Origin of the sequence: Hirschia maritima DSM 19733, from assembly GCF_000378345.1 — a bacterium.
Lineage (GTDB): Bacteria > Pseudomonadota > Alphaproteobacteria > Caulobacterales > Hyphomonadaceae > Hirschia > Hirschia maritima.
This window is the reverse complement of record NZ_KB899546.1, coordinates 246,909-477,594: the sequence shown is the minus strand read 5'-3', so window position 1 is coordinate 477,594 and position 230,686 is coordinate 246,909. Positions and strand designations below refer to the sequence as shown.

Annotated in this window: 222 protein-coding genes and 2 tRNA genes (2 of these 224 only partly in view); 103 read left to right on the top strand and 121 right to left on the bottom strand. The window is 44.4% G+C overall.

What is annotated here, in order from left to right; genetic code table 11:
* A protein-coding gene (locus tag F551_RS0110585; protein WP_018997486.1) for a methyl-accepting chemotaxis protein crosses the window boundary here: on the top strand, window positions 1-807 show its 3' portion. The gene continues 684 nt to the left of window position 1, outside the view; only the last 807 of its 1,491 coding nucleotides appear in the window; its start codon lies beyond the left edge, outside the window; its stop codon occupies window positions 805-807.
* Window positions 808-967: 160 nt separating this feature from the next.
* Here F551_RS0110585 and F551_RS0110580 read toward each other — a convergent pair whose 3' ends face one another.
* Both F551_RS0110580 and F551_RS0110575 read right to left on the bottom strand, forming a co-directional pair.
* On the bottom strand, window positions 968-2,638 hold the full coding sequence (locus F551_RS0110580) for a methyl-accepting chemotaxis protein (RefSeq protein ID WP_018997485.1): 1,671 nt from the start codon (window positions 2,636-2,638) through the stop codon (window positions 968-970).
* Window positions 2,639-2,841: 203 nt separating this feature from the next.
* Window positions 2,842-4,512: a methyl-accepting chemotaxis protein gene (locus tag F551_RS0110575; RefSeq protein ID WP_081621179.1), complete on the bottom strand. Its 1,671-nt coding sequence runs from the start codon at window positions 4,510-4,512 to the stop codon at window positions 2,842-2,844.
* Between the two features lie 267 nt (window positions 4,513-4,779).
* Between F551_RS0110575 and typA the strand changes: the two genes are divergently transcribed.
* Window positions 4,780-6,615, top strand: coding sequence for a translational GTPase TypA (gene typA / locus F551_RS0110570; RefSeq protein ID WP_018997483.1), 1,836 nt, complete (start codon window positions 4,780-4,782; stop codon window positions 6,613-6,615).
* Between the two features lie 99 nt (window positions 6,616-6,714).
* Here the strand turns inward: typA and F551_RS0110565 are convergent, their stop codons facing one another.
* The 4 genes from F551_RS0110565 to F551_RS17170 form a co-directional block, all read right to left on the bottom strand.
* Window positions 6,715-7,653, bottom strand: a complete 939-nt coding sequence (locus F551_RS0110565) for an NAD(P)-dependent oxidoreductase (RefSeq protein WP_018997482.1) — start codon at window positions 7,651-7,653, stop codon at window positions 6,715-6,717.
* A 67-nt stretch (window positions 7,654-7,720) separates the two neighbouring features.
* On the bottom strand, window positions 7,721-10,033 hold the full coding sequence (locus F551_RS0110560) for a TonB-dependent receptor (protein ID WP_018997481.1): 2,313 nt from the start codon (window positions 10,031-10,033) through the stop codon (window positions 7,721-7,723).
* 251 nt (window positions 10,034-10,284) lie between these two features.
* Complete coding sequence (locus F551_RS0110555) at window positions 10,285-10,491, bottom strand: hypothetical protein (RefSeq protein WP_155825909.1); 207 nt, start codon at window positions 10,489-10,491, stop codon at window positions 10,285-10,287.
* Between the two features lie 95 nt (window positions 10,492-10,586).
* Window positions 10,587-11,099 carry a GNAT family N-acetyltransferase gene (locus F551_RS17170; protein WP_018997479.1) on the bottom strand — a complete coding sequence of 171 codons (513 nt, stop codon included), beginning with the start codon at window positions 11,097-11,099 and terminating at the stop codon, window positions 10,587-10,589.
* A gap of 97 nt (window positions 11,100-11,196) precedes the next feature.
* Between F551_RS17170 and F551_RS0110545 the strand changes: the two genes are divergently transcribed.
* The 3 genes from F551_RS0110545 (at window position 11,197) to F551_RS0110535 (ending at window position 14,378) form a co-directional block, all read left to right on the top strand.
* Window positions 11,197-11,805 carry a DUF1287 domain-containing protein gene (locus F551_RS0110545; protein WP_018997478.1) on the top strand — a complete coding sequence of 203 codons (609 nt, stop codon included), beginning with the start codon at window positions 11,197-11,199 and terminating at the stop codon, window positions 11,803-11,805.
* Between the two features lie 99 nt (window positions 11,806-11,904).
* The gene (locus F551_RS0110540; RefSeq protein ID WP_018997477.1) at window positions 11,905-12,372 is read left to right on the top strand and encodes a superoxide dismutase [Ni]; all 468 of its coding nucleotides are present in this window, start codon (window positions 11,905-11,907) and stop codon (window positions 12,370-12,372) included.
* A gap of 68 nt (window positions 12,373-12,440) precedes the next feature.
* Entirely contained in the window at window positions 12,441-14,378 is a 1,938-nt protein-coding gene (locus tag F551_RS0110535; RefSeq protein ID WP_018997476.1) for a hypothetical protein, read from the top strand.
* A gap of 2 nt (window positions 14,379-14,380) precedes the next feature.
* Here the strand turns inward: F551_RS0110535 and F551_RS0110530 are convergent, their stop codons facing one another.
* The gene (locus tag F551_RS0110530) at window positions 14,381-14,833 is read right to left on the bottom strand and encodes an Lrp/AsnC family transcriptional regulator (RefSeq protein WP_026296778.1); all 453 of its coding nucleotides are present in this window, start codon (window positions 14,831-14,833) and stop codon (window positions 14,381-14,383) included.
* 76 nt (window positions 14,834-14,909) lie between these two features.
* Between F551_RS0110530 and F551_RS0110525 the strand changes: the two genes are divergently transcribed.
* On the top strand, window positions 14,910-15,521 hold the full coding sequence (locus F551_RS0110525) for a LysE family translocator (protein WP_026296777.1): 612 nt from the start codon (window positions 14,910-14,912) through the stop codon (window positions 15,519-15,521).
* A gap of 19 nt (window positions 15,522-15,540) precedes the next feature.
* Here F551_RS0110525 and F551_RS0110520 read toward each other — a convergent pair whose 3' ends face one another.
* Complete coding sequence (locus F551_RS0110520; protein ID WP_018997473.1) at window positions 15,541-15,945, bottom strand: hypothetical protein; 405 nt, start codon at window positions 15,943-15,945, stop codon at window positions 15,541-15,543.
* A 105-nt stretch (window positions 15,946-16,050) separates the two neighbouring features.
* Window positions 16,051-16,200 carry a hypothetical protein gene (locus F551_RS17385; RefSeq protein ID WP_018997472.1) on the bottom strand — a complete coding sequence of 50 codons (150 nt, stop codon included), beginning with the start codon at window positions 16,198-16,200 and terminating at the stop codon, window positions 16,051-16,053.
* A gap of 74 nt (window positions 16,201-16,274) precedes the next feature.
* On the opposite strand from F551_RS17385, the gene F551_RS0110510 reads away from it, so the two are divergent.
* Complete coding sequence (locus tag F551_RS0110510) at window positions 16,275-17,072, top strand: SDR family NAD(P)-dependent oxidoreductase (protein ID WP_018997471.1); 798 nt, start codon at window positions 16,275-16,277, stop codon at window positions 17,070-17,072.
* Window positions 17,073-17,078: 6 nt separating this feature from the next.
* On the opposite strand, the gene F551_RS0110505 is transcribed toward F551_RS0110510, so the two are convergent.
* Complete coding sequence (locus F551_RS0110505) at window positions 17,079-17,690, bottom strand: hypothetical protein (RefSeq protein WP_018997470.1); 612 nt, start codon at window positions 17,688-17,690, stop codon at window positions 17,079-17,081.
* 121 nt (window positions 17,691-17,811) lie between these two features.
* Window positions 17,812-18,075: a DUF1674 domain-containing protein gene (locus F551_RS16615; RefSeq protein WP_018997469.1), complete on the bottom strand. Its 264-nt coding sequence runs from the start codon at window positions 18,073-18,075 to the stop codon at window positions 17,812-17,814.
* Window positions 18,076-18,219: 144 nt separating this feature from the next.
* On the opposite strand from F551_RS16615, the gene F551_RS0110495 reads away from it, so the two are divergent.
* The 7 genes from F551_RS0110495 to purH all read left to right on the top strand — a co-directional run bounded on the left by F551_RS0110495 (window position 18,220) and on the right by purH (window position 27,579).
* The gene (locus F551_RS0110495; RefSeq protein ID WP_018997468.1) at window positions 18,220-19,071 is read left to right on the top strand and encodes a M48 family metalloprotease; all 852 of its coding nucleotides are present in this window, start codon (window positions 18,220-18,222) and stop codon (window positions 19,069-19,071) included.
* The gene (locus F551_RS0110490) at window positions 19,072-20,538 is read left to right on the top strand and encodes an RsmB/NOP family class I SAM-dependent RNA methyltransferase (RefSeq protein WP_018997467.1); all 1,467 of its coding nucleotides are present in this window, start codon (window positions 19,072-19,074) and stop codon (window positions 20,536-20,538) included.
* 125 nt (window positions 20,539-20,663) lie between these two features.
* A complete protein-coding gene (locus F551_RS0110485) occupies window positions 20,664-21,182 on the top strand; it encodes an outer membrane lipoprotein (RefSeq protein WP_018997466.1) in 519 nt (172 codons plus the stop codon).
* A 104-nt stretch (window positions 21,183-21,286) separates the two neighbouring features.
* Window positions 21,287-21,943, top strand: coding sequence for a ribulose-phosphate 3-epimerase (rpe, locus tag F551_RS0110480; RefSeq protein WP_018997465.1), 657 nt, complete (start codon window positions 21,287-21,289; stop codon window positions 21,941-21,943).
* A gap of 29 nt (window positions 21,944-21,972) precedes the next feature.
* The gene (locus F551_RS0110475; protein ID WP_018997464.1) at window positions 21,973-23,748 is read left to right on the top strand and encodes a heparinase II/III family protein; all 1,776 of its coding nucleotides are present in this window, start codon (window positions 21,973-21,975) and stop codon (window positions 23,746-23,748) included.
* 31 nt (window positions 23,749-23,779) lie between these two features.
* On the top strand, window positions 23,780-25,777 hold the full coding sequence (locus F551_RS0110470) for a polysaccharide biosynthesis protein (RefSeq protein WP_018997463.1): 1,998 nt from the start codon (window positions 23,780-23,782) through the stop codon (window positions 25,775-25,777).
* 209 nt (window positions 25,778-25,986) lie between these two features.
* Window positions 25,987-27,579, top strand: a complete 1,593-nt coding sequence (purH, locus tag F551_RS0110465) for a bifunctional phosphoribosylaminoimidazolecarboxamide formyltransferase/IMP cyclohydrolase (RefSeq protein ID WP_018997462.1) — start codon at window positions 25,987-25,989, stop codon at window positions 27,577-27,579.
* An 84-nt stretch (window positions 27,580-27,663) separates the two neighbouring features.
* Here the strand turns inward: purH and F551_RS0110460 are convergent, their stop codons facing one another.
* The 4 genes from F551_RS0110460 to F551_RS0110445 form a co-directional block, all read right to left on the bottom strand.
* On the bottom strand, window positions 27,664-30,954 hold the full coding sequence (locus F551_RS0110460) for a VPS10 domain-containing protein (protein ID WP_018997461.1): 3,291 nt from the start codon (window positions 30,952-30,954) through the stop codon (window positions 27,664-27,666).
* Window positions 30,955-31,197: 243 nt separating this feature from the next.
* The gene (locus F551_RS0110455; RefSeq protein ID WP_018997460.1) at window positions 31,198-31,962 is read right to left on the bottom strand and encodes a vWA domain-containing protein; all 765 of its coding nucleotides are present in this window, start codon (window positions 31,960-31,962) and stop codon (window positions 31,198-31,200) included.
* Window positions 31,959-32,525 carry a rhodanese-like domain-containing protein gene (locus F551_RS0110450; RefSeq protein ID WP_018997459.1) on the bottom strand — a complete coding sequence of 189 codons (567 nt, stop codon included), beginning with the start codon at window positions 32,523-32,525 and terminating at the stop codon, window positions 31,959-31,961. Before F551_RS0110450 ends, F551_RS0110455 begins: the two co-directional genes overlap by 4 nt.
* A 93-nt stretch (window positions 32,526-32,618) precedes the next feature.
* A complete protein-coding gene (locus F551_RS0110445; protein ID WP_018997458.1) occupies window positions 32,619-33,632 on the bottom strand; it encodes a ligand-gated ion channel in 1,014 nt (337 codons plus the stop codon).
* A gap of 179 nt (window positions 33,633-33,811) precedes the next feature.
* Here F551_RS0110445 and F551_RS0110440 point away from each other — a divergent pair, with 179 nt between their 5' ends.
* From F551_RS0110440 to F551_RS0110425, 4 genes are all read left to right on the top strand, one after another.
* Window positions 33,812-35,056: an argininosuccinate synthase gene (locus tag F551_RS0110440; protein WP_018997457.1), complete on the top strand. Its 1,245-nt coding sequence runs from the start codon at window positions 33,812-33,814 to the stop codon at window positions 35,054-35,056.
* Window positions 35,057-35,189: 133 nt separating this feature from the next.
* Window positions 35,190-35,717 (top strand): inorganic diphosphatase, encoded by a 528-nt coding sequence (ppa, locus tag F551_RS0110435; protein WP_018997456.1) that lies wholly within the window; start codon window positions 35,190-35,192, stop codon window positions 35,715-35,717.
* Between the two features lie 78 nt (window positions 35,718-35,795).
* Window positions 35,796-36,437, top strand: a complete 642-nt coding sequence (locus F551_RS0110430; protein WP_018997455.1) for a LysE family translocator — start codon at window positions 35,796-35,798, stop codon at window positions 36,435-36,437.
* Between the two features lie 116 nt (window positions 36,438-36,553).
* Complete coding sequence (locus F551_RS0110425; RefSeq protein WP_018997454.1) at window positions 36,554-37,171, top strand: TetR-like C-terminal domain-containing protein; 618 nt, start codon at window positions 36,554-36,556, stop codon at window positions 37,169-37,171.
* Here F551_RS0110425 and F551_RS17165 read toward each other — a convergent pair.
* Complete coding sequence (locus F551_RS17165; RefSeq protein ID WP_081621177.1) at window positions 37,168-37,602, bottom strand: metallopeptidase family protein; 435 nt, start codon at window positions 37,600-37,602, stop codon at window positions 37,168-37,170. The two genes, F551_RS0110425 and F551_RS17165, sit on opposite strands and share 4 nt — an antisense overlap.
* A gap of 170 nt (window positions 37,603-37,772) precedes the next feature.
* Between F551_RS17165 and F551_RS0110415 the strand changes: the two genes are divergently transcribed.
* Complete coding sequence (locus F551_RS0110415; protein ID WP_033404947.1) at window positions 37,773-38,231, top strand: MmcB family DNA repair protein; 459 nt, start codon at window positions 37,773-37,775, stop codon at window positions 38,229-38,231.
* A gap of 63 nt (window positions 38,232-38,294) precedes the next feature.
* Window positions 38,295-38,789, top strand: a complete 495-nt coding sequence (locus F551_RS0110410) for a hypothetical protein (RefSeq protein WP_018997451.1) — start codon at window positions 38,295-38,297, stop codon at window positions 38,787-38,789.
* A gap of 62 nt (window positions 38,790-38,851) precedes the next feature.
* On the opposite strand, the gene F551_RS0110405 is transcribed toward F551_RS0110410, so the two are convergent.
* Window positions 38,852-39,325, bottom strand: a complete 474-nt coding sequence (locus tag F551_RS0110405) for a phosphoribosyl-AMP cyclohydrolase (RefSeq protein WP_018997450.1) — start codon at window positions 39,323-39,325, stop codon at window positions 38,852-38,854.
* Between the two features lie 112 nt (window positions 39,326-39,437).
* On the bottom strand, window positions 39,438-39,845 hold the full coding sequence (locus F551_RS0110400) for a hypothetical protein (RefSeq protein ID WP_018997449.1): 408 nt from the start codon (window positions 39,843-39,845) through the stop codon (window positions 39,438-39,440).
* A 79-nt stretch (window positions 39,846-39,924) separates the two neighbouring features.
* Here F551_RS0110400 and F551_RS16605 point away from each other — a divergent pair, with 79 nt between their 5' ends.
* Window positions 39,925-40,470: a TetR/AcrR family transcriptional regulator gene (locus tag F551_RS16605; RefSeq protein WP_018997448.1), complete on the top strand. Its 546-nt coding sequence runs from the start codon at window positions 39,925-39,927 to the stop codon at window positions 40,468-40,470.
* Window position 40,471: 1 nt separating this feature from the next.
* Here the strand turns inward: F551_RS16605 and F551_RS0110390 are convergent, their stop codons facing one another.
* Entirely contained in the window at window positions 40,472-41,038 is a 567-nt protein-coding gene (locus F551_RS0110390) for an ActR/PrrA/RegA family redox response regulator transcription factor (RefSeq protein WP_018997447.1), read from the bottom strand.
* Between the two features lie 125 nt (window positions 41,039-41,163).
* Window positions 41,164-42,552 (bottom strand): ActS/PrrB/RegB family redox-sensitive histidine kinase, encoded by a 1,389-nt coding sequence (locus F551_RS0110385; RefSeq protein ID WP_018997446.1) that lies wholly within the window; start codon window positions 42,550-42,552, stop codon window positions 41,164-41,166.
* A gap of 87 nt (window positions 42,553-42,639) precedes the next feature.
* Between F551_RS0110385 and F551_RS0110380 the strand changes: the two genes are divergently transcribed.
* Entirely contained in the window at window positions 42,640-43,260 is a 621-nt protein-coding gene (locus F551_RS0110380; RefSeq protein ID WP_018997445.1) for an SCO family protein, read from the top strand.
* Between the two features lie 78 nt (window positions 43,261-43,338).
* On the opposite strand, the gene F551_RS0110375 is transcribed toward F551_RS0110380, so the two are convergent.
* Window positions 43,339-44,943: a hypothetical protein gene (locus F551_RS0110375; protein ID WP_018997444.1), complete on the bottom strand. Its 1,605-nt coding sequence runs from the start codon at window positions 44,941-44,943 to the stop codon at window positions 43,339-43,341.
* 55 nt (window positions 44,944-44,998) lie between these two features.
* Between F551_RS0110375 and F551_RS0110370 the strand changes: the two genes are divergently transcribed.
* A complete protein-coding gene (locus F551_RS0110370) occupies window positions 44,999-45,718 on the top strand; it encodes a M48 family metallopeptidase (RefSeq protein WP_018997443.1) in 720 nt (239 codons plus the stop codon).
* Here F551_RS0110370 and F551_RS0110365 read toward each other — a convergent pair.
* The 12 genes from F551_RS0110365 to mutM form a co-directional block, all read right to left on the bottom strand.
* Entirely contained in the window at window positions 45,715-47,709 is a 1,995-nt protein-coding gene (locus F551_RS0110365) for a cation:proton antiporter (RefSeq protein ID WP_018997442.1), read from the bottom strand. The two genes, F551_RS0110370 and F551_RS0110365, sit on opposite strands and share 4 nt — an antisense overlap.
* 22 nt (window positions 47,710-47,731) lie before the next feature.
* Window positions 47,732-48,310 (bottom strand): hypothetical protein, encoded by a 579-nt coding sequence (locus F551_RS0110360; protein WP_018997441.1) that lies wholly within the window; start codon window positions 48,308-48,310, stop codon window positions 47,732-47,734.
* Window positions 48,311-48,425: 115 nt separating this feature from the next.
* On the bottom strand, window positions 48,426-49,415 hold the full coding sequence (locus tag F551_RS0110355; protein ID WP_018997440.1) for an endonuclease/exonuclease/phosphatase family protein: 990 nt from the start codon (window positions 49,413-49,415) through the stop codon (window positions 48,426-48,428).
* A gap of 109 nt (window positions 49,416-49,524) precedes the next feature.
* Entirely contained in the window at window positions 49,525-52,500 is a 2,976-nt protein-coding gene (locus F551_RS0110350) for a TonB-dependent receptor domain-containing protein (protein ID WP_018997439.1), read from the bottom strand.
* 417 nt (window positions 52,501-52,917) lie between these two features.
* On the bottom strand, window positions 52,918-55,359 hold the full coding sequence (gene gyrB / locus F551_RS0110345; RefSeq protein ID WP_018997438.1) for a DNA topoisomerase (ATP-hydrolyzing) subunit B: 2,442 nt from the start codon (window positions 55,357-55,359) through the stop codon (window positions 52,918-52,920).
* 50 nt (window positions 55,360-55,409) lie between these two features.
* Window positions 55,410-56,570 (bottom strand): DNA replication/repair protein RecF, encoded by a 1,161-nt coding sequence (gene recF / locus F551_RS0110340; protein WP_026296774.1) that lies wholly within the window; start codon window positions 56,568-56,570, stop codon window positions 55,410-55,412.
* Between the two features lie 55 nt (window positions 56,571-56,625).
* On the bottom strand, window positions 56,626-57,750 hold the full coding sequence (gene dnaN, locus F551_RS0110335; protein ID WP_018997436.1) for a DNA polymerase III subunit beta: 1,125 nt from the start codon (window positions 57,748-57,750) through the stop codon (window positions 56,626-56,628).
* Between the two features lie 189 nt (window positions 57,751-57,939).
* Window positions 57,940-59,445 (bottom strand): chromosomal replication initiator protein DnaA, encoded by a 1,506-nt coding sequence (gene dnaA, locus F551_RS0110330; protein ID WP_018997435.1) that lies wholly within the window; start codon window positions 59,443-59,445, stop codon window positions 57,940-57,942.
* 511 nt (window positions 59,446-59,956) lie between these two features.
* Window positions 59,957-60,220: a 30S ribosomal protein S20 gene (rpsT, locus tag F551_RS0110325; RefSeq protein WP_018997434.1), complete on the bottom strand. Its 264-nt coding sequence runs from the start codon at window positions 60,218-60,220 to the stop codon at window positions 59,957-59,959.
* A gap of 164 nt (window positions 60,221-60,384) precedes the next feature.
* A complete protein-coding gene (locus F551_RS0110320) occupies window positions 60,385-61,170 on the bottom strand; it encodes an enoyl-CoA hydratase-related protein (RefSeq protein WP_018997433.1) in 786 nt (261 codons plus the stop codon).
* Between the two features lie 43 nt (window positions 61,171-61,213).
* Complete coding sequence (locus F551_RS0110315; protein WP_033404889.1) at window positions 61,214-61,618, bottom strand: hypothetical protein; 405 nt, start codon at window positions 61,616-61,618, stop codon at window positions 61,214-61,216.
* Window positions 61,619-61,702: 84 nt separating this feature from the next.
* Complete coding sequence (gene mutM, locus F551_RS0110310; protein WP_018997431.1) at window positions 61,703-62,548, bottom strand: bifunctional DNA-formamidopyrimidine glycosylase/DNA-(apurinic or apyrimidinic site) lyase; 846 nt, start codon at window positions 62,546-62,548, stop codon at window positions 61,703-61,705.
* Between the two features lie 82 nt (window positions 62,549-62,630).
* Between mutM and F551_RS0110305 the strand changes: the two genes are divergently transcribed.
* From F551_RS0110305 to coaBC, 4 genes are all read left to right on the top strand, one after another.
* Entirely contained in the window at window positions 62,631-63,389 is a 759-nt protein-coding gene (locus F551_RS0110305; RefSeq protein ID WP_018997430.1) for a class I SAM-dependent methyltransferase, read from the top strand.
* A 6-nt stretch (window positions 63,390-63,395) separates the two neighbouring features.
* Complete coding sequence (locus F551_RS0110300; RefSeq protein ID WP_018997429.1) at window positions 63,396-64,952, top strand: AarF/UbiB family protein; 1,557 nt, start codon at window positions 63,396-63,398, stop codon at window positions 64,950-64,952.
* A gap of 33 nt (window positions 64,953-64,985) precedes the next feature.
* On the top strand, window positions 64,986-65,420 hold the full coding sequence (locus F551_RS0110295) for a GFA family protein (RefSeq protein ID WP_018997428.1): 435 nt from the start codon (window positions 64,986-64,988) through the stop codon (window positions 65,418-65,420).
* Window positions 65,421-65,521: 101 nt separating this feature from the next.
* Entirely contained in the window at window positions 65,522-66,724 is a 1,203-nt protein-coding gene (gene coaBC, locus F551_RS0110290) for a bifunctional phosphopantothenoylcysteine decarboxylase/phosphopantothenate--cysteine ligase CoaBC (protein WP_018997427.1), read from the top strand.
* Between the two features lie 42 nt (window positions 66,725-66,766).
* Here coaBC and F551_RS0110285 read toward each other — a convergent pair whose 3' ends face one another.
* Window positions 66,767-67,477 carry a hypothetical protein gene (locus F551_RS0110285; protein WP_018997426.1) on the bottom strand — a complete coding sequence of 237 codons (711 nt, stop codon included), beginning with the start codon at window positions 67,475-67,477 and terminating at the stop codon, window positions 66,767-66,769.
* Window positions 67,478-67,614: 137 nt separating this feature from the next.
* On the opposite strand from F551_RS0110285, the gene dut reads away from it, so the two are divergent.
* The 4 genes from dut to F551_RS0110265 all read left to right on the top strand — a co-directional run bounded on the left by dut (window position 67,615) and on the right by F551_RS0110265 (window position 69,884).
* Complete coding sequence (dut, locus tag F551_RS0110280; protein ID WP_018997425.1) at window positions 67,615-68,082, top strand: dUTP diphosphatase; 468 nt, start codon at window positions 67,615-67,617, stop codon at window positions 68,080-68,082.
* Window positions 68,083-68,091: 9 nt separating this feature from the next.
* The gene (locus tag F551_RS0110275; RefSeq protein WP_018997424.1) at window positions 68,092-68,316 is read left to right on the top strand and encodes a hypothetical protein; all 225 of its coding nucleotides are present in this window, start codon (window positions 68,092-68,094) and stop codon (window positions 68,314-68,316) included.
* Between the two features lie 103 nt (window positions 68,317-68,419).
* Complete coding sequence (locus F551_RS0110270; RefSeq protein ID WP_018997423.1) at window positions 68,420-69,415, top strand: hypothetical protein; 996 nt, start codon at window positions 68,420-68,422, stop codon at window positions 69,413-69,415.
* A gap of 157 nt (window positions 69,416-69,572) precedes the next feature.
* Window positions 69,573-69,884, top strand: a complete 312-nt coding sequence (locus F551_RS0110265) for a hypothetical protein (RefSeq protein ID WP_018997422.1) — start codon at window positions 69,573-69,575, stop codon at window positions 69,882-69,884.
* 58 nt (window positions 69,885-69,942) lie between these two features.
* Here F551_RS0110265 and F551_RS0110260 read toward each other — a convergent pair whose 3' ends face one another.
* The gene (locus F551_RS0110260; protein ID WP_018997421.1) at window positions 69,943-71,289 is read right to left on the bottom strand and encodes an ATP-dependent DNA helicase; all 1,347 of its coding nucleotides are present in this window, start codon (window positions 71,287-71,289) and stop codon (window positions 69,943-69,945) included.
* A 106-nt stretch (window positions 71,290-71,395) separates the two neighbouring features.
* Between F551_RS0110260 and F551_RS0110255 the strand changes: the two genes are divergently transcribed.
* Together F551_RS0110255 and F551_RS0110250 are read left to right on the top strand one after the other, a co-directional pair.
* Window positions 71,396-72,169 (top strand): HesA/MoeB/ThiF family protein, encoded by a 774-nt coding sequence (locus F551_RS0110255; protein WP_018997420.1) that lies wholly within the window; start codon window positions 71,396-71,398, stop codon window positions 72,167-72,169.
* A gap of 112 nt (window positions 72,170-72,281) precedes the next feature.
* A complete protein-coding gene (locus F551_RS0110250) occupies window positions 72,282-73,319 on the top strand; it encodes an alpha/beta fold hydrolase (RefSeq protein WP_081621176.1) in 1,038 nt (345 codons plus the stop codon).
* Here the strand turns inward: F551_RS0110250 and F551_RS0110245 are convergent.
* Together F551_RS0110245 and F551_RS0110235 are read right to left on the bottom strand one after the other, a co-directional pair.
* Complete coding sequence (locus tag F551_RS0110245) at window positions 73,316-73,747, bottom strand: hypothetical protein (protein WP_018997418.1); 432 nt, start codon at window positions 73,745-73,747, stop codon at window positions 73,316-73,318. The genes F551_RS0110250 and F551_RS0110245 overlap by 4 nt on opposite strands.
* Window positions 73,748-73,952: 205 nt before the next feature.
* Window positions 73,953-74,939, bottom strand: coding sequence for a 2-hydroxyacid dehydrogenase (locus F551_RS0110235; protein WP_018997416.1), 987 nt, complete (start codon window positions 74,937-74,939; stop codon window positions 73,953-73,955).
* A 168-nt stretch (window positions 74,940-75,107) separates the two neighbouring features.
* On the opposite strand from F551_RS0110235, the gene F551_RS0110230 reads away from it, so the two are divergent.
* From F551_RS0110230 to trmB, 5 genes are all read left to right on the top strand, one after another.
* The gene (locus tag F551_RS0110230) at window positions 75,108-75,686 is read left to right on the top strand and encodes an SH3 domain-containing protein (protein ID WP_233355235.1); all 579 of its coding nucleotides are present in this window, start codon (window positions 75,108-75,110) and stop codon (window positions 75,684-75,686) included.
* A 124-nt stretch (window positions 75,687-75,810) separates the two neighbouring features.
* Window positions 75,811-76,341: a bifunctional 3-hydroxydecanoyl-ACP dehydratase/trans-2-decenoyl-ACP isomerase gene (gene fabA / locus F551_RS0110225; RefSeq protein WP_018997414.1), complete on the top strand. Its 531-nt coding sequence runs from the start codon at window positions 75,811-75,813 to the stop codon at window positions 76,339-76,341.
* Between the two features lie 66 nt (window positions 76,342-76,407).
* The gene (gene fabB, locus F551_RS0110220; protein WP_018997413.1) at window positions 76,408-77,640 is read left to right on the top strand and encodes a beta-ketoacyl-ACP synthase I; all 1,233 of its coding nucleotides are present in this window, start codon (window positions 76,408-76,410) and stop codon (window positions 77,638-77,640) included.
* Window positions 77,641-77,771: 131 nt separating this feature from the next.
* Window positions 77,772-78,974, top strand: a complete 1,203-nt coding sequence (gene metK, locus F551_RS0110215; RefSeq protein WP_018997412.1) for a methionine adenosyltransferase — start codon at window positions 77,772-77,774, stop codon at window positions 78,972-78,974.
* Window positions 78,975-79,017: 43 nt separating this feature from the next.
* On the top strand, window positions 79,018-79,737 hold the full coding sequence (trmB, locus tag F551_RS0110210) for a tRNA (guanosine(46)-N7)-methyltransferase TrmB (protein ID WP_018997411.1): 720 nt from the start codon (window positions 79,018-79,020) through the stop codon (window positions 79,735-79,737).
* Here trmB and F551_RS0110205 read toward each other — a convergent pair.
* Window positions 79,734-80,282 carry a response regulator gene (locus F551_RS0110205; RefSeq protein ID WP_018997410.1) on the bottom strand — a complete coding sequence of 183 codons (549 nt, stop codon included), beginning with the start codon at window positions 80,280-80,282 and terminating at the stop codon, window positions 79,734-79,736. The genes trmB and F551_RS0110205 overlap by 4 nt on opposite strands.
* A 131-nt stretch (window positions 80,283-80,413) precedes the next feature.
* Entirely contained in the window at window positions 80,414-80,989 is a 576-nt protein-coding gene (locus F551_RS0110200; RefSeq protein ID WP_018997409.1) for a hypothetical protein, read from the bottom strand.
* Window positions 80,990-81,309: 320 nt separating this feature from the next.
* Here F551_RS0110200 and rimP point away from each other — a divergent pair, with 320 nt between their 5' ends.
* The 10 genes from rimP to F551_RS0110150 all read left to right on the top strand — a co-directional run bounded on the left by rimP (window position 81,310) and on the right by F551_RS0110150 (window position 93,174).
* Window positions 81,310-81,918 carry a ribosome maturation factor RimP gene (gene rimP / locus F551_RS0110195; protein ID WP_018997408.1) on the top strand — a complete coding sequence of 203 codons (609 nt, stop codon included), beginning with the start codon at window positions 81,310-81,312 and terminating at the stop codon, window positions 81,916-81,918.
* Between the two features lie 8 nt (window positions 81,919-81,926).
* Window positions 81,927-83,636 carry a transcription termination factor NusA gene (nusA, locus tag F551_RS0110190; RefSeq protein WP_407636364.1) on the top strand — a complete coding sequence of 570 codons (1,710 nt, stop codon included), beginning with the start codon at window positions 81,927-81,929 and terminating at the stop codon, window positions 83,634-83,636.
* Window positions 83,602-84,339, top strand: a complete 738-nt coding sequence (locus F551_RS0110185; protein ID WP_018997406.1) for an RNA-binding protein — start codon at window positions 83,602-83,604, stop codon at window positions 84,337-84,339. Before nusA ends, F551_RS0110185 begins: the two co-directional genes overlap by 35 nt.
* Window positions 84,340-84,395: 56 nt before the next feature.
* Complete coding sequence (infB, locus tag F551_RS0110180; RefSeq protein ID WP_018997405.1) at window positions 84,396-87,086, top strand: translation initiation factor IF-2; 2,691 nt, start codon at window positions 84,396-84,398, stop codon at window positions 87,084-87,086.
* A gap of 159 nt (window positions 87,087-87,245) precedes the next feature.
* Complete coding sequence (locus F551_RS0110175; RefSeq protein WP_018997404.1) at window positions 87,246-87,845, top strand: YcxB family protein; 600 nt, start codon at window positions 87,246-87,248, stop codon at window positions 87,843-87,845.
* Window positions 87,846-87,937: 92 nt separating this feature from the next.
* Complete coding sequence (gene rbfA / locus F551_RS0110170; RefSeq protein WP_018997403.1) at window positions 87,938-88,369, top strand: 30S ribosome-binding factor RbfA; 432 nt, start codon at window positions 87,938-87,940, stop codon at window positions 88,367-88,369.
* A 200-nt stretch (window positions 88,370-88,569) separates the two neighbouring features.
* Window positions 88,570-89,523, top strand: a complete 954-nt coding sequence (truB, locus tag F551_RS0110165) for a tRNA pseudouridine(55) synthase TruB (protein WP_018997402.1) — start codon at window positions 88,570-88,572, stop codon at window positions 89,521-89,523.
* 14 nt (window positions 89,524-89,537) lie between these two features.
* Window positions 89,538-89,807 carry a 30S ribosomal protein S15 gene (rpsO, locus tag F551_RS0110160; RefSeq protein ID WP_018997401.1) on the top strand — a complete coding sequence of 90 codons (270 nt, stop codon included), beginning with the start codon at window positions 89,538-89,540 and terminating at the stop codon, window positions 89,805-89,807.
* 66 nt (window positions 89,808-89,873) lie between these two features.
* Window positions 89,874-91,997 carry a polyribonucleotide nucleotidyltransferase gene (gene pnp, locus F551_RS0110155; RefSeq protein ID WP_018997400.1) on the top strand — a complete coding sequence of 708 codons (2,124 nt, stop codon included), beginning with the start codon at window positions 89,874-89,876 and terminating at the stop codon, window positions 91,995-91,997.
* A gap of 100 nt (window positions 91,998-92,097) precedes the next feature.
* Entirely contained in the window at window positions 92,098-93,174 is a 1,077-nt protein-coding gene (locus tag F551_RS0110150) for a DUF5677 domain-containing protein (protein WP_018997399.1), read from the top strand.
* Between the two features lie 554 nt (window positions 93,175-93,728).
* Here F551_RS0110150 and F551_RS0110145 read toward each other — a convergent pair.
* Window positions 93,729-94,208 carry a DUF6428 family protein gene (locus tag F551_RS0110145; RefSeq protein ID WP_018997398.1) on the bottom strand — a complete coding sequence of 160 codons (480 nt, stop codon included), beginning with the start codon at window positions 94,206-94,208 and terminating at the stop codon, window positions 93,729-93,731.
* Between the two features lie 74 nt (window positions 94,209-94,282).
* On the opposite strand from F551_RS0110145, the gene F551_RS0110140 reads away from it, so the two are divergent.
* The 3 genes from F551_RS0110140 (at window position 94,283) to udk (ending at window position 96,172) form a co-directional block, all read left to right on the top strand.
* Window positions 94,283-94,612 carry an ArsR/SmtB family transcription factor gene (locus F551_RS0110140; RefSeq protein WP_018997397.1) on the top strand — a complete coding sequence of 110 codons (330 nt, stop codon included), beginning with the start codon at window positions 94,283-94,285 and terminating at the stop codon, window positions 94,610-94,612.
* An 89-nt stretch (window positions 94,613-94,701) separates the two neighbouring features.
* Window positions 94,702-95,454 (top strand): class I SAM-dependent methyltransferase, encoded by a 753-nt coding sequence (locus F551_RS0110135; protein WP_018997396.1) that lies wholly within the window; start codon window positions 94,702-94,704, stop codon window positions 95,452-95,454.
* A gap of 34 nt (window positions 95,455-95,488) precedes the next feature.
* Window positions 95,489-96,172: a uridine kinase gene (gene udk / locus F551_RS0110130; RefSeq protein WP_018997395.1), complete on the top strand. Its 684-nt coding sequence runs from the start codon at window positions 95,489-95,491 to the stop codon at window positions 96,170-96,172.
* Here the strand turns inward: udk and F551_RS0110125 are convergent.
* The 6 genes from F551_RS0110125 to F551_RS0110100 form a co-directional block, all read right to left on the bottom strand.
* Window positions 96,169-96,840 (bottom strand): CatB-related O-acetyltransferase, encoded by a 672-nt coding sequence (locus F551_RS0110125; protein ID WP_018997394.1) that lies wholly within the window; start codon window positions 96,838-96,840, stop codon window positions 96,169-96,171. The genes udk and F551_RS0110125 overlap by 4 nt on opposite strands.
* 229 nt (window positions 96,841-97,069) lie before the next feature.
* Entirely contained in the window at window positions 97,070-99,439 is a 2,370-nt protein-coding gene (locus F551_RS0110120; protein ID WP_018997393.1) for a TonB-dependent receptor, read from the bottom strand.
* A 408-nt stretch (window positions 99,440-99,847) separates the two neighbouring features.
* Complete coding sequence (gene bla / locus F551_RS0110115) at window positions 99,848-100,654, bottom strand: subclass B1 metallo-beta-lactamase (RefSeq protein WP_033404888.1); 807 nt, start codon at window positions 100,652-100,654, stop codon at window positions 99,848-99,850.
* Window positions 100,655-100,659: 5 nt separating this feature from the next.
* Window positions 100,660-101,472, bottom strand: coding sequence for an enoyl-ACP reductase FabI (locus tag F551_RS0110110; RefSeq protein WP_018997391.1), 813 nt, complete (start codon window positions 101,470-101,472; stop codon window positions 100,660-100,662).
* Between the two features lie 124 nt (window positions 101,473-101,596).
* On the bottom strand, window positions 101,597-102,523 hold the full coding sequence (gene hutG, locus F551_RS0110105) for a formimidoylglutamase (RefSeq protein ID WP_018997390.1): 927 nt from the start codon (window positions 102,521-102,523) through the stop codon (window positions 101,597-101,599).
* A 12-nt stretch (window positions 102,524-102,535) separates the two neighbouring features.
* The gene (locus tag F551_RS0110100) at window positions 102,536-103,228 is read right to left on the bottom strand and encodes a UTRA domain-containing protein (RefSeq protein ID WP_018997389.1); all 693 of its coding nucleotides are present in this window, start codon (window positions 103,226-103,228) and stop codon (window positions 102,536-102,538) included.
* A 91-nt stretch (window positions 103,229-103,319) separates the two neighbouring features.
* On the opposite strand from F551_RS0110100, the gene hutI reads away from it, so the two are divergent.
* The 4 genes from hutI to F551_RS0110080 all read left to right on the top strand — a co-directional run bounded on the left by hutI (window position 103,320) and on the right by F551_RS0110080 (window position 108,658).
* Complete coding sequence (gene hutI, locus F551_RS0110095; RefSeq protein ID WP_018997388.1) at window positions 103,320-104,534, top strand: imidazolonepropionase; 1,215 nt, start codon at window positions 103,320-103,322, stop codon at window positions 104,532-104,534.
* Entirely contained in the window at window positions 104,531-106,063 is a 1,533-nt protein-coding gene (hutH, locus tag F551_RS0110090; protein ID WP_018997387.1) for a histidine ammonia-lyase, read from the top strand. Before hutI ends, hutH begins: the two co-directional genes overlap by 4 nt.
* A gap of 23 nt (window positions 106,064-106,086) precedes the next feature.
* Window positions 106,087-107,754 (top strand): urocanate hydratase, encoded by a 1,668-nt coding sequence (hutU, locus tag F551_RS0110085; protein WP_018997386.1) that lies wholly within the window; start codon window positions 106,087-106,089, stop codon window positions 107,752-107,754.
* Window positions 107,755-107,839: 85 nt separating this feature from the next.
* The gene (locus tag F551_RS0110080) at window positions 107,840-108,658 is read left to right on the top strand and encodes an SDR family NAD(P)-dependent oxidoreductase (RefSeq protein ID WP_018997385.1); all 819 of its coding nucleotides are present in this window, start codon (window positions 107,840-107,842) and stop codon (window positions 108,656-108,658) included.
* A 30-nt stretch (window positions 108,659-108,688) separates the two neighbouring features.
* Here F551_RS0110080 and F551_RS0110075 read toward each other — a convergent pair.
* From F551_RS0110075 to mutS, 18 genes are all read right to left on the bottom strand, one after another.
* Window positions 108,689-108,765 (bottom strand) — tRNA-Arg (locus tag F551_RS0110075).
* Window positions 108,766-108,881: 116 nt separating this feature from the next.
* The gene (locus F551_RS0110070) at window positions 108,882-109,301 is read right to left on the bottom strand and encodes a helix-turn-helix domain-containing protein (protein ID WP_018997384.1); all 420 of its coding nucleotides are present in this window, start codon (window positions 109,299-109,301) and stop codon (window positions 108,882-108,884) included.
* Between the two features lie 119 nt (window positions 109,302-109,420).
* A complete protein-coding gene (gene lnt, locus F551_RS0110065) occupies window positions 109,421-111,121 on the bottom strand; it encodes an apolipoprotein N-acyltransferase (RefSeq protein WP_018997383.1) in 1,701 nt (566 codons plus the stop codon).
* A gap of 18 nt (window positions 111,122-111,139) precedes the next feature.
* Complete coding sequence (locus F551_RS0110060) at window positions 111,140-112,060, bottom strand: hemolysin family protein (RefSeq protein WP_018997382.1); 921 nt, start codon at window positions 112,058-112,060, stop codon at window positions 111,140-111,142.
* 2 nt (window positions 112,061-112,062) lie between these two features.
* A complete protein-coding gene (gene ybeY / locus F551_RS0110055; protein ID WP_018997381.1) occupies window positions 112,063-112,548 on the bottom strand; it encodes an rRNA maturation RNase YbeY in 486 nt (161 codons plus the stop codon).
* A complete protein-coding gene (locus tag F551_RS0110050; RefSeq protein WP_018997380.1) occupies window positions 112,541-113,557 on the bottom strand; it encodes a PhoH family protein in 1,017 nt (338 codons plus the stop codon). The genes ybeY and F551_RS0110050 overlap by 8 nt, the downstream gene beginning before the upstream one ends.
* A 15-nt stretch (window positions 113,558-113,572) precedes the next feature.
* Window positions 113,573-114,928, bottom strand: a complete 1,356-nt coding sequence (gene miaB / locus F551_RS0110045) for a tRNA (N6-isopentenyl adenosine(37)-C2)-methylthiotransferase MiaB (RefSeq protein WP_018997379.1) — start codon at window positions 114,926-114,928, stop codon at window positions 113,573-113,575.
* Window positions 114,929-115,041: 113 nt separating this feature from the next.
* Window positions 115,042-115,452: a Fur family transcriptional regulator gene (locus F551_RS0110040; RefSeq protein WP_018997378.1), complete on the bottom strand. Its 411-nt coding sequence runs from the start codon at window positions 115,450-115,452 to the stop codon at window positions 115,042-115,044.
* Window positions 115,453-115,554: 102 nt separating this feature from the next.
* The gene (locus tag F551_RS0110035) at window positions 115,555-116,016 is read right to left on the bottom strand and encodes a GNAT family N-acetyltransferase (RefSeq protein ID WP_018997377.1); all 462 of its coding nucleotides are present in this window, start codon (window positions 116,014-116,016) and stop codon (window positions 115,555-115,557) included.
* Window positions 116,017-116,018: 2 nt separating this feature from the next.
* Window positions 116,019-116,648 (bottom strand): tRNA (adenosine(37)-N6)-threonylcarbamoyltransferase complex dimerization subunit type 1 TsaB, encoded by a 630-nt coding sequence (tsaB, locus tag F551_RS0110030; RefSeq protein ID WP_018997376.1) that lies wholly within the window; start codon window positions 116,646-116,648, stop codon window positions 116,019-116,021.
* 15 nt (window positions 116,649-116,663) lie between these two features.
* A complete protein-coding gene (locus tag F551_RS17590) occupies window positions 116,664-117,236 on the bottom strand; it encodes a NifU family protein (protein WP_018997375.1) in 573 nt (190 codons plus the stop codon).
* Window positions 117,237-117,326: 90 nt separating this feature from the next.
* Window positions 117,327-117,863, bottom strand: coding sequence for a universal stress protein (locus F551_RS0110020; protein WP_018997374.1), 537 nt, complete (start codon window positions 117,861-117,863; stop codon window positions 117,327-117,329).
* Between the two features lie 73 nt (window positions 117,864-117,936).
* Window positions 117,937-118,899 carry a hypothetical protein gene (locus F551_RS0110015; RefSeq protein ID WP_018997373.1) on the bottom strand — a complete coding sequence of 321 codons (963 nt, stop codon included), beginning with the start codon at window positions 118,897-118,899 and terminating at the stop codon, window positions 117,937-117,939.
* A 93-nt stretch (window positions 118,900-118,992) separates the two neighbouring features.
* Window positions 118,993-119,589: a copper chaperone PCu(A)C gene (locus F551_RS0110010; RefSeq protein WP_155825907.1), complete on the bottom strand. Its 597-nt coding sequence runs from the start codon at window positions 119,587-119,589 to the stop codon at window positions 118,993-118,995.
* A 45-nt stretch (window positions 119,590-119,634) separates the two neighbouring features.
* Complete coding sequence (trpS, locus tag F551_RS0110005; protein WP_018997371.1) at window positions 119,635-120,666, bottom strand: tryptophan--tRNA ligase; 1,032 nt, start codon at window positions 120,664-120,666, stop codon at window positions 119,635-119,637.
* A gap of 85 nt (window positions 120,667-120,751) precedes the next feature.
* Complete coding sequence (gene murJ / locus F551_RS0110000) at window positions 120,752-122,317, bottom strand: murein biosynthesis integral membrane protein MurJ (protein WP_018997370.1); 1,566 nt, start codon at window positions 122,315-122,317, stop codon at window positions 120,752-120,754.
* A gap of 8 nt (window positions 122,318-122,325) precedes the next feature.
* Window positions 122,326-125,157 (bottom strand): [protein-PII] uridylyltransferase, encoded by a 2,832-nt coding sequence (locus F551_RS0109995; RefSeq protein WP_018997369.1) that lies wholly within the window; start codon window positions 125,155-125,157, stop codon window positions 122,326-122,328.
* A gap of 51 nt (window positions 125,158-125,208) precedes the next feature.
* On the bottom strand, window positions 125,209-127,866 hold the full coding sequence (gene mutS, locus F551_RS0109990) for a DNA mismatch repair protein MutS (protein WP_018997368.1): 2,658 nt from the start codon (window positions 127,864-127,866) through the stop codon (window positions 125,209-125,211).
* Window positions 127,867-128,057: 191 nt separating this feature from the next.
* Here mutS and F551_RS0109985 point away from each other — a divergent pair, with 191 nt between their 5' ends.
* Window positions 128,058-130,355, top strand: coding sequence for an NADP-dependent malic enzyme (locus tag F551_RS0109985; RefSeq protein ID WP_018997367.1), 2,298 nt, complete (start codon window positions 128,058-128,060; stop codon window positions 130,353-130,355).
* Window positions 130,356-130,417: 62 nt separating this feature from the next.
* On the opposite strand, the gene F551_RS17160 is transcribed toward F551_RS0109985, so the two are convergent.
* From F551_RS17160 to rsmI, 8 genes are all read right to left on the bottom strand, one after another.
* Window positions 130,418-132,343, bottom strand: coding sequence for an AmpG family muropeptide MFS transporter (locus tag F551_RS17160; RefSeq protein ID WP_018997366.1), 1,926 nt, complete (start codon window positions 132,341-132,343; stop codon window positions 130,418-130,420).
* Between the two features lie 4 nt (window positions 132,344-132,347).
* Complete coding sequence (locus F551_RS0109970) at window positions 132,348-133,862, bottom strand: ATP-binding protein (protein WP_018997365.1); 1,515 nt, start codon at window positions 133,860-133,862, stop codon at window positions 132,348-132,350.
* Between the two features lie 97 nt (window positions 133,863-133,959).
* Entirely contained in the window at window positions 133,960-135,498 is a 1,539-nt protein-coding gene (locus tag F551_RS0109965) for a YifB family Mg chelatase-like AAA ATPase (RefSeq protein ID WP_018997364.1), read from the bottom strand.
* Between the two features lie 73 nt (window positions 135,499-135,571).
* Window positions 135,572-135,889 (bottom strand): hypothetical protein, encoded by a 318-nt coding sequence (locus F551_RS0109960; RefSeq protein ID WP_018997363.1) that lies wholly within the window; start codon window positions 135,887-135,889, stop codon window positions 135,572-135,574.
* A gap of 96 nt (window positions 135,890-135,985) precedes the next feature.
* The gene (gene gshB, locus F551_RS0109955) at window positions 135,986-136,933 is read right to left on the bottom strand and encodes a glutathione synthase (protein ID WP_018997362.1); all 948 of its coding nucleotides are present in this window, start codon (window positions 136,931-136,933) and stop codon (window positions 135,986-135,988) included.
* A gap of 88 nt (window positions 136,934-137,021) precedes the next feature.
* The gene (locus F551_RS16590; RefSeq protein WP_018997361.1) at window positions 137,022-137,903 is read right to left on the bottom strand and encodes a BON domain-containing protein; all 882 of its coding nucleotides are present in this window, start codon (window positions 137,901-137,903) and stop codon (window positions 137,022-137,024) included.
* A gap of 156 nt (window positions 137,904-138,059) precedes the next feature.
* Entirely contained in the window at window positions 138,060-138,446 is a 387-nt protein-coding gene (locus F551_RS0109945; protein ID WP_018997360.1) for a YraN family protein, read from the bottom strand.
* 1 nt (window position 138,447) lies between these two features.
* Complete coding sequence (gene rsmI / locus F551_RS0109940) at window positions 138,448-139,446, bottom strand: 16S rRNA (cytidine(1402)-2'-O)-methyltransferase (RefSeq protein WP_018997359.1); 999 nt, start codon at window positions 139,444-139,446, stop codon at window positions 138,448-138,450.
* Between rsmI and F551_RS0109935 the strand changes: the two genes are divergently transcribed.
* Window positions 139,440-140,798, top strand: coding sequence for a penicillin-binding protein activator (locus tag F551_RS0109935; RefSeq protein WP_081621174.1), 1,359 nt, complete (start codon window positions 139,440-139,442; stop codon window positions 140,796-140,798). The two genes, rsmI and F551_RS0109935, sit on opposite strands and share 7 nt — an antisense overlap.
* A 55-nt stretch (window positions 140,799-140,853) precedes the next feature.
* On the opposite strand, the gene hemW is transcribed toward F551_RS0109935, so the two are convergent.
* Together hemW and rdgB are read right to left on the bottom strand one after the other, a co-directional pair.
* Window positions 140,854-142,005, bottom strand: coding sequence for a radical SAM family heme chaperone HemW (gene hemW / locus F551_RS0109930; protein ID WP_018997357.1), 1,152 nt, complete (start codon window positions 142,003-142,005; stop codon window positions 140,854-140,856).
* Window positions 142,005-142,619, bottom strand: a complete 615-nt coding sequence (gene rdgB, locus F551_RS0109925) for an RdgB/HAM1 family non-canonical purine NTP pyrophosphatase (RefSeq protein WP_018997356.1) — start codon at window positions 142,617-142,619, stop codon at window positions 142,005-142,007. The genes hemW and rdgB overlap by 1 nt, the downstream gene beginning before the upstream one ends.
* 132 nt (window positions 142,620-142,751) lie before the next feature.
* On the opposite strand from rdgB, the gene F551_RS0109920 reads away from it, so the two are divergent.
* Window positions 142,752-143,336 carry a DUF2975 domain-containing protein gene (locus F551_RS0109920; protein ID WP_018997355.1) on the top strand — a complete coding sequence of 195 codons (585 nt, stop codon included), beginning with the start codon at window positions 142,752-142,754 and terminating at the stop codon, window positions 143,334-143,336.
* 23 nt (window positions 143,337-143,359) lie between these two features.
* A complete protein-coding gene (locus F551_RS0109915) occupies window positions 143,360-143,617 on the top strand; it encodes a helix-turn-helix domain-containing protein (protein ID WP_018997354.1) in 258 nt (85 codons plus the stop codon).
* Window positions 143,618-143,677: 60 nt separating this feature from the next.
* Here the strand turns inward: F551_RS0109915 and rph are convergent, their stop codons facing one another.
* On the bottom strand, window positions 143,678-144,412 hold the full coding sequence (gene rph, locus F551_RS0109910) for a ribonuclease PH (RefSeq protein WP_018997353.1): 735 nt from the start codon (window positions 144,410-144,412) through the stop codon (window positions 143,678-143,680).
* 157 nt (window positions 144,413-144,569) lie between these two features.
* Between rph and hrcA the strand changes: the two genes are divergently transcribed.
* Entirely contained in the window at window positions 144,570-145,685 is a 1,116-nt protein-coding gene (gene hrcA / locus F551_RS0109905) for a heat-inducible transcriptional repressor HrcA (RefSeq protein WP_051089164.1), read from the top strand.
* Between the two features lie 2 nt (window positions 145,686-145,687).
* Entirely contained in the window at window positions 145,688-146,311 is a 624-nt protein-coding gene (gene grpE / locus F551_RS0109900; RefSeq protein WP_018997351.1) for a nucleotide exchange factor GrpE, read from the top strand.
* Between the two features lie 58 nt (window positions 146,312-146,369).
* Here grpE and F551_RS0109895 read toward each other — a convergent pair whose 3' ends face one another.
* Both F551_RS0109895 and F551_RS0109890 read right to left on the bottom strand, forming a co-directional pair.
* A complete protein-coding gene (locus F551_RS0109895; protein ID WP_018997350.1) occupies window positions 146,370-146,726 on the bottom strand; it encodes a winged helix-turn-helix transcriptional regulator in 357 nt (118 codons plus the stop codon).
* A 65-nt stretch (window positions 146,727-146,791) separates the two neighbouring features.
* On the bottom strand, window positions 146,792-147,796 hold the full coding sequence (locus tag F551_RS0109890; protein WP_018997349.1) for an adenosine kinase: 1,005 nt from the start codon (window positions 147,794-147,796) through the stop codon (window positions 146,792-146,794).
* Between the two features lie 101 nt (window positions 147,797-147,897).
* Between F551_RS0109890 and F551_RS0109885 the strand changes: the two genes are divergently transcribed.
* Complete coding sequence (locus tag F551_RS0109885) at window positions 147,898-148,797, top strand: ATP-grasp domain-containing protein (RefSeq protein WP_033404938.1); 900 nt, start codon at window positions 147,898-147,900, stop codon at window positions 148,795-148,797.
* Here the strand turns inward: F551_RS0109885 and nth are convergent.
* Window positions 148,794-149,543: an endonuclease III gene (nth, locus tag F551_RS0109880; RefSeq protein ID WP_018997347.1), complete on the bottom strand. Its 750-nt coding sequence runs from the start codon at window positions 149,541-149,543 to the stop codon at window positions 148,794-148,796. The two genes, F551_RS0109885 and nth, sit on opposite strands and share 4 nt — an antisense overlap.
* Before the next feature lie 52 nt (window positions 149,544-149,595).
* Between nth and F551_RS0109875 the strand changes: the two genes are divergently transcribed.
* Genes F551_RS0109875 through F551_RS0109860 form a run of 4 tightly spaced genes read left to right on the top strand, consistent with a single transcriptional unit; the run spans window position 149,596 to window position 151,939 of the window.
* Complete coding sequence (locus tag F551_RS0109875) at window positions 149,596-150,081, top strand: DUF2244 domain-containing protein (RefSeq protein ID WP_018997346.1); 486 nt, start codon at window positions 149,596-149,598, stop codon at window positions 150,079-150,081.
* A gap of 27 nt (window positions 150,082-150,108) precedes the next feature.
* Entirely contained in the window at window positions 150,109-150,567 is a 459-nt protein-coding gene (locus F551_RS0109870) for a hypothetical protein (protein WP_018997345.1), read from the top strand.
* A gap of 2 nt (window positions 150,568-150,569) precedes the next feature.
* Entirely contained in the window at window positions 150,570-151,037 is a 468-nt protein-coding gene (locus F551_RS0109865) for a lactoylglutathione lyase (RefSeq protein ID WP_018997344.1), read from the top strand.
* Window positions 151,038-151,039: 2 nt separating this feature from the next.
* Window positions 151,040-151,939, top strand: a complete 900-nt coding sequence (locus F551_RS0109860; protein WP_155825903.1) for a peptidylprolyl isomerase — start codon at window positions 151,040-151,042, stop codon at window positions 151,937-151,939.
* A 6-nt stretch (window positions 151,940-151,945) separates the two neighbouring features.
* On the opposite strand, the gene dapB is transcribed toward F551_RS0109860, so the two are convergent.
* From dapB to dnaK, 3 genes are all read right to left on the bottom strand, one after another.
* The gene (gene dapB, locus F551_RS0109855) at window positions 151,946-152,752 is read right to left on the bottom strand and encodes a 4-hydroxy-tetrahydrodipicolinate reductase (protein ID WP_018997342.1); all 807 of its coding nucleotides are present in this window, start codon (window positions 152,750-152,752) and stop codon (window positions 151,946-151,948) included.
* 30 nt (window positions 152,753-152,782) lie between these two features.
* Window positions 152,783-153,925 (bottom strand): molecular chaperone DnaJ, encoded by a 1,143-nt coding sequence (gene dnaJ, locus F551_RS0109850; RefSeq protein WP_018997341.1) that lies wholly within the window; start codon window positions 153,923-153,925, stop codon window positions 152,783-152,785.
* Between the two features lie 196 nt (window positions 153,926-154,121).
* Window positions 154,122-156,041 (bottom strand): molecular chaperone DnaK, encoded by a 1,920-nt coding sequence (gene dnaK, locus F551_RS0109845; protein ID WP_018997340.1) that lies wholly within the window; start codon window positions 156,039-156,041, stop codon window positions 154,122-154,124.
* A 219-nt stretch (window positions 156,042-156,260) separates the two neighbouring features.
* Here dnaK and F551_RS0109835 point away from each other — a divergent pair, with 219 nt between their 5' ends.
* Window positions 156,261-156,860: an alpha-ketoglutarate-dependent dioxygenase AlkB gene (locus F551_RS0109835; protein WP_018997338.1), complete on the top strand. Its 600-nt coding sequence runs from the start codon at window positions 156,261-156,263 to the stop codon at window positions 156,858-156,860.
* 8 nt (window positions 156,861-156,868) lie between these two features.
* On the opposite strand, the gene F551_RS0109830 is transcribed toward F551_RS0109835, so the two are convergent.
* The 6 genes from F551_RS0109830 to F551_RS0109805 form a co-directional block, all read right to left on the bottom strand.
* Complete coding sequence (locus F551_RS0109830) at window positions 156,869-157,291, bottom strand: DUF2267 domain-containing protein (RefSeq protein ID WP_018997337.1); 423 nt, start codon at window positions 157,289-157,291, stop codon at window positions 156,869-156,871.
* Between the two features lie 20 nt (window positions 157,292-157,311).
* Window positions 157,312-157,800, bottom strand: coding sequence for a hypothetical protein (locus F551_RS0109825; protein ID WP_233355234.1), 489 nt, complete (start codon window positions 157,798-157,800; stop codon window positions 157,312-157,314).
* A 6-nt stretch (window positions 157,801-157,806) separates the two neighbouring features.
* On the bottom strand, window positions 157,807-159,114 hold the full coding sequence (hslU, locus tag F551_RS0109820; RefSeq protein WP_018997335.1) for an ATP-dependent protease ATPase subunit HslU: 1,308 nt from the start codon (window positions 159,112-159,114) through the stop codon (window positions 157,807-157,809).
* 11 nt (window positions 159,115-159,125) lie between these two features.
* Entirely contained in the window at window positions 159,126-160,271 is a 1,146-nt protein-coding gene (locus F551_RS0109815) for a hypothetical protein (RefSeq protein WP_018997334.1), read from the bottom strand.
* The gene (gene hslV / locus F551_RS0109810; protein ID WP_018997333.1) at window positions 160,264-160,821 is read right to left on the bottom strand and encodes an ATP-dependent protease subunit HslV; all 558 of its coding nucleotides are present in this window, start codon (window positions 160,819-160,821) and stop codon (window positions 160,264-160,266) included. The genes F551_RS0109815 and hslV overlap by 8 nt, the downstream gene beginning before the upstream one ends.
* Window positions 160,822-160,927: 106 nt before the next feature.
* Window positions 160,928-162,655 (bottom strand): putative bifunctional diguanylate cyclase/phosphodiesterase, encoded by a 1,728-nt coding sequence (locus F551_RS0109805; RefSeq protein WP_018997332.1) that lies wholly within the window; start codon window positions 162,653-162,655, stop codon window positions 160,928-160,930.
* 147 nt (window positions 162,656-162,802) lie between these two features.
* On the opposite strand from F551_RS0109805, the gene hisB reads away from it, so the two are divergent.
* From hisB to hisE, 7 genes are all read left to right on the top strand, one after another.
* Window positions 162,803-163,414, top strand: a complete 612-nt coding sequence (gene hisB / locus F551_RS0109800; RefSeq protein ID WP_018997331.1) for an imidazoleglycerol-phosphate dehydratase HisB — start codon at window positions 162,803-162,805, stop codon at window positions 163,412-163,414.
* Window positions 163,415-163,471: 57 nt separating this feature from the next.
* Window positions 163,472-164,113: an imidazole glycerol phosphate synthase subunit HisH gene (gene hisH, locus F551_RS0109795; RefSeq protein ID WP_018997330.1), complete on the top strand. Its 642-nt coding sequence runs from the start codon at window positions 163,472-163,474 to the stop codon at window positions 164,111-164,113.
* Between the two features lie 5 nt (window positions 164,114-164,118).
* Window positions 164,119-164,847 carry a 1-(5-phosphoribosyl)-5-[(5-phosphoribosylamino)methylideneamino]imidazole-4-carboxamide isomerase gene (gene hisA / locus F551_RS0109790; RefSeq protein ID WP_018997329.1) on the top strand — a complete coding sequence of 243 codons (729 nt, stop codon included), beginning with the start codon at window positions 164,119-164,121 and terminating at the stop codon, window positions 164,845-164,847.
* 2 nt (window positions 164,848-164,849) lie between these two features.
* Complete coding sequence (locus F551_RS0109785; RefSeq protein WP_018997328.1) at window positions 164,850-165,263, top strand: EVE domain-containing protein; 414 nt, start codon at window positions 164,850-164,852, stop codon at window positions 165,261-165,263.
* Between the two features lie 115 nt (window positions 165,264-165,378).
* On the top strand, window positions 165,379-167,313 hold the full coding sequence (locus F551_RS0109780) for an alpha/beta hydrolase family protein (RefSeq protein WP_018997327.1): 1,935 nt from the start codon (window positions 165,379-165,381) through the stop codon (window positions 167,311-167,313).
* Window positions 167,314-167,415: 102 nt separating this feature from the next.
* A complete protein-coding gene (gene hisF / locus F551_RS0109775) occupies window positions 167,416-168,180 on the top strand; it encodes an imidazole glycerol phosphate synthase subunit HisF (protein ID WP_018997326.1) in 765 nt (254 codons plus the stop codon).
* Window positions 168,181-168,195: 15 nt separating this feature from the next.
* Window positions 168,196-168,549 (top strand): phosphoribosyl-ATP diphosphatase, encoded by a 354-nt coding sequence (gene hisE / locus F551_RS0109770; protein ID WP_018997325.1) that lies wholly within the window; start codon window positions 168,196-168,198, stop codon window positions 168,547-168,549.
* 7 nt (window positions 168,550-168,556) lie between these two features.
* On the opposite strand, the gene F551_RS0109765 is transcribed toward hisE, so the two are convergent.
* From F551_RS0109765 to F551_RS0109755, 3 genes are read right to left on the bottom strand one after another with little or no spacing between them, the layout of a single operon-like run.
* A complete protein-coding gene (locus F551_RS0109765) occupies window positions 168,557-169,132 on the bottom strand; it encodes a Smr/MutS family protein (RefSeq protein WP_018997324.1) in 576 nt (191 codons plus the stop codon).
* Window positions 169,125-170,477 carry a murein transglycosylase A gene (gene mltA, locus F551_RS0109760; RefSeq protein ID WP_155825901.1) on the bottom strand — a complete coding sequence of 451 codons (1,353 nt, stop codon included), beginning with the start codon at window positions 170,475-170,477 and terminating at the stop codon, window positions 169,125-169,127. The genes F551_RS0109765 and mltA overlap by 8 nt, the downstream gene beginning before the upstream one ends.
* Window positions 170,405-171,007: a Tim44/TimA family putative adaptor protein gene (locus F551_RS0109755; protein WP_018997322.1), complete on the bottom strand. Its 603-nt coding sequence runs from the start codon at window positions 171,005-171,007 to the stop codon at window positions 170,405-170,407. The genes mltA and F551_RS0109755 overlap by 73 nt, the downstream gene beginning before the upstream one ends.
* Before the next feature lie 141 nt (window positions 171,008-171,148).
* On the opposite strand from F551_RS0109755, the gene secB reads away from it, so the two are divergent.
* Window positions 171,149-171,673 carry a protein-export chaperone SecB gene (gene secB / locus F551_RS0109750; protein WP_018997321.1) on the top strand — a complete coding sequence of 175 codons (525 nt, stop codon included), beginning with the start codon at window positions 171,149-171,151 and terminating at the stop codon, window positions 171,671-171,673.
* A gap of 49 nt (window positions 171,674-171,722) precedes the next feature.
* Here secB and dnaQ read toward each other — a convergent pair whose 3' ends face one another.
* The 5 genes from dnaQ to F551_RS0109725 are packed head-to-tail and all read right to left on the bottom strand — an operon-like array spanning window position 171,723 to window position 175,274.
* The gene (gene dnaQ, locus F551_RS0109745; RefSeq protein WP_018997320.1) at window positions 171,723-172,424 is read right to left on the bottom strand and encodes a DNA polymerase III subunit epsilon; all 702 of its coding nucleotides are present in this window, start codon (window positions 172,422-172,424) and stop codon (window positions 171,723-171,725) included.
* Window positions 172,425-173,027, bottom strand: a complete 603-nt coding sequence (coaE, locus tag F551_RS0109740) for a dephospho-CoA kinase (RefSeq protein ID WP_018997319.1) — start codon at window positions 173,025-173,027, stop codon at window positions 172,425-172,427. It lies immediately after the preceding gene.
* A complete protein-coding gene (aroE, locus tag F551_RS0109735) occupies window positions 173,027-173,854 on the bottom strand; it encodes a shikimate dehydrogenase (protein ID WP_018997318.1) in 828 nt (275 codons plus the stop codon). The genes coaE and aroE overlap by 1 nt, the downstream gene beginning before the upstream one ends.
* Window positions 173,851-174,450, bottom strand: a complete 600-nt coding sequence (locus tag F551_RS0109730) for a Maf family protein (protein WP_018997317.1) — start codon at window positions 174,448-174,450, stop codon at window positions 173,851-173,853. Before F551_RS0109730 ends, aroE begins: the two co-directional genes overlap by 4 nt.
* Window positions 174,451-174,458: 8 nt before the next feature.
* A complete protein-coding gene (locus tag F551_RS0109725) occupies window positions 174,459-175,274 on the bottom strand; it encodes a pyruvate, water dikinase regulatory protein (protein ID WP_018997316.1) in 816 nt (271 codons plus the stop codon).
* Window positions 175,275-175,694: 420 nt separating this feature from the next.
* On the opposite strand from F551_RS0109725, the gene hemE reads away from it, so the two are divergent.
* The 10 genes from hemE (at window position 175,695) to F551_RS0109675 (ending at window position 185,881) form a co-directional block, all read left to right on the top strand.
* Complete coding sequence (hemE, locus tag F551_RS0109720) at window positions 175,695-176,729, top strand: uroporphyrinogen decarboxylase (RefSeq protein ID WP_018997315.1); 1,035 nt, start codon at window positions 175,695-175,697, stop codon at window positions 176,727-176,729.
* 11 nt (window positions 176,730-176,740) lie between these two features.
* The gene (gene hemH / locus F551_RS0109715; protein WP_018997314.1) at window positions 176,741-177,769 is read left to right on the top strand and encodes a ferrochelatase; all 1,029 of its coding nucleotides are present in this window, start codon (window positions 176,741-176,743) and stop codon (window positions 177,767-177,769) included.
* Between the two features lie 3 nt (window positions 177,770-177,772).
* Window positions 177,773-178,213 carry a CopD family protein gene (locus tag F551_RS0109710; RefSeq protein ID WP_018997313.1) on the top strand — a complete coding sequence of 147 codons (441 nt, stop codon included), beginning with the start codon at window positions 177,773-177,775 and terminating at the stop codon, window positions 178,211-178,213.
* Window positions 178,214-178,386: 173 nt separating this feature from the next.
* Window positions 178,387-179,670, top strand: a complete 1,284-nt coding sequence (gene rho / locus F551_RS0109705; RefSeq protein WP_018997312.1) for a transcription termination factor Rho — start codon at window positions 178,387-178,389, stop codon at window positions 179,668-179,670.
* A gap of 87 nt (window positions 179,671-179,757) precedes the next feature.
* The gene (locus tag F551_RS0109700; RefSeq protein ID WP_018997311.1) at window positions 179,758-180,108 is read left to right on the top strand and encodes a Spx/MgsR family RNA polymerase-binding regulatory protein; all 351 of its coding nucleotides are present in this window, start codon (window positions 179,758-179,760) and stop codon (window positions 180,106-180,108) included.
* A 39-nt stretch (window positions 180,109-180,147) separates the two neighbouring features.
* On the top strand, window positions 180,148-181,503 hold the full coding sequence (mnmE, locus tag F551_RS0109695; protein WP_018997310.1) for a tRNA uridine-5-carboxymethylaminomethyl(34) synthesis GTPase MnmE: 1,356 nt from the start codon (window positions 180,148-180,150) through the stop codon (window positions 181,501-181,503).
* A 97-nt stretch (window positions 181,504-181,600) separates the two neighbouring features.
* Window positions 181,601-183,466, top strand: a complete 1,866-nt coding sequence (gene mnmG / locus F551_RS0109690) for a tRNA uridine-5-carboxymethylaminomethyl(34) synthesis enzyme MnmG (protein ID WP_018997309.1) — start codon at window positions 181,601-181,603, stop codon at window positions 183,464-183,466.
* Window positions 183,466-184,113, top strand: coding sequence for a 16S rRNA (guanine(527)-N(7))-methyltransferase RsmG (gene rsmG, locus F551_RS0109685; RefSeq protein ID WP_018997308.1), 648 nt, complete (start codon window positions 183,466-183,468; stop codon window positions 184,111-184,113). The genes mnmG and rsmG overlap by 1 nt, the downstream gene beginning before the upstream one ends.
* Window positions 184,113-184,913 (top strand): ParA family protein, encoded by an 801-nt coding sequence (locus tag F551_RS0109680; RefSeq protein ID WP_018997307.1) that lies wholly within the window; start codon window positions 184,113-184,115, stop codon window positions 184,911-184,913. The genes rsmG and F551_RS0109680 overlap by 1 nt, the downstream gene beginning before the upstream one ends.
* Before the next feature lie 2 nt (window positions 184,914-184,915).
* Window positions 184,916-185,881 carry a ParB/RepB/Spo0J family partition protein gene (locus F551_RS0109675; RefSeq protein WP_018997306.1) on the top strand — a complete coding sequence of 322 codons (966 nt, stop codon included), beginning with the start codon at window positions 184,916-184,918 and terminating at the stop codon, window positions 185,879-185,881.
* A 7-nt stretch (window positions 185,882-185,888) separates the two neighbouring features.
* On the opposite strand, the gene holA is transcribed toward F551_RS0109675, so the two are convergent.
* The 4 genes from holA to F551_RS0109655 all read right to left on the bottom strand — a co-directional run bounded on the left by holA (window position 185,889) and on the right by F551_RS0109655 (window position 190,642).
* Window positions 185,889-186,893: a DNA polymerase III subunit delta gene (holA, locus tag F551_RS0109670; RefSeq protein ID WP_018997305.1), complete on the bottom strand. Its 1,005-nt coding sequence runs from the start codon at window positions 186,891-186,893 to the stop codon at window positions 185,889-185,891.
* The gene (lptE, locus tag F551_RS0109665) at window positions 186,890-187,474 is read right to left on the bottom strand and encodes an LPS assembly lipoprotein LptE (RefSeq protein ID WP_018997304.1); all 585 of its coding nucleotides are present in this window, start codon (window positions 187,472-187,474) and stop codon (window positions 186,890-186,892) included. The genes holA and lptE overlap by 4 nt, the downstream gene beginning before the upstream one ends.
* 5 nt (window positions 187,475-187,479) lie before the next feature.
* Window positions 187,480-190,062, bottom strand: a complete 2,583-nt coding sequence (gene leuS, locus F551_RS0109660; protein ID WP_018997303.1) for a leucine--tRNA ligase — start codon at window positions 190,060-190,062, stop codon at window positions 187,480-187,482.
* Window positions 190,063-190,189: 127 nt separating this feature from the next.
* A complete protein-coding gene (locus tag F551_RS0109655) occupies window positions 190,190-190,642 on the bottom strand; it encodes a DUF3576 domain-containing protein (protein ID WP_018997302.1) in 453 nt (150 codons plus the stop codon).
* A gap of 180 nt (window positions 190,643-190,822) precedes the next feature.
* Here F551_RS0109655 and F551_RS0109650 point away from each other — a divergent pair, with 180 nt between their 5' ends.
* Together F551_RS0109650 and F551_RS0109645 are read left to right on the top strand one after the other, a co-directional pair.
* Window positions 190,823-192,004: a porin gene (locus tag F551_RS0109650; protein ID WP_018997301.1), complete on the top strand. Its 1,182-nt coding sequence runs from the start codon at window positions 190,823-190,825 to the stop codon at window positions 192,002-192,004.
* A gap of 112 nt (window positions 192,005-192,116) precedes the next feature.
* Window positions 192,117-192,572 (top strand): NtrZ family periplasmic regulatory protein, encoded by a 456-nt coding sequence (locus F551_RS0109645; RefSeq protein ID WP_018997300.1) that lies wholly within the window; start codon window positions 192,117-192,119, stop codon window positions 192,570-192,572.
* 10 nt (window positions 192,573-192,582) lie between these two features.
* On the opposite strand, the gene F551_RS0109640 is transcribed toward F551_RS0109645, so the two are convergent.
* A complete protein-coding gene (locus F551_RS0109640; RefSeq protein ID WP_018997299.1) occupies window positions 192,583-193,209 on the bottom strand; it encodes a thiamine phosphate synthase in 627 nt (208 codons plus the stop codon).
* On the opposite strand from F551_RS0109640, the gene F551_RS0109635 reads away from it, so the two are divergent.
* Window positions 193,208-193,894 carry a YggS family pyridoxal phosphate-dependent enzyme gene (locus F551_RS0109635; protein ID WP_018997298.1) on the top strand — a complete coding sequence of 229 codons (687 nt, stop codon included), beginning with the start codon at window positions 193,208-193,210 and terminating at the stop codon, window positions 193,892-193,894. The two genes, F551_RS0109640 and F551_RS0109635, sit on opposite strands and share 2 nt — an antisense overlap.
* 2 nt (window positions 193,895-193,896) lie before the next feature.
* On the opposite strand, the gene F551_RS0109630 is transcribed toward F551_RS0109635, so the two are convergent.
* On the bottom strand, window positions 193,897-194,421 hold the full coding sequence (locus tag F551_RS0109630; protein WP_018997297.1) for a L,D-transpeptidase family protein: 525 nt from the start codon (window positions 194,419-194,421) through the stop codon (window positions 193,897-193,899).
* Window positions 194,422-194,531: 110 nt separating this feature from the next.
* Between F551_RS0109630 and F551_RS0109625 the strand changes: the two genes are divergently transcribed.
* On the top strand, window positions 194,532-195,218 hold the full coding sequence (locus F551_RS0109625) for a response regulator transcription factor (protein WP_018997296.1): 687 nt from the start codon (window positions 194,532-194,534) through the stop codon (window positions 195,216-195,218).
* Between the two features lies 1 nt (window position 195,219).
* Here the strand turns inward: F551_RS0109625 and F551_RS0109620 are convergent, their stop codons facing one another.
* From F551_RS0109620 to F551_RS0109605, 4 genes are all read right to left on the bottom strand, one after another.
* Complete coding sequence (locus F551_RS0109620) at window positions 195,220-196,035, bottom strand: exodeoxyribonuclease III (RefSeq protein ID WP_018997295.1); 816 nt, start codon at window positions 196,033-196,035, stop codon at window positions 195,220-195,222.
* 329 nt (window positions 196,036-196,364) lie between these two features.
* Complete coding sequence (locus F551_RS0109615) at window positions 196,365-197,051, bottom strand: LolA family protein (protein ID WP_018997293.1); 687 nt, start codon at window positions 197,049-197,051, stop codon at window positions 196,365-196,367.
* Window positions 197,052-197,191: 140 nt separating this feature from the next.
* Window positions 197,192-199,816: a DNA translocase FtsK gene (locus F551_RS0109610; RefSeq protein WP_018997292.1), complete on the bottom strand. Its 2,625-nt coding sequence runs from the start codon at window positions 199,814-199,816 to the stop codon at window positions 197,192-197,194.
* 206 nt (window positions 199,817-200,022) lie between these two features.
* Window positions 200,023-201,342 (bottom strand): ammonium transporter, encoded by a 1,320-nt coding sequence (locus F551_RS0109605; protein ID WP_018997291.1) that lies wholly within the window; start codon window positions 201,340-201,342, stop codon window positions 200,023-200,025.
* Window positions 201,343-201,555: 213 nt separating this feature from the next.
* Between F551_RS0109605 and F551_RS0109600 the strand changes: the two genes are divergently transcribed.
* On the top strand, window positions 201,556-202,797 hold the full coding sequence (locus F551_RS0109600; RefSeq protein ID WP_018997290.1) for an FAD-dependent monooxygenase: 1,242 nt from the start codon (window positions 201,556-201,558) through the stop codon (window positions 202,795-202,797).
* Here the strand turns inward: F551_RS0109600 and F551_RS0109595 are convergent.
* The 5 genes from F551_RS0109595 to F551_RS0109575 all read right to left on the bottom strand — a co-directional run bounded on the left by F551_RS0109595 (window position 202,794) and on the right by F551_RS0109575 (window position 205,650).
* Window positions 202,794-203,174, bottom strand: a complete 381-nt coding sequence (locus F551_RS0109595) for a gamma-butyrobetaine hydroxylase-like domain-containing protein (RefSeq protein ID WP_018997289.1) — start codon at window positions 203,172-203,174, stop codon at window positions 202,794-202,796. The genes F551_RS0109600 and F551_RS0109595 overlap by 4 nt on opposite strands.
* A gap of 2 nt (window positions 203,175-203,176) precedes the next feature.
* A complete protein-coding gene (locus F551_RS0109590) occupies window positions 203,177-203,377 on the bottom strand; it encodes a Trm112 family protein (protein WP_018997288.1) in 201 nt (66 codons plus the stop codon).
* Window positions 203,374-204,045, bottom strand: coding sequence for an LON peptidase substrate-binding domain-containing protein (locus F551_RS0109585; RefSeq protein WP_026296760.1), 672 nt, complete (start codon window positions 204,043-204,045; stop codon window positions 203,374-203,376). Before F551_RS0109585 ends, F551_RS0109590 begins: the two co-directional genes overlap by 4 nt.
* A 24-nt stretch (window positions 204,046-204,069) precedes the next feature.
* The gene (gene trxA / locus F551_RS0109580) at window positions 204,070-204,984 is read right to left on the bottom strand and encodes a thioredoxin (protein ID WP_018997285.1); all 915 of its coding nucleotides are present in this window, start codon (window positions 204,982-204,984) and stop codon (window positions 204,070-204,072) included.
* Between the two features lie 123 nt (window positions 204,985-205,107).
* Window positions 205,108-205,650 carry a prolyl-tRNA synthetase associated domain-containing protein gene (locus F551_RS0109575; protein WP_018997284.1) on the bottom strand — a complete coding sequence of 181 codons (543 nt, stop codon included), beginning with the start codon at window positions 205,648-205,650 and terminating at the stop codon, window positions 205,108-205,110.
* A 173-nt stretch (window positions 205,651-205,823) separates the two neighbouring features.
* On the opposite strand from F551_RS0109575, the gene F551_RS0109570 reads away from it, so the two are divergent.
* Window positions 205,824-206,573, top strand: coding sequence for a DUF6065 family protein (locus F551_RS0109570; protein ID WP_018997283.1), 750 nt, complete (start codon window positions 205,824-205,826; stop codon window positions 206,571-206,573).
* A gap of 123 nt (window positions 206,574-206,696) precedes the next feature.
* Window positions 206,697-206,771, top strand: a tRNA-Gly gene (locus tag F551_RS0109565).
* A gap of 45 nt (window positions 206,772-206,816) precedes the next feature.
* Here F551_RS0109565 and F551_RS0109560 read toward each other — a convergent pair.
* The gene (locus F551_RS0109560) at window positions 206,817-207,551 is read right to left on the bottom strand and encodes a helix-turn-helix domain-containing protein (RefSeq protein ID WP_018997282.1); all 735 of its coding nucleotides are present in this window, start codon (window positions 207,549-207,551) and stop codon (window positions 206,817-206,819) included.
* Between the two features lie 263 nt (window positions 207,552-207,814).
* Between F551_RS0109560 and F551_RS16585 the strand changes: the two genes are divergently transcribed.
* The 4 genes from F551_RS16585 to F551_RS0109540 all read left to right on the top strand — a co-directional run bounded on the left by F551_RS16585 (window position 207,815) and on the right by F551_RS0109540 (window position 212,505).
* Window positions 207,815-210,022, top strand: a complete 2,208-nt coding sequence (locus tag F551_RS16585; RefSeq protein WP_018997281.1) for a TonB-dependent receptor — start codon at window positions 207,815-207,817, stop codon at window positions 210,020-210,022.
* 73 nt (window positions 210,023-210,095) lie between these two features.
* Window positions 210,096-210,689 carry a carboxymuconolactone decarboxylase family protein gene (locus F551_RS0109550; RefSeq protein ID WP_018997280.1) on the top strand — a complete coding sequence of 198 codons (594 nt, stop codon included), beginning with the start codon at window positions 210,096-210,098 and terminating at the stop codon, window positions 210,687-210,689.
* The gene (locus tag F551_RS0109545; RefSeq protein WP_018997279.1) at window positions 210,682-211,152 is read left to right on the top strand and encodes a DUF3598 family protein; all 471 of its coding nucleotides are present in this window, start codon (window positions 210,682-210,684) and stop codon (window positions 211,150-211,152) included. Before F551_RS0109550 ends, F551_RS0109545 begins: the two co-directional genes overlap by 8 nt.
* Window positions 211,153-211,284: 132 nt before the next feature.
* Window positions 211,285-212,505: an amino acid aminotransferase gene (locus F551_RS0109540; RefSeq protein WP_018997278.1), complete on the top strand. Its 1,221-nt coding sequence runs from the start codon at window positions 211,285-211,287 to the stop codon at window positions 212,503-212,505.
* Between the two features lie 37 nt (window positions 212,506-212,542).
* Here the strand turns inward: F551_RS0109540 and F551_RS0109535 are convergent, their stop codons facing one another.
* The 5 genes from F551_RS0109535 to epmA all read right to left on the bottom strand — a co-directional run bounded on the left by F551_RS0109535 (window position 212,543) and on the right by epmA (window position 219,752).
* On the bottom strand, window positions 212,543-213,310 hold the full coding sequence (locus F551_RS0109535; RefSeq protein ID WP_018997277.1) for an LOG family protein: 768 nt from the start codon (window positions 213,308-213,310) through the stop codon (window positions 212,543-212,545).
* Window positions 213,311-213,378: 68 nt separating this feature from the next.
* Window positions 213,379-216,447, bottom strand: coding sequence for an AAA family ATPase (locus F551_RS0109530; protein ID WP_018997276.1), 3,069 nt, complete (start codon window positions 216,445-216,447; stop codon window positions 213,379-213,381).
* A gap of 3 nt (window positions 216,448-216,450) precedes the next feature.
* A complete protein-coding gene (locus F551_RS0109525) occupies window positions 216,451-217,590 on the bottom strand; it encodes an exonuclease SbcCD subunit D (protein WP_033404929.1) in 1,140 nt (379 codons plus the stop codon).
* Between the two features lie 90 nt (window positions 217,591-217,680).
* Window positions 217,681-218,724: a lysine-2,3-aminomutase-like protein gene (locus F551_RS0109520; protein WP_018997274.1), complete on the bottom strand. Its 1,044-nt coding sequence runs from the start codon at window positions 218,722-218,724 to the stop codon at window positions 217,681-217,683.
* The gene (gene epmA / locus F551_RS0109515) at window positions 218,721-219,752 is read right to left on the bottom strand and encodes an EF-P lysine aminoacylase EpmA (protein ID WP_018997273.1); all 1,032 of its coding nucleotides are present in this window, start codon (window positions 219,750-219,752) and stop codon (window positions 218,721-218,723) included. The genes F551_RS0109520 and epmA overlap by 4 nt, the downstream gene beginning before the upstream one ends.
* Before the next feature lie 159 nt (window positions 219,753-219,911).
* Between epmA and efp the strand changes: the two genes are divergently transcribed.
* The 3 genes from efp (at window position 219,912) to F551_RS0109500 (ending at window position 221,834) form a co-directional block, all read left to right on the top strand.
* On the top strand, window positions 219,912-220,484 hold the full coding sequence (gene efp, locus F551_RS0109510; RefSeq protein ID WP_026296758.1) for an elongation factor P: 573 nt from the start codon (window positions 219,912-219,914) through the stop codon (window positions 220,482-220,484).
* 144 nt (window positions 220,485-220,628) lie between these two features.
* The gene (locus tag F551_RS0109505; RefSeq protein ID WP_018997271.1) at window positions 220,629-221,033 is read left to right on the top strand and encodes a DUF1330 domain-containing protein; all 405 of its coding nucleotides are present in this window, start codon (window positions 220,629-220,631) and stop codon (window positions 221,031-221,033) included.
* A 93-nt stretch (window positions 221,034-221,126) separates the two neighbouring features.
* The gene (locus F551_RS0109500) at window positions 221,127-221,834 is read left to right on the top strand and encodes a hypothetical protein (protein WP_018997270.1); all 708 of its coding nucleotides are present in this window, start codon (window positions 221,127-221,129) and stop codon (window positions 221,832-221,834) included.
* Here F551_RS0109500 and F551_RS0109495 read toward each other — a convergent pair.
* Window positions 221,831-222,289 (bottom strand): low molecular weight protein-tyrosine-phosphatase, encoded by a 459-nt coding sequence (locus tag F551_RS0109495; protein WP_026296757.1) that lies wholly within the window; start codon window positions 222,287-222,289, stop codon window positions 221,831-221,833. The two genes, F551_RS0109500 and F551_RS0109495, sit on opposite strands and share 4 nt — an antisense overlap.
* Window positions 222,290-222,296: 7 nt before the next feature.
* On the bottom strand, window positions 222,297-223,766 hold the full coding sequence (locus F551_RS0109490) for an amidohydrolase family protein (protein ID WP_018997268.1): 1,470 nt from the start codon (window positions 223,764-223,766) through the stop codon (window positions 222,297-222,299).
* 179 nt (window positions 223,767-223,945) lie between these two features.
* Here F551_RS0109490 and F551_RS0109485 point away from each other — a divergent pair, with 179 nt between their 5' ends.
* Window positions 223,946-225,382: a cryptochrome/photolyase family protein gene (locus F551_RS0109485; RefSeq protein ID WP_018997267.1), complete on the top strand. Its 1,437-nt coding sequence runs from the start codon at window positions 223,946-223,948 to the stop codon at window positions 225,380-225,382.
* On the opposite strand, the gene F551_RS0109480 is transcribed toward F551_RS0109485, so the two are convergent.
* From F551_RS0109480 to F551_RS0109470, 3 genes are all read right to left on the bottom strand, one after another.
* Window positions 225,371-225,874 (bottom strand): DUF4188 domain-containing protein, encoded by a 504-nt coding sequence (locus F551_RS0109480; RefSeq protein ID WP_018997266.1) that lies wholly within the window; start codon window positions 225,872-225,874, stop codon window positions 225,371-225,373. The two genes, F551_RS0109485 and F551_RS0109480, sit on opposite strands and share 12 nt — an antisense overlap.
* Window positions 225,875-225,907: 33 nt before the next feature.
* On the bottom strand, window positions 225,908-226,666 hold the full coding sequence (locus tag F551_RS0109475; protein WP_018997265.1) for a YebC/PmpR family DNA-binding transcriptional regulator: 759 nt from the start codon (window positions 226,664-226,666) through the stop codon (window positions 225,908-225,910).
* Between the two features lie 102 nt (window positions 226,667-226,768).
* A complete protein-coding gene (locus tag F551_RS0109470) occupies window positions 226,769-227,491 on the bottom strand; it encodes an NAD-dependent deacylase (RefSeq protein ID WP_018997264.1) in 723 nt (240 codons plus the stop codon).
* A 261-nt stretch (window positions 227,492-227,752) separates the two neighbouring features.
* On the opposite strand from F551_RS0109470, the gene F551_RS0109465 reads away from it, so the two are divergent.
* The 3 genes from F551_RS0109465 to F551_RS0109455 form a co-directional block, all read left to right on the top strand.
* On the top strand, window positions 227,753-229,981 hold the full coding sequence (locus F551_RS0109465) for a S8 family serine peptidase (protein WP_018997263.1): 2,229 nt from the start codon (window positions 227,753-227,755) through the stop codon (window positions 229,979-229,981).
* A gap of 89 nt (window positions 229,982-230,070) precedes the next feature.
* Window positions 230,071-230,619 (top strand): hypothetical protein, encoded by a 549-nt coding sequence (locus F551_RS0109460; protein ID WP_018997262.1) that lies wholly within the window; start codon window positions 230,071-230,073, stop codon window positions 230,617-230,619.
* A protein-coding gene (locus F551_RS0109455) for a hypothetical protein (protein ID WP_018997261.1) crosses the window boundary here: on the top strand, window positions 230,612-230,686 show its 5' end (the start). The gene runs 540 nt beyond the window's last position; the window shows 75 of its 615 coding nt (coding positions 1-75); it begins with the start codon at window positions 230,612-230,614; its stop codon lies beyond the right edge, outside the window. The genes F551_RS0109460 and F551_RS0109455 overlap by 8 nt, the downstream gene beginning before the upstream one ends.

Below are 230,686 nucleotides of genomic sequence, written 5' to 3'. Positions count from 1 at the left end.
ATATTCGATCAAAATGGAAACGTTACTGGCGTTGTGAAATTTGCATCTGATATTACAGCAGAATACGCTGCACGCTTAGAGCGCAGAGCAACTTCTCAACAAATCGATACAGACTTGAACACCATTGCACAAAATGTTGCAGAATCTGCCGCCAAATCAACTAGCGTTGCAGCTGCTTCTGAAGAAGCAACTGCTTCTGTTCAAGCTATGGCTGCCGGAGCTGAAGAATTGTCAGCATCAGCTGGTGAAATCGCTTCTCAACTTTCCAAAGCAACTGACGCTACTCAAGAAGCCGTGGCAACAGCTGAGGCGACAAACAGTGTTGTTGGCGGCCTAACAGAATCTGCTCGTAAGATTTCGGAAGTTATCCGTTTAATCAACGATATTGCCGAACAAACAAATCTTCTAGCATTGAACGCAACGATCGAAGCAGCACGCGCCGGTGACGCTGGTAAAGGGTTTGCTGTTGTGGCATCTGAAGTTAAAGGGCTAGCAGATCAATCAGCAAAAGCGACTGAAGAGATTTCTGCACAAATCTCTCATGTTCAGCTGGTATCTGGACAAGCAGCAGATGCAATTTCTAACATTGGTAGCCTGATTGCAGAAATCAACGATGTGGCTTCTGCCGTATCAACTGCAGTTGAAGAGCAATCCAGTGTGACATCAGAAATCACGCATTCAATGCACGGCGTTGCAACTAGTATTGAATCAATCAACGGTTCAATCAAAGATATCGCAGCAACAAGCCGTGAAATCGAAGATGCAACCAATACCGTAAGAGCAACGTCTTCAAGAATTGCATCTTAATTTAGATAAGAATCAGACAGAAGTTTCAAATTAAATAGAAGGGGCCCGGTATTCGAATAGAATGCCGGGCACTTTTTTTGGAGTACATAATTCCATTCATATTTTATGTGTGAAAGACAGTCTTTCACTCTGATGTATTTGAAAAGCTAAACCTTCAAATTTAGGCATTCGCGACTTCTTTCAAGAACCCGTCAATACGAACCTGCATCTGTTCTGTTTTACGAGATAGTTCATCTGACACACTCTCAACTGATATAGCAGATGAGTTCGTAGTTTGAGCCACTTTGGTTACGGATCGAGAGTTATCAACGACTTCCTGAGTTCCTTTTGCAGCGTAGGAAGCATTGCGGCTGATTTCATTTGTTGCAGCCCCCTGCTCTTCTACCGCACTTGATATTGCATGCATTGCATTGAGCACGCTGTCCATCGAACTTGTTACGCTCTCGATTGATGTCACAGTTTGCTCGGTCGAACCTTGAACCAAGTTAATCTGTCCACCAATCTCATTGGTCGCGCGAGCTGTTTGATCGGCCAATTGTTTAACTTCAGTTGCAACTACAGCAAACCCTTTACCCGCATCACCAGCACGGGCCGCTTCGATCGTGGCATTTAACGCCAATAAATTCGTCTGCTCGGCGATATCAGCAATTAGATCGACAACATCACTAATCTGCGCAACAGCTTCCGCAAGTTCACGAACCTGTACATTTGCGGTTTTAGATTTTTCTGAAGTCTGCACAATTGTATCATAGTTCGTTTGTACATTGCCGTGTATCTCAGAAACGGACGCAGACAATTCTTCAGCTGCCGCCGCTACTGTCTGAACATTTGTTGATGTATCATTGGAAACTTCAGATGCACGTGTAGATCTATCATCCGTTTCAGCGGCAGATTTGCGAAGCTCTTGAGATGAAGTTTTAAGCTCGTTTGCATGTGTCGCAATATCCAGAAAATCTTTGTGCGTTTCTTCCTGAAATTTATCTATCAAGCGATCAACTTCGTGTTGCCGGTTTGTAAGAAACTGCTCAGTCTCTTTGTTTTTGTTCTCTAATTTTTCTCTTTCAATCATACTATCTTGAAATGCCAACACTGCATTGGCCATGGGCCCTATCTCATCTTTGCGATCCATCCCTTTGATACTTGTGGAAGTATTTCCTGATGCCAATTTTGTCATTTCTCCAGCCAAATTATTCAGAGGTTCAATCACTGAACGAGCTACTTTCAATGATACAAATCCAACTACTCCTCCCGCGATAATTAAAAAAACGCCACCTCTGACGAAAGAAGAAATCAACTCCTTGTTCAAATGCTCAGCATGCATGGAAGAAAGAACAACTAAGTCCCAATTCGAATATAATTTTGAATACGCCACTTTCGGTACATAAGGAGTATCTACTGCAGTCTTGGAGATATACCGCAGGATACCACCGCCCTCTTTGGCTATCCGAACCCACTCTCTTGCAGTGTACAAACCATTCTTATCTTTAAAGTCAGTAAGATCTTGCCCGACGTAATCAGGTCTTATGGGAAGCATGACTATGTGATGGCTGGTATCCAAAACAAAAATATAATTGTCATTCTCATATTTCATGTTGGATAAAACTTCCAACGCCGCCGAACGAGCAGCGTTCTCAGTCATTTCACCTGCCAAGTATTTTTGGTGATATCCATCGATAATCGTCACGGATGCTTCAACAACATTCCTCACACGATCAAAAGTCTGCTTTTCAACATTCTTGTAATTCAGCCAGGATAACAGCCCGATAATCACAGCAATAGTCGTAAGTGATAATAACACGATAGACAAAATTCTAGATTTTATTGAAAGCATCGCACTAACCTCAAAACATGACTTTTCTTGAGGATATTCAAAAATAAATAAATAAGCCTTTAAGGTTAACTAAATTTCTTATTTAGGTTGCATTTTCAACTAATTTTGATTGTTTGATTTTGAACAAATTTCTTATTTGCGCTTATCTTGAACAGCTCTTTCCAAAGTTATTTCTATAACCTTTGTCAAACATGAGCCTTAATTTAAGCCTCAGCGACATCTTTTAAAAACGCATCGACTCGATTTTGCATTTGTTCTGTTTTTCTAGAAAGCTCATCCGAAACACTTTCTACTGAAATCGCGGAGGAATTTGTACTCTGCGCAACTTCAGTCACGGAACGCGAATTCTCAACGACTTCCTGGGTTCCTTGTGCAGCATAGGAAGCATTGCGGCTGATTTCATTTGTGGCAGCCCCCTGTTCTTCCACTGCGCTAGATATCTCCTGCATCGCACTAAGAACCCTCTCCATAGAATTCGTCACGTTCTCAATTGATGTCACAGTTTGCTCGGTCGACCCTTGAACCAAATTAATCTGACCGCCAATCTGATTGGTTGCACGAGCTGTTTGATCTGCCAATTGTTTAACTTCGGTCGCAACCACAGCAAACCCTTTACCAGCGTCACCAGCTCGGGCCGCTTCAATCGTGGCATTTAACGCCAATAAATTCGTCTGCTCGGCAATATCCGCAATTAGATCGACTACATCACTAATCTGAGCAACAGCTTCCGCTAGTTCGCGAACCTGTACATTTGCGGTTTTAGATTTTTCAGAAGTCTGCACAATTGTATCATAGTTAGTTTGAACATTGCCATGGATCTCTGCAACCGATGCAGACAATTCTTCAGCTGCAGCCGCTACTGTCTGAACATTAGTTGATGTATCATTGGAAACCTCAGACGCGCGCGTAGATTTATCGTCTGTTTCCGCTGCTGATTTAAGCAATTTCTCTGACGAATGCTTAAGTTCATTTGCATGTTTAGACATTTCCTGAAAATCATTATTCGCTTCATTTTGGAATGCGCTAATCAGCTGATCAACTCGACGTTGTCGCCGCGTCAAAATCTGCTCGGTTTCAGTGGTTTTGTTTTCTAAACGCTGTCTCTCTACCAAATTGTTTTGAAATGCCACAACAGCTTTTGCCATAGGCCCGATTTCATCTTTCCGATCGATACCAGTAACCTCAGCATTGACATCCCCATCAGACAATTTGTCCATTGAGCGAGCTAAGCTAGTCAGTGGCGAAACTATGGATGAGGCTATTTTTAGCCCTATTCCGCCTACAACCCCACCGATTACGATTAAAAAGATAACGGCTTCGAGGGCAAGTTTTCCCAATGCAACATTTAACTCTTTCTCGAGTGCGCTCGTTACGACAACCATATCCCAAGGTTCAAAATAGGTTGCGTATCCTACCTTATTGTTTACTTCATTATTGATTGTATCTGTAGCCACATACTTAAATACATGTTCTCCTGATAGGGCAGCATCAACCCATTGGTGAGATACAAGATTTCCTTCTGGGTCCTGAAAATCACCAACAAAAGCACCATTCCATTGCACTTCAATCGGATGCATCAGCAAAATGTGTTCTGTATCCGACACAAACACATAATTTGAGTTTCGGTAACGCACTGCGGCTAGGACATCCAAAGACTCTTTCTTAGCCTGAACCTCCGAAATTTCTCCTGCAATTACCCTTCCGTATTGCATTTCTAAGATTTTAATTGAAGCTTCAACGATGTACTCGAGCTGAGCGTGCGTTTGCTTCTGTACATCCTTAAAAGATTGCCAGGAAAAAGTTACAACCACTGACAACAGTCCAAAGACTGATAACAGAACTAAACTATTAATGCGGGACTTAATCGACGACATGGAAGAAGCTGCCTCTTTTCAACACACTTCGTCCAAACTAAATTTTACTAATAAATAAGGCCTTAACATTAACCAAATTTCTTCCTTGAGTTGATAACCTCACCTCAATTTCTCACTCACTACTTAGACGAGTGTTTTTAAGCATCAAAAATATTCCAAATTACATCAGGGGTCGCCAAAAGTGATTCTTTGCTGTATGTCGCGCGCAAACGATGTGCGAAATGTTTCGTCACATCCAAGTATTTTATTCTCCCCGGAAGACGTTACATGACCGCCGACCAAACTACTTCGATGCGCAACATCGCTATTATCGCTCACGTTGACCACGGTAAGACAACACTCGTTGACTGCCTTCTTAAGCAGTCTGGTGTTTTCCGTGAGAACCAAGCCACTTCTGAACGAATGATGGACTCGAACGACCTCGAGCGCGAACGCGGTATTACCATCCTTGCTAAAAACACATCCGTTGTTTGGAAAAACACACGCATCAATATCGTTGACACACCCGGACACGCAGATTTTGGTGGTGAGGTTGAGCGTATCCTTCACATGGTGGATGGTTGTATCGTTCTTGTGGATGCCGCCGAAGGCCCAATGCCACAAACTAAATTTGTGGTTTCCAAAGCACTTAAAGTTGGTTTGAAACCAATCGTTGCCATCAACAAAATCGACAAGCCAGAACGTCGTCCTGATGGCGTGATTGATGAAGTATTCGACCTTTTCGCCAGCCTTGATGCGACTGACGAACAGCTCGACTTCAAAATCCTCTATGGATCAGCCAAAAATGGTTGGATGAGCACGGACTATAACGAACCGACAGAGGACATGGGTGCCCTCTTCGACATGGTTATCGACCACGTGCCAGAGCCAAAAACAGAAGAAGGTGACTTCCGTCTTCTTGCGACGACAATTTCAGCTGACAACTTCCTTGGACGCGTCCTAACCGGACGTATCGCTTCTGGAACTGTGAAACCAAACCAAACGGTTAAAGCTCTATCACGAGACGGCTCTCTTATTGAGCAATTCCGTGTATCTAAAGTACTAGCTTTCCGTGGTCTTGAACAATCACCAATTGACGAAGGTGTGGCTGGAGATATCGTATCTTTGACGGGTATGGCCAAAGCTACAGTGGCTGACACACTATGTGCGCCGTCAGTTGAAGAACCTATCCAAGCCCAACCAATCGACCCGCCAACCATTACAATGACATTCCGCGTGAATGACTCACCTTTGGCCGGAACTGAAGGTTCTAAAGTGACCTCCCGCATGATCTGGGATCGCCTAGAAAAAGAAGCAGAAGGTAATGTTGCCCTAAAAGTGGAGCGCGCAACTGATGCAGAAGCATTCGAAGTGTCTGGTCGCGGTGAACTTTTGCTTTCAGTTCTTATTGAAACAATGCGCCGTGAAGGCTTCGAGCTGGGTGTGTCTCGTCCGAAGGTGGTTTACAAAGAAGACGAAGCAGGAAACCGCCAAGAGCCTATCGAAGAAGTTGTTATCGATGTGGATGATGAGCACTCGGGTATCGTTGTTCAGAAGATGCAAGAGCGTAAAGCTGACATGATCGAAATGCGCCCATCTGGTGGTGGCCGCACACGTCTTGTTTTCCACGCCCCTTCTCGAGGTCTAATTGGTTATCAGGGTGAATTGCTGTCTGATACACGTGGTACAGCCACAATGAACCGGATCTTCCACGAATACGCACCTCACAAAGGCCCTATCAAAGGCCGCCACACTGGGGTTCTTATTTCAAACGGAACAGGTGAATCTGTTGGGTTTGCCCTCTTTAACCTTGAGGACCGTGGCCCAATGATGATTGGTGCTGGTGTGAAAGTGTATGAAGGCATGATCATTGGTGAGCACACACGTGACAACGACCTTGAAGTGAACGTCCTGAAAGGAAAGAAACTCTCTAACGTGCGTGCATCAGGTACAGATGAAGCTATCCGCCTAACGACACCTATGCAAATGACTCTAGAACGCTCTCTTGCATACATTGCAGATGACGAACTAGTGGAAGTAACTCCAGAAAACATCCGTTTGCGTAAGGTTCACCTTGATCCAAACGACAGAAAACGTGCAGCCAAGGCAAATGCTAACGGCTAATCGCCAACGCAAACTATCATTACCATTAAGCCCTGCTAGAATTCTGGCGGGGCTTTTTGTTGGAATGGATCCGATTTATAAGCAACTGCGAGGACTAGCTCACAACACACTCGTCACCAAGGGTGCACCAGATAAGAAATTTTGGATGTTTTGTTGCGCTAAGCCAGCAGATGCAAATAGACTCTGATAAGTTGCGCCGCCTTGATGAGGTGTGAGAATGACGTTTGGAACTCCTTCCCACCGATTACTATTGGTTGGTTCTGGGTCAAAAACATCCAACCCTGCCCCACCAAGCTTACCAGTTTTCAACGCCTCTATTAGAGCGTTTTCATCCACTACATTGCCACGTGAGACATTTACGATGACGCCGTCTTGGCCAAGTAGTTTGATGATCTCATCATCAATCAAATGAAAAGTTGAATCATCTGGTCGACAACACACTATCAAACCACGGCATTTTTTTGCCAATTCTTTAATGGAGGCAATGAAAGGGATGTCCACGTCCTGCTTATCGCGAGGCCCCCACCAACATAATTCAACACCAAAAGGCTTAAGCCGTGTGACCGCCTCTTTACCAATAGCCCCCAGCCCTACAATTCCAACAGTTGATGTTTTCAGCGAATGACGAATAGGTCCATCTTTCGTAACCCATTGATCTGTCATGATGTAATTTTGGCTTTGTGGAAAATTGAGAAGCAATGACGTCATCATACTGACAGCCACATCAGCGACATCACCTGAATTCAACCCGGGTGCATTCGTAACGGCAATACCGCGCTGTCTGCACTCTTCTAAGTCTACATTGCTAAAGCCCGCAGACACAGAAGCAATCATTTTGAGATTGGGAAATTTATCAAGCATCGCTTTATCAAGCTTTTCTATACTTGCAGACAAGAGAATTTCTACTTCTCCACCTCGATCAGCAATAACCGTCTCTACGCCGCTGGAAACATCCATAAATTCCCAACTATCTGGCTTACTTGGAAACAAGGTTGGCATGCCTTCATGCATTGCAAGTATTTTCACAGTATCGGTCATGTTTCTTTTCCTAAAAAACAGCGTGGCAAAACCTATCACCACGCTCTAAGTTCATTTGGGTTCTTAGTTACCCTTTAATCGATAATTCAAGACCCACGGTGCGCCCCTTGATCAAAGGCGAAAACGTTCCTGACTGACCGGTAACTCCAGCGTTAAATGGCAAAGGAGCATCATTTCCAGAGGTCGCTTCATCAAGCAAATTTCTGCCGAACAACGAAACCGAAATCCCATCTTTCGGGGTATTCCAAGTCAGATTTGCAGTAACCATATCTACTGCGTCTAATATGCCGATGTTATTATCCGTGTGGGCGGCCTCATCACGATGTTGAAAATTACCTGCCAGAAGCAAGGATCCAGCATTGTTTAAATCTTGCTCCCAAACAAAGCCGATTCCATATGTCATTTCCGGAGTTCTAGGCAATTTTAAATCATAGTCAGAATCGGAAACCTGCCCAGCTTCAAACGCAGCGATAGTTCCGGCAGAAATTGGAAACCGAATATCTGTATATTTGGCATCTATGTATCCCAGATTTCCTGTAATTATCAGATTGTCTGTAACTGAAAAACGCCCTTCCAACTCAACACCTTTGATGTCTGCATCCGCAGTGTTGTATATCAATTGCGAAGTACCGGCATTGCTTGCCACGATTAGTTCACGTTGCAGATCTTTGGCTTTGTTGAAGAACAAAGCCGAGTTCAACACCACTCGACCATTTTCAGACTGATATTTATACCCCACTTCAAAAGCATCTATGGTTTCTTCATCGAAGAATCGATTGTTGTTATTGATACTATTATTCAGAATGGCAAAGGTTGTCGGATCAGTGATACGGAAATTGTATCCACCAGACCGGAACCCACGATTATAGGACGCATAGAGAAGTGCAGCATCTGACACTTCATATTCAACTGCTATTTTCGGCGTAAAGCCACTCCAATCATTCTTGTCAGTGAAGTCTACTGGACAAGTTCCCTCAACGACTGAGCAATCCGATATCCCCCTCAGAAGAGCAGGAATAACATATGTTAAACCAGCCTCTTTTTCTTCATACGAATACCGCAAGCCCACCTGCCCAGAAAAACGTTCTGTAAATTGATACTCCAACTGTGTGAAGGCTCCCAGAGAGCTATGATCCATCACACCACCACCTGGGAATTTCAATAAACCAGCAGGCAATGCAGGATTCACTAGAAAGGATGCCAGCTCTCTAGACTCATGAGATTTAATGGTTTGATCAAAATAGAAGAAACCACTTGTGAGAGTTAGGTCTCCGAATGAACCATTGTACCTTAATTCATTTGAAAACTGATTTGTGTATGAATGACCTGGGCCATTAAACAAAGCAGAGGGCAATCCATCTATATCGCCATTAGATGCGGCTTTGTATTTGCGATAGCCTGAGATATTGGTAATTGTTCCATCACCAAATCCGACATCCCAATCCATGCGAAGCATTCCGAATGCAACAGAGTTATCGTAAAAACCTGTTTCGTCGATTGAGATATCAAAACTACCTCGGTGATGTAGAGAACGGTTTTGCGTGGCAGGCCCATCTCCTGTAAATTCTGCATACTCAGCTTTAGCTAATATTGTGAAGTTTTCAGTTGGAAAATATTCCAGAGCACCACGAATGATTTTTACATCACCTTCACCATGATTATCATTGTTAAATTGGTTTTTAAAATAGCCTTCATCATAATTGTAATAGGCAGCTATTTTTCCATTTAGTTTTCCGTCAATAAGCGGGCCCGACACGACACCCTGAGCGAAAGAATTTAATCCCCCTCGCCCATCATCGACTGGTGTTTCAGAAGAAATTTTGAAATCATAAGCCAATTCTGATGTTGGATTTCCCGTATTCAGCGCAACTACACCTCCTACTGTATTTCTTCCTTGAAGGATCCCCTGCGGCCCGCGCAAAATTTCTACACTACCAATATCAAAGGTATCAAATACAAGCCCACCATTTATTCCAAGCGGAACTCCATCAATAATTGTCCCGACAGACGGATCAATTGAACCAATAGAAGAATTTAAGCCCAGCCCCCGCATGGCAAAATTAGCATAACCTTTGGATGTTCCGTTATCCGTGAGCGAAACATTTGGAACACTGTATGAAAGATCCTGCAGATCTTTCACATTAAGAACATCAAGCGTGTCCTCGTTAAATGCTGTCACCGCAATTGCTACATCTTGGACATCTTCAGGATCCTTTTGCTTCGTAGCGGTGACAGTTATCGTGTTCATCAAGCGTTGGACGGCTGTTTCTTCTTGGGCATTGCCAACTATATCGATTTCTTGAGCCCGAGCAGTCATAGGCGTTATCGCAAACGCAGCTGCTAAACTGGTTGCTCCCAAAATTGTTTGCTTAAATGTCATAATTTTTTTTCCGAAAAGTAGACTTTGACCGTTTGTTTTATGTGTTTCTGCGCAAAGTCTTAAAAGCGATTGAACGTATCCGAAATCTAAATACTTAGATCTTTCAAATTGTAATTTTTCAACAGCTCATGGCTTCCTTTACATCCTGAGAAAGAATCCAACTCATCCAATAATGGCTTGTAATTATATGACTCTTCTTCGGGAAAACGTTTTTTCCTCGACGCTAAAGCCAAGCCCATCGCTTTAGATCGTTATTTAATGAAATCATCATCATAAACTGCTGCTTCACTATGAATTCCTGCCCCCTTTACATTCAACACTGAAGAACGTTTATGAAATCCAAAATTGGCAGTAATTCTCGGCTCAAATCCTGTATTGGCAAAAGAACCATGTACGATCTGACGATTTGAAATAATAACATCACCAGTATCACAAACCATTGGAATGGCATCAAACACGACACGTCGTGACGCAACTAGAAAAATCAGTAAAAATACACAGCATGAACACATTCTCGAATGCCATGGAAAGAGAGTTTCCAATCCCGTACAGCTTAGCTCAACATCTTTTCCATCACCACTTCGCAACCATCTTCACCATACCATAATTGCATCTGCTTTTTGCTGACCAGCGCAAAGCCACTCGTTTCATACAACGTCATTGAAGGGGTAAGATCATCTATCGTTTCGAGATAGATACTTTTGAAGTTATGTTGAGACGCAAAATTCAGAACCTGATTAAGCAATTTGCGACCGGCACCCAATCCTCTGGCCTCATCGAGCACAACGACCCACCGCAATTGCGCTCGCTCTCCCCGATCGACAAGCGCTGCACAACCAATTGGTTTTCCATTCAGCTCCGCAAACCAAACGCGTGATCTATCATCAGCATCCAACCATCGTTGAGCCAAATTAGCTTCTTCAAGTGTTTGAACAACATAAGCATCAAAGGGCGCACCAAATCTCGGCCCAAGCTTTTTGTATCCATCATGATGCAATTGCGCGATAAGTTCATCATCACTCTCGCGTCTATCAGATCTAATACATAACGTGTTATCTAATTTCATAAACTTTGCGTATCAAATCTTTTTTACAAATTCAAGTGGCAATAAACCATCACAGTCCGGCCAAATACTTGCCCATATTGGAAGTTATTTCGGAGAAATGAGCATTTATCGAAACACCCTACTTTCAGTGATTGCGAGTTGCGTGTCTGTTCAAGTCCACGCAGAGCCCTTTCACCAAAGGCTTTCACAGGCAGCAATTGAACGCACCCAACACGCAATCAATTATGACCCAGCCTATGTTTCCATTCCATATCCAAATGGCGATGTACCATCTGATACCGGAGTGTGTTCAGACGTTGTTGTAAGATCGTTGCGGACATTGGAAATTGACCTTCAGCAACTCATTCACGAAGACATGAAAGCTAATTTTAGTGCTTACCCCAATCATTGGGGATTAAAGCGCACAGATCGCAATATAGATCATCGCCGCGTTCCAAATATCGAAACCTATTTAACTCGCCACAATATGCGCTTGCCACCCTCAAATAGAGCGAATGACTATCTTGCGGGCGACATAGTTGCTTGGAACTTAAAAGGCGAAGATGGTGGATGGCTTCCCCACATTGGTATTGTCACCAATGAAAAATCTAGCAATGGGCTCCCCTTAATCGTGCACAATATCGGCGCGGGGCCACAGATTGAAAACGTATTATTTGCCTGGCCGATTTCTGGTCGATACCGTCCTGATGACGCTTCTTTTCAATAGCGTGCGAATACACCAGTTCACGCAAAAGAGAGTTGTGGTCTCATCCCAATCATGAGACATGAAGGATAACTTTTAGAGTTTCTAAATTAGAGGCCCAGCATGAATACGATTAGTCGTTCCATTTTTTTATCTATTGCGCTTTTTACTGCCAGTATCGGGTTTACAGCGCCCGCATTTGCACACTGTGAAATTCCATGTGGAATTTATGATGATGAAGCAAAGTTTGATGAGTTAGATCTGCATGTCAAAACGATCAAACGCTCAATCGAAGGGATTCAAGCTGCTGAAAATACACATGATGCAACGCGCTGGGTTATCAATAAAGAAAACCACGCTCAAAAAATACAAGACGAAATTGCTGTGTATTTCCTGACGCAACGCGTAAAAGCCCCTGTAAAATCAAAAGAAAAAAAATCTTACGCAAAATCACTCAAATTGGCGCATCAAATCTTGGTTGCTGCAATGAAAGCAAAGCAATCAGCTGACATGGAAAAAGCTGAGGAATTGCAAAAAGCAATCAATGCTTATCGCGATCACTATTTTGAGCTGCACGGTCACAAACACTAATATTTAACGCCGCATTGTCTCCTTAATAGAAGATGGTATCATTCCACTTCAAAATTAAGGGGACGTTCATGCGTGTATTAACATCAACTGCATTGGTTTTGTCATTTGCGATAGCAGGTTGCTCGACAACATCCAAAATTCCATCTTTAGACACCGCCGTTCAAACGGATGCGGGTGCCCTCACCTATTTAACGACGATGAATGAGTGGTCCCCTAAATCATCAATGACTGATGAAGCTACGTGGAATGCGATTTCATCTGCAGAAAACTCCATTTTCAAGATTTCTTTCGACAACATCGAAACTTCTGAAAATGATGTCACGGCACACAATTTAAAAATTGCTTTATCAAGCTTTCCCGATGTTGGGCTACAAGTTGAACACGCTAAGATGTGGGGATTTGATGCCTCTACACTTGAAGCACTGTCGGAGAATAACCCGACGAAAATTGCTGATAGAATAGACCTCTCCAACATCACATATTTTGGCCTCACAGAAATTTTTGAAGATCTCACCAATGCGTCTAACGAAGCGACGGTCAGTATTCTTGAAGACGTTCTTGAAGATGAAGCAGGCGAAGCTGTGCAAGTAATAAAAGAACAGCAAAATGTGAATGTCAGCAAATATGATCTAGGATATGGGCGCATCACTCTTGATGGCCTTTATTGGAATGGTTTGGCTGTTCCCACTCTGCCAAAAGAAGATGAAAAAGCTTCGTCTCAAGAGGTGTGGGACTTCATTTCCAGCTATGCACGTTGGTCTAATGCTTTCAAAGTGGATGCTATGAGCATGCTAGACAGCTATGGTGAATTCGCTATGGAGCAAACGATCGACAGCGAATCCTCACAAAGCCTCAAAGTTGACTATAAAGTACCTGTCAGTGGTGTCATCGGCTATGACAAAGGAAACACACGCCTGATTGTCTATAAAGGCATGGATATGTTTTTAGACCAAAACATCCTAGTTGAAGACGACGACTTCCCATTCAATATAGGACAAGGTGGAACAACCGGCCTACTAAGCGTCAGAGATCTCAACCTATCTGGCCTGCTCTCGCTTCTTCAACAACGAAAAATCCCAACACTGAAGGATGAAAACCTCATCAGCCTCGGGAAATGGCATGCTGAGGAAATGACCAGCACCATCGGTGATTCTATAGTTAGTAAAACAGATACATTCGATATGGACATCTCTGAGTTCAGATCATTTATACCAACAAAAATTTCGATGTCAGTGCCGTCTAGCAATTACAATATGGTAGCCTTCTTTGATGCTTTTGAAGACATGTTCTCGACAGTTTTTGAAGCAGAAAGCGAAGATTTTGATAGAGAAACGTTTGACCAATATGCCGCTCAAGGAATGGAGATCATAAACAAATATGAACTTCAAAACCTCGATGTTGGTTCCAAGCTTAATTACGAATGGGATCCGGACAATGGTGATCTAAATTTTGAGTTGGATTACAAATTTAAAGACCTAATCGGATTGGAGTTAGAATTTGATGGGGCAGCAGGAGATTTTGTATCCTTTGCGGAAGCGTTTTCATCAGAAGATGATTCCACAAGAAAGGCGCTGCTCGAGGACATCCTTGAAAACCGAGGAGCTCTAAATAATTTCCGAGTTAAACTAACCGACGACAATATTGGTCTAGGCCGTATGTTTGGGATGGCAATTGATTTTGCCAAACTGATTCCAGAGGATGAAGCTGGTGAGCTAGCTATGCTTCAAAGTCAAACACCTGAAAATTTGAGGCTTATGGCATCAAGTATGATGCGCATGGGTGCCATGGCTGCAAAGGATGAAATTCCTCAAGCAATTGGGTTTGCAAACACATTCGCTGACTTCATCGAAAAAGGTGGCGACATCGAATTTATGATCAATCCCGAAAAACCATTGAGCAAAGCATCCATTGATGAAGCCAAAGAAAATGGCATTCAGGAACCAGAGCAAATAATAGAATTCATTGGGGTTGGTGTATCCCACACAGCACCACCCGAAGCAGAATAGCACTATCCGCGTTCATCCTTCGGAGTTCCCATAACAATGAAGGATGTAATGCTGGCTACCTGCTCTACAGTGCCAAGCACATCAGTATGGAAGACTTTGTAAGCTTCAAGGTCTTCCGTTTCCACCCGCAATAAATACTCAACAGTACCTGTTATATTGTGACACTCCACAACTTGGCGTGCACGGTTCATTGCATTTTCAAATGCTTGTTGATCTTTCTTCAGATGCCTAGCCAAACCAACGGTTACATAGACAACAAACCCTGCTCCCATGGCTTTGCGATCAAGCACAGCCCGATAGCCAGCAATGACGCCCGACCGCTCCAACTCTTGAACACGTCTCAGACATGCAGAAGGTGACAATCCGACTTTCTCGGCCAACTCTATATTTGTCAGCCGACCATCCTGACGAAGCTCACGCAATATACTTTGGTTTATTTGATCATTTTTCATCATTAATTGCAAAAATAGATCTAACACACACAATTATGCAAGCACATTGTGTAAGTTTGCAATTATCGTACACAGTATGATGACCAGCCAACTTCTCTTAGCTTTACTAGCCTTCGCCTTTGTATCTTCGATAACACCAGGCCCGAACAACCTGATGCTAATGGCTTCGGGTGCAAACTTTGGATTGAAACGAACTATTCCGCATATGCTTGGAATATCTCTGGGCTTTGTGTTTATGCTCGCATTGGTTGGTATTGGCCTGGCGCAAGTTTTTGAAAGAATTCCAGCAACGTTTCTCGCGCTAAAAATCCTCAGCTCAATATATCTGCTATATCTAGCTTGGAAAATTGCGAACGCAGCGCCACTTCAGGACAACTCAAATGCTGCTTCATCAAACTCAAAGCCGTTCACTTTCCTTCAGGCCGCCCTATTCCAATGGGTGAACCCTAAAGCTTGGTCGATGGGCACAACCGCTATCGCAACATATTCATTACAAGACAGCCCACTACTAAGTGTTTTTATTATATGTAGTGTGTTTCTAGTTGTGAATTTTCCAGCTGTTACAACATGGGCGGTTGCTGGCACAAGAATAAAACACTTCCTCAACACACCTGCAAAAACACGTATTTTCAACGTCACGGCCGCAATTTTATTGGCGATGACTTTATATCCAGCGTGGATTGGGCATTAGAGACTGATAGCCAAGCTAATCAAGAGTTATCTTTGTCTTCTTTTGAACGACGATGAACTACGATAACTCTCTTTCCAGCACGCGTTGCTCTTTCCAAACGCGTTTCAGGTCTCGTGCTCGTTCCCTCTGCACCTACCCAACCAGAATAAAGAGGTGAAGCGGCTTTGGAATTTGAGGACATTTGAGAGAGTTCGTCTTTCGGCACAATCACAAAGCCAAGATAGTGCAATAGCCCAAGAAAGCCTGCTCCCGTAAATGCAGCTGTCGTAATAACACGCACAACAAACTTCATAACCATGCCACGAAAGGCCACAACAGCAGCAGCACTTGTTACACCGCCTCCAAGACCAGCAGCCGAAGCTACACCAGCCAAGTCACCACCTTCACCAAATATACTATTTAGAAGCTCTAAAATCTGTTCCATAGCGCTTTTCTCCGCCCAATATTAAACACTAGCGCTACCGTCATACCCTGACTAATTCAATTCGTTAAGCGGTAGGACTGTAATGCACGCTGGATATGCACCAAATTAGTGTTTTCCAGGCGGCTTTCCATCACGATCAGGTTTGGAAGTATTGAAGGTTGGCGGCTTACTTTTGTCTTCCTGCAACGCCCAACCAGACAAATACGCGATCAACACTGTTCCCAAGATCAATCCAATAATCTTTAGCAGTTTCATACCCCTGCCTCTTTCCAAATCACTGGCAAATTGCCACTAATGCCCATTACTATAACAATAGTTGGAAACATTGAATGTCAGGCTCTGAAGAAACTCGTCCGCTCGTGCTTATAACAGGAGCATCTGCTGGCATTGGAGAGGCATTAGCACAGCTGTATGCCTCGAAAAAATATGATGTTTTTTTAGTTGCTAGACGAGAAGAAAAATTAGCATCTTTTTCAAAACAGCTCAGCAAAACGCATTCAATCAACGCTATGTATTTTGCATGTGATTTATCAAAACCAGAATCACCAAATCTGCTACTAAACCAACTAAGAGATAGAAAATTACACGTTGATGTTCTCATCAATAATGCGGGGTTTGGGCTTGCTCCTGAATTCACAAACACCAGTTGGGCTGAGCAAGCATCCTTCTTGCAATTAATGCTCAATACACCTTGCGAGTTATGCCACGCATTGCTTCCGGCAATGAGAAAACAAGGGCACGGTAGTATCATCAACATCGCTTCTTTGGCTGGGTATGCGCCCCCAGGTCCGGGTCATACTTTATACGCTGCCAGCAAAGCTGCTTTGATCAAATTCACGCAGTCACTGTATTTAGAAAACAAAAAGTATGGCCTTAATATTGTAGCGGTATGTCCAGGTCTCACCTATTCGGAATTTCATGATGTGAATGGACAGCGCGACAAACTTCAAAACTTACCAAAGTTTTTGTGGCAAACATCTGATCAAGTTGCGCAGGCTTGTTTTAAGGCGGGAAATTCAAAGCGCGCTGTGCACATTCCTGGCTTAGTGAACAAAGCACTCTACACGCTCAATAAGCTTCTGCCGCAACGTGTCTCTACGCAAATACTCAAAGCCAGACACCGTTGAGACGTTCTAGCGATAGATTTTGCGATGTACGTTTCTACGTTTGTGGTATGTTGAACGTGGGAAATACATGACTGATTGTCGTGAACGTATCATCGGGTTTTGTACGTGAAATACTCCACCATGTCCGCCGCTCCAATTGCTAGAAACGCCCGCACCAACACCGCCTGTGAAATTTCCATCCAGTTGTATTTGCTGCTTCCCATGATGCTTGTGATGTCCATCTGAGTGACAGTTACAATCGTGGGCTTTCTTCACAACATGCTTCTTGACGGGTGATGCATGTATAGCAGTCATAGAGTCACGTCTGATTATCGGCTTAACTGATTCTACATAAGCAGGTGCCTGACCTGCCAACACGACGCGTCCAGTAGACACAAATTGCCCAGAACAGATCTCAGTATCTGCGCTGCCGCAGGCAGTTGAGTAGATTTTCATACCTTTAGATCTGGGATTCACATAGTGCACTGTTGGTGCAGAATCATAATTACGTACATTCAAAGGAGCTGGTGCAGACGTATAAATATGTGGTTTGTTGATACCGTCAGCGTGCGCTTTATGAAACATTGTCATCGACATTGTTGAGACAACAATACCTACGCTCAAAAGAAATTTCTTCATATCTGCACTCGCTTCCTTAAACACTTAATGGAAGCTTAACCCAATCTTTACAATTGAAGCAATTGCTCGCGCCTTAGGCGGGAATATTAAGACATTAGTTCCCCAGCACAGTGGCTAGGTTTTAAAAATCATAAGTTATGCCTTTGCGTTCCCAGTCTCCGTAACGTGTGGGTTCTTCGCCGCGCGGGCCATTCCACTCTTCTGGCTTCTGTTCACTAGCATTTTTTGCATCACTCGCAACACGACGTTCAGCGGCTTCTTCGAGCGCACGCTGCGCAGCAGGAGACAATTCCTTTCCTGGAGCGGCACCAGAAATGAAACCATCAACAGCCTCATTTTGCAGAGCAGATGATGAATTTTCGGAGTTTTCGTTCTTTTGGGTCATTTTCTCTAGATAAATTCAAATTTTTTTTAGTCCAGACCTTTTTAAAGTTGGAATTCATTAACCTTCATGAGTGACAACTTAATAAGACCCATAAAATTAAACCCAAACGTGTTTTTAAACACCAAACCAATTGGGAGCCTCCACGTGAGCTATTTGCGCGCAACCCTCTTTATGTTCTTCATCCACGCAATCTTTGCGGGAATTGGTTGGGCTATCTACGGAAATCAAGGTGCAGTTGTTGCAACCGGAATTGCACTTGTTTTTCATATAGCAGTCTTCTGGAAAGCAGACACTCTTGTTCTACGCGCGAATAAAGCGCAGGAAGTGGATGAAAATCACCCATCACCAATGGTCCGAGCTTTCGTCAAAGAATGTCGTGACCTCTCAAGTAGCGCCGGCATGATATGCCCTCGTCTATTTATAATGGATGCCCATCAACCAAATGCCTTTGCAGTTGGTCGAGATGCTTTGCACGCTTCAATAGCCGTAACCAATGGACTATTGATGACACTCAATCGCGCAGAGACACGCGCAGTTATAGCGCATGAATTGGCTCATGTTAAACGCGGTGACAGTTTATCAATGGGAATTGCATCTGCAGTTTCAGGCTTATTGAACCGCCTCACTTGGATATTTTTTGCTCCTTTAGGACTTTCAGCAATCTCATCTAGATTCATTTCACGAACAGTTGCTCAAATCTTCGCTTCAAAGGCCCGCGAACACGCCGCAGACCGTGATGGTGCAAAAATATGTGGAAAACCACTTGATCTTGCGTCAGCTCTGGAAAAGATAGAGCGCAATACGGTATCTCTTCTCAACCCAGTTGCTGAGAAGAACCCGGCAACAGCTCATATCTACGTGGTTGACCCATTGCATGCATCAAAACGCACTCATCGCTCGTCTCACCCAGCGACTGAAAAACGCATTGCTCGTCTGCGCCGAATAGCTGAAGATCTGGATAACAAAGACAATGCTAAAACTGAATCGCGCTACTAAGTGAACAAAAATACAAACAATAATGGCTCGCGCTCATCACGCGGGCCTAATCGCCGTTCTGGACCAAATTCTCGCAAAAGCACTGACGACAATCGTTCACGGTCTCGTTCTGGTAAGAACCCGCGCTCCACGCCTCAGGACAACACGACGAAACGTCGTGGCGGTAAGCTCCCACAAAATGGTTGGCAAAGTCGGCGCGCAGCAGCTGATATTCTAATGCGCATCGTCCATGAAGGCATGGACATGGATGAAGCATTGAGTGCTTCCAAATTCTTTGATGACCTAGAAGGTTCTGATCGCGGCTTTGCACGTGCAATAGCGTCAGCAGCGCTTCGAGCATTCGGACGTATAGATGACGCTCTAGAAACATTCATAGACCGCCCACTTGAGAAGATAGATCCACCCGTTCTATCGCTCTTGCGTGTAGGATGCGCACAGCTTTGGGTACTCAAGGCCCCCTCTTATGCCGCGGTGGATGCAACTGTTGAGGCAGCGCGGCAATGGCGACCTGCAGCTCGCGGCGGCGGTATGGTCAATGCAATATTGCGCCGAGCAGTAAGAGAACCAACTGCTTATGATAATCTTCCCCAAAGTCACATCTGGCCAGATTGGCTTGCGACACGCTTTATCGACACACTTGGAGAAGAAACAGCACAAAACATCGCCAGTATTCAGTTACAAGAACCCCGTATCGACGTGACGGTTAAATCCGATCCAGAACAGTGGGCGACGAAATTTGAAGGCCAAGCACTACCTTCAGGCTCTGTTCGATTACCTACTGGTGCCAGTATAGTTGAACTGGAAGGATATGCGGACGGCGAATGGTGGATTCAGGATGTTGCTGCAACTTTACCAGCGAAATTGTTTGGTGATGTCAAAGGCCTAACAATTGGAGACCTGTGTGCTGCACCTGGCGGTAAAACGATGCAACTATCGAGTATGGGCGCCCAAGTTACAGCAGTAGATCTTTCCGAACAACGTATCGAAAAAGTTCGTGAAAATCTTGAACGAACAGGTTTAAAAGCCAAATCTCTTGTGGCAGATGCAAGAGAATGGCGGCCGGATGAATTGTTTGATGGTATTTTGCTCGATGCGCCTTGTTCAGCTCTTGGAACTTTGCGTCGCCACCCTGAGGGAGCTTGGAGACGGAACGACACTGGATTAGATCGCTACTCAAAACTTCAATTGAAACTAGTTGATGCGGCTTATGATATGCTCAAGTCAGGCGGTACGATGCTTTACTGTGTGTGTACTCCCATGCCGGCGGAAGGCATTGAGGTCGTAAAATCAGCAATCGAAAGTCAAAACTGGTCCATCGAACCTATAAAACCAGAAGAGGTTCCAGGGTATGAGCACGCAATTGACGATATTGGTGGGTTGCTCAGTTTACCGCAATTTGCTGTCGAAAATGCAGAAGACATAATAACCTCCGATATCTTCTACATGGCTCGCCTCAAAAAAGTGTGATTGTTTTCAAGGGGTTTTGTAAAGAATAAGGCAGTTTTCTGGATGATATTTAACCAAAATCGCCTCATATCCGCCTCAAACAAGACGGAAAATCAGGCAAATTAAATTTCTTCTGGAGCCACCCCATGTCTTCACTACCTAAAAGCAACAACACAAAAAACGTTGTTCGAAAGACAGCCTTTGCATTCGCCGCAGGTACGCTTCTTGCCGTAACTGGTTGTGCGTCTAGCCAAGGCGCAAACGACTATTCACACAATGAAGTTGGTCGTATTTCCCGCGTTGATGAAGGCGTCATAGTTGCCTCACGTGCCATTATGATTGACGGAAGCAATAATGGGCTTCTTGGTGCTGCAACCGGTGCTGTTATTGGCGGTATAGCCGGTAGCCAAGTTGGCGGCGGTGACGATGAAAAAGCAATCGCTGGTGTCATCGGTGCTGTTGGTGGAGCGATAGCGGGCCAGCAAGTCGGTAAAGCTGGCGGCAAACAGCGCGGCTATGAATATAAGATACGTCTCGACAAAAATGATGAAATTATTTCAATCGCTCAGGGCGGTGATGTCGCACTACCAAATGGGACGCCAATCTTTATAGAATATGGCAACCGCGCGCGCGTCGTTCCACAAAATATTGATATAGGTTACTGATTTACCATTAATCTCTAGACTTTTTCTCCAAGTATGGCGACATATAACCCAGCAAATTTGAGCAAGGTGGTTGCACACCTTGTTCCCTACTGGTAGGCGGAAATATGTCTAAAATTCTCATCTCTCCCTCGATTCTAGCTGCTGATTTTTCTAAACTCGGCGAAGAAGTTCGTGCCATAGATACTGCTGGTGCCGACATGATCCACATCGATGTGATGGACGGTCACTTTGTACCAAACATCACAATCGGACCTGATGTTGTAAAATCATTGCGCCCTCACTCTGACAAGCCATTCGATGTGCACCTGATGATATCTCCGGTAGATGCATATCTCGAAGCTTTCGCAAATGCCGGTGCCGACCTGATTACAGCACACCCAGAAGCTGGACCGCACTTTCACAGAACTATCCAGGCCATTAAAAAACTCGGTAAAAAAGCTGGAGCAGCACTTAATCCTTCAACATCAGCCGATGTACTCGATTATGTGCTAGAAGAATTAGACCTTGTCTTGATCATGAGTGTGAACCCTGGATTTGGCGGTCAATCATTCATCGACAATCAATTGAGAAAAATCGAAGACATCCGCAATCGCATTGAAAAACTGGGAACGAATACAATTCTAGAAGTCGATGGTGGCGTTACGCCGGACAATTGTGCTCGCGTTATTAATGCCGGAGCAAATGCATTGGTGGCAGGATCAGCGGTCTTCAAAAAAGGACCAGCAAACTACGCAAATGCAATTGCTGCTTTAAGAGGCTAACTTCCACTACGATTGGAGTATGGCAACTCATGTCATCTGAAAATGAAAACTCAGAAGAAGCGCCTCAATTAGAAGAAACAACTGCACCTCAACCGATACCGAGCCAGTATTCAAAAATGAGAGATGCAGAAGAGTGGACTGAATTCATGGGTCGTGATGGACTACCTTTGAAATCATCCACCATGTATAAAATGCGGCTGAATCCACCTTCAATTGACGCCCTTTTGGGAAGTCCGAAAAATGGACATCCAACACGCCCCAAACGCGGCGAGAACATTATCCGCGGTTTATGGAAATTTGGAACTGAAAAACTTGAAGTTCCTGAAGCTCGAGCTCCGTGGGGACCTCCTTTTCCGAGTGTGAATTTTGCAGATAGAATACATCGCTTTCATTGGCTTCGAGATTTACTCGCAAATGGCGAGCAAGGTGAAAAACTGGCGCGCAGCTTAACTGTGAGCTGGATGAGAGCATTCGGGAAATGGGATGACAATGCATGGCGTGTAAATGTCACTGCAGATAGAGTCATCAATTGGCTCTCCGCCGCCCCTGTAATCATAGAACCGGTTTCCAGCGAAACAAGAGCAAACCTCTTGGATTGCCTCGTTAAACAGGTGCATCATATTTCGTTGAGCTGTGAAAATGTTAAATCACTTCGTGGACGTTTCAGATGTGCATTGGCCTTGACACTGGCAGGAACAAGTTTGCCTGAAGGTGACGAGTATTTAAAAGTTGGATTAAAAGCTCTAGAACATGAGACACAAACGCAAATCTTGAAAGATGGCGGCCATGTTACACGCTCTCCTTCTCGCCTTGCCGAAACTTTAATTGACCTGAATATCGCAGAAGAATTTTTGCTGAGAATGGGACGCGAAGCTCCCCCATTTTTATCAAAAGCACAGATGCGCATGCAGAACATGTTGAAGTTTCTTCAACTGACCGATGGAGGATTGCTTGTCGCGAATAGCGGAACAGATAGTTGGGATGGTCTGGCAAAGACGGCGCTTTCCCCATTTGGTGAAGGTGGGGGTAAATTTTCTTTTGCTCAACAAACAGGATTTCAACGCATACAAGCCGGAAATCTGACCCTCTACATGGACACCGGCTCATCTGAGACAGGCGAAAACACCGAATTGGCAAGTGCATCCTGTCTTGCTATCCATGTTTGTGACGGCCCACATCGCTTGATCACTTCTATGGGAGCATATCCCGATCTTGATCCGGCCTGGGTATTTGCTGCACGACAGACTGCAGCATCTTCTACCCTTGTATTGGACGATCAAAACTCAGCAATTTTTAGACAAAACCCTGAATCTGGGCTCCATCAAATTATTGGACCACCCGGCGTTTCCGCCAGACGCTTAGAGGAAGGCGACCAATTTTTATTGGAAGGCCAACATTCGGGCTGGCGAGATAGCCATGGACTTGTCCACAGGCGGCGGCTTTATTTAGCCAAAAATGGTCAAAGGATCACTGGCGAGGATTCAATCTATCGACCGTTGGCAGAAACATCTCAAGCCCAGGAAGATGACATCCCATGTGCGCTACGATTCCAATTGCACCCGTACATTGGAGTGGAGCAAGGCGAAGACGAAAAAACAGTGTTCTTACTTGTTCGAAACACCGATATTTCTTGGAAATTCCGCACAGAACACCCCATAAATATTGAACAAACTGTATACACAGCTAGCGGCACACGCCTACCAGCCGCGCAAATTCTAATTAATTACGGTGTTAGTCCAATTGGAGATGGCACAACTTCCCCAAACAGGTTAAGGTGGGCGCTAAGTCGCGTATCAGGCGAGTAAACTGCACGTATTGTAGTTGGGAGTATAGTTTTTGACCCGCAAAGATCTAATTCGGGCCTTTAGTATCGGACAACGCCAAGCATGGCGTGCAATCACTGTCTGTATCGCATATGATGTGATCGCTGCAATGATCGCAATGACCACTGCGATATATATAAGAAACACACTTCAAGGTGCCGTTTCTCCTCCCATGATCACTGCGCTTTACGCGATAGAATTAGCCGTCGCCATGGCTGCGTCACTTGTCATTACAGGTGTATACCGACAAGTGTGGCGGCACACTAGCGCAGGTGATTTACGTCGCATCATTCAAGCTGCTCTATTAGCAAACCTCATTTTCTTACCAATCATGTTTTTAACAAATCGATTGGAAGGTTTTTTTAGATCTAGCATTTTCATCGAAGTTCCAATCCTCATCACTATTATGATTGCAGGTAGATTGGCATCTCGCGCTAGAGCCACAGGGCAATTGCTTGCAGCATTTAGGTCCCCCGACGAAGACAAACCTCCCGCGATTTTAGTAGGTTCAGCTTCAAAAATATCTTCTACCCTCAGAGAGTTAGAGAATTCTTCTGAAGGTGTTCCTGTAAGACCTTTAGCCATTATTGAGACGAGTGGTGATTACACAGGAAGGGCAATTAGTGGTATTCAGGTTTTGGGAGATCTCTCTAAACTTCAAGAGAGCATGTCCATTATGACTACTCGCTATAGCACTCCACCTTGGATTGCTATGGTAGGCTCGACACTAGATCGCGAGATCATGGATTCGGTGCTAGACATTGCTGCTAAATACAAAGCCACAGTTCAGCGAATACGTGCTGATGGAGAATTCAATCACGACGCTGTGGAACCAACCGACCTACTAACTAGGCCGGAGCGCAATCTTGACCGTGTAAATGTAAGCAAACTCATATCAGGAGCAAGAGTATTTGTAACTGGTGCGGGCGGCACAATTGGTTCTGAACTCGTTCGCCAATGCGCAAGTTATGGGCCCGCCGAAATCACTCTGTACGACAACTCGGAATACAATCTATATGAAATAGATATGTATATGGGTAGACATTTCCCCAATGTTCAAAGACGAGCACTGTTAGGTGATGTAAGAGAAGCCAACCGTTTAAAAACAGCTATTAGGCATGCGAAACCGGACATAATATTGCACGCCGCTGCTCTAAAACATGTCCCCCTCATGGAAACCAATCCCAATGAGGCTATTTTGACAAACGTCGAAGGCGCAAGACTGGCAGCTGGTTATGCCGCAGAATTCAATGTTAAGAATTTTGTTTTCATTTCAACAGATAAGGCTGTACAACCTTCAAATGTTATGGGGGCGTCCAAGCGCGCTGCCGAACTTTACATACAAGCCCTAGCTCCAACTAATCCGCAAACAAATTTTGCCATTGTCCGATTTGGAAATGTTCTTGGCTCGGCAGGTTCTGTCGCACCGCTTTTTGAACGTCAAATCAAAGAAGGCGGCCCAGTAACCGTCACCGATGAAGACATGACACGCTACTTTATGAGCGTTGAAGAAGCTTCTTCACTCGTGCTGCAAGCATCTGCATTGTCCAGTACATCGGAACACAGCGAAGCATTTCTATACGTTTTAGATATGGGTGACCCTGTTGCAATCGTTGAACTTGCCGAAAGAATGATACGGCTAAAAGGCTATCGCCCCGGCAAAGATATCGATATTGTCTTCACAGGTTTACGACCAGGCGAAAAGCTATCGGAAACAGTTTTCTACCCTAAAGAAGACGTCTCTAAAACGAGTGTTGATGGGGTTTTGGCAGCGAAATCCACTTACAAAGACCTCGACAAACTCATGCCCACTCTGGATGCTATGATTGAAGCTGCACGCAATAGAGAACGAACCCTTTCATTAGATCTTTTAGCCAATCTGGCTCCGGAACTTGCTATTTCCGACCCAACAGAAGTTTCCAACGAACCCCTGATCCAAACACAATCTAAATATCCATCAGGCAGCAATGTTTTAAAGATCCGTCCTCGGAATAAAACTGCAAATCGGTAAGGTCTACCCTACAGATTAAAATCCGATCCGGATTGAATAAATTTTCAATCCCAATTGAGGAGTTGGCTGTTTAGGCTCAACATGCTATCGCGCATGCCATTCAAGTTATAATTTCATCCACGTTCTGAAAAAGATACGAATACCAAAACAAATTGGTTCTCGATTTCAATCTATTTTCAATCAGACAGGATCTTGTTCTGGAGCCCTAAATGACTGCCAATCTTTCACCTGTACGCCGCGCGTTGATATCAGTATCTGATAAATCCGGCTTAATTGAACGCGCGACCAAGTTGGTCAATATGGGTGTGGAACTCGTATCAACGGGTGGAACTTCCAAAGCGATTGCAGACGCAGGTCTCCCTGTTAAAGATGTGTCCGACCTAACCGGCTTTCCAGAAATGATGGATGGACGCGTTAAAACTCTGCACCCTGTCGTGCATGGCGGGTTGCTCTACCGCCGTGATTTAGACACCCATGTTAAAGCTGCAGAAGAGCACAATATAGGCGCAATCGACCTTCTATATGTTAACCTCTATCCGTTTGAAGCCACAGTTGCTGCAGGCAAAGAATTCGAGGATTGCATTGAAAACATCGATATCGGTGGTCCTGCCATGCTTCGTGCAGCTGCCAAAAATGCTGATTTCGTCGCTGTGTGTACAGATGGTTCTGATGTAGACAAAGTTATTGCTGATATGGAAGCGAATGAAGGGAATTCTACGCTTTCAACACGCCGCAATTTGTCCGCTAAAACCTATGCTCGTACAGCAGCTTATGATGCAGCAATTTCAAATTGGTTTGCCGACCAGAACGAAAATAACGCTCCTGAAATACGTGCCTTTGGTGGCGCAATTAAACAAACATTGCGTTATGGTGAAAACCCCCACCAGAAAGCAGCTGTGTACGCAACACCTGAAAATCGCCCAGGCGTGTTGTCTGCTCAACAAATTCAAGGAAAAGAGCTCTCATTCAATAATTTGAATGACACCGATTCAGCCTATGAATTGGTTGCTGAATTTGATCCCGCAGACCGACCTGCTGTTGCCATCATCAAACATGCAAACCCTTGTGGAGTTGCAGTTGGTGAAACTGCATTAGAGGCCTACAAAGCTGCTTTGGCTTGTGACCCTGTCTCGGCGTTTGGCGGTATAGTCGCACTCAACACAGCATTAGACGCAGAAACCGCAGAAGCAATCACCCAAGTATTTACTGAGGTCGTGATAGCCCCTGGAGCAAGTGACGAAGCTAAAGAAGTTTTTGCCAAAAAGAAAAACCTTCGCCTGTTAATCACAGATGCACTGCCCGACCCTAAAGCACCATCACTTAACTATCGCAGCATAGCGGGTGGTATGTTGGTTCAAGAACGTGACACTGGTCGTATTGAAATGGGCGATTTAAAAGTCGTCACTAAGCGTGAACCAACTGAGCAAGAAATGAAAGACATGTTGTTTGCTTGGCGCGTGGCTAAACACGTCAAATCAAACTGTATTGTCTATGCCAAAGAAGATTCAACAGCTGGCCTAGGTATGGGGTTAGTTAGCCGTGTTGATTCTGCACGCCTTGCGTCGATTAAGGCCCAAGACGCTGCGGATGCGGCTGGTTGGGACGAACCGCGCACAAAAGGCTGTGCTGCAGCCTCAGAAGCATTCATTCCATTTGCAGATGGCCTCCTGCAAGCAATTGAAGCTGGTGCAACCGCCTTTATCCAACCGGGTGGTTCAGTCCGTGATGAAGAAGTAATTGCGGCAGCTGATGAAGCTGGTGTGGCAATGGTCTTCACAGGAATGCGCCACTTTAAACACTAAAACAAAAAGCGTTCTGGCAGATATCTGCCAGAACGCTTTTTCAAACAAGAAAACCGGCTTCATGGATTGAAGCCGGTTTTTTATTTAATTCTCCAAAGCCCAATCCGGAACACCGCTACCTGGCAGGTACCCAACGCCTAACTGTTCCAAATCGGCCTCAATATTATTGATACGCGTCTCAACATTTCTCAATTGCTTTAATACACCATCAAGCTCACTTTTCGCCGTTTCTAACGCAGCTTGGCTCGACCCTGTAGCAGGAGATTGAGATGCCCACCCCCAACTCCGGATTTGAGAAACACGCGCCCCTATAGACCAAGGGGCAGGTTCATTGCGACTACTAATCGTACGGTCACCTTTTAAAGACATATCCGCATTATCTAAAATAGTCTCGATCTGCTGAATGCGTGACAGAAGCTCATTATTCGACACTGTCACAGTTTCAACACCCAGTTTGATGTGATCCAAACGACCGCGCAATTCAGATGACGCCGCATTTGCGCCGGATACAGCGCGATAGATTTCCGCCGTTTCTTTCTGAAAAGCTAACAATGCTGGACGGTCTTTTGTGGCCTCAGGCGTGTCATGCAATGGTTTGACAGTGAATGTTTGAGGTCCAGATAATTGTGTCGCGACACCATTTATCCGTTTTGACATTGTTACTGTATAATCGCCTGGAAGAACCATAGGCCCAACAGGAGGAGATGAGAAAATAGATTCCGATTGTGTCTTTGTTATCGGATCTGGAGCAGCATAACGCATATCCCAAGCTACCCTGTGCATCCCTTTTCCGTGAGGCGCTGTCATTCGGCGTACAATCTTTCCATCCGAGTCCGTGATGGTGAAAACAATTGCTGGCTGATCTTCACGATCTTCAGCTCTCAATGCCTCCCAAGATGGATAAGGTGTATCTCCGCCTTCCTTTTCGATTTTCTTCTCTGCGTCGCGGCGAGTCTTGGACAAAGATTTTAGTCCATCGCGCAAGACATAAGTGAAAACTGCCCCGTAAGGTGGGTTATCAGCTAGCCAGAAATCATCTCCATTGAAAGCTTTCGCTCCGGAATAAGTTCCCCATAGATCTCCTTCAACATACATCCATGAATCACGTACAGGGAATAATGTCGCTTCTTGATCGGCTACTTGTTTCTGGTCGGCACGTAGTGAAGTATAATCGTCCAGCACATAAACTCCGCGTCCAAACGTACCTATAACAAGGTCATTTTCACGACGTTGGATTTCAATGTCTCTTACATCAATTGTCGGGAAGTTATTCTTCAACTGAACCCAGTTCTTGCCGCCATTCTGGCTAAAGAATAGTCCAAATTCTGTTCCCACAAAAAGTAGATCTGGATCTACATGGTCTTCCGCCACTGTGTGAACAGATCCCCATTCAGGCAGATCACCAGAAATGCTGCGCCATGTTTTTCCTTTATCGCTTGTACGATAGAGGTAGGGTTTGTGATCGTCGCGTTTGTGGTTGTCAAAGACAGCATAAGCAACATCCACACTGTGAACTGACGCAACAATATCCTCAACCAATGTCATTTCTGGAACACCGCGAATAGTATCCTTACGCGTCCAGTTGGCACCATTGTCTTGCGTTACCGAAATTACACCATCATCTGTTCCGACATAAATCAGACCTTCAGATACAGGGCTTTCACTAACTGAAATCGCAGCACCAAAAATGGATGTTGAATCATTCTTGGCGATCGCATCAACACTCCAAACGCGATCCATCACTTCTAGTTTATTTCGATCTATCTGACGTGTGAGATCAGGACTAATTATTTCCCAGTTATCGCCGCGATCATCCGAAGCAAATAGATATTCAGCTGCATAATAAATCCGATTTGGGTTATGCGGACTGATTAATAATGGAGTATTCCAGTTCCATTTATAAGCCGGCTGCCCACTTGGCGGTTGCGGTGTTAGGAAAACACGTTCCTGTGTACGTTTATCATACCGAACCAATCCGCCATATTGGTATTGTGCGTATATGGTATTTGGGTCAGTTGGATCGATTTGTGGTTTGTATCCATCCCCTCCTAACACAATATGCCAATCTGAATTTGCGATACCATGTCTTGTGCTTGTACGTGATGGACCACACAAAGAATTATTGTCCTGCGTTCCACCACAAACATTATAGAATGGCGATGCATTATCAGGTTGAACGCGATAAAATTGAACGATAGGCAAATTATCTATGTGACGCCATTTTTGACCGGCGTCCCAACTCTCATAAATTCCACCATCTCCACCCATCACAAGGTGGTTAGTGTTGTTCTCGTCGATCCAAAGTGCGTGATCATCAACATGGCGATGTGCTACGCCAAGGTCTTTGAATGTCTTACCGCCATCTGTTGAGCGTTTAGAAAACGTATCCAATGAATAAAGTACATTCTCATCTTTTGGGTCCACAACCAATTCATTGTAATATTGAGGGCTTGAGGTCATGTGACCTGAACGCTTTTCCCAGTTCTGCCCAAAATCAACAGAACGATAAACACCCTGCTCGTCTGGTTGTCCTTCAATGATCGCGTAGAGTGTTTTTGGATTGGATGGAGCCATGGTCAAACCAATGCGCCCCATATCATCACTTGGTAGGCCTGCAGTAGTTTCGGACCAAGTTTTACCTCCATCCGTAGTACGGTGAATACCTGAACCAGGACCACCATTAATTAATACCCATACGTGACGTCTGCGTTGATAACTTGAAGCGACGATATTGTCCGGATTGCTTGGATCAACAACAAACTCATTGATCCCAGTGTGTTCATCAATCTCGAGAATTAGATCCCAATTCTCTCCACCATCTGTTGTTTTGTATAATCCACGATCCCCCCCTTTGGACCATAGTGGGCCTTGCGAAGCGACGATAACAGTTTGGGGGTCTTCTGGATGAATCCAAATTTGACTAATGTGGCCTGATTTTTTTAAGCCTACATTTTTCCAGCTTTTGCCACCGTCTGTAGATTTGTAAACACCGTCCCCAAAAGCCACAGATCTCTGAGCGTTGTTTTCACCAGTACCAACCCAGATAGTATTTTTATCTGAAGGTGAGATCTCAACAACACCGATAGCGTATGTGCCTTCATTATCGAAAATCGGTGCCCATGTTGTGCCTGCATCTTTTGTGCGCCACAGCCCACCCGAAGATGTACCAACGATGTAATCGTGGTGGCCATCGGGAAAAAAAGCAAAATCTGAAATACGTCCAGATGGATATGCAGGTCCAATCGCGCGCAATGGCAAAGAGGCCAACGGATTTGCAGCTTTTTCTTGAGAAAACGCTGTGGTTTCTGATCCTGCAATTATCGCAAATGATAGAACTACAGTCTTCAAAAATGTCGATGATTGAAACTTTTTCACCCAAAACTCCCCGAGATGACAAATTTTAATTTAATTAAAAATTTATCCAAACCTAAACAAAATGCAATGGGGCGTTCGCCTAAATAATATGTGATCACTCTTAAGTGAATTTACTAAAAACAAAGATACCCCACCTCTTCGCACTAAGAGGTGGGGTCCCAACCCCGGCAATTTTGCCCATCCCATTGATCGCCTATCGGCCTACCACCCAGGACTCATGCGGGGATTGATCTCATAAAGGTTTTATTGGCCTTTGCGTTGCTTTACTTCTTCTTCATCAGCTATCGCGCGATCTTCTTCGTTGAATTCCACATTAGGCTCTTCGCCTTTTGCATAATTTCGGGATTTTTTCGCCAAACGATTCATAGTGATACCAAGTTTGTCTTTAGATACAGCCATGCTCTTGCTGTGGCTTTGACCAACAGCTTGGGCATCTCCAAAGTTGGCAAACTCTGCTCCTAAGAAAACAACTTCCCACCCTTTTTCACGCGCGCGATCTAGAGCGGCTTTTGCGCCTTCTTTCGTAATCTCTCGACTGGAGTTTTCTTGGCCGTCGGTCATGATCACCAATACAGCTTTTTCAGGTTTATCAACTTCTGCAATGCCAACCATTCTTCCAATTGCATCAAACAACGGTGTCATTCCACGTGGCGAAGCTTCATCATTTGTAACTTCATTCCATTCTTTGGCCGAAGCAGTTTTCCTCAAGACATCAAACTGAAGTCCATCCTGTGCATCAAATACAGCTAGTGTAACATCAGCATCGACATCGCCTTCTTCGCCCTCTTCTTTTGTGCCGAGAGACACAGCATAAGTATTTACTGAATTGAGGGCTTCATCCCAGATAGAAGACATAGACCCTGTGCGGTCAAGCAAAATGTAAGCGTGCATTCTTGAGTCCTCTTCTATGATTGGTTCAGTTGGCGATAATTTGGGAGCTGCTACGGCACATGCCGATAAAGCCATGACTGAAGCAGTTACAATTCCGGCGGTGAGTTTCTTAATCATAATCTAGTCTCCTCCTGTTCATGGGGTGAAGAACTCACCCAATCCGCGCCTAGCTCTTGCATGGAGACTAGATCGCTCAATTCGTAGATATTTTTGTAGCCATACCCATAGAGATTGATAAAAGTGGGGATATTGAGGGCCAATGGCATACGTTTGACAGGAACTGGCTCGATATTATCGCTGAAATTATTGTTGCAATAAATCAGTATAGGCGCGTCAACATCTTTGATAACTTTCGCCAATTTATCATCCGTGAAATCGGAAAAATTAAGGTGTATCGCACCTTTTATATGCCCAAGATCATATGCTGCTTTTGAACGTGTATCCAAGATAATGGCATCAGGCTGTTTGGAAATTTCCCAGAACTTGTCCAAATTCACCAAACGCGTCATCCGATGCTTAGCGGCTTCACTAGACAAGATTTCAAAAGATGGAAAATCAACTAAGGAATCTTGTTGCTCTGGTTCATTTGCCGAACTCGTCAATACTAATGCAGACGCCGCCAAACATGTTGCTGCAAGAATGGATACGCGTAATGCCGACACATATTGTAGCTTTATCATTGGTCCCTCCTCGTCCTATCGAGATCGTCTCGATGAACTTAGAGTGAATACTAAATAAGGCTCTGTTCAGGTTATGATTGTGTTTGTTTTGCCTTATATGAGACTAAACATCAGAATAAGTATGACCACTGCCATATAGGCAGCCGTCACAATAATAGCGGCTCTAGGTCCACCTTTTGCGAGTTCTGCTGTTGCACCTGCCACGCCTTGAATTGCTCCTTGTTCGTCAATACGTGTTCCTCTTACAACTAAGCTCACAACGACAAGAATATACATGTAGGATGCAATATAAATCTGATCCAACATCGTTAAATAAGCAACTTGAGGCAAGTCACTCGAAGCTGTGAATTGTGTTGCTACCAGTGTCAGAAGAGCTGTGATAGACAGCCCAACGCGTGCTTCCACATGCACCGGATCCAGCAACAATGACAATGCAGCACATAGAATAATCAAAAAGACAGGCAAGAAGGTTTTCACCCCTCCAGAAAACGCTGGCCGCACTATTGGCAACACCACTGTAAAACGAGAGTACGATGATGCCCCCGCATCATTCAGGTCTCCAAAATTGGTATTGTACAACTTCCCTTCAATCTTAAAGCTGGGATTGACGATATCGTAGCCAGGCAATTCGATATCCGGGTTCAGAGTAAGGGGCTTTTCATCTGCGCGATAAACAACTTCATCCACAGAATACTCAGCATCCTCAATGAACACTTTCAGTTCGTGAGAATCGAATGGGTATTTCTCTATATGAAACTTTGTCGAAAACGCGCCCTGGTGTCGAATATATCCATAGAGCGATCCATCAGGTTGAGGCTGAGGTTCATCATACCCTGCCTCCTCGACATGCGCTTCAGGATCAAAAGTGTTCATGAATTCGAAGGTTTCTAGCGGATTGATATCGGGATTATTCCACCTGAACCAAACATACATGTCGACCACATATGAATGGCTTGGCATGTCGATCATTTGAATATCATTGATGTAAGTACCAACAGTCACGACATCCACTTCAGCTTTTTCATCTGCATCCTGCGCATTTGCTGAAAAAGCGGTGCAGATTAGCAACAACATGCTAACACCAAGAATCTTAAACCAATTTATCATATTTCAGCAGCCCACCCCGCGATTTATAGTTCGCTTTCTATAGGCAATTGAGAAGAATTTCGCAATTAGGTCTTGCGCTGTACAAAACTCATTATAAGAGCGGTGTTGCAGAAGCTGAAAGCATCGCTATGTTGCAGCTCAATTAAGTTATCCACAAACATGTAGAAGGTTTGACGTTCATGTCCCTTGCAACCAACCCACCTAAAAAAGTCGTCCTTGCTTATTCAGGCGGTCTAGACACATCTATCATTCTGAAATGGCTTCAGACTGAATTTGGTTGTGAAGTTGTGACATTTACTGCCGACCTCGGACAAGGCGAAGAACTTGGTCCAGCTCGCGATAAAGCTCTTCAACTTGGTATTAAAGAAGAAAACATCTTCATCGATGATCTTCGCGAAGATTTCGTACGCGATTATGTCTTCCCAATGTTCCGTGCAAACACAGTCTATGAAGGTGTCTACCTTCTTGGAACTTCAATTGCCCGCCCACTAATTTCCAAGCGTCAAATCGAAATTGCTGAGCAAGTTGGTGCAGATGCTGTATGTCACGGCGCAACTGGTAAAGGTAATGACCAAGTTCGTTTTGAACTAGGTTATTATGCACTCAACCCTGACATCCGCGTGATTGCACCTTGGCGCGATTGGGATTTCAAATCTCGTACTCACCTTTTAGAATTTGCCGAAAAGCACGGAATTCCTGTTCCTATGGACAAACGCGGTGAGGCTCCATTCTCTGTTGACGCAAATCTGCTTCACACTTCTTCAGAAGGTAAAGCTTTGGAAGACCCAGGTGTCTCCGCGCCAGAGTTTGTTTTCCAACGTACAGTTTCTCCTGAAGAAGCACCTGACACACCGGAAGAAATCACAGTTGGCTTTGAACGTGGTGATGCTGTTTCAATCAATGGTGAAAAGCTCTCTCCTGCAGAACTACTTACAAAACTAAACGAGCTTGGTCGCAAGCACGGTATTGGTCGTCTGGATCTTCTGGAAAACCGCTTCGTAGGTATGAAATCTCGCGGTATTTACGAAACACCAGGTGGTACAATTCTTTTGGCTGCTCACCGCGGCATTGAACAAGTCACAATGGACCGCGGCGCTGCACACCTTAAAGACGAGCTAATGCCTCGTTATGCCGAGCTTATTTACAACGGTTTCTGGTGGTCTCCTGAACGTGAAATGCTTCAAGCTGCTATTGATGCTTCACAAACAATGGTAACCGGTGAAGTCACTTTGAAACTCTATAAAGGTGCAACACACCTAATGGCACGTACAAGCCCTTACTCTCTCTACTCTGAAGCACACGTAACATTTGAAGATGATGCAGGTGCATATGACCAGAAAGACGCTGAAGGCTTCATCAAACTAAATGCTCTGCGTTTGCGTTTGTTGGCTGCACGTGACAAAAAAGCAGGCAGAAACATCTAAGCCGATAAATTATCGCAATATCGAAGGGGAATCTTAGCACATTGCTTGCATTCCCCTACGACGATAGCCTTACTGGTACAAATGGTTGTGCTCGGCTAAGCTGAAAAAAACAATATTATATGGGATTAGGGACATGGACCTGAACAAAGTTAGCATTGGTAAAAACCCACCAAATGATTTGAACGTCGTGATCGAAGTTCCTCTTGGCGGTGAGCCGATCAAATACGAAATCGACAAAGACTCTGGCGCGATGTTCGTTGACCGCTATCTTTACACACCCATGCGCTACCCATGTAACTATGGATTCGTACCGCACACACTTTCATTGGATGGCGACCCAATCGATGTCATGTGTATTGGTCAGCGCGCTCTTGTGCCTGGTTGTGTACTACGTGTACGCCCTGTTGGCGTGTTGATGATGGAAGATGATGGCGGTGAGGATGAAAAAATTCTCGCTGTGCCTCACCAAAAAATGACAGCCTTCTACAATGATGTGCAGAACTACACTGATCTTCCAGAAATCACGCCACAACGCATTGAGCACTTTTTCACGCACTATAAAGACCTCGAACCAGGTAAATGGGTGAAGATTAAAGGCTGGGGCGATCGCGAAAAAGCAGAAGAACTTATCTCTGCTGCAGTAGAACGCGCAAAAAAATAGATACTATCAGCGAAAATAGCTGAAATTTTTCTATTAAAGGCATTGATCCTTTTTCAAATCCATGGCGGCTATGTCGCCATGGATTTTTCTATTTGGCTTGCATTAGTAGCTCTCTTTTTCTCAGGCGGATTAACCCCCGGCCCTGCTGTGATGTTAGTCACATCATCTTCCTTAAAATATGGGGTTGCGCCCGCCATGGTTGCTGGTATCGGCATATCTACAGCAAACCTTGTATGGATAGCTCTTGCCGTCTCGGGGGCAGCGGCTTTAGCTGCCGCCTTTCCAGATTTCTTTATGCTTTTAAAACTGGCGGGGGTGGCGTTCATCTTCTGGCTAGCTTGGTCAATGATAAAAAACAGCGATGCAATGACCCTCAATGCCAAAGTAATTCCCAGACGCCGCGTTCTTTTTGGAAAAGGCATTGGATTGCAACTGGCCAACCCCAATGCGCTGGTATTTTTTGGTGGATTGCTCCCAGCTTATATCAGCACTGAAAAAGAACTAATTCCTCAAATCATGATCATCATTGCCACTGTTACCGTCACCGAATTAGTGGGTCTTGCTGTATATGCTGTCGCTGCAGAAAAATTGTCTCGTAATTTCCAAAGCCCGAAGTTTGCTAAATGGTTTGCCCGTTCCGCAGCAATTCTAATGGCTGGGTCCGCGATGTTCGCACTTTACGTCACTTTATTTCCGCCAGCCAATGGTTCTGGGCACTAATCACCCAACAGTTTGGGGTTAACCTTGTAAATAACGACGACCAAACCTTCCCTTTATAGTTAAAATCCTAGAATATGGCCGAACCAAGCGAATCAAAACCTTAAGGTTGGCAAAGCATGGCCGAAACTACAGAGAAGACAAAGACAAAAGCATCAACGCGTCGTGCAGGCCCTAAACGCAGCGAGGCATCTCGTCTTGCCGTGCAAAAAGCAGCGCTGGAAGAATTGACAAGCAATGGATGGCGCAATTTCAGCGTCGACCGTGTTGCCAAAAATGCAAAAGCTTCCAAACAGACTATTTATAGATGGTGGCCTACCCCTGCATGCCTCGTCGTTGAAGCAGCACTCGAAGATATTCCCAAGGGAACTGATCCCAACACTGGTCTAAAAGAACGTCTTCTCGCCATCGTCACTCCTCTTATACAGGACATAAGGTTGGGAGATGGCGCACACAAATGGCGCGGAGTTCTTCTAGCTGCCGCTGATACTGATGAAGCCAACGAAATCTTCCGAAAATGGATAACTGAAACTTATAAAAAGCCCATCCGTTTTGTTTTAGCTGAAAACACCAACAAAAACCTTATCCGCAGAGATTGGGATATCGATTTTATCGTAGAAAGTCTTCTTGGGCCTGTGTGGCACAGAATTGTAGCAATGCGCGCTCCAATTCCTGAGAGTTATTTAGCTGCTCTCGTGGATACAGTTGCCGATAGTCTAAGAAAAACTGACACCTAACCAAGCTGTTTGATATCATAACCTGCATTGAGCAGCGCCGTTTCACATTCATCTACGTCCAATCGATAATAGGATCTAATTTCCTGCAAAACTGCATTTGCTATCAGCGTTTCTAAAACAACATCTCCAGCTTCTATCCAACACTTCAGCAAGGGCAATCTATAAAGCCAGAACTTAGGTTTTACCCCCACCCGATGTAGTTCCAGCGAATCTAGCATACCGGAATTAACACCGAGAACCTCGTAAGGGTCCTCGATAAACAGTTTCTCCAGCGATTCCTCATCGACTAAATCTTCAACAACAATTTCTATGTCTTTAGATATACTCGAGATATGGGGGATCAATCGGTCCAATGCCCTATTTGCGAGCTCAATGATTGATCGATTATCGGGTGCACACCCCCACGCTTCATCGGATACCAACATAGTCATTCTGCCTCATTCTGATTTCGTTCAACCTATATATCAAAAGGCATTTCAAGAAGAATTTCTTTATATATTAAGCAATAAGTTTATGGAACGTTCTGGCAACTATTGCAAAAACTGTTATGGTTAATGTTCTATTAAATTCAGAACCAAAACTGAACGAATCAGAATCATCGATGCCCCAAGAAAACACCCCTATTGTCAAGCGAGATACATCACGCGCAGATGCAGTATTCGCTGGCGCTTCTCGCATGCTTCACAATCTAGGTTGGAACAGCTTGATGGAGGTGAGTTTAGCCAATAATCGGCGCGCTGATATATTGGCCATTAACCATAAAGGGGAAATTCTCATCATTGAGGTGAAGTCATGTCTGGCAGATTTCTCCTCAGACGAGAAATGGCCAGAATATAGAGACTTTTGCGACTATTTTATCTTCGCTGTTGATCAAGATTTTCCGATTGACCGCCTCCCGGCAGAAACTGGATACGCAATAGCAGATCAGTTTGGGGGCGCTATAATTCGAGAAGCAGCTCTTCATAAATTGTCTGGACCTCGCCGAAAAGCAATGACGCTGAAATTTGCAAGAATTGCGGCATCACGTCTTTACCAGAACTTGACCACTCCTATGGCATAAATCTCGCCTAACGCTTAGATATAACTAGACCAAAACGAAGATTTACAGGAGTTCCCTTTCAAAATGGGACTATCTTATCCACTTGCCAAAGATGCACATTCAGCACTTTTCTCAGATGAGAACACCTTGTGCGCGACTCAAGCTCAAGCATTTGCCGCAGCAGATGCCAGGGTAAGCCTTATCACGGAGTGGCTCAAACCACCGAAAGAAGACATCGAAGCCGCACTCGACAAAGCAGACAATGCCCGTGCGAACGGCTTTGTTCACGTATATGAAGACAAAGAAGGCGACACTGTTTTTGCAATCACATTCTGGAAAGCTATCTCAAATGAAGAAGCTAAGGCAGAAGATGCAAAAATAAATGAAGAAAAAGCAGCCCGCGCAGAAGAAAATACTGACGATATTTATTTTACTCGCCCAGATAAACGCCGTGAGCGTTTCGGCCTAAGTGTACGCAAACCTCGTGTGCGCAAAGCTGATCCCCGTCAGTTTGATTTATTCCCAAACCCAGGCATGCCAACGCCTGAAGATCCGCCCAAGCCACGTAAAAAGAAATAATTTCAAACACGAATGACTGCCCCAATTTCAAAAACCCGGGCAGTCAGTGAGATCAAAACCAATTAAGGTTGATAAGGCAAAGATGAATGGTGCAACACGATACGAAGTGTGCCCTCAGCATCTTTTTTGTAACCCCAGCTTTTATCTACTTTCGTTACATTTCCATCTTTGTCGGTCATAGTGACCCACCCCATCCACATGGCAACATCGCCTTCGATGAAGACAGCAGATGTTTCAGACTCACATTCACGCCAGCCTTTGATGCCAAATCCACCATCTAAAGGGTAATCATCATCATGTCCGACAAAATAGGAAAGCGCGCCCTTTTTGCTGGGGCGGAATGTTTTCTCACCGCTTGCTAGCGTTGGCTTGAACAACACATCTCCCATGTTGTAGCCATATGCAGCGTCCAAAACATCGCTCGCAACTGATCGCGCGCCATCAATTCCATCTGCTTCATAAGCTTTTGCGATGGCAATTAACGCTTCGCCCCACGCTTTACGTGCGCCAGCAATCTCTTTCTCAGTAATAGCCATGAATTTAACCTACCCTTATCCTTGGTTTTTCCTGTTTGATTTTGGCTTAAACACTATTTTTGAGAAATTGTCATTCACCCATGCTTCATAATAAACAAAACTCATCTCATGGTTAAACAAGAAAAGCGGTTGAATTATCTCCACGACTTGATGGTCGGGAAAATTCAGCAAAAGTTGCAATCAATGGGAACGCTGTAAACAACACCCATTGTGGTTGGGTAGAAAATTCGCCCAGAATAGTTACACCATAGAATATAAATAATGCGGCCCAAGCGAGTTGAAAACCTGTGGTAAACGCATAAAGGGCCCTACTCGGTCGATATGCCAACCACATGTAAGCAATTGAGACAGCAATTAAAACTACCGTTACGGCATGCCACAACACCAAACTCATTGCTTTTAGATCTGCATTGGGCATCACCTCTTTAAAAGGGTCTGCATACTCAGGTCCTCCACCAAAAACATGTAATCCAACAGTGGCTGCCATTAACAATGACAAAATAAAGTAAGTTTTAGACATTTTCATCTCTCCATACGCTTGCGTATGGTTTGCGCTTAGTCCTAACAAGAGTCAATACGCTACCGTATGGTGAAACGAAATGACGCAGAATAAACTCACCCCAGAAGATTGGATTGCAGCGGGTTTTCGTGCTTTGGCGCAAGGTGGGCGCGCGGCCATCAGGGTTGAAGCTATTGCTCGAGAGCTAAAAACAACAAAAGGGTCTTTTTACTGGCATTTCAAAAATTTGAAGACATTCGAAACCGCTATGGTCGAATTGTGGAGCACGCGCGCTACTGATGATATAATCGAGACGCTTGCTTCCTATAAGAAAGGCACAGATCGCTTAAAAGCACTTGCTTCAATTGCAAGCTCCCCTCCTCCCGAATTTGGAGGAAACGCCGTTGAACCTGCAATTCGCGATTGGGGACGCTCAAATGAGTTCGTCGCAACAACATTGGAAGATGTTGATGCACGTCGTATTCGATTTTTAGAAGAACAATTTGAAGCTATGGGTTTGTCGAACAAACAATATGCGAAGCTATTCTATGCAGCGCATTTAGGCTTGGAGCAATTGGGGCTCACAACAGAAAAAACTGATGAAACAGACCTTCAATTGCTCCTAAAATTACTTACTAAAAGCTAACTTATCTTGGCGCGCGTTTAGCGAGAATACGCTGCAGAGTCCGACGGTGCATATTCAACCGTCTAGCAGTTTCTGATACATTGTGGTCACACAACTCATATACGCGTTGAATGTGTTCCCAACGCACGCGATCCGCCGACATTGGATTCTCTGGCGGGTCTGGCTTGTCGCCTGGTTTTGTTAGAAGAGCTTTTACAACATCATCAATATCAACAGGCTTGGATAGATAATCTACCGCCCCTGCTTTAACCGCAGCCACAGCCGTCGCAATTGCTCCGTAACCAGTTAGAATTACTGCCTGAGCATCTTCTCTGTTTTCATGCAGAGTTTGCACAACATCCAAACCTGACCCATCTTCAAGACGTAAATCCAAAACCGCATACGCTGGTGGATTTAAGCGGGCCACATCTTTTGCTTCTGCTACGGTTGCACATGCAGAAACAGTAAATCCTCGCTGAGTTAAAGCGCGTGCCAAACGTCCACGGAATGGCGCATCGTCATCTAGCACCATTAAAGACTTATCTTCTAAACCAGCAATCACTTCATCCGGCTTGAATTCAGCGTCCATTTTTTTCTTCCCTATTCCCTACTCAGAGCATTTAGCATCTGAATTCTTTGGGCAAATCACGTCGCGCTTAGGTTAGACTTTTGCCAAAGCTTTGCAAGCCCTGCGAAAAGTCGCATTCAATCTCGCTATTCCTCACTCCACCCCGGAGCAGCGCGAATTGTATTCAACATCCATGAAATTCTAACAACGGCACCCCGGGCCGGAGCACGGCGATTATAGGGTTTCATTCTAGCCCCTGTTCTTTCAAGCAGAGTTCGCGCAATGAAGAAACCTAATCCCATGCCGCCTCCAATTTGATCTTCACCGCGTTGAGAAAGGTATGGCTCCCCCAGCTTTGGTAACACAGTCGCTGAAAACCCGGGGCCGTCATCAATTATGTAGATGCGCAACTCTTCCTCTGACCAACGCGCGGCAACATGAACTTCTTTATCAGCAAAGCTTACTGCGTTCTCAACAAACGCACCTAAAGCATGAATGATCTCTGGGCGGCGTCGAACTTCAGGTTCAGCCCCAAGCTCACTTCCCTCACCCAATGGCTCACTAGAAAGATGGATATCAATTCCTAGCCCTGCATGTGGTTCAGAAATCTCTTTAATCAGAGCCGCCACAGGCAATTTGGAATGCGCGGCGTCGCTTGCTTCTCCTCTACGCGAGATTTGACCTAAAATATTTCTGCATCGCTCAGCTTGCTCCGCAATGAGAGACACGTCTTCATACTCGTCACTATCTTTGTCAGTCGCCCGCTGAAGTTCTTTTGCCACCAAATGAATAGTCGCCAATGGTGTTCCGAGTTCATGAGCCGTCGCAGCAGACAATGCACCTAGAGCAGAAAGTCTTTGCTCTTTTGCAAGCACTTCTTCTGCTGCTTCCAACGCCCGAGCCAATCGAGCTTCATCACGTCCTGTTCGCCACGCTGATACCGCAAAAAACACAAGGCCAATCGCTACACTCGCAAACAACCCCCAACGATAGGTAGATGGCAGAGAAAAAGTCTCCCCATTTTCCCAAGGAAGCGGTGCAGATACTAGTGATAAAGCGCCAAGGCTGAGAAAGCCCAATAATAACAAGAGAAAAGCATAGCTAGGTCGAAGCCGCGAAGCAGCCACCGTCACAGGGGCTACAATCATAAATGAAAACGGATTATCCAGCCCTCCAGTTAATCCTATCAGTATACTCAGTTGTACAATATCAAAAGCTGATTGAAGCGCTGTCTCAGTCTGACTTGCTAGCCTTTGCGCAGGATGCAGCGCAGTCAGAATCACATTCACCCATGCAGACGCAGAAATCACAGCCAAACAGCCAGCTAATGGCAATTCATACTTCAGAATATAGTGAACAAAAAGAACGGCTAACACCTGACCTATCACTGCAATCCATCTCAAGCTCACCAGTGTTCGCACACGTGTTCGCCCAAAGACGGATCCCACTCCAGCCAACCCTTCGGGAGCCAAATCTATCAGAGGGGTTATATGATTGGGCTGCTCACCCGCAGCAAGATTTTCATGTTCAGTCATGGTCACGACAATAATTTCTGTTTGGTTTAGCTCAAGTGTGACTTAAACGCCTATTGCATCAATCTTCAATCAATACATATTGCTCACATGAAAAAACAACTTCTCACATCTGCCTTTGCAATCGCTTTACTTGTGAGTGCTTGCGGGCCACGTACAAACGAAACGCAAGCGACAGCAGGTTCCTCGGGTGGTAGCTCTTCATGCTCCTCACGCGCGTACGACAACATTGGTGGTCCTTTCACGCTGATTGACCACAATGGAATTGAAGTCACTCAAGATGACTATAAGGGGAAAGACTCTTTAGTCTATTTTGGTTTCACCAATTGCCCTGACGTATGCCCTTTTTCTCTTTCAGTAGCTGGCGCAGCAATGGACTTACTTCCTGAAGGTGTCGAGAAACCGAGAACATTGCTCATTTCTGTAGACCCCGAACAGGACACACCTGAAACGCTTGCTCTATATGTAGAAAGCAATGGGTTTCCAGAAGACATGATTGGTCTCACAGGAACCGAAGAGTCGATCAAATCGGTCGCAGACGGCTTTAAGACCAGCTATAAACGGATTGAAGATCCCGATAGCACTTTAGGCTATACGATGGATCATCTTTCTATTCTCTATCTCATGGATGAAGATTGGAAACTTAAGACGTTTTTCACATCTCAGGATACGCCTGCTGATGTCGCAAAATGTATTGCTGAGCTCAGCTAATATTCATTCCACATATATCAAATTAAAAAAGGCCGGCAATTTAACTTGCCGGCCTTTTCTTTATTTATTCAATTGGACTTATTTTGTTTCAGCCGAAAAACCTAGAGCCTCAACTGTCATGCTCTCTGGGTTTTCCAGATCAGCCATAGAGAGTGGAGCGTCAGGATCTAGTTTAATTGTCAATGTACCTGAATCTTCGATGAAAGAAGTCAGAGCGTTCACAGTCTGATTGACCAATTCCATATCAACGCCTGATTGGCTGGCTTGCATTGTTCCCATTGCAAGGATTCCGCTAGCCATACTCTTCAATTGACTGGCTTCCATTCCTTGCATCTGAGCTGCAACTTTGAAACCGCGGTCCAACAAAGACTTGTCTTCAAGAGAAATTTCCATGTCAGAAAGTTTCAAGTCACCAAATGCTGCCATGCTCGTTTCTGGATTATCAGAGGAAGACGCCTGCTTCATAACATCCAGAAGGTTTAGCATTCCACCATTGAACGACAATGAGAAACCATCTTTCATATCGATTACGTAGTCTGTGTATCGAGTTTCTTTGGTCTCTGGGTCGTATGATGCTTTTGCTTCAATACCAAACTCAAGGTCTGTGTAATCAAGCATTGCAAGTCCCTGAGCAAGCTGCGCACCTAACTCACCAGCTTCAGCATCTGCTGACAATTTAAACACTGTCTTTGGGCTCACAAGACCAGTGGCAATCCCGTCTTTATTGCGCACAACTTTTGTTGCAGCTTTAGGCATTGAGAAGCTTAGACCTGAAAGATCGAGCGAAAGCCCTTTCATGACACTTTGGTCAAACCCTTGATCGATTGGACTTGTATAGCTTCCCATCAGGGCAGAGTTCAATTGAGCCAATTTATCAGGATCAGAGCCAGCTTCAGCAAATGTTTCCAAGAATGCTGCTTGAAGGTTAGACATACTCAAACTGTCTAATTTCATGCTTCCTTTGATTGGGAAGTCACCACTATCGGGAATGTCAAAATCAATTTTCAAGTCAGAGAATAATGTTTGACCAGCAACAGAATCTACTAGTGAACCGATTGCCAATTCGCCGATAGACGCTGAAATTGCGCCTTCTTCATCCTTAGGTGCAGCCGCCAATGAAAGATTAGACAATGACAAACGGTCAAATGCCCATTCACTGAATGGTGCAACATCTTCTGGCTCTTCTCCGCGAATCAGAGAAGCAAAAAACGCTGAAGCAGCTTCATTCGGTTCTACAATTGAAACATCACCAATAGAAAGGTTCACACCCTCTTCTTCATCTACCATAGACAATTCTGAAAGCACCAAACGGTCGAAAGATGGTCCCGCATCTGTCATGTTTAGACCGTCAAATGTCATAGCTTTGGCAATAAGCGCTGGCCCATCTTCATTTTGAGGTTTGATCTCAACATTATTAAAGACCGCACCACCATCTGCGCTTGAAGTGTCAGCGAATGAAATCAATTCGTTTGCTTCACCGTCCAACTTTAATGCGGCAAGTACTTCAGCAGTTTGACCGTAATCTTTTGCTTTAAACTTTAGTTTCGGAAGCTCAATCTCTTCAAATTTTCCTGACTTCAGAGATTTTTCTACCGCGGCACCGGCTTTATCTTTTGGCTCGTCATCCGCACCACATGCTGCAAGAAGAGCAAGAGCGCTCGCTCCGATCATAAAGTGTTTCATATTCATTCCCTAAAACGTCTTGCGCCCACCCACGGACGACTGTTAATCCGATAACATGGATACTAAGCTTGCACACCATGTCAATCTTAAGGCAAAGAATGGTCAATCGGTCGAGATTTGCCTAAAAATCAACCCGCGTTCACGTCGTATTTCTTTAAAAATAGATTCAAAAAATCGACAGGCAATTGCCACTGCTCCCAATGCTCAATCAACTCAAGCTGCTTTAGATTTCGCGCAGAGCAAAATAGATTGGATCGTCGCCAAATTAGCGGAACTCCCATCCCAACAGGTTTTGGAGATTGGGTCATATGTTCCATTGCGAGGTGAGAAACATCTTATCCAAACAGCCTTAAAAGGCCGAACCGTCCACATTGATGACTCCTCCCAACCTCTCAAGCTCATGGTACCAGGCAGACAAGATCAAACAGCCGCAAAGGTGACTGGCTTTCTTCGGGCTGCAGCCCGCGCAGACTTGTCTAGACGCGTAAAAGCTCATGCTGAAACTCTCAATGTGCAACCAGCAAGTATCTCTATAAAGGATACGCGCACACGCTGGGGATCTTGTTCAACTAAGAGAAATTTGAACTTTTCCTGGAGGCTCGTTTGTGCCCCTCCATTTGTATTAGACTATGTTGCCGCCCATGAATGTGCGCACCTTCTGGAAATGAACCATTCCAAGCGATTTTGGGCGCATGTCGCCAGATGCATTCCAAATGCCGAGCCTGCAAAACAATGGCTCAACACAAATGGCCGCGCACTTCATGCTATCGGTTAGGCAGACGAGCCTTCACGAGGTACAATCTGTTCTTTGACTTTTCCCAAAAATCCTAATTTCTTGGATTTGGAAGGTATGTCAGCCACGGTTTCTATAGTTTCGGTTTGCTCATCCGTTTCTGAAGTTTCTTCACTCTCTTCTACAGTCTCAGGCTTTACCGTTGGTAGATCAGGCCCAAAACTAATAACAGTCACGCCCGCTCCACCTTTGGCTGGGCGTTCAGGTCCAAGGAATGAAAGCGTATTATCAGGACGCAATTCCGCCAAGAAGTCCGCATCCGGGCGACGTTCTTTTAGATCATTTAGAGTAAAATCATCCGAAAGAGTCGTTTTAGTGAAAGTCCAACCACGATACTTATCACGTATCAAAGCATCATAAGTTCGATCTTTTCCACCTAATGTTAGACCGCGAACAGCTAGATTAATTGCGCGTGGATTATCTTCTTCAATCTCTGGCGTTGCCAATTGAAACGCATGTCTGCGCCCAAGCTCAGGGGCAAAATGGCTACAAACAAGTGAGTTGTAAGGGTCAATATTTGACACAGCAACTACACTATCAAACTTAGAGTGATCGAGTTGCAGTTCAGCTTCCTCAGAAATTACTTCACCGTAATAGCGGTCTAGATTTGCCTGCCGGGCGCCTCGCAACCTACCATAGCTTGAATCTGCTAGTATGACGTCCACACCAGCTTCGCTGAGACATTTTGCAAAACCTACGCTCCAAGGCGTAGACCCAACGATCAATGTTCCCGGACGATTTGTTCTTATGAGGCCCAACCAGCGCGCCATAGGCTTAATGGTAAATCCATGTAAAACCACTGTCGTTATCGCCATAGCAAAGGCCAACGTCGTCATTTGCGCCGCTTCAGGGTAACCAGCTGCCACAAGCCGTTCGGCAAAGAAGCCAGAAATCGCAACCGCCACAATACCCCTCGGAGCGATCCACCCCATTAGGGCAGCTTCCTTGGGCTCCAACGCACCCAATGTGGTAAGTCCAGCCGATATAGGACGCACGATAAACAACATACAGAATAGGAAAGCGAAGGTCGGCCAATTGAATGCAGAAGCAATATCTTCTGGTTTCAGATTTGCGGTCAAAATGATGAACACACCTGAAATTAGCAAGACTGCGATGTTTTCTTTAAATCTTCGAACTTCCTGAAGGCTTGCAAATTTGGCATTCGCCATCGCCATTCCAAATGCAGTGACGGCGACAAGACCCGTTTCGTGTTCGATCTGCTCTGCGATGGAATAACAAGCAATTACTGCAGACAAAAGAATGGGAGCTTTGAGATACTCGGGGGTCCATCCACGACGGAAGGCATTTACCAGACCAAACCCAAAAACTACACCTAAACAACCAGCAATAACGGCAGTTAGAAAAATCCAACCCGCTGCAAATAGAGGGTTTTCACCCGCGGTAATAACGCGCAGCGCTTCATACACGATCACAGCCAGCAGCGCACCCACAGGGTCGTTAACAATGCCTTCCCATTTAAGGGTTGAACCAACCTTTCCACCCAGCTTGGATTGCCTTAACAAAGGCATAATCACAGTTGGTCCGGTTACCACCAAAATACCAGCAAACAAGATCGCCACTGGCCAAGGTAATCCAGCAGCGTAGTGGGCCGCCAATGTTCCCAAACCCCAAGCGATCGGTGTACCTATAAATACCAATCTAGAAACTGCACGACCAGATTCTCTTAATTCATGAAAGCGAAGGTTCAACCCGCCTTCAAATAGAATAACCGCCACCGCAAGAGATACTATCGGACCTAATAATCCCCCCCCATGGCCGTCTCCGCCTGAACCAAACACCTCAGATGGGTCCAACAATGGTGCCCCAAAGACCCAGGCACAGAATGGCCCAACAAACAAACCAGCCGCACTCATGAGCACAATCGCTGGAGCCTGCAATCGCCAAGCAAGCCATTGCGCACCAATACCCAAAACACCAATAATGGCGGCAGCTAGAATAAGATTGTCGTGCATTATCTGCGCCCCTTAGGCGTTTTTATGAAATATTCTGGGTAATAGGCAATTCAGGTGCAAGACCATCCCCAGCCACATTTTCGTCTGAAAAATCAAACCCAATCGAGCGAGAACTATAATCACCATCTTTATACAGCTCGATTTTATCATCCAACCAGCCAACAATGTGATTGAATAATGCTTCGTAGAAATCTTGGTGATCATCATCTGTAAACGGCAAATCAAATCGGTGAGAATCTCCGTCCACGATTGATACCTCAAAAAAGTCACCTTTTTTTGAACAGATCAAAGTCATTCTCAACCAATCTGTACCCTTTGTAACGCGCACAGCTAATCCAAAAGCAATAGGTCCAATGTGGCGAAACCCTCGAGGCGGCATGGAAAACGCTTCATCGCCGTAATCTTTGGGTTGGAACGCCCCTTGCGCTGGAACGAGGTGAACACACTTTCCATCTTTCGAGGACAAATATTTACAAAAACCAGACCGAATGCCTTCAGCAATCCGACGTACGCGGTCATAGTTTTCCTTTGCTAACTCTTGATATTCACCAGCACGCTCGATCAACATGTCGAATTTTGAAGTGTCAGCAGTTTTTGTCATGTTTCTCTCATCTATTAAGAAGGCTTTTCCAAAGACCTACAATTATTAATTCAAAACAATCATTTATATTGAATTTACATCGAAGAAAACGCCTAGGGATCGTTTTTTAGACAGTTTATAAGTTAAGCGTTACAGACATAGGACAATGATCAGAGGCTTTAGGGCGCATCCAACCCACCCCCGCAAAGCGTCGTCCTTCATATCTTTGCGCTCTCATGGGTTGCCCTGCCCTCACTATTCTCAGTCTTGCCTGCTGATTACGCTTTGCAAGTGAAGGTGAAATGAACATGTGATCCAATGCGCCATATATTTCTTTTCGGCTATAGAAATGAGTCCAGCGTTTTAGTGGATCAGGTTCAAGCATTTCTCCAACATCTATTGCAAATCCATCATCAATGAATGGTCCCAATCCATGATCATTCAATTTATCACCGTCTAATTCAAAATAATCATTGAAATCGCCAACTGCCATCCAATTTTCTGCAGCTGGGTTTTCAAACCTCTGCTCTATTAATTTACGAACGGCCTTTGCTTCGGCTTCTCTAATGGAGCGCGTTTCCGAGCGTCCACCATTCATCGATTTAAAATGGCAGACAAAAAACGTGATGCGTTTGCCCTCTTTTTGTACATCAATTTCCAAACAATCCCGCCGAAACACGCGATCATTTTTGTGATATCCAGATGGTGGTTCAATTTTCAAATCTGCATAAGTTTTTTTTGCATGACTTTGTTTTTGTAATATTTTTGCTCGAGATAAGACCCCTACATCGATCCCTCTTTGATCATTTCCTTCGACAAGAGCACGATAAAAATAACCCTTACGCAACATATGACGTAAATAACGATTGTGAAAAGCAGTCAGTGTAACCAGGTTTTCTACTTCCTGCAAACAGCACACATCAGCTTGTGCCGCTGACAAAGCGAGCGCCGTCAAAGTTCGATCATCCTCAGACAAAACATTGAAAATGGCATCAATTTTATCTGCTTGATGAGCGTCATCTATGCTGTTGAGTTTCTTACTTAGGTTTTCAATTTTCTGAGATGACCAATCACACCGCATCATCAAATTTTCGCAATTAAACGTCGTTACGGATATCTGCGTCATCGTTCAATCACTCCTCAAAGAATATAAGGTGCCTAAATAAGCTATTCCTCCAAAAAGAAAAGGCCGGAACAATCGCTCCGGCCTCTCCAATAAGACTTACTTCTATGACTTAAAAGTCGATAGTAGCACCCATGAATACGTAGCGGCCAAGCGCATCGTAAACTTGTGGGAATGTGTTTCCGTTACCGAAACCAGCACCAACAGATGATGAGATTGGTGGCTCTTCATCAAGAACATTGTTTACACCGAAGCGTAAGCTTGTGTTCTCAAACACGTCATATCTACCGTTTAGATCAAGGTAGTTTTGAGCATCAAATGGCTGAGCTCCACCTTCAATCTCAACAGACGCGAAGTGACGCCATGTTAGGCCAGCAGTGATGTTCCAAGGAGTTTCCCAATCTACACCAGCAATGTGACGATACTCAGGGTTTGGTGTACCGTGACGTCCACTGTAGAAACCAACACTGTCATATGGATCAGATGTTGGAAGCTCTTGCGTAGTCAAGTCGTTTAGATATGTCGCTGTGTAATCCAGCTTCAATGATCCCATTTCACCAATGTCGAATGAATAAACTGCATTCACATCGAAACCAGATGTAGAGAGCTCACCTGTGTTCACATTCGTAGCTGTAATGAAGCCAGTTTGACCTGCCCATAGAGTTCCACCACTACCACGGTTGACCAAACTACAGAAGAAAGCATCCCCTGTGTCCAAACATTCGTTTAGAGCAGTTTCTGGGTTCACTGTAGAAATGTAATCTTCAACAGTGATGTCGAAGTAGTCCACAGTTACAGATAGTCCATCAACAAAAGAAGGCTCAAACACAAAACCAACTGTAAATGTTTCTGATTCTTCTGGATCAAGATCCAAGTTACCACCAGTCAACTGGTTAAACTGACCAGCTGGGTTATCAGCAACGTTACCGTATTGTGCAGCTGTTACACCTGTGTTGGCACAAGCTGCAGCTGAAGCAGCTGGGTTAGCACCAGAACATGGGTCGTAATATGCACCATCAACACCAGTTTGTTCTGTTAGATCAAACAAACCGATACTTTGAGAAGCGTAAAGTTCGAAAATATTCGCTGTACGCGCAGCTTTTTGGAAAGATGCACGGAAACGAATGTCTTCTACAGGAGCATAATCAAAACCAACTTTGTAAGTGTTAGTTTTCTTGTCTGGTGTAGTAAAGTTTGCGTGACGGTAAGCAAACTCAAGACCTAAATCGTAAATCCCTGGTTTGTCTTGTACTAAAGGTACAGCCAACTCACCAAAGAATTCATATGATTCTGTTGAACCAGAAATTGGGTTAGTTGGTCCACCTTGCCCGAATCCGTCACCAGATAGGAATGCCGCGTCTGGTTGGAATGCCAAAGAATTGCGGCGATATTCAGCACCGACAACAAATCCAACGCCTTCGCTCGCTGATGGAATTTTAATTCCGTGCTGACCTAAGTCACCAGCAATCGTACCAACGATGTTTTGTGCATCTGTGTTACCAACAGCAACTAGCGGGCTTACAACATAAGCAAGCGCAGCATCTGAAGGACCAGCATTTGAGAAAATGTCATAAGGTACACAAAGAGCGTCGTCGTTTGATGAAATATCATCCGCGTTAACCGCACAAACAATGTTACCATTTCCATCATCAACGGCGTTAAGTGCTTTCGCAACTTTTGCTTTTGACAGCTCATTCAAATACGAGTTTGAAAGATTCACACGAGAAAATGATGCAAAAACATCGTACTGAAGACCAGTATCTGCGATTTCACCTTTAACTCCACCCAACATACGGAATGTTTCGTGAGTTAGGTCATCCGTACGGTTACCACCTTCAACGTTACGACGAAGGATTAGAACATCTTCCGCAACATCATCTGGGCCTAAACCAACAGATGTACATAGATAGTCAACTTGTTGAGCTGACAAGAATGCGTTGTTACAGTTAATACCACCGGCATCACCAGCAATACCACCACCAAACACACCTGATGGCGCGATCTGAGCAAAGGTACGGTTATACATGAATGACATTTCAGTATAAACTTCAACATTCTTGTTGAATTCATAATGTCCGTTCACACCGAATGAGTAACGCTCATCTGGACGTTGGAAATAGTTGAATGGGTTGTAGTTAAAGAAACCAGAACGGTCGTCAGTAAATGTGTTGTTATCATCAACACTAAACCACAATGGAAGATCTAGAGAACCAAGATTCAACAAGTTTGCTGTTGAGTTTGTTGAAGAACCACCACAACCGTAAGGGCTTGCATCTGTACCAGCACCCGTTAATGCACAGTTGGCGTAGTCACGATCAGCTTGAAGAACAGGGTCAACCTTACGGTATGAACCATATGCTGTCAGGTTTCCGTTGCCATCATCTGAGTTAATACCCAAAATCGCTGTGATATCAAAAGCGTTTCCGTCAGTGACATTTCCTTTAGATGCAGGGAAGCCACGAGCTTCATTAATCTCGTGCATCAAAGTGTTGCCATTGTCGTGCTGATAGAAAGAATAATTTGTGTCTATGCGTAGACCTTCAAAATCATCTTTCATGATGAAGTTAACAACACCAGCGATAGCATCTGAACCATAAACAGCTGAAGCACCACCAGTAAGAACATCAACGCGCTCTACCAATGCAGCAGGAATTTGGTTCAAGTCAGCCGCCGCTCCACCTGTAGCAGGAGACCCGTATGGCATACGGCGACCGTTCATAAGCACCAAAGTACGGCTAGAACCCAAACCACGAAGGTTTACTGTTGCAGTACCAGTTGAACCGTTGGAAATGTTTGACCCTTGAGCAGCGAATGCTTGTGGCAATGTGTTAATCACGTCTTCAACGCGAACAACACCACGAGCAGTAATTTCACCAGCACCAATCGCTGTAACCGGGCTTTGACCAACTAGGTTTTGTTGCGGGATACGTGTACCTGTTACCACGATTGTCTGTTGAACAGATGTATCTTCAGCAGCTTCAGCAACTGTGTCTACGTCTTGTGCAAGAACTGCAGGTGCACTGACTGCCGCTAGTCCAGCAAGGATTGTTGAACGGACTAAACCGCTCTTCAAGTTTTTGATATTCATTCGGACCCCCGAATTAGAGAAATACAACAGTCCGAGATCCTTCCAATTTTGGTTTGCCCCACCAATATGGAAACTCTGATCTGCGAACTTGCATATCAAACAAGTCTACTGACACATAATCGTCAATCGATTTAAGTGAAACTAGACGCTAATAACGGGCTTTATCGCCGTATTGAGACAATTTTGCAACATTTAAGCACTGCAATTTAGCTTTTGAGACAGATTTTGCCAACGATATGCCCATTAATGCCGGTATTTTGTGCTTTTATGCCTTTAATGGGAATTTATAACTTATCAAAAAGTGGTAAATTTCTCTTGAATGTATGCCGAATTAACGCACAACGGGGCAAATACCCTCCAGATATCGCCCCGTTTTGTATATTAATATACATTATATTGAAAAACAAAACCAAGCTATTACGCGTCGACTTCCGCCTCCAGTGCGTTCTCTTGGATGAACTCTCTACGAGGTTCCACTACATCGCCCATCAGCTTGGTGAACATCTCATCAGCAGTGTCTGCGTGCTCAACGCGGACCTGCAATAAAGAACGTGCATTCTTATCTAATGTGGTTTCCCAGAGTTGATCAGGATTCATTTCACCCAATCCCTTATAACGCTGGATTTTGATACCTTTTGCACCAGATTTCAAAACTGCGTCTAAAAGCGATAATGGGCCAAATACTTCTACTTCACTTCCCTTTTCGTGGCGAAGCATTGCTGGGTCTTCATATATAGAAGACATTTCTGCCCCACGTTCAGCCAAGCGTTTTGCGTCTGGAAGCGCGAGCAAACTAGCATCCAACGCAGCCCGTTCCATAACATTTCGCACTTCTCTTTCGAGAACTAACCCGCCATTTTCAAACTTGGCTTCCCAAGTATTTTCACCTTCTTCAGCAAGCAGGTTCAAACGTTCTGCAGTCGCGTTAGCTTCTGCCTCTCCAGCGCCTTCTACCATCGCGCCCGCAATAGCAGCATGTTCTAAGATTGAAGCAGGTGCGCGCAATGCCAATCTAGAAAGTGTATGCTTGAACGCAGCGGCATCACGCACGCGCTCTCTTAAGTCTTCACCACCAATTTGTTCGCCCGAACGCAAAACAAGTGTCTCGCCAGATGTTCCTTCTTCGATGAGGAAAGCATCCATCTCGGCATCATCTTTTAGATAACGTGAAGAACGCCCCTTCTCCGCCTTATAAAGAGGTGGCTGAGCAATAAATAGGTGACCACGTTCGATCAATTCTGGCATTTGTCTATAAAAGAAAGTCAGAAGCAGAGTCCGGATATGCGCCCCATCGACATCAGCATCGGTCATAATGATGATTTTGTGGTAGCGCAGTTTATCCGGTTGAAAACCTTCATCAGGCTTTTCTTCAGAACGCCGTCCGATACTTGCACCCAAAGCTGTAATCAGGGTTCCCACTTGATCGGAGCTGAGCATGCGGTCAAAACGTGCGCGCTCGACATTCAAAATCTTACCACGCAATGGTAGTACGGCTTGGTTTTCGCGGTTACGGCCTTGCTTGGCAGAACCACCCGCTGAATCCCCCTCCACTATGAAGAGCTCAGACTTAGCTGGATCTTTTTCCTGACAGTCTGCCAACTTCCCAGGAAGCGAAGTGATATCCAAAGCAGTCTTTCGACGTGTAAGTTCACGCGCCTTACGCGCAGCCTCTCGCGCAGCAGCGGCCTCAACAATCTTCGACATGATCATCTTGGCTTCGTTCGGGTTTTCTTCAAACCATGTTGAAAGAGCATCCGTCATAAGATTGTCCACCACGGGACGCACTTCTGAAGACACAAGTTTATCTTTTGTCTGTGAAGAGAATTTTGGATCCGGCACTTTAACGGACAAAATACACGTTAAACCTTCACGCGCATCATCGCCTGAAATATCGACTTTCTCTTTCTTCGCAACACCAGTTGATTGCGCGTACTTATTGATCACCCGCGTAAGTGCCGCACGGAAACCGGCTAAGTGCGTTCCACCATCTCTTTGTGGAATATTGTTTGTGAAACACAAAACATTTTCGTGATAACTATCATTCCACTCAAGAGCTGCCTCGACAGTGATACCGTCTTTTTCAGCAGTCGCTTGAATTGGCTCAGGCAACAAAGCAGACTTCTTTGAATCAAGGTGTTGAACGAAGGCTACAACACCACCTTCATATTCAAGAATAACCTCAATAGGTTCCGCCGGACGTTCATCACGGAACACGATTTTGACACCTGAATTTAGAAACGCCAATTCACGCAAGCGATGCTCAAGCGTTTCGCGCTTAAACTCTACCATGGAGAACGTTTCAGTCGATGGCAAAAAGCGAACTTCAGTACCTGTTTCTGGACGCGTCCCATCTTCACGCATGGGCGCATCACCAACAATGTCTAACGGCGCATCAGATACACCATGCGTAAAGCGCATATAATGCGCTTTGCCATTTCTATTGATACGAAGCTCTAACCATTCAGAAAGCGCGTTCACAACGGAAACACCCACACCGTGAAGACCACCCGACACTTTGTAGGAATTATCGTCAAACTTACCACCTGCGTGTAGCTGGGTCATAATAACCTCAGCCGCAGAAATTCCTTCCGTCGGGTGCATATCAACCGGTACACCGCGCCCATTATCAGAAATGGAAGCCGAACCATCTGGGTGAAGGGTCACAGTCACATAATCAGCATGACCGGCTAACGCCTCATCAATCGCGTTATCCACAACCTCATAGATCATGTGATGAAGACCCGAGCCATCATCTGTATCCCCGATATACATTCCCGGACGCTTACGTACAGCTTCTAGTCCTTTTAGGACTTTAATCGAGCCAGCACCGTATTCAGCGTTCTCAGTTGGTTCAGTCATGTCGAGGACCTCCGTCCATATCAAAATCACACATCAGCTTGGCGTCTCTGTCAGCCGCTGTTTTCTACCTTGGTTACCAGACCATTTTCTACGCAAAACCTTTGCGCACGGTCACCAAATGCATCAAACAAAGCGGCGTCTGTTCCCGTCAGCCAAGCCTGACCGCCTAAGGCGGCCAATTCATCATACAACGCAGCGCGCCTTGCCGAATCAAGGTGAGCTGCAGCTTCATCTAACAATAGCAAAGGATTAGGGGCAAAGTCGCCCTCTAAAAGTGCTTTTGCATTTGCTAATATCATCCCCATAAGGAGGGCTTTCTGCTCTCCCGTCGAGCATTGAGCTGCCGGAAGCTGTTTAGGCCTATGAGATACCTGTAAATCACTACGATGAACACCGCTAAGCGTCCTTCCAGCTGCAGAATCTCGCCCTCTCCCGTCCTTAAGCGAATCACGTATTCTTAATTCAATACCCTCTTGTGAATCACCTTGCAAAGCCATTGCTTCAAACTCACCTGCAATTGACAGGTCAGCCTTAGGAAATTCACCCTCTGGACGCGCATCTATCGCATTTTGAATCCTCTGAAGCGCCTGCGCTCGATTGACCGCAATCGCTGCACCCGCTTCAGCCAATCGCGCCTCCAGCGCATCTAACCAAGACGGATCTGGTCGCCCTTGCTCAAACAAAGCGTTTCTTTCTCGCATCGCCTTTTCATAAGCCGCGGAAACACTGCCGTGTGAAGGAATGTGAGCTAACACCTGACGATCGTAAAACTTGCGTCTATCCCCCGCAGGCCCAGCAAACACACGATCCATTGCTGGTGTCAGCCACACAACACGTATGAGTTCCGCAAGATTGGTTTGACTAACAGGTGCGTCATCAAGTTTTGCAATTCGGCGCGTACGCCCCTCTGCCGAAACCTCCAGCCCTACAGATATCTGCCGATCCAACCCGTCATCATCCATGCGCGCTGAGATCGCCCAGCCACCTTGCACAGTCTCACCACCATCAACTCGCACAAGAGACGGCAAAGATGCAGCACGCAACCCTTTTCCAGGCCCAAGCATTGAGACAGCTTCAAGCAAATTGGTCTTGCCGGCCCCATTCGCACCAAACAAACACACAGGCCGACTATCCATTTCTAGAACAGTCGAGGCATGATTTCGAAAATTATGAAGTGCCAGACGCTGAATCGTCAGTCCTTGAGCAGGCATATCTGCCTTCTCTTTTTGAATTTCGGACATGTCTTCCACCATCTGGCGGTGCCGACTACACGCGGAGTGGCATCAACACATATTGTGCACCTTGATCAGCAAGATCAGTCACACGCGCCGACGATGCACCATCATTTAGCTCAAAGCGGATGTCATCACCTTCAATCTGCTGTGTCACATCAAGGAGATAACGTGCATTGAACCCAATCTCCAAAGGATCATCATTATATTGAGCTTCTAGCTCTTCAACACCCTGCCCTGTTTCAGCATTAGAAACCTGCAAAATCAGTTTTTCATTTTCCAAAGTCAATTTCACTGAACGTGAGCGTTCGGCTGATACTGTCGCCACACGATCCACAGCGCTTTTAAATTCGGAATTCTTGAGAACAAGAATTTTCGCATTCGATTGCGGGATAACACGCGTATAATCTGGGAATGATCCATCAATCAGTTTGGATGTAATAACAGCGTCACCCACTTTAACGACAATCTTTGATTCTGACGTTGCCACACTAACATCGCTATCTTGAGCCGCATCATCAAGAAGACGACGGATCTCAGCAACTGCTTTGCGCGGGATAATAATACCAGGAAGTGTTTCAGCTCCTTTTGGAGCATCAGCCTCAGCAAGAGCAAGGCGGTGACCATCAGTTGCAACAGCACGCAATTTTACGCTGCCTCCAACCTCAGTCCCATGCATGTATACACCATTAAGGTAATAGCGTGTTTCTTCCGTGGAAATCGCAAATTTTGTTTTATCGATTAAACGACGAAAATCAGCTGCCGGTATTTCAAAACTATTTGGCGCATCTTCTTTGGACATTGTCTGGAAATCATCGGCCGGCAATGTGGGCAATGCAAAACGAGAACGACCAGCAGTTATAGTCAAACGGCGCGTTTCTGTGTCTAGCAACAATCCAATATCAGAACCATCTGGCAATTTACGCACAACATCAAACAAAGTTTGCGCTGGCGCAGTTATAGAACCTGCTTTTTCGATATGAGCAATCGTCGTATCAGACGCCTCCATATCCAAATCAGTTGCTGTCAACCGCAAACTCGTGCCTTCAGCATCAATAAGCACGTTCGATAGAATTGGAATTGTGTTGCGGCGTTCCACAACATTTTGAACGTGAGATAGTGCTTTCATAAAAGCACCGCGGTCTATAGTCAGCTTCATATGCAGTAACCTGCTTTGGATACGGTCCTAATATAGCTGGCGAATTCCAGACTACACTCAAACCCATGTGGATGCGGCCCGACGTTGAAAGGTCGGGCCGAAACAATATCTAGTTTTTTGTGTGAGGGAAGCCTTTAGATACGTCAATATTGAAAAATCAGTATCTAATCTGCTTAACTCGCCTAAAAATTAGCTATTTAATTGTCGATTGCGAGGATCATCCAAAATCTGACGCTTCAATTTTGTCAATTCATCATGCAAATCTGGCTCAGCGTCCAAACGCTCCTGCACCTTGCGACAAGCATAGATAACAGTTGTATGATCACGCTTCCCAAAATTAAATCCTATTAAAGGATAAGAGCACGTTGTTAGCTCGCGACAGAAATACATAGCTATCTGACGAGGCTGAGCTAAATTTCGGCGACGAGACGCAGCATCAAGATCAGCTTTTGTCACACCGTAAAATTTGGCCACAAGATCTTTAACAGTATCAATCTTGGGTGCACGACGCTCTCCCACAATCAATCTGATCGCAGCTTCAACAGCTGCTTCAGTGACTGGTTTATTTGCCAATACTGTTCCAGCAAAAACATTGCGAACGGCACCATAAAGCGCACGACCAGATGCAGTCAGCCTTTCGGCCATCATATTGATCCAAGTTTCTTCCAATTTGAAGTCAGGGAAGTCTTCTTGAATAATCGCAATTTTGGAACGAATAATCTCGGCGCGCATTTCAATCTCAGGACGATGTACTTCTACAACAACCCCGCCCTGAATATCGTCACGCATACGATCATCCAAACACTCAAGACGTGTCGGAGCCGCATCGGCTGAAAGCACAACCTTTCCACCATTTGAAGTTACCGCACGCAAATGCTGGAAGAACTCTTTAAGAGTAGCCGCACGAGAAGTAATCAACTGCAAATCATCGAGTAAAACAATGTCGGCATTGCGGATACGATTGCGCTGAGCACTTGTATCTTTCTGACGAACACCTTCAACAAATGAGAGCATAAAGTCTTCAGCACTCATATATACTGCTGACTTACCACCAGAGTTAACCGCACAATCATGCTCAATTGCACGCAATAGGTGCGTTTTACCTACACCATGCGCACCATAGAATAGTACAACAGATACAGGACCTACTGTTCCTGAAGATACCTTACGCGCTATATTAGCTGCAAGTTGATTGCTTTCACCTTCAACCAATGTATCGAACGTTTGAGTCAGATCGACACCTTGGGTAAAATCAGTGCTTTCTTCTTTCTCTACTTTTTGACTTTTTGAGGAAACATTACTCACAACCTCAAGACTAATGGTCTGGCTTGCACGATTGCTTCGCGCCAAAGCTTTCAGATCATCACAAAGGTCTACGTCAGACATTAGACTGACGGGACGGGATTTAGGGTCTAAAGCAGCCCAAACCCCAACTATGTTTCTCATGTAATCGCGATTAATTCGCTCGCGATCTATTTTAGACTCTGTTGATAGAGTCACAGCGCCATCTACTTCGGCTACAAAGACCAAAGACGACATCCACTTATCAAATGTCTTAGCACCATAAAGGTCGCGTAGTTTTGCGCGAACCTCACCCCAAATGACAGGGCCACGCCCTCCTTCGGAAAGTTGTTCAGTTTGTATATCCAGATCACTTAACAGCGACATGGACTCTGTTTTCGTTTGGTTATCCATCTTACCCACAGCCCCAAATTCTTTTTATATTTGCTTCTTCCTACCCTCAGTTATTTTGGACAAACCACGCCTGTTCACACCCATGAACAAGTGGTGTGTGGTGTCCTTCTGCGGTGCAGGGAGAAACTTCTCTGAGGCGGCAATATTCACCAAAATTAACTATACTCGTCAATGTAGATTCACAGTTTTGGCACCACCCGCCAGAACATTTTTTTTGTCAAATCGAAGGAAAATTTAAAAACACAAACGATTCCAGAGAGGTAGAAAAATCTGCGAAAACGCAAGCAAAAAAAGACTCTTTTTTTCGAAAAAAAACACACAGCATACGGATGAGTTACCCACACGAATCGGCTGCGCGATTAACTAGATATTCACAATACCCAGACTGTGAATAATTTACCTCACACCCCTCAAATTCTCTGGATATTGCTACTAGCAATATCCAGAGATAAGAAAAGGCAGACTATTTCCTAGCCTGCCTCAAACTTTAATCAGCTATCGCTAATTTGTCTTACGCCATCGCCTTAACACGAGCAGAAAGACGAGAAACTTTGCGAGAACCAGTATTGCGGTGAAGAATACCACGGCTCACTGCACGCATAATTTCTGGCTCTGCAGCTTGAAGAGCTGCCTTAGCTGCAGCTTGGTCGCCACCTGAAATAGCTTCTTCAACACGACGAATAAATGTACGCATGCGCGAACGACGATTCTTATTAACAGCCGTCTTCCGCTCGATCTTACGTACCATCTTTTTGGCGGAACTAGTATTGGCCATATAGTGCAATCTCCGAACATAAAATTAGGTTTGAGTTGCTGATTTCAGTATTCTGACCAGAACTCGGAAGCGGGTAGATACCAACACCCCTCATTTTCGTCAACGATGAATCTTCAGAATCTCAAAATTCTTCAGTTACAACACGTTCATCAGCGTTATTTTTCTTACTTATTGTGCCATCGCGCAGGGCGATTTTCAATGAACGCCGCCATTCCTTCTTTCGCATCTTCCAATGAAAACGCGGCATGAAAGGCCTTGCGTTCAAACATTACACCTTGAGACAAAGTCGTTTCATAAGCAGTGTTCACGGCTTCTTTTACTGCCATACTCGCAAGCTTGGATTTACTAGCAATCGACTTACCCATTTCCAATGCGAGGTCCATCAACTCATCTGCTGGTGCTATTCGCGCAACCAAACCTGACGCCAACGCCTCTTCAGCATTCAACATCCGACCTGTTAGACACATATCCATCGCAGTCGATTTACCAACAAAGCGGGTCAAGCGTTGAGTGCCTCCCGCCCCAGGTAAAAGCGCCAAATTGATTTCCGGCTGCCCAAACTTAGCATTATCAGCCGCAACAATAATATCGCACATCATTGCCAGCTCACATCCACCACCCAATGCATATCCGACCACTGCAGCAATTGTCGGCTTGCGACATTCGGCAATTCGCTCCCAATTCGCAGTAACAAAATTCTCTTTGTGATTTTGGGCGTATGTTCTGTCGGCCATCTCTTTTATATCAGCGCCGCCAGCAAACGCTTTTCCGCCTTTACCTGTCAGCACAATACAACCGATATCTTCATCGTTCTCGAAAACATCAACCGCCGCACTCACCTCATTCATAAGGGCATTAGACAGCGCATTTCGCGCCTCGGGGCGATTCAATGTGATTGTCGCAACACCCGCTGCAGTATCAACATTTGTTTCGATCAATTCATAGCTCATCAAAGCTTCTCCATACAGCACGACTGTCCCGTCAGCATGCTGTCTATTCTTCCATAATCGACGATGCTGGACGCACAACAAGCTTAAAACCCACTCTCACACGTCCATCTTCGTCACCCAGATTGATGTGAAGTCGTTCTTCTCGACGCTCAAACACCAATGGTTCTTCTAAAAACACCCATCCGAAGGCAGGCAATGACTCTCTAAAAAAATATCCTGTTTCTTCTGCACTGCCCTGCCCCCAAGCTGAGGTCTCAACAATTCTTCCAAAGGGAGTATCAAACTCCACAGCTAGCTTTTGTTCAGCAAATCCTTCTGGCAGAGGTATATCTTGTATTGTTCTTAAAAAATCTACAGCGCTGGCTGGTACAACAAAACCGACTAAAAAAACAAGTAACACCAACGAAGACATAAAACTTCGGCGCAACAGGGATGTAAATTTCAACATCTGTAGCCCTTCCTGATATGCCCTTCATAAGCTTCGACAAATAACGGCTTAGTTAGCAAGTAACAAGTTCTTCTTGTCAAAAGTTTACTTTTGACAAGAAGAACAGAAGAAAGTTGAACGCCCAGATTGAGAAATACGCTCTATCGGTTTAGCGCAGGTTGTACACGGCTCATCTTCCTTACCATAAACGAAGAAACTATGCTGAAAATAGCCCAGCTTACCATCTGTCTGGGCAAAATCTGAGATGGAAGAACCACCAGCATCAATAGCTTCTCGAATGACATCTTTAATAACCGGCACTAAACGAGCGGCAAGCTTTCCTTTTATTGTTGAAGATTTACGTGTCGGAGAAATACCTGACCGAAACAACGCTTCGCACACATATATATTGCCAAGCCCTGCAACTATCCTCTGATCAAGCAAAGTGTTTTTAATTGGAGAGGACTTCCCACGCAAAACTTGCTCTAAATATTCTGGCGAAAAATGATTAGACAATGGCTCAGGCCCTAATTCAGAAAAACGTTTAGACGCCTCAGCCTCCCCTTCCTTATACAATTCCATAAACCCAAACCGTCTTGGGTCATTAAAAGTAATCGTCACCTCATCTTGCATATGAAAGACGACATGATCATGTTTAGGATTATCCCCAGCAGAATGTTCGAATATTTCAAACCCTTTTCCCTGGATTGAAAAACGGCCTGTCATTCCCAGATGCATTGTGAGCAATTCACCCGATGAAAGCTCCCCCATCAAAAATTTTGCGCGCCGTCCCAGCCTATTGATTTTGCTCCCCTCAAGTCGCTTGACGAAATCATCAGGAAACGGAAAACGCAAATCGGCACGACGCAATTCAACGCGTTCAATGACGCGCCCTTCCATTGCGGGGCTTAGACCGCGACGAACGGTCTCTACTTCAGGCAGTTCTGGCATTCAAATAGCTATAGCGTCCAAGGTCAGCTTCGCATATGGTGTAATCCAAAATTATTGGAATTAAGGTCCACAGGTATTCTATATGGCCGACGAAAAAGTATCATTCGGTTTTGAAGAAGTTTCTCAAGAAGAGAAAGTCTCACGGGTTAAAGGGGTATTCCGTTCGGTTGCCACAAAATATGACCTCATGAATGATTTAATGTCTGCTGGCATTCATCGCATCTGGAAATCCAATATGATTGCCCGCCTCAACCCTCAACCAGGAGAGCTTTTGCTAGACTGCGCTGGAGGAACAGGTGATATCGCCAGAGCCTTTGTTGCAAAAGCCGACGAAGTTCGCAAACGCCGCGGTGGCGAACCTGCGATGGCAATCGTTACCGACATTAATGACGACATGCTGCTGGCCGGACTGGACCAACGCGGTGATGATGGACTGATCTGGGCATGTGCAGACGCAACTAAACTCCCCTTCCCTGACAAAAGCGTCGATGTAGTTACCATCTCCTTTGGTATTCGAAATGTTGTCGATATTCCTGCGGCTTTGCGAGAATTCAAACGTGTTTTAAAACCGGGTGGCCGCTTTGCATGCTTAGAATTTTCACACATGGCCACAAAAGAGCTTCAAGCTGCTTATGATGCATACTCCTTCAACGTTATCCCTGTGATGGGCGGATTGGTAACTGGAGATAAAGAAAGCTACAAATATCTTGTTGAATCTATCCGCCGTTTCCCAAAACAGGAAAAGTTCGCAGAAATGATTGAAGAAGCTGGTTTCTCCAAAGTCTCCTTCACAAATTACACAGGCGGTGTCGCGACACTCCACACAGGCTGGGCAATCTAACACTCCATGTTCAAAGCTATAGCAGACTATTATCGCCTAGCGCGCGCATGTGCGACACTTGCCAAGCATGATGTGCTGATGCCCAAGGAATTGAAAGATCAACTTCCATGGCCCGGGAAAGTATTAGGTTCATTCCTTCGCATTTTCTCAATTAAAAACCGCAAAGGTCGCCCGGCTGAAAGACTTGCAAATGCGCTTGAAAACATGGGCCCCGCCTATATCAAGCTCGGACAATTTCTAGCCACGCGCCCTGACATCATTGGATTTGAAAGCGCGCAAGATTTATCACGGCTAAAGGATAAAGTTCCTCCCTTTCCGCTAAAAAAAGCAGAAGCGATTTTAAAGGAAGAATTTCCCAAAGACTGGAACACCCTTTTTCCAAAACTGGAAAAACCCGTAGCAGCGGCTTCTATTTCACAAGTCCATAAGATAAAAACTGACACCGGCTACAAGGCAGTCAAAATACTTCGCCCCGGTGTTGAAAAGCACATTGCTAAAGAATTGCGTGCCATGCATCGGGCCGCATCTCTTGTTGAGCGATTTTACCCAGATAGCCGCCGACTAAGACCTGTTGATGCAGTCGCCACACTAAAAACTGCACTGACAAATGAATTGGATTTCAGATTCGAGGCAGGTGCCGCTTCTGAATTTCATGAGATTGTCCATCTTGATGATTACGCGACTTCCCCACAAGTGGACTGGGAACGCACTGGCCGCCGTATTTTATGTACTGAATGGGTCGACGGAATACCTATGACTGCATCCAATGCATTTGATGGTGTTGATAAACCCGCTCTCGCCAATAAAATCATCCGAAGCTTTCTTGCCACCGCACTTGATCATGGCTTTTTCCATGCCGATCTCCACGAAGGCAACATGATCCTCCAACCACCAAAGAAAAAAGGTGACGAGCATCAGCTAGCATTGATCGACTTTGGTATTGTCGGCCGGATGGGTCCAAGAGAACGCCTCTTCTATGCTGAAGTCATAAATGGATTTTTAAAACGAGACTATAAACGCCTTGCAAAAGTTCATTTTGAGCATGGATATGTCCCCGCCGATAAGTCGATGGACGATTTTGCACAGGCTTTAAGGTCAGTTGGCGAACCAATTTTCGGTCAATCAGCAGACAATGTCGCAATGGATAAAGTCATTATCCAACTCTTTGATATCACAGAACAGTTTGGCATGCGTATGCGGCCCGAATTGGTGCTCATGCAAAAGACCATGGTTCAAGTGGAAGGCGTTGCGCGTTCTCTTGATCCACGCCACGATATCTGGGCTGCTTCAAAACCTGTGGTCGAGCGGTGGGTAAAACGTGAATTTGGGCCTGAAGGTGCCGCCAAAATCGCCAAAGAAGTTGCGATAGAAGCAACCGATCGCATCAAACGTCTGCCCGAAATCATGGACCGTTTTGAAGGTGCCCTCACTAAACTCGAGGAAACACCAGAACCACCCGTCACAAAATCAAATTGGGTACTTCCAATATTTACATTTATTATAGGTGCCCTCGCCGCAATAGCCGCGAACCAGGTCGATTGGGCACAACTGTTTCAGAGATAACAAACTACGGCTCAACACTTGAGGAGTAATTTAATGGTCGAGAAAACATGTAAATGCTTGTGTGGGGCCGTTTCGTTCGTTGCGGAAATTGAAACAACTGACTTTGGTGTTTGCCATTGCAAAATGTGCCAAAGATGGTCGTCCGGTCCCTCTCTCACGGCTGATGCAGAAATCAACAATTTGACGGGTGAAAATGACATCACTTTTTACCAATCGTCTGAATGGGCTCAACGTGCATTTTGCAGCAAGTGCGGCTCAAACCTCTGGTACGAAATTATCGCCGAAGGACCCAACTTTGGCGCTAAATACATGTCTGCTGGAGTAATCGACGATTTAGGCGGTATGAAATTGGCGACCGAAATCTTTATCGAAGAAAAGCCAGATGCATATTGTTTCTCCGGAGACCTTCTTCAAATGACGGGAGAAGAAGTCTTTGCCGCACATTCATCAACTGAAAACGGCAACTAAACCATATTAGCCATTCACGGAATTGTTTTGGTTCAATTCGTGCATTCTTCATTTAGATGCGCTAAATACAGGGTAATTCAACCCATTGGGAGACTCGCGAAGTGTCTGATAAATCTATTCTTCTTATCATTGGAGGCGGAATCGCTGCCTACAAAAGCCTTGAGCTAACTCGTGAGCTTGGACGTAGCGGTGTAAGAACGCGCTGTATCCTCACAAATGGCGGAAAAGAGTTTGTTACCCCCCTCACTGTGTCCGCTCTAACCGGAGAAAAAGTTTTTAGCGAACTTTTTGATCTCGATGATGAAGCAGACATGGGCCACATCCAATTGTCGCGCTCAACCGATCTGGTTGTTGTCTGTCCCGCAACTGCCGATCTAATGGCAAAAGCAACAGCCGGTCTTGCCAACGATCTAGCCAGTACAACCCTGTTGGCCACAGATAAACCTGTTCTTATGGTACCCGCAATGAATGTGCGCATGTGGGAGCATCCGGCAACCCAACGCAACATCCGCCAACTACGTCTCGATGGTGTTGAGGTCATGGAACCAGATGTTGGGGATATGGCGTGTGGGGAGTTTGGCCCAGGCCGCCTACCGGAAGTATCTCGCATTAAGGATGAAATCCTCGACCATTTGGCACGTCCGGAAGATGGTCCTTTGTCAGGGAAGACAGCAATCGTCACTGCCGGTCCCACACGTGAAGCTTTAGACCCCGTGCGATATATCTCCAACCATTCTTCCGGTAAGCAAGGCTATGCCATAGCCACAGCACTCGCCCGTCTTGGTGCAGACGTTACACTCGTATCAGGACCAACAGCAATTCCACAGCCCTCTGGAATGAATTTTGTTCAAATCGAAACAGCGGTTGAAATGCTGGATGCTGTCAAAAAAGGATTGCCATCAGATATATTCGTTTCAGTTGCAGCCGTCGCCGATTGGCGTCCTGCTGAACCGTCTGACATAAAGATCAAAGCGAAGACGACAAAAGATGGTCTTGGCGCGCTTTCCTTGGTGGAAAACCCAGATATTCTCAAAACCATCTCGCACCTAAAAGGCAAACGCCCAAAACTCGTCGTTGGCTTTGCCGCGGAAACCAATGATGTGGAAAACCACGCTCAAGGCAAGCTCGAGCGCAAAGGTTGTGATTGGATTGTCGCCAATGATGTTTCTGGCGATGTGATGGGTGGCTCAGAAAATGAAATTGCACTTGTTAAACGCGATGGCATTGAACGCCTGCCCCGTATGGATAAAGCCGCAGTTGCTCAAAATTTAGCAAAACGTATAGCTGAAAGTTTTGAGAGTTAAATCCCTCATCACAAATAGCGTTTCTATATTTAATGCTAGATATTACTCGGTAGCTACACTTGTAGGCCGCCTAACGCTATCTAGAAGTGAAACTATTTCTTCCAAAGTATATTTTGGCGCAACTTGACTAGCTCCAACCTCCGATTCAGAATTAGAAATTGATTTTTCAATTCCTCGCTTACCATGAGCAATTCCGCACAAAGCATGATACTTAGAAATTTTAACTTGTGCAGCAGTTAAGTTACTTTCTTGCAGATCTTGAACGATATCTGCGCGAAGCTTATCTCTCTGAACGTTAACAGAGCGATACAACAAACCAGCTTCTAATTCAGCCAAAACCACACTCGACAATTCACTCTCAGTACCTGTTGCAACAGCGGCTAAACTAGCGAGTATATTCGCACTACTCACAGGCTCCGCCAATCCAGCAGATGCCATAAGTCCAAGACTTGACAACCTCAAAGCCGAACGAGTTGTTTTAGTTTGATTGATCAACTCGGACATGTAGGCGTCACACAGCACATCAGATTTAGAAATCAATGCAATTATTGTCGCTTCCTTAAAGCTTTCATCTGAATCTATTTGTGCCATCTCCATAAATATTTGATCTAATTGAATCTCCTTACTTTCAGTACCAGAAAAATATTTTTTATCTAAAGTGAGTTTTGTAGAATAATCTTTTAAAGCTGGCGCATTCAAACATCCACCAACAAAAGAAAACGAAATTATTGCAGCAACGAATCTAAAAAGCACAACTGTTCCCCAACAACTGAAAATCCCGTTAAAATAAACTATAGATATCGAAAACAATCAATAGTTGCTCTTAATAGTTCTTTCCAACATAATGCAAACCAGTCTATGCATGTCTCCAAATTGAGGAGACATGCCGTATGACACAACCTGTAAATACCGCCACGATTGAGGTAAAGCCCCTTCCCCATTTTGAAGGATTGGCACTGCCCGCTTATGAAACAGCGAGTGCTGCGGGAATGGACTTACGTGCAGCCAATGCTGAAGGTGAAGATATTACATTAGAGCCAATGCAACGCGACATGGTGCCAACGGGTCTCAGCATGGCGATCCCGCATGGTTATGAAGTCCAAATCCGTCCACGTTCTGGCCTAGCCGCGAAACACGGCATCACCTGTCTAAATACACCAGGCACAATTGACGCTGATTATCGCGGCGAAGTGAAAGTGATCCTCATCAATCTGGGTTCTGAGCCATTTACGATAAAACGCGGCGAACGCATTGCCCAGATGGTGGTTGCCCCTGTCACTCAAGGTGTGTGGAAAGAAGTTAACGAGCTTTCCAGCACTGAACGCGGCGAAGGTGGTTTCGGGTCTACAGGGCGCTAGCCCCGCAATATGTTTGGCAACACAAAACGAAGAATATTATTCATAGCGATCGCGGGAGGTTTCTTTTTCGCGATCTCGCCTGACATACTGGTCGCTTTATTTTTCTGGTTTGTCTCGAGTGTTTTAATTATCGCGCTTACGATTCCCAAAGAACCAATCGAAGAATCTGATCCCTATGAACAAGATTATTGGGTAGAAACCACAAAAGACAAACCATCCGAGAATGATACTTAAGCAGCCCATCAACATAGACATTTGAATCTACTCAGCGTTACTTGTAGATTTCTACACTTCACCTACACTTTCACTACAGCAGCAGTCTTAGATGGAGGTGGATATGTCAAATACTACTCTTACTGGAACCATCGTCTCGGTTTTACTATTGGGCATGCCATCAGCGTTTGCTCAAGCGGCCCTCACCCTAGAAGACCCATCCGGCCCTCAGATAGAAGTGACCTGCGACAATGCTTCTCCAGATATTTACATCCATATGCTGGAAAGCACTTCAGATTTTGCAACACCTGTACGTCTATTGTTTCAAGGAACTAAAGTTGATGCAAACTATCGCGCCCGCCTTGAGGTAGATGCCGATGAATTGGAATACTGGCAATATGATGAAAACAAAGCAGTTTTCGAACCCAGTTTTCCAATCGCTTTTCTTGATGCACTGGCAGAAGCGGATCGCGTCATTCTGGATGTATTTGTAGCAGAAGACAGGCCAGTTCCTGGCATATTCAACATCACCGCCGAGGACAGAAACTTCTTTTCTTCATGTTCAGAAGCCAATTCAGAGCGCGTCCATACAGAATTAAAAGCTTTAGGCCTTGGTCCATATGCGCCTACTGAGGAATCCATAGCCACAGAAAAAGCAGAACGTGCTGCTGGCGGGCGAATTTACTATTACGCCAACTACATGGGGTTACTCCCAGAGCTACTAGAATCTGATTTATTGCCCTCCTATGAAGAAAGCAAATCCGCACCAGCAAATACAACTTCGGAAGCGCTAAAACCCGTCTCGGGGCAGATCACATATTTTAAATCCACTAAACCTGAGCAAATGGCCCGATTGGAAGAGAAAGTCATTTATTATGGATTTGAATCATTGGATCAATGGGCGCAGACTGGCGATGTCATTACCGTTGCCATGATCCATATGCAGTATGATCAACAAAAGCCCGGCTTTGTCCAAGAAATATTGGCGCACACCGAGGAAGAAAAAGCGCAAATGAGCCAAGGCAAGCTCGACTATGTACAATTCATGCAGGGTTTTCACCCCAGTGAACTGGACTGGTTCTATGAAAATGTGGATGAGTATTTCAGGCTGACGGAGTAGAAGAAAAAACTCACCTAAATTCATTACCTTCAAACCTTGTGGAACATCTGGCAACTTTTTGTGCTGGCGGAACACTATGGTTTGTACTTGGTCATGTGATTAGTGGCCAAGTCTCACGGTCATTCGAATTGTTATGAAATAATGAGAGCTTAATTGTATGAATGAAAACAAAGACAAAATGTATTTGATGATTCAGCAATTCCTCACAGGTACATTTTCATATGATGATCTTTTTGAAAAATATTCTGAATTTTACTTGGAAGTTGTCACCGATGAAGAATTGGATGAGATGCCGAAGATTGAATATATGTTCTTTTCCGAAGTACATGACAAATTATATTGGGTCGATGAAAAACCCGACGACGAAAGTCGGAGTTTTGGTTGGATTGACTACGACCAATATAAGACATGGATTGTTGAGAAAAGAGACATTTTGCGTTCCAAAATGAATAATCCAAACGATACGTGAGAGCACATCAAACTTTATCTGGTATTCTTCAACATCTTTGCCTCCCAAAAAATCACCCCTACTCCAACTTGAACTGCTCACCAGCCATGTTGGCAAATAGATAGTCATCAGTGTTCTTGACGATGTTAAGCTCGCCAAAGGCAAAGGCTGTGCGGTCTATGATTATATCCCGCGGGCGTAGTTCGCGGGACAATTCAAGCCCCTCCAATGTGCGACAGCGGGAAAACGCAACATAAGCCTGACCATGCGCAAACATACCATTATCAAAATCGATATAAACGTTATCCAGTGTCATGCCTTGGGATTTGTGAATGGTCACCGCATAGGCCAAGCGCAATGGAAGTTGTTTGAAAGATCCTACAACTGTACGGCTGACGGACTTTTTATCAGAGTCGAAATCATAGCGATACTTTTCCCAGGCCTGAGGCGCGATACGATAGGTCTCGCCATCTATTTTCACAAAAACAGAAGTTTCACCCAGCGCTTCAATTGTGCCGATTGATCCATTGACCCACCTGCCCTCTGGATCATTCTTGATGAGCATAACACGCGCACCAACTTTAAGATCAAGGAATGCATCAGTTGGGAAAGAGCGCTCATCAAACTGACCATCGCTCACACCTTCATAGCTTGTTGGTGTACCGGGAAGTTCATCCAGCCGCTGTTGGTTTATCCGCCATGCCGCAGCATTATTGGGTGTAAGCACAATATGTGTTTCTGACGCCTCAGCTGGCGAGCGCTTGGACACGCGTTCACCCAGTGATTTTTGCTCTTCAGGTCCTAAGCGGCCATTCCTTAGAGCGTTGAGGATGTTTAAAAACCGCTCATCCTCCTGACGAAACACGTGTTTTAAGGCCGCTAATTGAAACTGAGCATCCTTGAAAGCTTGAGATAAGAAAAACCAAGGCCCACCAAATCGATCATGCAGAATGGGTTCAACTTCATTTTCTACAACGGGTGGCAATTGGTGAAGATCACCCGACAGAATAACTCTCACTCCCCCAAATGGGCGTTTGTCATTTCGATTAAGGCGCAACATATCCGACATGGTTTGCAGCATATCTGAGCGCACCATGGAAATCTCATCAACAACGAGCGTTTCCATCGTTTTGACCAGACGCTGATTGCGCATTTTCTTTACATCCGCCGGATCAAGTAATCGCGGTGGAAACTTGAAAAATGAATGTATGGTCTGCCCACCCGCATTCACCGCCGCCAATCCTGTTGGCGCAAGCACAACTGATTTATTTCCAGTCGTTCGCAAAATACGTTTTAGCATGGTCGTTTTACCCGTACCCGCGCGCCCCGTCAGGAAGAGATTGCGATTGCCGAGCAATATCTCCTTGAGCAGTGGATCGTAAGTTGCGGACTCACTATCCTTGTCTGGGTTCACATAAATGACCAAATGAAGGCTTCCTTCAAACGCTTGAACTGGTAAAAGACAGCATGTTTGCGACACTTGCCAACTAAAAAGCAAGGTCGATTCGCATAAAATCAGCTAGGTACAAAGCATGAATCTCTCTCCAGAACAAATCCAGCGTTACGCACGCCACATCATGCTGAAAGAAATTGGCGGACCAGGACAGCAAAAACTACTTGGTGCGAAAGTCGCAATGATTGGTGCTGGTGGATTAGGCGGTCCCGCTGCGCTGTATCTGGCCGCCGCAGGTGTTGGTTCTATTCGATTGATAGATGATGATGATGTGTCACTTTCCAACCTTCAAAGACAGATATTGTTTTCTTCTGAAGAAGTGGGGTTATCCAAAGTGCAATGCGGAGAAAAACGGCTCACTTCTCTCAACCCAGATTGTAAAGTCAGTGCGGTCAATCACAGATTCGCTCCGGAAAATGCGGCAGAATGCATTGGCGATGCCGATTTTATACTCGACGGGTCTGACAGCTTTCAAACACGCTTTGACGTCAACCAGTTCTGCCACGAAAACAATCGCACTCTCATATCTGGCGCTGTGGGAAGATGGACCGGCCAAGTCTCAGTCTTTAAATCTGGTCGACCAAAAAACGAAGATGCACAAGATAAGCTGCCTTGCTATCGCTGCCTCACACCTCAATTACCCGAAACAGAGGTGAGCTGTGCAGAAATTGGCGTGATCGGGCCTCTCACAGGCATTATCGGCGCACGTATGGCCATGGAAACTGTCAAGGAAATCACCAATGCCGGTCAATCCATGGCCGGTCGCTTATGGATATATGATGCTCTTTCAGGTGATAGCAGAAACATCAAACTTCCTGTTGACCCAGCCTGCCCCTGCTGCAGTTCAAATTAAATTCAAATTCTCCTATTGAGCGAGTTTTGCTTGCTGCCCTCTCACATCTCGACTATTCTAGATAGAGAACTGCTTCGTCATCAGAAATTGAAACTGGTCGGAGAAAATCTATATGGGGCGAATTTTACTCAGCATATGTGGTTTCATATGCGTGATCATCATAGCCGCTGGGGCGACATTGCTACGTCCCAATATTCCCCATGAAAAATTAAAACAGAAATACGCCGTCTCAGCCTCAAAATTTATTGAATTTGAAGACGGTAGTACCGTTCATTATTTGGATTCAGGACCAATCGATGGAAGTGGCACTCTTCTTCTATTGCATGATTTTGCCAGTTCCGCATTTGAATGGCGGCCTTGGATAAATGAAATACGCGGCAGATATCGGATAATCGCAATTGATCTGCCGTCACATGGTCTCACAACAAATTCACTTTCCTATATTCACAAATCTCAGGGTCATTTGGAATTTTTGTCCAGCTTCGTCGAAAAATTTGAGCTGGAGCGCTTCGCAATTGGAGGATCAGGCCTAGGTGGGAAAATGAGCCTTGATTACACAGCTGCATATCCAGAAAAAATTGAAGCTGTTATTCTTATTGGGCCAAATGGTTGGTCTCAAAGTGTAGAAGAAGCATCCTTTGATCCACTTTTGCGGGAATTTCGTCGATATCCGCTTTTGTCCCCCCTCCTTAAATGGATTGATCTAAAACCATTTATCAACGTCAAAATTGATCGAGGCTTTGCAAATGATCATGCCGAGAGACAAAAGTTGATAGACAGTCTAAGTGAATTTGCCCGCATCAAAGGCCATCGACGCGGACTGGAGCTTCAATCGAGAACACTCGCAACTGATATGCAGCCGACATACAAATTAAATAAGCCAATTCTGATTTTACGCGGAGATAGAGACAATATATCACCTGCGCGTTTTTCAGTTCAACTCAACAAAAACACGCCGCAATCAACTATGATAACCTATGAAATGTTGGGACATTTCCTACACATAGAAAGCCCGAAACGTTCACTGAATGATGTGCTGTATTTTTTAACTGATACCAAGCTAGCTTTGTCTCAAAATACGGACAAAAGCTTAGAAACCAATCGAGCAATCAGCCAAGAAACTGAGGTTACGCAAACTCCAGTTGATTAAATGCCCCACTCACTAGCAAGGCAGCCGTTTCCACGAAAAGAAAACTCTTCAACAACGTTATCGTGGTGAACAATGAATTGTGTGTTGCAGACAGATTTCAATGTATAACGCGGAACCCAAACTTTGCGAGATTCAATGAAACGTCGTGTTTCGACCTTCCCGTCTTGGTTTTCAAACTTTGCTGATGTGCGATAATAGCGATGATCAAAATACCCGCCGCGCGGAAGATCTTTAGAGGCCTTATAAATCCAGATCTCTCTTCCATCTTCAAGGCGATTAACAGTATCTGGCTTTCCCCACTCCTGAATTAACTCCTGAGTAGTTTGTCCCTGATACTGAGTTAATTGTTTGCGATAGCCTTCAGTCGTTTCACAAGCACCAAGGCCGATGACCGCCAATAAGCTAAGAGATAATAATTTGATTTTCATCTCTGAAAATCCCCTGAACACGCAATACTAATCTGATTTGAGATCTCTCATTATAATCCTTAAATTTTGTTAATGCTACGGCAAATATTACAGAAAGTTTATAAATTTCTACATTTTCCGAACACAATTCTAGCGACAGGCAAAAAGAAAACCCCAAATACGCTTAATCGGGTATTTGGGGTTCAAATTGTTATATTTTTTAATCTTAAATAAGTTCTGGAATAACGCGATCAGGCACCATATGCCCATCCAGAAAATTCTTAATATTAATAATGACTTTTTCACCCATTTCAGTGCGCGCTTCCACAGTAGCTGATCCCATATGAGGAAGAAGAACAACGTTCTTTAAAGCAAGCAATCTTGGATTTATCTCCGGCTCATTCTCAAATACATCAAGACCAGCCCCAGCTATCTGCCCTGCCTCAAGAGCATTAATCAGCGCTTCTTCATCTATAACCTCACCGCGTGACGTATTGACGATATATGCATGAGGTTGAAGCAGCTTTAATCTACGCTCATGCAGGAGATGGTAGGTCGCAGGTGTCGCCGGACAATTTACCGAAATGATATCCATGCGGGAAATCATCTGATCAAGACTTTCCCAGTATGTTGTCGCAAACTGCGCTTCAATCGCTGGCGAAACTCGATTACGATTATGATAGTGTACTTCCAAACCAAACGCTCTCGCACGTCGCGCTACGGCCTGACCTATACGCCCCATTCCGATTATACCGATGCGTTTACCGAATATGCGGTGGCCAAGCATATAGGTTGGAGACCAGCCTTTAAACTCTCCCGCCCTTAAAGCATCCACACCTTGAACCATGCGACGTGGCAGAGCCAAAATCAACGCCATGGTCATATCGGCTGTGTCTTCCGTTAAAACACCCGGTGTGTTCGTGACGACAATACCTTTTTCAGCAGCTGCTTTCACATCGATATTATCCACGCCCGCCCCAAATTGAGCGATCATCTTCAATTGCTTGCCAGCTTTTGCGATCAATTCAGCGGATAAATTATCGGTCACCGTCGAAACCAAGACATCTGCGCGTCCCAACGCATCTGCGAGTCGATTTTCAGAAAATGGTTCGTCATTAGTGTTCAACTCAGCGTCAAACAACTCGCCCATTCTCTGCTCTATAGGCTTAGGCAGCTTGCGAGAAATGACAATTTTTACCTTGTCCCCTGACATCCCGTATCTCCGTTATTGTTATATTTTTATGTGAGCTGATAACAAATCTGCGTAAAAATACCAAATTTTGAATTAAATCCCATGGTAGAGAAAATTTGAAAAATTGAGTTAACAAGCCATTCATCATGCCACGACATTGTGACTTATCATTAAATGATGGTCATGTTTATGTATACGAGTCAAAATGCTCATTTTCGACGCTATGTCGTCTTTTTAACCCTTTCGCTGTGCGCATTGGGTTCCTCTCATTATGGAACGGCTTCTGCCCAAGAAAATTTCAGTGTTGAACCTGCAAGTTTAACACCATTTGTCCATCATGATCAGAACCGACGTATTTCCAAATTTTCAAGCATGCCCGTCCCTCGTTATGCCAGTTTGAAGTATAACGAAGTGAATGGTCGCGTGGGCCCAGGATTAGAATATCCTATTAAATGGGAATATCAGAGAAGTGGTCTGCCCGTTCTTGTGATCAAGGAATCTAAATACTGGCGAAAAATCCGCGATCCTCAGGGAGACGAAGTCTGGGTACACCAACGCATGCTTGGTGCTCGCCGCACGGGTATCACCTCAGATCAAATTACGATTTTCCAAAAGCCCGACACAAGCACTCGCGCAGTCGCGGAAGCAGAAATGGGTGTCGTTGCAGACATCGCGGAATGTGAAGGTGATTGGTGTCGTGTCGATATTGATGGAAAACGTGGTTGGACAAGCCGCAATTCTATCTGGGGCGTAGACGATTTAGGGTAAATCCTAATCACTTCATGCCCTATATCAGCGCACTGAGGGGTTTGCCCTTCTGATTCATCGTGCTAACTCATCTTCAAAATGTATCATCACAGCATGATAATTCTATTTTGGAGAAGGCCATATAATGTCCAGCCCAGCTGACTATCACCAATCACAAGCTTCATATTCTTATGAGGACCTCATAAAATCGAGTGAAGGCAATTTATTCGGACCAGGGAATGCTCAACTCCCCGCCCCACCAATGCTTATGCTCGACCGTATTGTTCAAATCGATCAAGAAAACGGTGAGTATGGAAAAGGTAAATTGGTTGCTGAACTAGATGTGAACCCTGACCTATGGTTCTTCCAATGTCACTTCCCAGGGGACCCGGTTATGCCTGGCTGTCTTGGCTTGGACGCAATGTGGCAACTTGTTGGTTTTTGGCTAGGGTGGTCTGGATCTCCCGGTAAAGGTCGCGCACTTGGAGTTGGTGATGTAAAATTCACGGGACAGGTGACAAACGATATCAAAAAAGTACGATACGAAATCAGCATTAAACGTGCGATTCGTGGACGCTTGGTTATGGGGATCGCTGATGGGCTTGTCTTTGCAGATGATGAAAAAATTTATCAAGCAAAAGACTTAAAGGTCGGGTTATTTAAACCTGAAGCCTAAGCTCTATATATAATAATTGAGGCAGCGCCCGTTAGGCGGCGCGCCCGAACAAAAAGGTAGGCACACATGAGTGCAACTGGTCTTCGTCGCGTCGTTGTCACAGGAATGGGCATCGTTTCTTCAATTGGTGATAACATCAAAGAAGTCACTGAAAGTCTGAAAAACGGTAAATCCGGTATTACTTTCAGCCAAGATTATGCCGATCGCGGGTTTCGCTGTCATCTTGTTGGAAAACCTAAAGCTGTTCCTAAAGACAATATTGAGAAACGCGCCATGCGCTTTATGGGCGATGGTTCAGGTTATTGTTACATGGCAATGGAACAAGCACTCGAAGATTGCGGCCTACCCGAAGAACTCGTATCAAACCCAAGAACAGGTTTGATCGTTGGTACAGGCGGCCCCTCAACGCGCGCCATCGTAGAAGCAGCCGATGTTGCGCGCGAAAAAGGCATCAAACGTATCGGGCCTTTTGCTGTACCTAAAGCTATGTGTTCTACAGCTTCAGCAGCACTATCCACAATGTTTAAAATATTGGGTGTGAACTACTCAATATCCTCAGCATGTACGACATCACTCCACTGCATCGGCGCAGCAGCCGAACAAATCCAATGGGGTAAACAAGACGTCATGTTTGCTGGTGGTGGAGATGAAGTTGAATGGAGCTTCTCTGCCCTCTTTGATGCAATGGGCGCAATGTCTTCTAAGTACAATGACACCCCTACCGAAGCATCCCGCGCATTTGATGAAAGCCGTGATGGGTTTGTGATTTCAGGTGGTGCTGGTATTCTTGTTTTGGAAGAATATGAACACGCCAAGGCCCGCGGCGCGACAATTTACGGCGAAGTCTCCGGTTATGGTGCAACATCCGATGGACACGACATGGTGGCCCCATCAGGTGAAGGCGGTTTACGCGCAATGCAACAAGCTCTTTCAACAGTTGATGCAAAACCAGATTACTTGAACCCACATGCAACAGCGACACCTGTGGGCGATATGATTGAACTTGATAGTGTACGCCAACTTTTCGGCAACAAAGCCGAAGACCAACCGATGATTTCAGGTACAAAATCTATGACTGGTCACGCTATGGGAGCAGCAGGTGTAAATGAAGCCATTTATTCTCTTATTATGATGAAAGAGAATTTTGTTGCACCATCAATCAATATCAAAAATCTAGACCCAGCCGCTGCCGGCATGAACATTGTTCGTGAAGCCCGCGAAGCTGCACTAAAAATGGTTATGTCTAATTCATTTGGATTTGGTGGAACAAACGGCTCTGTGATTTTTTCCAAGGTCTGATCTGAATTAAAATCTAATTGTTCTAAAAGCCTTCAATCAAATTCAGATTGAAGGCTTTTTTTATTTTTCGAAGATATCTTGAGTTCTGGCCTTTTAAATTCACACCCAATATCATATAAAGGTATCTTTATATGTTGAAGTCAGCAAAGGATGATCCAGTGAAATCGAATTACTTCTTCACAAGCGAGAGTGTATCTGAAGGACATCCGGATAAAGTTTCAGATCGCATCTCAGATTCTATTGTTGATTTATTTCTTAGCCGCGACCCTGAAGCGCGCGTTGCCTGTGAAACCCTCACAACGACAAACTTGATCGTTCTAGCTGGTGAAATGCGCATAGCTGATGATTTAATGCCGTCACTAGAGGAGATCGAAAAAGCTGCTCGCAATGCCGTTCGCGACATTGGATACCACCAAAAAGGTTTCCACTGGAAAACAGCAGAGCTGATCAATCGCCTTCATGGCCAATCCACTGACATCGCAATGGGCGTCGATGAAGGAACAGGTGATTTTAAAGAAGAAGGTGCTGGTGACCAAGGCATCATGTTTGGTTATGCCACAAACGAAACACCAGAACTAATGCCTGCACCGATCGTTTATTCTCACAAAATCCTCAAAAACATGGCTAATCTTCGCAAATCAGGTGCACAGCCAGAATTTGAACCAGATGCAAAATCACAGGTAAGCCTTCGCTATGAAAACGGTCGTCCTGTTGGTGTTTCTTCAGTCGTTGTTTCGACTCAACATAAATACGGTTTCACACCCGCAGATATCCGAGAAATGGTTCGTCCTGTTGTACAAGACGTTCTCCCAGATGGCTGGTTCCCACCGGAAGAAGAATTTTATGTGAACCCAACTGGTAACTTTGTTATTGGCGGGCCAGATGGCGATGCTGGTTTGACAGGTCGCAAAATCATCGTTGATACATATGGTGGTGCCGCCCCTCATGGTGGTGGAGCATTCTCCGGTAAGGACCCAACCAAGGTTGATCGTTCTGCTGCTTATGCAAGTCGCTACTTGGCTAAAAACATCGTAGCTGCAGGCTTGGCTGACCGTTGTACAATTCAACTTTCCTACGCCATTGGTGTCGCTAAACCGCTATCAATATTCATCAACACAGATGGAACAGCAAAAATCGACGAAACCAAAATCGAAACTGCTATTCCAGATTTGATGGATTTATCCCCGCGCGGCATCCGCACACACCTCGGTTTAAATAAGCCAATCTATGCCCGCACTGCTGCATACGGTCATTTTGGCCGCGAACCTGAAGCTGATGGCGGTTTTTCATGGGAAAAGACGGATTTGGTCGACTCTCTGAAAAGTCTAGCATAGAACCCTTCTTCTACATTCGAGAAGACAGGTATCACGCACAACAATGACTGGCGAAGACAAACACAAGAAAAGCAATGGATCTGAATTTGGTCCATTGCGTACTTTTGGTCGAACTGGAGGCCGCCCTCTTTCAGCACGTCAGCAAAAACTGATGGATGAAGAGCTTCCCAAATACGCCATTGATACCAAAGACCACAAAGCCAATCTTGCACCTGATACATTATTTACCCATTCACCGCGTGAAGTTTGGTTCGAAATTGGTTTTGGAGGCGCGGAGCATCTAATCGGTCAGGCACAAAAACACCCTGACTTTGGCATTATCGGCTGCGAACCATTCCTTGAAGGTGTCGCAAAAGCGGTAACGCAAATCTGGGAAAACAAAATCAAAAATATCCGCCTGCACGCAGATGACGCACGGGATATTCTAGACGCACTATCCGACAACAGCCTGGACCGCGTCTTCATTATGTTTCCCGATCCTTGGCACAAGGCAAAGCACCATAAGCGTCGTTTAATTCAGGTTGAGTTTTTGCAAACCCTCGCCCGTGTTCTAAAAAAGGGCGGGCAAGTTCGATTTGCAACCGATTGGGCAAACTACGCCGATTGGGCGTTAGAAAAGTTTGAAGCGTCTGATGATTTTGAATGGACCGCCAACCAAGCAGATGATTGGCGTATTCCACCTGAAGATCACATCACAACACGTTATCAAATGAAGGGATTAGGCGACTGTAAGCCTGTGTTTTTGGACTTTGTAAAAGTCTAACTCGCCTCTTTGCTAGCCAGCCCAGTTTTCTTCAAAAGCTCTTCCTTGCGACGCTCTTCCGTCACTGGGCGCTTTACCGATTGAGCGGCTCGACGATCGGGACCAAAATACTCCCCAACTCTGACAAATTTTCGTCGAGTCTGACTCATACGTTCTATCGTTTTCCATAAACGCGCGCGTGAGAAAGGAAGACACAATATCCCATCATATCCTGATCGGATAATCATGTTTATCAGTTGAGCTGAACTACTACCCGTCACAAAAAATATCTGCGCAAAAGGGTCTCTCACCTTTTCATGATTTCTTAGTGCTGCAATAATTTTTCTTGGATCGACCTGACTATTGGCATTCACCAATATTGTGCCCAATGCATGCGTTGAAGAAATATCCATCAATTCTTCAGGACTATTAGCCGCCAATATCTCTCTCACCCGATAGGATTTCAGCATATCACGCTGCATACGGACCAATTCTATATTCTCACTATAAATGAGAACTTGTTGGTCTTTCGGATCTCTCATAGGAGCATCAAATTTTTCTATCACTGGCCCCTCCCTCAATTCATCGGACGTTGAACAACGCTGCCCAGATAGTGTTAATATATCGTGTCGATTTGTTTACGTTATTTCGAAATCACCTGAAAATGTTGCATTTTTCGGCATTCCACTCACAACATTCAACCTGTTCGATTTAGTCGATTGCCATTTTGTAATTCGGTCCTGCGACGTTCTTCCGCCGCACCCACGCGTTGCGCCTTGTCTTTGCGACGATCAGGCCCAAAATATTGCCCAATCCGCACGAAATTGCGCTCCGTTTGGCAAATTTGTTCAATGGTTTTCCACAGACGCGCTTTTGATAATGGTAATCTTAAAATGGAATCATACCCTGTTCGTATAGTAAGCTTCACAAGCGCTTCTGTGCATGTAGATGTAATAAAAATAACTTGCGCAAAAGGATCAACTGACTGCTTGTAATCCCTGATCATCGCAATCATCTTCTCTGGATCAAGATTCACATCCTCATTGATCAATATTGTTCCAAAAGATCGAGTGTAAATAAGAACTTTAAAATCATCTAGATTGTGCGCATAGGATATCTTTCTAACGCCCGTTGAGCGCAACATATCCTTTTGCATTCGTACCATGTCTCTGTTCAAAGAAAAAATGAGTACTTCTTGATTTTTGGGGTCTCTTTTAGGAGCTACAAACTCCAAAACCTCCAAACCATTTATTGTTGAGCTTTTACCACTCATTGTCCCAGCCAACCTCTATATGTCTTTTTAGTTTTCTTCATTCATACAAGAACAAGGTTAACAAAAGGTGGCTATATATTTACCTTTACGAATTACGAGACTGTTTTAAGAAGTAAATCAAAGTAAATATCGAGTATTCCACTTAAATACTTCAACATCTGCAATCCAATTTAGATTTCTCTCCAGCCCTACTCGACAGTAAAGCAATTATGGAATATACAGGCTCTCAATTGCTGAAATTAAACAGCGGCGGCTCAGACTATCTGGGCCGCCGCTTTTCGTTCCAGTTACCAACTTGAACTACATTCATTGGATTTCCATTGCGCGCTATATCTGAAATAGAAAAACGTATTCTAGATATTATTCAGCCCGAAGCCGACAGCTTGGGACTGGACATTGTGCGTGTGCGCATGATGGGTGCCAACACGCCTATACTGCAAATAATGGCGGAAAAGCCTGATGGCACAATGGATGTTGAAGATTGCGCCAAACTTTCCCGCGCTATCGGTCCTGTTCTTGATGTTGAAGATCCAATCCCTTCAGAGTATAATCTGGAGGTATCTTCTCCTGGTATTGATCGCCCCCTTACGCGTGAAGGCGACTTTGCTAATTGGGTGTCCCACGAAGCCCGCGTCGAAATCGGTGTTCCAAAAGATGGCCGCAGACGTTTTCATGGTACAATCACAGAAGAAACAAATGGCGTTGTCTCTATGGATCTAAAAGATGGATCCCAAGCAGAAATCGCAGTAACAGAGATGGTCAAAGCTTCATTGGTTATGACTGACCGCCTCATTGAAGAAGCATTATCACGTGGACAAGCTCCTGAAGTTGATGATGATCAATTTGATGAGTTAGAAAACGAAGAAAACAACAACAAAGCGAACATCGACAATTCTGACGATGAAGCAGCACAAAGAGAGGATGACTGATGAGCACCATCGGCGTTTCAGCAAACAAGCTGGAAATCCTGGCAATTGCGAACACATTGGCAGCCGAAAAACAGATCGACAAACTGATCGTTTTGGATGCAATGGCGGAAGCTATTCAGAAAGCTGCCCGTTCTCGTTACGGACAAGAGCACGATATTCGCGTTACGATTGACCCCAAAACAGGTGAAACAACAATCGTACGTGTACAAACTGTTGTTGAAGAAGTTGAAGACCCTGCGCACCATTTGACACTTGATGAAGGTCGCGCAATGGACTCAGAAGCCGAAATCGGAACCGAATTTCGGGAAGTTCTTCCACCTTTCGAATTTGGCCGTGTCGCTGCCCAAACAGCTAAACAAGTTATCACTGGTAAGGTGAGAGATGCTGAGCGCGAACGTCAGTTTGAAGAATTTAAGGACAAAGAAGGCCAAATCATAAATGGTATTGTGAAGCGTGTTGAGCACGGCAATATCATTGTAGACCTTGGACGTGGTGAAGGTATTATTCGCCGTAATGACGGCCTACCTCGCGAAAACCTAAATGCTGGTGATCGTGTTCGTGCGATACTTTATAAAGTGTCACGTGAACAAAAAGGGCCTCAACTATTTCTATCTCGCGCGCACCCGTCATTCATGGTTGCACTATTTTCGCAAGAAGTGCCTGAAGTATATGAAGGCGTTATCGAAATCAAAGCCTGTTCTCGTGACCCAGGTTCACGCGCCAAAATCGGTGTTCTATCAAACGATGCCTCTGTTGATCCAGTTGGTGCATGTGTGGGTATGCGTGGTGCACGTGTGCAAGCAGTTGTATCCGAACTTCAAGGCGAAAAAATCGACATCATTCCTTGGTCTGAGGATGAAGCCACATTTATTGTGAACGCACTTCAACCTGCCGAAGTTTCTAAGGTTGTTGTGGATGAAGATGAAGAGCGCGTTGAAGTTGTTGTAGAGGAAAGCCAATTCCCACTAGCAATTGGTCGTCGTGGTCAAAATGTTCGTCTAGCTTCTCAATTAACGGGCTGGCAAATTGATCTAACAACAGAAGCACAAGACTCCGAGCGTCGTCAGAAAGAATTCCAAGAACGTACTGCATTGTTTATGCGCGCACTTGATGCTGATGAAATGCTGGCTCAGCTGCTTGCTTCTGAAGGTTTTGAGACTATTGAAGAAATCGCTTATGTCGACATTGAAGACTTTGCTTCTATCGATGGATTTGACGAAGCAGTCGCAACAGAGCTTCAAACACGTGCTCGTGAATATCTAGACCTATTGGCAGCCGCACTCGACAAGAAACGTAAAGATCTTGGCGTAACGGACGATGTCGCCTTTATGGATGGTGTGACACCTCAAATGTCTGTTCGTTTCGGGGATGAAGGCATCAAAACAATTGATGACTTAGCCGGATTGGTTCCAGACGATCTTGTAGGTTGGAAAGAACCAGACGCAAAAGGCAAGTCTCGTTGGCAGCCTGGGATTTTGCCAAAAGGTGAGATGACGCGTGATGGTGCCGAGCTATTCATCCTGCGCGCTCGTGTTCTTGCCGGTTGGGTCGAAGCAGAAGTACTTGAAGAAGAGCTCGCTAAACGCGCCGCTGAACTTGAAGCTGCAGAAGCCGAATTCGAGGGTGAACTCGATAACTTAGAAGCAGCTGAAGCTGCATTCGTTGACCTGGAGGGCACATCTGATGACTCAGAACCTGCCCCGGAAACAGACGAATGATGTCATTCCAGACGAGAAGTCTGGCGCAGACATTGTAGAGATTGATACTGGTCCGCCGAAGAAAAAAGGTCGCGGACCAAGCGATCCTGAACGACGTTGTATTGCCACTGGCAATAACATGCCGCAATCTGCTATGGTCAGATTTGCGATATCTCCTGATGGTCAGGTTACACCAGATGTCGCCTCCTCCCTTCCGGGGCGAGGCGCTTGGGTAGAAGCCACATCACAATCGATAGATTTGGCGATTTCAAAGAAAGCTTTTTCGAGAGCTTTCAAAAAGCAGGTCCAAGTCGATCAATCATTGACCGAACAGACACACAAATTGTTATTTCGTCGATGTCTTGATCTTTTGGGGTTCGCAAAACGCGCTGGAGACATTATCCTAGGCTTTGAACAAGTCAGAGAAGAAATTCGTTTAGATGAACCTTCATGCTTGATTGAAGCGCAAGATGGCGCTAGCGATGGCCGCAAGAAAATTTTGTCACTAGCCAAAGCAATATTCGGCGATGACGAGCCTTCAGAGCAACCGATTATCATCGGATGTTTCACTTCTGAAGAATTAGGCATGGCCTTAGGCCGTGAGCGTGTGATACACGCTATCGTAAAACGGGGGCGATCCTCCCATAATTGGATCACCGAGGTTAAGCGATTGGGCGGTTTTCGCCCATTGCGTCCGTCAGACTGGATGTCATTGGCGGGCTAATTTGAATTTTTAAGGCTGCATCGATTGTCGAACCGGCCACAACGTGAAGAACTTGCATGAGCGACACTAAAGACGCGCAGAACAATAATAACCCTAAAGCGAACGGAAAGCCTTCTGGTCGTAAACCCCTCTCTGTTGCCGGTGGTTCAGGTGGTGGTACCGTAAAACAAAGCTTTTCTCACGGACGCTCAAAACAAGTTGTTGTTGAGACGAAGAAGAAAAAAAGGGTTGTTGTCCCGAATAAGTCTAATCGTCCGGGAGGCGCACACAATTCCAAAGGTGGAAAACCCGTTTCCGCTGCTGCAGCTGCTGCCAAGAAATTAGGCCTTTCTGAAGAAGAGCTAAGAGCACGTCAAACTGCTTTGGCACAACGTAAAGCTGCTGAAGAAAAACGCAAAGCTGAACGCGACGCTTTGGAAACAGCGCAACGCCAACGTGCTGAAAAAGCAAAATCGTTGGAAGCTCAGGCAAAAGAACGCGTTGAAGCGGACGAACGCCGTAAAGCCGAAGAAGTCGCCAAGAAACAGGCTGACATCGAAGCTAAGCAAGCTGCTGCTGAAGCTGCAAAACAAGCTGCCGCTGATAAAAAGTCGGCTGCTAAAGATGCAGAAATGGCTAAACGTACGGCCGCGCCTAATCCAAAACGTGAGCGCCGCATTACTAAGCCGGATAAACCAAGCTCGAAACCTAAAGAGATCCAAGCTGAAGGCCCGCCTCCAGAGCCAGATTCTCTTTCAGAATTGGGTGGACGCATCAAAAAGGCACGCCCAGCTGCTGAAGAACAGCCAGATCGCAACAAGCAAGCGCCGTCATCTCGTCGTGGCCAACCTAAGCGCCGTCAAGGTAAGCTTACGATCACAGCTGCTCTTGGTGAGGATGAAGATCGTCAACGTTCATTGGCATCATACAACCGTGCCAAACAAAAAGAGCGTGAACGCCGTCAAGCAATGGGCAAGAAAGAGGTTGAAAAGCAATCTCGCGAGGTCGTTGTTCCAGAAACAATTACTGTCCAAGAACTTGCCAACCGGATGAAAGAGCGTGTTGCTGACGTTGTGAAGTTCATGATGCAGCAAGGTGAGATGATCCGCGGTATTGATACTTTGGATGTCGACACAGCTGAATTGATCGTTGAAGAATTTGGTCACACAATCAAACGTGTTTCTGAATCTGATGTTGAGATTGGTCTTGAAGGTGCTGAAGATGATGCAGCGGACCTAAAAGACCGTCCACCAGTCGTTACGATTATGGGTCACGTTGACCACGGTAAGACATCCCTGCTTGATGCACTACGTCAAACTGATGTTGTTGGCGGTGAAGCAGGCGGAATTACACAGCACATCGGTGCGTATCAGGTAAAACTGAAGTCTGGTCAAAAGATTGCGTTCCTTGATACTCCAGGTCACGCTGCATTCTCAGCAATGCGTGCGCGTGGTGCAAACGTAACTGACATTGTGGTTGTCGTTGTTGCTGCTGATGATGGTGTTATGCCTCAAACAATCGAAGCTATTAAGCACGCGAAAGCTGCTGAAGCGCCGATGATTATCGCAGTAAACAAATGTGATAAGCCTGATGTAGATCCAATGAAAGTCCTCACAGAATTGCTTCAGCACGATGTGCAAGTTGAAGCTATGGGTGGTGATGTACAGGCGATCAACGTATCTGCGCTCAAGAAAACAGGTCTAGATGAGCTTACTGAAGCTATCTCTATGCAGGCTGAAATTCTTGAACTTAAAGCCAACCCAGACCGTGAAGCAGACGGTATTGTGATCGAATCCAAATTGGATAAAGGTCGCGGTCCTGTCGCAACAGTTATTGTTCAACGTGGTACACTGAAACGCGGAGACATTGTTGTTGCAGGCGGTCAGTGGGGTAAAATCCGTGCTCTTGTAAATGAACGCGGACAACAAATGAAAGAAGCAGGCCCAACAGTTCCTGCTGAGGTTCTTGGTCTTGATGGCCCACCTTCACCGGGTGACCAATTCGTTGTTGTAGATAGTGAAGCTCGCGCACGTGAGATTACTGAATACCGTCAACGTCGCCAGAAAGACAAAGCTGCATCAGCTCCGGGTGCTCGTGCATCTCTGGAACACATGTTGGCTCGCTTGAAAGATGGAACTGTTACGGAACAAGCCAAAGAAGCACAGCTTGTAGTGAAAGCCGATGTACAAGGTACTATTGAGGCTATCACGCACTCGCTCGACACGCTTTCTACTGAAGAAGTGAAAGCCCGTGTTGTTTACGGTGCTGTGGGTGGTATTTCCGAAAGCGATATCCTTCTCGCAAAAGCTTCACAAGCTCCGATCATTGCCTTTAATGTTCGCGCAAACAAACAAGCGCTTGCACTTGCCGAAAAAGAAGGTGTTGAAATTCGTTATTACTCAATCATCTATCAATTGATCGATGATGTGAAAGCAACGCTCTCTGGTATGTTGGCTCCAGAACGCCGCGAAACATTCATTGGTTACGCAAAAGTTCTTCAAGTATTCAACATCTCGAAACTTGGTAAAGTTGCTGGGTGTCTTATTACTGAAGGTGTCGTGAAGCGTGGGTGTGGTGTACGCTTGCTACGTGAAGACATTGTTATTCACGATGGTGAACTTTCAACACTAAAACGCTTTAAAGACGAAGTATCCGAAGTACAATCCGGTATGGAATGTGGTATGGGCTTTGTTGGTTATCAGGACTTGAAACCAGACGATGTGATCGAATGTTTCGAAGTAGAGATGATCGAGCGTTCGCTAGATTAAACTCTTCTAGAAAGAACAAATTCAAAAGGTCGCTACAGTGTTTGTCAGCGGCCTTTTTTATTGATGTGAATATGAAAATGTAAACATTGGATCCAAACGAAATCTTTAGGCTCTTACCTTAGTATCCAGAACAACAAATGTTCAAATATGAGATCCTTGATGCCTGAGACAGAACTCCCCTATCGCCCCGAGCATGCAACAGGTGAAGATCTCGCCTACAAAGATAATCTTTCTGTTTCTGGATACTTATCAGCTAAACGCCTGAAAAAATTTATCAATTCTCGCCGACATGGCGGATTTGGACCAACGACTATCTATTATGCTGGATTGGTTGCACCCGTTATTTCTGCATCCGCAATGAACATGTTCGAAACATTTTTCAATCAGCAAAACTTACCACCGCAAACAGCTTATATCTTATCTTTAATTTGTGCTGCTATTGCTGGCTTATTCTGGTTTCTTACATTCAGCCGCCTCGCTCAAAGGGACAAGGCCGAACGAAAAAGTGAAACAACGGAACAGACCCATTATCGTATAGATAATTCAGGCATATTCGTTCAGCGTGCATCCGTTGAGACTAAAATAGGATGGCCATCAATAGTGGACATTCGAACAACAAAACACTACATCGCATTTATCGTAAAAGGGGCAAATGACTTTTTCATTCCTGTCGATTGGTTTGAAAGTCACCAAAACATGCTAGATGCCGCAAATAAAATATCTGCGTTGCGACCTCCCCCCTTTTCAACCGAAGCTTAGACTGCATTCGGATATTTAATGTTCGTGCTTATGTATCAAATCCCTTTTTGTGATATAGAGCTCGACCCGCTAACCACTGGAAAGGTCCTTTTATGCCTAAACGTAGATTTTCATCCGCTAAAGGACCTACACAACGTCAGCTCCGTGCAGGCGAACTTATTCGACATGCTTTAGTAGATATTTTAGTGCGCGAGCAGTTCAATGACCCCGCTCTATCAGACGTTTCGATCACTGTTTCAGAAGTAAGAATGTCACCTGACTTGCAACATGCGACCTGCTATGTTGCTCCATTGGGCGGTGACAAAAATGAACAAAAAAGTATCGTAGACGGATTAAATCGTGCTAAAGGGTTTCTCAGAGGTCGACTCGGCAGAGAGATCGACATGAGATATACACCGCAGCTACGGTTCTTGTCCGATGATTCCTACGCGGAAGCCGGCAAGATCGGAGACCTGCTAGCTTCACCAGAGGTCGCTCGCGATCTTGTAGATAAAGATAATGATGAGTCAGAAAACAATTTGTAGCGCTTTATTTGTAATTCTATTGGCCACACTAACGGCTTGTGCGACAGCACCCATAGATCAAAATATTCTAGCTTCGCTGCAATCAAACAAATAACTTCTGCATTTATTTATTGAAGCTGTTCGTCAGCGCTTTCAACCAAATCAATTCATCCCCCTTTCAAGACGTCCGATTCGTCTGAACGGCATTGGAGACCATTTTCATGGGACGCAAACGCAAAAAAGGTTTGCCAGTTCACGGCTGGCTTATTCTCGACAAACCTGAAGAACTGACATCTACGCAAGCGGTGGGAAAAACCCGCTGGTTGCTGAATGCTCAAAAAGCAGGCCATGGTGGCACCCTGGACCCTTTGGCAACAGGAATATTACCTATTGCTTTTGGTGAAGCCACCAAGACTGTTCCCTATGTGATGGAAGCCATAAAAAGCTATCGTTTTACCATACGTTTTGGGGAATCTACCACATCTCAAGACCGGGAGGGCGAAGTCTACGCGACTTCCGATGCTCGCCCTACCCCCGAACAAATTGAACAAGTATTAGAGAAATTCCATGGTGAGATAGATCAAGTTCCACCTAAGTTTTCAGCTATCAAAGTGAATGGTGAACGAGCTTATGATCTTGCTCGCGACGGGGAAGAAGTCGAATTGAAAGCTCGTAAAGTTCATCTGTATGAAGCTAAGTTTGAAAATTGTCCCTCACCGGATCTCGCTGTCTTCTCAGTGACAACGGGAAAAGGCTTTTATATACGCTCACTTGTACGCGATATTTGTGCCGAATTGGGGGTAGAAGGCCATTGTGCCGCCCTTCGACGCACAAGAGTCGGAAGTTTTTTCGAAGAATCAGCAATAACACTGGAAAAGTTTGAAGAAATCGGCGATAGAGACAAGCTTGAAGCTCAATTAGTCCCGGTTGAGACCGCGCTGGACGACATCCCGGCGCTGGCCATTAATCAGGACGAGGCTTCAAAACTGAGACAAGGTCGCGAAATTGTCCTTCTACCTCACTTGGTTGAAGCGTTCAAAGAAAAGCGTCGCCCCCGTATTGTAAATGGGGAAGATGCTTCTCGGATCGCTTTAGCAAAAGAAGATGGAAAGGCTGTGGCACTTGGCGAGGTTCGTGCGGGTCGGTTTGTACCGGTTCGTGTATTTAACTTTTAAATATGGAGTATCCGATGTCGATTACTGTTGAGCGTAAAGCTGAGCTAATCAAGAAATTCGCCACTAAAGAAGGCGACACAGGTTCACCAGAAGTACAGGTTGCGATCCTTACAGACCGCATCGTGACTTTGACTGAGCACTTCAAAACTCACAAAAAAGACAACCACTCACGTCGCGGTCTACTAAAAATGGTATCACAGCGTCGTAAGTTGCTAGACTATGTAAAGTCTAAAGACGTGAACCGTTACAAGGTTCTCATTGAAGAATTGGGTATTCGCCGCTAGGGCTTATCCGTTCATCCGCCGGTCCTCGGGACCGGCGGTTTTCGTATGTAGGAAAGAAAAAAATATATGTTCGACATTCAAAAAGTTACTATCGATTGGGCAGGTCGCCCGCTGACACTGGAAACAGGTCGTATTGCCCGCCAAGCCGATGGTGCTGTTCTTGCCACTTATGGTGAGACGTCAGTACTTGCAACAGTAGTTGCTGCCAAGAAAGCTAATCCTGATCTGGATTTCTTTCCACTGACTGTGAATTACCAAGAAAAATACTATGCCGCTGGACGTATTCCAGGTGGCTTTTTCAAACGTGAAGCTCGCCCAACTGAAAAAGAGACGCTGACATCACGTTTGATCGACCGTCCGATCCGTCCTCTTTTCGTACCTGGTTTCAAAAACGAAACTCAAGTTGTTCTGACTGTATTGTCATACGACATGGAAAACGATCCTGATGTTGTTGCAATGGTTGCTGCTTCTGCAGCGCTTACAATGTCTGGTGTTCCATTCATGGGCCCAATTGGTGCGGCACGCGTTGGCTATAAAGATGGTGAATACATCATCAACCCAACACTCGACCAAATGGCAGACACTGAACTAGACCTTGTTGTTGCTGGTACACAAGATGCCGTGATGATGGTTGAATCAGAAGCTAAAGAGCTTTCAGAAGAAGTTATGCTTGGCGCTGTTATGGCCGGTCACGAGAGCTTCCAAACTGTTATCGACGGCATTATAGATCTTGCTGAGCGCGCAGCTAAAGAGCCTTGGGACTTCCAACCTGAAGACAAATCAGCTGAACTTGCAAAAGTTGAAGCTCTTGTAGGTGCAGACATCGCTGCTGCATACAAGATCAAAGAAAAAGCTGAGCGTTATGATGCAATTGGCGCAGCACGCGACAAAGCAGCTGCTGAATTTGTTGAATCAGAAGAAAACCCAGAAGGCTGGAAAGAAGCATTCTTCAAGGGCATCTTCAAATCTCTTGAAGCTAAAGTTGTTCGTGGCGACATCATCAAAACGGGTGTTCGTATTGATGGGCGTGCTTTGGATCAGGTTCGCCCTATCCTTGGTGAAGTGTCTATCCTTCCACGTACACACGGTTCTGCCCTTTTCACACGTGGTGAAACACAAGCAATCTGTGTGGCAACACTTGGTACTGGTGAAGATGAGCAATTCATCGACGGGCTAGAAGGCACGCAAAAGCAAAACTTCATGCTTCACTACAACTTCCCTCCTTATTCTGTAGGTGAAGTAGGCCGTATGGGTGGTGCTGGTCGCCGTGAAATCGGTCACGGTAAACTTGCATGGCGTGCACTAAAGGCAGTTCTTCCAACAGCTGAAGACTTCCCTTACACGCTTCGTCTCGTATCTGAGATCACTGAATCAAACGGTTCATCTTCAATGGCGACTGTATGTGGTAGCTCATTGGCAATGATGGATGCTGGTGTGCCAATCACACGTCCAGTATCTGGTATCGCTATGGGTCTTATCAAGGATGAAGACGGCGTTGCTGTTCTCTCTGATATCCTTGGTGATGAAGACCACCTTGGTGACATGGACTTCAAAGTGGCTGGTACAACTGAAGGTCTTACATCTCTACAGATGGATATTAAGATCGCAGGTATCACAAAAGAGATCATGCAAACTGCTCTTGAGCAGGCTAAAGGCGGACGTTCACACATCCTAGATGAAATGAACAAAGCGCTTGATGGATCGCGTGATGATGTGTCTGGTAACGCACCACGCATCGTGACAATGCAAATCCCGACAGACAAGATCCGTGATGTTATCGGTACTGGTGGTAAGGTTATTCGTCAGATCGTTGAAGAAACAGGCGCGAAAGTGTCAGTTGAAGACGATGGTACTGTTAAGATTGCAGCTGTAGACAAAGAGTCTATCGATGCAGCTTACAAATGGATCCACGGCCTAACAGCTGAGCCTGAAGTTGGTGAAATCTACGAAGGTAAAGTTGTTAAAGTCATGGACTTTGGTGCTTTCGTAAACTTCTTCGGCGCAAAAGACGGTTTGGTTCACATCTCTCAGCTTGCTGAGGAGCGCGTGAAGCAAACTTCTGATGTTGTTAAAGAAGGTCAGACAGTTTGGGTTAAACTTCTTGGCTTTGACGACCGTGGTAAGGTTCGCTTATCCATGAAAGTGGTCGACCAAGAAACAGGAAAAGAAATTGTCAAAGAAGAAGACTAAACCCTTCTGACGATTTGAATTTTAGGAACGGCCGTGTCAGAAATGATGCGGCCGTTTTTTAACGCTTGTTTATACCCTTAAACCTGTGTTCGATTAAGTTATGAGAAACAATTCAGAATCACAGTTCAAAATTCTTGAAGACATACTTCTAGAAGTAATTTCTGAAGCAGAACTAGCTAATGAATTAAGCGCAGACACACACGAAGAACAAATATCAGATGCTACGAATGCTACCATAAACGAAGCACAAAGTATTTTAATTGAAGAACTACAAAGTAGAGCTTGTTATAAAATGCTCCGGCGGGAGCGAAAAATAATTGCTGGATTTGAAAAAAGAAATTTGAAACGATGGAAACCTGCGTTCGATCAAATTGAGATTCTCTTATATGCAACACGAGATATAGGTGGCAACTTTTCAACCGAATTCTCAGATTCTACAAATTCGAAAGATAACTATATATTTGATGCCCTCGTACAATTGCACGCCAGAGGAATCTTAGTAGCCGCCGAAGCTATCCATCTTCTTAAAGGCGGTTTTCCCGACGGTGCTATGACAAGATGGCGAACACTGCACGAGGTTTTAGTTGTATCAATACTTTTATCCCAAAGCAGCAATGAGATATCATACCGTTACCTTGTTCATCAGGATATTTCACTTTTCAAAGCAGCTTCACAAATAAACAAATATGCAGACGATGCCAATCTGCAATCATTTTCTGATTCAGAAATGCGAGACATTGAAGAAAGAAAAACGCAAGTAATATCTGAACTGGGTAGCAAGATGAAAGATCCTTTCGGTTGGGCAGCACCTATTTTCACGGAAAAACCGAATACATGGAAAGCTAACTTTCTTGATTTAGAAGAGCATGTAGGACTTGACCATTGGAGACCTCGCTATAAATGGGCATCTCAACACACTCATGCTGGTAGTCGTGACTTTCGTTCATTACTCGGGCTGGAGGAATCTGAAAAGCCATTACTATTAGTTGGTCCTAGTAATTCTGGATTTGTAAACCCTCTACAAATGATTGCTCTGCATTTAGCTAGTTTAACCTCAACGCTACTACTCATCCGTAAAAACCTAGATACAGTAGCACTCTCAAATGCTTTATTGGCAATGGCTAGAAAAGTTTCGTCGCTCGCAATCAAAGCAGAAGAAGAAACTGCAAAAAAATAATAAAATAAGTGGAGGTATATGCAAACTACTCCCCGCCGCTACAAAACCATTACCTCCACCTCTCCAGCCAAGACTGGGGTCCATTACACTGAAGCTTTGCGCTGGATCCCCGATCAAGTTGGGGAAAACGGTTCTCGGTATGGAAATCCCAATACTAATCCCCCTCCCTGACATCTCACCCCATACTGATCTCATCTTCTTATCGCATTGTGTGGGCGGAATTGCGCGACCGACTTGGCATTTCTGATGGGGAGACTGATATCCTGAGGGGACTCGCTGGTCTTTAGCTTCGGTAGACCGGAAAGAGCTTTTGGGCGCTGTACCAGAAAGGGAACCAGAGGAGGTACGCTTCCCTGGCTGAGGTTCATGGAGCCTCTGTAAGACAGGTCTTCACTGCGGACGAAATATCAGGTGAGGCGTTGCCAAAGGCAGCTACTTCTACTGCTGGAGCGATCCAGCTATCATTATCGCTGTTAATGGCAACGCCTTGCAGCCCATTTATGCATACTCTCGCATCGGCAATCGGTGGCGGAGGTTTTGGTGTTTGCAAAAGGTTAGCAGCAATTATTCTTGAAAGGCTCATCCAATCGGATAACAGGCTTTGGAATTGAATTCTGGCAGATCGCATCCTCAAGAGGGCGACACTTGGAACGCGTCGAGACAAGATGAATAAGGATTTGATCATTCTGCAATTCAGGTTCGGCTATATGATAAATACTGAGAATGCTATTTTTTGCTCCAAACTCAGCGAAAACAGGCGCATCGCCCAGCCGTTTAACGGAATTTATGCTCTGTTCTAAAATACCGGAAAACTTTGCGTTGGTCATGTAATCTCCCCCATGACCATCCAAAAGCTGAAGAAAAGCTTCTTCGCGATCAGATCGGCGTCCAACGCAATCTATGCTATCGATACGCGCCAATTTTAACTCAGTCACGTGATAGTTGCCGTCAATTTTATCGGTATCAGTGTAAAAGATAACAGGTGATTCAGGTGGTAAGCTGGACAATTCATCTTTTAGTTTCTTAAGTGTCATTTGATAATCCTCATTTCAATTTTACTTGAAATGATATAATTCACAAACACTCTCATTTCAAGTATTGTTGAAACATGAATGATGATCTTGCTCTAAACGCGCTATCTGCAATCGCAAATGAAACGCGCCTAAAAATACTAAAACGCTTGGTGAAAGCTGCACCCAATGCAATGTCAGCAGGTGAACTTGCAGAGCATGTGGAAGCGACCCCCTCGAAGGTCTCCTTTCATCTGTCTGCTCTGGAAGACGTGGGATTTATCTCATCCTCTCGTGAGCATCGTAAAATCAATTACACTGTGAATTTCCAATCTCTCGGCGCTCTCCTCAATTATCTATTGGTCGATTGTTGCGCAGATAATGAAGTTGTTAGAAACTGCTGTATCCAAAGCAAAAATTGTTGCTAGTTAGCTTTTCGATTGCGTAGCTTAATCTGTTTCTTGACAAAGCTCACTCAGCGTTATTGTTATAACATAACATTAATGCAGAGGGCGATATGATAAGAAAAAAAACTTTCACTGAATCACTCATGAATGATGCTTCTTTGCAGAAAGGACAACATATTCTCGATATTGGGTGTGCAATTGGCAATCTCACATTGGATATTGCCAAACTCATTGGACCCGATGGCCACGTTGTGGGAATTGATCGCAATGAAAAATTTCTGGAGATGGCACGCGAAAAAGCTGCGCAAGACGGATTGAAAAATGTAACCTTTCTACGCCAAGACATATATGACTTGGCCTATAAAGAAGAATTTGATGTAGTAACCTGTCGTCGTGTTTTGATGTATCTTCCAGATGCAGTGAGCGCGGTAGAAAAAATGCTGTCTGCCCTTCGTCCCAAAGGCCAACTGATTTTACAGGAACACAATCTTGGCCAAGTTCACAAATCTGGTTCAATACCCCTAAATGAAGAAGTTCTGCAAATCTTACGCAAGACTCTATTGTCGGAGAACGCTGATATAGAAATTGGATTAAAACTTGACTCCATTCTCACAAAAGCAGGTGCCGGCGAACGATTTATTCAAGCACAATCTTGTTTGCAGACGCCACATCAAATTGTACCACTTGGAATGATTTTAAAAGCTATTCAAGATCGCATCATCGCTTGTGGAGCTGCCTCCCAAGATAAATTAAATGCCTTAGACCTAGACACGCTTGATGATCGCATGATTCTGGAGCGCAGAAAGAATGAAATATCTTATGTTTGCGAAGTGATTTTTGGCGCAATCGCCGCTAAAGAATAAAACGAGTTTAAAGTTCTGCTGCGAAGGTTCATTCATGACAAAGCCATATATGATTGCGATTACAGGTGGTTCGGGCTCTGGTAAGTCCACGCTTGCTCAGGCTTTGCTTGATAAATTGGGTGGCGATAAAGTGCTCATCATGGGCGAGGATAATTACTACAAGCCGCGCGAACACCAACACCCTGATGCGCCTTTATGGTCTAATCAGGAAATGGAGGAACGCGTTGATTTTGATGATCCCGCTTCCAAAAATATGGATATGTTTGAAAGCCATATTGTCAGCCTGAAACAGGGTGAAACAATCGGGCAGCCTATTTATGATTTTTCCAAACATGACCGTGTGGATGGTGAAGAAAAAATTCTGTCCCCCCGCCCCTTTATTGTGTGTGAAGGTGTACACACACTCAGTCACCGAAAGTATTTCAATCTCTTTGATCTAACAATTTATGTCGATACGCCTGCTGACCTGCGCATGGCACGGCGCATCAAGCGAGATGTTTCCGAACGTGGCCGCGATCTGGATAGAGTGATCGCACAATATCTCAATTTTGTTCGCCCTGCTCACGCGCAGTTTACCGAGCCAGCCAAATATCTGTGTGACCTCATCATTGAAGATGAAGGCCCCACAGCAGCGAAGGTCGGTAAACCTGATGCGAAAGCACAAGCCCGCCTTTTAGCACCCGTGTGGAGCTTTCTAAAAGACGAGAACCTAATCTAAGTTTCTATATTTGGCTTCATAGACTTGAGCACCTCAATGTCGTTGCCACGAATGGCATTGAGCGCCTTCGTAAGGTGATCCACTGGCCAATCCCACCATGCGATATCCAACAACGCATCTATTGTGGTATCATCAAATCGTTTGCGGACGATTTTCCCTGGGTTGCCGACAACGATGCTATAAGGCGGAACATCTTTAGCAACGACTGCGCGCGTGCCAATAATTGAGCCATCCCCGATAGTTACACCAGGCATTATCAACGCTTCGCGGCCAATCCACACATCGTTTCCAACGACAGTATCACCGCGATACCCGGCTGTGATCGTTGAAGGGTCAAATCCGCCCTTCCACCCTTCAGCAAACACGTTGAATGGAAAAGTCGAAAACCCTGTCATCGCATGATTTGCACCATTCATGATAAATTGAATGTCAGTTGCAAATGCACAGAATTTTCCAATTTTGAGTTTATCTCCAATGAAATCAAAATGGTATTTCACACAATGATCTTGGAATTTCTCAGGCCCTTTGGGATCATTGTAATAGCTGAAATTACCCACTTCAATATTGGGTGATGTGACGACTGCTTTAAGGAACGCTGTGTCCAAAAGTGGGTTTGGGTTAAGCGGATCTGGACCAAATTTTTTCTTGGTAATATCAAGGTTATGCATAATCAGACTCTGAATTAGAATTGTGAACACACTTCGCCTGTTGCGAAGAAACAAAAAATGAAAAAGACAATTTGTCTTAGCTGTTCACTGTCAGAGCCCTCCTTGATCTGTAGCCTTAAAATAGGTCTTCGACTTCGTTGTGTCAAACTGATTTCAAGATTTCAAAACACAAAAAAGCTCTCACAGTTTCTTGCGAGAGCTTTTCTATTTCTAATTCAGCAGTCTAAATTTAGAAGCTCTTACGAACTGTTACACCAACTGTTCTTGGGTTGTTTGTACGGAACCCAAGACGAGCACGACCACCACGTTCTCTGTCGAATGATAGATCTGCGTCCTCATCAGTCGCATTGTTGACGTATAGAATTAGATCCCAAGTTTCAAATTCCAAACCTGTGCTCAGGTTCAATGTTTGGTAGGAATCCAAGTCTAGGTCGACCAAAGTGCTTGGGTTTTCAGTTCCATCAAAAGTACCATTTACAAGACCAGTTGCTGTTGGAAGTCCTTGTCCAGCAATCTGGTCACTTGGTTGAGTGAAACGGTCACCGATCAATTGCAATGAACCAGCTACAAAAGCTGACGCTCCTGCAATTCCGGCATCCCAATAATACGAACCAGACACAGATAGCTGATACTCAGGTACTGATGGCAAGCGGTTACCTTCTTCAATACCCGCAAGAATAGAACCAGTTCCGTCTACAACTGTGCTGTCAAATTCACTCTCAAGTAAGCTCAGCGCAATGTTCATGTCAAAGCCATCAAAAGGACTATATCCCATTTCAGCTTCGATACCTTGAGTGTGAGCCTCAGGGACGTTGAAAACAACACGTGATGAACATGAACCAGCATCCAGCGTTACTTGGAGGTCTTTAATTTCACTACGGAAAACCGCACCGCTAAATGTGAAGCTACCTTGTTTGGCTTTCAGACCAGCCTCATAGTTCCACATTGTTTCATCATCATATGCTTGGAAACCACCAAAAATAGCTTCATCAGCGGCGTTACACAAAGTTGCGTTGAGTGGATCGTTTACACCACCCAATCTGAAACCTTGAGCGGCTTGCGCGTTCAGCGTCACTACATCATTCAGCTCGTATGAAACCAAGAAGCGTGGCGTAAATCCACTTGATGATGTTGTATCTACAACGCCAGAATCACCATTCGCAAACAGGCCACCCGAAGAAATTGTACGGTCTTCTTCAAAGTCATAGTACCGCCCACCAACAGTCGCTGTTAGACGGTCTGTAATGTCCCAATTCACCTCTCCAAATACTGCCCATTGATCAAGCGTGTAATCAAGGTCCGAGTTAAATGGAGAATCTACACCAAATCCATTCGCTACAGCCGCAGATGTTCCTGCACCCAAAGCCGCATCAGTGGCTACATCATAGCCCGGCGTTGGTAGGCGCTGCTTATAAGAACGATCATTTGTAGAATAGAATAATCCACCTAACCAATGGAATGGCCCCTCGCTGTTTGATGACAAACGGAGTTCTTGCGTCCAAGATTCATAGGCTGTGGAATCTCGCAGGTTTGATGGCGTAGAATAAATTCCGGCGTCGTAGCCTAAGTCAGCAGACACACTGTGAGTTAAAGCGCTTGCATCACGACTCACCAAAATTGAACGATCTGCAAAACTCGTTACAGAAGTTAGCTCTACTGGACCAAAGTCAATTGTCGCAGTTAAGTCTGCCAACAAAGTTTCATCTTTAAATTCTTCATCGCCGAGCAAAAATTGCTCTCTCGGACCAAGTTGTGCTCCAGCTGTCAGCCAATTGAAAGCTTCTTCACGATTGAATCCGTCTGCTTGAATTTCCTGATAGATCACACGAGGAGTAATTGAGATATTTTCAGTGGGTTCGAACAACATTGCCAAACGTCCACCAGTACGAGTCCCAGTGTTTACATCTTCATCTCTGCTTCCATTTGGCCCCAATGCATCAATGTACCCAGCATATTGAGTTGTATAAGCCACAGCTCTAAGTGCAGCCGTATCTCCCATTGGGATATTAACAGCACCTTTAAGGTGACCACCTTGATTCCCATCTTTGACAGTGTGGGCATTGGCCTCAACTTTACCTTCAAACCCATCCAAAGATGGTTGTTCGGTAATGTAACGTATTGTACCTCCCATAGAACCAGATCCGAAGAGAGTTCCTTGAGGACCACGAAGAGTTTCAACACGATTAAGGTCAAACAGGTCCAAATCAGGTGTGAACAAAGAAAGTGAGATGACAGATTCATCTAGATACACACCAACTTGTTCTTTTACACCAGGTTGGTCACGTACGATCTGACCCGCTGAGACACCGCGAATTGCTACCTGGCTTTGACCCGGCCCCAAATTCTGAATGCTGAGACCTGCAACACTGCGCGCAACATCTTCCAGATTGTTCGCACCACTCTTTTCGATGTCATCTGCTGTTTGAGCATTGATCGAAAACGGAACTTCCTGAATAGTTGAAGCACGCTTAGTCGCAGTAACGATAATTGTGTCCTCAACTTTAGGGCTTTCCCCCTCCTCCTGCGCGGATGCTTGAGGTGTTAAAAGCCCCCCAAGAACCAGCGCTGAGCTCATAAGTTTAAGATTTCTAAGTTTCATGACGTTTCATTCCCCTAAAGCCGCATTTTTGCGTTATTATATTGCTTCATATCCGCCAGTTAAGAGCACAAAACACCCTCAAACAAGCGAATTAGAGTAATTATTATTCTTTCAAATTGGAAAAAGATCAAGCCAATTCGGCTTTAATACATGCGCCAAACAGGAAAATGTAATAAATTCACCGCAAATAAATTGAATTTTGGAAAATTATCCCGTTTTTTTGGTAAATCGCCATGCTTTTTGATAAATATCATTCAAAGCGATAACTTTACGTAGAGGCAGTTGGATCAATTTAATGCGATAAACACACTAAAATTGTTGTATTTAGGGAACAGTGGCTATCAAATAGTACAGCATATCCCTTCAAACAAAAATTCACACAGCTCAGCAATGCAACCAAAGCCGATACTATTCTGCTTTAAACTGCGGGCGCGCTATCGTCGCTGTGTTTTTGAGTATTTCTCTACCTGCCGGTTTTCCATGGCTTGGTACAACAATATTACTGTTGGGAAATGCATTTGCAGCGTTCTCTACTGCTTTGGACCAATACTTCAAATTGGCATCACCAGTATTTCCGAGCGACTTGGTCATGCCCGGTCGGATCATGCAACCACCAAATAGTATTCTGGTGGTAAAATCATTTACGACAATATTGTCCTCTGAATGACCTCCCCCCGGATACAATACACTGAGCCCATTCCATTCAATTTGATCACCAATTTCAGACAAGTCCAACTGGCTCTGAGCTTGATCCAAGCCGCGCTCTAACGCCAATTTATTCGTGAGCTTTGAGGCATAAGTTACAACGCCTCTAGAATGCAGTGCTTTCATTCCACCCATTTTATCACTGTGAGCATGAGTATGGATGGACGCTTGAACAGGTTTCTTAAGAGTAATTTCGGCCCAATCTAATATCTCGGCTGTTTGTTCATCATTCCACGCCGTATCAATCAATACAGTGTGGTTTCCTCGCTCAATGATAAGGCCATTTGTAAGAACATTTCCCCATGGCATCACAATCTTATAGGATGTGTGAATCCATACACCGTCTCCTAGCTCTTTGATTTCAACGGGTTTTAAATCTGGGGATGTTTTACGAGGTTCTTTTACTTCTGCATCACTTTTGTTCTGCGTTGTAGAGACTTTTTGATGCGCGCACCCCGAAAGGAACATCGATGTAAATATAATCAATATTCCGATCGAGGTAATTTGCATTGTTATTAACCTTCAGATGGCTCAGGAACACCTACAACATGGAAACCAGCATCAACGTGCAACACTTCTCCCGTAATAGACTGACCAATCGGAGAAAGAAGATAAAGCGCTGAACCTGCCACACCTTCCATTTTAGTGTCTTCACCAAGCAAAGACATTTCTTTACCAGCTGACATCAACCCTTTTGATCCTTTAATGCCCATCAACGCCAATGTGCGCATTGGGCCAGCTGAAATAGCATTCACACGCACACCCTGCTTACCCAAATCACGGGCTGCGTAACGTGTCGCTGCTTCAAGTCCAGCCTTAGCAACACCCATGACATTATAAGAAGGAATAACACGTTCAGAACCAAGATAAGTTAGGTTCACAATAGACCCACCCTCTTCCATCATGTCTGACGCACGGCGACATACATCAATGAATGAGAAGACAGAGATATCCATGGCACGCGCAAAACCCTCACGAGTCGTGTTGTGAACCATCGAACCTTTGAGTTCATCTTTTCCCGCAAAAGCAATGGCGTGAACAACGAAGTCCAGCTTACCATATTTATCTTTGAGGGTAGCAAAAGCTGCATCCATCTCATCATCATTCGTCACATCAGCGGATATCATTGTATCCATTCCGATAGACTCGATAAGCGGACGCACGCGGCGTTCAAGCGCTTCACCTTGATATGTGAAAGCCATTTCAGCGCCTTGAGCTGCCAATTGCTGGGCAATACCCCAAGCAATAGAGTTCTGGTTTGCAACACCCATGACTAGGCCTTTCTTGCCTGCCATTAGCTCGCCTTTGGGAAAGTTCCAGTCCGCCATATTGGGGATCTCCATACAAGAAAAATGTAAGTTGTTTACCTTAGTAATAATTCGTTACAATACGTCAACCATATCCTGCGGAATGTAGCATTCTATATCTCGTTTTCCATTTAGAGATAGAGCTCTATCTCAACAAGGAACATGCTAATATCGCAGCGGTTTTTGAGGTCATATTGTCTTTGTCATGTTTGGGAGACACTTCTACCAAATCTGCAAGCGGCATCACGCAATTGTATACTGCACATGATGTTTTGATTTTATCTATTATGTACTCAATCACCGAAAGACTGACACCTCGAGCAGCAGGCGCACTCACGCCGGGAGCCTGGTAGTGAGGCAATACATCAATATCAATCGTTAGATAAATAAGATCGCAGCGCTTTGTGATTTCTTCAATTTCTACGTCTGCGGATATCAGATCAGAAACCAATGCTTTATCTGACACGAGTTTTACACCCCATTTCCGAGCGCGCATAAATAGCGCTTCCGTATTGGCTTCCTGCGCAACACCGATGCAAAGATAATCAAACTGATCTTTTTCAAGCTGTTTAATCTGATTGAAAGGCGTGCCCGAAGAAGGTCCCGCCTCGCCAATATTACGTAAATCCAAGTGCGCATCCAAATTGATAATGCCGATGCGCTTATCTGGATAAGCCGATCTCAATCCCAAATAGCTGGCAAAAGCGGTTTCGTGACCTCCACCAAACACAATTAGTTTAGAGTGGATTGCCAAGGCCTCGCCAATTCGTTTCCCCAGCTCATCTTGCCCCTGCTCAAGATCATCACCATCCACAACTACATCGCCCAAATCTACAAAGGGTTTGAAGTCCGTTGGTGCAGCCAATCCAGCAAATGATTGACGAATTGTCGTCGGAGCTTCTTTTGCTCCACCTCGCCCTTTATTACGCAAGACCCCTGCTTCGCATGCAAATCCAATTATTGCATTTGGTCCCGATTCACTTTGAAAATGCGCGACCCGTTTTGCATTTTCTCCATCTTCAGGATCCGCACGACACATTAAACGCTGAGCAGACTTATGAAAAACAGGCATAAAAGCTCCTAACTAAAGCTTTGAATAAAACTTAAATCCTTGATTATAATAAAGTTTCAGAGTTGTTATAAATGATTGATCATACCAAGTTGTACGGTCAACCAGGAATAATGCACTGCCCTCAGTAACATCTAGGGCATCAGCAATATCGCAATCAGCATTCACAGCAGAAAACGAGACATCACCCGAAGAAAATGGAACAGATTTAATCAGCCACTCGTTCACGCTGATTGTATCAAATTTCTCTTCTTCAATATGAGGTACAGCTGCTGGATTTACCCAACGCATCTCAAATGCAAATGGTCGCTCATCTGCCAAATGAAGCGCTTCCAAATACAGCGCTTTCTCATCAGCGCCCAAATGAAGCCGTGTACTCACAGAAATTGGTGGCTTTTTAGATTCCCGACATACAATCTTATGCCGATAAACAGCACCTGTAGCTTCCACTTGTTGCCGGACGATAGGAATCTCGAATTTTGCTTCCCGTTTTGGTAACTCACAAACACGCGTTCCTCCCTTGCGTTTGCGAATAACAATGCCTTCTTCAGCCAGTGCCCTTAACGCCCGGTTTACAGTCGTTCGAGCACATCCAAATTCTTCAGCTAATTCTTCCTCATTCGGGATTAATTCCCCTAATTCCCATTCTCCCGATTGAATACGTTCAAGCAGTGTTTCTCGAATTATCTTATGAGAGATTGCGTTCATAGGACTTGCTCAACTTCATTATTATGTGCATACATAATAATATTATAACTGTTTTTGGCAAGCTTTTATCCATTGCATTTGTAGATTCAAAATGAACAAAATCACTGTTTTTGAAAATTGTAACGTCGCCACAATGGTGAAGGACACAACACCCTATGGCTTGATCGAAAATGCCAAACTTGTTGTTTCTAAAGGTATTATATTGTGGGTTGGTGCAGCATCTAAGTGCCCTGATGAATACAGGTCTATTGATTCAATTTCACTTGAAGACCGTCTCGTCACTCCATCTTTGATTGATTGCCACACACACATAATATTTGGAGGAAACCGCGCAAAAGAATTTGAATTGCGCCTTCAAGGTGCATGCTATGAGGAAATAGCGCGTCAAGGCGGAGGCATTCTTTCAACAGTTACCCAAACCCGCCAAGCCAGCTTTGAAACACTTCTTCAAAACGCTCTACTCCGCGTAGATGCGCTTATGGCTGAGGGAGTTAGGGCAATTGAAATCAAATCTGGATATGGCCTATCCATAGCAGATGAGATCCGCATGCTGGAAGTAGCCGCGGAGATAGAAAAACAGCGCGATATTTTGGTCAAGAAAACATGGCTAGCTGCTCATGCTGTTCCTCCAGAATATAAAAGAAAAACCGACGCCTATATAGACGAAGTTGTCATTGAGGGTCTTAAGCAAGCACACACCAAAGGCCTTATTGATGCGGTAGATGGGTTTTGCGAAACCATTGGTTTTACACCCGTTCAAATGAAACGAATATTTGATGAAGCAAAATCGCTTGGCCTACCCGTTAAGTTACATGCTGAACAATTATCCGATCTAAAAGGTGCTCTTCTTGTCGGAGAGTATAATGGACTTTCTGCCGATCACCTCGAATATCTGCAAGATGAAGACGTGCCCAACTTTGCAAAGAATGAGACGGTTGCTGTGCTGTTACCAGGTGCATTTTACACCCTGAAAGAAACAAAGCGTCCGCCAATTTCTGCTCTACGTAAACACAATGTGGATATGGCTGTGGCGACAGATTGCAACCCTGGCAGCTCCCCTCTTACATCCCTCCTAACTGCCATGAATATGGCGTGCACCTTTTTTGACCTTACGCCCGAAGAGGCCTTGGCAGGCACCACACGAAATGCAGCTAAGGCTCTAGGCATTCAGGGCGCATTTGGAAAGGTCGCAACAGATATGCCTACAAATCTGGCCGTATGGAATGTCTCACACCCTGCTGAGCTATCTTATTGGATCGGCAGCTCCCCTCTCTATAAAACAATTTCACCTTCGGATTTTTCATGACGACTATTCTAACGCCGGGAACAACATCTCTTAAGACGCTCGAGCAAATCTATCGAAGTGATGATGATTTCTCGTTGGATTCCAGTGCATATGAAGCTGTTCAAATTTCAGCTGATATTTTGACTCAGCAAATAGCGGGTGACCAAGCTATTTACGGCGTAAATACTGGGTTTGGTAAGCTAGCTTCAGTTCGTATTGATGACAGCGACTTAGCCACACTACAACGCAATCTCGTATTGTCTCACAGTGCTGGTTTTGGCCCTGCTTTGCAGAAAGAAATCGTGCGCCTTATTATCGCGCTTAAATGTCTCTCTCTTGGACGCGGCGCATCTGGTGTTCGACCGATTGTGATTGAAGGTCTTCAAAACCTGATAAAAGCAGATGTCATTCCTATTATTCCTGAAAAAGGATCAGTTGGAGCTTCTGGAGATTTAGCTCCACTTGCACATATGACTGCGACCCTGATCGGCGAAGGTGAAGCTTTTTATCAGGGTGAGAAAATGCCGGCGATAAGAGCGCTTAAATTGGCAGAATTAGAGCCAATTGAGTTGTCTGCAAAAGAAGGTTTGGCGCTACTCAATGGAACCCAAGCATCCACTGCTCTGGCACTCGCCGGATTATTTGATGCATGGCGACTGGCCACAACTTCTCTAACCACAACTGCATTGTCTATTGAAGCAGCAATGGGATCAAGCGCGCCATTCCGTGAAGAAATCCACACTCTACGAGGCCACCAAGGTCAAATTGAAAGTGCTGATAGACTTCGTTCTTTGCTGTCATCATCAGAGATTCGCGAAAGCCACCGCGATGAAGATGAGCGCGTACAAGACCCTTATTGTTTAAGGTGTGCACCTCAAGTCATTGGCGCTTGCATGGACCAATTGCGCCATGCAGGACGAACTCTTGAAATTGAAGCCAATGCTGCAACCGATAATCCACTTGTCTTATCCAATGGTGACATTGTCTCTGGCGGAAATTTTCACGCCGAACCCGTTGCCCTAGTTGCGGATTTAATCGCTATGGCAGTCTCCGAAATTGGTTGTATTGCCCAAAGACGTGTCGCACTGCTCGTGGACCCTGCCCTAAGTTTTGGTCTACCCGCATTTCTTGCACCTAATCCGGGCTTAAAATCCGGTCTGATGATTGCTGAAGTCACGTCAGCAGCATTGATGAGCGAGAATAAGTCTCTAGCTAATCCGCGCTCAATTGATTCAACGCCCACATCTGCCAATCAGGAAGACCATGTCTCCATGGGTTGCCATGCAGCGCGTCGATTATTGGAAATGAATACTAATCTAGCCGGTATTTTGGCTGTTGAAGCTATGGCAGGCGTGCAAGGCATTGAACTAAGAGCACCTTTAAAAACTAGCACATTGCTTCAAGGCATAATTTCTCAAGTTCGCAATGTTTGCCCGCCTTTTATTGAAGATCGCATTGTCAGCAATGATATCGAGACGCTCAGCGATCTAATCCACACTCAAAACCAACTCAATGAATTTGAAGCCGATGTCGCTTCGATCAAGCTATAAATACAAGTCCGTAGGGAAACGAAATGACCAACAAATTTGCCAATGCCCGAGACGTAAAAAGCCCGACAGGACCAGAGCTGAATTGTTTGAGTTGGACGACAGAAGCCCCCTTCCGCATGCTTCAAAACAATCTGGATAGAGAAGTTGCGGAAAATCCCGATGAACTTGTCGTTTATGGAGGGATTGGCAGAGCAGCTCGTACTTGGTCCGACTTTGATAAAATTATTTCCACGCTTAAAACTCTTACGGAAGATGAGACTCTACTTATTCAGTCTGGAAAGCCCGTCGGCGTGTTTCAAACTCATAAAGATGCGCCCCGTGTTTTAATTGCAAATTCCAATCTCGTCCCGCATTGGGCTAATTGGGATCATTTCAATGAACTCGATAAGCAAGGCTTGATGATGTATGGCCAAATGACAGCTGGCTCTTGGATTTACATCGGAACACAAGGCATTGTTCAAGGCACATATGAAACCTTCGCTGAAGCTGGCCGTAAACATTATAATGGCGATCTAACAGGCAAATGGATACTCACGGGCGGACTTGGCGGAATGGGTGGTGCCCAGCCTCTCGCCGCTGTCATGGCAGGCGCGTGTTGTTTAGCTGTTGAATGTAACCCGGACAGCATCGATTTTCGGTTACGGACGCGTTATCTCGATGAAAAGACAGATGATTTAGATACAGCTTTAGAAATGATAGACCGCTGGACAAAGGCTGGCGAAGCAAAATCTGTAGGTCTGCTAGGCAATGCAGCTGATATTTTTCCTGAGCTGGTGAAGCGCGGCATTCGCCCTGATTTGGTAACGGATCAAACCTCCGCCCACGATCCTGTGAATGGATATCTTCCCCAAGGCTGGACAATGGCGCAATGGAAAGAAAAGCGCGAGACAGACCCAAAATCAGTTGAGACGGCCGCCAGAGCTTCGATGAGAGTTCAAGTTCAAGCTATGTTGGATTTCTGGAATGCAGGCATACCAACAGTGGATTACGGCAATAATATCCGTCAGGTCGCAAAAGATGAAGGCCTAGAAAATGCGTTTGATTTTCCAGGCTTTGTCCCCGCTTATGTTCGCCCTCTTTTTTGTCAGGGTATAGGGCCGTTCCGTTGGGTAGCTCTCTCAGGTGATCCTGAAGATATCTACAAAACAGACGCAAAAGTGAAAGAACTTCTTCCGGACAACAAACACCTACACAACTGGTTGGACATGGCACGTGACCGTATTGCATTTCAAGGATTACCAGCACGCATATGTTGGGTCGGATTGGGAGATCGTCACCGCCTTGCGCTGGCTTTTAACGAAATGGTCGCCAAGGGTGAATTAAAGGCCCCAATCGTCATCGGACGTGACCACTTGGATAGTGGCTCTGTAGCTAGCCCAAACCGTGAAACTGAATCCATGCAAGATGGCTCTGACGCTGTATCAGACTGGCCTTTGCTCAATGCCCTGCTCAACACAGCATCAGGTGCGACATGGGTCAGCCTGCATCATGGTGGCGGTGTGGGAATGGGTTTCTCACAACATTCAGGCGTGGTGATCGTGGCTGATGGAAGTGAAGATGCAGCACGTCGTCTTAATCGCGTCTTGTGGAATGATCCTGCAACGGGTGTCATGAGACACGCAGATGCTGGCTATGACATCGCCAAAGATTGCGCTCAAAAGAACAGCCTAAACCTACCCGGAATTTTATAGCTAAATTAAACTGTAAAACTCTTTACATTCACACCTTTATTTTTCGTCTAAGGATTCCTTCAAAACATGCGTGGAGGAGTCCGATATGACAAATTTTAATGGCAAAACAGTATGGGTCACAGGTGCATCATCAGGCATTGGTAAAGCTTTAGCACAAAGCTGTGCAGCCGAAGGGTCAAACATCATCCTGTCGGGGCGACGTGTTAAAGAATTGGAAGCTCTTGCTCAAAGCCTGCCATCTCAATCTTTGGTTTTACCTTTCGATGTTACAAATTTTTCAGCCCTAGAAGGCCTAGTTGCACAAGCCTGGGACTGGAAAGGACAAGTTGATATTCTCATAAATAATGCTGGAATCAGTCAAAGAAGCCTTGCAATTGATACGGACCCGCAAGTTTACACTGATCTTATAGAAATCGATCTAACCGCCCCTATTTGGCTCACTCAATTACAATTACAGCGCATGTCAAAAATTGGCGGAGGGCACGTTGTAGCCATTAGCTCTGTCGCAGGGCGCATAGGTGCACCAATGCGTACAGCTTACAGCGCCGCCAAACACGGGCTAATTGGTTATATGGATGCTTTACGGGCGGAAGTCTCTCAAACCCATAACATTCAAGTCACCAATATCTTACCCGGTTCCGTTGCCACCGATGTGTCTCGAAATGCCTTAACGGCTGATGGTTCTAAACGTGGAGAGTCTGATGGATATATCGAGGCTGGTGATGACCCTAAAGATTGCGCCGAAGCTATCATTGACGCCGTAAAGAATAACACTCCTGAGCTTATTTTTGCGCAAGGCATGGAATTAGAAGCAGCAAAAATGCGCCATGCACAGCCGGAACAATTTTTCGGACTAATCGCCCAAATGGGAGCGCAAGTAGCGAAAGAAGGCTTGCCCAAATAGGCAAAACAGTTGAATTTTCCATGAAGCCAATGGCGCACCCAAGAGGATTCGAACCTCTGACCTCTGCCTTCGGAGGGCAGCGCTCTATCCAGCTGAGCTATGGGTGCATTCTGCTCGACTGTTTGGCATTATATGAAACAACAATCAATATGATCTTACAACCTATTGGACCCAAAAATGAAAATTCCAATAGGCTGTAAGTTCTTAGAATTAGATGTTGAACTTATTGCTCATCATCTGAAAAAGCTTCAGCCGAGTTCCTAACCATTGTTAGAATAGACTGGCGTAGCTTTGGATCAGGAATAGATTGGAACGCTACAACCAGATCTACTGCATCAGCATCAATCAGACCAGTAAGTGCTTGATCCTTATCACTTTCAGCAAAAGTCCGATTCATCGCTTCGTCCATTTCTTCAACCCCCATGAAGAAATAGCCAATTGTTGTTTCCAACACACGCGACATCTCGAACAAACGTCCGGCGGAAATTCTGTTCACACCTTTTTCGTATTTTTGGATTTGCTGGAAAGTTAGCCCAAGAAGTTCCCCCAACTTCTCCTGACTGTAATTTAACTCTCTACGACGCCATCTCACGCGTCGCCCAACATGTTTATCGATTGAATTAGGTAGCTTATTTTCTGACATTCATCACACTTTTGCAATTCTGCCGCTCCCCAAAACAGCAGGTGGGGGGATACATAGGGAATACCCTAGCTCATACCCCATTTTCCATAGTAAATCGAAGAAAATGTCAACCTAAAGCTTTAATGTTTAGGCAAAGTAACCCATCCAACAATCAATATAAATATCAAACCAAGGACAAGTACTTCTCTGTGTCTACTATAGATTGTTGGTAAAAGAGAATTGGGAATATTTGAATCCAAAATTCTAGACTTCCAACCCTTTGGGTCCTCAGGGTAGTGGTCAAAGTCTGGCGATTCCGCCAATGCTGTCACGCGTCCATAACCATCAACAATCCCAGATATTCCTCGAGATGCAACGCGGGCCATCGGCAATCCCTCTTCAATTGCCCGATATTTTGCGTGTTCAAAGTGTTGAGATGGGGCCCACAACGGCCCAAACCATGAATCAATGGATATGTTTATAATCCAATCAGCACGTTCATAGGCTACATCAGACTCAACTCCCATTACACCAAGCTCTTCAATACGCCTCGGGAGCAAACCGGGGAAGAGCGCTTCATAACAGATTAGCGGTTGAAAATCAGGGATACCTTCAACAGACACGGGTGCAGGCGGTGGGCCAGCGTAAAACCCAGCTTCAGCTATTTGTTGTAATGCATTTATTCCCAATCGAGACGCTAGAGACCGGAAAGGCACCATCTCACCAAAAGGTACCAGCCTGTGCTTATAATAGATGGCTTCTGCCACTGAACTTTCCTGAGAAAGAACGGCCAGCGAGTTAAACCAACGCTCAGGATGAAATTGTCGATTCACAAAACTCGTACCAACAATCAGTTTCCTGGCACCTAAATTAGCAGAAACCGGATCCAACGCATCAGGGTATTGCAATAGCGCATATGGCACTGCCCCTTCCGGCCAAATAACGATTCGAGGGTTGGTCCCAGTATCCGGTTCAGTCAGCTCAAGATACCTACGCAACACCATTTGACGTACTTCTGGCTTGAACTTCTCATCTTGCGGAACACCCACATCGACAAGGCGAACTTCTGGGCCTGAAATTTCATCAACCGCATCCGAGAGACGACTGGAGCCCCATCCCCAAGCACAGCCAAACACGACCGCAACCAGAATTATGGGTAGAGATCGACCTACCCCCCCCATTTTTGAGCCAACTTGCGTTCGACCATCACAGAGAGCTGCAGGCGCACTGAAAAACGCTAGTGTGAGTAAACTCAGTCCCCACACGCCAAACACAGACGCTGTTTGCGAGACAGCCTCTCCAGGCGTCCAGACCATGGCAGGAATATTCCATGGGAACCCGCCAAAAATATGCCCTCTCACCCATTCAGCAGCGAATATCGTAAGCGCAAAAATGGCAACTCTTGCTGGTCCAGAAACCCAAAAATTTATGGCAACGCGCATCAACACGGCCCAAATGACTGCAATGGTGAGCGGCAACAACATCGAAAGCCAAACAAATCCAGCGTGCGCTTTGGAATCCACCAGGAAAGCAAAAGCAACCCAGTGAAATCCAATTCCAAATTGTCCGAATGCAAAGCAGAGCGTTCGCCAAAACACCGCGGACCGCGGATTTTCTTGACGCGTAGCACCATCAATCAGCCAAATTAAGCTAACCAACGCTACCATCATCATTGGCCAAATATTTAACGGCGCAAAAGAAAGGTTTGACAACACACCCAGCGCAAAACAAACAACGAGTGCTGGTGTTCCGCTCAGAGAATTTAAAAAATTATATGGCGCTGCCAAAAAATTCCCGTTTGGCGCGAATTCTTCATTCGTCGACCTGAACTTCTCGAACATAGTGACCCCGCTTATACCCTAGCCAACAGCTTTGGTGTTTTCATTCATTTTCACTGTCGTAGCAGGAGAATGTCCATTTTCGCAACGTATTCTCAGTTTTTTGATGCGTCTTGGGTCAGCTTCCATCACTTCAAAAGCAACATCTGCTGGGTGTTGAACTATTTCACCTCTTTGGGGAACACGGCCAGCAAGTGCAAACACAAGCCCACCGAGTGTATCTATCTCGTCTTCATAATCAGCAAGGGCAAGAGAAAGCTTTGTTTCTTCCTCAAAATCTTCGATCTCCGCACGCGCATCTGCAACCCAAACGCCTTCAGCCTTTAACTCAAAATGAGCTTCTTCTTCATCATGCTCATCTTCGATGTCACCGACAATTTGCTCAACGAGGTCTTCGATGGACACTAGCCCGTCTGTTCCACCATACTCATCGACAACAAGCGCTAGATGAATACGGCTTGTTTGCATTTTCACAAGAAGGTCCGGCAAACGCATAGAGGCAGGCACAAATAGAATTTCGCGTTTAATCTTGCTAAGAATTTGCTCACCATACATTCCGTTTACATCGCCACCATTGGAAATTTCGGCAACGACGTCTTTAATGTGAACAAAACCTATCGGATCATCGAGCGCTTCTCGATAAACTGGCAATCGCGAATGTGGTTCTTCCGTAAAAATTTGCAGTAATTCTTCTACGGTAGTCTCTATTTCTACAGCTTTGATCTCCACTCGGGGAATCATCACATCAGAGACTGTGGATGTTTCGAACTCGCTTATCCGCAAGCGCATCTCACTTGCTGAAGGACCAGAAGAAACATTTTCTTCAATCTGTCCATTCTGAACAGCTTCGCCGTCAGAGCCAGCAAACAAACTACCTAATTTAGAGAAAAACCCGCGATTCTTACGGCTATTTTTCTCGATCCTCGATCCATCTTCGGGCATGTCTATGCCGCATCTCCATATGGGTCTGGTAATCCAAGTGGTGCAAGAATTTGCGCCTCCAACCCTTCCATGTGTTTCGCTTCTTCCTCAGACATGTGGTCATAACCTAAAAGATGCAAGAAGCCATGCACTAGAAGATGCATGACATGCAGTTCAAAGTCACGCCCCAATTTGTCTGCGTCAGTCTTTGCAACCTCTAGGCCAAGTGCCAAATCGCCCAGAAAGGTTTGCATGCCGGGCATATCAGCACCTTCAGATGGAAACGATAGAACATCTGTAGGTGTATCTTTACCACGCCATTTTGAGTTTAATTCTCGCATTTCAGCATCATTGGTCAACAGGACTTCAACCAACCCACTTTGGTTCATTTTCTGTGCTGCTGCTTCCAATGCGCTTTCGATGACCTTCTCACAATCAACTAAAGCACTTGTCCAATTTTCGTCTTCAATACGAAGATCAATGGTTAGCACTGTTGGCGTATCAATCATTGCGGCTATTCTCATCATCGTCATAAGCTGTCACTATTCGCGCGACGAGATCATGGCGCACAACATCGCTTGCAGTCAGCGCCGTTTGAGACACTCCCTCAACACCATTTAGTATTCGCATACCATGGGCCAACCCAGACGGAGAACGATCGGGTAAATCAGTTTGCGAGGGATCACCGGTCACAACCATGCGAGAACCACGCCCTAAACGCGTCAACACCATTTTCATTTGTGGAATTGTTGCATTTTGCGCTTCATCAATAATCACAAAAGCATTTTTCAAAGTTCGTCCACGCATGAAAGCAAGTGGTGCAACTTCAATCTCTTTGCGCTCCTTACGGCGTTCTACTTCTTTGGCACCTAGAAGTTCATTCAATGCATCCCAAATAGGGAGCATATATGGATCAACTTTTTCCTCTAATGCACCGGGAAGAAATCCGAGCTGTTCACCTGCCTCGACCGCAGGCCGCGCGACAATCAATCGTTCTCTCTTGCCAGATTTTAGTTCTGATGCACCCACAGCAACAGCCAGAAATGTTTTACCAGTTCCAGCTGGTCCAGTTCCAAATACCAAACCAGAGGCATCGTCTCGGAGTTTTTTTAGATAACTTCGTTGTCCGGGAGTTTGAGGTGTCACCGGTTTATTTAGACCAGCAATGATTTCACCGCCACCCGAAGTGCCCGGCAAGGCATCATCACGCACAAGACGAATAACGCCTTCCAGTTCAAATCCAGAAGGATCAGCACCAGCCTCTACTCTGTCGGCAAACGCAATCAATGCCTGCTCGGCTAGAGCGGGCCCTTGCCCTTCACCATCAATGCGTATTTCTCCGCCCTGACTTTCAACACTGATATCAAAATCAGCAAGTTGCAGCTCTAAAACTTGAAGGTTTCGGTGCGCCGGACCACATAAATCTCGTAAACGCTTACTATCTTCTAACTTGAATACCCGCGAAGTGCGGTTGGCTGTTTTAGAACGATTTTTCGAAGCTGTTTTTTTAGTGTTCAAGCGCTATTTCTCTTCTTACTTTTTTAAAATACCAGTTAGTGAACTAAGTGTAGCACCTACAATCTCAACATCCACTATCTCGCCAATTAAGTTCTGAGCATTTTCAACATGCACTGATTGCATATAAGGCGATTTTCCAAGCGCCTGCCCTTCCAACTTACCATTGTGGGTAAACAAAACTGGAATGGTGCGGCCTATTTGCTGTTCATTGAACTCTTTCGTTTGCTCGCGTATCAACGCTTGTAAACGTTGAAGACGTTCATCTTTAACTGCTTCATCAACTTGCCCAAACATCTCCGCACCTGGAGTTCCAGGACGTTTTGAATATTTAAATGAATAAGCAGATGCATATTTCACTTCACGTACAAGATCCATCGTAGCTTCAAAATCTTCATCGGTCTCACCCGGAAAGCCCACTATAAAGTCAGAAGCTAAAGCTATATCAGGACGCTGCTCACGCACCTTTTTCATCGTTTCGATGTAAGATTCAGCCGTATGACTACGGTTCATCGATTTCAATATCTTATTTGAACCCGCCTGCACTGGCAGATGGAAATAAGGCATCAAAACGTCCAACTCACCAAAGGCAGAAATTAGATCATCATCCATATCTTTAGGGTGCGAAGTCGTAAAACGAAGGCGTTCTAAACCACCGATTTTAGACATATGACGCAAAAGTTGGCCAAGGCCCCACTCACCCTCTTCACCAGATGGTGCAGCACCATGGAATGCGTTCACATTTTGCCCTAACAGGGTAATCTCTTTAACGCCTTGTGAGGCCAATCCACGAACTTCAGCGATAATTGAGTCGACATCACGCGAAAACTCTGCACCGCGTGTGTAAGGCACTACACAGAAAGTACAAAATTTATCGCACCCTTCCTGAATAGACACAAAAGCAGACTTACCTTCCACTTCGCGTTTAATCGGCAATGCGTCGAATTTTTCCTGAACATCAAATTCAGTCTCAAGCACATCACCTGTCTCGCGAGATACCTTTGCGATCATCTCAGGTAATTTGTGATAACTCTGAGGCCCTAGCACAAGATCCACAGCGGGTTGACGGCGCTTTATCTCCGCCCCTTCAGCCTGTGCAACACAACCAGCGACTGCGATAGTCATTTTACCGCCAGTATCAGCTTTCATACGCTTAAGCTGTCCCAGCTCAGAAAACACTTTCTCGGTTGCCTTTTCACGAATATGGCACGTGTTCAGCACAACAAGATCTGCACCTTCCGGCGTGTCTGTCGGGGCGTATCCAAGTGGCTTCAGAACATCTTTCATACGATCAGAGTCGTATACGTTCATTTGGCAGCCATAAGTTTTGATAAATAGCTTTTTAGGGCTTTGTGTTTGTGTGTGTTCAGTCATGGGGCCGTGTTATGCCTTAAAACCCAAAAAGACGCTAGGAGATTCCAAGCGCCTTGTGATTCAATTTTTAAATGTGTCTGCTTTACAGCACTTAACAGCTGCGCACACTGTTCCTAATCGTCTTTGCTGTCCAATGGAACAGCATATAATTCCAAACGGTGGTCAACCAGTTTGTAACCAAGCTTCTTGGCAATCTCCACTTGCAGGCGTTCAATTTCATCATCTACAAATTCAATGACTTCACCGCTTTTTACATCAATTAGATGATCGTGGTGACCTGCGCCAGCCTCTTCATAGCGCGCGCGCCCATCGCGGAAATCCAAACGTTCAATGATGTCATATTCTTCAAACAACCGCACAGTTCTATAAACAGTTGCCAGTGAAATATTATCATCAACGGATGCCGCACGGCGATGAAGTTCCTCAGCATCAGGGTGATCTTTTGCCTCAGATAGAACCCGCGCAATGACACGACGCTGCTCCGTCATACGAAGACCTTTTTCGATACAGCGTTTTTCAATCATGTCATAACCTCACTTTGTATTTTCCCAGATATGCTTGCATCCCCCTAAATTGTCCAGAGGAAGACCAAGCAATCTAGTCAGATAAATTTACCATAAATCAAACTAGCAGACCAAATGACCTAGTTTAATACCATAAACCAATGCATCTACACGCCTTCCATCATCCAATTTGTAGTAATTTTTGCGCACGCCACGTTTTAGAAAACCCAAGTTTTCATAAAATTGAACCGCTGAAAGGTTTTCTTCTGACACCTCTAAAAACCAATTCCCATCTAATCCGAGAGCTTGTTTTCCATCTACACCAAGCAATAATTGCTTGGCTAATCCCTTACGCCGATGATCAGGGTGAGTTGCAATTGTCAAAATTTCCAGATCATCGCCTGAGGACATAACAACGATAAAAGCTGCAATTTCATCGTCTTCTTCTATCAGCCAAGCTGCATTTGATGTTTGTTCGAGCAATTTAGCAAACGCATCCTGGCCCCAATTTTTTTTAAAAGATGCAGCGTGGATAGATGCTAATTTAGTCAAATCTTTGGAAACTACCGTCCGTAATTTACGCACCGCTAGTCACCGCTTTTCTTCATCGGTACAGCATCTGGCGCACGTACATATTGCGGATCGGCGCGATCCAACTCAACAGTGTTATAAGCGCGATTTGCAACGCGGCTGAGCAAAGGAGATGCCTCACCCCAGTTTAAATTTTCTATTGGAGACAATCCTTCACCAAAAACATGGTTTGCACCGGCGATCAAATCCTGCATTTGGGATCTGTCCGCTTCCAGAGCGTCACCAAATTTTTGTTCCCCATCAAAAAGTTGCGCCCACCAGCTTAAATCGGGTTCACGCCGGCGCGCCGGCAACGCAATTAAAACTTTTCCCGATACGCCCTTCGGTAAGGCAGCTTCTAAACTGTTAATGCCGACAACAGGAACATTCAAAGCAACGCCCAATCCTCGTGCGAATGCTACCCCAACACGAACTCCGGTGAATGATCCCGGTCCCGCTACAACGGCCACACGATCAATTGAAGAAAACTCGATGTTGGCCTCTTCAATAGCTTGTTTTGTTAGAAGAGGCAGCCGCTTGTCATGCCCATTTCGCATTTCTTCTTGCACGTGTGACAATTGGGAATCATCTTCCCAAACGCCCGCTTCGCACGTCGGACCAACAGTATTTAAAGCTAGGATTCTCATTCACTAAATCAGCGCTTACATCGCTGTCGCTTCAACTGCCGTGACTTCGGGTACGTAATGACGAAGCATATTCTCGATGCCACCTTTAAGTGTCATTGTAGATGAAGGACATCCCGCACACGCACCCCGCATTTGCAACGTGACAACACCCGTATCTACATCAAACTTTTCAAAGATGATGTCACCACCATCTTGGGCAACAGCTGGACGTACGCGCGTTTCAATCAATTCCTTGATTTCAGCTACGATCTCCCCTGTTTCGCCTTCATATACTATTTCTTCTGCTGGTTCAGGATCGCTCATATCGGCGATAACAGGCATGCCAGACACAAAGTGGTCCATAATCGCGGCTAACGCTTGCGGCTTAAGTATTGCCCAATCTGTATCTTCAGTTTTTGTTAGAGACACAAAGTCCACACCAAGAAAAACTGCCTTTACGCCTTTCAAGGTAAACAAAAATGCTGCCAAAGGAGACCCGGCTGCTTCTTTCTCATCCAAGAATTCATATGGGGTTTTGGGAGATACTTCACGACCGGGAAGAAACTTCAAAGTCTCGGGGTTTGGTGTAGCTTCGGTCTGAATAAACATAGGCAAATCTCCTTCTAGGAAATTCAAATGGCCCTTTTATCGCACAAAAACAAGTGAGGAATATACTTTTCCTACTGTGACAGTGGGATATTAGTGGTTAGCCCCACCCATTTCATCCAGTTGAGCATCAGTTAATCCACCAGGAATAATGGTGATGGCAACATGTCTGTCGGTGATGGACTTGCCTTTACCAATCCTTGAAACCAGCGGTCCCGGTCCAGCTCTCCCCTCTCCAGATCCCAACACAATGACTTTGATCGTACTATCTTGATTGGTAACTTTGGTAATGGCCTGTTCGGGTTTGCCTTCTTCGATGATAATTTCAGCATCTATATCGACGCGTTCTTTCACCATTCGCGCTGTAGATTTCACTTCGGCAAGTGCATTATCCATAGCTTCAGTGCGCATATCCTCATCGAGACCGCGCCAATGCCCCATGCCAGACACTTGGACGACCTTCAAAATAACAAGGCCAGCACCCACACGTTTTGCACGCATAGCAGCAAACAAAATCGCTGAATAACACTCTTGCGTATCATCAGCCAAAGTCAGGAATTTACGCGTTAGAGCAGTCGTCTTCTCACATTCCATCAATGCGCTATCCATCTGTCCGCTTTCAGTTGGCATTGTTCATCCCCGATTTTTATATTTTGGAGAATTTAACACGGTTTTGAAAAAAAGCGATCCCGCAGAAAAACAGTTAGTATTGCGCCTCTACTGTTTTAACTACTTTTTGAAGCTCTGCTTCTGCTCCATCTACAAAGTGATTCAGTGTTGCGGGATGAGAAGAAAACAACATTCCATCTGCATTTCCATTAACGACAAACAATGGACTAAAGCGCGCTACTTTTTCCAATTGAACAAGAGCATCAGAATGTTCATTTTTAATGGAAAGCCCTACGGGTGCCTGCATAAAGGACAAAAATCTGTGCGCCATATAAGCTCTTGCTTTTGCGCGATACACGGCTTCAGTTGCAGCGCGATCAAAGGTTTTACGATCTTCTGCATTTACAATAGATGACAATTCGCTGGATGACTGCCGCAACCAAGATGCCATTAAAGATACACGTTCAGCATATCTTTGTGCGGTCAGAGTGTCATTATAGCGGTGTAGTCTTACGCCGCCATCATAACTTGAGAGTCCCTCAATCGCAGCATAAATTTCATCTGTTGTGATATCCTGCGACAACAATAAAGCAATGGTGTTCAGATCGGAATCAGAGTCACCACCTATCTGATAATTGACTAATTCCGCAAAATCTCCAATCGCATAAGCAATTGAATTTTGATAAACAGGCATCGCTGTCAATCGGGATTGAGGCATCCAAGCATGGGCGCCTGGCACCCAGCCATTTTTGTCAACTTCTCGTTCAAGCAATTTGGTGCCTACACCTGCCCATGGAGAAGACCAGTTTTGATTGATAGATTCAGGGAAACTCAATTCATCACCAATCTTGTTTGATTGAAAAATCATGATTGGATAAGCAAGCACCGCAAGTACAACAAACGCAACTATAAGATAATTACGAATAATTTTGGGTAGTTTGGAAGGTTTTAAAGCTTCTACCGTCCGAGTTTTCAGTGGTATCGGCTTTTCTATTTCAACAACAGGAGGTTCTTCAGCAGTTACTTCACTCTTCCGACTGAATTGAAGAACACTCATAGAAAAATCTACCTAAATACTATCAATAAAGGTGCACTCATATGATTGAGGTGAGTGCACCAATTTTGCAACATTAAGAAAACTTACTTTTCATTAATGTTTATGTCCAGAGCCTTTTGAAACATCTGGAACAGCAATAGTGAACTGGGCAGTTGCTGTGCGACCCGACTCGAGACTGAGCACAACATCAGCAGTTTCACCTTCTTTAAGTTCACCCACACCAAATACCATTAAGTGAAGGCCTTTGGGCTTAAATTCTAGCGGCACACCGGCTTTTACTTCTACCGCTTCAACTTTGCGCATTTGCATCATGCCATCATTCATTTCATGCGTGTGCAATTCAATGTTTTCAGCAATGTCAGACGTTGCAGCGACAATCTTATCATCTTGCCCGAGTGTGATTGTGAAATAGCCAGCTGTCATAGTTTTGCCACCCAAAGGGGGACGGATTATGCCATTCTCAATTTGAATTACGGATGCATCAATACTCACATCTGGTTGGCTCACTGTTGGAGAATGAGACTTGTGCTCATCTTGACCGTGTCCGCTGTGGTCATCATGCGTTTCATGTGTGGCATGCTCAGTTGCTTTTTCAACGCCCAACGCATCTTCTTTCGGTGAACATGCCGCTGCCATAACTAAAATGGAGCAAGACAGCCCCAGAGTTTTTGTGAAACTATTCCAAGACATATTTTGCTCCATTCAAATTTTATTCTTCAATATTTAGACTGAACTCTAAGTATTCCAAAACCCGACAATTTCACGCACTTCTTTGATGATGGGCTCGGAAATAGCATTCGCTTTTTCAGCACCTTTTTTGAGTACTGCATCAATCTGCGCCGGATCGTCCATATAGGACCGCATTTTCTGTGTAATTGGAGAGAGTTTTTCTACGGCCAATTCCGCCAAGGCTGGCTTAAATTTACCAAACCCTTCACCACCGAATTCAGCTAGCACTTCAGCATTAGTTTTTTCTGCTAAAGCTCCATAAATACCTACGAGGTTGCGAGCTTCGGGCCGCCCCTCCAACCCCTCCACCTCTGACGGAAGTGCATCTGCATCTGATTTGGCTTTTTTGATCTTTTTAGCAATTACATCCGCATCATCGATAAAGTTGATTCGAGATAGTTCTGACGGATCAGACTTAGACATTTTCTTTGTCCCGTCTTTTAAAGACATCACACGCGCACCGGGGCCCTGAATCAAAGGCTCAGGCTGCGGGAAAAAATTCTCCGCGTCAAAGTCCCGGTTGAAACGATCTGCGATATCTCGCGACAATTCTAGGTGCTGTTTTTGGTCCTCTCCCACAGGCACGTGAGTCCCTTTAAAAGCCAGGATATCCGCAGCTTGGAGAACTGGATACGTAAACAAACCCACAGAAGCACGTTCAGAATCCTTACCTGCTTTGTCTTTAAACTGTGTCATGCGCTCGACCCACCCCATGCGAGCGGTACAGTTTAATATCCACGCTAATTCAGAATGCGCAGGCACGCTCGATTGTGCATATACAATTGATTTATCTGGGTCCACACCAGCTGCCAACCAAGCAGCCGTTATCTCACGTGTCTGGCTGGCAAGTTTTTTAGGGTCTTGAGGTACTGTGATGGCGTGTAAATCAACCGCACAGAATACGCATTCCCACTCTTCTTGTAATTTTACCCAATTGATAAGCGCACCAAGATAATTCCCGAGGTGTAGATCACCTGAAGGTTGCATACCGGAATATATACGTTGTGGCCCCTGATAGGCCGTTGCTGCATCGCTCATCTCATTGCGCCTTATACTTAATTGAGAGCATAGGCTGTAACGCACAAAGAGAGGCTGTTGCAAGGGGGGGCCGACGATGCTTCTATTAAGTCGCAGATCGACGCATGGAATTGCGAATTTCACGCAAAGAAACTGCGCCCGTCAACAAGGCCAGAATGCCGTAAAGAAGACCGCCCACTGCAACCGTAGCAAACAACGCTAAAATCTGAGAATCCCACAGATAGGATTGAGTTAATTCGCGGTGCAGATCAGCAAAATACAAAAACCCACCAAGCAATCCACATGCAATCAAAACGCGGAACATTCGGCTAATCAGTAACCCACTTGGTTTGTAATCTCCGCGACGTATAAGTGTAATGCCTAACATAAAAACATTGAGCCAAGCAGCAAAGCTGGTCGCAGCCGCAAGTGCTGGAAACCCGTATTGCCCCTGCTCTCTCAACCAATAGAAAGCCCCCGCGCCCAATATTGTATTCACAATCACCGACGTTACAGCAAACTGCATTGGTCGCTTCGTGTCTTGTCGCGCAAAGAAAGCCGGCGCTAACACTTTGACCAATACAAAGGCAGGTACGCCCCAAGCATAATGAATCAAAGCTTGTGCAGCTAGCGTGGAATCATTTGCATCAAACTGACCACGACCAAATAATGCATCGATGAGGAAAAACGGAATTAGGCCAAGCGCGACCGCAGCTGGCAGAGTGAGTGCCATTGCCAATGAGATGCCTTCATCTAAAGTTTTATGTGCATCGGCCTGCGAACCAGTTTTACTCATCGCGCGAGATAAACGTGGCAGAATAGCAACCCCCACTGCCACGCCAACAATTCCCAATGGTAATTGATAAAAGCGATCAGCAGAGGCTAACCACCCCTTGGCTCCAGCCTCGAATGAAGCAATCGAAGAAGACACAATGATATTGATCTGTGTTGCACTTGCAGCCAACGCACCGGGTATCGCTATTTTTGCAACTTGTTTAACCGAAGGAGTGATTCGGGGAAGGCGAAATTTAAGGTGCACTCCCTGCCGTTTTGCACCCCACCACAAAACAGCAGCCTGTAAAATTCCAGCAATCAACGTCGCAACTGAACAAGCAAGTGCAACGGTCCTAGGTTCATCAAAACTAAATGCGGCTATCAAAAGACAGATATTCATCAATGTTGGAGCGGCGGCGGACAACACAAATCGTCCCGCCGCATTGAGAACACCCGCAAATAATGCTGACAATGCCATCCCCGCCAAATACGGCATGGTAATTTGGGTCAATAAAATCGACAGGTTAAAAATATCAGGATCATTTCGATAACCAGCTTGCATCACCATCATGATCCACGGCATGCAGAATTGTGCGATCAAAGATAATAAGATCGTTACTGTGAACAGCATGGACAGCGTTTCAATCGCAAGTTTTGTACTTGCTTCGTCGCCATCTTCAGCTTGAGATTTTGTGTAAAGTGGCACAAATGCCTGCGCAAATGCCCCTTCTGCCAAAACCCTGCGGAATAGATTTGGAAATTGCTGCGCGGTTAAATATGCATCCGTAAGAGGCCCCGCGCCGAGCTTTGCAAAAATGACCGCTTCTCGGATAAACCCAAGTATTCGGCTTCCAAAGGTCAGCGCGGATTGAACAAATACATTACGGGCTAAGCTCATTGATGGGCCTATCTATTTTCCGACGTTTTTGCGCGTTTTAACTCTCGCGCTGGTGTCCTTGGAGCCTTTAATTCATCACGACGCAATACGCCCAGCAATTCTTTTGTCAGTTTTTCCTTATCCAGTTCTTTGTTTTCCTGAGTTTCAACATAGAAAACATCATGAATCATCATTCCATAACTTTCAGCATGCGCTGAAAGAATGGACAAACCTTCATTCACCAAAACATTGGCAATTTCTTGCATCAGTCCTTGTCTATTGCGACCAGAGAGTTCGACCAAAACTGCACTATCTGAATCCTTTGTATTGATAGAAACAACAGGCTCCACAATGAATGCAGCTTGCCGCCTAGATGCTTTGAACCCGCCCATTGCAATGCTGGTGTTGTGTTCTTCACCCAATGCCGTTGCAGTCAACGCATCTGCTAGCAATGTTAATCGGTTAGGATCATCAGCACAAAATGGCTCCCCAGAACTGGTTTGAATTTCAAATACATCCAATACCTGACCATTTCCGGTGGAAAACAGTCGAGCAGAAATTATGTCCGCTCCTGCATCCGTCAATTCCTGACACAAATCTGCAAACAAGCGCGGGCGATCTTCAGCAAAAACCAAGACCTGCGTAGCGCTTAGCTCTGCTTCAATGCGCGCAGCAGATATCGTTTTTTCTTTTGCGGCTATAATTGTTTCAGCATGCCATTGATGAATATCCGTATCGAAGGAAATCCAATAAGCATCCTCTAAGTTGGATAATGAAACAGGCAACGATGATATTTTGCCCATAACAGCATTTCGGCTTTCTTCAGCACGTTTGGAGATCTGCATTTGCACAGATGCTTCATCTGTTCGCCCTCCACGTAATGCCGCCTCTGTCGCGTAGTAAAGCTCGCGCAATAGCTGACCTTTCCAACTATTCCACACTCCAGGGCCCACCGCGCGAATATCACACACAGTAAGTACCAAAAGCAGACGCAATCTTTCAACTGTTCCTACTTTTTTAGCGAATGTCGCAATTGTACGAGGATCAGAAATATCGCGGCGTTGTGCTGTATCACTCATTTCCAAGTGGTTTCCTACCAACCACGCTACGAGTTCAGCCTCTTCTTTTCCTAACCCCAAGCGCAAACACGCACCACGAGCATTTTTAGCACCCTCAATTTGCTGGTCTCCCTGCCCTTTACCGGTGTCATGCAATAACATGGCTAAATAAAGTGCACGTCGGTGGACAATTTCCGCAAAAATGGAGGTTGATAATGGGTGATCTTCTGCCAACTCCCCTCGTTCAACATTATTCATCGCCTCTACACCACGAATAGTATGCTCATCCACGGTGTAATGGTGATACATATTGAACTGCGTTTGAGCGACAATACGCCCAAATTCGGGTAGAAACCGTCCAAGTAAGCCAGTCTCGTTCATTATTTTTAATGTTGTGCCGGGGTGATCTTTAGAGGTTACAACATCAATGAACAGTTTTTGCGCTTCAGGATCTTTGCGATATTCAATCTTGAAAGCTTTCAAATTTTCACGCGTTATCCCAATAGCATCGGGATGAATATCATAACCGCCCTCATCAGCGAATTTGAACAATCTCAGAAGGTTTAGCGGATCATTTTTAACAACATCAGCTTGTACATAAGATACACGCCCACCATCCAAAACGAAATTCTTATCGTCTAATGGTTTAGGTGCTGGTGCCGGCATAAAACGCAGCAAGCCAGACGGCTTCTTCTGCTCAATTGCCTCCAACTTTGCACACAAAATACGAGTTAAAGCGCCTACTTCTTTTGCAGCAAGGAAGTATCGTTTCATAAAGCGTTCAACACCGCTCATTCCGGCTTTATCAACAAAGCCCATACGAGAAGCAATCTCGGGCTGCAGGTCAAAACTAAGACGATCTTCACCACGCCCTGCCACGTAGTGCAGATGACACCTCACCGTCCACAAGAAGCGCGCTTCACGTCGAAAACTGGATGCATCAGATTTTGAAAAAACCTGATTGATCAGAACCTCATCAAAGTTGTCGCCACCGTGGATGTATTTTGCCAACCAAAACAGTGTCTGTAGATCTCGAAGCCCACCCTTGCCTTCTTTTACATTTGGTTCCACGCGAAAACGAGAATTACCTTCTTTCGAGACACGGTGATCGCGTTCTTCAAGCTTTGCCTGAATAAATTCTGCAGCCCGACCATCAATAACATCTTTGGCGAAACGCTGATTTAGCTCTTCGGCAATCTCCTCATCACCAAACAACAAGCGTTTATCCAAGATAGCAGTGCGGATAGTGTAATCTTCTTTGGACAGGCGGATACACTCATCAATCGTTCTGAATGCATGACCAACCTTCAATCCCAAATCCCACAAGGCATAGAGCATAAACTCTATCACACTCTCAGCCCATGCTGTCTGTTTATATGTGCGTACAAATAACAGATCCACATCAGAAGACGGCGCTAGAGCGCGTCGTCCATACCCGCCCACGGCCATAACAGCCATACGCTCGCCTTGCGTTGGATTTTTCGATCGGAATACGTGGGTCGTCGTATAATCGAAGAGCGCATGCAGAACTTCATCCATCACCGCAGCAAGCAGATTTGCTGTATCAAGGCCATCAGCACCTGATTCTAGTCTTTCTTGTGCAATCATTCGTCCCCTGAACAACGCACCATGCAAAAGGTCGAGCACACGTTTACGCGCTGCTTGTTGATTATGGACATTTTCCATGTGCGCAGCAGTTAACTGAACACGTAAACTTCTGGGGTCAATTATATCATGTATACGCCATGCAGTAGGTTTAACTCGGCGTGTCTTTTTTTTCGGGGTCGAATTTTGTTGTGTCATGCATTGCTTCTAGCTCCAATTCTTCAGCCAGAACAGAAACAAATTCACGGATTAAGACATTTTTTGTTTCAATGCATACAAAATATCCAACGCATCGCGTGGCGATGTCGCATCGACATCTATATCTAGTAGCATTTTTTCAACTTCAGACGGCTCAAAACTAGACGAAGGCTCTGCAACAGCGGCAAACAAAGGCAGATCGTCCAATTGTGGTCCACCTTTTTTTGCCTCACCTTCTAGACGAGACAACACATCTTCCGCCCGAGCAACCGCCGCTCTAGGCATTCCCGCCAATTTTGCAACCTGCACACCGTATGAGCGATCGGCAGCGCCTGGCTTTACATCGTGCAAAAACACAAGATCACCTTGCCAATCTTTAGCTCTGAGAGATGCATTCCCAGCATACTCCAACTTTTCAGCAAGATCAGTTAGTTCGTGATAATGTGTAGCGAAAATAGCTCGACACTTGTTCTTTTCATGCAAATGCTCGACCGCAGCCCAAGCAATGGCAAGCCCATCATAGGTAGCCGTGCCTCGCCCAACCTCATCAAGGATGACAAAAGCTCTCTCGCCCGCTTGGTTTAATATTGCAGCAGTTTCGATCATCTCAACCATGAAAGTTGATCGACCACGGGAAAGATCGTCAGAGGCGCCTACACGTGAGAAAACACGATCCACCAACCCAAGCTCAAATTTTTGAGCGGGCACAAAACAACCAGCTTGAGCCATAATTGTTAGCAGCGCATTTTGTCGAAGAAATGTTGACTTACCTGCCATGTTAGGACCTGTAATCATCATTAAACGAGAAGCGACATCTCCACTTGCATCTAACGAGCAATCATTAGCAGTAAAGCCATCCCCCTCTTTTCTTAGCGCAGCCTCAACCACGGGGTGACGAGCTCCAATCGCTTCAAAACGCGTTGTTTCATCAATTTCTGGACGCACAGCTTGAGCATCTTCTGCCCAATGCGCCAAACCGGCTGCCACATCTATGGAAGCCAGGGCATCTGCTACATCACGAAGTTCTTCTGAAAGAATTTCAGCCTGCTTCACCAAATCATCGAAAATCTCAAGTTCTCGAGCTTTGCTTTCTTCCTCAGCTCTCGCTATGCGGCCATCCAATTCACCAAGCTGCGTTGTTGTAAAGCGCATCGCCGAAGCCAAAGTTTGACGATGTATAAAATCGGATGCGTGGGGACCATTTTGCATGGCATCTGCATTACGAGACGTTACATCAATGAAATAACCAAGCACCTTATTATGCTTGATTTTTAAACTCGAAATACCTGTTTTCTCTGCATATTCAGCTTGTAGCGCTGCAATCACTTTACGGCTGCCATCGCGCAGAGACCTCACTTCATCTAAGGCCGCATCATAACCTTCACGTACGAACCCGCCTTCCCGCGCTAAAACTGGTATGTCTTCTTTTATCGCGCTCTCTAAAGTATCGGAAAATGCTCCCAAAGTTTTTTGTTCTTTTAGATCTAGAGCAGAGCAAGCATTATCAAGCAACACAGGAAGACCAGCCATCTCTGATCTTAAGCTAGCTGACGCTTTTGCTCCCGCGCTCAACCCTTGCGCTAACGCTTTCAAATCTTTTGGACCACCGCGCCCCAATTGAAGACGCATACGCGCGCGTTCCACATCGGCACTTTCTTTTAGTGCTTCTCGTACTTCTTCTCGTAAATCACGAGCAGATACAAATAATGAAACCGCATCCAATCTTGCGTTTATAGCGTTGATATCAATTAAGGGACGAGAAAGATTGTCCGCTAATTGACGCGCACCGGGAGCAGTGATGGTTCTATCTATTGTCGACAACAATGATCCAGCCCGCGTTCCTTGTGCTGAAACATCAATTTCAAGACTAGTACGCGTAGATGGGTCTATTGCCATAAAGCTTGACGTCATATGCCGTTTGGGAGGATCCAAACGTACTTCTTCTCCCGCTTGTGTCAGTTTAAGATAATCCAACAAAAGTGCGCAGGCCGATAATTCTGTGTTTGAAAATTTGCCAAAAGCATCGAGTGATTTAACACCCAATATGCTTTTTAAATGACGTTGTCCGACACTTTTATCTGCTTTGGCGCTTGGTCTGGGTGTTACAGATGTACGAAGCCCTTCCAGCATAGAATTTACCAATGGCCGCGCCATGACTGCTTCGCTCAATAGCAACTCTTTTGGCGCGATAGCTGAGAGCATCTCTCCTAAGCTCTCCGGAGCGACAGCAAAGACTTCAAATCGTCCGGTAGAAACGTCAGCAAGGGCAATTGCGCCCTCATCTCCCCCATTTGAAACACCGATTGCAGCAAGAATATTCGATGATCTTGCATCCAAGAGCGAGTCTTCTGTCAAAGTACCGGGTGTGACAATTCGTACCACATCACGCTTTACAACGGCTTTATATCCGCGTTTTTTCGCCTGTTCTGGAGTCTCTAATTGTTCACATACAGCCACACGATGTCCGGCTTTTATCAAACGCGCTAAATACCCTTCGGCGGCATGAAACGGAACACCTGCCATCGGTATTGGATCGCCGGAATCCTTGCCCCTAGCTGTCAAAGTAATATCCAGCACTTCCGCAGCAATCTGTGCGTCTTCAAAGAATAATTCATAGAAATCTCCCATACGGAAAAACAAAAGAGCATCTTGATGACGGTCTTTGATTTCCAAGTATTGGAGCAAAAATGGAGATGGGGCTTTAGACATAGCGGTGCACACTATCCAGACTATATTGCACTTCAAGGGTGACAAACGCTGGAAATTGCATTTTATCACTTTTACAGGATAGCAAACTGACTTTATTCACAACAGAATGCCTCCGAAAGAGAAGCATCTGAAGTGAACAGCCCGACGAACGAGAATAAAGAGACTTAGGTCACTACGAGGACAACGCACATATGAGCTCGAAACGCCCATCTTTCACAGATGAAGAAGCGCTAGCTTTTCACCAGGAACCGACACCCGGCAAAATCTCGATGTTGCCGACAAAACCGATGCAAACACAAAAAGATTTGTCATTGGCCTATTCTCCCGGTGTTGCTGTCCCTGTGGAAGCAATCGCGAAAGATGAAGATCTAGCATATGATTATACTTCCAAGGGAAACACTGTTGCCGTAATTTCTAACGGTACAGCAATTCTCGGACTCGGCGATCTTGGGGCATTGGCATCTAAACCGGTCATGGAAGGTAAATCCGTACTCTTCAAACGTTTTGCTGATGTCGACTCATTCGACATAGAAGTTGACACAAAAGATCCGGAAAAAATCATTGAATGCGTGCGTTTGATCGGCCCTACTTTTGGAGGCATTAATCTGGAGGACATCAAGTCTCCCGAATGTTTCCAAATTGAAGCTGAACTACGCGAAAAGCTAAACATTCCTGTCTTTCATGATGATCAACACGGAACCGCTATTATTGCTGCTGCCGGATTGATCAATGCTGCTGAAATCACAGGGCGTAATCTTAAAGACATCAAAGTTGCAGTTTCTGGCGCAGGTGCAGCTGGATTATCTGTAGCCGGCCTAATCCACCACCTTGGCGTGCCCAAGCAAAACATTCTTATGTGTGACAGAGATGGAGTGATCTATCAGGGCCGCAAAAAAGGAATGGATCAATACAAATCTGCATTCGCGGTCAAAACATCAAAACGTACATTGGCGGAAGCATGTGAAGGTGCAGATGTTTTGCTGGGATTGTCAGTTAAAGGTGCGGTCAGCAAAGACATGGTTAAATCCATGGCAAAGAACCCGATTATCTTTGTAATGGCAAACCCTGATCCTGAAATTAAACCAGAAGAAATCCGCGAAGTACGCAATGATGCGATTATCGCGACTGGTCGTTCAGATTATCCAAACCAAGTGAATAATGTGCTCGGTTTCCCATATATTTTCCGTGGCGCTTTGGATGTCCGCGCATCTGCTATCAATGAAGAAATGAAAGTGGCTTGTGCGCGCGCGTTGGCAATGCTTGCTCGTGAAGATGTTCCTGATGAAGTTGCCGCTGCCTATCATGGTGCGAGGCCCAAATTTGGGAAAGACTATATCATCCCTGTTCCTTTTGATCCGCGCTTAATTTCATACATCCCACCTTTCGTGGCGCAAGCTGCGATGGATACAGGTGTAGCGCGGAAGCCGATTGATGATATGGAAGCCTATACGGAAACACTGGCCCAACGTTTGGACCCATCGGCTGGTTTCCTACAAAAATTCCAGGGTGCGGTCCGCCGCGAGGAACCAAAACGCATTGTGTTTGCCGAGGGTGAAGAACCGGCAATCATCCGTGCTGCTTATGCCTTTAAAACACAAGAACTTGGCCACCCAATTCTTGTTGGGCGCGAAGATCAAGTAAAACGCAATATGCGCCTAGTTGGTGTGCCTGAAGACGAGCTTGAAATCATCAATGCGCGCCTGTCAGACAATAACCCAACTTATTTCGAGTATCTCTACAAAAGAACTCAACGAAAAGGCCTTTTGCAACGCGATGTCCAACGTATGGTCAATAATGACCGTAACATCTTCGGAGCGTGTATGGTTGCATGTGGTGATGCAGACGGCATGGTGACAGGCCTCACCCGTAACTATAACACCGCCTTGCGCGATATCCGTCTTGTATCTGACGAACGCAATGGTGAACATGCAATCGGGATGTCGATCATTATATCGAAAAGCGGTCCCCTATTTGTATCTGACACCGCTATTACGGAAATGCCGACTGCAGAAGAATTGGCAGACAATGCTATTTTGTCTGCAAAAGTTGTTCGCCACATGGGTTATGAACCCCGTGTAGCTTTCCTTTCCAATTCATCCTTTGGATACCCTAAAGGGGAACGTGCGGATGTTGTGCGAAAAGCCGCAGAACTTATGGCAGAACGTGATGAGGTTGATTTTGAATATGAAGGCGACATCGCTGTCGACGTTGCGTTAAACCCCAATGCGCGAGATACTTACCCATTCTCTCGTTTAAGTGAACCAGCAAACATTTTGATTATGCCGGCTATTCACTCTGCCTCGATCTCTACAAAGCTTGCTTCTTATCTTGGAAACACAACGGTTGTTGGGCCACTTCTATTGGGCCTAAACGCACCTATCCAAATTATGCAAATGGGGTCTTCAGTGTCTGACATAGTAAACATGGCGACTTTTGCCGCCTATGGTCCACATAGTGATGATAAAGATCACAAATGGAAAATGGTTTAAACTTTAACTCGACAACCTGACTCTTCAAAAGGCCACTGTTTCAACGCAGTGGCCTTTTTGTATTAGGCATTTTCGAGTGACGGTTCATCCGATTTGAAATATCGAACCAAGAACAGAATAATCATTGCGGGAATTCCAATCGCGGCTGTAATCAGAAAAAATGCCTCCCACCCGACTTCATCAGCTAGAACACCTGACATGCTGGCCAATAATTTTCCATACAACGCGAAGAATGATGTAAACAAAGCATATTGCGTTGCTGAAAACCCTTTGGATGTCAAAGACGACATGTAAGCAATAAACACTGTGCCGGCAAAACCTGCAGCTATATTGTCGGCTGTAATCGTGACGCACAAATGCCAGAAAATTGAATCAGATTGCATCGCCAACCAAGCAAAAGCAGCGTTAGTCGTGATCATCAGAAGTTCACCAATAACCAACGACTTAAATAAACCCAAATATCGAATTGAAATACCGGCAAAAATAGCCCCTACCAGCAATATCCAAGGGCCCAAAGATCCCGAGATCAATCCAACTTCTGTTTTGGTGAACCCCTGTTCAACATAAAACGGCTTGGCCATCACACCCATTGTTGTATCTGTCATACGGTAGGTTGCTATCATCAAAAGTAAAAGGCCAGCTCCCGGGCCGTACTTACGTGCGTAGTCAACAAATGCACCGAGAACAACACCTTTGGAGAGACTTTCTGACACTTTGTTTGTTCTGAAAAAAACACCCAATCCTGAGGCAAAACAAAATGGTAAAAGCGCTAAAATAACGAGTGCATACACGCCGCCATATTGTAAAATAAGAGAGAAAAAGGAAGATATTTTTCCAAGCACAAAGCCTAACGCGCTGACAACATAACTCAATAATTGTAGTGACCATCCATATAATACAGAGAGATCACCTCGTCCCGTGTAATCGGCGATCAATTGGTCCCATTGAAAGTATGTTCTTACACCTTGCACAATACTCAACAAAAACAAGCCGAGTACAAATATGAAGGCAACAGCTTTTAAAATTTCCTTCGATATCTCAATTGTTTCTTCAACCAAAAAATTCGATGCTTTGGGTATCAAAAAAACCAGGCATGAAATGAAGACCGGAACCCAAGCACCGGCGAGATAAAGTAGCGCAAAAATTCTATAACCATTAGATTCTTTTGTGATATTATTTCCATCATCCCCTAAAACAGGGTTGCCATTGGAATCGAGAACATTGACCAATTCGGGACTGACGAATTGCAAAATGGCAATTGAAAAAAACAAGCCCACAAAAGCAGCAACAATGCCTGTCATTATTGGTTTGAGAGAAAAATTTTCCGATATCCATTCAGATCTATCTGGTTCGCAAACCTTAAATAACCCAATTCCGGCAATAGCTATCATCAGCGCCATAAACCAATATGCCAATGTCCAGTCGATAGCATCAGCAAAAGCCAATGCCCCACCCCCGGCGACAATCAATCCAAACCTATAACCAATCTGTGTTGCAGCGGCCATGTCGCCTTGATCATCATCATTGGCCACATCGATACGCCAACCATCAATTACAATGTCCTGTGTGGCAGAAAAGAATGCAACGATCACCGCGCAAATGGATGTCCAGACAAGATTGCTGGCCGGATCGCTAATCCCAAGTGACACCAATCCAATTATCAGTCCGATTTGGCAGACAAGAATCCATGCTCGCCTTTGACCCAAAATTTTAGACAGACCTGGAACTTTCCAACGATCAATAAACGGAGCCCATAAAAATTTAAAAGCGTAGAACAATCCAATTAATGATAAAAAGCCAATTGTTGTCCGGCTAATTCCAGCTTCACGCAGGCGAGTTGAAAACGTACCATAAAGCAGGAGAATGGGTAATCCAGATGAAAACCCAAGAACCAACATACTCGCAATTTTTGGGCTGCTATAAGGACCTAAAGCGTTTTTGAAATAAGTGCCAAGAGTATCTAATTTCGAATTTATCCCAGCTATCATATTCCTAACTTCCTTCAGACATTGCCCAGCTCAAAGCTAGGTCACGTAAGCGTTGCGGATCAATCGGTTTGGCAGCGATCAGGCTAACCCCAACATTTTCAGCTTTAGCTTCAAGATCGGGATCGACGTCAGCCGTAACAGCAATGACTGGCACTTTGCCTTTTGATCCATCCATTTCACGAATGCGGCGTGTCGCTTCTAAACCATCCATAACTGGCATTCTTACATCCATAAAAATGATAGAATATGGTGTATTTTGGGCGGCCTCTAATGCCTCGGCACCTGTGCCGACAGTATCCACTGCAAACCCAGCAGTCGTCAGAGCACGCTTTGCAAGTAAAGAATTTACAGGATTATCATCAGCGATGAGCGCTCTAGCTCCTTTAGGAGCTTGAGTTTCATTTTCTTGAGCATCTTTAATTTCTTCGCCACGCGCTGCGATTTCGACACGCTTTGCGATGGAAGACGCCCGCAATGGTCGGATTAGATACCCTACACAACCCATCTCTCTAAATTTGGGAATTTGAGCGCGATCCTCTGGCCGTAAAATTACGAGTGTGGGTGAGTTTTTTACATATTTTTTGATTTTGGCTGGCGATAGTGACGCATCAATAACAGCCACATCAGCCTTCTCTTTTTCTTTTGGAAGGTTGCATTCTAGCTGCGAGCTGGCTAGCGAACTGATAACCGCAATTTGAGACGCACAACTCGCATTAAGATCAACACATAATTTAGTGCGTTTCTTATCAGCGGATGAATTTTCATTCGGCGCCGGCGAAACCTCCAACGGAATAGTCAGGAAAAAACCGGCCCCATGCCCCACTTCACTAGAAATGTGTAGTCGACCACCCATGGCGGTAGCCAAACGTTGAGCAATAGCCAACCCCAGTCCTACACCACTATCTTTTCCAGCATCTGATGCCGATACCTGACCATAAGCTGAAAAAATTTTCTCCTGATCATCTTTTGGAATTCCAGAGCCCGTGTCGCGAACAGCAAAAACCAATTCACCAGAAGCTAGGTATCGCGCTGTTACAAGGATGCCGCCAGATTGGGTAAACTTGATTGCATTACCAGCCAGATTAAACAAAATCTGACGAATACGCCCCGCATCTCCTAAAAATTTATAAGGCAGTTCGGGCATAGGAGCCGCTGCTATATCTAGATTGGCAGTATGAGCACGCGGAGCGAGAAGCTCGACAACATCTTGAATAAGTTCAGCGGGATCAAATGCTGCGACATCAAGTGGAATGTCGCCTGCTTCCAATCGAGAATAGTCTAAAACGTTATTTAGGAGATCCAGAAGCCGTGACCCACTTTTACCTATCGCTTCAACATACTCTTTCTGAACCAATGATAATTCGGTTTCCTTTAACAAGGACACCATTCCCAATATTCCATTCAAAGGGGTACGAATTTCATGAGACACAGAAGCAGTAAATCGTTGCGATGTATCAGGCTCCGTTTTGCCATTCTCACCACTATGATCAATGTCTGCAATACGAGATGTAGAAGCCATGATTCGTGCCTATTATCATTTTCCTACAATGACATAGCTATCGCCGTGGTTAACAAAAGCTTACCATCAACGCTTCTCCAAGCTAACTGACGCTATTTCAAGCCTTTAAGATATCATTTGAGACCTTTGAAGCAGTTATTGGTCTAAATCGATAGTTAAGCGCTTCTGCCACGTGAACACGTGCTATCTGTTCTGTACCATCAAGATCAGCAATGGTTCTGGATACCTTCAAGACACGATGATACCCCCTCGCCGACAAGCCAAGTTTCTCTGCAGCTTGCATTAGTAGGTCTACGCCGGATTGCTCCGGAGTGCAGAATTGATCAATTGCCGATGTATCCGCATCAACGTTCAGTTTTCGGGAATGACTGGAATTTTCATAACGCTTTTCTTGAAGCAATCTCGCCCGAAGCACACGTCCCGCTACTTCTTTGCTTCCCTCGGTTGGAGCCGGCAATGTCAAATCCATCGCGGTCACGGCAGGAACATCTATAAATATGTCCATGCGATCCAAAAACGGACCAGAAACTCGCCCTATATAATCCGCCTTACAAGCTGGTTTTCGGCGGCACATGCTTTCAGATGGCCCTCCCCCACATTTACAAGGGTTTGCCGCAGCTATTAACTGGAACCGACTGGGATATTTTACATGCCGATTGGCGCGGGAGATGACCGCTTCCCCACTCTCCAATGGTTGACGCAAACTATCTAATACCTGACTGGAAAATTCGGGTAACTCATCTAAAAACAATACACCATGATGAGCCAGCGAAACTTCACCTGGACGCGCCTTAATCCCTCCTCCAACTAATGCAGCCATACTCGCTGAGTGATGCGGAGATCTAAACGGGCGGATACGAGATAGCTGTCCTTTCTCCAAAGTCCCTGCAATTGATTGGATTTGACTAACTTCTAACAATTCATGAGCAGAAAGTGATGGTAAAATACCTGCAAGACGTTGAGCAAGCATTGATTTTCCAGAACCAGGCGGACCCATCATTATTAAATTATGGCCGCCCGCAGCGGCTATTTCCAATGCTCTTTTTGCGCCTTCTTGTCCCTTCACATCTTTTAGATCAGGCACATTTACATCCGCTTTTAACTCACCTGCTTTTGATGAAGGTATCTGTTGGTTGCCTTTAAAGTGGGAAATCAGCGCCATTAGACTTTTAGCACCTAAAACCTGCCCGCCTGACCAAGCCGCTTCAGGCCCACAACTTTCTGGGCAAATCAAAGTTTTACCCAACCCTACCGCTGCCATTGAAGCAGGTAGTGCTCCGGGGATGACCGCTATTTTGCCATCGAGTGATAATTCTCCAATGGCGGCCAAATCTTCCAGTGCACCATTTGGAATAACTTCGATTGCTTGCAAAAGGGCAAGAGCGATAGCCAAGTCATAATGGCTGCCCTCCTTTGGCAAATCCGCAGGCGCCAAATTCACAACTATTCTTTTGGGAGGAAGCGACAAACCTAGAGAAGAAAAAGCAGCACCGACGCGTTCTCGGCTTTCCGCGACTGCTTTATCGGCCAACCCAACGATCGCAAAATTCGATTGACCACTAGATAATTGCACCTGCACATCAACCGGATTAGCGGTTACACCTTCAAATGCAAAAGTCGTAATTCGACTGACCATGATATCCCCCCAAACAGTCTCGGTCACTACTGCTAATAGCGATAGAACATTTAGGGAACAAGGTCAAATTTGATTATTCTGTGGCTTCGTCTTCAGCCTTTGGAAGAGTGAGTTCGGTGTCAAAAGTTTCGATAGATGCACCATCATCTGTTGGCAGATCTATGTTGCCAAGAGCTGTTTGACCTTCAGAAGCATCATCGGCATTCTTGAAGTTAAACCCTGAAGAAGCCGGCGTTGTATCATCACCTGGAATCGCAAAATTAAAGCTCGATGTTTCTGAAGTAGCTTCCTGTGTCTCTTTAGGAGGCGTTACTTCTTCATCCGCAGCACATGCAGCCGGAACAAATGCAACTGCAGCACATGCTAAAATACTCAATGATAATTGTTTCATAACGAAGAATTCCTTCACATCTACTCTAGCTTGATGAGTGTTACATATCTTTATTCGACCCATAAGCCTATATTCTGTCAACTTTAAGGTTGAATTTTACGTACGATTTTTGAACTTAGCCTGAATAACATCCCACATCTTAGCCACAGGATCGATGCCAGTCATTTTTTTAATGGCCTGTGCACCCGTAGGAGATGTCACATTCACTTCAGTCATGTAATCGCCGATCACATCGATGCCGACAAATATCAAACCACGGCGTTTCAGCTCAGGGCCGATCGTTCGACAAATTTCTAACTCTCTCTCTGTCAATTCAGAGCCTTCTGCGGTTCCGCCGACGACAAGATTGGACCTAATCGCTCCTTCTGGAGGCATACGATTTATCGCCCCACAAGGTTCACCATCTACAAGAATAATACGCTTGTCTCCAGCCGTGACATCAGGGAGGAAAGCTTGAGCAATAAATGGTTCCGGCGCTTTTTCTTGGAACATTTCAACAAGGGCTTCAAAGTTTCCATCATCTGGTTTGATACGCACTACAGATGCACCGCCGTGACCATATAATGGCTTGAGCACTATGTCTTTATGCTTGTCTCGAAATGCCTGAACAGCCTCCAATGAACGACTGATCAATGTTGGAGGTTGCAGTTCTGGGTATTCCAATGGAAACACTTTTTCTGGGCTAGATCTCACCCATGCAGGATCATTCACTACCAAAGTGTCTTCGTGGATCAATTCCAACAAATGTGCCCCTGTTAGATACCCCATGTGGAAAGGTGGATCTTGTCGCATCAACACAACATCAACATCTGCACGTAGGTCCAATAATTCTCTATCACCTAGCTCACAGTGGCCATCATCACGTCGGAAAACTTTTGCAGATTTTGCCCAAGTTTTGACCTCACCGGCATCGTAGTAAAGGTCATCCACACTATAGACCCAAACCGAGAACCCTCGTGCTTGAGCTTCTTCGATCATCGCAAATGTCGTGTCCCCTTCTGGATTTACATTTTCCAGCGGGTCCATTTGAACAGCAATTCTCATTTTACGTATCAGCCTCCGACATGCGTACTCACTCTCTAATATAAAATCAGAGAATGCTCTTGGGCCCTATAGATAGTGTAATCAGCTCTTAATTATAAGAGCTATTATCTCCAAAAGGGTCAGAATACGGGTCAGAATACCCACCTGAAGCAGGTTGAGAGTTTTGTTGATCTGTTTCGATCAAATATCCCTCTGAATCGTACTGAACATTTGAATCCGCAGGATCCACGTATGGAGATTGAACTGGATCATTCACGCCGCCATAAAGTCCAGAATCATCATATTCCTGAGGCGGATTAGGATCTACATATCCCACTTGTCCATTATGAGGCTGAGAGTTTGGATATTGTGAAACTGACGGAGCAGTCTCAATCGGCGCTGGAGGTGCATTATATCCCGGAGGTGGCCCTGTTTCAGCAGTATACCCCGGTGGTAGTGAGCGATCTCTCATCTTCACATAAGACACAACACGCTTCACCCCTTTAATTAAGCTTGCATGCTCCGCTGTACGTTTCAATTCGGTTTGATTTCGCGCGTATCCGAGCAGGTAGACAACACCGTTAAAGGTCTCGATATTGTAGTTCACGCTTTTGATTTCTGCATCACCAACAAGGCGTGACCGCAATTTGGCAGTGATCCATTCATCATTAAGATTTTCAAGAATTTTGGTTTTAGGAATAACCTCAATCTCGTTGGCCACCTCATCAATGGTACGCACACTCCATGCTATTTGATCAGCGGCTACTTTGTCTTCTTCGCTATCCACGCGGCCTGTTAGCAACACAAGACGAGATGTGACTTCAACGTCTACCTGTTTAAAACGCCCTCCACCCTTACTAAGGAGTCTCGCTTTGATTTGACTTGAAGCTGATGCTTCATCGAGGCTTTCACCAAATGTCTTTTCTTGAACAACGGCACAACCACCCAAGCCTGTGGCAAGCAATGCAATTGCAGCTACACGATATTTCATCTTCAGGCTCCTGAATACCAAGTCTGTTAACCAATAAATTCTTTGACCACTAACAATATAGGGTAAGTATCAACAGACGCACATGTAAAATTCTTCACAATGATTTGACATATGACACCTGAAAAAAGCGTATATATTTTGAGAAACTGATCAAATTTATTTGGGTCGCCAATGATCACGGCGATGGATTGGTAATTTTCGCGGGCAAACAATAATCAAATCATACCTCCAGTCGTGATCTGAATATTGGTTTTTATGCGACATCCAAATCTGTGCACTGCGCGCGATACGGTTCCATGAACGGTCCGGAACTGACGACAAGCCTAATTCAACCGTTTGTCTTGCTTTGACTTCTACAAAGGCAATCATTTTTCCACGTTTTGCGATGAGGTCAATTTCTCCGGATTTAAGCCGAAGCCGTTTTTCAAGAATTTTATACCCTTTTAGCCTAAGCCAAATGGCTGCGAGTAATTCTGCATTTCGGCCCAGTTTTTCACGTATCTGCCGCGTTGATTTTCCCGATGAATTGGACCGCTCAAACATTTCACTTATCTTTTAATTCAAGTGCTCGCGCGTAAACATCTCTTTTTTTCAACCCATATCTTTCTGCAATTTGCGATGATGCTTGCTTCACAGACATATCGGTTAAGGCTTCAACTATTGCTGAATCCAGTTCAGCCTCATCGATAGTCTCATCCGCTTGAGGTGGACTAATTAACAGCACCAATTCACCCTTAGGTGGGCCCTCTTCTTCAATTTTTGCGGCCAATGCACTGAGCGGTAATCGAATAGCTTCTTCAAATCGCTTGGTTAATTCACGCGCTAAGACCGCCTCACGCTCTCCAAAAACGTCATGCATATCCCTTAGACTTTTTGCCAAGCGCGATGGACCTTCAAAATAGATCAATGTGGATTCCAAATTTTTGAATTTCTCATAAAATTTGATACGAGCACCCTGTTTCGGAGGTGGAAATCCGGCGAAAAGAAAATTGTTGGATGGCAAACCAGATATCGTGAGTGCAGCCAAAGGAGCTGATGCCCCTGGCAAGGTGGTTACAAAATGCCCTGCATCAATAACTTCCCTCGCCAATTTATAACCGGGGTCCGAAATCAACGGCGTTCCTGCATCAGAAATTAAAGCAATACGCTTGTTCTTATCCAAATCTCTTATAATTTTAGGCCGTGTAATTGCCCCATTATGGTCGTGATATGGTCGTAGCTCAGGTTTTAAACCATAGGCGGACATAAGTTTGCTGGCGACCCGTGTATCTTCTGCATAGACAACATCCACTGAAGCCAACACATCCAACGCCCTTAAAGTTATGTCTCGTAAATTACCAATCGGCGTTGCGACGATGTAAAGACCACCATTAAGGTCTGAATTTGGTCGAATCATAGAGTTAACAACCGCATCTGATGCTTGTGTTGTTTCAACCTCGACACTATTGTCCGGCTCAAGGTCCAAATCAGTTTCATCTGAATCGGACTTATCAGAATTAAGTTTTGCGCCTTGTTGGCCGCTGGAGAAATTTGAAGATGACATCACTGCCCAATGCTCGGGATAAAAAATACTCCTTCACCATTAGCGGTCGATCACTGGCAGCGCTAGGGCTAAGTTTGGCATTACTTGCTGGGTGCGCAACGACTGACACCAGCCCCACCACCCCAATTTACCGCGGTGAAGAGCGACCAGAATCAACAAGACCAGAGCGCCCTGAGCCACCTAAGCCTAAGGAAGAAGTAAAGGAAAATCAAATTCCCGAGCTTCAACAATCTGAAATAAACCCAGTTGGAAGCGTCATTCCACGTCACCTTCGAGGGTTGGATCCAGCAGCTTTTGAAGGAATGTCGGAAATTGCCGTCCTTCTGCCCCTAACCAGTTCAAATGCTGGTGTTAGGAAGCAAGCCGAAAGCATTCTAGCAGGTGCGGAAATGGCTCTTTTCCAAGCTGGGATAGAGAATGTCATTCTTATACCAAAAGATACTGGAGGCGTTCAGTCTAAAGCTCGCCAAGCAGCTATAGACGCCATCAATGAAGGAGCAGATGCCTTCATCGGGCCCGTATTCGCTCAAAACGTATCTGCAGTGAACGAAATCGCTTCAAGATATAGTATTCCAATTCTTGCATTTTCGACTAATGGTCAGGTTGCAGGTAATGGTGTCTATCTAGTTTCTCTTCCTCTTGAAGAAGAGGTTAAACGTATTGTTGATTGGGCGACCTTAAATGGCATCACTCAGTTTGCGATGTTTGGGCCGGCTAATAACTATGGATATAAAGTTGAAAGCGCCCTTCGTTTTGAAGCAAGCTTGCGCAACACGACTGTAATTAAAACAGAGTTGTATGACCCTAAAAATCCATCACCCACTGATGCAGCAAAACGTTTAGCCCAAACACTCATCGAAGCGGATGAATATACGCCAGGCGAAATTGCCGTCCTTATTCCAGAACAAGGAACACGCCTTCGCAGTGTAGCGCCATTGCTTCCATATTATGATGTGGATATCAAATCGGTTAAATTACTTGGGACTGGCCTTTGGAATTCGTCTCAAGTTTGGCGTGAACCAACGCTTGAAGGTGGTGTGTTCGCGGCTCCTGATCCATCCGCCCTTACGCAATACAAAGATATATATAAGCAAATCAATGGTGCAGATGCCAGCAGCATGTCCTCACTAGGCTATGACGCTACGCTCATGACTTTGATGATGCTGAGCGAAGGTTCATTGAACCGCCTTTCTCTCGAGCGCCGCGATGGTTTCATCGGCACTAACGGACTTTTCCGTTTTAAAACCAATGGCACAATTGAACGCGGACTATCAGTTGTGCAAGTTACAGGTCGCGGAGATGTTCGTGTTATCGATCCAGCTCAAACAACATTTGAACCAGATGTTTTCTAAAAATAGCTTACGATGAAAATATATAAAGCCAGTCCTCATTAGGCTGGCTTTTTTATTAAAGAACCAATCTTGAACTCACATAATCAGCCAGTAGCCGCCCTGCTGGTGTGAGCTGTAAGTTATTGTCTGTCTCTTCAAGCAATCCATCATCTATAAATTCTGATAGAGTTTCCTGATTGAATTTTCTTCCTACCAAAACTTCAAAGTCTGACTTTGATATGCCGGAAGTTTTGCGTAACCCCATCATGACACGCTCATTCGCGACATCTTCAATGGTTAATATATTTTGAGAAGCTAAACCCAAAGCAGTATCTTCCACTACAGAAATATATTTCTCGGGGCGTCTCTCAGCAACAGTTTCATAGCGATTACCATCAATAGTGACCCTTCCATGAGCACCCGGCCCAATACCAAGCCAATCTCCCGAATTCCAATACACAAGATTATGCTGTGCATGATGCTGCGAACTTATGGCATGATTTGAAATTTCATAAGCGGGATACCCCGCTTCGCACATCATCTCTTGAGTTATCTCATACAAATCAGCGGCTGTATCATCATCTGCTGGCTGCCACTCCCCACGCCCAACAGCTTTTCCAAATGCAGTACGTTGCTCAATGGTCAGTTCATATAGAGATAAATGATCTGCTTTTAGATCAATAATTCCTGAAAGCTCTTGTTTCCATTCTATCAAATTTTGCCTTGGAAGTGCATAAATGAAATCTAATGAAAGTGATGGAAAAGCACTTCTAGCTTCTTCAATAGCTCGTAGCGCTTCTTCTGCATTATGATTGCGCCCTAAAAATTTGAGAGCGTCATTGTTCAAGCTCTGTACGCCTAACGACAAGCGATTAATGCCTGCTTTTGCTAATCCGACGAAAGCACTTCTATCATCAGGATTAGCTTCCAAAGAAATCTCGACATCCGGCGCTAATCCCCACATGCTAGCTATGACATCAATCAAATACTTCACCTCTTTGGGAGGAATGAGCGAAGGTGTGCCTCCTCCAAGGAAAATCGTATCAACTTGCCGCGGCCCGGTCTTTTCCCTCCACGTTGTCAGATCCTTTTCGATAGCCGACAACAAGGGAGCAACATCTCGTTGTTTTGCCGCATAAACATTGAAGTCACAGTAAGGACAAATCTTGGCGCAGTAAGGCCAATGAATATAAACCCCAAATCCGCGATGAGGTTCAAATTCCAGCATTAAAGCAGTGCTTCCGTCAGTAATTTGAATGCGTTCGCACGATGGCTCATGGCATGTTTACGCTCTGGTTCCATTTCACCGAAAGTAATGCTCTCTCCTGTCGCTACAAATATAGGGTCATATCCAAATCCTTGATTCCCACGAGGTGGCCAGACTAATTCGCCTTCAACTTCTCCGCGGTAAGTCACTGTTTCACCATCCGGCCAAGCAACGCACAATGCACAAACAAAACGCGCGCTTCTATCAGCGGCCTTTTCATCCTCGAGCGCTTGGTTGACTTTTTCCATTGCCACAGTGAAATCCTTGCTCTCCCCTGCCCAGCGCGCTGAATAAATTCCAGGAGCACCATTTAAAGCATCCACAGCTAAACCTGAATCATCTGCTAACGCTGGAAATCCAGATGCCTTTGCCGCTGCCAGAGCTTTCAATTCTGCATTCGCCTCAAAAGTAGAACCAGTCTCTTCAGGCTCTGGTAAATCAAGATCACCCGCAGAGATCGGCTCAAATCCAAGCGGTACGAGGAGATCACGTAATTCACGCACTTTCCCCTGATTATGTGTCGCTGCAACTAGCTTACCGGGCTGAAGTTTCTTAGATTGTGGCGAATCAGTCATAATTGGCTCCAGACAAAATGCATGTGATATATTGTTTTTCGATAATAAATGTGTCACATCTAACTGTCTACAGTATTCGTTTGAAAAACGAAGAAAGAATTTGAATTATTGATCGGAAGGTTTTCTGACCTAATGAGCGGCATTGAAGACACATTAAAGCTACGCGCAATCGGTCGCGGGTCTTTATCTTCTGTCTTGAAGGTATTGGTAGATATATTCTGGATAACAGCGTGTGCTGCACTCGGGTTTATCTGGATCATCACCATTCTTTCAATCATCACCATGTTAAGTGGAGGAATGGTTGAAAATTCAATTCTCGGAAAAATTTCTCTACACGCTGATCCGTTTCGATTAACCAGCCTCGCATTGGTTGGTTCAATTTTATGTATAGGGGTGATGTCGATCGCTTCAAACCTCAGAGGAGTTTTCGAAACTCTTGTTGAAGGCGACCCATTTGTCCCAGAAAATGCAAAACGATTTAAAAAAATTGCGCTAATTCTTGCTTTTCTCGAACTCGCTCGAATTTTTGTAAATCCATTAATAGCTTTTATTATCAATATGTTAGGTGTTGAAACACAACTTGAAACAGTTGGAATAGCTCAACGCCTAATGATGACAGATTTTATCACTTGGGGGGCGGTACTCGTTCTGGTCGTTCTATCTCAAGTCTTTGATGAAGGTGCTCGCCTTCGTGAAGATCAAAAAATGACCATTTAGACAAAAGGCCCTACCCAAAACCCATGACAATTCGTGTAAAACTAGATCAGGTCCTTTTAGATCGCCGCATGTCTTTGACAGAGCTTGGTGATCGCGTTGGTATTACGCTGGCTAATCTATCCATTTTGAAAACTGGAAAAGCAAAGGCGATCCGTTTTTCAACGCTCGAAGCATTGTGCAAAGAGCTGGACTGTCAGCCTGGAGACATTCTCATCTGGGAAGATGAAGAGGATGAATTAAACGATTCTGATGAAGAAGGTCAGCGAACCGCCGCCGAATAAGTCGGCTTTCAAAATGAGGAGAAAATTAAATCTCCTCCTCACATTTCATATCGTCAAATCTTATTTGGATTGTTCAATAGCTTCCAATTGAAGCTTAAAGAGGTCCTTACAGCCTGCATCAGCCAAATCACTCATCGCCATGAATTCATCGCGTGAGAAAGGACGTTCTTCACCAGTCCCCTGAACTTCGATAATACGACCATCAGATGACATAATGAAATTCGCATCCACCATAGCATTTGAATCTTCTGCGTAGTCTAGATCAAGCACAGGCACATCTTTATACACACCACAAGAAATTGCTGCAGCTTGGGCAGTTAGCGGGTTTGTTTCGATTACACCCTCTTCTTTGAGGTAATTGATTGCAATTGCGAGGGCCACATACCCGCCTGTAATTGCAGCCGTACGCGTTCCACCGTCGGCCTGAATAACATCACAGTCTATTGTAATTTGGTTTTCACCAAGAGCTTCAAGATCTGTGACTGATCGAAGGGCGCGACCGATCAAACGTTGAATTTCCTGTGTACGGCCTGATTGTTTTCCAGCTGCAGCTTCTCTGCGTCCACGCGTGTGCGTCGCTCTTGGTAACATTCCATATTCTGCAGTCACCCACCCTTTTCCAGAGCCCTTCATCCAGCGCGGAACATCTGCTGTCCAAGACGCAGTACACAATACATGCGTATGCCCGAATTTGATCAAACATGACCCTTCTGCATATCTTGTTACCCCAACCTCCATGCTCACTTCACGAAGAGATTCTGGTGTACGACTGGAAGGACGTTCAAATTGATTCATGGCTCTTAATTCCTAAAAATACGGACAATAACGCCAGCTCTTTGAAGCTATACGACGAAATTGTATGAAACTTATTTGAAAAGGCGATACAGGAAGCAAGTATGGTTTGGCAATGCAAACAATTCGCATTGCATCCAAGAATAACTATCTCTATTCTATGAGAGATATGAATTCCAAACCTTCTTCTCCCCAATCCCAGCTTTCAGCAATGGATGAACGTTCACGAACTATATTTCGTGAAATAGTAGACGCATATCTGGAAACAGGTGAACCAGTGGGGTCACGTACTATTGCAAGAAGAGGTATCAGCCTGTCATCAGCCTCCATCCGTAATGTGATGGCCGACCTAGCAGAGCAAGGTCTACTGGATAGTCCTCACACGTCTGCTGGGAGGCTACCTACGCACCAAGGTCTAAGGCTTTTCGTTGATGGGCTTATGGAAGTTCAACAGATGAAACTAGGCGCTGTTGATAAACGTAAAATCCAACAACGCCTTTCAGCCGCACAAAACCGCCCTCCTGAGGATTTCCTTGGCGAAGCATCAGAACTACTCTCAGGGTTAGTGGGCGGTGCCGGTTTAGTTGCGAGCCCCAAAAGTGATGGCTCTGCAATCAAACATGTTGAATTTGTATCCGTCGGCCCTGGTCAAGCGCTAGCAGTTATTGTTTCTTCAGATGATGATGTAGAAAACCGACTTATCTCTCTTCCTGATGGAATGCCACTTTCAGCATTACAGGAAGCTAGCAATTACCTAAACGCTCGTTTGCGTGGGAAAACTCTTTCCGAAGTTAAATCAGATATTCTTACAGAAGTGCGTGAAAAACGCGCTCAACTCGATGAAAAAGCATCGACATTAGTTGAAGCTGGAATGGCCCACTGGACTGGTGAAGACCCTATCAGAGGGCGCTCACTCATCATACGCGGTCGAGCCAACCTGTTGGGTGACGAACAATTAGCTGAAGATGTCGATAAGGTAAGAGATTTATTTTCTTATCTGGACAAAACTGAAAGTTTGATACAAGTGCTTGACCGAGCACATGAAGCTGAAGGAGTTCGTCTGTTTATTGGTGCAGAAAACAAACTTTTTAGCCTCTCTGGTTCAAGTGTTATTGTTGCTCCCTATATGAATTCTGAGCGGAAAGTTGTAGGAGCACTGGGTGTTATTGGTCCAACGCGTTTGAATTATGCACGCGTCATTCCAATGGTTGATTATACAGCGCAAGTTGTTGGTCGATTATTGGATGGTGGTTCGACCGAAAAATTAGAGGATTAGCGATGAGCGAAGAAACGCAAACGCCAAAAGATGAAACTGCCAAAGAAGCAGAAGAAGTGACAAACACTGAAGAAGAAGTTCAAACAGAAGGTGCCGAAAAAGCAGAAGATACAGCACCTGTAGAAAATGAACCAGAAGCGCGTATTGCTGAATTGGAAGCTGAACGCAACGCAATCAAAGATCAGCTCGTCCGTACGATGGCTGATATGGAAAACCTGCGTAAACGCACAGAGAAACAAATTGCTGACTCACGTAGTTATGCGATTGAAAAGTTTGCAGGAGATCTATTGTCAGTATCTGATAATATGACACGTGCACTATCAGCTGTCAGCGACGAAGCTAAAGAGCAATTGTCTGAGCAAGGAAAAAGTTTACTTGCCGGAATTGAAATGACGCAAAAAGAGCTTCACGCTTCTTTTGCACGTAATGGTGTTATCGCAATTGATGCGGCTCCGGGTGCAAGCTTTGACCCAAACTTTCATCAAGCAATTTCACAAATTCCATCTGACCAACCTAATGGATCCGTAGCTGAAACATTTCAATCTGGTTGGAAAATTGGAGACAGAACACTTCGCGCGGCCATGGTTGCGGTCAGCGCTGGTGGAGGCGCTTCTACCAGCGAATAAATTATTTATAGGTTTAAAAGTTCAAAGGACGCTCATTTTACTGGGCGTCCTTTTTTATTTATTCATCGATTGTTTCACCAATACCGGCCTGCCGACGAATAGAAAGATACTCTCTTCCCCAATGTCTCAGTGTTTCAAGCACTGGACCAAGCTCTTTTCCTCGTTCTGTAAGGACATAATCATAACGCTCAGGACGTGTCTGATAGGGCTTTTTTTCAAGCACACCGACTGCAACTAATCTCTTCAATCTCTGGGCAAGCACATGACGTGTAATACCCAAATTTTTCTGAAATTGGTCAAAGCGGCTTACGCCTAGAAAGCAATCTCGTACGATAAGGAGAGTCCAACGATCTCCAACAATCGAACTTGCCCGTGCTATTGGGCACCAGTCATCTGATAATTCATCCCACTTCATATCAATTAACTATAAGACTGATTTGGTAGGAAAACAAAGACAAGTTTGTGAAATCAAGCTTTTCTTCATGCTTGAATCAACCCGGCTTTTATTGCCATGTCTTTGAGATCAGCTTCAGGACGCGGGCCATAATGAGAAATCACTTCACTCGCAGCCAAATGACCAAGTCGAGCACATGTATCCAAATTGAGTCCTTGGCTTAGTCCAAAAAAGAAACCGCCTGCATATGCATCCCCTGCTCCAGTAGCATCAACCACCTTTTCAATAGGTTTGGTAGGTATGTTCATACGAGTTTCATTCTCGATTATGACAGAACCTTTGGCTGATCTTGTAATGGCGGCAAATTCAGTTTCTTTTTTCAACAAATCAGCGGCCACATCGAACTGTTGCACTTCATAAAGAGCCAATAACTCTTCTTCATTTGCAAACACCAAGTCTACATAGTTTTTTACAAGGTCGCGAAAAGCTTCGCGGTGTCGCTCTACACAAAATACATCCGACAAGGTGACAGCGACTTTACGGCCAGATTTCTTCGCAATTTCCGATGCACGAATAAACGCTGATTTAGCAGCTGGTTTATCGAACAAATAGCCCTCTAAATAAAGCCATTCTGAGTTTGAAATGAGATCTGAATCTACATCTTCTGCAGTAAACTCAGTGGATGCTCCCAGAAACGTATTCATTGAACGTTCACCATCGGGTGTCACGGCAATCATGCTCCGTGCTGTGGCTACACCAGTTTTCAGTGGACTACCCGAGAATGTTGCTCCGATATTCTCCATGTCGTTTACATAGGCTTGTCCAATTTCATCATCTGCAACTTTACCCATAAACGCAGCTTTTGCACCAAAGCTTAAAAGACCGGCTATCGTGTTTCCTGCAGATCCACCAGATGTTTCAACTTTGTCCACTGGCAATACATTATAAAGAAAGTCACACCGCTCCTGATCAATGAGGTTCATGCGAGCTTTGGCAATGTCGTTTTCCGTCAAAAACTGATCATCCACACTCGCAATGACATCCATAATAGCGTTTCCTAAAGCGATGACATCAAAGCGCGTGTTCGACATAAATAACTCCAATTATTATCAGGCTTGCAAAGATTTTCGCTTGTTATATGCCAAGTAAAGCTGTCCACAAGGTGAAGTTTGGTTATTTGGGAGATTTGACATTGAATTTTATTTTTTTGGCATGTGAGATCACGCTCCCGAGTGCGAACAACCCATTATCCAGACAACTCAACTTTGAAAAAGAGTTTGAAGCTCAATTTGGTGGTTTGAAAGAAGCGTTAGAAGCACGCGGTCATTCATTGATAGCTTTGGATTGGAAAGCCCCCCTTTCCGATATGGCTCAGGCCGATGGAATAGTTTTGGGGACACCTTGGAATTACCAAAACTATCAGGATGAGTTCATCTCGAAACTGGAAGAAATCGAAAATGCTGGCTTAAAGCTGTTCAACTCATCTGACATTGTAAAGTGGAATGTAACAAAAACCTATCTTCGGGAATTGACTGAATTAGGAGCTGCTACAATTCCTACTTCTTGGATTGATAATCCAACCAAAAATGATGTCGAAGCTGTTTTCAAATCACACGACACGCAAGGAGTAGTGATTAAAAGGCAAGTTGGGGCCGGCGCTTTTGAGCAATCACTATACAAAAAGGGTGATGAAATTCCTGACGGAGTGTTGCTTGATAAACCTGCAATGTTGCAACCTTTTATGCCATCCATCCAAACGGAGGGTGAGTACTCTTTTATATTCATAGATGGTGAGTTTTCTCATGCATTGTTAAAACGCGCCAAAACGGGTGACTATCGTATTCAAGGCACTTATGGCGGTTATGAAGAAAAAATCTCCCCTTCCGATTCCGACATTCAAGCTGCCCAAAAAATATTGTCATTCCTTCCATTTGAAACACCGCTTTATGCACGTATAGATGTCATTCGTGGGCCGGAAGAAAGTCTATTGCTTATGGAAGTCGAACTCATTGAGCCCTACCTATATCCTGTAGAGGGACCCAATATGAGCATGCTGTATGCAGATGCTCTGATTAAAAGAGCATCAAGCTAGGCTGTTTTCTCTTTGAATTTACACAAGTCATAAATGACGCACTTTTCGCACTTTGGTTTGCGCGCCAAACATATGTAACGGCCATGTAAGATAAGCCAATGATGCGCCCCCTTTTTGAAGCTTTCTGGGACCACCCGTTCAAGTAAGTCTTCCACTTGGTCTGGGTTTTTACCGGGAGCCAAACCAGTGCGGTTGGACACTCGGAAAATATGCGTGTCGACAGCTATTGTGGGTTGACCAAAAACTTCATTGAGCACGACATTCGCAGTTTTGCGTCCCACACCTGGAAGTTTGACTAATTCTTCACGTGTCTGAGGTACTTCGCCGCCAAAATCATCGATAATCATTTTAGACAAAGCAATGACATTTTTAGCTTTGTTTCGCCAAAGACCAATCGTTTTTATGCGTTCAGCCACCCCTTCTTCACCAAGATCGAGCATAGCTTTTGGCGTATCTGCAATAGCGAACAAGACACGCGTTGCCTTGTTTACCCCAACATCCGTAGCTTGAGCTGATAAAGCAACGGCAACAACTAAAGTGAATGGTGAATTATACTCGAGTTCAGTTTCTGGATTTGGCCGATCATCAGCAAGTTTTACAAACATTTCCAATATATCATCGCTCTTCAATCGCGTCCGCGGCTTGGACACCCGTTTTTTCTTTGATGGTGCTGACTTGGAGTTGGAGGTCATCAAAAACTGGCCTAGATTGTTGAAACAGTCTGCAATATGATTTGCACCGGCCATCAAAGGCAAGCCATAACTATAGAAAATTCAAAGTTTGAACACTTAAAACGATATGAATGACTTAGACGAAAACCTCTACATGGATGCTGAACTAAGGCCTTCAAGATCCCTCTCTAATAAGGGTTTCACTCAATTGATAATTCTATTGACGGCGCTAGGCTTAATTCCAAGCTTTGCTTTCTTACCTCACGGCTTTTTTATTATCTTAGGGTTCCTGATGTTGGATCTATTGATTTTGTGGCTTGTGTTTCGCGCAAACAACAAATCCTTATCCCAAAAGACTTTTGTTCAAGTTACGTCCGACAAACTGAAAATTCGTCATATTGATCCCAACGGAAAAGAATCAAAAGTTTCATTGCCTACTGCATTTGCAAATGTAAGCCTCGACCAAGAAAACGATGACAATACTTACATTCATCTTTCAAGCTCAGGTAAAGCGTATGCTATAGGCAAGTTTCTCACACCAAACGAACGCACCGCATTTGTATCGTCATTGAACAAGGCCCTTCATTCTGCGCGTGCAGAGCGATACATCTAAAATTCATTCAAAACTACGGTAAGAATTGTGACACTGTTTATCTCCCTTGCTTTAATCTTCGCCTTTTGGGCCGCACTGATTTTCTATAAATACAAAACAATAGAAAAAGACGCAGTCGAGATTTTCAATGCTCGTAAACTCAATGAAGCTCCGATAGCAAAACTCGGAGAAACAGCATTTGTGGAAGCCTATAAACGCGCAAATAGTGTACGCGGACAGATACTCAATTTTGTAGGAGCATTGACGGCTGTAATTTGTCTTCCAACCTTTTTCTTCATCGCAACATGGCTTTGGAATAATGTCTGGAATATTTCCGGTAGAATGGAAGACCTCGATGAAGGTCATGCACCATGGTTGTTTGGTGTTTCGATTTTATGCGTAATAGGCATTGTGGGGATAGCCGCTATTACCGCACGTCTGCATCATCATAATCGCCCCAAGTCCCTAGATGAAGAAATTCAGATCCAAACACAAGGTCAGCAATAATTATGAGCATTCGATTTTTGCATACAATGGTTCGCGTTGAAGATATCGATGCGAGCCTAAATTTTTATTGTGATGGACTTGGTCTCATCCAAGTAGACAGACGTGACATTGAAGCGGGCCGTTTTACCTTAATATTCCTTGCTACGCCTCAAGATGTCGAGGCTGCAGGTGGTTTGCCAGAGAATGGTTTATTGCCCGGTCTTCCAGCATTGGAACTCACCTATAATTGGGACAAACAATCATATGATGGCGGAAGAAATTTCGGGCACCTCGCCTATGAAGTTGAAGACATTTATGCGGCTTGTCAGAAACTGTCTGATATGGGCGTAATAATTAACCGCCCTCCTCGCGATGGGCGAATGGCTTTTGTTAGATCACCCGATAACATCTCCATTGAATTACTTCAAAAAGGCGAAGCCCTTACGCCTATCGAACCTTGGGCATCTGCTGAAAATATCGGGGAATGGTAAACATGTTCAAGCACACACTTTTGGCTGCTTCTCTCGCATTTGGACTCACAGCATGCGCGGAGGAAAAAACAAAGATCGTCCCTAAGTTGGAAAGCCAACCCATAAGCATTGAAGCCGGCCTTAAAGGCGATGATTGGCGCAAAATCGAACCTGAAAACCTTGTGATACTCACCACAAAATACGGTGACGTTGTTATTGAGCTAAATCCTGAATTTGCGCCTGGTCACGTCAAAAGGTTTCAGGACATGGTGAAGGCCCGAGCTTATAATGGCAAAGAATTTTATCGTGTTATTGACGGCTTTGTTGCTCAGGGCGGCATTAACACAAAAGACGATAAATGGCCTCCTTTGGAAATTGAACAAGAACAGCCTCTTCTCGAAGAAGATGTCATTATGCCTTTAGGAAACAAAGATTTGTTCGCTGAAGAAGTCGGATTCCTTAATGGTTTCGCTATCGGAATGGACATTAAAAACGAGTCAAAATGGTTGCTACATTGCCCTGGGGCCTTAGCTATGGCCCGTGGCGAAGACAGAAACACTGGTGGAACCGATTTCTATATAGTTTTGGATGCGCAACGTTATTTAGATCGCAATATGACCACGTTCGGCCGAGTCATTTCGGGAATGCAATTTATACAAAAGCTTAAGCGCGGTGATAAAAATGTTGCTGGTGGAGTCATACAAGCGCCAGACAAAGGCGATCAAATTATATCTGTAAAACTTGCTTCTGAACTGCCTGAAAACGAACAACCAAAATACGAAGTCATGCGCACAGAAAAGCAAGCCTTCATGAATGTGATAAATTCGAGCCGTGTAAAGTCAGATCCATTCTTCTTTTTCACACCACCACAAATCGTAGATGTTTGTGATGTGGATGTGCCTACAGAAATCGCCGACTTTTAACTTGAGCTAAAGGTCCAGCACATCGCGTATGGAATAATATCCTGGTGATTGCTGGACAGCCCACTGCCCTGCCTTAATAGCACCTTTAGCAAAAACATTACGGTCTAGTGCGGTGTGACGAAGAGAAATTAATTCTTCATCAGAACCAAACAACACCTCATGGTCGCCTATTACACCACCTGCACGACGAACAGAAAAACCTATCTTTCCTGTTTCTCTTTCACCTGTAATCCCATCATATGGGGGTGTTTGTAGGTCTTTTAGAGGTGTTCCTCGGCCATCAGCAGCTGCTTCACCCAACATCAGAGCAGTACCTGATGGTGCATCTACTTTACGACGATGATGCGTTTCTAAAACTTCTATATCCCAATCATCACCAAGGCTTGCAGCGGCGCGTTCTACCAGTGCAGTCAACATGGTAACTCCTAATGAGAAATTGCCTGCTTTAACTATGGAAAAGCGCTTGGAAAATTCTTGAAGAGCTTTCTCTTCAGCCTCGTTGAATCCGGTAGTACCAATAATAACAGCTTTCACACCTGTCATGTCCAGCGCTGTCATTGCTGCAAGTGTTGGGATGGGTGCAGTAAAATCGATCCATATATCAGCATTCTTTGCTGCTTCGGCAGGAGATTGCACAATCTCAACCCCACTCGGCTGCAGCCCAGCAACATTTCCAATATCCTTGCCTAGTGCTTCTGAGCCAGGGCGCTCTGTACCACCGATAATTTCACAATTATCTACAGTTTCACAAGCTCGCACAAGAGACTGCCCCATACGGCCCGCAACACCGGCAATGGCAATTTTTAAAGTCATGAGACACTTCCTGCTTTGTATTTTTATTATTTATTCAGCTTCTGCAGAAGCATCAAAAAAGCTTTTTACGCGGCTAATAAAGCCTTGATGCTCAGGGTTTGTGTTTTCACCACAAGATTCAGAAAACTCGCGTAGCAGTTCTTTTTGTTTACTTGTGAGATTGCGCGGCGTTTCCACAAATAGCTCAACGTAAAGATCACCAGCTTGGCCAGAACGAAGAGAAGGCATCCCTTTGCCTTTTAACCGCATTCTTTTACCCGTTTGAGCGCCTTCTGGAATGGAAATACGCGCAAGGTTTCCACCAATAGTCGGCATTTCAATATCGCCGCCCAATGCAGCCTTACAGAATGGAACAGGTGCACGAGCATAAAGGTTTGGGCCATCGCGTTCAAACAATTCATGTTCTTCAATGCTGACGAAGATGTACAGATCACCTTTCGGGCCACCCATATCACCCGCTTCACCTTCACCCTGCAAGCGAATACGTTGACCATCTTCAATTCCGGCTGGAATATTGATGTTTAACTTACGCTGCGCATGGATGTGTCCGCGTCCACTACATTTTTTACACGGCTTTTTGATTATCGTTCCGCGGCCCTGACATGTTCCGCAGGTACGTTCCATAGTGAAAAAGCCTTGCTGGGCACGCACGCGCCCTGCTCCACCACATGTCGTACATGTCTCTGGGGAATATCCTTCAGCCGCACCAGACCCTTCACATGAATTACATTCTTCAGTCGTAGGGATTTCAATCTCAGCCTGTTTGCCTTCGAAAGCTTCTTCCAACGAAATCTCATAATCATAACGCAGGTCTGATCCTCGAGCAGGACCTCCTCTGCGTCCGCCTTGTCGACCACCAAAAAAGTCTGCAAAAATATCGCCGAACACATCTTCAGGTCGTTGACCACCAAAACCGCCACCGCCGCCGGCTGCGCCCATACCAGCTTGTTCATATCCAGCACGACCGTATTGGTTATAAGCAGCTCGCTTTTGAGGGTCGGAAAGACATTCGTACGCAGAAGAAACTTCTTTAAACTTTGCTTCCGCTGTCGCATCATCTGGATTGCGATCAGGGTGATACTTCATAGCCTTCTTACGGAAGGCAGATTTAAGTGCTTTCTCGTCAACGTCTCTGGAGACGCCTAGAAGTTCATAATAACAAGTATCGCTCATACGCAGTTCATTTCCTGTAAAGCAGTAAGGCGGGCTATTTACCGCTAGTCAAAGTCATATCTTATGTTGGGACGCTGATCACCTATGACAAGGTCTGCAAACTGCATTCCATTTTTCACGATAATCATTTAATGCCACAAAGGCTGCGAGCTATTAGCACCGCAGCCTTCATGAAACATTAGATCAGGTCTTAAACCTAGTCTTTCTTGTCGCCATCAACTTCTTCAAACTCAGCGTCGACAACATCATCGTCTGCCGCATCTGAATCAGCCGCAGCATCTTGAGCAGCGTCAGCGTGAGCCTGACCTTCTTGAGCAGCAGCATAAATGGCTTCACCCATTTTCATTGCAGCTTCAGTCAATGATTGTGTCTTAGCTTGAATTTCAGCTGTATCGTCTGTTTCCAGAGCAGCTTTCAATGCATCGCGAGCAGCTTCAATTTCAGCTTTGACTTCAGCTGGAATGCTTTCACCATGCTCTTCAAGCTGCTTGTTTGTGCCATCGATGAGAGACTCACCATTGTTTTTAGCTTCAACAGCTTCACGCGCAGCTTTATCTGCTTCAGCATTTGCTTCGGCATCTTTTACCATGTTTTGGATATCGTCGTCAGAAAGACCACCATCAGCCTGAATAGTAATTTGCTGCTCTTTGCCTGTTGCTTTATCTTTCGCAGACACAGACACAATACCGTTTGCATCAATATCGAAAGTCACTTCAATTTGTGGCATTCCGCGCGGTGCAGGTGGGATACCTTCAAGGTTGAAGTTACCCAATACTTTGTTGTCCGCAGCCATCTCACGCTCACCTTGAAGAACGCGAATAGTCACAGCAGCCTGATTGTCTTCAGCTGTAGAGAATGTCTGAGACTTCTTAGTTGGAATTGTTGTGTTACGGTCGATCAGACGCGTGAACACACCACCAAGAGTTTCAATACCTAGTGAAAGCGGTGTTACATCGAGAAGAACAACATCTTTAACGTCACCTTGAAGAACACCAGCCTGAATTGCCGCACCAATCGCAACAACTTCATCTGGGTTTACACCTTTGTGAGGCGCTTTACCGAAGAACTTCTCAACTTCTTCCTGCACTTTTGGCATACGTGTCATACCACCCACAAGCACAACATCATCGATGTCGGCTGCAGATTTTCCAGCGTCTGCCAGAGCTTTCTTACAAGGCTCGATTGTGCGCTTAACAAGGTCTGCCACAAGGCTTTCAAATTTTGCGCGAGTAAGTTTCAAGTTCAGGTGCTCAGGACCGGCGGCACTCATAGAAATAAACGGCAAGTTCACTTCGTAAGATGCAGATGTTGAAAGCTCTTTCTTGGCTTTTTCTGCTTCTTCTTTCAAACGCTGAAGCGCTTGCTTGTCAGCTTTAAGGTCGATGCCTTTGTCTTTTTGGAATTCTTCAGCAAGGTAATCTACGATGCGAAGGTCAAAGTCTTCACCACCTAGGAATGTGTCACCGTTTGTTGAAAGAACTTCAAATACACCATCGCCAATTTCAAGGATGGAAACATCGAAAGTACCACCACCAAGGTCGTACACAGCAATTGTCTTACCTTCAGACTTTTCAAGACCATATGCTAGCGCAGCAGCCGTTGGCTCGTTGATGATACGTTTAACATCTAGACCAGCAATTTTACCGGCATCTTTTGTTGCCTGACGCTGAGCATCGTTAAAGTAGGCTGGAACAGTAATAACAGCTTCAGTAACTTTCTCACCAAGGAAATCTTCTGCTGTTTCTTTCATCTTCTGAAGAATGAAAGCTGAAATCTCTTGAGGGGCGTAATCTTTATCGCGACCTTTAACCCAAGCATCTCCATTTGGACCTTTAACGATCTTAAATGGTGACATTTCTTGGTCTTTAGCCACTGTCGGGTCCGAGAACTGGCGACCGATCAAACGCTTAATTGCGTAGAAAGTCTGCTCTGAGTTCATCACAGCCTGACGTACAGCTGGCAAACCGATCATGCGCTCGCCGTCTTCGCGGAAAGCTACAACAGATGGTGTTGTGCGTGCACCTTCAGCGTTTTCGATTACTTTTGCACTTGTGCCATCCATTACAGCTACACAAGAGTTAGTTGTACCGAGGTCGATCCCGATAATTTTTCCCATATTTAGTCTCTCTCATTCCTTAGATATTGGCGGCCGCCCTTGCCCGATATAGGCCCTAACTTGCGGCGCCTGGTTCAGGCGGTCCCCTAAAAAATTGAACTCGGCTCCTTTATATTAAAAAAGCCAGGCTTGTAAGCCCATATGGGGTTCAAATCTTCAGGCTCAATAGGCAAACTCACATTTTCGTTATGAAGGTTATTAGCGCGGGTTATTAAACACATGTTGGACGGGTTTCAATACCTACCTGAATATCTAAACAGACAAGCTCAGGAAGAGCTGGTCGATGATATCCGTAACCATATGAAAAATAATCCCTTTTTTACTCCCAGAATGCCCAGAAGCAATAATCCTTTCAGTGTAAAAATGACGAATTTCGGAGAACTTGGCTGGGTCTCTGATGGTACTGGATATCGTTATGAAAAAACACATCCAACCACAAAAAAAACATGGCCAAGCATTCCGCGGCCCCTAATGAGCATATGGGAGGACATTTCGCAATATAAAAATCCTCCACATGCTTGTTTGGTAAATTATTATAACTCCGGAGCCAAAATGGGTCTGCATGTCGACAATGATGAGGAAGACCTAGCAGCGCCTGTTGTCTCTATATCATTGGGAGATACAGCTCGTTTTCGAATTGGTGGTCTCAATCGAAAAGATCCAACACAATCGTTCAAATTACATTCGGGAGATGTGGTTGTCTTAGGCGGCCAATCCCGTCTCGCCTATCACGGTATAGATCATATATATGGAGGCAGTTCTACCCTGCTAAAAAAGGGTGGAAGGCTGAATTTAACGCTTAGACGAGTTAACGTATAATTGAATAACTAATCTGGTACCCAAAAATTGTAAGCGTCTTGGGAAATTTCCTTAAGGCGCTTCTTAAACACGTCTTCATCGACGTGTCGTTTTAAAACGTCTGCTACAATTTCAATCGTGTTTTCTGGAGAAAAATTATGATGTTTTCTCAGGGACAAAGCCTCATTATTTAACGCTGTCATATTCGAAAACTTAAGTATCTCTTCGTTGGTATCCCAATCTTGAATATACAATGCTCTTAAAATTACTGGTAATGCCGAAGCGAACAAAATGGATTGCTTCAATGTAAGTCTTCTACGAAACACCATAAAAACAGACTGCACAGCTGTGTAAGTCACATTACTTGTTGGAGCATTTAGCGCTTTTTGAGCATCATTCATAAATTTTGAAAAATATGTTCCTGCATGTGTATATTCTAAAGGCTTTGGCACAACTTTATCCCCTACTCAATTCAAATATAAACAGAAATCGCCCGCATCAAATCTTGATTAGTGCCGCGAATGCCTGTCATCGAATAAGCATAATCTGGCAATCCAGCTAGGTTATTTACTTGTTTTCCAAGTGCAAATTTTCCAGTTGCTAAGGTTGAATGCAGCGGTGCTTTTGGAACTAACTCCAGCATCTCTCCGCGATTTTCAATCATCACTAACCGAACTGTTTCCAACGCCTCCCACGGAATGGTTGCATCATAATTTTTAATGAACAAACCTTCGGGCGACACTCTCACCATGACAGGACCAACAACCAGACGATACAGCACCACAAAGAACACACATGCCGCACCAATGCCGAATAATCCCATCCACAAACGTAAATCATATGGTGCGTCAGGTTGATACCATAAAATAAGGCCCGCTGCAGCAAACACAACGGACCCAATTAAAATTAGAAATGATCCCAACCGACTTGCTCTAAATTCAAACACTTCAGTTGGCATCATAATTCTCTACAATATGTACTTAGACAGATCAGCATCACCGGCATAACCGCCGACTTTTTCGCGAACATAGTCTGCGGTGACTGTAAAGCTTTCACCATTGCGATCAGGCGCTGTGAATGAAATCTCTTCTAGCAAACGTTCCAACACGGTGTGTAATCGACGTGCACCTATATTCTCAACAGTGTCATTCACCTGAACTGACAATTTGGCAATTTCATCTATTGCGCCATCTTCAAATTCGAGCGTCATGCCTTCTGCACCAATCAAAGCAACATATTGCTTGATCAAGCTTGCTTCTGGTTCTGTGAGAATGCGGCGGAAATCTTCTTCAGTCAGACCGCGCAATTCCACACGAATTGGCAAACGCCCTTGAAGCTCTGGCAATAGGTCAGATGGTTTAGAAACATGGAAAGCACCTGACGCAATGAACAGTATATAATCTGTTTTCACAGCACCATGCTTTGTGGACACTGTCGTACCTTCGATCAACGGAAGGAGATCACGCTGCACTCCTTCACGAGATACCCCTGCTCCACCTGATTCTTGGCGGGCTGCAACTTTATCAATCTCATCTAGGAAGACGATGCCCTCTTCTTCAACCAATTTGATAGCGTCACGCGTGATGGCTTCTTCATCAACTAGTTTATCAGACTCTTCATCAATCAATGGACGATAGGCATCTTTTACAGTCAATTTGACGGATTTTGTGCGACCACCAAATCCTTTGCCGAGCAGATCACCCAGATTTAACATGCCCATGCTTGCGCCAGGTTGGCCTGGTATTTCCATGGATTGCATCGGTGAAGCATTATCAGAGATATCAATCTCTATTTCTTTGTCATCAAGCTGGCCTGAACGTAGTTTTGTTTGGAAAGATTCACGTGTGCTCTCTTTTGCATCCGGTCCAACCAACGCATCAAGAACACGAGATTCAGCGGCCGCCTCAGCGCGTGCGCGAACTCCCTTACGTTTTTCTTCTTTCACCATTGTTATTGCAGCTTCAACAAGATCACGTACGATCTGTTCTACATCACGACCCACATATCCAACTTCGGTGAATTTCGTGGCCTCAACCTTGATGAAAGGCGCTTGAGCTAACTTGGCTAAACGACGCGATATCTCGGTCTTACCAACACCTGTCGGCCCAATCATAAGAATGTTTTTTGGTGTTACTTCTTCACGAAGGTCCGCATCCAACTGCTTGCGGCGCCAACGGTTTCGCAATGCCAAAGCAACCGCGCGTTTTGCATCTGCTTGTCCAACAATAAAACGATCCAGCTCGGAAACAATTTCACGAGGAGAAAATTCAGTCATCTTAGCCCTTATTATTTATTCTTGCCGCTAAGCACATGTTCTGGGGGAAATAGACGGCCCCATATCCCGTCTTCTGGAAAAAACTTTAAAACCATATTGCGAGCTGTTTTCCAACCTGCTCCCAATAAAACAACGCTTCCTCCTACAATTAGAAGAGGCAGCGCAACGACTTCCACGCCGGACAAACCAGAATTTCCAACTAGTGAGAATACGACCAATGTAAATGTGATCAGGCCCGAAAAGATCAAGGCTCGTCGATTGAGTGCAAGGGATAAGATCCCCACCCCCAAAAGAGCAATCAACATCATTACAGACGATCCGCTTTCAGATTCAACAGAATCTCCAATGATCATAAAGCGCATGCCCAACATGATTTGCGGCGCTGCTGCCAAATGCAGCCAAAAAGCGTTGTCAGATTGAATGGTGCGTCTAGCCGGATCTCTTGCATCAAAGAACATCGCAAAAGCAAGCGTTACAAGACCAACAAAAAACACTGCTCCTGCCCCAATGGCAGAAAGGTTAAATCCATTATTTTGGAAAGTGAAAGTGTAGAATAATAATGCACCGGATACTGCAATCAGAAACAATGCAAATGGCAAACGGAAACGAATGTAAAAGGCTAGAGCTGCCACAGAACCTGCTATAATTGAAAGATATCCGTTATCAAACATCTTCCCGAACATGATTTCAGGAATGTCTTCTTGTTGCTTTCCATTTTGAGCAGCCTGCAACATTACATCGCCAGCATTGTCTAAAAGCAGTTTCGTTAAAAGCGCGCCTACTCCACTTCCAACCATAAAGTAGAAAACCAATGCTAATCCCATAGAGGGAAGCAGCAATCGACGGCGTGTAGCAAAATACTCTGCCATCAACCACGCTAATGACGCCATCACCAATGCCAGTACAGGACCAAGCAATGTCCAAGGCATAATGCTTTTAAGGGTCCAACCCAAAAATAAAGTCGCACCCGACATTAAAATCATGATGCCGAATGTGAGAAAGATATCATTGAACGACGCTAAAAAACTCAAATTTTCAGCATCTTCGGGACCATATGGATCCCCGCCCTTGGCCAGATAACCTTGGAGTTTTTCACCTTGTTCGGCCGTTAAAACTCCATCTTTGATTGCCTGGTTAAGGGCATCACGTTCAGACATCTAAAGTCTCCACAACAAAGTTTTCATTGGTGAAGACACATACATCTGCCGCTACTTCCATAGCTTTTCGGCCGAGTACTTCAGCATCTTCTTCATATTCAAAAATTGCTCGAGCAGCTGACAAAGCGTAATTTCCACCTGAGCCAATTGCGACGACATCATGCTCAGGTTCGAGCACATCCCCCATACCAGTCAGGACAAGTGTCGTATGTTTATCAGCTACAATCAAAAGCGCTTCGAGTTTTTGGAGATATTTATCTGTTCGCCAGTCCTTTGCGAGTTCAACAGCTGCGCGTTGCAATTGACCTGGAAAACGCTCAAGTTTCTGTTCAAGCCTTTCAAACAAAGTAAAAGCATCAGCGGTTGCTCCGGCAAATCCAGCGATAATATTACCACCTTCACCAATACGGCGAACTTTGCGTGCATTACCCTTCATCACTGTATTGCCCATGGACACTTGTCCATCACCGATAATCACCACCTTGCCTGGCTTACGAACAGCTAAAATTGTTGTGCTGTGCCAGCTTTGTGGGGAAGTATCTTGCGTCATAAAGGTCTCCTGAATTCTATTCTCCCTTATAGGTGAACGTTGAATCAGGCAGGATCAAGGATTTTTATAAAAAAATCAGTTTTCAAGAAAAGTGGTAAGAAACCGCCTACGCTAGTTTCTTGGTGAGTTCAGGCGAACGCCAATGGTGCACAAAACTCTCAAATTCATGCGCGGGTAAAGGTGGAGAAAAGAAATACCCTTGCCCGATGGTGCAAGCACGACGTCGCAAAAACTCATAGTGTTCACGTGTTTCAACACCCTCTGCCACAGTCTCCTGCCCTAGCGCTTCTGCCATCGCTAAAATCATCTCAATGATAGCTGGAGCATGTGGGTCAGTGCCATGGGCGCGGACGAATTGTTGGTCGATCTTAAACACATCAAACGGCAATCGCGTCACGGTCGTGAAGTTAGAATGTCCTGTTCCAAAGTCATCAATTGCAAAACGAACTCCTTTGGCACGCAAAGGTCGCATAATTTTGGCAACACGCTCTGGATTATCAACCGCCGCGGTCTCGGTAAGTTCTAATTCCAATTGTTTTGCAGGCAATCTAGACTCGGTAAGAACATCATTGACCATGTCCACAAAATTTGGATCTTCAAACTGTAACGGAGACACATTCACCGCCAAACGTGGCTTGTGTCCATTGAAATCCCATTTTGCAGCTTCAATACATGCTTCACGAAGGATATTCTCACCCATTTTAGGAATTAGTCCCAATTCCTCTGCTTTTGGTACAAAGACGCCGGGAGAAACTACCGCACCATCTGGTCTACGCCAACGTGCCAAAGCTTCAGCCCCAATGACCACGCCCGTTTCCAACTCTATTTTGGGCTGAAAAACAGGAATAAATTCTTTGTTTTCAATTCCCCGTCGGATATCGTCCTCTAAGGTGAGATTTCTTTGTGCCGACTCTTGCATCGAAGAATCATAAAAGCGAAGCCCTTTGAATTTCGCATGTTTTGACGTTTTTAGTGAAAAATCTACTTGTTTCATTAGTTCGACAGCGTTGGGTGCATCTTGTGGTGCGGAAGCCGCCGCATAAGCTGCAGTTAACTCAACTAACCGTCCATCAAGAGTGAATGGTTTTTCCAATTGAAAACGTAGGAACTCAACAATCTTTTCAACGACTTTTTGAGAAGTATAAGGGATCACAATTGCATAGGTATCAGCGGCCAAACGGCTCAAAAGACTTGGCGCTTCTTCAATTTGCTCTAGAGGGCGCATAGCTGAGTCAGCTTCCAATAGATAAGCTTTTAACCGCGCACCTACCATTACCAACAACTCGTCGGCTAATTGGGGGCCAAATTTGTCATTAACCCGGCTAAATCTGTCCAAGTCCACAATAACGACACTTACGGTCCGCTCCCCTCCCGAAAGAATATATGCTTCTGTTTTCTTTAAAAAGTGAGCCCTATTTATCAAACCCGTCAGCGGATCTGAAATAGACATCTGATAAGTTTTACGAATAATTGCATCATATTTAGCTGTCATATCATGCACAGCATCCGCTAACTCATCAGATACTTTTCTGACCGAAGACGTTAGCCCATCTCCCTGTCCGGGACGCAGACGCCGTATTTCTTTTGCGAGAGTGTTTATAGGCCCTAATAATTTCTCAGTAATACGATAAGTGACATAACCAATCGCCGACGAAATCAGCATTGTCACTAAAATGCACACAACTATATTGAATACAGATGCAGGGAATCCAGCAACCACAATCTCAAAAACAAGAACACCCAAACCAGCAAGAAAAGACGCAATAACACTCACAAACGTTATGCGAAGCGGCAATTTAATACGCTTTGAGGAAATCTTTTGGTTTGATGTCATCACTTATTGCTTTATTTACTCCGTCAAAAGTGCTTTTTATCAACCAAAAACAAGGCAATTTGCACTACATATTAAGAGAATTACACTAATAAGCTACAAACTAATTATTAGTTGTAATCACTTTGTTAACGATAACCGGAGTTTTGAATGGCGGATAGTCCAAGAAGTGCGGAAAAATCTCGCGAAACGAAGGAAACCAAGATCACAGTAAAAGTGAATGTGGACGGCGTTGGTAAATCCAAAATCGACACAGGAATTGGTTTTTTTGACCACATGCTGGAAAGTTTTGCCAAGCACTCCGCCATCGATCTAGATGTTAAATGTAAGGGCGATCTACACATAGATATGCACCACACAATGGAGGATGTTGGTATTGTGCTCGGAGGTGCAATTAAAGATGCACTGACAAAAGAAACAGGCGGTTTCACGGGAATAACGCGCTTTGGTCACGCCTACATTCCGATGGATGAAACCCTAGCCCGAGCCAGTATCGATTTGTGCAACCGCCCCTACCTTGTCTGGAAAGTTGAGTTTACTCGCGACAAAGTCGGTGAAGTTGATACTGAATTGTTCAAAGAATTTTTCCATGCTTTTGCCATGAGCTCCGGCGCATGTCTTCACATCGAATGTCTTTATGGCGTCAACACACACCATATCGCAGAAGCTTGCTTTAAAGCACTCGCTCGTGCCGTTCGAATGGCTGGAGAAAATGATCCAAGACTCGCCGGACAAGCCGCATCCACTAAAGGAAGTCTGTAGGAAAAATCCTATACACAAAGCGTGACATCAGCATCTTTGTCACGCTAGAAGGCCCACATGAAAACACTTGCTCTCATAGATTATGGTTCAGGCAATATCCGCTCGGCATCACGTGCGCTGGCTGAAGCAGCAAAACTTGCTGAAATTGACCTACAAATTGATATAACATCTAATCCAGATGTCATTGAAAGAGCCGATTGTATTTTCCTTCCGGGTGTTGGTCATTATGCTGACTGTATGAACGGGCTGTTGAAACGTGAAGGTCTACACGACGCTTTAACGCAAGCCGTCATCGCAAAAGGCACCCCATTTATGGGTATCTGCGTAGGTATGCAACTTTTGGCGTCAATAGGTCTGGAAGACGGTGACACGCTAGGCCTCAATTGGATCCCCGGCACAGTGAAACGGATCACACCCGAACCAAGTTCACTTGCCATCCCGCACATGGGCTGGAATGAAATTCAAAATTTGAACCACCCCATTTTATCTGATCTGGGAGAAAATCCTCATCTCTATTTCACTCACTCATATGTGTTTGAAACAGATGACTCACAACAGTCTGTTGCCCATTTTAACTATGGCGGTGACTTCACCGCCGCTGTGGCACGCAACAATATATTTGGTACGCAGTTTCATCCGGAAAAAAGTCAAAAAATTGGTCAGAAATTGCTTGCCAACTTTCTAAAATGGAAGCCGTAAAATACATGCAACTATTCCCTGCAATAGATCTCAAAGATGGAGCCTGTGTTCGCCTCATTAAAGGTGATATGGATCAATCAACGAAGTTTAATGATGATCCAGGCGATCAAGCGGCCAAATTTGAAGCGATGGGATTTAAAAACCTTCACGTAGTAGATCTAAATGGTGCATTTGATGGTCGCTCTACAAATGAGGAAGCGGTGAAAGCTATTCTTTCAGCTACTCGATCACCTGTTCAGCTTGGTGGGGGTATTCGAGATTTGGTTGGCATAGAACGATGGATAAATGCCGGTATTTCAAGAGTAATCTTAGGAACCGCTGCAGTACGTGATCCCGAATTTGTGAAATCTGCTGCTAAAGAATTTCCAAATAAAATCGCTGTCGGCATAGATGCAATTAATGGCATGGTGGCTGTAGAAGGTTGGGCGGAAACAACTGATATGGCCGCTGCCGACCTTGCTAAGAAATTTGAGGATTCTGGTGTATGCGCAATCATTGCAACTGACATTGGTCGCGATGGTATGAAGACAGGTGTAAATGTGGAATTCACTGGTTCACTTGCTGATACAGTGAATATCCCTGTTATAGCATCTGGTGGTGTAAAAGGCGTTGAAGATATTAACGCATTGAAGGTCAGAACCGGGAAAAACGCCATCTTTGGTTCAATTCTTGGCCGCGCATTGTATGATGGTGATATTGACCCAGCTGAGGCGGTCCAAATCGCGGCGGAATAAACATGAATTACTGGCTCTTCAAATCTGAACCTGAAACTTGGTCTTGGGAAGACCAAGTGGCAAAAGGTGATGTAGGCGAAGAATGGGATGGAGTTCGTAATTATCAGGCCCGGAATTTCATGCGAGAAATGAAACTGGGAGACAAAGGCTTCTTCTATCATTCAGGTAAAGCCAAAGAAATTGTCGGTATTATTGAAATATGTGCTGAAGCGCACCAAGACAGTACTACTGACGATGAACGCTGGGACTGCGTTGATATTAAAGCACTCGATACACTCCCCTCACCCGTTACGTTGAGCACAATAAAAACTGACGAACGTCTGTCGAACATGGCCCTCGTAAAGAGCTCTCGCCTATCTGTTCAACCCGTAACTCACGCTGAATGGAAAATAGTTTTAGAATTATCCCAACGATGATTTTGTTATCATCTTAAAGTTGAATATTTTTTACAGCGTGTTTTTTTTCAATTGACTTTACTTAACCGAAATCTTTGTGCAAATCTGTTTTCGAAGCATTTTTTCGGGGGACAGTATGCGCTCATTACTTCTGTATTTTTTTTTAATATCTAGTTCTATCGCGTTGGCAGAAACGCCGATGCCACCAATTGAAGCTTATGGTGAACTGCCCAAGATAAGAGGATTGTCTATATCCCCCACTGGGAACAAAATTTCTTACATTATAAGCCAAGAAGAAAAAGAGTATTTTGTTGTAAAAGAGATAGATAGCGACGATATCAAGGCAGTTGACACAACCAACCTTAAAACTCGCAACACTTCTTTCATAAACGATCAATTTTCCGTTCTTTCCGCTTCTGAAACAACGAAGATTTTTGGTTATAGAGGAAAAATCGAATATACAGGTTCTTTTGCTTTCAACACTAAAGACAAAAAAATAAGACAGCTGTTGCGTAACGAAGAAAGCTTGTTCCCCGGACAATCTGGCATTGGTTACATTATTGGAAATCTTACAAAAAAAGGGCGAGTATTGATGCCTGCCTATGTTGGATCAAGATATGATGACTCACCCGATTACCATCTATTCTCAGTAGATCCTAAAAATGGACGCGGGAGGGTCTTTTCAAAAGGAAAACATGCCACCATTGATTGGTTTGTTGACCGAGACGGCACCATACTGGCACGAGAAGACCACCACCAAAAAGATGATCGCTACTCCATTTTTACAAAACGAACCGGCAAATGGGAAAAAATCTACACAAAATCTGATTCACCGTTAAGACCATTTAATCTTGTAGGCGTAAAAGCAGATAAATCAGCTCTCATCTTGATTGACGATCTCCCCGATGGCACTGGTGAAGGAATCTACGAATTAGATTGGAACGGTGAAATTTCTGGCCCGTTCCACGTCAAAGACAACGCTGAAATAGATTCAACCTTAAAGGATCAAAATCGATTTGTATTTGGCGTTCGTTATTCAGGGATGCGGCCGAGTTACAAGTTTTTTGATGAAGAACTCGATAAATCTATTCAGAAACTAATAGATTCCTACCCTACTCTGGCAATCAGTATTGTTGATTGGACTAATGATTGGTCAAAAATTGTCATCAAAGCGTCGGGTGGTAAAGAATCTGGGGGCTTCTACCTTTACGAACCAAGATCAGAACAATTGTCTAAGTTGGGACAACCGGTCGATATACCACGTGAATGGATAGGAAATACTCAAACCATTGAGTACAAAGCAAAAGACGGAACAAAAATTCCAGCTGTTCTTACAACGCCTGCAAATGTAGAAAATCAGAAAAATCTTCCAACAATCATTCTTCCTCATGGTGGCCCAGAAAGCTATGACCAACTGAGTTATGATTGGCTGGCCCAATACTTTTCCAGTCGCGGATATTTAGTTCTACAACCTAACTTTAGAGGATCTACTGGATTTGGCTGGAAATTTAAGAAACAAGGACGTGGGGAGTGGGCAGGCCTCATGCAAGATGATGTATCAGATGGCGTCAAAGCACTGATAGATGGCGGATTTTCTGACTCTGATAGAATATGCATAGTTGGCGCAAGCTATGGAGGCTATTCTGCACTTGCAGGAGGTGCATTCACACCAGATCTATACAAATGTGTTATTGCCGTCGCACCGGTTTCTGATCTCCCAAGACTGCTAACCACAGAAAAACGAGAAAACCAAAGAGGTAGCTGGGTAGTTGAATATTGGCACCGAGTGATTGGAGACCCAAAAAAGCATAAACAAAAATTGAAAGACATCTCTCCTGTTAATTTTGCTGACGCTTTTAAAGCCCCCGTTCTACTCGTTCACGGAAATGACGACACCGTAGTGAAAATTAGGCAAAGTTCTGTTATGAATAACGCCCTTAAAAAGGCTGGTAAAGAAGTCGAATTTGTGAAGGTTAAAGGTGGTGATCATTGGTTATCTACCAGTGAAACACGTCTTGAGACCTTACAGGCAATTGATAGCTTCATTGCAAAACACAATCCTGCAAACTAAAGCAGCAAAGATAGCTCATCGACAAAGCGCCCTTGTATATGAAGGGCGCTTTATTTTTATTCTAACTTGCTCCTTAAGCGCCACTAGCTTAAACGATTGAGCATGTTAAAAAATCGAATTATTCCATGTCTCGACGTCAAAAATGGCCGCACCGTAAAAGGTGTAAACTTCGTTGATCTACGTGATGCAGGAGATCCGGTCGCGCTCGCAAAAGCCTATGATGAACAAGGCGCAGACGAACTTTGTTTTCTCGATATAACAGCAACCAATGAAGGTCGAGGTTCTATGCTCGACGTGATAGAACGCACAGCAGATCAGTGTTTTATGCCTGTTACAGTTGGTGGTGGTGTTCGATCTCCTGATGATATGGTCACATTACTTTCAGCTGGCGCAGATAAATGTGGCGTAAATTCCGCTGCGGTCGCAGACCCTGACCTCGTTAAAGCTTGTTCATTAAAAGTGGGCGCGCAGGCTGTTGTTGTTGCCATAGATGCCCGCCGAGAAGGCGATAGTTGGGGTGTATTCACTCACGGTGGAAAAAAATCCTCCGGTCGTGATGCAATCGAATTTGCTAAACTCGTCGAAACTAAAGGTGCCGGAGAGATCTTACTAACTTCAATGGATCGCGATGGTACAAAATCCGGTTATGATATTGAACTATTAAAACGGATCACTGAAGCAGTTTCCATACCGGTTATCGCGTCCGGTGGTGCTGGACATGTTGATCATTTAGCGCCCGCTATTTTGGAAGGTGGAGCAAGCGCTGTTTTAGCTGCTTCAATTTTTCACTTTGGCGAAGCTAGTATCGCTGATGCAAGACACGCACTCAACGAAGCCGGCGCATTTGTGCGCCCATTGGCTGACTAAGCGAAGGATTACACCATGGCTAATCTCATGCCGACCAATTCACTTCTAAGTGCACTTACTCATCTTGCAGAAACTATTGATGACCGAGCGAATGGAAAATCTGGGAATGATCCATCATACACAGAGAAACTTTTATCTGCTGGTCCACATAAATGCGCAAAAAAACTAGGTGAGGAAGCTGTTGAAACCGTGTTGGCTATAGCTTCTGAGAGTGATGAGGAAGTAGCCGCAGAAACAGCTGACCTTCTCTATCACTTGTTCGTAGCATTACGTTCACGTGGCGTTGCATTGGATTTAGTCGGGGAAGCACTGGCAAAACGACAGGGTGTTTCCGGCATTGTTGAAAAAAACAGCCGAAAAAACAATTGAGCCAATATTATAAGCGTTCAAGTTTTCTAAGAAACACATAATAAGCCCCCTCTCCTCCATGTTTTTGGTGGGAGATTGAATAAGAACTAACATGTTTACGGATATCAGGCTGGGACAACCAATCGACTAAGCGACTTTTTATTACGCCGCCTCCAGCTTTACCTTTTCCAGTAATAACCAATACGCATTTTGAACCATCATATCTGTGATGCATTAAAAATGCAGACAATGCTGAACGCGCTGCTGACTGGGTAAAACCGTGTAAATCTATTGTTGCATCAACATAAGTTTGGCCACGTCTTACTTTGCGATCAGTCTCTTTATTTTCCAATGGTGTTTGCGGAATCTTTTCCGGAATACTGTCTAGCAGTTTGCGTTGAACGCCTGTCACAGTACCTTTTGTGGTTTTTAATTTTTCGATTGCTTTTGGCTGCACGTTCAAATGAGTGTGTGATGCCAATAGCTTTCCGAAGTCCTCATTATCAACCTTTGGTGCAGAAACCGGGCCTTTCAGAGGATTGACTGTTTTGGTTATTTTTTCCCACAAACGCTTTTCAGCATCCGTAATTGGCCGTTTAGCCATTTGACATCTCGGAGTTCTTACGAATTTGTGCGTTAGCCATCTTTTCTGCTAACCTTTTGGGCAATAACACCCACATATCAACATCATGATTCATACTTGCAGCGCGGCCACCTGCTTTATGTCCCCAGCCAAAAAACAAATCACCTCGCAAAATACCCTTAATCGCACCACCCGTGTCCTGTGCAATTACCAAACTGGAAAATTCAGTGCCTTTCCAGTCTCCTGGTTCGCTTGGGATGCGTGTATCAATAAAAATCGGGGCACCGTATGGATGATACCGAGGATCAACTGCCATCGAAGCCATTGGAGTTAACGCAACACCCTGCGCACCATTGGGCCCTTTGTTTGGATCTAACAATTCTTGTGGAGTAAACCAAACATAACGCGGATTTACATTCATAGCATCCTGCGCTTTTTTCGGTCCAACTTCATCCATCCATTTTAAAATTGATCCCATGCCTGCTTGATGAGGTTGAATTTGACCTGAATCAATTAAATGCCGAGCGATTGATACAAATGATTTGTGATTGTGAGCCGCAAACGCAGCTCGAATTACGCGACCATCTGGAAATTTTATTCTACCAGACCCCTGAATTTGTAAGTAAAAAAGTTCACCTGGTGTTACAAAGCCAAGCGCCTTCTTTGGATCATCAATAATATCTTTGCGGTCTGGATAAAGTTCCAATTCTCCATCTTTTACGCGGCCCCATACTTTTCCACTGGAAAACTTCTTCTCAAATTTAGAAGGATCAACTCTGACTAAATCTTCGGGAATACCAGGAACAGATTTAGTAAATTTACCTTGAGGTGAATATTTTGCTTCCAGCTCAGGTTCAAAATATCCGGTTAGTTTTGAAGAATCATTTTTTGGCTTAATAAGGTAAGGAGTGAATTCTGTTTGAAACACATCTGCAATGGCATCTGGTTCCACCACTGCTTTTAAACCCAAACAGGCACCCATCCAATCAGATATAATTCCGCCATAAGGTGCTGATTTCGATAATTGTTTTTCGGTGTTCTGTTTTGACCACTTTTTGCAACTAGCTAAAAATGACAAACGGGCAGAAGAAAAATTAGTTGATTGCCATGCAGGCAATTCAGAAAAGTTTTTGGGTATGAGAGAATACCCAGCACCTGTTACAATCTCTACCGGAGTATTAGGTCCGGTTATTGTAGTGACAATCTCTGGTTCAGCAGATGCTTCTTTTGGCGAAGAAACATCTGTTGTCGCACATCCATAAGCCGTGACTGCAAATACAGAAACAATACTGCCTAGGAAGCTTCGGAAACCCCTGCGAGAAGCCAAGCCGGATTTGACGATTTTAGACTGCGTTCGAAAGTCCATATCTCTTTTGCCGTTCTTAAATTCTCACCATCACTAAGCTGCGCTTCAAACGATACAGAAACTTGTCCCAAATCACCATCAAGAAGTTCAGCATCAGCAATTTCAGCTGATTTAAGTCTCATAAGACGGAGAGGATCAGCTCCACTTTGCTCTCTAGCATCTATCGCAGAAACATATGCTTCATAAACATCATCAGCTAGAAGATTTGATAATGTTGATTTATCGCCTTCCGCGAAAGCCTCGACGATCATTTCGTAAGCTTTCTTAGATTTTCGTGTAAAATCTGCTGATGAAAAGCTATTATCAATTTTTGATATTGCTTCCATTGCATCTGCGCCCGGACCGGTAAAAGTCGGTCTGAACGAAGTAACATTATCTTCTTCAGTCTCTTCTCGATCTTTACGATTTTGAGTCGCTTCTCGAACAACTGAAGGCGGAGGTTCAGCACCAGTTTTCGTGCCGAGAACATTATATAGCCTGTAGAGCACAAAAAATGCGACGGCTGCGAAAATTAAGAGTTCAATATCCATATCAGTTCTTATAAAGTATCATTTTATTTCTTGCCACATATATATGTTGACAAATCACTGTTTTAAACCACCTAACTTGTCTGCTTAACCAGCTCATGCTAGCTGGCAACCAGTTCCCCGTACCAAACGGATGTATAAGATATGAATGACACGCCCTCACCAGAAGGCCAACCAACAACAGATCCAGCGCAAGCAGCTGCTGAATCTGGTCCATCAATTCGCGTTCTTGCGCAATACATAAAAGACTTGTCTTTTGAAAACCCACACCCGCTTACAGCTGGTGCTGGCCAAAACGCACCTGCTATTGAATTGGGTATTGATGTTAAAGCCGACCCACAGCCAAACCAACAAGGTATTTTTGAAGTTAACCTGAGACTTTCTGCTCAAGCCAAACGTGAAGACAAAGTCGTCTTTATTGCTGAGCTCGTTTATTCAGGCCTTTTCGAATTGAAAAACGCTCAACAAAATGACGTTGAACCACTTCTATTGATCGAATGTCCTCGTCTACTTTTCCCATTCGCGCGTCGTGTAATGGCTGAAGTTACGCGTGAAGGTGGATATCCACCACTACTCATCGACCCAATTGATTTTATAGGGCTTTATAAAGCTCAAAAAGCACAACAGGTAGCAGGGCAACAAGATGCTGCACCGACTGAACAAGCTTAATTAGAAAACACATTCAATAAAAAGCGACGTTTATAAAACGTCGCTTTTTTTATTCTTCTAAAATACGTTGCCAAACAGGTTCATCTCCCAACGTTGCGACGAACTCTCTATGAGCTGTATTTTCCTCAACGGTTATCAACGGGGATAGTTTCTTTGAACGCTGTGCACGCGGTGTTCTTTTATAAGCAACTGCCTCTTTCTTCTGAACAGCATCTTCAAATTCAAAAGAGTGCGCGCGCCCTCCTCGCAATTCCAAATATACTGAAGCAAGCAGTTGGGAGTCCACTACAGCGGTGTGGACATCACGCTTGGCCAACGAAATATCAAAGCGTTTACACAACGCATCCAGAGTGGCAGAGGCACCAGGAAATTTTGCTTTTGCTATTGCTAGTGTGTCGACACAACGCTCCTTAGGAAATTCGGGCATTCCTATTCGACGCATTTCTTCATTCAAAAAGCCACGGTCAAATTCAGCATTGTGCGCAACTAGTGGAGAATCTTCAATAAAATCAATAAACTCCTGATACACGCTCGGATCACTAAAGAGAGGTTTACCCTTTAGCATCTCATCTGTAATCCCAGTAATGCGAACCGTATCATCACTAACCGCACGTTCTGGATAAATAAGACGATGAAATTCGCGGCCTGTCGGCAGCAAATTCACGATTTCAACCGCACCCAATTCAATTATGCGATCGCCGTCTTTTGCGTTTAGGCCTGTAGTCTCAGTATCAAAAACAATTTCACGCATCTAAGATTCCTTAGACTTCATCAATATGGATATTATTTGTTTTACAGATTCACGCGCTTTTTCTATTCCAAGGCTGGTATCAATTACAAAATCTGCACGCTTACGTTTTTCAGAGTCTGGCATTTGCTTTTGCAAAATAGTTTCAAACTTTTCTTCTGTCATACCTTCGCGGCCTAACACGCGTTCTTTTTGTACTTCAAAAGGTGCAGTTACAACTATGACTTTATCAACAGCAGCTTCAGAACCTGTTTCAAACAGCAATGGAATATCAAAAACGACAAGTGTTGATTCTTGTTCTCTTTGATAATCTAAAAAATCTAGACGTGTTTGAAAAACAAGAGGATGAACTATCTGCTCAAGCTTTTTTAAAGCTGCGTCATCCCCAATAACATAAGAACTAAGTTTTTGACGGTCTATTGCCCCGTTAGCATTTTTCACACCCGGAAATTCATCTTCTAAAAGATCAACAGCTTTACCGCCGACAGCATACAGTGCATGAACTGATGCATCAGAATCATAAACCGGTATGCCCTCCTCCTTAAACAAGTTAGCTGTGGTGGATTTTCCCATGCCTATTGAACCTGTCAGACCCAAAATTACCATTATCTGATTTTCTCCTGGCACATTTGGTAAGCTGCTTCGACATCGGGTGTTTCACCGTGCCAAAGTTCATGTGAAAGAGCAGCTTGTTCAACCAACATGCGTAAACCATCTTCAGTCTGCCAACCAGATTGAGATGCTTTCCGAAGTATTTCTTCTGGCGCTTTTCCATAGGATAAATCGAAAAACAACCGCCCATTTCCATCAGGAAATTCTATTGAATCGACAAGCCCTGCTTTCAAACTTGTGGCGTTCACCACAATGTCAGCTGCATCCATATCATTTGTTAAATCCGAAAGACTATTTGATTTAGCTGCCGGGGCTAATTCGGTTATGAGATCATCGACCTTTGAAACGGTACGGTTTACGATCGTTAGATCAACATTTTGTTTGCTTAAAATATACGCAACAGCCCGTGCGGCACCACCAGCACCAATTAAAAGAATTGCCTTCCCAGTCAGGTCTTTATTTTCGAGACAAGAGAGTAACGCATTTAAAAATCCGACTGCATCCGTGTTATCCGCATACCAACCTAACGGTGTTGATTTTAGAGTATTTGCAACACCAATTTTCTCAGCCGTTTCACTTACATTAACAGCAGCTCTAATTGCATATTCCTTATACGGCATGGTCACATTTAGCCCTTGCACATCAAAGCGCTGCAAAGCTTTTATATCTTCCGTCGCACATTTAGTCTGTAAATGGAATTTATTATAATATGCTGAAATATTTGATTTTTTGATCCAAAAATTATGAATATCTGGTGATAGAGATTGTGCGATTGGATCTCCAATAACTCCAAAAGCTTTGATATTGGAAATCTCTTTCATTTGATTATAACTCCCCTATCCTGCAACCAATTGAGAAGCTGGATAAGTGGCAAACCAAGTATAGAAAAGTAATCTCCCTCAATTTTTGAAAACAATTGAGCTCCCGGAGCTTCCAATCTATAAGCACCGACCGTTGTAAGCGCTAATTCATCCTCACCCTTCAGATAACTATCTAGAAACTCTTCAGAAAAATTTCGCATTGTTAAACGCGGTTTGGCTGTTGTTCGCCAAATTGGTTGTCCATTTTCACAAGCCACAAGCGCAGTTTCTAATGTATGAGTTTTACCTCTCATCTCCAATAGATTTTCTCGTGCTTCTTTCAACGACTTTGGTTTGTCAAATTGACGCCCTTCCAAATCTAACATCTGGTCGGCACCAAGCACTATACCGGTTTGATTCAATGAGATTTTAAGTGCTTTCATTTCAGCAAGCGTTTCAGCTTGTCTTTGTGTATTCTCCCCGTCAGCACGCATTGCGGCTTTAATTGCATCTTCATCGACATAAGAAGCCATTTGTTCAAATTGCAAACCAGCTCCACGCATTAAATCTCCACGAGATTTGCTCTGAGATGCAAGAATAATCCTAGTTTTTACCACTTGAGCACTTAGCCTCGTCCAGTTTCTGAAAGTGTATTTAAAATCGCAGCTGCAGTTTCTTCAACGGATCGACGTGATACATCAATGGTTTTCCACTTCATACGTGCGAATAATCTATTCGCCCATGTCAATTCTTCTCGAATAGATTCTTCAGAAGCATACGTTGTATTTGGATCTTCTTTGATAGAAATAAGGCGCTGTCTGCGGATATCGACCAATCGCTTTGGTGATATTTTCAATGCGATTACGAGTGGTGCATTGGGCCCTAACAAAATTTCTGGAGGATCTACACCAGGAACCAACGGTACATTAGCAGCTTTAATCCCTCTATTTCCAAGATAAACACAAGTTGGCGTTTTAGATGTTCTACTTACCCCTACGAGTGCTACATCTGCCTCGTGTAAATCCTCAACACCCTGTCCGTCATCATGTGCCAACGTATAATTTAAAGCTTCAATTCTGCTAAAATACGTTGAATCGACTTTATATTGGCCAGCAACTGAACGATTTGAACGCAAACCGAGATAGCGACTTAAGACATCCACAGCAGGATCAATCACTGGAAGAACTGGTGTATGCGTTTGAGAGCACCAATCCTCAAGTGTTTTTCTCAATCCTTCATCAGATATCGTGTAAAGTACGATACCCGGAGCACTTTCTATTTCTTGAAGCGCTCTGTCCAATTGCCTCTGAGAACGGACTAAATAATAATTGTGTTCTAAAGGCGATATTCCTTCAAATTGGGCACATGCAGCTCGCATCACAGCATTTAGTGTTTCACCAGTCGAATCTGATAGAAGGTGGACGTTAAAATAGATGTCCATATATTATCGGCGCCGCCGTCCTCTAAATAAGGTATTACCTGATTTTCTTTAAGTAATACTGGGTATTACCAAGTTTCCCCCAGCCAACTGTGGAAAACCTGTTAGGAGTGATTTTTGGTTAACTTTACTCACCTTTATTCACAATTCTATCTACAGGCTAGAAATTCGATGAAATTTTTTAGATTCTTTCCACTGGAATCCAGTTAATTTAGACTCGACTCAAAATTAACCCTTATTAACAAGAGCGTTAACCTTAATGAACCGTAATTAAGATTAATGAAGGCGATGTGAATTAATGCCACATTGGCTGTTGATAGTGTGTGGATAAAAGTTCAAACCTTAATTTGTCCCCGTTACCAACGGTCTTATAACAATAGAAGAATCTAAACTTAATAATAGAATTTAAAGGAATGAGAGTACGTGGCACAGCCTGAAAAAAAATTGCTTAATACACTAAATGGCAAAATCTATGAGGCGCCTCCTGTATGGATGATGCGTCAGGCTGGAAGACATTTGCCTGAGTATCTTGAATTACGTGCTCGTGCTAAAGATTTTCTGGATTTTTGTTACTCTCCTTCTTTAGCTACTGAAGCGACACTACAACCTATTAGAAGATACAATATGGATGGCGCCATATTGTTTGCAGATATTCTACTTATTTTAGATGCGATGGGCCGTAACGTTCGTTTTGTTAAAGGCGAAGGTCCTCAATTAGATCCGGCATCTAATGCAGCAGACCTAGATAAATTTCCTTTAGAAAAGTTGTTGGATCGAATGTCGCCTGTTTATGAAACAGTTTCTCGTGTGAAAACGCAGTTGCCACCGGAAACGACGTTAATAGGATTTGCTGGCGCACCCTGGACTGTCGCGGTATATGCTGTTGAAGGAAAAGGTGGCACTGATAAATCCGTTTCTCGTCTCAAAGCGTATCAAGAACCAGAAGATCTAGATGCAATGCTAGATATATTGGTAGAAACTACGGCGCATTATCTTAAAGCACAAGCAGATGCAGGCGCGGATGCATTAATGATCTTCGATAGTTGGGCTGAAGGATTGGCTGAGGATAGTATGTTAAGATTGGTTATTAAACCCACACAGAAGCTCATACAGCGCGTTCGGGAGTTAGGTGTAACCCAACCTATAATAGGTTTTCCACGTGGATCAGGCGCCATGCTAGCGCCTTACGCTAAAGAAACAGGTGTTACAGCGGTAGGACTTGATACCGCACTACCGGTAAAGTGGGTAAATGAAGCACTACCGACAGGTTTTCCAGTTCAAGGTAATTTAGATCCGTTGAGGCTTATTGCTGGCGGAGATGAAATGGATAATCGAATTCGCGAAATCAAATCAGCTTTGAAAGATCGACCACATATTTTCAATTTGGGTCATGGTGTAACACCACAAACTCCCATCAAAAACGTTGAACGCGCAGTGCGTGTAATTCGGGAAATTTAAGGTTTGAATCAATGCGTGTAGCTGTCGTTTTATTTAATCTGGGTGGTCCAGACAATTTGGATGCTGTGCAACCGTTTTTATTTAATTTGTTTAGCGATAAAGCTATCATTGGTGCGCCAAATCCCATTCGCTGGGCATTAGCTAAATTTATTTCTTCTACGCGCGCAAAAGAAGCCAAAAAAAACTACGCAAAAATGGGGGGAGCTTCCCCTCTTTTAAACGAAACGCAAAAACAAGCTGATGGGTTGGAAAAAGCTTTAAAGGAAACAGGAATTGATGCGCGTTGTTTTCTAGCAATGCGATATTGGAAACCGTTTACCAAAGACGCAGTAAACGCAGTAAAAGAATTTGCTCCAGATAAAATCGTTTTGCTGCCGCTCTATCCTCAGTTTTCAACTACAACTACCGCATCTTCTTTGTTGGAGTGGAAAAAATGCGGCGGCGGCGACGCTGCTAGTATTTGTTGTTATCCAACGGAAGAAGGTTTGATTAGCGCACATGTTGATAAATTGATTTCAACTTGGAAAGACAATGGCGCACCGGATAACTTACGCGTTTTATTGTCAGCACATGGTTTGCCTAAAAAGGTCGTTGATGCAGGCGACCCCTATCAATGGCAAGTGGAACAATCTTGTGCTGCGGTGAAAGCAAAACTGCCTAGCGATTGGGAGGTAGAGATTTGTTATCAATCCAAGGTAGGACCTCTTGAATGGATTGGACCGTCTACTGATGATAGCATCCAAAAGGCTGGTGCTGACGGTAAGAATGTTTTGGTCAGTCCGATAGCTTTTGTTTCCGAACATATCGAAACGCTCGTGGAATTAGATGATGAGTATGCTGAATTAGCCCATGAAAATGGGGTGACAACTTATCTAAGAGCTCCTGCGCTAGGAATTTCAGATGAGTTTATCTCTGGTCTTGCAGGACTTGTACGAAAAGCAGCACTTAATAAGGAAAGCATATTAAATTCTGGAGAGTATAGAATTTGTCCGAAATCTTGGTCTGCTTGTCCAAACACTAAATTTGAAAACATAGGATAATTGATGTCACATTATGAATGGTTTCGTGCCGGACACATCATTTGTGTGATCGCTTGGATGGCAGGATTACTTATGTTGCCACGTTTGTTGGTTTATCGAATTGAAGGCCGCGAAAACGAACAGCTGGTTCAAGCAATGGATTCCGCTATTGCACGTCTTCGTCGTATAATTTTAACACCCATGCTGGTTCTAACGTGGCTCTTTGGATTGGCATTAGCTCATTTCAATTGGGAAGCTTTCATAGGACAACCTTGGTTTTGGGTTAAAATATTGGCTGTTATATTAATTACCGGCACGCATGGCATGTTTGTAAGTCTTTTTAAGAAAGAATTGTCTGACAATCTAACCATGTCTTCCAAGAAACTTAGATTTCTAAACGAAGCACCATTTATGCTGGCGATTATAGCGATCATTATGGTTGTTGTGGAACCATTCGCTAGATAGGTAAATTTTATCTATTTGTTAAAGGTCTTGTTAACTAGTTTTACTTGACTTTTTTTGCTTTTCATGGTGGAGAAAGATTAGCGGGTGTTCTGTCCGTTGAGAATCTTGTCTGGGCTTTGCTCAACTATTCTACTAATTCCGTTATTAGATATTCATAGAAAAGAATTTGGTTCATGTCAGAGACTGAAACCCTTGAGCGTATAACGCTTGAAGAACTTAAGCAAAAATCACCCACTGATCTGCTCGCTTTCGCTGAACAGCTTGAAGTGGAAAATGCCTCTTCACTGCGTACGCAAGAATTACTCTTCGCTATTCTGAAAGAATTATCAGAAAAAGATATCGAGATTATCGGTGGCGGAGTTGTAGAAGTTCTCTCTGACGGATTTGGTTTTCTGAGATCTCCACAATCAAATTACCTTCCCGGACCAGATGATATTTATGTCAGCCCACAACAAATTCGCCGTATGGGTTTAAGAACTGGTGATACTGTTGAAGGTGAAATCAGAGGCCCCCGCAATGATGAGCGTTATTTTGCGCTTGTTAAAGTGGAATCAGTCAATTTTGAAGAACCAGAGAAAGTTAGACATAAGGTTCACTTCGATAACCTGACACCTCTTTACCCCGAAGAACGTTTCAATATTGAAATTGAAGACCCTACTCGCAAAGACCGTTCAGGTCGCGTAATCGATATTGTTGCACCTATTGGTAAAGGTCAGCGTTCTTTGATTGTTGCTCCGCCACGTACGGGTAAAACAGTTCTTCTTCAAAACATCGCTCAATCAATCGCTGAAAATCACCCAGAATGTTATCTGCTCGTTCTTCTAATTGATGAACGTCCTGAAGAGGTAACGGACATGCAACGTTCTGTACGCGGTGAGGTTATTTCATCGACGTTTGATGAACCGGCTACGCGTCACGTACAAGTTGCTGAGATGGTTATTGAAAAAGCAAAGCGTCTTTCTGAACATGGTCGTGATGTTGTAATTCTTCTCGATTCAATCACGCGTCTTGGTCGTGCTTACAACACAGTTGTTCCTTCTTCTGGTAAAGTTCTTACAGGTGGTGTCGATGCAAACGCATTGCAACGTCCTAAGCGTTTCTTCGGTGCTGCTAGAAACATTGAAGAAGGTGGTTCTCTAACAATCATTGCAACTGCTTTGATCGATACTGGATCACGCATGGACGAAGTGATCTTTGAAGAATTTAAAGGTACTGGTAACTCTGAGATCGTTCTTGAGCGTAAGATTGCTGATAAGCGTGTCTTCCCTGCAATCGACATTCTTAAGTCTGGTACTCGTAAAGAAGAACTACTTATGGATCAAAAAGATCTACAGAAAACTTATATTCTGCGTAAAATCCTCAACCCAATGGGTGCACAGGATGCTATCGAGTTTTTGCTGGATAAACTCAAACAGACCAAGAACAATTCAGAGTTCTTCGAATCTATGAAAAACTAGGTTTCAAAACCAAATCAATATTGGGGATGGCAACAAAGTGTGTCATCCCTTTTTTGTGTTCAATTGAATCTATTTGGGACTTCTTTCATGATCAAAATGACTGGACTTAAATCTTGCGATACATGCCGTAAGGCTCAAAAGTGGCTAAAGGAAAATGAATTGGAGTTTTCCTATAGAGACGTCAAAGCCGATGGTGTTCCTGTTCAAGATCTTGAGAAATATGTTGCTGAGCTTGGTTGGGAAAAAGTTATCAATAAGGCTAGCAAGACATGGCGTGAATTAAATGACGATCAGAAATCTGATATCGATGCAAGTAAAGCTGTGGCCTTGCTTCAAGATAATCCAAGCCTTATGAAACGCCCTCTTTTTGAAATTGGCGATAAACTAGTTCTTGGTTTTAGAGACGCCCAAAAAGAAGAAATTTTGTCTTTAAAATAGTTTGTTTCACGTGAAACAAGCGAGTTTGGTGATGAGTTTATGTTGAATGATACGATTTGCGCTCTAGCTAGCGCGTCAGGAAAAGCGGGTGTTTCGGTCATTCGATTGTCTGGTGAACAAGCAACCAACATTTTAAAACTCATCACATTCAAAGATCTTCCAGCAAATCGAATATTGGGTCTCAGATCTATTTATCGACCTGAAGATAAATCTAAGGACGATCCTTTAGATGAAGCTTTAGCCGTATGTATGCCTGGTCCAAATAGTTTCACAGGTGAAGACGTTGTCGAGCTTCATCTTCATGGTGGAACAGCTATTGTTTCAGCAGTGTTGGATGCTTGTCTTTCGACAAAAAAATGTCGTCTAGCTGAACCTGGTGAATATACGCGGCGTGCTTTTGAAAATGGTCGAATGGATCTCACCAAAGCTGAAGCTGTAGGAGATCTCATTGATGCTGAGACAGAGGCACAGCGCCAGCAAGCCATCAAACAATATGATGGTGCTTTCTATGAGCAATGTCAGAATTGGAAATCGACGCTTATAAACGCAATGGCTGCTTTAGATGCGTCCATTGATTTTCCAGATGAAGAAGATGTTCCTAGTGGAATTGACAGTCGGGCCTATCCGTTAGTCCAAGATTTGGTTGAATCTATCCAACAAGCTTTAGATAATTCTAACGCTGGTTTGGCTGTTCGAGATGGTTTCAAGGTTGCGATTATCGGTCCACCAAACGCTGGTAAGTCTACACTTATGAATGCGCTGGCTGGTAGAGATGCAGCAATTGTGTCTGATATTGCTGGCACGACTAGAGATATTGTCGAGGTCAGACTTGAGCTTGCTGGATATATAGTATGGCTTTCAGATACTGCAGGCCTTCGAGATACCGCTGATGCCATTGAGGCTGAAGGCGTCAAAAGAGCTTTAGCACGTGCTGAGGAAAGCGACTTCAGAATATTCCTTCATGCAAAGGATCAAACTCCGCCGGATGTGTCCACTGCGGTGAACGGTGATCTGCTACTTACCAATAAATCCGAATTGAATGTAGAATATCAAGCTTTACAATCAACAGCTACTGAGTTGGAGCATCGTCACATCAGTTTGAAAAATGACAATGATGTTTTGATGGTCAAAGAATTGCTAAGCGCGATAGTTGTTGATCGGATGTCAACCAGTGGTTCAGCGCCTTTGGTATCTCGTCAACGTCATAAGCATCTTTTGCTTTCTACTTTGGATAATCTCAATCACGCTGTTTTGGCAATGGAGAATGATTTCTCATCAGATCTCATCGCAGAAGACATTCGATTGGCAGCAAGAGATATTGGAAAGATCACAGGCGAGATTGATTCAGAAGATATCTTGGACCGCATTTTCGGTGAATTTTGCATCGGAAAATAGTGTTTCATGTGAAACACCTTATTCAAATCTCACTATGAACACTCGACGAATGCGCTTATTCTAATTACATGCATATCCTCTTGAACGGATGAAAAGCATGAATTTAGAGTTTGATGTCATAATTGTCGGTGGTGGCCATGCAGGTGTAGAAGCTGCTTCGGCATCAGCACGCGCAGGCGCGAGTACTGCCCTTATTACTCATAAAGCATCTACCATTGGCGAGATGTCATGTAATCCAGCTATCGGTGGATTAGGTAAAGGTCATCTTGTTCGAGAGATTGACGCACTGGGCGGAATAATGGGGCAAGCTGCTGATCAAGGTGGTATTCAATTTCGTTTGCTAAATCGCTCCAAAGGACCAGCCGTACAAGGGCCTCGTACGCAAGCAGATCGTAAGCTCTATCGCAATGCGGTTCAAAAAGCCGTAGCAGCCCAGGACAATCTAACAGTTATAGAAGATGGTATTGATGACCTGATGTTTGTGGATAACAAACTATCTGGTGTCATTGGAGAGACTGGTAAAGTCTATAGATCAGGTGCTGTTGTTTTAACGACAGGAACCTTCCTTGATGGCATCATCCATCGCGGTGATGAAAGAATTCCAGCTGGTCGCGTTGGAGATCAGCCGGCGAAGGAATTGTCCAAACGCCTTTATTCTCTTGATCTAGAGATGGGGCGTCTCAAGACCGGCACACCTGCGCGTTTGAAGAAGTCCAGTATAGACTGGTCAGTCTTAGAAATGCAGCCAGCTGATGTCGAACCCATTCCTTTCTCGTTTCTAACGGATAAGATTGAAGTTCCGCAAATTGAATGCGGGATGACTTATACCAATGTAGAGACACATAAAGTTATCAATGCGAATATAGAGCAGTCAGCCGTATACTCAGGAGCCATCTCTGGAAAAGGCCCCCGGTATTGTCCGTCTATTGAAGATAAAGTGACACGTTTTGCCGACAAAAATCAGCACCAAGTTTTCCTAGAACCTGAAGGGCTGGATGATGATTTAGTCTATCCAAATGGCATCTCGACGTCATTGCCTGCTGACGTGCAAGATAAGTTTCTACGGACTATGAAAGGTTTGGAGAATGTTGAAATAGCGCAATATGGATATGCTATCGAGTATGATTATGTAGATCCACGCGAGCTGACATCTGACCTTCAATTGAAAAAAGTTCCATCTCTGTATCTAGCTGGCCAGATTAATGGGACAACAGGTTATGAAGAAGCTGGAGCACAGGGATTGATTGCAGGGGTGAATGCAGCACGCAAGGTTCAAGGATTGGATGCTGTAACTCTAGACCGTTCGCAAGCTTACATCGGTGTGATGATAGATGATTTGGTAACGCGTGGTGTATCTGAACCCTATCGAATGTTTACTTCCCGTGCTGAATACCGCCTATCCCTGCGCTCCGATAATGCAGATCAACGACTGACACCACTCGGTGATGAATGGAATATCATCAGCGAAGAGAGACAGTTTGCATTTAGTGAAAAACTTAAGGACCTAAGCAAAGGCCGAGAACTTCTACAATCACTCTCTATGACCCCAAATGAAGCTGGGGCTGTCGGGATTAAGATTACACAAGATGGACGGCGTCGCACTGCTTATGAAATACTGGCATTTCCTCATGTTGATTATGAGTTGCTAACTAAGAAATGGCCTGAGTTAGAAACACTTGGTGTTGCTGTGAAAGAACAACTGGCTATTGAAGCAATTTATGCAGGCTATTTGGAACGACAGCAGGCCGACATTGAATCCTTCCGAAAAGATGAAAGACTGCGTCTGCCTTTGGATATCGATTATGCTAGTGTTGGAGGCCTATCAAATGAGGTCAGATCAAAGTTAGAGGATGTTCGTCCATCAACACTAGGTCAAGCAAGTCGAATTGAAGGTGTCACACCTGGCGCAATCACCGCGCTTCTTGCTTATGTAAAACGCTCACAGAAAGCAGCTGCTAGATAATGATTAGCCCTCTTATTGATGAAGATGGATTTCGTTCGTCTGACCTTTCAGATTACTTATCTGTTTCACGTGAAACATTACAAAAGATCGAAGTTGTTGTTCAGGTCTTGGATAAGTGGCGCAAGACCCATAATTTAATTGGCCCGTCTGAGCGTGACCGTTTGTGGCGTCGTCATATTTTAGATTCATTGCAGGTTTATCAGTATCGCTCGGAGCATGCATCTAGGTGGATAGATCTTGGATCGGGAGCAGGATTTCCTGCACTCATTATGGCATGTGCATCGGAAGAATCTAACGAGAAATTCACGCTCGTAGAAGCTGTTGGTAAGAAATGCGCGTTCTTGCGTGCCGCTGGACGAGAGGCGAAACTCAATTTAACTGTAGAAAACTGCAGAATTGAGAGTGTTTCACGTGAAACTTACGATCATGTCACGTCCAGAGCGCTTGCATCTTTGCCCCAACTCTACGAATATAGTGAGAAGTTTCTCGCCAAAACGGCGAGTTGTATATTCCTAAAAGGAAAAGAAGTGTTGCAAGAGATCGAATCAGCTCAGTCTGACTGGGAATTCGATTACGAACTACACGAGAGTTTCAGTCATACCGAAGGTCGTATTTTGGTTGTTAAAGGGCTTAACCGGCGAAACTAATGAACACACGGATAATCGCAGTCGCGAACCAAAAAGGAGGCGTTGGGAAAACCACGACCTCTATTAATTTAGGAACAGCTCTAGCAGCCGCTGGAAGATCAGTTCTTCTTATCGATTTTGACCCTCAAGGTAATGCCTCGACAGGATTGGGTATTCCTCCATCAGAGCGTGATCTTACAAGCTATGACGTGGTCATAGATGGAGCAGAGATACAGGCTGCGTGTAAGGAAACAGTTATTCCTCGTCTCCACATCATTCCTGGAGATGAAAACCTCTCAGGTGTGGAGACAAAGCTTTCTGATGATCCTAGACGTTCTTATCGATTTAAAGATGCAATGGAGACATATCGCGAGGCAGCAGAAAATGGTGAGTGCGTTAAGTATGATTTTGTTCTCATTGACTGTCCGCCTTCGCTAAGTTCCTTAACTATCAATGCAATGACGGGATGCGATGCGGTTCTAGTACCTCTGCAAACTGAGTTCTTTGCCATGGAAGGCCTTAGTCAGCTTTTGAGAACGATTGAAGTCGTGCGCGGTGCGTTGAATGCTGATTTGGAAATACAAGGCATCGTTCTAACTATGTACGATAAGCGACAAGCTCAGTCGTCTCAGGTTGAAGCTGATGTTCGGTCATTCTTTGGATCTAAAGTTTATGAGACGGTTATACCGCGCAATGTAAGGCTATCGGAAGCCCCAGGGTTTGGTAAGCCAGCACTACTGTATGACCATAAGTGTTCTGGTAGTGAAGCTTATATAAAGCTTGCGAGTGAAGTCATACAACGTGAGAAGGAGCGCGCATAAGCATGGCGAAAGAAGAAAAAAAAGAAGAAGCGCCATCTAAAGCCAAACCTTCGCGTTTAGGTCGTGGTCTTATGGACCTCATTGGTGAGCAAGCGCTTCAACCTGAGACCAGTGCATCCAAGAAAACAAGTGGATCAACTTCCAGCCATAAAAAATTGAATGCTTCTGAAATACCAATCAAATCTATTTCAGGAAACCCAAATCAACCTCGTCAAACTTTCAAAGAAGAAGACTTGGCTGAACTGGAAGCTTCCATCAGGACTAAGGGTGTTTTACAAGCAATCCTTGTTCGGCCTGATCCAAAGGTGGATGGTAAATATCAAATCGTTGCAGGTGAGCGCCGCTGGCGTGCAGCTACGCGTGCAGGTTTGAAGTCAGTTCCGGCAGTAATCAAAGAACTTGATGAATTGGAAGTTCTTGAAATCGGTGTGATCGAGAATGTTCAGCGTGCAGATTTAAACCCGCTCGAAGAAGCTGAAGCTTACCAATCTTTGATTAAACGTTTTGGCCGAACCCAAGATATGCTGGCTGAGCATGTTGGAAAAAGCCGTCCACATATTGCAAATACTCTTCGTCTGCTCAACTTGCCCGATGAAGCACGAGATTTGGTACGTGAAGGTCAATTAAGTGCCGGGCACGCACGCGCTGCATTGGGTGCGCCAGACCCTATGTTGGTCGTTGAGCGCGTTATGAAGAATGGACTTTCGGTTAGAGATGCTGAAAAACTGTCTCATAAATTCCGTATGCTGGAAGAAAACGGCACTAAAGAAAAATCCAAACCTAAAGCTTCAGGACACAAGGATGTAGATACTGAAGCTTTGGAATCTGATCTCGCTCATGCCTTGGGCTTGAATGTTGATATTAAGCATAAGGGCACCAAAGGTGGTGAGATCAGAATTCAGTACACGCAGCTAGAGCAATTGGATGATGTGTGTAGAAGACTGACCTCAGCGAGAACTACTCGGTAATGTTAAACTAAAATAGTCGTCGACTAATACGGTCGATGACTATTTTCAGTATCGCTTCTGTTGAGATTCCGGCTTGTTTACAGGATTTCTCAGCTGCGTAGAGCATAGATAGAGCACGATTGGATCGCGTGGAATTCCAATCTTTAAGCATTTTATTGAAGGCTGGTCTTTCTTTGTCGAACACAGGTGGCCGAAGAAAACGCGCTCCTGATTGAGCATCGATCACCCGCAAAAGCCTAAAATGCAATGTTCGAAGAGCTGAAATCGCAGAACCACCCGCATCAAGATATCTGTCTAATGCTTGATTTGCTGATCCCGCATTTCCAGCAAGAGCAGCATCAGCGGCGTCATCAGCTCCTCTTGGTTGTTCAGTTGCTGCAATTTGCTTGATATCTTCTTCGTTTATAGAACGATCCAATTCATGAGCATAAAGACTCAATTTTTCAATTTCAGAATTGGCAAGTCTCCTATCGCCTGGAAGATCTGATGCGAATAATTCCAAAGCTAAATCATCAATCAGAATATTATGATTGCTCAATTGGGTTTTAATGTAGTCTGCAATTTGGTCTTCGGTGTCAGCGAACAAATGCAAACATGCAGCATCTGGTGACGAAGAGAAACATTCCCTGAGTTTCGATTTCTTTTTTAGATCAGGAGCTTCAATTGCGAGATAGTTTTCTGGATAGATTATTCCCTTGCTAATATCTTCGATTAAATTGATGAATTGCTTAGATAGTGATTCATTGGACAATCTAACTCTGATACATTGTTTTGAGCCAAGTAGGGATACGGCTGTTAGTGTTTCCGCTAATAAGGTGGGATCTTTTTTAAGCTCTTCTTCCTGCAATCTAACAATTTCCAAATCGCCTTTTTCAAGTTTTTTCCATTTTGAAATGAGAGATTGAATAGTATCAGATACAACACCAGCATCTTGACCAAATGCGAGAACTGTATTTATGCCAGCTTTGGGCCTTTGTGTGAATGAGAGCGCTTTTTCACCAGATACGATCAACGAATTCTATCCAGCTCGTTTAATTCTTCCTCGATTGTTTTTTCTAGAGGAATATCCTGATTCAATTCTTCGGCTTTTTTCATTTGGGCAGTTTGGCGTGCAGAGGATGCGTCAAGTGTAAGTTGTTCCTGCAGTCGTCTTGCCAAAAGTAGTGCTACACGCTCTCTAGCGTCAGTTTGAAGAGCGATATCTCCATATTCGGAAACGGCTACATCATAATCAGTTTGGGTTTTTACTTTTCCAAACAATAGAGTTTGTCCGTCAGCATCACGCAGTGTGTAGTTTGCAGCGGCGACGATTGTGGTCCTTGAAACACTGGCATTGGCTTGCAGATTTAAGCGTTGAATTGATTCAGATGCCGTCACTGTAAGAAAAGCGCCTTCTGATACACCAGGGAGGCCCGAGCGGAGTGTTCTAGCCAATTCCTGACGCAATCTATGTCCTATACGGCCATCAATCTGGTTGATGGCGATAGGACCGCTCAATGCATCTGCATTTCCATACACTGGTTGAAATCCACATGAAGATAATGTGGCAGATGAAATTCCTAGTATTAGACAAGATGCAAAGAGATGTTTCATGGTCACTATATCACAATGTTCACAATTCTACCGGGCACAACAATTATCTTTTTAATTTGGGTGTCTGCCAAGAAGGAAGATACTTTTGGGTCTGCCAGAGCGATCTTCTCAACGTCTTCTTTCGAAGCAGATTTATCAACTTGGATTTCCCCGCGCTTTTTACCATTAACCTGAACGGGTAGGGTCAATGTATCCGATGACATGAGTTTTTCATCAGCAATTGGCCAAGGTGCCAAAGTGACTAAGCCTTCGCCACCTAGTGTCGCCCAGCTTTCTTCAGCGATGTGAGGTGCGAACGGTGAAATCAATTGAGCAAGTGTTTTTAAAGCAAAACGTCTTGCAGTCGCAATTCCAGGTCCTTTAGCGTTTTCTGCCTTTTTAAGAGCATTTGCAAATTCGTGGATTTGCGCCACTGAGGTGTTGAATCGAAATTCTGTGATACCGCGCGTCACACCATCAATTGTTTTGTGAGTTGTTCTTAATAAGTCCATCGCCGGACCGTCTTTGATCTCACCGTCATCATCCGAAGGTGCAGCCTCAGCTAAAGACCACAATTTTTGAATGAATTTCCATGATCCTTCTGCTCCAGATTGTGTCCATTCAACGTCACGCTCAGGTGGTGAATCTGATAGAACAAACCAACGCGCAACATCCGCACCATAATCTCCAATGATGACAGATGGATCCACAACATTCTTTTTGGACTTCGACATTTTTTCGATAGAACCAACAGAGACAGGCTCTCCAGTAGCTATTTCAAAATAAGAACCATCTTTCTCGTCGATGTCGTCTGGAGACAACCATTGTCCTTTTAATGATTTGTATGTCTCATGCGTAACCATGCCCTGCGTGAATAGACCAGCAAAAGGCTCTCCATTCGGCAAGTCAATTAAATCGCAGTCGTGCAAGGCGCGTGTGAAAAAGCGAGAATACAGCAAGTGTAAAATAGCATGTTCAACGCCGCCAATATATTGATCTACTGGCAACCAGTAGCCCACAGCCTCTTTATTTACTGGCTCACCAGTTTGAGTGTCGCAGAATCTTGCGAAATACCAAGATGAATCCATAAAGGTATCCATCGTATCGGTTTCACGAACTGCGTCTTTCCCACACTTAGGGCAAGAAGTGTGTTTCCACGTGGGGTGACGGTCCAACGGATTGCCTGGTTCTGAAAAGTCTGGATCTTCAGGAAGTTCGATCGGGAGTTGGTCTTCAGGAACAGGTACAACACCACAATTATCACATCGAATAGCTGGGATTGGGCAACCCCAATAGCGTTGGCGAGATATTCCCCAGTCTCTCAATCTGTAAGTGGTGGAGGATGTCCCAAGACCCAATTCTTCTAGTTTAGCTATGGCAGCTTTTATGGCACCATTGCTGTCCATTCCATTTAGGAACTCAGAATTAATCAACGTCCCATTACCGGTGTACGCTTCATTTTCAATCGAATAGCTAGCTTCATCAGTATTTGTTGGGAGCACAACAGGAATAACGGGAAGATCATATTTACGTGCGAAATCTAGATCTCGTTGATCACCTGCAGGAGAACCAAACACGGCACCTGAACCGTAGGTAGACAAGACAAAATTAGCTGACCAAACAGGAATTTTCCAATCTGGATTGAAAGGGTGCTTTACTTTGAAACCGAGATCTACTCCCAATTTGGGAGCTTTTTCGATGGCTTCTTCTGTTGTACCACCTTTGGCTGCTTCGACGATAAATTCAGCGATTTTCGTGTTCGTTTTTGCCAATTCTTTCGTAATTGGGTGATCAGGTGCAAGAGCTACGAAGCTCGCACCAAATAAAGTGTCTGGTCGGGTTGTGAAAACTTCAATTCCGTTTTCATCACCACCAGCGGGGACATCACCAGCGTACGGCCATTTAAAGGTAGCGCCGATGCTTTTGCCAATCCAATTGGCCTGCATAGTGCGTACTTTTTCTGGCCATTTATCCAAGTTTTGAAGGCCAGATAGAAGATCATCAGCATATTTGGTGATCTTCATTGTCCACTGTTCTAATTCTTTTTGTTCAACTTCCGCACCTGAGCGCCAACCTTTGCCATCAATGACTTGCTCATTAGCGAGCACGGTATTGTCGACCGGATCCCAATTGACTTTAGACTTTTTACGGAAAACGAGGTCGTTCTCCCAAAATTTCAAAAAGATTTTTTGTTGATGACCATAGTATTCGGCATCACAGGTAGCGAATTCACGGTTCCAATCAAACGAAAGCCCAAGTGGAGCAAATTGCTCTTTCATTGCGTCGATGTTCTCGTGCGTCCATATTCCTGGTTGCGCACCTTTCTCCATGGCTGCATTTTCTGCTGGCATGCCAAACGCATCCCAACCCATTGGATGAAGAACATTGTATCCTTTTGATTTATGGAAGCGGGCTACAACGTCCCCCATTGCGTAATTTCGTACGTGACCCATGTGGAGACGACCAGATGGATATGGAAACATCTCAAGCACGTATGCTTTGGGCATGTCTCCAGCTTCGGAAGGGGATTTCGCTTCAAATACTTTAGCGTCGTCCCAAGCTTTTTGCCATTTTGGTTCAACTTCACGTGCGTTATATCGCGTAGCCATTACAGTATTCCATGAACTGGGGGAAACCAGTCTCTTATATTATTTCACAATTTAACGCCGGAATCAGAGATTTCGGCGCTTTCTTGTTTTGATTGTTTTATAACAGTCGATAACTGTTTTGTTCTGTTTATTCGTCTATTGATGAGAGACGCAGTTCACGTGCACGGCTTAAGATAGCATTTTCCAGCGCTGCACCCGTGCCTTCATCCACACTTGCTGTCTGCCAGTTTCCGTTGACTAATACTTCTTTTTGAACAGCCACTTTAACACCGTCAGCGCGAAGACGTGTGTCCAGAATATAGACTGTTGTTTTAAAACGTTCGTCAGGAAGTTCAGGATTTGCATACCAGTCAGAATTGATAATTCCGCCATAAGGGTCTGCAGAGTTTAGTGGCATGAAGCTGATAGTGTCGAGCGATGCTCTCCAGAGATAAGCGTTCACGCCGATACCAGCTTGTTGTTTGCCACTTAGGCTTACTTTTCTAACTGAAGCTTGGTCAGAACCACCACTAGATGAACAGCCAGTTGCTGCTAGTGATGCTGCTAGAATTGCTAAGCCGGTGATCTTTACAGAGGCCATATGCCTTTACTCCATCTTAAAGGTGCGGTGCATTTCACCATTTCCTTTTACTTCATTAACTGCCAGAAGTGCTAGGGCGCAAGTGTTGAGATGTAAGCTCTTCAATATAAGTTTGACGGAAGTAAGCCTTCTTCAAACAAATTTAGTTTTGTTTCTACCCGAAATAGGGACTGTGAGAACATGAAATTTCATAATGTTATCACCAAATTATTAGGCAGCTTCATCGGAAGTGGTCTTACATGTTTACCTGCTTTCTCTGAAGAAAATTCCTTTATTATCAAAGCTGATGCAGTTTTTATCGCTAGCGCAATGGAAGTTGATGGAGCGTCTAAAAAAGCTCCCTTTACAACTGAATTAGGGATTGAAATTGAAAGAGAACATTATTTTGATAACGGGATGTCCTTAGGGTTTGTTGGGGAAATTCGTGGGCAATTGGATAATGAAGAAAAACAGGGATTTGCGGGAAGAATTTCTATTCCAGAATATCAAAATACTAGTTTTGCAGATTTACGTTCTCCGACTACGGGAATAGTTGTATCCGACCAGGACGTTAAATACGGACCCTATGCCAGTGTCGAGCAAGCTTTTGTATATTTAAAAACTGGATGGGGTGAGTTCAGTTTGGGGCGGGACATCGGCGTGGCGACACGTTTGGATGCTAGAGCGCCCAAAGTATTAGATTTTGGGAGTGTTAACAGCTCTCGATTGAACGTTTTGTCCTCATCAATTGTTAGATCGAAAAATGATGTTACGGGACCAAATTCAAAACTATCCTACACAACCCCCAGAATTTTAGGATTGAAAGCTGGTGTTTCATTCACGCCAAATACAAAATCAAGAGGGATAGATTTTAACTCTGGAACTGGAGTTTTAGGCGTTCAAAATGCAGATCTTGAAAACGTTATTGAATCAGGGGTTTCATTTTCGCATTTATTTCGACAACAAGATGTACGGGTTCGATTTGGTTTGACTGGTACGGCGGCTGAATCTTCGAACGAAAATGTAGGTTTCAGCGAATATAGAGCTGTCGGTATCGGTTCAGAGTTCGAAAAAGGTCCATGGAAATTTGGTAGCCGTTATCTTCATTCAAACAATGCAATAGACGGAAATGTAGGTAAATATACAGCACTGGAAATGGGACTGACCAGAGATCTCATGGATTGGACTGTTGGTCTTGAATACGGACATGCGATTGATAAAATTCTTAAACTAAGGGGCGAAAATATAGGTTTTGGGATCGCACGTGATGTCAATGAACATGCTAAAATCGGCGTTTCTTTAATTTCTACTGATACAAAACACTTTGATCATTCCGTCAGCGGAAAAGGCGTGATGTTTGAGTTGGTTGTGCGTTATAAGTAACACTTAATGAAAATTTAAGTTTATTTTCCTAGTTTTCAGCCAATTGCACTTTTCGAACCGTACTCGAGGTAGTACATAGAATTTTGATAAAGCGTTCTGTTTATGGGTTGAAATGAAAAAATTCGCCGGTCTTTTATTATCTGCTGCGTTATGTGCGGCACCTGCTTGGGCTGAAGAGCCTCAAGTTGATGGTGCAGTTGCAGCTGAAATAGAGACAAGCGTTGCTCCCATTAAATGGTATGAAAACTTTGTTCAGAAAATTGGTGAAGACAAAGACAAAGAGTCTTTTCTAGTTGCACCAACGACAGAGACAGATCAGTTTGCATTATCATGGAATAATAATGGGCGTTGGGGTCTTACATTGGATATGACCCGTCGTTCTGGTGACCATGTTAGCATTTTGCCCGAGGAAGAAATTTCCGCTGGTGCTTATTATCAATTCTCTCCACGATTTAGAATTGGTGGTGGAATTAGTATAGGTGGCGAAAAGTTGTCTCAAAATTCATCTCGTTGGGATGACCAAGAAAATGAAACTGGCGTCCGTATAGAATCCGCTTTCTCTTTTTAGTATCTTTTCCTTAAAATAGATTGCTGACTGCCGCTAGGCCCGTGTGTTTAGCGATACTTCCTGCATTGTGAACATTAACTCCGCCCAATCCATATAATTGGATTTTGGATTGGCTTGATAGTGTTCTTAACCTGATGTTTCCCATTGCAGATGGAGCAGAGGGACTGTTGCTCGGAAAAATGGCAGACAGGAAACAAGCGTCTAATCCAAGATTTTGAGCTTTAGATATATGAGAAAATGAATGTGCGGATGAAGTATTGAACGCTCTGCGTAGGCCGGATTTCCGAAAAACAGGTAGTTGAGATTTGGGCCAATGTACTCCGTCAGGTTCAAGAAACCGCTCCAACTGTTCATCCCTTGAAATAAAGAAAAGTAGGTTTTTATGTTTGCAGGCTTCTTTTATCTCTTTTCCGATCTTGAAACGATCTTCTAGCCCGAAATGTCTATAGATAACACCAGTGTGGGCGGGGAGGTTCTCAATGGTAGCAATCGGGTCCGGCGTTCTCTCAGGATCTGTTAAAAAGAATGCTGCTGGAAGGTTTGAAACTGTTTCTCTAAATGTTCTTGAAAGAAAATGAGCTCTGTACGCCATCAAAAGCTTGCGACGTGCGTTTGTTTGCGGTTCAACATTATGCATGATGCAAACACCTAATCTTTCTATTTCTGAACGCCGCGCTGATATTTTGAAGCGTATCGGTAAAGCTGCTCAAAAATCCGAGCGAGTTTTGGAAACTATCACTTTAACAGCAGTTTCCAAGGTGCAATCTGATGATCGCGTCGATGAGATGTTAAAAACAGGCCAAAAGATATTTGGTGAAAATCGTGTGCAAGAAGCACAAGAACGTTGGACTCAACGAAAAGAAATTCATTCAGATTTAGAGTTGCGTTTGATTGGCCCATTACAAACCAATAAAGTAGAAGCAGCTGTGCAACTATTTGATGTTATTGAAACGCTGGATAGGCCAAAACTTGCTGAACACCTTGCTAGAGCTATCAAAAAAAACGGAAAAACCCCTGAGATATTTGTGCAGGTGAATACGGGTGAAGAAGAACAAAAAGCGGGCGTTAAACCCTCTGAATTGGATACCTTCTTAAAATTGGCGACCGAGAATTTCGGGTTAAAAATATCTGGACTGATGTGTATTCCTCCAGCTGACGAGCCAGCGGGGCCTCATTTTGCACTATTGAGAAAGTTAGCTGCTAAAAATAGCATTGAGAAACTTTCTATGGGGATGAGCGAAGATTTCGAAACAGCAATTGCTTTTGGAGCGACCCATGTTCGAGTCGGATCTGCATTATTCGGTGATCGAGAAAATAAGTAGTTTTAGGATGATCCTATACTTACAACATCACCGGGTTTCGCGTCTTTGAGCAATTGCTTTAAGTGATTTATATCTAAAGCGACACACCCTTCGGTGCCTTCGTAATCATTGCGTTTTACGTGCATAAAGATGGCACTTCCTTTGCCGGCAATTGGAGGGTCATCATTGTAGCCCAGTTCGACAACAATATCGTAGACATGGTCGTCTCGCCATAGCTTTTCATGACTGAATGAATAGGGAAGTGCCACCAACTTATTGTAATTTTTGGTATCTTTGGCGTCATCACTCCATCCCATATCATTCTTTATGGCAACGGTTTCTAGTTCAGTTTCTGGACAGGAAACTCGGTCAGGACGGTAAAATACTCGTCGCATAGGCCAGTGACCAATCGGACTTTTGTTATCACCTTCTCGTTTTTTATCTGCCGAGATCACGCCCTGTTTTCCTAATGCGCACTGATATTTAAAACCTTTCCACGTGATCACGCAATTCTCATGGGCGTTAAAAATCATGTGATCTGGGGTCATCTTCTCTTCCACCTGAGGTCATCCGCGCTTACATTGTAATATAGTATACAGAATTTGGCCTTATATTTGTGACCAAACTCTTTAACGACCCCCAGTGCGAGGAGAAAAACGTGTCGCAGAACAAGACCATCCTTATCGTAGATGATGATAATGACCTTCGAGAAGCATTGGCTGAGCAGTTTGAGAGACACGAAGGTTTTTCAATTATTCAGGCACCAAATGCTATTGAAGGAATGAATAGAGCGGAAGCGGATAAACCTGATTTGGTTATCTTAGACGTAGATATGCCAGATATGGATGGTCGAGACGCCTGTAAGCTTATGCGTAAGCATGGTTTGCGCGTGCCCGTTATAATGCTGACAGGACAAGATTCTGATGCTGATATGGTTCTCGGGCTTGATTCAGGAGCGAATGATTACGTAGCCAAGCCCTTTAAATTTACAGTATTGCTCGCACGGGTGAGAGCGCATTTGCGCACTTTTGAGCAGAGCGAAGATGCGACTTTCAAAGTTGGGCCTTATGAATTCCGTCCGTCTATGAAGTCATTGACGGACGAAGCCGGCAAGAAGATTCGTCTTACTGAAAAAGAAACAAATATCCTGAAATATTTGTATCGTGCAGAAGGCAAGCCTGTTGCTCGTGATGAATTGCTGTCAGAAGTGTGGGGCTATAATGCCAATGTGACGACACACACATTGGAAACTCATATTTACCGCCTTCGTCAGAAGATCGAACCAGATCCTCAACATGCCTATTTGCTTATCACAGAGACAGGTGGATATCGTTTGCAGCTCTAGTTTAAAGAGCTGCCGCGGCTTTCAGGTTTATGGTTATGGGTGCGTGGTCAGAAGGTTTTTCACCACCACGATCTGATTTGTGAATAACATAACTCTCAGGATCAGTAAGGGGAGTGGCGGCCTTGTTTGCCCAAATGTGATCTAGACGGCGCCCGCGGTTTGATTTTTCCCAATCGCGTGCGCGATAGCTCCACCATGAATAGAGTTTTTCTTTTTCATCATGTTTCATGCGAGCGATGTCAGATAATTGTCCATCTTGCAGGATTCGTCCGAGCGCGTCAGTTTCAACTGGTGTGTGACTAACAACCTTAAGCAATTGCTTGTGGGACCAAACATCATGTTCACCGGGTGCGACATTGATGTCTCCAACGATGATGAGCGGTTGATTATCTTCAGCGCGTGCTTTGTAGCTTTTTTCCATGCGAGCAAGATATTCAAGTTTGTGCGCAAATTTATCATTTATTTTGGGGTCAGGTTCGTCGCCACCAGCAGGTACATATAAATTGTGGACGTCTATTCCGGCGACACGGACAGATATAACGCGCGCTTCTTCACGCATACAGAAATCTGGTGTTTCTAATCTTTCCAACGGATAACGAGACCCTATCGCCACGCCGTGCATGCCTTTTTGCCCAGCTATCTCCACATGTGGGAGGCCGGCTTCCTCAAATGCTTTTAGCGGAAATTCTGCTTCACGGCATTTAATTTCCTGAAGACACAGAATATCTGGTTTCTCACGAGCGATAAAATCAGCAACACGCGGCATACGCAAACGAACGGAATTGATATTCCAAGAAGTAAGGCGAAGATTTGTCATAAGTCTAGCTCTATGGAGCGTCGCCAAAATTGGCAAGTCGGATTGAAATGATTGCTGACAAATTTTGGATCACCCAAAAACAAATGCGCCCGACTGCGGGGAACAATCGAGCGCTTGAAGAGTTTGTGGTTGCTAGGAGGGGATAGCTCCTAATCCACCTTAGTCAGCCAGTGTTTGCTTGCGGGGGGAAATCAAGCGATCCAACTTTGGTTGACGTGATAAATTTGACACATAAAACTATAAAGTTCAATACACAAAATGTTTATTTATGGGTGTGTTATAAAAACAATATGTTACAGATCTAGTCCCACGCGTGAAGTGATCAAATTCTAACGGCGATCACGATCATCATCTTCTTCTAATACAAAAAGACGAGGACTAATTTTAACATTCATTTCCATATCGATGAGGTCAACGCGTGTTTCATTTCCAAGACCATCATAAGTAACCCAACCTATAAGGTCATAGGTATTCAAATCGAATTTCAAAAACATTACGCCATCTAAAGCATCTTCACCATTTTGGGGGTTGTCTTCAATCACTATCAAATGGAATTCAGGAAGAGTTTTTGCGTCCAAAATTTTTGTGTCGTTGGCAAGGTCGAGTTTCTTTTTTAGGAAATGTTTCAGAGGCGTAGCTGAAAGTGGAGCACGATCTATTGTTTCCAACTCTTTGTCTTCTATCGCAACTGTTGTTCCATCTGAAACGATTAAGTACGGGGCAGGGGCGTTGTACTCAAATCTAATGCGTCCTGGACGGCGAATAAAGAAGTCCCCTGTCGTAACTTCGCCCATCGCATCAATCTGTTTGAAACCACCGCGGGCAGTTTTTGCTTCTTCCATTCGGGAATTTATCTTTGAAAGAAGAGCCTCTCCATCAAACTCAGTTGGCAAGGTTGTTGAAGTATTTTCAGGGCTTTCAACAACCTGCTCTACAGGCAGTTCTTCAGGAAGCTGAGCAATGCCTTGGGCATCTAAAGCAACAAAAAGCGATAATATGGAGGATGCAATAATCATGATTTCAGACTTAAACTTCGGGTCGTCAAAAACAAGACAGTCATGGGGTTTTATTGCCTTATTTGCCAACTTTAAATGAATAAGGGTTCAGCTTAAGTAAAAAACCGAACCCTTAAAGGCGTTTAAAATATAGACGAGAGCTATGCCGCTGAATCTTCAGGCATGAGAATTTCACGTTTCCCAGCATGGTTGGCGGGGCTAACAAGGCCTTCGGCTTCCATGCGTTCAATGAGAGATGCTGCTCTGTTATATCCTATGCGTAGCTTACGTTGGATATATGAAGTTGAAGCGCGCTTATCACGGCGTACAACATTAATGGCTTCGCGATACAGGTCTTCCTCGACATCTCCAGACGATGTTCCCATGCTCGTATTGTCAGCAACTGGTGTATCTTCTTCTTGTTCGTCTGTTAGACCTTCAATGTAAGCTGGTTCACCGGTGTCTTTCAGGAAATTCACAACTGATTCAACTTCTTCATCCGAGACGAAAGGACCGTGAACACGGTTTAGTTTTCCACCTGATGCCTGGTATAAAAGGTCACCCATTCCAAGCAGTTGTTCAGCGCCTTGCTCTCCCAAAATTGTACGGGAGTCGATTTTTGTCGTTACCATATATGAAATACGAGTAGGGAAGTTGGCTTTAATTGTACCAGTAATAACATCAACAGATGGACGTTGTGTTGCTGTAATCAAGTGAATACCCGCAGCACGTGCCATTTGCGCAAGACGTTGGATGAGGGCTTCAATTTCTTTACCTGCCACAATCATCAAGTCGGCCATCTCATCGATCACCACAACAATGTGCGGCATTGGGCTCATGTCGATGACTTCGTTTTCCCAGATCGGTTCGCCGCTATCACTGTCATAACCAGTTTGTATAGGGCGCGTATAAACTTCACCGCTTTCTCGTGCTTCTTTAGCTTTCTTGTTGAAACCGGAAATGTTTCTCACACCCATCTTGGACATGACTTCATAGCGGCTTTCCATCTCACGTACGGTCCATTTTAAAGCTGCAACAGCTTTGTTTGGATCAATAACCACTGGAGACAAAAGGTGAGGGATGCCTTCATAGATCGACAATTCAAGCATTTTCGGGTCGATCATAATGAAGCGACATTCTTCAGGCGTCAGCTTGTAGAGCAATGAAAGGATCATCGCGTTGATACCAACAGATTTACCAGAACCTGTTGTACCAGCTATCAATAGGTGAGGCATTTTTGCGAGGTCTGCAATTGTGGATTCACCACCAATATCTTCACCAAGAGCAAGTGGAAGAGCTGCGCGAGACCTTGTGAATGCCTTGGACGATAGTAGATCACGGAAGTAAACTGTTTCACGATCATCATTTGGAAGCTCGATACCGATAGCATTACGGCCAGGTACAACAGCAACACGGGCAGCGGTCGCACTCATTGAACGGGCAATATCTTCAGCCAGAGAAATAACGCGTGATGATTTTGTTCCGGGTGCCGGCTCAAATTCAAAAAGTGTTACAACCGGACCAGGGCGAACTTCAGCAATTCGGCCTTTAACTCCAAAGTCGCCAAGAACGACTTGCAGAAGTTCTGCCATTTCTAGCAACTTCGCCTCATCATGATCTGAGCGACGCTCTGGAGGCAATTGCAAGAGGTCTATTGGAGGCAAACGACTTCCATCATTTGGAGCGTTTGTAGAAATTGCTGTTTGAGTAGTTGTCGCTGGCGCTGCTGGTGGAGCAGGTTGAACAGGTTTAACGGAAACTGGCGCTGGTGCAGGTACGGGAGCCTGAGGTGCTTGTGGTGCAGGCTGCGGTGATACTGCTGGGTTTCTGTTGCCAAATAACGAAGATTTATTAGTTGTAGCAGGTTGTTGAGCTGTAGGTTGTGGTGCTTCAACTACCTTTTCTGCTAGGCGCTGGCGAACTGGAATGACTGGGCGCTCTGAGTTCTCAATACCTTTGAGAAAGCTTTCCTCAGTTTCTTGAAGGTTTGCTTCTTCTTCTTCTGGGTGAGGAAGTGCTGCAGGTTGTTGGTTTTTGCTTCTCATGTTTTCGAAGAAAGAGTTGGCGCGATCACGTAACCCAGCAACATCTCGAACGTCTTCATGATGTTCTTCTTCAGCCACAACTTCCATTGGTGTTGCGCGGCCATGTCTAAAGGAATTCCAAAGTTGTCCAATTGTGCGGAAAACTGCGATGCCGTCATCTGCACCAAGCCCCATAGCTATGGCAGCAAATAAAACTCCTGCAATTCCAGTGGTGATAGATGCCAACAAAACCGGGTCAGGAGCACCAAATGCTGCAAAAGGAATAGATGCAATAGCGTTTAGTCTTTCACCAGCCATGCCACCAAGTCCTGTGGCCAAAGGCCAATTACTCGGAATAGGCCAGCCTGCCAAACAAATACACGTCATGCTAATTGCCATCATGCCCCAAAACCAGCGAGAGGGACGACGTGGACCAATGCCGAATGTGCGATAAACGCCGCCAATCATAAGACCAAAACCAGCTAGCCATGCTGTCCAACCAAAAGACTGCATCAATAGATCAGCTGCAACTGCACCTGTTGATCCAAAAAGGTTTGATGTCGTGGCATCAGATGCAACGTTCAAACTCGGGTCAGTGGGGGAGTGGGAACCATAGGCCCCACAAATGAATACACCTAAGGCAAAGGCCATCATTCCAGTCATCATTCGGTTGAAACCGCTGGGTCTGCGGCCTGGAACCTGATAATCGGCATCGATATGTTGTTGATGCTGTACGCGAGTTGAAATTTGCGTTGATGGCATTTTTCGGCGTCCTAATGGCAAAGTATTGTTACTGGTTTGCCACTACCTTGACGCCGGCCTCTTAACGAGGCGCAAACGGAATGTGATTTCTTCGTGTTTTTTCGGTTTTTTTTCAGTGTTTTTGTTTTGGTAAATGAAGAAAGAAAAATCCCTAACAATTTCTCGTTAGGGATTAATCATTTTACAAATTTTGCTTTAAAGTGAAATTAGTGCTGTTTGTTGAAGTCTGGGTATGCAGCCACACCTGTTTCGTTCAGGTCTAGACCTTCCATTTCTTCTTCTTCAGATACTCTTAAGCCCATTGTTACTTTCAGGATAATCCAAACAATAGCTGAGGCAGCTGATACAAAAGCACCTACAGATACAACACCAAGAGCTTGAACAGCGAAGCTTGTACCTTCAGTTGAAAGAGGAACAATCATTGTTCCCCAGATACCACAGACAAGGTGAACTGGGATCGCACCAACAACATCATCGATTTTGAATTTGTCGAGTAGTGGGATTGTTAGAACAACTAGAACACCACCGATTGCACCAATTAGTATTGCAACTGGGAAGCTTGGGTCTAGAGGACCAGCTGTGATTGATACTAGACCACCAAGAGCACCGTTGAATGCCATCGTCGCATCAGTTTTCTTGTACAAAATAGTTGTCAGGATCATTGCTGCAACAGTACCTGCAGCTGCGGCAAGGTTTGTGTTCAAGAAAATTGTTGAAACAGCGTTGATGTCGTCAAATGTTCCAGCAGCTAGCTGTGATCCACCGTTAAATCCGAACCAACCAAACCATAGGATGAACGTACCTAGTGCTGCCAATGGAATGTTTGAACCTGGCATTGGTACTACGCGGCCATCTACATACTTCCCTAGACGAGGTCCAAGAATGATAGCACCCACAAGAGCTGCCCAACCACCTGTTGAGTGTACTAGTGTAGAACCAGCAAAGTCAGAGAAACCAGCGGCTGAAAGGAAACCGCCACCCCACTGCCATGAACACTGGATCGGGTAGATGATACCAGTCAGTACAGCTGTGAAGATAAGGAAAGGCCATAGTTTGATACGTTCAGCAACTGTTCCAGATACGATAGACGCTGTTGCAGCCACAAACACCATTTGGAAGAAGTGGTCAGAACCAGAAGAGTAACCTGTTCCTAGATCGTCAGCTGTTTCCCATGGAGCAAATGCACCGATATAACCTTCAACTAACCAATTACCGTCCCCAGGGTATAGAAGGTTGTATCCAACAAGCCAGAACATCAAACCAGCAATTGAGTATAGAGCGATGTTTTTAGTAACCTGAGTCGCTGCGTTTTTAGAACGCACAAGTCCTGCTTCCAACATACAGAAACCAGCGGACATGAACATTACGATCAAACCACCCACTAGGAACAAGTATGTGTTGTCCACATAAGCTGAAACGTCAGAAGCCGATGGAATTTCAGCCTCCTGTGCTAAGGCTGCCATACCAGTTGATAAGGCAGCAAAGGTGGCGAGCCCCGCCAATTTGCCTGTAATTCCGGATCTCATCGATCTGAACCCCTCTCTATTAAGAACAAGTCAGCACCCCAAAAAAGTGCAATCGAGCCCTAGAAAATTGGTGAGGGGCTAATTCGACAAGTTTTCGGGGGGGTGGGAACAGAATCAGTGCAAAAGTGGGCAAGTGTCGAGCAGGGTTTTAGCAATTCGCACAATTCCTGTGCGAGTCTAGACGCATTTTAATGTGAAGCGTAGGATGAATTCATGACAAAACATCTTCCGATAAACGCTGATCATGAGATTATAATTTCTGGTGCCGGTCCTGTGGGACTGAGTCTGGCAATTGCACTGAGTGAACTTGATTTCAATTGCATGGTAATGTGCAAAGAGGGGGAATTTGAACCCCAAAAAGGTGATTTTGACGGGCGCGCTTATACAATTACGCCAACTTGTTGGCAAATGTGGCGTAGTTTTGGAATTACTGAACTGCTTGAGCCTTTTGTACAACCTGTCTCAAAAGTAGAGGCAGAAGCAGCAAGTTTTGCACCCCTAAGTTTTGATTTAGAAGATGCAGGTGAAGAGGGTGAGCCATTAGGGTATTTGGTCGAAGCGCATGCAATTTTGGCATCGCTTTGGAAAAAAGCAAAAGCTGCTCCAAATTTGACGATAAAAACACACCAAAATTTGCGCGGCATAGAGACGCATTCTGATCGTGCAATTCTCCATATCGAAGGAGAAAAAGAAGAATATGCCTGTAAGCTTCTTGTCGGGTGTGATGGTCGTGAAAGTTTCGTACGAAAATCCGTGGGTATAAAATATCCCGGCCATGATTATGGAGCCAAAGGAATAGTTGCGACCATAAAACTAGATCAGCCGCACAATGGTGTTGCACGCCAAATCTTTTTACAAGGCGGCCCGTTTGCGGTTCTCCCACTTAAAAACAATATGGCGAGTTTGGTTTGGACTGAACGTTCGGCGGTAGCAGACTCTCTAATGGCTCTCAATGATAGAGACTTTGGCCTTGAATTAAGAGAGAAAACCGGTGACTTTCTTGGAGAGTTCACCATGCATAGTGCACGCTTTGCTTACCCATTAAAAATGAGAGTGGCAGATAGCTTTGTCTCTGAGAGAGTGGCATTGGCTGGTGATGCAGCGCATGCGGTACATCCATTGGCGGGACAGGGGTTAAACCTTGGACTGAAAGATGTTGCCACGTTGGCAGAGGTGATTGCGAAAGCAGCGCATGTCGGATTAGACATCGGTTCTCCGCTCGCGTTAGAGCCGTATGAAGAATGGCGCCGCGCCGACACAGTTTCTATGGCAGCGGGTGTGGATATTTTGGATAAATTGTTCAAAGCACCTGCGCCTCTGCGCGGGTTGGCAGGCTTTGGCATGTCATCACTTGGCAAGAGTGATAAGGTTAGATCTATTCTAAGCAAAGAAATAAGCGGAGCTGAGGGTTCTCAAACACCTCAATTGCTAAAAGGCGAAGCTATACGGTTTTAATCTCTATTGAGACCGTGTTCCTTTAAACGTTTTTGATAAGCTTTCATGTGAGACTTTTGGTTTGCTGAGAGATCTTTGAGGAATGGCCAGCTATACAAACCTGAATCGTGGCCGTCTGAAAAACTTATTCGTAATGCGTAACGACCAACCGGGTCAGCACCGATAACAGACACATCCTTTTTTCCGGCAACGGGAACGGGTGTTTGTCCGCTATGGCCGCGTGTTTCAGCACTAGGGCTTTCCACTCGTAGCAGTTCATAAGGAATTTCGCCCTTAAACCCGTCATCATATTCGAGTGAGACTATTGCTTTGGCTTTGTTAAACCGGATCTCAACCGGCCAACTACCGTCATCAGATGGACGTTGTTTTTTAAACATCGTTAGTTTTCTTCAAGCTCACGAGCTTCATCAATCAACATAATTGGCACGCCGTCACGAATGGGATAGGCGAGCCCCGCTTTTTTAGAGACTAGCTCATTATTTTCTTTATCAAAGGACAGAGGACCGCGAGATGCGGGACAGATAAGCACTTCTAACAATCTTGGATCAATGCCTGATTTTGAGTCTTTAGAATTTGTCATTGTAATAACCCGCTATTTCCAGATGCGTCCATGAGAAGTAGAGAAACAAGAGCTTCGCCACGTTCCTGAAGAGAGTGCATTTCTAATAGCATTTGTTTTTCCATTGTGGAAAAGGGACATCCCGACGCAAGGGCATTGATCAATGTCTCCATTGGAGCATCCTTAACAGCATCCCAGTCTGTTTTTATAGCATTATTGGCGAGATATGTTTTTAGAGCATCAATCAAGCCATCTCTCGAAATATCGGGATCCGCAGGGCTGTTTGGCTTCATATCGGCAGCATAATTATCATATAGGACATTAGCGGTGCGATAAGGTTTTGACATTTCCTGTTCTTCAACAATATGGAAACGGCACATACCTCTGAGGTTGATCATATATCTTCCGTCGTCCGTTTCGGAATAGGAATTTATACGGCCTATGCAACCCACTTTCATTATGGGTGGATTTTCAATTATTTTCTGATCTTGATCGCTCTTAGGCATGTAAGGCTGGATCATTCCAATTACACGATCAGAATACATCGCATCATCTACCATATTCAAATAGCGCGGCTCGAATATGTTCAGTGGTAAATTTCCTCTTGGAAACACGATGGCGCTTTCCAAGGGGAATATAGGAACCACTGAAGGTAAGTCTTCGGCTATTCTGAATATGGGTGGTGACAAATGATTTTCCTTTAAGGTGAAAGATTACGAGAATAAAAGCGAGGAAAGGCGTCTGCGCCCTGTTTTTGATACTTCAGCGGTTGGGCCTGCTGCTTCAAAGATTTTGAGCAATTGCTCTTTCGCCGCACCTTCATTCCATTCTAGGTCTTTTTCTAATATTTCCAGCAATTGATCAGCCGCTTTCTGATGGTCGCCTTGTGCGGAAAGAGACTTTGCAAAATCGAACTTCGCTTCGAAATTATCTGGCTCTGCTGAAATTTTTGCTTCCAATTCGGATGATTGATCGTCCGATGATGAGCCATCGTCAGAAAGTTCTATAGCTGTAAGAATGGACTTAACCTGAGGAAGTTTTTGCATTTCAGGTGGCATGGCATTGATTGTGTCTTTTGCCTTATTGTACTCGCCTTTCGCCACAAAACATCGCGCAATACCAATCATTGCATCGGAATTGTCTGGCATGGCTTGAAGGATTTGAGCATAAATACTCGCGGATTGATCTAGTTCGCCATCCTGAAATGCTTGAGAGGCGGCTGCTAGCGCTTGCTCTATTTGTTCAAGAGCGCCGCCAGCGCCAGCTTTTTTGATAAACGCAACAATTTGAGTTTCAGGAATAGCGCCTTGGAAGCCATCAACAGGTTGTCCGTCTTTAAACGCAAACACAGTGGGAACCGAGCGCACACCCAACTGGCCAGCGACGCCTTGGTTTTCATCAATGTTAATTTTAACAAGCTTAACTTCACCTGCAGCTTGATTTACGACTTTCTCAAGGTTTGGAATGAGTGTTTTACATGGCCCACACCAAGGAGCCCAAAAGTCTACCAACACCAGTGAATGTTTAGATGCTTCGATTACATCTTGCATAAATGTTTGATCAGAACCTTCAACGATCCATTGTGAATCTTCGCCAGAAGGTGGAAAAGAGCCAGAAGAAATATCCATGAAAGTCGTCCTAATCTTTGTATCTTGTTGAGTGTCGCAGGTAATTCTTAGTCTATCATACTACATGGTTGCCAATTCGCCATGCTGCAACAGTTGAAACTAGAGAAAGCGCAGGATTTGCATCTAAATTTCAGTAAAATCAATCCATTCTAATGAATGATCCGTGGTTTCTACAAATTTAGCGAAGTCATTTTGAGAAATTGATGTCGTCATATCATTTCTAAGTGGGTGAAAGTTTAAAACTTCATATTGCTGCAATTTGTTATCTGCCAGAAATCTGACACGCTTTTCTGTGTCGTGTAATAAGCTGAACGCTGAGACTGAACCAGGTGTTACTTTTAGTGTTTCCCATAACAATTCAGGTTTAGCAAAAGACAATCGCTGTGTTTGTATGATTTTGTGTAATTGGTTTAGGCGCAATTCTGCATGAGCCCATGCGCTAACAAGAACGATCTGCCCCTTTTTGTCTTTCAGGAACAGGTTTTTCGTGTGTCCGCCTATAATATCTGACTTTAGTTCGCTGGATTCCTTAACAGAATGCGTTGGAGCATGTGTCACTGTATGGTGAGCTAATTCATGTTGGACTAGCCAATTGAAAACGTCTTTTTCAGGTAATCGGGAAAAATCGTTCGGATCGGGATAGTTTGGGCTCGTAGTGTCACTCATGTGTTAGGCTCTGTAAAACTGTCTTCTCTTAAGGCAAATGTCTTGCAAAGGAAGTGAAAGTGGTCCGTTGGCAGTTGTATTCGAATAAGCTAATCAATCAATAAAATGGATCGTGGACGTTGTGTTGTCCAATGGATCTGTTGCTCACTAAGCTTGTTTGTACGGAGGTATTCATGAAACTTGATTGCTACAAATTGCATGAATATGTGCCGGAGCTCATCTCCGCCAGACCGCGACGTGATTGGATGGATAAGTTTACAGATCGTCATCCTTATCGTTGCTTGCCTTTAACAATGGCCAACTCCACGGGCTGGGAGATTGTTAGTCAGGTGGGTCTCACTGTGGAATGGGATGGTGGGCTGGGTGCTGAAAGCATTAAAATTACTGCTGATGAAGAATGGCCACCTGTTGAAAATGTAGCAGACAGCCATTTTCGCGAAGGGGTTTTAACTTTTCACACAGGTTACTTGTTTCGAACCCCCCCGGGTTGGGGAGTGTGGGTGCAAGGCCCACCGAACGCACCTAAAGATGGGATTTATCCACTATCGGGTCTAGTTGAAACTGACTGGTTGCCATTTCCATTCACAATGAATTGGAAATTTACTCGACCATGCAAAGTGAGGTTTGAAAAGGGTGAGGCCTTCGCATTTATCAATCTGATTGAGCACAATAAAATGGCGGAAAATGTTCAGCCAGTGCTGCGTATGCTTGACGATAATGAAGTGCTTAAACAGGAATATGACGAGTGGGCAAAATCACGAGGCAATTTCATTGATAGACTGAGCTCCGGCGAAACAACTGCGCTTCGTCAAAAATGGCAGCGCCATTACATGCGTGGTGAGAATACTAGTGGTGAAGCGGCGGATGTGCACGTCACAAAAAGAAAAATGAAAGAACCCAAGCCTCCATTGCCAGGCTTGTAATGTGTGAAATTATGGAATGTGAAAAATTCTGAGATTCTTTGAATTTTTTACTTGCATAGAAACTTAGTTTGCTGTTTAACAGCGCCTCCAACGGACACAATGTGTTCGTTAGCACTATCGGATGCGGGTGTAGCTCAGGGGTAGAGCGTTACCTTGCCAAGGTAAATGTCGAGAGTTCGAATCTCTTCACCCGCTCCAGATATTCTCTTTAAAATTTTTTTAAACCAATAAATGACGCTTTTATTAGGCTGTACGTCGCATTTTTTGTACGTATTTCCAAACACTTGTACCAAGTTCAGCTCGGAACAGTCGATTTAAATGTGGTGGTGATGATGCGGCCGCATCTGCAATAGATTGAACTGAAATCTTGTTATCAAGATTGTCTGATATGTATTGAACGGCTCTAAGAACCTGCGAACTATGTATTCCAACTAGAGATGTGTCCCGTTTGGGTGAGGAGCTAAATCGTCTTACGAGCAAATTGAGAAGTGTTGTCATTTGTTGTTCAACGATTTCAACGCCAGCAGGGTATTTGTTGAGTGCCTGACTTCCAATATCAAGTGCTAGAAACGCAATAGACGGCGCGTAATCACCTAAGACCAATCTCCAACTTAATTCATCTGGTGTTTCACCAAACAAATCAAATGCTGCTTTTTCAAGTATTGGAGGTTGAATGTATAAACCAAACCCCTCTACTCGCGTATCCCATCTCGCCGTCCATGTGCTCATTGGTGGATTAAAAGATATAAATCCAGTTCGATAATCGAAATATTTTCGTTGAATCGTTCCACTTACTTCATAGATATTCGCGGGACGCGTGGGACAGTAGATATCAAAATATTCAACGGGTGAACGCTCCACACCTCCTGGGGGGAAGTTTGTGTGTGCAAATGTAACGGGATATTTTCCTTGTAGAACGCCGATAGACGAAGGACTTACGCCAGCATTTTTGAGGCGTTCTGATACAAAAGGTTTCATTCTTCCATCCTATTCGCCATCAGTTTCATAAATCCGATCGCAAATATGATCGGATTTTGCAGTTCAAAAGATATATCATTAAATTGTGAAGTCGTCCAAATATGTTCTGATGGTATGTTAGATTCTGATTAAATCCATTAGAATTCCACTTGAAGTGGCGATTTGGCAGAACGATCATGAATTTTGACGCTTAAAACTAACTATACCAAATAGCTGCGTCCTAAATTTAGTGATTTTGATTATATTTCGGGGAGAGGAATAAAATGAAAACCTTATTGAAATTTGCGCTTCTTGCCGGTGCAACGTCTTTTGCAAGTCCTATGGGCGTGGCACAGGATCAAGCTACCGATGAGCAGGAAGTCCAAAACAAGAAAACTCTTGGTGTTGTAACAGTGACAGCACAGCGTAGAGAGCAAAACCTGCAGGATGTTCCTGTAGCTGTAACCGCATTTTCTGCAGATCAATTAGCAGATCGCCAGATTGCTGATGTAAATGATATTGCGGCGCAAATTCCTAATGCAGTGATTGTAACGGGTGGTGGAACTTCAAGTTCGGCACGCGTGTATTTCCGCGGAATTGGTGAAGATGAATCTCGTGGCGCGGTAGACCCTGCGGTCGGAATTTATCTGGATGGCATTTATCTTGGTCGTACAGTTGGATCACTTGTTGACCTCGTTGATACCGAGCGTGTTGAGGTATTGCGTGGACCGCAAGGTACTCTGTATGGACGGAACACCAATGGTGGAGCCATTAAACTCGTAAGTGTGTCTCCTCAGGATGAGAATGCAGGTGATTTGTCTGCTGGTTTAGGCAATTTCGGTTCATTCAATATAAAAGGCATGGGAAACTTTGCTCTAGGTGATAACACAGCCATTCGTGTTTCGGGTCTTCACAAAAAGCGTGATGGATTGTTTGACCTAAATCCAAATGGTGCAGCAGCTGGATTAGCGCGCGATAATATTGGCAAGGAAGAAGTTTCAGCCGCACGCATCGCACTGAAGCATAATTTCAATGACAATTGGTCTATGTTGATTTCCGCTGATCATACAGTTGATAATTCCGACCCGCTTCCAAGCACAATTGTAGATTCTCATGGAGATCCATCGGTAGTAACTGACGTAGATAATGATCTATATACTATTGAGCCTGTGCCGGGGGCCACTTGTTCTGGTGCTCCACAAATATTCCAGCAAGTAGGATGTTTTGCTGGCTATCGCAGTGAAGTTAAGGTGTCAGGTGCATCTTTAAAAATTGATGGTGCTTTTGGGGACTATGATTTTAGTTCTTTAACAGGGTACAGAGCTATGAAAGACGATTTAGCGTCTCATATTTCTTTCCCATTCTCTCAAGAAACCGATCAAACGCAGTTAAGTCAGGAATTCACTATTTCTTCTGCATTTGAGGGGCCGTTTAACTACATGGCTGGTGTGTTCTTATATGATGAAGAAGTTACGCTCGATTCTGTGTTTTTCTTTCCTTTCAGCGTAAATGTCGACACTCAGTCAGCAGCAATATTCACTCAAGCCACTTTGGAAGCGACAGACGCGCTAACATTGACGGGTGGTCTTCGTTATACTCAGGAAAAGCGTGATGTAACTGGTACTTCTGGCGCTCCTGGAGCGGCATCTGTAAACTTTCCTGTTATTCTAGAAAGCGACGAGGGTAACCTTACTTACTCTGCAAAGGTAAGCTATCAGATCTCAGATGATGTGATGGTTTATGGTTCTGTTGCTAACGGCTTTAAGAGTGCAGGTGTATCACCAGACTGTTTTGCAGCAGCGGCGTGTTTTTTACCTGTAACTCAAGAAGACTTGCTTTCTTTTGAAACTGGCCTGCGCAGTGATTTGTTTAATGACACTCTTCGCTTCAATTTGACCTACTTCAACAATGATTATGAAGATCTTCAATTCTCAGCAACAGTGCCTGGCCGAGGTTTCACGCGTTCCAATATATCGGGTGCAGCGATTCAGGGACTTGAATTGGAAACAGTGCTGCATGCAACGGATGCTCTTCAATTCCACATGAACGCTAGTTGGCTCGACGCTGAATACAAAGATCTGACAGATGCCGATGCTGGAACAATAACAAATGGTGGAGCTTCTTGTCCGAATGGTGTTGCGACAATTGCATGTGCTGAAGGTCTAGAATTGAAAAATGCTCCTGAACGCAAAGTGACTGCTGGATTTGACTATTCTATTCCTGCTTGGGAAGGGGAAGTTACCTTTGGAGGTGATGTTGCGTATGAATCAGATTCATTTGCTCTAATTGCGAACAACCCTGGATCACTAATCGAACCAGGAACCCGAGTGAACGGCCGAATTGCTTATGCTCCACATGACAAGGGATGGCGTGTGTCTCTTTGGGGTAAAAACCTCACAGATAAAGAGTATTACCGATCAACTGCAAACGTAAATCACGTTTATCCCGAGTTGCCTTTAACTTGGGGCGTTGATTTCGGCGTAAGCTTCTAAACTTTTAATAATTCTTCCTCGTGCCGTCTGATGGGTGAGGCTCATCAGGCGGCTTTTTTTTAGGATAAGTAAAATGGCAAGACTTGATCCCTTGAAGGTTGATCAACTTTCTGATCAGGCCAAATCAGATTTAGCATATGCGGAACAATTGATGGGCTTTGTCCCGAATGATGTTTTGACAATGGCGAAGTGGCCCTCTTTTTTAGATGCAGTAAAAAATTTAGTTAGCGTTGTTTACGCACCTGGTGAACTTGATGCAGGTCTAAAACGAATGATTGCAACAGTGGTCAGTGGTGCGGCTGGATGTGTTTATTGTCAGGCTCATACCGCTCATGGAGCAGTTAAAATGGCTGGCGCAGATGCTGAAAAAGTCAATCGTGTTTGGGAGTATGAAACAAATTCATTATTTTCGGTTGCTGAAAAAGCAGCTTTGAGCCTCGCAATGGCGGCTGGAACACAACCAAACTCCGCTACAGATGAGCATTTTGATAATGTGAAAAAGTATTACTCAGAAACCCAGATCATGGAAATGATGGGGATGATTTCGCTATTCGGACTTCTAAATCGTTGGAATGACACAGTAAAAACAGATTTAGAGGCTGTTCCACTAAGTTTTGCTCAGGAAAATATAAACTCGAAGCACTGGAAGGATCCAAGCGTTGATTGAAAATACAAATCTTCGTGCCCAGCTTTCCGAAATTATGCCCACAATGCTTCAACATGAAGGGGTTTGGGAAGGGCTGTATACTCATCTAAACACCGAAGCCCAGATCATAGATCAACATAGAACACGGGTTGAATGCATTTTTCCGGATGAAGGTGAATATGCTTACATTCAGAAAAACCACTTTATCTGGACTGACGGGAAAGAGTATAAAGTGGAGTTATTGGGAACGCTAAAAGGTAACAAACTTTGGTGGGATAATGATAGCTTTAGCGGGTGTTCTTGGGAAAGCGAATACGGTCAAATCTTATTGAATTTAGATCGCAAAGATGAGCCGGGATCACGCTTTTACGAAATGATTTCGTTGGGAGATAGTAGCGAATATCGAGGCCGAGTATGGCAATGGTTTAATGCTGAGGGCAAATTATATAAACGTACATTGTGCGATGAAAAACGAGTGCAATAAATCATCACGAGTTGTACGAGTTCCTTGAGAAATAGATGGTTATTTCTATATAATTGAAAAAGTTGAATTATTGATGCATTTGTTTATATTAGCCTGAATAAAATATCTGACATTTCGATTTCGGGACTAATAATGATGCAAAAAAATCTCATTTCTAATCTGTCTCTTCTGCCTCCTGATGCTTTATTGGGGCTGATGGCGGCGTATAAAGAAGATACACGGGAAATCAAAGTTGATTTGGGCGTTGGTATTTATAAAGACGCAAGCGGTGCAACACCCGTTTTGCGTTCTGTAAAGTCTGCAGAAAAAGTGCTGCTCACTAGTGTAACGTCTAAGGCTTATGAAGGTCCACGCGGAAACCAAGTTTTCGATAATGCAGTTGAGAAGCAATTGTTTGGATCAAAATCTGATACAGTGTCTTCTGGTAGAATTACTTCTTTTGCATCTCCCGGTGGATGTGGGGCATTAAGCGTAGCTGTTGGCTTTGTTAAACGTTTGAAAGCTGATGGTGTTGTTTGGGTGAGTAATCCATCTTGGCCAAATCATGCACACGTTGTTCGCGCTATGGGCATGAAAACGGACAGTTATTCATATGACGAAATTCAAGATGGAGAGAATGCTGGGCAAATAGATTTTGAGGCCATCAAATGTTCTTTGGATAAAGCTGAACCAGGCGATGGAATAATTATTCAGGGGCCATGTCACAATCCGACAGGAATGGATCTAACAAATGAGCAATGGAAATTGTTCGCGCGTCTATGTACCGAAAAATCCATCTTTCCTATTGTAGATATCGCCTATCACGGGTTTGGTGCTTCATTAGATGAAGACTTGGTTGGTGTACGCGAATTCCTAGAGCTCGCTCCTGAAGCTTTGATCTCATATTCATGCTCTAAAAATTTCGGGCTTTATCGCGAAAGAACAGGTTGTTTGGTGGCGCAAAGTCAAAATGCGGAGCAAACTCCAATTGTTGCTTCTCATCTAGCTGATATTGCCCGTGCTAGCTATTCAATGCCACCAGCTCACGGCGCGGCGATTGTTGCAACGATATTGGAAAATGATGAATTAAAAACAGAGTGGATCAATGAATTAGATGAAATGCGAGATCGCATTAAATCATTGCGTTCTGAAATGGCTGAAGCACTTCGTTCTCATGGAAAAGATGAAGCTGCAAACCGTATTCTGCGTCAAAAAGGGATGTTCTCTCTCATGAAATTGAAAGATGGGGCTGCAGAAAAATTACGTGAAGACCATGCAATCTATTTGCCGGGTTCAGGGCGTATCAATGTGGCAGGTCTAAAGTCTGAAAACATAAAATATGTAGCCAAATGCATGGCCCCGTATTTGTTTTAAGAAATTGCGCCGGATGGAATAAATCCGGCGCTTTTTTTTACTTCGCTGGCACTGATTTTAGTCCTTTGTCCAACATGATTTGCCAAGCTTCTTCGGCAGTATTGGCGTAGCTGAATAGATTTACATCATCCGGATTGATTGTGCCGACATCGATTAAATGCTGGAAGTTAAAAGTTGTTTCCCAAAATTCTTTGTCAAACAGGATAATGGGTAAATCCGATGTGATTTTTAAAGTTTGTCTCAAACATAAAATTTCGAACAATTCGTCCATGGTTCCGAATCCGCCAGGAAATACGATGAGAGCATTTGCGCGCATGGCTAAATGCATCTTGCGCATAGCAAAATAGTGAAATTGAAATGTGAGTTCGGGCGTTGAGTAGGGGTTTGGTTCTTGCTCGTGTGGCAACGTAATGTTGAAGCCAATATTGGGTGCCCCAACATCATGCGCGCCGCGGTTGGCGGCCTCCATAATGCCTGGGCCTCCGCCAGTTGCAATGACGTTGTGGCGTGGGTCTTGTTTCTTTTTTAGAGCACCACCGCGTTGGGATACGATTTTACCTAATTCGCGCGCTGCATTGTACCAGCGTGCATGATTGTCTGGTCCATCGGGTTTGAACCGCGCAGAGCCAAAGACAACGACTGTGGAGGCAACCCCCCATTCCCGTAATAATTCCTCGGATTTTGCATATTCAAGCATGAAGCGCACACCGCGCATGCTATCTCCAAGTAAGAAATCATCATCTAACGCAGCCAAACGATAAGCGGTTGAATCCATATTGGCGGGTCTAGATTTATTGTCAGTCATTTTGAGTCCGGTTTAAATTGAATATTTGAAATGATCTAAATTCAGATGGATTGAGCAATGATTAAATATCAACTCATTGAATTTCTGATGTGTATATGACTACCCGAAGGAGATGGCACAATAGAGAAGCCATTTGGAATTGTGCGTTTGACTTCTTCTACGTGCGAAATAATTCCAACCATACGGTTATTGTCTGCCAACGATTGTAAAGTTTCTAAAGCCAAATCTAGCGAATCTGGGTCGAGACTTCCAAATCCTTCATCAATGAAAAGTGCATCTAATCTAACACCTCCAGATTGGGCTTGAACAACATCTGATAGACCTAGTGCAAGCGCAAGCGATGCAAGAAAGCCTTCTCCCCCAGACAAAGAGGAAGTTGGTCTAAGTGTTTCTGTGTGCGCGTCGAAAATTAGAGTATCCAGCCCGCGATAAGCGCGTCCACCTTGAACACCGGCCTCTCTTTGCAACTCAAAACGACCATCTGTCATGGGACCAAGACGACGGTTTGCAGCGGCTAAGACATCGTCATACATAGCAGCTATGGCGAAATCGACGAGTTTTAGTTTGAAAGGATTGGTTCCATTTGTCAGTTCAGCCATTTCACCGAGCGGTGCGTAAGCTTGATTGAGTTTTGTTATTTCCTCAGAAGCAGTCTCGACAGATTTTAGGGCAGTGTTCAATTCTCTGAGTTGGTGATTTGAATTGTTAAGTTCCCCAGTGCTGGCATCAAGTGACTCTTCTGCCATTGTCATTTCTTTGCTAAGGTCGGTGAGGTCTTGTTGTTCGGTGTTTGCCGTAGCTTTGATTGCTTGCTCAATCTGAGTTTTCACAATGAGGTGCGCTGATTTGTGAGCATCAATTTGTTCTTCAAGTTCATCTTTCTTACTCAGATAGGACTTAGCAGTGTTAAAGCTATCTGCATCAAACCCAGTTTTTTGAAGTGAAGCTTCAAATGTTGCTAATTCAGCTCTAAATCTTTTTTCCGCTTTTATGGACACATCATTGATTTCAATCTGAGACGTCTTGGCATTGGTTAATGAAGTTGAAGCTTCTCGTTCATTGTTGAGAGCATTTTCGTGAGAACGTTTGAGGTTTTCGATGTCTTGGGAAATTGCATCCAACTCAGTTTTTATTGCGCCGCTCTTTTGATATTGGGGAGGCAACTTGTTTATCGCGTCGTCATACAATGCTTTAGCCGAATCATATGCACTCTGATTTAACAAGAGATTTTGAGACAATTCCTCTAATTGAATGATGAGATTAGATTCTTCGACCTCAAGCTTTGTTTGCTGATCTTCAATTGATTCCAGTGTTGGCAGAGCTTTGAAATTTTTGATTTTATTTTCAATTGTTTCTTTGTGAGCATTAATTGCGCTGATGTTTTTGTCCGGCTTTTCAATCTGGTCTAGATTACTTTTGGCCAGCTTCAGTTGTTCTTTAAAACTGATTAGTGTGTTGCCTTGCTCTCGTTCAAGTTTTTGTGCCTGCAAGAAAGCTTCTCGGGAGGTTTCAAATACCTGATTTAAACCCTTTGAGCTCGCGTCTCCGGTAGCAGGATTGGGGTGTGCTTCACTTCCACAAACAGGGCATTCCTCTCCTGCTTTCAGATGATTTGCCAGATGTATCGCTTGCACATTGGAAAGAGCTTTTTCAGCTGCCTGTAATTTGTTTTCAGAGTCTCTAAGCTCCGACTTGGCTAAGCCATGCTTTTCTTCTGTAATTTTGGTTTTTTCTGCCAATGCAGACTGTTTTTCGACAGCTGAGGCATACTTAGTTAGGAGTTCCAAGTCCGTATCTATTTTGGCAAGTTCCTTTTCCAACTGCACAAACTCTTTTGAACTTTCAATGGCGGATTTGGCTTGAAGCTGACATGATTTTATTTTGTCTTTAACAGAGCTTATTTGAGCCTTGAGTGCTGTGGATTTGGTTTGCGAACTTTTTAATTTATCAGCTTTTAAACGAACTTCAGATTCGAGCGTTTTGGAATTGTTTAGTGTTTCTTGAAGGGATTCGAGTGTCGTTTTTTTTGTATTGAGACCATCTATTTTCTCGATATTTTTCTTTGCAGAATCTAAAGTCGACAGAGCTTTTTTGTGAGCAATTGTGGTTTCTTCTACGCGCTTGGCAGACTGTGCAACACGGGAATGTGTTTCTTTTAGGTCGCGCTTTGCTGCTGAAACATTGGTTTCTAAACCAATTAGCTTTTCCGCTAGTTTGGCGGCTTCCAATTGAACGATTAAATCATCTATCGATTTTTGATTTTTGTTGAGTTCATCCTGTTTTTGTCTTGCCTTCGCAAGTTCGATAAATTGGTCATTAATTGATTTTGCAATATCGAATTTTGTTCGTGCGATATTGTGCGCTTGCTTAAGTTTTTCAACTTCATCATTCTTTTTTGCAACAATATCTGAGACTTCTTTGATACCAGCCTCTAAAGCTTCAAAAGATTCAAAACCACTTTGTTCCAGACGGTCATCACGCTTTATACGCGCATCATTAATCTGTTCATATTCAATCGCTGCCTTGGTTTTGAGAGTATCTTGTAATCGTTCATAAAGCGAAACATCGAATAAGTTTTGTAAGATGGCAGAACGTTCTTTTGTGTTTGCATCCAAAACTTTACGAAATTGGCCTTGTGGCAAAAGAATTATCTGACGAAATTGGTCAGCGGAATATCCAAGGAGATCTTGTATGGCCTGTTCAACAAGTGAAGTTTTTTTCTCTGCAATAGGTTTGCCCGAGTTGTCGTCTGAAATGTCTTTTGCATTTATTCCTGTAGCATCAAATAGCCAAGCTTGGTGTAACTGTTGCGTTGGCTTTTTGCCTCTTTTTGCAATGCGTTCCTGCACAGGAATACGCCTCAAAACATAACGTTTCTCTCCTAGATCGAAGATAAGTTCGATTTGAGTTAGAAGGTCAGCGTGTGCATGATCGGAACGGAAGTCTTTTCCTTCACGTTGTGCGCCCGCAGACTGACCAAACAGGGCGAAACATAGTCCATCAAAAATGGAAGTCTTTCCAGCGCCTGTTGGGCCGTAAATACCGAACAATCCAGTCGAACTATTTTGTTCGAAGTCTATAACTTGTTTGGCGGCGAATGGGCCAAAGGCTTGCAAAGTCAAACGGATAGGGCGCATGGCTTAGTCCCTTTCCGAAGATATTGCTGAAAAAGCGGAATCAAGGATTTTTTGCTCGTTTGGTTCTAGCCCAGCCTCTCGTACATGAGTGATGAACTCTTCCACTACGTCTTGTGGGTTATCGAGTTTGGCTGTGGCTCGTCCTTTTGTATTTTTGCTGATGTCTGTTCGGTGTTCACGAGAAAGCGACATCACATTTGGATAGATTTTTCTCAGGCGTGCCATTGGTTCCACCAATCCGCCTTTATCCGTAAGAATGACATGAATGAAGTCTTGATTGGAAGTGGTGTCAGCTCGTTTTTCAATGTCAGCCAATTCGCCCTTTATCTCACGCACAGTTCGAAGTGGTAAAATGGGAATAAGGTCAATGTTGGTGACTTTGTCTTTTCCCAACTCAATAAGCGTAACCGACTTTTCGTTTCCAACCTCATCAAAAGCAAATGACAATGGAGAACCGCTATATCTGATATGGTTATGTTTGACTTTTTGACTACGGTGAAGGTGTCCTAGTGCAACGTAATGGGCTCCGTCAAAGATATCCGCAGGAACTGTTTCTATACCTCCCACACAAAGATTGCGTTCGGATTCTGTGGTCGATGCTCCACTCACAAACGCATGAGCCGAAATTACCCATCTTGCGCCTTTGGGGACATACTCCCTAGCAGCCTTGACTTGTTCAGCGATAACGTCTGCGGGACATGAGATTTCTTTATTATTGAAACATTCTCGAGCTGAATAATTCTCTCCATATGGCAAAGCGCTGAACGCAACTTCGCCAAATGTATCTTTCAGAATAAGCGGTTTTTCTACAGCTTGTAAGCGACCTCTAATCAGAACACGTTCTGGATCAGCAAAAGCTCCATTCATACCGATACGTTCACCAGAATCATGATTTCCAGCTAGAATAACGAGAGCTGTGTTTGTTTTGAAATATATGTGGCGCTGAAAATCTTCAAATTGACTTATGGCCGTGGCTGGAGGAGATGCACGATCAAAAATGTCGCCTGCAATAATTACCACATCCGGCTTTTGTGTTTCGATTATCTTGATGAGTTGATCGAGAAAATGCTGATGATCATCAATGAGGGATGCACCTTTGAAAGTGCGTCCTAAATGCCAATCAGATGTGTGAAGTATCTTCAAAATAAAAGCCAGTGCCCACAAACTATCGAGCTGATTCTCGATTACTAATAGTGTTAATTCAGCTTTGCGGCTTGGCCAAATAGTGTACCGCTATTTTTCGATCGGAGGGTATTTGTGAAGTGAGCCGTCCTGCCCGCGAAATGCGAGTTGGCCATCAATTTCAATCGCATCTGACGGTGTTGCAATTGCTTTAGAAACGCCGCCAGGAATGTCTACTACATAGGTTGGTGTGCAAAGGCCTGATAAATTGTTTCGCAAACTTTGCACGAGTTTTTGTCCTTCTTTCACACTCATCCTGAAATGTGATGTTCCCGGTGCTAAATCTGGATGGTGCAAATAATAGGGACGGATGCGGTTTTCTACAAAGGTTCGCATGAGATCCTGTAGGGCTTCAGGTGTATCATTGACCCCCTTTAAGAGGACTGTCTGAGACACCATTGCTATACCTGTATCGATCAGATTGGCGCAGGCCTGTTTGGCAGCTGATGAAAACTCGTTCGCATGATTGGCATGCAACGCTACAAAAACAGACTTAGTGTTGCTCTTGATTGCTCGCGCATACTCTTTTGTAACTAGGTTGGGTTTTGCAACTGGCATGCGAGTATGCCACCGAATAACTTTAACATGTGGAATAGCTTCAAGGCGTTTGGTGAGCTCTGCAGCGCGCTTGGCAGATAACATCATTGGGTCGCCACCCGTGAGGATAACTTCCCAAATTTCAGGATGATTTGAAATATACTCAATTGCAGCGTCTACTTGTTCTGGGCGCAGCATGTTGTCTTTGTCTGGACCGACCATTTCACGCCGAAAACAAAACCGACAATAGACTGGGCAGATTGAGACAATTTTTAATAACACCCGATCTTTATGACGATGCACAATTCCTTCAACAGGGGAGTGGGACCAATCACCAATTGGATCAAGGCGCTCATCTGGTGTGGAATTTAATTCTTCGGGCAAGGGAAGGAATTGGCGCAGCACCGGGTCATCTGCATCAGAAGATTGAACGCACTCAGCCAATTCTGAAGTCATTGCAATTGCATATTTTTCTGAAATTGCAGACCAGTCGGGTGAGGTAGTGTCTGTTAAACCGACATCAATAAAGTCTTGTCTTGATTTAAGTGTTTTTGTCATTGGTTTGGAAATGGTGTCCACAAGACATCCTCAATTTTGTGCGCACCCGAGCATAACATAACTAATCGATCAAATCCCAAAGCGACGCCTGATGCCTCAGGCATGTGGTGTAGTGCTGCCAAGAAATCCTCATCAATTGGATATTTTTCATTATAGATCTTTGCTTTCAATGCCATATCGTCATCAAAGCGTTTGCGTTGTTCTGCTGGATCGGTGAGTTCACCAAATCCATTGGCGAGTTCGACACCGCAACCATACATTTCAAAACGCTCTGCAAAACGTGGATCATCAGGATTTGGGCGAGCTAATGCAGCTTCACAGATTGGGTAATTGTAAAGGAATGTGAGACGACCTTCGCCCAGTTTATGCTCTATCTTAGACACTAAAACTGCTGAGAAAATATCAGTCCATTCTGAGTTCTCTGGCAAATTTACGCCGACTGAAGCAGCCGCCATATAGAAAGCATTTGTATCGTCCAATACGCTTTCTAGATCGATCTTTGCGTAGCGTTCAAAGGCCTCTGTTAGCGTCAGAAAGTCTGGTTCCATATGAGGATCGCAGATTTCATTTTTCCACATCATGTTGTTAGCATTTGTAGAGTTGAGTGCCGCTCTAGCAAGATTAGCGGTGTCATTCATAACATCTTTTAGACTGGCCTCCGCACGATACCATTCAAGCATTGTAAATTCAGGGGAGTGCAACGGGCTGTTTTCTCTATTGCGATAGACACGGGCAAAATCAAATATCTTGGTTTCACCAGCTGCCAACAGTTTTTTGCAGGCAAATTCAGGTGAAGTGTGTAAATAGAGTTTTTGATTTATACTACCGTCTTCATTGAGAAAATCAGATGAAAACGCATGAAGATGGGTTTCATTTCCGGGAGAAAATTGAAGAGTACCGCACTCAACTTCCAGAAATCCATTACTTTCAAACCACTGACGAAGTGAGGTCTTTATTTTATTACGCGCCAGCAAAAATGGCCGTTTATCCTGGTGTAGCTCTTTGTTCCACCAGTTCGTCTGGCTCATTTTCTGTGTCCTGATTGTTTGATAATCTTCATTGAGTGGCGGTTGGCACTTGGCGAAAGGCGTATAGACGGCTATGGGAAAGGTCAATCTTGCAATTTGCGCTTGACCGGAGAACTGCTTCGGACTGATTGGCGCGCCAAAGCTAAAAAGGTGATTATTGTGGCCGTAGAAACAGCAGCCAATATCCGTAAAGGTAACGTCATTGAGCACACTGACGGTCAATTATACGTTGTTCTTAAAGCAGAGTCTTTTCGTCCGGGTAAAGGAACTCCAACAACAACGATAGATATGCGTCGTATTTCTGACGGTATCAAAGTATCGATCACTCACAAAACACAAGAAAAGCTAGAAAAAGCTTTTGTGGAAGAGGTGGACTACACCTACCTTTATCAAGAAGGTGAAAACTTTGTCTTCATGCACCCTGAAAATTTTGAACAAATTATGGTGCCAGCGAGCTTGATTGGAGATTCAGCGCCGTTGCTTCAGGAAAACATGACTGTAATTCTACAGTTGTTTAATGAAACGCCAGTGCTAGTTAAATTCCCTGCGCGTATGACATTTGAAATTGCTGAAACTGAGCCGGTTGTAAAAGGTCAAACGGCTTCTTCTTCATACAAGCCGGCCGTTTTGGATAATGGTTTGCGTATTACCGTGCCGCCACACATTGGACCGGGTACACGTGTTGTAATCAATACAGAAGAAATGACCTACGAAACACGCGCGAAAGACTAAGTTAGTCAAAATTTGCCGAATTTGTTGAATGCCTTCACTTCATTGTGAGGGCATTTTTCTTTTTATGACCCTTAACGTTAAGATAGGTCCACTTGCGGATGTTGTTGCGACACTTACTCTAATTCAAAATTGGAGGATGCGTTTATGACAGCTCACTTTATTGACCCCACACCAGAACAACTCACTCAATTGATGGGATTGGGGAAAGATTATCCCGTTGAGATGATTAATTTGATCAAGTTCAACGACAAGGCTGCCTATGATGATGGGCGTGAGGCAACAGGTGCTGAAGCTTATCAGATTTATAGTCAAAATACGGCACCGTTTTTGGAGAAAGTTGGCGGAAAAGTTATTTGGTCAGGAGCGCCTGAATTTATGATGATTGGTCCTCAAGATGAAGCTTGGGATATTGCTTTCATTGTGCGCTATCCTTCTGGGCAGGCATTTCTGGATATGGTCACGAACCCTGAGTATCAGGCGATTACTTTTCACCGGAAAGCTGCAGTGGAAACATCGAGACTTATTCGAACACAACCAGTTGAACGATAATCCAGTAATCCTTTAGATTATCGTTGATCTAAACCGGATGTTTATCAAGCAATGTATAGTCTGCCTCTACTGAGTTGAAAAATAGGGGTGGAGATGCGAAATCTATATGATGCGCTGTATATTGTGCGGCAGGTTTCGGTAATTGTAGGGTTTGGAGCAATTATATTTGCTGCTTTTACAATGTATCAAAACCAATCTAAAGCCAGCAAATTGCTTGATACTCATCTACGGGACTCGAGTGTAACTCCCAACAACAATGTACCTTTGACTGAAAAACTTTCCTTGGAAAAACGTCTTATCGGAGCGTCAGATAAAACGAAAAGTAATGGAACAAAGGTGAATAGTCATGTGGTTGCCTTTGGAAACTGGATGTCTGATTGCTCATTTGCTCAAACGTCTTCTAATTCTTATGCAAGTTGCACCGTGCAACCATTCAACGGCAATGAAGAATACAAATCTCATCTTGATCTTACGTATTCAGCGCGGCCGCGCGTGCGTTATCAAGACAAGCGAGATGCAAGGATAGATCTTGTAACACCTTCGCGCTTAAGAGGCTCTGATATTGGAGTTAAATGCGCAGACTTCATTTCAAAGGGACCAGAAAACAAATCAAAAAATCAAACATTTGTTGGTGATGAAGCAGAGAGGCTTGTTAGTCGAATGAAGTTGAGTAAATGCACTTTATCTTATTTCGAACGCCGATCAGAGGATGTTGTGGAAAGTACATTCTTGTCGCACGGCTTTTCGAAAGCCAATAGTTACGCAAAGCAATATGCACGTTCGCCCAAACGGATCGGTTAGTTTTCTGAAAGTTGTTTGACCAGGTTTTCGGAAGCCAATTCAACAAGATCAATTGTTTGGTCAAAATCGCGCGTGTAATAGGGATCAGGTACGTCCGTAAGGTTTGTGCCTTCTGCATAGTCTAGGAATAACTTTACAGGTGTGTTTCTTCCTTCAGGCCGTAAATTTTCAACATCGTCGAAATTGGATTGATCCATAACCAGGATGAGATCAAAATTTTCATAATCTTGCGTAGTAAACTGTCTTGCACGTAGGTATGAGAGATCATACCCGCGAAGCTCGCAGGCAGCCTGCATGGGGCCGTATGGCGGTTTGCCAGCGTGCCAGCTGGCTGTGCCAGCACTATCGATAGTGAGGTGAGAAAGACCCGCACGCTTAGCCTTTTCAGTGAAAATACCTTCAGCTGTCGGAGAACGACAAATATTTCCAAGGCACACAAAAAGAATGCGGGTCATATCAAATTTAAGCTTCTGTTTTCTCAGGAACAACCATTAGTTCTTCTTCAAGGTGAAGAGGAGGACGTGTTGCCCAGTCAGCAATTGCGTTTAGGTCATAATCACGACATGCTTCCATAAGCATGCGTGTTTCAGTCCACATGTCTCCATCTACGATTGGCATGAAAAGGTCTGCGATGTTGTCGATACCAAGATAAACACGCACACCTGCATCCTTCATCTTCACATAGGGACCGATTGAGTTGTGAAGTGGTCCGGGCATTGGAAGTTGTTTCATGGAAAGCGCAGCAGAAGGACAAATCACGATTCCAACATCAGCTTCTTTTACAAGTTTAATGATGCGGTCCTGCTCGGAATTGTCCTTACAAGATACTGAGATGGAGTGGATGCCGTATACGCGACCTTGCATGCCGTGTTCGATTGTTTTGAGGGCAAGCAGTTCAGTTTCTGTCTGGTAAGGATTGTTTTCTTGGTCGACATGAACTTCAACATTTTTGCCAAGTTCTTTGGCCGTTTTCATGATGAAGTCTAAGTGTTCGCTTTCGCGCGGTCGGTCTCGTGATGGAAGTCCGCCACAGAAATCTGCCATTTTACAAGCTTCAACATATTGCGCTTGTGTCTTGTCATCCAATACACCTTCAAGTGGCTGAATTCCAATTTCAAATTTGATTTTATCTTTGTATTTCTCTTTAACCTCAACTGCTGCTTTGATACCTTTCAGGCCAATTATACTATCAGCATCAATCATTGTGCGGCAGTATTTTGCTCCTTGCTTCATCACTGCTTCAAGAGCACGAGATATACGTTCTACAAGGTCTTCGTGTGTGTAGTTTTCCTTAAGGTGGCGGTAAAGTTCCCACTTTTTCTCCATGTCTGCATAACCCAGAGCCAGGTTTTCTGGAGAAATGAGATAAGCCTTATCGAAATGACCATGGTGGTTGGCCCAGCCGCCACGCTCTTCAACTAATTCACGGAATTTTGCCTCTAAATCCCAAGGTCTTTCTTCAGAACGACGTTTCCAGTCATATGTGCCTTGTTCGATATCACTTATAACTGTTGCGATGGTTTCCGCAGCGACTTCGCGGTCTGTGATAAGAGGGATGCCGTGTTTAATTGCTAAGGAACGGATTTGTTTAGCATCTGAGCCTTCATCGTAATCCTGCTCACCCGTCAGGATATTGATGACGAAATCTATCTCTCCATTTTGGATCAGGTCTTTTATGTTTGGTTGCGTACCAGATGATATTTTGTGGGCTGCAGAGGATTGGATGTTTTGGGCTTCAAATAAACGTTGTGTGCCTGGTGTTGCGTATAAATTCACTCCGATGTTTGCCATATTGCGGCAGCTTTCGAGGAGGAATTGTTTATCGTCAGGACTACCTGCACTGATCAAAAGGGCTCGATCGCGGCCCTTAGATAGCATTTTTAGATTGAAGCCAATAAGGTCGATATTTGTATAGCGTTCGCTGGTGGCCATTCTTTTTTCTCCTTAGAGGCGATTCGTAAAGACAAATTGTCCGTCACTCACACTTTTCGTCATTTTATGTCAAGGCAAATGAGGTTTGATGATGAAATGATTTGTGATCTCACATGGTCCAGACAGAATGATGGAACGTAAGAATAACAGATTCTATACTTGAATTGCAGGAGGTTGGTGTGAATTTGTGTTGGTTCCGAAACGATTTGCGTCTTTCTGACAACCCAGCGCTTCATTCTGCCGTGAAAGGTGGAAAAACGACGGCGCTCTATATTTTTGAAGAAAAAAATGGGTCGAGGGCGTTAGGTTCAGCCTCTAAAGCATGGTTGCACTATTCATTGATCAGCTTGCAGGCGAGTTTGAGTAATATTGGGATAAAGCTAATTCTCGCGCGAGGCGACGCAGAGCTGATTGTTCCAGACTTGGTTGAAAAACTGGGTGTTGAGAATGTGTATTGGAATCGTCGATATCATCCCAAGGATGTCGAGACAGACAAACACATAAAGACAGCTCTACTGGAAAAACACATAAATGTTGAAAGTTTCAAAGCGAATTTGCTATTTGAACCGTGGGAAATTGTATCGTCTGGAAACGGTACACCGTACAAGGTTTTCTCACCCTTTTGGAAGGCTGCACTGAAAAAGGAGAATGTGACGCAGCCTTTGCGCAAACCTGAAACTGAGACTTCCACTCAGGTTGAAGATGAAGAGTTTCAAAAATCGTTATCATCATGGAAATTATTACCTAGGCGACCTGATTGGGCTTCTGGTTTTTGGAAACATTGGACGGTTGGAGAGGCGGCTGCGCAGACGAAGCTAGCCCGTTTTCTTGAAAATAATCTTGCACATTATTCGGAGGGCCGGGACTTTCCCGAAAAATCTTCCACGTCGGGTTTGTCGCCTTATTTGAGGTTTGGTGAGATTTCGCCACGTCAAATCTGGAATGCAGTATACATGCATGAGGCGGGGGAATTATCTCGCAATGGGATAAAGTTTCTTGCTGAAATTGGATGGAGAGAGTTTTCACATTCCATTTTGTTCTATGCAGATCAGTTGGAGGCAAAGAATTGGCGGCCTGAGTTTGATGCTTTCGCGTGGAAAGGTGAAGCATCAAAATTAGAGGCTTGGAAACGCGGCCAAACAGGCTATCCGCTGGTTGATGCAGGAATGCGTGAGCTTTGGCAGACAGGGTATATGCATAACCGCGTACGGATGGTTGTTGCATCCTTTTTGATTAAGCATTTGCAGATTGATTGGCGAGAAGGCGAAAAATGGTTTTGGGATACTTTGTTGGACGCATGCCCCGCCAATAACCCCGCCAGTTGGCAATGGGTGGCCGGCAGCGGGGCTGATGCAGCACCTTATTTCAGAATATTTAATCCGACAGCTCAATCTGAAAAATTTGACGGGGAAGGGGATTACATTCGCAAATGGATACCTGAATTGGCGCGGTTAGATGACCGATCAATTCACGATCCAAGTAAAGCACCTTCGCTGGTGTTAAAGGCAGCAGGTGTTGTTCTAGGCAAGACTTATCCTAATCCTATTGTAGATCACAAGGAAGCAAGGCTAGGAGCTTTGGCAGCATATAAAGAGATGAAGGCGTCAAACACCTAGCTCGGTCCAATCATCATTGCCTTGGCCTAAGCGACCTTTGGCAGTCCGCATTTTGCCTTCGGCGATCACTTTTTCACCAACATTTCCTAGACCATGATCTGGCATGTTGACATATAGGCATTCATAGCCAGATTTTTTTACCATATAGGTTTCGTGCCAAGTACCGACATCGCCATTTGTGCCGACGGCTTTGTTCATGGCACGCCAAGCTGGTACATGAGCGCATCCCTTATTTGAGGCGTATGCATGCAGATGTTCAAATGATTTCCAATATTGAACAACCATCATGCTGCCAAACCCTGGGTGATACCGGTAATGCATCATGCCAAGTTCAGGGCGACGCGCCAATTCGCGGCACATGCGCGGCATAGCGATGAAAACGGGAAGCCATTTCCATATTTTCCACCATTTATTGATACGCATACCTGTGAGGAAGACAACAAAGTCGTCTTCCATTTGCACAGTGACATAATCATTATTGGTTGCGACCATAATCCCCACTCACAGTCTGTTCTGGCGGATAGACTAGCTTAAGATTTTTTCCATTATGTCGTCAGAAATATCGTAATTACTGTAGACATTCTGCACGTCGTCCAAATCCTCGAGTAATTCGATTAGTTTTAGAATTTTTCCGGCGGTTTCTTCATCTTCCACAGGTATCAAGTTTTGTGGTTTCCAAACCAGCGCTGTGGAAGATGCTTCTACATCACCAAATTTTCCATCCAGTGCGGAAGCAACTTCCATTAAGTCTTCGCGCGCTGTATAGATTAAGTGGGCGTTTTCATCCGATTCAACATCTTCGGCACCAGCTTCTATAGCTGCTTCCATTACGCTATCTTCATCGCCCGCATCTGCCGGAAAGACAAGTTGGCCAACTTGATCATAACCAAAAGATACCGCGCCTGTTTCACCTAAATTTCCGCCATTTTTGGCGAAAGTGGCACGTATATCACCACCAGAACGGTTTTTGTTATCTGTAGATGCTTCGACAATCAAACCTACACCACCTGGCGCAAATCCTTCATAGCGAATATCTTCATAAGCTTCTCCACCACCACCGGCACCCTTATCGATGGCACGCGTGATGTTGTCTTTTGGCATGGATTGGCCGCGGGCATTTGCTATCGCAAGGCGAAGGCGCGGGTTCATATCAGGATCAGCATTACCGCCCATTTTCACGGCAATAGTGATTTCTTTAGATAGCTTAGCGAATATTTTCGCTTTCTTCTTGTCCTGAGCCCCTTTGCGGTGCTGGATATTTGCCCATTTGGAATGGCCGGCCATAATTGCCTCTTTCTAATAAATCCTAGATTGGGCGTGTTTAGCCCAATCATAAGCTTTCAAGCAAGAGATGCCAAAAGTGAAAATTGAATTTGCACAAGGTTTCTAAGGGCCATGAATGAACGTATCTATCCAATTAGGAACGATTTGAGACGCCAGACCATAATTTGTATGATCAAATACCTTAGCATTTTCTGAAGGGGTTAGGTTCAACTCCACAGTGAATGCGCCATTTTGTTTTGCGGTGTTCACGAAATCTGCTGCGGGAAAAACTGAACCGGAAGTCCCAATAGAAACAAACATATCACATTGAAGAAGTGCTTTTTGAACTTCATCTAAATGATAAGGGATTTCACCAAACCAAACGATATCCGGACGTAAAGCTCCCTGACTTTGACAGTTTTTGCAGACGGATTGATCAGTCAGATCATGATCGCAAATCATACGAGATTGGCATTTGATGCATAATGCGCTGTTGAGTTCTCCATGAAGATGGATGACATCTTTTGTACCGGCTTTTTCATGCAGATCGTCTACGTTTTGTGTAACAAGTGTCATTCTTGTGGGTGAACCAGCAAGTTCATCTTGCATATAAGCAATATGATTGTGAGCGCGATTTGGCTTTGACTGTTTAAGATCTAATCGTCTTTGGTTGTAAAATGCATGAACTTTTTCTGGGTCTTTCCGGAAGGTTTCTGGTCTCGCCAGATATTCCATTTCCTTTTGTGTCCAGAGACCGTCTTGTCCTCGAAAAGTAGGAATTCCTGACTCTGCAGATATACCTGCTCCCGTGAGGACTACAACGTGTTTGAATTGAGTATAATTCATTTTGAATCAGTATAGTATATAGTTATTGTCTGATGTTTTTTATGATTCTATGAGTATTTAAATTACTTGAAGTTTTAGAACAAGTATCTCTGAGTTGTGTAAAAACGGGAGTTTTGGGCAACCGATATTTTCAAATATTTCTCAATTGCGTTCTTGTTGACATTTTGTGGTCGCAAATTGAGAGCATTAAGGTAAATGGACTGAAATGCTCCGCTGGGATATCATGTTAATCAAATTCGATTGTTGAGACAGGCTGTGAAAATGAATGGATGTAATCGTTTGAAAACATTTTTGAGTGCTACGGTTTTGTTAGCAGCCGGTTCTTTGTCTGCTTGTGAACAAGCACAAGAAAAACAACAGAATTTTCAGAAATTGACTGAGAAAGTTCAGGATCAGTTGTCTCATGATGTATTGGGAGAGCCCAATCAGATAGATTATCTTGAGCAAGCCTCAATTCCCGACAGAGCAATGTTTGGTGTAATTCAGGGCGCTCAGGCCTTGCCGACGCAGACTTTAGAAGAAGCGTTAAAAACTGAAAGTTATTTTGTTATCGGTTCAGTGATTGCAAAACCTAAAATCGCAATGACATCAGTTGTTCAAGATGAGATGCCAATTTCTGAAAGCTTACCTGAAGCAAGTGCTTCTGAGCCTGTTGAAATTGAAGTCACAGCTACAGAATTTGAAGCAATCGAAATGGCTGTTCCAGATGTTGTCAAAGAACTGCAACCGAGCGAATTAAAACGTGTAGATGGCAAATTCAAATTGTCGGAAAATGCACGCAACAAAGTTAAACGCGCAATCGATGCAAATCGGAATATGGAGCGTATTGAACATTTCGAGACGCGGAAGTCGGTCTTAAAAAAACTTGAGCCACCCAAACCTGCGCGTCAAAAAATGGCGATGATTAAAAGGGACATGCGTGTTCGGAAAGAGTTGAACCAAGCAGCAGCGATGGATGCGCGTTCTAAGGCTCTTAAACGTCTGGAGAAAATGGGGCTATCAGGTGCTGCTTATGCACGTGATGGCGGTAATATGGTGATAAATATTGGCCTCGAGCCAACAGGTTTGGATACGCGTCTCAAAGCTAATCTGGATAAAAAATTCAAACGATTTGCACCTATGAAATTGCAAAAACCCGTGTCCAACAATGATTGTTCAAATGAATCGACACGCCAAGCTATGAAATCTGACGCCGAATTGGCGACGCGCTGTGTTGTAGAAGATCTACGTGCGTCGGGTGAGTATGAGTATGTTGAACCTGACTATATTTTCACCAACCAATTTGAAACGCGTCCCAAAAACTTACCAGTTGAACCTGCGACTTCAAAAGGTCTGAACCCTAATGATCCTCTGTGGACATTTCAGTGGCATTTTAAAAATTATGGACAGGGAGAAGATGAGTCTGAGGGCGGTGCAGGGTTTGTTGATTTCTGGAGCCGCGCCAATCAAACTGGATCCGCAGGCGTGACAGTTGCAGTCATCGATACTGGTCTTCAAATGGATCATCCTGATATTCAATCATCTCGTAATTTAGCACCTGGATTTGATATGGTGTCCGATCCATTCATGGGGAATGATGGTGATGGTCGTGACTCAAATCCGCATGATCCGGGTGATGCATGTGATCCCACTGATCCATTGGCGAGAGATAGTTTTCACGGAACCCATGTGGCAGGAACAGTGGGGGCTGCTTCTACAGATAATTCATCAGGTGTGGCAGGAGGTGCATGGAATGTGACAATTGTACCTGTACGTGCACTTGGACGTTGTGGCGGTCAACTATCTGATATCAATGATGCTATTCGATGGGCTGCCGGAGTTGTACCTGCCCGTGACGATCTTGGTGATGAAATTTGGAATGCAAATCCAGCAGATATAATCAATCTGTCCATAGGTCTTTTTGAGGCTTGTCCCGCTTCTATGCAAGAAGCAATCAATGATGCAACAGATGCTGGAGCTGTAGTTGTTGCTGCCGCAGGAAATGCGCGCATTGATACCAAATATTATGCCCCTGGAGGGTGTCAGAATGTTGTTTCAGTCGCAGCGTCTGATGCTAGAGGCCAGCTCACGCCATATTCAAATTATGGAGACGCAGTTGATATAATGGCTCCTGGCGGAGATTTAACGCGTGATGACAATGGTGATGGGCGTCCAGATGGAGTGCTTTCAACTAAATTTGCAAAAGACTGCTATGATCCAGTAACGAATGAACCTGTTGAGTCATGTTTTTATGCTTATGAAAGTGGTACATCTATGGCTGCCCCACATGTTTCAGCGGCATTGGCGTTGCTCAAGTCTCAATTTCCTCTAGCTACCAGCGATGAACTGACATCGAGATTAAAACAAGCGACAAATTCTCGGTCGCAATTGCAATGTTCGGGAAAATGTACGCATTATCCAGGGGCGGAGAAAATTCCGGGGCAAGACGGAATGTGTTATAGACCGTGTGGTGGTGCTGCACTTGATCTTGGAAATGCGCATTTGGATTAGGCATATTCATTGTTCGGTGTTGGTTCAGCCAGTCTGATATAGTCTGGCCGGGATGAAACTAAGCCAGAGCTAATTGAGGGGTATGATTTATGACAAAGGACAGTGACAGAAAGTCATCTTTGGGGGCTCCCATCGCAGCTTTGTGCGGTTTGTTCACCGCATTTGGGTGTGGATATTTGTTATCTGAACCGGAAACGGACTTTGTCGCTGAAATACCATCAGAACCTGAAGTGATTCCGACCGCATATCAAAGTGTACAAACGGGGCAGATTAGTCCGGCACAGAATTCAAAAAAACCTCCTCTTCCTGTCCGCCTAGGACCACCTCCTGAGATTGTTATAAAACTCAAGGATAAAGATGAAGCCGACAGAATTTGTGATATGTTTTGGAAGGATGAAGAGGCAGGACGAAAAGAGTTTGATAAGGCTTTTAAAAACAAGCCTGAGTTAGCAAATTTGCGCTTAAAGAGAGTAACTTATTCCAACGAATTTGTGGTTGATATTATACCAACTTTGGATAAACCACCTTCTGATATAAAACCTCTATATGCCAAAGCGGTGAAGCATTTGTCGAAATTGCCAAATGTTGCGTATGCCGAGCCAAATGCCACAGCCCAGCCGGGGAAAAGTAATGACTAAGAAAATTATTGGAATTGGAGCTTCGGCATTTTTGATTTTGGGGCTGAGCGGGTGTGAAGACGCTCCA

What these genes read in the sequence shown, in the direction of transcription:
- F551_RS0110580 (WP_018997485.1), bottom strand. Translation starts at nt 2,638, where the DNA reads ATGCTTTCAATAAAATCTAGAATTTTGTCTATCGTGTTATTATCACTT.
- F551_RS0110575 (WP_081621179.1), bottom strand. Translation starts at nt 4,512, where the DNA reads ATGTCGTCGATTAAGTCCCGCATTAATAGTTTAGTTCTGTTATCAGTC.
- typA (WP_018997483.1), top strand. Translation starts at nt 4,780, where the DNA reads ATGACCGCCGACCAAACTACTTCGATGCGCAACATCGCTATTATCGCT.
- F551_RS0110565 (WP_018997482.1), bottom strand. Translation starts at nt 7,653, where the DNA reads ATGACCGATACTGTGAAAATACTTGCAATGCATGAAGGCATGCCAACC.
- F551_RS0110560 (WP_018997481.1), bottom strand. Translation starts at nt 10,033, where the DNA reads ATGACATTTAAGCAAACAATTTTGGGAGCAACCAGTTTAGCAGCTGCG.
- F551_RS17170 (WP_018997479.1), bottom strand. Translation starts at nt 11,099, where the DNA reads ATGAAATTAGATAACACGTTATGTATTAGATCTGATAGACGCGAGAGT.
- F551_RS0110545 (WP_018997478.1), top strand. Translation starts at nt 11,197, where the DNA reads ATGAGCATTTATCGAAACACCCTACTTTCAGTGATTGCGAGTTGCGTG.
- F551_RS0110540 (WP_018997477.1), top strand. Translation starts at nt 11,905, where the DNA reads ATGAATACGATTAGTCGTTCCATTTTTTTATCTATTGCGCTTTTTACT.
- F551_RS0110535 (WP_018997476.1), top strand. Translation starts at nt 12,441, where the DNA reads ATGCGTGTATTAACATCAACTGCATTGGTTTTGTCATTTGCGATAGCA.
- F551_RS0110530 (WP_026296778.1), bottom strand. Translation starts at nt 14,833, where the DNA reads ATGATGAAAAATGATCAAATAAACCAAAGTATATTGCGTGAGCTTCGT.
- F551_RS0110525 (WP_026296777.1), top strand. Translation starts at nt 14,910, where the DNA reads ATGACCAGCCAACTTCTCTTAGCTTTACTAGCCTTCGCCTTTGTATCT.
- F551_RS0110520 (WP_018997473.1), bottom strand. Translation starts at nt 15,945, where the DNA reads ATGGAACAGATTTTAGAGCTTCTAAATAGTATATTTGGTGAAGGTGGT.
- F551_RS17385 (WP_018997472.1), bottom strand. Translation starts at nt 16,200, where the DNA reads ATGAAACTGCTAAAGATTATTGGATTGATCTTGGGAACAGTGTTGATC.
- F551_RS0110510 (WP_018997471.1), top strand. Translation starts at nt 16,275, where the DNA reads ATGTCAGGCTCTGAAGAAACTCGTCCGCTCGTGCTTATAACAGGAGCA.
- F551_RS0110505 (WP_018997470.1), bottom strand. Translation starts at nt 17,690, where the DNA reads ATGAAGAAATTTCTTTTGAGCGTAGGTATTGTTGTCTCAACAATGTCG.
- F551_RS16615 (WP_018997469.1), bottom strand. Translation starts at nt 18,075, where the DNA reads ATGACCCAAAAGAACGAAAACTCCGAAAATTCATCATCTGCTCTGCAA.
- F551_RS0110485 (WP_018997466.1), top strand. Translation starts at nt 20,664, where the DNA reads ATGTCTTCACTACCTAAAAGCAACAACACAAAAAACGTTGTTCGAAAG.
- rpe (WP_018997465.1), top strand. Translation starts at nt 21,287, where the DNA reads ATGTCTAAAATTCTCATCTCTCCCTCGATTCTAGCTGCTGATTTTTCT.
- F551_RS0110475 (WP_018997464.1), top strand. Translation starts at nt 21,973, where the DNA reads ATGTCATCTGAAAATGAAAACTCAGAAGAAGCGCCTCAATTAGAAGAA.
- purH (WP_018997462.1), top strand. Translation starts at nt 25,987, where the DNA reads ATGACTGCCAATCTTTCACCTGTACGCCGCGCGTTGATATCAGTATCT.
- F551_RS0110455 (WP_018997460.1), bottom strand. Translation starts at nt 31,962, where the DNA reads ATGATTAAGAAACTCACCGCCGGAATTGTAACTGCTTCAGTCATGGCT.
- F551_RS0110450 (WP_018997459.1), bottom strand. Translation starts at nt 32,525, where the DNA reads ATGATAAAGCTACAATATGTGTCGGCATTACGCGTATCCATTCTTGCA.
- F551_RS0110445 (WP_018997458.1), bottom strand. Translation starts at nt 33,632, where the DNA reads ATGATAAATTGGTTTAAGATTCTTGGTGTTAGCATGTTGTTGCTAATC.
- F551_RS0110440 (WP_018997457.1), top strand. Translation starts at nt 33,812, where the DNA reads ATGTCCCTTGCAACCAACCCACCTAAAAAAGTCGTCCTTGCTTATTCA.
- ppa (WP_018997456.1), top strand. Translation starts at nt 35,190, where the DNA reads ATGGACCTGAACAAAGTTAGCATTGGTAAAAACCCACCAAATGATTTG.
- F551_RS0110430 (WP_018997455.1), top strand. Translation starts at nt 35,796, where the DNA reads ATGGATTTTTCTATTTGGCTTGCATTAGTAGCTCTCTTTTTCTCAGGC.
- F551_RS0110425 (WP_018997454.1), top strand. Translation starts at nt 36,554, where the DNA reads ATGGCCGAAACTACAGAGAAGACAAAGACAAAAGCATCAACGCGTCGT.
- F551_RS17165 (WP_081621177.1), bottom strand. Translation starts at nt 37,602, where the DNA reads ATGACTATGTTGGTATCCGATGAAGCGTGGGGGTGTGCACCCGATAAT.
- F551_RS0110415 (WP_033404947.1), top strand. Translation starts at nt 37,773, where the DNA reads ATGCCCCAAGAAAACACCCCTATTGTCAAGCGAGATACATCACGCGCA.
- F551_RS0110410 (WP_018997451.1), top strand. Translation starts at nt 38,295, where the DNA reads ATGGGACTATCTTATCCACTTGCCAAAGATGCACATTCAGCACTTTTC.
- F551_RS0110405 (WP_018997450.1), bottom strand. Translation starts at nt 39,325, where the DNA reads ATGGCTATTACTGAGAAAGAGATTGCTGGCGCACGTAAAGCGTGGGGC.
- F551_RS0110400 (WP_018997449.1), bottom strand. Translation starts at nt 39,845, where the DNA reads ATGTCTAAAACTTACTTTATTTTGTCATTGTTAATGGCAGCCACTGTT.
- F551_RS16605 (WP_018997448.1), top strand. Translation starts at nt 39,925, where the DNA reads ATGACGCAGAATAAACTCACCCCAGAAGATTGGATTGCAGCGGGTTTT.
- F551_RS0110390 (WP_018997447.1), bottom strand. Translation starts at nt 41,038, where the DNA reads ATGGACGCTGAATTCAAGCCGGATGAAGTGATTGCTGGTTTAGAAGAT.
- F551_RS0110385 (WP_018997446.1), bottom strand. Translation starts at nt 42,552, where the DNA reads ATGACTGAACATGAAAATCTTGCTGCGGGTGAGCAGCCCAATCATATA.
- F551_RS0110380 (WP_018997445.1), top strand. Translation starts at nt 42,640, where the DNA reads ATGAAAAAACAACTTCTCACATCTGCCTTTGCAATCGCTTTACTTGTG.
- F551_RS0110375 (WP_018997444.1), bottom strand. Translation starts at nt 44,943, where the DNA reads ATGAAACACTTTATGATCGGAGCGAGCGCTCTTGCTCTTCTTGCAGCA.
- F551_RS0110370 (WP_018997443.1), top strand. Translation starts at nt 44,999, where the DNA reads ATGGATACTAAGCTTGCACACCATGTCAATCTTAAGGCAAAGAATGGT.
- F551_RS0110365 (WP_018997442.1), bottom strand. Translation starts at nt 47,709, where the DNA reads ATGCACGACAATCTTATTCTAGCTGCCGCCATTATTGGTGTTTTGGGT.
- F551_RS0110360 (WP_018997441.1), bottom strand. Translation starts at nt 48,310, where the DNA reads ATGACAAAAACTGCTGACACTTCAAAATTCGACATGTTGATCGAGCGT.
- F551_RS0110355 (WP_018997440.1), bottom strand. Translation starts at nt 49,415, where the DNA reads ATGACGCAGATATCCGTAACGACGTTTAATTGCGAAAATTTGATGATG.
- F551_RS0110350 (WP_018997439.1), bottom strand. Translation starts at nt 52,500, where the DNA reads ATGAATATCAAAAACTTGAAGAGCGGTTTAGTCCGTTCAACAATCCTT.
- gyrB (WP_018997438.1), bottom strand. Translation starts at nt 55,359, where the DNA reads ATGACTGAACCAACTGAGAACGCTGAATACGGTGCTGGCTCGATTAAA.
- recF (WP_026296774.1), bottom strand. Translation starts at nt 56,570, where the DNA reads ATGCCTGCTCAAGGACTGACGATTCAGCGTCTGGCACTTCATAATTTT.
- dnaN (WP_018997436.1), bottom strand. Translation starts at nt 57,750, where the DNA reads ATGAAGCTGACTATAGACCGCGGTGCTTTTATGAAAGCACTATCTCAC.
- dnaA (WP_018997435.1), bottom strand. Translation starts at nt 59,445, where the DNA reads ATGGATAACCAAACGAAAACAGAGTCCATGTCGCTGTTAAGTGATCTG.
- rpsT (WP_018997434.1), bottom strand. Translation starts at nt 60,220, where the DNA reads ATGGCCAATACTAGTTCCGCCAAAAAGATGGTACGTAAGATCGAGCGG.
- F551_RS0110320 (WP_018997433.1), bottom strand. Translation starts at nt 61,170, where the DNA reads ATGAGCTATGAATTGATCGAAACAAATGTTGATACTGCAGCGGGTGTT.
- F551_RS0110315 (WP_033404889.1), bottom strand. Translation starts at nt 61,618, where the DNA reads ATGTTGAAATTTACATCCCTGTTGCGCCGAAGTTTTATGTCTTCGTTG.
- mutM (WP_018997431.1), bottom strand. Translation starts at nt 62,548, where the DNA reads ATGCCAGAACTGCCTGAAGTAGAGACCGTTCGTCGCGGTCTAAGCCCC.
- F551_RS0110305 (WP_018997430.1), top strand. Translation starts at nt 62,631, where the DNA reads ATGGCCGACGAAAAAGTATCATTCGGTTTTGAAGAAGTTTCTCAAGAA.
- F551_RS0110300 (WP_018997429.1), top strand. Translation starts at nt 63,396, where the DNA reads ATGTTCAAAGCTATAGCAGACTATTATCGCCTAGCGCGCGCATGTGCG.
- F551_RS0110295 (WP_018997428.1), top strand. Translation starts at nt 64,986, where the DNA reads ATGGTCGAGAAAACATGTAAATGCTTGTGTGGGGCCGTTTCGTTCGTT.
- dut (WP_018997425.1), top strand. Translation starts at nt 67,615, where the DNA reads ATGACACAACCTGTAAATACCGCCACGATTGAGGTAAAGCCCCTTCCC.
- F551_RS0110275 (WP_018997424.1), top strand. Translation starts at nt 68,092, where the DNA reads ATGTTTGGCAACACAAAACGAAGAATATTATTCATAGCGATCGCGGGA.
- F551_RS0110270 (WP_018997423.1), top strand. Translation starts at nt 68,420, where the DNA reads ATGTCAAATACTACTCTTACTGGAACCATCGTCTCGGTTTTACTATTG.
- F551_RS0110265 (WP_018997422.1), top strand. Translation starts at nt 69,573, where the DNA reads ATGAATGAAAACAAAGACAAAATGTATTTGATGATTCAGCAATTCCTC.
- F551_RS0110255 (WP_018997420.1), top strand. Translation starts at nt 71,396, where the DNA reads ATGAATCTCTCTCCAGAACAAATCCAGCGTTACGCACGCCACATCATG.
- F551_RS0110250 (WP_081621176.1), top strand. Translation starts at nt 72,282, where the DNA reads ATGGGGCGAATTTTACTCAGCATATGTGGTTTCATATGCGTGATCATC.
- F551_RS0110245 (WP_018997418.1), bottom strand. Translation starts at nt 73,747, where the DNA reads ATGAAAATCAAATTATTATCTCTTAGCTTATTGGCGGTCATCGGCCTT.
- F551_RS0110235 (WP_018997416.1), bottom strand. Translation starts at nt 74,939, where the DNA reads ATGTCAGGGGACAAGGTAAAAATTGTCATTTCTCGCAAGCTGCCTAAG.
- F551_RS0110230 (WP_233355235.1), top strand. Translation starts at nt 75,108, where the DNA reads ATGTATACGAGTCAAAATGCTCATTTTCGACGCTATGTCGTCTTTTTA.
- fabA (WP_018997414.1), top strand. Translation starts at nt 75,811, where the DNA reads ATGTCCAGCCCAGCTGACTATCACCAATCACAAGCTTCATATTCTTAT.
- fabB (WP_018997413.1), top strand. Translation starts at nt 76,408, where the DNA reads ATGAGTGCAACTGGTCTTCGTCGCGTCGTTGTCACAGGAATGGGCATC.
- metK (WP_018997412.1), top strand. Translation starts at nt 77,772, where the DNA reads ATGTTGAAGTCAGCAAAGGATGATCCAGTGAAATCGAATTACTTCTTC.
- trmB (WP_018997411.1), top strand. Translation starts at nt 79,018, where the DNA reads ATGACTGGCGAAGACAAACACAAGAAAAGCAATGGATCTGAATTTGGT.
- F551_RS0110200 (WP_018997409.1), bottom strand. Translation starts at nt 80,989, where the DNA reads ATGAGTGGTAAAAGCTCAACAATAAATGGTTTGGAGGTTTTGGAGTTT.
- F551_RS0110185 (WP_018997406.1), top strand. Translation starts at nt 83,602, where the DNA reads ATGACTCAGAACCTGCCCCGGAAACAGACGAATGATGTCATTCCAGAC.
- infB (WP_018997405.1), top strand. Translation starts at nt 84,396, where the DNA reads ATGAGCGACACTAAAGACGCGCAGAACAATAATAACCCTAAAGCGAAC.
- F551_RS0110175 (WP_018997404.1), top strand. Translation starts at nt 87,246, where the DNA reads ATGCCTGAGACAGAACTCCCCTATCGCCCCGAGCATGCAACAGGTGAA.
- rbfA (WP_018997403.1), top strand. Translation starts at nt 87,938, where the DNA reads ATGCCTAAACGTAGATTTTCATCCGCTAAAGGACCTACACAACGTCAG.
- truB (WP_018997402.1), top strand. Translation starts at nt 88,570, where the DNA reads ATGGGACGCAAACGCAAAAAAGGTTTGCCAGTTCACGGCTGGCTTATT.
- rpsO (WP_018997401.1), top strand. Translation starts at nt 89,538, where the DNA reads ATGTCGATTACTGTTGAGCGTAAAGCTGAGCTAATCAAGAAATTCGCC.
- pnp (WP_018997400.1), top strand. Translation starts at nt 89,874, where the DNA reads ATGTTCGACATTCAAAAAGTTACTATCGATTGGGCAGGTCGCCCGCTG.
- F551_RS0110150 (WP_018997399.1), top strand. Translation starts at nt 92,098, where the DNA reads ATGAGAAACAATTCAGAATCACAGTTCAAAATTCTTGAAGACATACTT.
- F551_RS0110145 (WP_018997398.1), bottom strand. Translation starts at nt 94,208, where the DNA reads ATGACACTTAAGAAACTAAAAGATGAATTGTCCAGCTTACCACCTGAA.
- F551_RS0110140 (WP_018997397.1), top strand. Translation starts at nt 94,283, where the DNA reads ATGAATGATGATCTTGCTCTAAACGCGCTATCTGCAATCGCAAATGAA.
- F551_RS0110135 (WP_018997396.1), top strand. Translation starts at nt 94,702, where the DNA reads ATGATAAGAAAAAAAACTTTCACTGAATCACTCATGAATGATGCTTCT.
- udk (WP_018997395.1), top strand. Translation starts at nt 95,489, where the DNA reads ATGACAAAGCCATATATGATTGCGATTACAGGTGGTTCGGGCTCTGGT.
- F551_RS0110125 (WP_018997394.1), bottom strand. Translation starts at nt 96,840, where the DNA reads ATGCATAACCTTGATATTACCAAGAAAAAATTTGGTCCAGATCCGCTT.
- F551_RS0110120 (WP_018997393.1), bottom strand. Translation starts at nt 99,439, where the DNA reads ATGAAACTTAGAAATCTTAAACTTATGAGCTCAGCGCTGGTTCTTGGG.
- bla (WP_033404888.1), bottom strand. Translation starts at nt 100,654, where the DNA reads ATGCAAATTACCTCGATCGGAATATTGATTATATTTACATCGATGTTC.
- F551_RS0110110 (WP_018997391.1), bottom strand. Translation starts at nt 101,472, where the DNA reads ATGGCGGACTGGAACTTTCCCAAAGGCGAGCTAATGGCAGGCAAGAAA.
- hutG (WP_018997390.1), bottom strand. Translation starts at nt 102,523, where the DNA reads ATGCCTGTTTTTCATAAGTCTGCTCAGCGTTTAATGTGTCGTGCGGAT.
- F551_RS0110100 (WP_018997389.1), bottom strand. Translation starts at nt 103,228, where the DNA reads ATGAACGCAATCTCTCATAAGATAATTCGAGAAACACTGCTTGAACGT.
- hutI (WP_018997388.1), top strand. Translation starts at nt 103,320, where the DNA reads ATGAACAAAATCACTGTTTTTGAAAATTGTAACGTCGCCACAATGGTG.
- hutH (WP_018997387.1), top strand. Translation starts at nt 104,531, where the DNA reads ATGACGACTATTCTAACGCCGGGAACAACATCTCTTAAGACGCTCGAG.
- hutU (WP_018997386.1), top strand. Translation starts at nt 106,087, where the DNA reads ATGACCAACAAATTTGCCAATGCCCGAGACGTAAAAAGCCCGACAGGA.
- F551_RS0110080 (WP_018997385.1), top strand. Translation starts at nt 107,840, where the DNA reads ATGACAAATTTTAATGGCAAAACAGTATGGGTCACAGGTGCATCATCA.
- F551_RS0110070 (WP_018997384.1), bottom strand. Translation starts at nt 109,301, where the DNA reads ATGTCAGAAAATAAGCTACCTAATTCAATCGATAAACATGTTGGGCGA.
- lnt (WP_018997383.1), bottom strand. Translation starts at nt 111,121, where the DNA reads ATGTTCGAGAAGTTCAGGTCGACGAATGAAGAATTCGCGCCAAACGGG.
- F551_RS0110060 (WP_018997382.1), bottom strand. Translation starts at nt 112,060, where the DNA reads ATGCCCGAAGATGGATCGAGGATCGAGAAAAATAGCCGTAAGAATCGC.
- ybeY (WP_018997381.1), bottom strand. Translation starts at nt 112,548, where the DNA reads ATGATTGATACGCCAACAGTGCTAACCATTGATCTTCGTATTGAAGAC.
- miaB (WP_018997379.1), bottom strand. Translation starts at nt 114,928, where the DNA reads ATGACTGAACACACACAAACACAAAGCCCTAAAAAGCTATTTATCAAA.
- F551_RS0110040 (WP_018997378.1), bottom strand. Translation starts at nt 115,452, where the DNA reads ATGATTGAAAAACGCTGTATCGAAAAAGGTCTTCGTATGACGGAGCAG.
- tsaB (WP_018997376.1), bottom strand. Translation starts at nt 116,648, where the DNA reads ATGAGAATCCTAGCTTTAAATACTGTTGGTCCGACGTGCGAAGCGGGC.
- F551_RS17590 (WP_018997375.1), bottom strand. Translation starts at nt 117,236, where the DNA reads ATGTTTATTCAGACCGAAGCTACACCAAACCCCGAGACTTTGAAGTTT.
- F551_RS0110020 (WP_018997374.1), bottom strand. Translation starts at nt 117,863, where the DNA reads ATGCCAACTGAAAGCGGACAGATGGATAGCGCATTGATGGAATGTGAG.
- F551_RS0110015 (WP_018997373.1), bottom strand. Translation starts at nt 118,899, where the DNA reads ATGAGTGTTCTTCAATTCAGTCGGAAGAGTGAAGTAACTGCTGAAGAA.
- F551_RS0110010 (WP_155825907.1), bottom strand. Translation starts at nt 119,589, where the DNA reads ATGTCTTGGAATAGTTTCACAAAAACTCTGGGGCTGTCTTGCTCCATT.
- trpS (WP_018997371.1), bottom strand. Translation starts at nt 120,666, where the DNA reads ATGAGCGATGCAGCAACGGCCTATCAGGGGCCACAACGTATATATTCC.
- murJ (WP_018997370.1), bottom strand. Translation starts at nt 122,317, where the DNA reads ATGAGCTTAGCCCGTAATGTATTTGTTCAATCCGCGCTGACCTTTGGA.
- F551_RS0109995 (WP_018997369.1), bottom strand. Translation starts at nt 125,157, where the DNA reads ATGACACAACAAAATTCGACCCCGAAAAAAAAGACACGCCGAGTTAAA.
- mutS (WP_018997368.1), bottom strand. Translation starts at nt 127,866, where the DNA reads ATGTCTAAAGCCCCATCTCCATTTTTGCTCCAATACTTGGAAATCAAA.
- F551_RS0109985 (WP_018997367.1), top strand. Translation starts at nt 128,058, where the DNA reads ATGAGCTCGAAACGCCCATCTTTCACAGATGAAGAAGCGCTAGCTTTT.
- F551_RS17160 (WP_018997366.1), bottom strand. Translation starts at nt 132,343, where the DNA reads ATGATAGCTGGGATAAATTCGAAATTAGATACTCTTGGCACTTATTTC.
- F551_RS0109970 (WP_018997365.1), bottom strand. Translation starts at nt 133,862, where the DNA reads ATGGCTTCTACATCTCGTATTGCAGACATTGATCATAGTGGTGAGAAT.
- F551_RS0109965 (WP_018997364.1), bottom strand. Translation starts at nt 135,498, where the DNA reads ATGGTCAGTCGAATTACGACTTTTGCATTTGAAGGTGTAACCGCTAAT.
- F551_RS0109960 (WP_018997363.1), bottom strand. Translation starts at nt 135,889, where the DNA reads ATGAAACAATTATCATTGAGTATTTTAGCATGTGCTGCAGTTGCATTT.
- gshB (WP_018997362.1), bottom strand. Translation starts at nt 136,933, where the DNA reads ATGAGAATTGCTGTTCAAATGGACCCGCTGGAAAATGTAAATCCAGAA.
- F551_RS16590 (WP_018997361.1), bottom strand. Translation starts at nt 137,903, where the DNA reads ATGAAATATCGTGTAGCTGCAATTGCATTGCTTGCCACAGGCTTGGGT.
- F551_RS0109945 (WP_018997360.1), bottom strand. Translation starts at nt 138,446, where the DNA reads ATGTTTGAGCGGTCCAATTCATCGGGAAAATCAACGCGGCAGATACGT.
- F551_RS0109935 (WP_081621174.1), top strand. Translation starts at nt 139,440, where the DNA reads ATGACATCACTGCCCAATGCTCGGGATAAAAAATACTCCTTCACCATT.
- rsmI (WP_018997359.1), bottom strand. Translation starts at nt 139,446, where the DNA reads ATGTCATCTTCAAATTTCTCCAGCGGCCAACAAGGCGCAAAACTTAAT.
- hemW (WP_018997357.1), bottom strand. Translation starts at nt 142,005, where the DNA reads ATGCTGGAATTTGAACCTCATCGCGGATTTGGGGTTTATATTCATTGG.
- rdgB (WP_018997356.1), bottom strand. Translation starts at nt 142,619, where the DNA reads ATGACTGATTCGCCACAATCTAAGAAACTTCAGCCCGGTAAGCTAGTT.
- F551_RS0109920 (WP_018997355.1), top strand. Translation starts at nt 142,752, where the DNA reads ATGAGCGGCATTGAAGACACATTAAAGCTACGCGCAATCGGTCGCGGG.
- F551_RS0109915 (WP_018997354.1), top strand. Translation starts at nt 143,360, where the DNA reads ATGACAATTCGTGTAAAACTAGATCAGGTCCTTTTAGATCGCCGCATG.
- rph (WP_018997353.1), bottom strand. Translation starts at nt 144,412, where the DNA reads ATGAATCAATTTGAACGTCCTTCCAGTCGTACACCAGAATCTCTTCGT.
- hrcA (WP_051089164.1), top strand. Translation starts at nt 144,570, where the DNA reads ATGAGAGATATGAATTCCAAACCTTCTTCTCCCCAATCCCAGCTTTCA.
- grpE (WP_018997351.1), top strand. Translation starts at nt 145,688, where the DNA reads ATGAGCGAAGAAACGCAAACGCCAAAAGATGAAACTGCCAAAGAAGCA.
- F551_RS0109895 (WP_018997350.1), bottom strand. Translation starts at nt 146,726, where the DNA reads ATGAAGTGGGATGAATTATCAGATGACTGGTGCCCAATAGCACGGGCA.
- F551_RS0109890 (WP_018997349.1), bottom strand. Translation starts at nt 147,796, where the DNA reads ATGTCGAACACGCGCTTTGATGTCATCGCTTTAGGAAACGCTATTATG.
- nth (WP_018997347.1), bottom strand. Translation starts at nt 149,543, where the DNA reads ATGGCCGGTGCAAATCATATTGCAGACTGTTTCAACAATCTAGGCCAG.
- F551_RS0109875 (WP_018997346.1), top strand. Translation starts at nt 149,596, where the DNA reads ATGAATGACTTAGACGAAAACCTCTACATGGATGCTGAACTAAGGCCT.
- F551_RS0109865 (WP_018997344.1), top strand. Translation starts at nt 150,570, where the DNA reads ATGAGCATTCGATTTTTGCATACAATGGTTCGCGTTGAAGATATCGAT.
- F551_RS0109860 (WP_155825903.1), top strand. Translation starts at nt 151,040, where the DNA reads ATGTTCAAGCACACACTTTTGGCTGCTTCTCTCGCATTTGGACTCACA.
- dapB (WP_018997342.1), bottom strand. Translation starts at nt 152,752, where the DNA reads ATGACTTTAAAAATTGCCATTGCCGGTGTTGCGGGCCGTATGGGGCAG.
- dnaJ (WP_018997341.1), bottom strand. Translation starts at nt 153,925, where the DNA reads ATGAGCGATACTTGTTATTATGAACTTCTAGGCGTCTCCAGAGACGTT.
- dnaK (WP_018997340.1), bottom strand. Translation starts at nt 156,041, where the DNA reads ATGGGAAAAATTATCGGGATCGACCTCGGTACAACTAACTCTTGTGTA.
- F551_RS0109835 (WP_018997338.1), top strand. Translation starts at nt 156,261, where the DNA reads ATGTTGGACGGGTTTCAATACCTACCTGAATATCTAAACAGACAAGCT.
- F551_RS0109825 (WP_233355234.1), bottom strand. Translation starts at nt 157,800, where the DNA reads ATGATGCCAACTGAAGTGTTTGAATTTAGAGCAAGTCGGTTGGGATCA.
- hslU (WP_018997335.1), bottom strand. Translation starts at nt 159,114, where the DNA reads ATGACTGAATTTTCTCCTCGTGAAATTGTTTCCGAGCTGGATCGTTTT.
- F551_RS0109815 (WP_018997334.1), bottom strand. Translation starts at nt 160,271, where the DNA reads ATGTCTGAACGTGATGCCCTTAACCAGGCAATCAAAGATGGAGTTTTA.
- hslV (WP_018997333.1), bottom strand. Translation starts at nt 160,821, where the DNA reads ATGACGCAAGATACTTCCCCACAAAGCTGGCACAGCACAACAATTTTA.
- F551_RS0109805 (WP_018997332.1), bottom strand. Translation starts at nt 162,655, where the DNA reads ATGACATCAAACCAAAAGATTTCCTCAAAGCGTATTAAATTGCCGCTT.
- hisB (WP_018997331.1), top strand. Translation starts at nt 162,803, where the DNA reads ATGGCGGATAGTCCAAGAAGTGCGGAAAAATCTCGCGAAACGAAGGAA.
- hisH (WP_018997330.1), top strand. Translation starts at nt 163,472, where the DNA reads ATGAAAACACTTGCTCTCATAGATTATGGTTCAGGCAATATCCGCTCG.
- hisA (WP_018997329.1), top strand. Translation starts at nt 164,119, where the DNA reads ATGCAACTATTCCCTGCAATAGATCTCAAAGATGGAGCCTGTGTTCGC.
- F551_RS0109785 (WP_018997328.1), top strand. Translation starts at nt 164,850, where the DNA reads ATGAATTACTGGCTCTTCAAATCTGAACCTGAAACTTGGTCTTGGGAA.
- F551_RS0109780 (WP_018997327.1), top strand. Translation starts at nt 165,379, where the DNA reads ATGCGCTCATTACTTCTGTATTTTTTTTTAATATCTAGTTCTATCGCG.
- hisF (WP_018997326.1), top strand. Translation starts at nt 167,416, where the DNA reads ATGTTAAAAAATCGAATTATTCCATGTCTCGACGTCAAAAATGGCCGC.
- hisE (WP_018997325.1), top strand. Translation starts at nt 168,196, where the DNA reads ATGGCTAATCTCATGCCGACCAATTCACTTCTAAGTGCACTTACTCAT.
- F551_RS0109765 (WP_018997324.1), bottom strand. Translation starts at nt 169,132, where the DNA reads ATGGCTAAACGGCCAATTACGGATGCTGAAAAGCGTTTGTGGGAAAAA.
- mltA (WP_155825901.1), bottom strand. Translation starts at nt 170,477, where the DNA reads ATGGACTTTCGAACGCAGTCTAAAATCGTCAAATCCGGCTTGGCTTCT.
- F551_RS0109755 (WP_018997322.1), bottom strand. Translation starts at nt 171,007, where the DNA reads ATGGATATTGAACTCTTAATTTTCGCAGCCGTCGCATTTTTTGTGCTC.
- secB (WP_018997321.1), top strand. Translation starts at nt 171,149, where the DNA reads ATGAATGACACGCCCTCACCAGAAGGCCAACCAACAACAGATCCAGCG.
- dnaQ (WP_018997320.1), bottom strand. Translation starts at nt 172,424, where the DNA reads ATGCGTGAAATTGTTTTTGATACTGAGACTACAGGCCTAAACGCAAAA.
- coaE (WP_018997319.1), bottom strand. Translation starts at nt 173,027, where the DNA reads ATGGTAATTTTGGGTCTGACAGGTTCAATAGGCATGGGAAAATCCACC.
- aroE (WP_018997318.1), bottom strand. Translation starts at nt 173,854, where the DNA reads ATGAAAGAGATTTCCAATATCAAAGCTTTTGGAGTTATTGGAGATCCA.
- F551_RS0109725 (WP_018997316.1), bottom strand. Translation starts at nt 175,274, where the DNA reads ATGGACATCTATTTTAACGTCCACCTTCTATCAGATTCGACTGGTGAA.
- hemH (WP_018997314.1), top strand. Translation starts at nt 176,741, where the DNA reads ATGCGTGTAGCTGTCGTTTTATTTAATCTGGGTGGTCCAGACAATTTG.
- F551_RS0109710 (WP_018997313.1), top strand. Translation starts at nt 177,773, where the DNA reads ATGTCACATTATGAATGGTTTCGTGCCGGACACATCATTTGTGTGATC.
- rho (WP_018997312.1), top strand. Translation starts at nt 178,387, where the DNA reads ATGTCAGAGACTGAAACCCTTGAGCGTATAACGCTTGAAGAACTTAAG.
- F551_RS0109700 (WP_018997311.1), top strand. Translation starts at nt 179,758, where the DNA reads ATGATCAAAATGACTGGACTTAAATCTTGCGATACATGCCGTAAGGCT.
- mnmE (WP_018997310.1), top strand. Translation starts at nt 180,148, where the DNA reads ATGTTGAATGATACGATTTGCGCTCTAGCTAGCGCGTCAGGAAAAGCG.
- mnmG (WP_018997309.1), top strand. Translation starts at nt 181,601, where the DNA reads ATGAATTTAGAGTTTGATGTCATAATTGTCGGTGGTGGCCATGCAGGT.
- rsmG (WP_018997308.1), top strand. Translation starts at nt 183,466, where the DNA reads ATGATTAGCCCTCTTATTGATGAAGATGGATTTCGTTCGTCTGACCTT.
- F551_RS0109680 (WP_018997307.1), top strand. Translation starts at nt 184,113, where the DNA reads ATGAACACACGGATAATCGCAGTCGCGAACCAAAAAGGAGGCGTTGGG.
- F551_RS0109675 (WP_018997306.1), top strand. Translation starts at nt 184,916, where the DNA reads ATGGCGAAAGAAGAAAAAAAAGAAGAAGCGCCATCTAAAGCCAAACCT.
- lptE (WP_018997304.1), bottom strand. Translation starts at nt 187,474, where the DNA reads ATGAAACATCTCTTTGCATCTTGTCTAATACTAGGAATTTCATCTGCC.
- leuS (WP_018997303.1), bottom strand. Translation starts at nt 190,062, where the DNA reads ATGGCTACGCGATATAACGCACGTGAAGTTGAACCAAAATGGCAAAAA.
- F551_RS0109655 (WP_018997302.1), bottom strand. Translation starts at nt 190,642, where the DNA reads ATGGCCTCTGTAAAGATCACCGGCTTAGCAATTCTAGCAGCATCACTA.
- F551_RS0109650 (WP_018997301.1), top strand. Translation starts at nt 190,823, where the DNA reads ATGAAATTTCATAATGTTATCACCAAATTATTAGGCAGCTTCATCGGA.
- F551_RS0109645 (WP_018997300.1), top strand. Translation starts at nt 192,117, where the DNA reads ATGAAAAAATTCGCCGGTCTTTTATTATCTGCTGCGTTATGTGCGGCA.
- F551_RS0109635 (WP_018997298.1), top strand. Translation starts at nt 193,208, where the DNA reads ATGATGCAAACACCTAATCTTTCTATTTCTGAACGCCGCGCTGATATT.
- F551_RS0109640 (WP_018997299.1), bottom strand. Translation starts at nt 193,209, where the DNA reads ATGCATAATGTTGAACCGCAAACAAACGCACGTCGCAAGCTTTTGATG.
- F551_RS0109630 (WP_018997297.1), bottom strand. Translation starts at nt 194,421, where the DNA reads ATGACCCCAGATCACATGATTTTTAACGCCCATGAGAATTGCGTGATC.
- F551_RS0109620 (WP_018997295.1), bottom strand. Translation starts at nt 196,035, where the DNA reads ATGACAAATCTTCGCCTTACTTCTTGGAATATCAATTCCGTTCGTTTG.
- F551_RS0109615 (WP_018997293.1), bottom strand. Translation starts at nt 197,051, where the DNA reads ATGATTATTGCATCCTCCATATTATCGCTTTTTGTTGCTTTAGATGCC.
- F551_RS0109610 (WP_018997292.1), bottom strand. Translation starts at nt 199,816, where the DNA reads ATGCCATCAACGCAAATTTCAACTCGCGTACAGCATCAACAACATATC.
- F551_RS0109605 (WP_018997291.1), bottom strand. Translation starts at nt 201,342, where the DNA reads ATGAGATCCGGAATTACAGGCAAATTGGCGGGGCTCGCCACCTTTGCT.
- F551_RS0109600 (WP_018997290.1), top strand. Translation starts at nt 201,556, where the DNA reads ATGACAAAACATCTTCCGATAAACGCTGATCATGAGATTATAATTTCT.
- F551_RS0109595 (WP_018997289.1), bottom strand. Translation starts at nt 203,174, where the DNA reads ATGTTTAAAAAACAACGTCCATCTGATGACGGTAGTTGGCCGGTTGAG.
- F551_RS0109590 (WP_018997288.1), bottom strand. Translation starts at nt 203,377, where the DNA reads ATGACAAATTCTAAAGACTCAAAATCAGGCATTGATCCAAGATTGTTA.
- trxA (WP_018997285.1), bottom strand. Translation starts at nt 204,984, where the DNA reads ATGGATATTTCTTCTGGCTCTTTTCCACCTTCTGGCGAAGATTCACAA.
- F551_RS0109575 (WP_018997284.1), bottom strand. Translation starts at nt 205,650, where the DNA reads ATGAGTGACACTACGAGCCCAAACTATCCCGATCCGAACGATTTTTCC.
- F551_RS0109570 (WP_018997283.1), top strand. Translation starts at nt 205,824, where the DNA reads ATGAAACTTGATTGCTACAAATTGCATGAATATGTGCCGGAGCTCATC.
- F551_RS0109560 (WP_018997282.1), bottom strand. Translation starts at nt 207,551, where the DNA reads ATGAAACCTTTTGTATCAGAACGCCTCAAAAATGCTGGCGTAAGTCCT.
- F551_RS16585 (WP_018997281.1), top strand. Translation starts at nt 207,815, where the DNA reads ATGAAAACCTTATTGAAATTTGCGCTTCTTGCCGGTGCAACGTCTTTT.
- F551_RS0109550 (WP_018997280.1), top strand. Translation starts at nt 210,096, where the DNA reads ATGGCAAGACTTGATCCCTTGAAGGTTGATCAACTTTCTGATCAGGCC.
- F551_RS0109540 (WP_018997278.1), top strand. Translation starts at nt 211,285, where the DNA reads ATGATGCAAAAAAATCTCATTTCTAATCTGTCTCTTCTGCCTCCTGAT.
- F551_RS0109535 (WP_018997277.1), bottom strand. Translation starts at nt 213,310, where the DNA reads ATGACTGACAATAAATCTAGACCCGCCAATATGGATTCAACCGCTTAT.
- F551_RS0109530 (WP_018997276.1), bottom strand. Translation starts at nt 216,447, where the DNA reads ATGCGCCCTATCCGTTTGACTTTGCAAGCCTTTGGCCCATTCGCCGCC.
- F551_RS0109520 (WP_018997274.1), bottom strand. Translation starts at nt 218,724, where the DNA reads ATGACAAAAACACTTAAATCAAGACAAGACTTTATTGATGTCGGTTTA.
- epmA (WP_018997273.1), bottom strand. Translation starts at nt 219,752, where the DNA reads ATGAGCCAGACGAACTGGTGGAACAAAGAGCTACACCAGGATAAACGG.
- F551_RS0109505 (WP_018997271.1), top strand. Translation starts at nt 220,629, where the DNA reads ATGACAGCTCACTTTATTGACCCCACACCAGAACAACTCACTCAATTG.
- F551_RS0109500 (WP_018997270.1), top strand. Translation starts at nt 221,127, where the DNA reads ATGCGAAATCTATATGATGCGCTGTATATTGTGCGGCAGGTTTCGGTA.
- F551_RS0109495 (WP_026296757.1), bottom strand. Translation starts at nt 222,289, where the DNA reads ATGACCCGCATTCTTTTTGTGTGCCTTGGAAATATTTGTCGTTCTCCG.
- F551_RS0109490 (WP_018997268.1), bottom strand. Translation starts at nt 223,766, where the DNA reads ATGGCCACCAGCGAACGCTATACAAATATCGACCTTATTGGCTTCAAT.
- F551_RS0109480 (WP_018997266.1), bottom strand. Translation starts at nt 225,874, where the DNA reads ATGGTCGCAACCAATAATGATTATGTCACTGTGCAAATGGAAGACGAC.
- F551_RS0109475 (WP_018997265.1), bottom strand. Translation starts at nt 226,666, where the DNA reads ATGGCCGGCCATTCCAAATGGGCAAATATCCAGCACCGCAAAGGGGCT.
- F551_RS0109470 (WP_018997264.1), bottom strand. Translation starts at nt 227,491, where the DNA reads ATGAATTATACTCAATTCAAACACGTTGTAGTCCTCACGGGAGCAGGT.
- F551_RS0109465 (WP_018997263.1), top strand. Translation starts at nt 227,753, where the DNA reads ATGAATGGATGTAATCGTTTGAAAACATTTTTGAGTGCTACGGTTTTG.
- F551_RS0109460 (WP_018997262.1), top strand. Translation starts at nt 230,071, where the DNA reads ATGACAAAGGACAGTGACAGAAAGTCATCTTTGGGGGCTCCCATCGCA.